Raw genomic sequence first — 230,686 nt, forward strand, 5'->3', positions numbered from 1 at the left:
ACGAACTGGAGGTCGAACTTGGCGGTCGCGATGTCGAGGTCGACGGCCTCGACGGTCAGCCGCGGAAGTTCGAGGGAGCCGGTCTCGAGGTTCTGGAACGACAACATCACCTGGAACAGCGGGTGACGCGCGGTGGAGCGCTCGGGGTCGATGATCTCGACGAGTCGTTCGAACGGCAGGTCGGCGTGGCCGAACGCCTCGAGGTCGGCGCCGCGCACCCGGCCGAGCACCTGCTCGAACGACTCGCCGCCCTCGACCCGGGTGCGCAGCACGAGGGTGTTGACGAACATGCCCACCAGATCGTCGAGCGCCGCGTCGCCACGACCGGCCACCGGAGTACCGATCGCGATGTCGTCGGTGCCCGACAGACGCGCCAGCAGCACCGCCAGCGCGGCGTGCACCACCATGAACGGGGTCGCGTTGCGTTCGCGGGCGAGCGTGACGATGCGGTCGTGCAGCGTCTCGTCGATGGTGAACTCGTGCAGGGCACCACGATTGGTGGCGACGGCGGGGCGCGGGCGGTCGGCCGGCAGGTCGAGCTGCTCGGGCAGACCCTCAAGCGTGTCCCGCCAGAAACCGACCTGCGAGGAGATGACCGACTCCGGATCGTCCTCCGAGCCGAGCACCTCCCGCTGCCAGATCGCGAAGTCGGCGTACTGGACCGGCAGCGGCTCCCATCCCGGCTCGCCGCCGGCGGCGCGGGCCGCGTAGGCCGAGACGATGTCGCGAGTGAGCGGGCCCATCGAGAAACCGTCGGCGGCGATGTGGTGCACGACCAGCACCAGCACGTGCTCGGCCGCGGTCCCGGTCTCGGTGACGGCGAACAGCCGGGTCCGGAAGGGGACCTGCGTCGTCACGTCGAAGCCGGTGCCGACGATCTCGGTGGCCCGGGCGATCAGATCGGACTCGGCCACCGGGACCGGCGTCAGGTCGGGCACCACCTCGTCCACCGGCAGCACCTGCTGGTAGCCCACACCGTCGACGTCCGGGTAGATCGTCCGCAGCGACTCGTGCCGGCCGAGCACGTCGACCACCGCGGAGCGCAGCGCCTCGACGTCCAGGACGCCGGTCAACCGGATCGCCCCGGGGATGTTGTTGACGGCCGATTCCGGTTCGAAGCGGTTGAGGAACCACATCCGCTGCTGCGCGAGCGACAACGGCACCCGCTCGGGACGCTCCTGCGCCACGAGCGGAGCTCGGTCGTCACCGGCAAGAGGTTCGACCATGACAGCGAGGGCGGCGACCGTCGAACCCTCAAACAGCAGGCGGGCAGGCACCCGTACCCCTAGACGCTCACTCAGCCGTGCCGCCACTCGCGTGGCGATCAGCGAGTTACCCCCGAGATCGAAGAAGTCGTCGTCGAGGCCGACCCGCGTGGAGTCGAGTCCCAGCACGTCGGCGAACACCGCGGCGATGTCGATCTCGGTGCCGGTTTCCGGGGCCCGGAACTCGGTGACGATCGGCCCCGGATCGGGCAGTGCGTCGCGGTCGAGCTTGCCGGTGGGCGAGAGCGGGATCTCGTCGATCGGCACGATCGCCGAAGGCACCATGTGGGCAGGGAGCCGCTCGGCGGCCAGGGCCGACAGTTCCTGCAGGTCGACGGTTGCGTCGGGGGCCGCGTGCACGTACGCGACAAGCTGTGCCTGCCCGGACGGGCCCGTCCGCGCGAGCGTCGCCGCGAAGTCCACTGCCGGCGAGGAGGCCAGCACGGCGTCGATCTCGCCGAGTTCGATGCGGAAGCCGCGAACCTTGACCTGGAAGTCGTTCCGACCGATGTAGACGATGGGGGATGCGGCGTCCCGGGGTCCGCGGACGAGGTCGCCGGAACGGTACATGCGCGTGCCGCCGGGGGCCGCGACGAACCGGGCGGCGGTCAGCTCCGGCCGACGGTGGTATCCGCGGGCCACGCCCGGACCCGACAGGTAGAGCTCGCCCGTCACCCCGGCCGGAACGGCGTGCAACCGTGTGTCCAGCACGTGCGCGGTGGTGTTCCGGATGGGCGCACCGATCGTGATCTGCTCACCCGGAGCCAGCGGATCCGAGATGTTGGTCATGATGGTCGTCTCGGTCGGACCGTAGCCGTTGAAGAATCGCCGTCCCGGCGCCCACCGCTCCACCAGGTCCGGAGGGCACGCCTCACCGCCGACGACGATGCAATCGAGCACGCCCAGGCCCGTCGGGTCGACCGAGGCCAGCGCGGCCGGGGTGACGAAGGCGTGCGTGACCTGCTGTTGCACAACGAGTTCGGCGAACTCCTCGCCGCCGTACACGGAGGTCGGGGCGATCACCATCGTCGACGACGCGCCGATCGCCAGCAGCAGTTCGAGGATCGAGGCGTCGAAGCTCGGGGACGCGAAGTGCAGCGTGCGCGAGTCGGAGGTCAGGGCATACCGCTCCACCTGCTCGGTGCAGAAGTTCCCCAGACCCGAATGGGTCACGACGACGCCCTTCGGCCGTCCGGTCGACCCCGAGGTGTAGATGATGTAGGCCGTGTTCTCGACCCGCAGGGTTCGGACCCGTTCGTCGAACGAGACGGGCTCGGACGGAAGAGCCGCGAGCTGCTGCGCGATCGCGGGATCGTCGAGTGCGATCCACCGGGTCGCGGAGGGCAGGGCGGGTTCGTTCTCGGCGAGGGTCAGGCCGAGCGCCGCGCCGGAGTCGACCGTCATGTGCTCGACCCGGTCGGCGGGATAGTTCGGGTCGACGGGCACGAAGGCGGCACCGGTCTTCGCGACCGCCCAGGTGGCGAGCACCGAGTCGATCGACCGGGCGATCGCGAGCGCGACGACGTCCTCGGGACCGACACCGAGGCCGATCAGGTACCGCGCGAGTCGCGAGGACGCCTCGTCGAGCTCGGCGTAGGTGAGCGAACGGTCATCCTCGACCACTGCCGTCGCGGAGGGGTCGCGTTCGACCGCCGCCGCAATCAGCTGGGGAAGCAGCGCGGCCCTGGCTCCGCGACGCTCGGGACGCCTGCGTGGCCGCCGCCGCTCTGCTGCCGCAGGTCGAGCATCGCCAGAGGCTCCACCGTTCCCCTCGGCCCCCTGCTCGCCGACCTTACGCAAGGCTTCACTCACCACTGGTCCCGATCCCTCGTACGTCCCGTTCCGGCCGCGGCCACCCGGTTGTTACCGGGCAGTCATGTGCCCATTAGAGCATCGGTGGCCGAGAAGCCATGTTACGGCCGTGGGCGCGCACGCCACGGTGGGACGACCCGTGCGGGCCGCCCCACCGTGGCGGGATGTCGAGTTGTGGCCGGTCAGCGCCTCTCGTCGAGACGGCGACCGATGGCGGGTCCGATGACCGCCCACGCCTTCCTGGTGGCCATGTCCCAATGCGAGACCGGCACCTCACGCGTGGTCACCAGCCCGTTCACGTAGGGATACCAGGCCTCGGTGGAGGACATCGGACGATCGGTCTCGGCGATGAAGACCGTCAGGTCACCGTCGTAGACCTCGGGACGATGCGTCGCGAGGACCGAGTACGAGTGCCGGACGCCCTCGACGATCCGGGTGATCCGTTCCGGGGACAGGCTGTCGAACGGAGCCGGCAGAGCCTGCACCACCTGCTGCGCGCTCTCGGCGGTGAGCTCGGTGAGGGGGATCTCCGCAGCCGGGCCCTCGGCCGGGATGCCGAGCACGTTCGCGACCGTCGGGGCGGTGGCCGCGGTGGGCTGCGCGTCGGCCCGCGCGGCCCCGGTCTCGGGGTAGGCGTCGAGGATCGCGAGGGTCGGGACCTGCTCCCCCGCCCGTCGCAGCCGGACCGCGACGGCGTGGGCGAGGATGCCGCCCATGGACCATCCGACGAGATGGTAGGGGCCGTGCGGGTGCGCCTGCCGGATGAGCCGGACGTACTCGTCCGCCCAGGCGTCGATGTCGCCGGGCAGGTCGTCCGCCTCGCCGAGCGCGGGCGACTGCAGACCGTAGACGGGACGGTCGCCGAGGTACGGCACGAGGCCGGCGAAGCCCCATGCGAGGCCGGTGACGGGGTGGATGCAGAACACCGGTGCACCGTCCCCACCGGAACGCAGCGGCAGCAGCGGGTCGAGCCCGGCAGTGCCGAGCGTGTCCGTCTCGGACGTGCTGTGCGAGTCGATCCGGGCGGCGAGTTCCTCCACACCCGGGTGCAGGAACAACCACGGCAGCTCGACGTGGGCGTCGAGGCGGTCGCGCAGGCGCGCGGCGACCTTGACCGCGCTGAGCGAGTTGCCGCCGATACCGAAGAAGTCGTCGTCGAGACCGACCGGGTCGTCGCTGCCGAGCACTTCGGCGTAGACCGACGCGACCGTCGCCTCCGTGCCGGTGCGCGGGGCGCGGTAGGGCGCCGTGACGACCTCCGCCTCCGGGAGGGCCTTGCGGTCGACCTTGCCGTTGACGTTAAGCGGGAGGGCGTCGAGGGTGACGAAGCCCTGCGGGACCATGTAGGACGGCAGCGTCCGCGCCAGCGCGCCGCGGATCGCGGTGATGTCGGGGGCTCCGCCGGTGGGGACGACGAACGCGACGATCCGGTCGCCGTGCTGCACCGTCACCACCGCGTCGCGGATCTGCGGCAGCGCCCGCAGCGCGGACTCGATCTCCCCGAGCTCGATGCGGAAACCACGCACCTTCACCTGGAAGTCGGCCCGGTCGAGGTATTCGAGCGTGCCCGACAGCTGATCGTCGTCGAACCGCCAGCGCACGAGGTCGCCGGTGCGGTACAGGCGTGTGCCGGGGTCGCCGAACGGGTTTGCGACGAACCGCTCGGCGGTCAGCTCCGGTCGGCCGGAGTAGCCGCGCGCGAGCTGGGTTCCTGCGAGGTAGAGCTCTCCGGCCACTCCCGGGGGCACCGGGTGCAGCCGCTCGTCGAGGACGAAGACCTGCGTGTTGGGGATCGGGCCGCCGATCGGAATCGAGCTCTCCCCCGTCTCGGTGACGCGGTGCGCGGTCACCGAGACCGCCGCCTCCGTCGGCCCGTACAGGTTGACGAGATCGGTGTGCGACCGCTCGAGGGTGCGTTCGGCCGTGTCGACGGGAAGCACCTCACCGATCGCGAGCACTCGTCGCAGCGAGTCGGGCAGTTCGCCGTCGGCGTCGTCGAGCAGCGCGTCGAGCATCGAGGGCACGACGTGCAGGGTCGTCACGTGCTCGCGGCGGATCAGGTCGTTGAGGTAGGCCGGGTCGCGGTGGCCGTCGGGTGCGGCGACGACGAGTTTCGCGCCGGAGGTCAGCGACGACCAGAACTCCCACACCGACAGGTCGAAGGTCGCTGCAGTCTTGAGCAGGACGGCGTCGCCCACGCCGAGGCGGTATTCCTTCCGCTTCCAGACGAGCTGGTTGACGATCGCCTCGTGCGGCACGACGACGCCCTTCGGCCGTCCCGTCGATCCGGACGTATAGATCACGTAGGCGGCGTTGCTCGCGCGCAGCGGGGCGAGGCGGTCGGCGTTGCGGATCTCCTTGCCGCTGTAGGCAGCGAGGTCGACGGTGTCGACCTCGATGGTCGGCCGGTCGCCGGGCAGGTCGAGGCGGTCGCGGCTCGTGGTGAGAATGCAGGCGGGGTCGGCGGATCCGAGGATGTACTCGACGCGTTCGCGCGGGTGGTCGGGGTCGAGCGGCAGATATGCACCGCCGGCCTCGACGACCGCGTACATCGCGACGACGAGGTCGATCGAACGTCGGATCGGGAGCGCGACGACCGTCTCGGGACCGACGCCGTGTTCGATCAGCATCCGTGCGAGGCGTCGCACCCGGTCGGCGAAGTCCCCGTAGGTGAGTTCGCTGTTCGCGTCGACGAGCGCGCACGCCGTGGGCGTCGTGCGGGCCTGATCGTCGAACAGGTCGGCGAGGGTCCGGCCGGGGCCCACCGCGAGCTGTTCGGCCTCCCAGGCTTCGAGCATCGCGGCGAGCTGGTCGGGCTCGTGCAGGTCGATGTCGCCGACCACGACGTCGGCGTCCTCGGCGACGGAGCGCAGGATGCGCAGGTAGCGGTCGACCATGCGCCGGATCGAGGGTTCCTCGAACAGGTCGGTAGCGTAACCGAATTCGATGTCGAATCCACCCGGTCCGCCGTCGACGCCTTTGTCGACGATCGTCACGTGCAGGTCGAAGCGGACCGACGAGGACGACGCGTCGAGCGCCTCCACTCGCAGGCCCGGCAGCTCGAGCGCGTCGATGGTGAAGTTGTGATACGACAACCCGACCTGGAAGAGGGGGTGCCGGGACGGCGACCGGACGGGGTCGAGCACCTCGACGAGCCGTTCGAACGGGATGTCGGCGTGGTCGAAGGCATCGATGTCGACCGTGCGGGCCTGCTCGAGCAGATCGGCGAAGGTGCCGCCGAGATCGACCTCGGTGCGCAGCGCGAGCATGTTGACGAACATGCCCACGACACCGTCGAGTTCGGGCGCCGAGCGACCGGCGACGGGGGTCCCGATCACGACGTCGTGGGTGTTCGACAGGCGCGCGAGGAGTGCGGCGAGTGCGGCGTGCACGACCATGAACGGGGTGGTTCCCGCCCGGCGGGCGAGGCCGGTGATCGCCTCGTGGACGTCGTCCTCGAGTTCGACGCGCACGGCACCGCCGCCCGCGCCGAGGATCGCAGGTCGCACGTGGTCGGTGGCGAGATCGAGATGCTCGGGGACACCGGCGAGCGCGCCCGTCCAGTACGCGAGCTGACGGCCCGCGATCGATTCGGGGTCGTCGTCGGTGCCGAGGACCTCCCGTTGCCACAGCGTGTAGTCGGCGTACTGCACCGGCAGGGGCACCCAGTCGGGCGCGTGCCCACCGACACGTGCGGTGTACGCGGTGACGAGGTCGCGCACGAGCGGCGCGAGCGAGGTGCCGTCGCCGGCGATGTGGTGCAGGACGAGGACGAGCACGTGCTCGTCGGGTGCGGTCGCGAACAGGTGCGCACGCACCGGAACCTCGGCCGTGACGTCGAATCCGCGGCCCGCGACGCGCGCGAGATGCTCCGGCAACTCGCCGGCGGGCACCTGCTCGACCGGAACGTCGACGACGCGTGCTCCCGGTTCGAGGATGCGCTGCTCACCCACACCGTCGATCTCGGGGTAGACGGTACGGAGGGTCTCGTGACGCTCGACGAGGTCGGCGAACGCCGCGCGCATCGCGTCGACGTCGAGCCCACCGGTCAGACGCACCGCGAGAGGGATGTTGTACAGGGCGGATTCGGGATCGAGGCGGTTGAGGAACCACATGCGCTGCTGCGCGTAGGACAGCGGCAGGTGTGCGGGTCGCGGGCCGGCGACGAGCGGTACCGCGCGATCGGAGCCGGCCGCGTCGAGGTGCCGGGCGAGTGCCGCGACGGTCGGCTCGTCGAACAGCGCGGCCGCGCGGACTGTGACGCCGAGACGCGCGCGGAGGCGGCCGACGACGGACGTCGCGAGGAGCGAGTTGCCGCCGAGATCGAAGAAGTCGTCGTCGAGTCCGACCCGGTCCACACCGAGGACATCGGCGAAGACATCGGCGACGGCCTTCTCGGAAGCGGTGACGGGAGCGCGGAATTCGGCGACGGTCGTTCCCACCTCGGGAAGCGCCGCGCGGTCGACCTTGCCGGAGGGGGTCAGCGGGATGCGGTCGAGGGGCACGACCGCGGCGGGGACCATGTACGTCGGGAGCACGCCGGCGACGTGTTCGACGAGGCTGCCCGGATCGAGCGGGTCGTCGGTGCCGTGCACGTAGGAGACGAGTTGGGTCTCGCCGGCAGGGGTCTCGCGGCCGACGGTGAGGGCGAAGTCGACCCCTGGGTGCGACGCGAGTGCGGCGTCGATCTCCCCGAGTTCGATGCGGAATCCGCGGACCTTGACCTGGAAGTCGTTACGGCCCACGTAGACGATGCCCGACGAGGGCGTCTCGGGTCCGCGCACGACGTCGCCGGTGCGGTACATCCGCGCACCTCCCGGCGCTGCGACGAATCGCGCTGCGGTGAGCCCTGGGCGACCGAGATACCCGCGGGCCACCCCCGGCCCTGCTGTGTAGAGTTCGCCCGCGACACCGACGGGGACGAGGTGGAGTCGCGAATCGAGCACGGTCTCCGTGACATTGCCGATCGGAGGTCCGATCGTCACCCGGTCGCCCGGGGTGAGGGGTTCGGAGATGTTCGAGACGATGGTCGTCTCGGTGGGTCCGTAGACGTTGTGGAAGCGGCGGCCCGGCGCCCATCGCGTCACGAGTTCGGGCGGGCACGCCTCGCCGCCCACCGCGACGGTGCCGAGTACCTCGAGACCGGCCGGGTCCACCGAGGCCAGCGCAGCGGGTGTGACGAATGCGTGTGTGACCCCGTGCTTCCGCACGACATCCGCGAACTCCGACCCGCCGAAGACGGTCAGCGGGGCGACGACCATCGTCGACGACGCACCCACCGCCAGCAGGAGTTCCAGCACGGAGGCGTCGAAACTCGGTGACGCGAAATGCAATGTGCGCGACTGCGACGAGAGTCCGTAGCGCTCCACCTGTTCGGCGCAGAAGTTGGCGAGCCCCGAATGCGTCACCACGACGCCCTTGGGGCGACCGGTGGAGCCGGAGGTGTAGATGACGTACGCCGCGTTCTCCGCACGGACGACACCGCGTCGCTCGTCGAAGAAGACGGGCTCCGAGGACATCCCGGCCGATTCGTCGCGCACCTCGGCCGTGTCGAGCACGAGTGCGGGTACCTCACCGGGCAGCGTGCCGGCGTGTTCCTCGGTGGTCAGGACGAGCCCGGCCCCCGAATCGTCCAGCATGTAGGCGATGCGATCGGCGGGATAGGTGGGGTCGACGGGCACGAACGCCGCGCCGGTCTTCGCCACCGCCCATGTCGCGAGGACGGATTCGAGCGAGCGCGTGAGGAACTGCGCCACGCAGTCCTCGGGACCGATTCCGCGCGAGATCAGAAGACGGGCAAGGCGTGACGATCCCGCGTCGAGTTCGCGGTAGGTGAGAGCGCCGGATTCGGAGACGACGGCGATGCCGTCCGGATTCCGTTCGACGGCGACGGCGAGCAGATGGGGCAACGATGCGGTCGGTGCGCTGCGGCGCAATCTCCGAGGGCTGCCCGACGTACGGATCCCGGAAACGGATCCCTCGTCCGAGTGGGCCGAGTCGAAGTCCATCGCATTCGTCGTCATACCACTCCCCGCTTCGCGCCGGGGGACGGTACGGCTGATGAACGCACGCCGAAACAGGCACGCGCCCTGGCGTATCGACGCGATCAGGCCCCCGACAGCCGGATCACGTACGCCGAACTACACGAGTCTCGCACAGGAGTACGAACGCTGCCACATCAGTGCCCGACACGGAGTGTCGAGTCGCGCTTGCGGACTTCGCAATTCGGACATACACGGCGGTTGCACCAGGCGTCGAGGAGCGGGCCGACGGTGCGACACGCGTGCTCGCCCGTCATCGCCCAGTGGGACACGTCGATGTCGTGGCGGTGCACCCGTCCGGTGACGAACTCGGTCCAGTCCCTCCGGGAATCGTCTTCCGGCGACGCCGAACTCCGCGACCCCACGAAGAGCAGGTCGCCGTCGAAGCGTCCCGGGTAGTGCCGCTCGAGAACGTCGAACGAATGACTGATGCCGCCGAGAAACGACTCCATGGACGGGAAGACGTCGCTGTCGAATTCGCCACGCCCGAGAATCGATGTGATATCCCCGACGTTCGGCGTGGCGCGGTCACCGTTGTCGAGACCGTTCAGGGCCGCGAGGGCCACCGACTGCGGATCGACGGACTCCGGTAGCGGGGCCGGGACGTGCGCATCGAGCAGGACGAGGGAGTCCACGGAGCTCCCGTGTCGTTGCAGTTGCACGGCCATCTCGTGCGCGATCACTCCGCCCATAGACCACCCGACGAGGTGGTAGGGCCCGTCGGGGTGCGCGCGCCGGATCTCGTCCACGTACAGGGCAGCCCATTCCCGGATCGATCCGGGAAGCTCCTCGGTGCCCGACAGCGCGGGCGACTGCAGTCCGTAGACCGGACGACCGGCGTCGATGAACTCCGCGAGCCGCGAGAATCCCCAGGCGAGGCCGACGACGGGGTGGACGAAGAAGACCGGCTCACCGGAGGCGGGTCCCGTGCGCAGGGGGAACACGACGTCGAACGCCGTGGACGCCGACTCCTCACCGTCGCGCTCGCTGCGTTCGATCCGCTCCGCCAGTTCGGCGACGACGGGGTGGGCGAACAGCCACTCGAGGGGCACGGGACGCTCCAGCGCCGCCGCGAGTTCGCTGACCGCCCGGACCGCGACCAGCGAGGTACCGCCCGAGCGGAAGAAGTCGTCGTCACGTCCGACCGACTCGATGCCGAGGACCTTCCCGAACACCTTCGCAACGGCGGATTCGACGGCGGTGGCGGGCGGACGGTGCTCGGCCGGCGCGGCCGGGACGAGTGGGAGGGCGTTCCGATCGAGTTTGCCGGTGCTCCCCTTCGGCAGGCAGTCGATCGCGCGGATGTCGGCCGGGACCATGTAGTTCGGTAACCGTTCGCCGAGCGAGGTCCGCAGGGCGGCGGTGTCCGGTTCGGTGCCGTCCGAGACGACCACGAAGGCCACCACGCGGTCGCCACGATGTGCATCCTGCTGCACCGTTGCCGCCGCGGCAGCGACGCCGGGGCATGCCCGGAGTGCGTCCTCGATCTCACCGAGCTCGATCCGGAACCCGCGGATCTTCACCTGGAGATCCCGGCGACCGATGTAGTCGAGTTCGGGTCCGCGTGCGCTCGTGACCCAGCGCACCAGGTCCCCGGTCCGGTAGAGACGCCCTCCGCTGCCGAAGGGGTCGGCGACGAACCTGCCGGCGGTCTCACCCGCCCGCGCGACGTAACCGCGCGCGAGTTGCTCGCCGGACAGGTACAACTCCCCGACCGCGCCGAGCGGGACCGCACCGAGGCGGTCGTCGAGCACGTGGACGCCCGTGTTCCACACCGGTGTCCCGATCGGCACGCCGTGGACGTCGGCGTCGGTCACCGGGTGATCGGTCACCGAGACGGCCGCTTCCGTCGGCCCGTAGAGATTCACCAGTTCGGCGTCGCTGCGGGCGGCGAACTCCCGCGCGGTCGCGGCGGGCAGGGACTCACCGATGGACAGCACACGCCGCAACGTCGACGGAAGTCGCTTCTCGACCCCCGACAGGAACATGCCGAGCATGGTCGGAACCCCGTGGAAGGTGGTGACCCGTTCACGCTCGAGCAGGGCGATCATGGCGCGGGGGTCGGGGTGGCGTCCCCGGTCGGCGATCACCAGCCGGCCACCGCACGTCGACCAGCCCCAGAACTCCCAGACCGACAGGTCGAAGGTCGCCGGGGTGTGCAGGACCGACACGTCGTCGGGTCCGAGGTCGAATCGCTCTCGCAGCCAACACATCTGATTGGTGACCGCACGATGGGTGACCGCAACACCCTTGGGGACCCCCGTCGAACCGGAGGTGAACAGGACGTACGCGATGTTCTCCGGTCGCAGCCGGGCGAGCCGTTCGGCATCGGTCACCGGCGCTGCGGACAGTCCGGCATGGGCCGGATCGTCGACGTCGATCACCGCGGCACCGCCGAGATCGACGGCTGCGGACGCCCCACCCACACGTACGACGACGGCGGGTTCGGCGGCCGCGACGATCTGCGCGATGCGTCCGGGTGGCAGGGAGGGGTCGAGCGGAACGTAAGCTCCGCCGGCGACGGACACCGCGTACATCGCGACGACCAACTCGACGGATTGTCCGATCATGAGGCCGACCCGGGTCTCGGGGCCGACACCGGCCGCGATCAGCGCACGCGCACACCGGTTCACACGCTCGTCGAATTCCCTGTAGGACACCGACGTTCCCTCGTGAACGAGGGCGATCGCATCGGGGCGACGATCGGCGTGCGCCCGGAACGGATCGGGAAGGACGGATGCGTCCGACCGGCGGTACTTTCCCCTGCCGATGTCGAGCAGCCTGGTCCGCTCGTCCTCTCCGATCATGTCGGCATCGCCGACGGGACGTGACGGGCAGTCCACGAGTGCGGCGAGCACGCGCGTGAACATGGACGAGAACGAGCGGGCGGTCTCCTCGTCGAACAGGTCGGCCGCATACGTGAGCCGACCCGCCAGCCCGCCGCACCGCCCGTCCTGGTCGACGCGTTCGCCGACGAGCAGATGCAGGTCGAACTGCGAGATACGAGTGTCGGGGACCAGACTCTCGACGGACAGACCGGGAAGGTCGAGCCGGGACGGTGCGAGGTTCTGGAACGACAGGCCCACCTGGAAGAGCGGGTGCCGTGCCAGGGATCGGGCCGGATCGAGCGCTTCGACGAGCCGCTCGAACGGCAGGTCGGCGTGGTCGAAGGCCTCCAGCACCGTCGCGCGACTGCGGTCGAGGAGTTCGTCGAAGGATTCGGCGGGGTCCACGACGGTCCGGAAGACGAGGGTGTTGACGAACATGCCGATGAGGTCGTCGAGCAGCGGATCGGTGCGCCCGGCGACGGGGGTGCCGATGGCGATGTCGCGCGTCGCCGACAACCGGGCGAGCATCACCGCGAAGGCGGCCTGGGCGACCATGAACGGGGTCGCACCGTGACGCGCGGCGAGTTCGCGCAACTGCTCGTGGACGTGGGCGTCGACCTCGACGTCGACACTGCCCCCGCGGTGCGACTGCACGGTCGGCCGGGGACGGTCGGTGGGCAGATCGAGCTGGTCGGGCAACCCGTCGAGGGCGCGCCGCCAGTAGTCGAGTTGCCGCGCGGCGACCGATTCCGGGTCGGATGCATCACCGAGCGCATCCCGTTGCCACAGTGCGTAATCCGCGTACTGGACGGCCAGCGGCGGCAACTCGGCCGTGGTCCCGGTCGCGCGGGCGGCGTAGAAGGCGGCGAGGTCGCGGGTCAGCGGCGCGAGCGACGCTCCGTCGGCGGCGATGTGGTGGACGACCACGACGAGCACGTGTTCCGTTGCATCACTGTCGTTTTCGATACTGCTACTGCACCGCAGCAGTCGGGCCAGGACCGGAACCTCACGGGTGACGTCGAATCGGGTCGAAAGGACGGCGTCGACCTCGGACCGCACGGCGTCGGGATCGACTTCGACCGGCAGGAGATCCGGCAGGAACGCCTCGATCGGGAGGACCTCCTGCACCGGGACACCGTCGATCTCGGGGTAGACGGTGCGGAGTGTCTCGTGCCGAGCGACGAGATCGCGGACCGCCGCCTGCATCGCCGCGGCGTCGAGATCTCCGGTCAGCCGGACGACGATCGGAATGTTGTATGCCGCAGAGGAATCGAATCGTCCGAGGAACCACATGCGTTGCTGCGCCAACGACAACGGCACCCGATCCGGACGCTGCCGCGCCGCCAACACCACACTCCCGACCCCGGCACCGGCGGTGTCGGTGTCGAGACGGGCCGCCAACTCCTGCACCGACGACGCCTCGAACACCACCGGCACCGCCACCCGATACCCCAACCGCGCCGACAACCGCGCCACCAACCGCGTCGCCGCCAACGAATTACCACCGAGATCGACGAACGAATCGTCCAACCCGACCCGCTCGACCCCCAGAACCTGCGCGACCTCCTCGGCCACCGCGATCTCCACCGGCGTCCGCGGCGCCCGATACTCGGCCACCTCGAACACCGGCGCCGGCAACGCGGCCCGATCGACCTTCCCCACCGGCGTGAGCGGCACCTCGTCGAGCACCGTCACCGACGACGGCACCATATAACCGGGCAACACCTCCCCCACCGACGCCCGCACCTGCGCCGGATCGAGCACCGCCCCCGCCTCGGGCACCACATACGACACCAACGCCGACTCCCCCGACGCCAACGCCGCCCCCACCGTCACCGCGAAACCGACCCCCGGCACCGACGACAACACCGCATCGATCTCCCCCAGCTCGATCCGGAACCCCCGGATCTTGACCTGGAAATCACTGCGCCCCACATACTCGAACACCCCATCGCCGCCGCGACGCACCAGATCCCCCGTCCGATACATCCGGCCACCCGGGGTGAACGGATCGGCCACGAACCGCGCCGCGGTCAACCCGAACCGACCGTGATAGCCCCGCGCCACCTGCGCCCCGGCCACATACAACTCACCGACCACACCCTCGGGCACCGGACGCAACCGCTCATCGAGCACGAACGCGCCCACCCCCGCGATCGCCGACCCGATCACCACCGGCGCATCGGGCACCAGCTCCGCCGACGAGGTCGCCAGAATCGTCGTCTCCGTCGGACCATAGGCATTGAAGAACCGCCGCCGACCCGGCACCGACCACCGCCGCACCAGATCCGGGGTGAACGACTCACCCGCCACGACCACCACACGCAGATCGTCCAAGCCCGCAGGATCCATCGACCCCAACGCACCCGGCGTCATGAACACATGCGACACCGACTGCGACGCAATCACATCCGCCAGATCCGGACCACCACCGACCCCCGCCGGCGCCACCACCACCGTCGCCCCCGCCGAGAACCCCACCCCCAACTCGAGCAACGACACATCGAAACTCGGCGAACACACATGCAACACCCGCGAGGAGCCATCGACCCCGAAATGCTCACGCTCGGCCGACATCACCCCACCGATACCGGCATGCGAAACCACCACACCCTTCGGCCGCCCCGTCGACCCCGAGGTATAGATCATCCACGCCGCATCCGACAGCTCGAGCGAACGCACCCGATCCGCATACGAAACCGGACGCGACGACAACTGCCCCACCCGCGCAGCCACCGACACCTCGTCGACCGCCACCACCGGCACCGACCCCGCCGCCTCGGCCACCACCTGCGCCACCGACGACACCGTCAACGCCAACACCGCACCCGAATCGGCCACCATGAACTGCACCCGCTCGGCCGGATAACCCGGATCCACCGGCACGAACGTCGCCCCCGACTTCGCCACCGCCCACAACACCACCACCGACTCGAGCGACCGCGGCACCGCCACCACCACCGCATCCCCCGGCCCCACCCCACGACCGATCAACCACCGCGCCCACCGCGACGACACCGCATCGAGCTCCCGATACGACAACGACCGAGAACCCTCCACCACCGCCACCGCATCACCGGCCGACTCCACCGCCGACACCAACAACTGCGGCAACAACACACCCCGACGACCACTACGTCGATTGGAACGGCTCGAAACTGGGGTTCGAACCCTGCCTGAACCGGGCGCTGTCACTCTTCCGAACCGTGGTCCTTCCTGGTCGGATTTCGCGTGCGTCACGTATCAAACTCCTCCCGACCGAGGCACCCCGACGTCCCTGGTCGCAAAGAAAGTTACCGGCCGAGAACAGATCCTGCAGGACCGCAGCGTCAACACGCGAATATGACCCGAAAACAGCGGATTATAGCACGGCGACGGCAGAGCCACCCTAAGGAATTCTAAAGTGACATATCTTACACTCAGCTCCACCTGTCCAGCGTGGACTCCGCTTCATGGGTAGCGTAGATCGCCATGAGCCGAGTAACCCTCTCTGTTGTAGTGCCCGCTTACAACGAGGAACGGTATATCCGGAAATGCCTGTCGACCCTCGCGCACAACCGTGAATGGATTGACGAAGTTGTGGTTGTCGACAACAATTCGACCGATCGCACGCGCGATATTGCAATGCTCTTCCGTGACCGTTTTGAGAAGTTTGCTGTCATCTCGGAACAGACACCGGGAGTGGTGCATGCCCGGAATGCGGGATTCAACGCCACTTCGGGTGACATAATAGCGCGCGTAGACGCCGATACGATCGTGGGCAATTCGTGGGCTAGGGCGATTCACGAATTCTTCCGGGAACAACCAGGGTATGCTGCAGTGACAGGACTATCATATCTATATGAGTCGCCCGTAGCCGGCTTGCAACGCACGATTTTCGATCGTTTCTCAAGGCGCTGGCGCTCAAAAGGATCGCGCCCAGTCGTTGTATTGTCTGGTGCTAATATGGCCATTCGTCGAAGCGCTTGGGAGACCGTGGAGAACAGCACGGCCGTATCTAGGGACGTCCATGAGGACGTCGATCTTTCCCTCTGCCTCTTGAAGCATGGATTTCAGCTCGGTCAAGCAGCGGATATGCTCCTTTCGGTTTCCGGACGTAGAGGAAATAGCAGTTTGAAGGATTACCTCTCATATACGAGAGCGACAAAGAGAACTTTCGTGCGCCACGGACACGACTATCTGGGTTTGCGTCTTCTACTCATCGCGAACATGCTTGTTCACGCAATTTTTCTTCCGCTGTACAAGAGTCATTCGTCAATATCACGCATCCGCGGCCTTGGTGGCGGGGCGAGAGCATTGCCCGTCGGTGATAGAGATTCTACGATGTAACATTACAGGTACGGTATTGCTCGAATCAGCCTGCTCTGAATTTCTTTCAGATTTGGAACAGCACAATATCCCCTTTTCAGGTCCTCCACAGCCTCCGGATCCCAGACGAGATCAGCATCGTACTGTGTTGCGGTCCCACCGAAGGCGGAATAGTAGTCCTCGAACTTGTACCGACCACCACCGATCCGGCCACTCAGCGCGATCCAAGCATTCGGGATGCCGAACGAATCGGCGACAATAAGGCCGTGAAGACTCGTCGAGAAGATGAACTCACATTCAGTAATGTCGGCAATGACATCGCGGGGTTCTCTGGACGGGTCGATAAGTGCGACGCGCCCCTGTTGCGCGAGGGCTCGTACAACCTCGTCTTTCTCATCCACATAATGGTAGACAAGACCAACCTTTCCAGTCACTACCGGTGAGCGGGGGTAGACTCTACTGGCAAGTAGGCCAGGGTCACCGAGGGCTACATCTCGGACCGGACGGATACGTGAGAGAGTGAGTTCTCCCCGAACCGCATAGAAATCGAAATCGGGATGATCCCAATTTCTCCCCCCCGCAGTGCCGCTAGCCATGAATCCCGAACCCCATACCTTCAGCCCACTTGGCGCACCCGCGCCCTGCACCATTTCCAGGATGGACCCGGCACCGATGAATTCACTCCGTTTGGGGTGAGCCCAAGTGCACGTAACTCCGGCGAGTCCATGGACGATTCCGGATGTGAGCTCGTCACCAAAATTCGGCCTGTCGGTAACAAGTCCCATGCGCCGCCACCAAAAAGTCCTGATGCCTTCGCGATGCGGCATAAATCGGTCCGATAACACTCTACGCATGTATGGGATCATGGTTTGCCATCGTAGCGGCAACTTGTCCCGCGGAGAACAGGAAAATACCGGACAAGCCGACGACGCATACTTGCATCACAAATGTTTCGCCATGAAGACCGCTATTCTTTTCGAGAGCGGTTGTCTTCATCACATTCGATCCTCAGCAATGAGACGAACTCAAGATCTTCCCTCCCGCCGGTGTCCCAAGTCCGTAAGCAGGCACAGATCATTCGTCACCTACTTGTCCCGAGCTCCATGGAAGCGGTATTCCGGTCCTTTCGGTTCCGGGACGATCGCGACCACGCCGGCGCGCCGCTGCGGCAACCATCCTACTCACCGGGTGCCCCGTAGGGCGGACACCGTCAACGTTAATTCCGTCGTCATCAGCCGGCCACGGACTCACCCGGGCCCGCATCGAGCTACGCTCACTCGACTTCCCACGGCGAGCACGATCTTGGCTCCGTGCCCTCATTGGGCGGGTTCCCCATCCGTGTGCGCGTCCCCGAGCGTGCTCGGCCCCCGACAAGACCTCTGTGCAACACGGAACAGCTCTCCTTCCGGCCGTGGACGCCCCGAACGAACTCGGCCGGTAAGTAAAGTTACCTTTCCGCAATCATTCCTGCAGGACCCAGGGGGAACGCAGGTCGGAAAGTTTGCCGGCGAGACCGGCGGAGAGCTCCGCACCGTCGTGCGCAGGCCCGTCCGTGACGACGACCGCCACGAGGTCCTCGGTGTCGGGCAGAGCGGCGAGTTCGTCGGCCGGAACGAAGCCGTGGGTCACCCACTCCTCGTCGACGAGGATGCCCGGGTCATGGTCGGGACCGGCGGGAACGACGACGGCACCGGTGATCGCCGCGGCCAGGACGGCGAAGACCGTCCACTGGTCGAGGCGGGAACCGGCGAGAAGGACCCGCGACTCGTAGGTCAGATCGAGGTCCTTCCGGCCGCGCCGCAGCGCCGCGACGACCGCACCGTGGGTGAGATCGAGTTCACTCGTCCGGACGGCCGTGTCGTCGGGGCCGAGGACACCGGAACGGTCGGTGTACGCGATCGAGCGGGTCGGCTGCTCGGCGACGAGGGCGAGCGTCTCCGGATCGTCGACGAACGTCCCCGCGACCGACGACCGCAGATCGTCGCTGCGTGCGAGGGTGGTCAGCACGTGGTCGGCAGTGACCGTGGGGTCGACCGTGACGGCGGCTCCCGTCTTGACGGCGGCCCACACCGCAACGATCAGGTCGGGACCGACCGGAAGGTCGACGGCGACGGTGCGACCCGGACCCGCTCCGCGGGAGATGAGGTACCGGGCCCACTGCGACGACCGGCGCTCGACGTCGACGAAGCCGAGTTCGGTGTCGCCCACCACCACGGCGGGCGCCTCGGGATCGGACTCGACCGCGATCTGCAACTCCTGGACGACGGTCCGGTCGACCGTCTCGAGAGCGGTTTCCCGCACCGGAGCGGCGACCGGGGTGGTTGCCGCCTCGCGCTCGGTCTCGGTCCGGACCTCGATGTCGCCGACCACCGAACCGGGATCCGCGGCAACGGCGTCGAGGACCGTCACGAAGCGTTGCGCGAGTGCCTGCGCCGTCGTCTCGTCGAAGAGATCGACGGCGTAGGTGAGCGCGATCCGCATGCCGTCGTCGTCGGCGAGCGGCTCCACGGTCACCTGCAGGTCGAATTTCGCGGCGAGCACCCCCGAATCGAGTGCTTCCACCGTGAGCTCGGGCAGTTCGAGCCGGGCGGGTTCGAGGTTCTGGAACGAGAGCATCGTCTGAAAGACGGGATGACGTGCCGGCGACCGGGTGGCGACGACCTCGTCGACGATGCGCTCGAACGGGATGTCGGCGTGCGCGAACGCTTCGAGATCGGCGGTGCGTGCCTGTTCGAGAATGTCGGCGAAATGCGCGCCCGGATCGACGTCCGTGCGCAGGGCGAGTGTGTTCACGAACATGCCGACGATGTCGTCGAGCACCCGCGAGCCGCGTCCCGCGACGGCGGTTCCCACGACGACGTCCCGCGAACCGCTCATCCGCGCGAGCAGCACGGCGAGCGCGGCGTGGACGACCATGAACAACGACGCACGGTTCTCGGTCGCCAGCGCCTCGAGCCGCTGCCGGGTCGACGCGTCGACCTCGGTGAAGACCGTGGCCCCGCGCAGGCTCGGTACCGCGGGGCGCGGCCGGTCCGTGGGCAGGTCGAGCAGGTCCGGTACCCCGGCCAGCTGCTGCTTCCAGTAGGCGAGCTGCCTGCCCGCCGGCGAATCGGGGTTCTCGGCGTCGCCGAAGGTCTCCTGCTGCCACGCCGCGAAGTCCGCGTACTGCACCTCGAGCGGCGGGCGGTCGGGTCGCGAACCGGACAGCCGGGCGACGTAGGCCTCCATGAGGTCGCGGGCCAACGGCACGAGCGAGGCGCCGTCGGCCGAGATGTGGTGCACCACGAGCGCGAGGACATGATCGTCGGAGACGACCGAACCTGCACTACCGCCGGCGGAGATCGAGACGAGGCGACCGCGCACGGGTGGCTCGGAGGACACGTCGAATCCCTGCGAGGCGACCTCGACCACGGCCTCGAAAGCCTCCTGCTCGGAGGCCACGCGGACCACCTCGAGCGGCGGCATCGACTCCGCATCCAGGATCTTCTGGAACGGGCCCTGCTCGTCCTGCGTGTAGACGGTGCGCAACGTCTCGTGCCGCTCGACGACGTCGCGCACCGCCGCGGTCAGCGCATCGATGTCGAGTGCGCCCCGCAGCCGGATGGCGAGCGGGATGTTGTAGGTCGCGGAGCCCGGGTCGAGCTGGTTGAGCACCCACATGCGCTGCTGCGCGAGCGAGAGGGGGATGCGATCGGGACGCGGCCGTGCGACGAGCTCCGGCACGGCCCGATCGGACCCGCCGGCGTCGACGCGCGCCGCCAGACCCGCGACGGTGGGATCCTCGAACAGTTCGCGGATGGCCAGGCTCGCTCCGGTCGCCTCGTTGATGCGCGCGACGACCCGCGTCGCGACGAGGGAGTTACCGCCGAGGTCGAAGAACGAGTCGTCGGCGCCGACGCGTTCGATGCCCAGTACCTCGCTCCAGACCTGCGCGACGATCCGTTCGGATTCGGTGGCGGGTTCGCGGAAACGATCGGCGTCGATGTCGATGCGGGGCACGGGGAGAGCGCGACGGTCGAGCTTGCCGTTCACCGTGAGCGGGAGTTCGTCGAGCACGGTCACCACATCGGGAACCATGTACCCCGTGAGGAATTCGGACGCGTGCGCGCGCACCGCGGCCGCGTCGACGGTCTCACCGGTGCGGGCGACGACGTAACCGACGAGACGTTCGCCGAGTCCGTCGTCCCGGACCATGGCGACGGCCTGTGCGACACCCGGAGCCTGCAGCAGCTGCGACTCGATCTCGCCCAGTTCGATGCGGAAGCCGCGGAGCTGGACCTGCGAGTCGCTGCGACCCGCGTATTCGAGGATGCCTTCACCGTTCCACCGCGCGATGTCGCCGGTGCGGTAGAGGCGACCTCGACCGAAGGGGTTCGCGACGAAGCGCGCGACCGTCAGGTCGGGACGTCCGAGATATCCGCGGGATAGCTGGTCGCCGGAGATGTACAGCTCGCCCGGCACGCCGGCGGGCACGGGATGCAGGCGCCGGTCGAGGACGTAGGCGTCCAGTCCGGGAAGCGACCGTCCGATCGCGCTGGCGGCACCGGCCTTCGCGAGGGCGCGGTCGATGGGCTGGTACGACACGTGCACCGTGGTCTCGGTGATGCCGTACATGTTCACCAGTTGTGGGCCGGCGGGGTGACGATCGAACCAGTCCGCGAGCCGGGCGGGGTCGAGTGCCTCACCGCCGAAGACGACGTAGCGCAGCGCGAGCGGTGCTGTGTCGGCCGCGAGAGTGCGATCGGCCTCGTCGAACTGGTAGAACGCCGACGGCGTCTGGTTGAGCACCGTGACGCCCTCGCGGCGCACGAGCTGCGCGAACAGCTCGGGTGACCGGGAGGTGAGGTAGTCGACGACGACGAGCCGGCCCCCGTACAGCAGCGGTCCCCACAGCTCCCACACCGAGAAGTCGAAGGCGTAGGAGTGGAACAGCGTCCACACGTCGTCCGGGCCGAAGCCGAAGCGGGGTTCGGCGTTGGCGAAGAGGGTCAGCACGTTCCGGTGTGTGACGGCGACGCCCTTGGGGCGGCCGGTGGAACCGGAGGTGAAGATGACATACGCGAGATCGTCCGGCTGCGGCGATGCGATCCGGTCGGCGTCGGTGAGCGGATCGGCCGAGACCGAGGCGTCGTCTTGTGCGGCGACGACATCGAGCATCTCGATTCCGCTGCCGCGCAACGCCTCCGCTCCGGGCTCGTCTCCGAGTGCATCCGAGGTGAGGATCACGCGGGGCCGTGCCTGGTCGAGGATGTACCGCACACGGTCCTGCGGGTGAGCGGTGTCGATCGGCAGGTAGGCGCCGCCGGAGAGCACGACCGCGGTGAGAGCGACCACGAGGTTCTCGGTCCGCGGCAGGGCCACCGCGACGAGAGTGCCCGGTCCGACGCCTGCGCCGACGAGCCGGCGTGCGATCCGGTTCGCGCGGGCACCGAGTTCGGCGTACGTGAGGGTCGTCTCCCCGTGAGTCACCGCGGCATTCGCGGTGTGGGTGCGGACGGCCGCGTCGAAACGCGCAGACAGCGTGGCCGGTTCGACGACCGGGACGGATTCGCCGAGCGTGTTCCACTCGGTAAGGATGCGGTCGAGCTCATCGTCGGTGACGAGCGGCACGTCGCCGACCGGGATGCGCGGATCGGTGGTGACCGCCTCGAGGATCCGCGAGAACCGTTCTGCGACAGCGGCGACGGTCTGCGGGTCGAACAGTTCGGTGGCGTAGTTGAATTCCACCACGAGACCGGAGGGATCGCCGGCGGCGTCGACGACATCCGCGACGGTGACCTGCAGGTCGAACTTGGCGACCTGCGCGTCGAAGTCGATACCGGAGACGGTCAGCTCGGGCAGTTCCAGCTGCGAGACCGGCATGTTCTGGAAGGTGAGCATCACCTGGAAGAGTGGGTGGCGCGCCTGCGAACGAGGTGGATCGAGCACCTCGACGAGCCGCTCGAACGGCACGTCGGCGTGGGTGAACGCCTCGAGGTCGGTCGTGCGCACCGAGTCGAGGAAGTCGCCGAAGGACGCTTGGGGTTCGACGGGTGTACGCAGCACCAGGGTGTTGACGAACATGCCCACCAGATCGTCGAGCGCGGCGTCGCCACGGCCGGCGACGGGAGTACCGATGGTGATGTCGTCGTTACCGCCGAGCCGGGCGAGAAGCACGGCGAGCGCGGCGTGGACGACCATGAATTCCGTTGCGCCGCTGCGGCGGGCGAGATCGGCGATCGCTGCGCGGACCCGCTCGTCGAGGGTGAGGCGGTGCGAGGCACCCCGATAGCTCGCGACGGCCGGCCGGGGACGATCGGACGGCAGCGTCGCCTCTTCGGGCAGATCCGCGAGGGTCCGCGTCCAGAGGTCCGTCTCGCGCGCCATGAGCGACTCGGGGTCGGACTCCTCGCCGAGGACCTCGCGCTGCCAGAGTGTGTAGTCCGCGTACTGCACCTCGAGCGGTGCCCATCCGGGTTCCCCGCCCGCGACACGCGCGGCGTAGGCCGTCACCACGTCGCGGGTCAGCGGCCCCATCGAGTAGCCGTCGGCGGAGATGTGGTGCACCACGACGACGAGCACGTGCTCGTCCGGGGCCACGGCGAACAGGCGCACTCGGATCGGAACCTGTTGCGTCACATCGAAGCCGGTAGTGACCGCTTCGGCGACCCGGGCCGGGACCTCGTCGGCCCCGACGGTCTCGGGACGGACCTCGACGACCGCGTCCGCGGCGGGCAGCACCTGCTGGTAGCCGACACCGTCGATCTCGGGGTAGACGGTGCGGAGCGATTCGTGACGTTCCACCACGTCGGAGACTGCTGCCTGCAGCGCATCGACGTCCAGACGTCCCGAAAGACGAATGGCCACAGGGATATTGTTCACGGCGGAATGCGGTTCGAGCCGGTTGAGGAACCACATGCGTTGCTGCGCCAACGACAACGGCACCCGATCCGGACGCTGCCGCGCCGCCAACACCACACTCCCGACCCCGGCACCGGCGGTGTCGGTGTCGAGACGGGCCGCCAACTCCTGCACCGACGACGCCTCGAACACCACCGGCACCGCCACCCGATACCCCAACCGCGCCGACAACCGCGCCACCAACCGCGTCGCCGCCAACGAATTACCACCGAGATCGACGAACGAATCGTCCAACCCGACCCGCTCGACCCCCAGAACCTGCGCGACCTCCTCGGCCACCGCGATCTCCACCGGCGTCCGCGGCGCCCGATACTCGGCCACCTCGAACACCGGCGCCGGCAACGCCGCCCGATCGACCTTCCCCACCGGCGTGAGCGGCACCTCGTCGAGCACCGTCACCGACGACGGCACCATATAACCGGGCAACACCTCCCCCACCGACGCCCGCACCTGCGCCGGATCGAGCACCGCCCCCGCCTCGGGCACCACATACGACACCAACGCCGACTCCCCCGACGCCAACGCCGCCCCCACCGTCACCGCGAAACCGACCCCCGGCACCGACGACAACACCGCATCGATCTCCCCCAGCTCGATCCGGAACCCCCGGATCTTGACCTGGAAATCACTGCGCCCCACATACTCGAACACCCCATCGCCGCCGCGACGCACCAGATCCCCCGTCCGATACATCCGGCCACCCGGGGTGAACGGATCGGCCACGAACCGCGCCGCGGTCAACCCGAACCGACCGTGATAGCCCCGCGCCACCTGCGCCCCGGCCACATACAACTCACCGACCACACCCTCGGGCACCGGACGCAACCGCTCATCGAGCACGAACGCGCCCACCCCCGCGATCGCCGACCCGATCACCACCGGCGCATCGGGCACCAGCTCCGCCGACGAGGTCGCCAGAATCGTCGTCTCCGTCGGACCATAGGCATTGAAGAACCGCCGCCGACCCGGCACCGACCACCGCCGCACCAGATCCGGGGTGAACGACTCACCCGCCACGACCACCACACGCAGATCGTCCAAGCCCGCAGGATCCATCGACCCCAACGCACCCGGCGTCATGAACACATGCGACACCGACTGCGACGCAATCACATCCGCCAGATCCGGACCACCACCGACCCCCGCCGGCGCCACCACCACCGTCGCCCCCGCCGAGAACCCCACCCCCAACTCGAGCAACGACACATCGAAACTCGGCGAACACACATGCAACACCCGCGAGGAGCCATCGACCCCGAAATGCTCACGCTCGGCCGACATCACCCCACCGATACCGGCATGCGAAACCACCACACCCTTCGGCCGCCCCGTCGACCCCGAGGTATAGATCATCCACGCCGCATCCGACAGCTCGAGCGAACGCACCCGATCCGCATACGAAACCGGACGCGACGACAACTGCCCCACCCGCGCAGCCACCGACACCTCGTCGACCGCCACCACCGGCACCGACCCCGCCGCCTCGGCCACCACCTGCGCCACCGACGACACCGTCAACGCCAACACCGCACCCGAATCGGCCACCATGAACTGCACCCGCTCGGCCGGATAACCCGGATCCACCGGCACGAACGTCGCCCCCGACTTCGCCACCGCCCACAACACCACCACCGACTCGAGCGACCGCGGCACCGCCACCACCACCGCATCCCCCGGCCCCACCCCACGACCGATCAACCACCGCGCCCACCGCGACGACACCGCATCGAGCTCCCGATACGACAACGACCGAGAACCCTCCACCACCGCCACCGCATCACCGGCCGACTCCACCGCCGACACCAACAACTGCGGCAACAACACACCCCGACGACCACGGGCGCGCTCGCCGCGCGCCGGGCGCGCAGCGCGCTCGGGGCGTGAGCCACGTTCGGGGCGGGGTGCGCGCTCGGGCCGGGGCGCGCGTTCGGGACGGGGTGCACGTTCGGGGCGCGGTGCCCGGCTGCGGGCACCGTCCTGCGTCTCGCGAGGCTGCGTCTCCGAAGGGAAATCGGACGAAGAGGATGCGTTCACCGGAGAGGCCCCGTTCGAGCTGCCATCGTGTCGTGAACGCATGAAAAAGCCCATACCCTTCGCTTTCGATCCCAACGGCCGCGTCTGCGAACCGAGCAAGCATAGTCACCCGCCGGAGACGGGCGAACTTACTCGGTAGTAACCCCATGGGGTTCATCTCTCCGACCACTCCCGACGTTACCGGCGCATCCCGCGGGGACTCGTCCGCCGAGGTGGTGGGGCCACCCGAAGCGGCCCCACCACGTCGTCAGTCCAGGTCAGCGAGCCGGTACAGGCGGTGTGCCGCGCCCCACTCCTCGAGCAACCCGTCGGGGGCGTCGTCCACCACGACGACGGCCGCGAGGTCCTCGAGCGACCCGGGTTCGAGCGTGCTCAGCGACGCCTCGGGCAGGTGCACGTGGGTGACCCACTCGTTGTAGAGCACGCTGTCCAGTGCCGTACCCGACGACGCGCCCTCGGGCACGACCACCACGACGGCACCGGTCGCCGTGACGACCAGCGGTTCGAGCGCCACCGCCTCGATCTCGACACCGCCCACCGCGAGGCTGCGCGACTCGTAGGTCAGTTCGTACCGATCCCGCAGCGTGCCGATCCTCTCGACCAGTTCGACGTTCGTGAACGTACGCGAGGGCAGCACGAGCGCCGGGTCCGCCGAGCCGACCGGACGCAACCGGTCGGCGTAGGTCACCGGATCCGCCGTCTGCGCAGCCAGCTCGTCCCGCACACCGGGCTCGTCGACGACCAGCCAGCCGTCCGTACCGTTCGCCGCGGTACCGGCGACCGTCAGTCCCAGAGCGGCTCCGGCGGGCAGCTGCCCGTCGACGCGGGTGGGATCGACCGGTGCGATCGCGGCACCGGTCTTGACCACCGCCCACTGGGCGACCACGGACTCCACCGAGCGTGGGATCGCGACCGCGACCACATCGCCGGTGCCGAGGCCGCGGCCGATGAGCAGCCGAGCCAGGCGGGACGACCGTGCGTCGAGTTCCCGGTAGGCGATCTCCGTCCCCTCACCGCCGATCTCCGGATCGGCCGGGAGCGAGAGCGCCGGCGCCGCCGGATCCTCCTCGACCACCTCGGCGAAGACAGTGGCCAGCGTCCGCGCGCCGGTGTCCACCGCCGCGGTGGACGGTCCGGACTCGGCGGCGATACGGGCGAGTTCCTCTGCATCGACGAGGTCGATGTCGCCGACCGCCGACTCCGGATCGGCGGCGAACGCGTCGAGCACGCGCACCAGCCGCTCCGAGATGTTCCTGACCTCCGGCTCGGCGAAGAACCGCTCCAGGTACTTGAAGGTCAGGTCGATCTGCGTGTCGGCGACCGTCATGAGGGTGATCGGGTAGTGAGTGGCGTCCTTCACTGCCACTCCGGTGATCGTCATCCCGTCGATCGATCCGGCCGCCTCGGCCAGGGATTCCCGGTCGACGGGGTACGACTCGAAGACCACCAACGAGTCGAATGCGACCGAGGTCCCGAGCCGCCGTTCGATGTCGGACAGCCCGACGTAGTGGTGATCGAGCAGTTCTGCCTGCTCGCTCTGCAGTCGTCGCAGCAGCGCCGAAACCTGCTCGTCCGGATCGACCTTCACGCGAACGGGCAGCGTGTTGATGAACAGACCGACCATCGACTCGACTTCGGCCAGGTCGGCCGGACGTCCCGACACGGTCGCACCGAACACCACGTCGTCGTTGCCGACGGTCCGCCCGAGGAGAACGCCCCACGCCGCCTGGACGAGGGTGTTCACCGTGATCCCGAGTTGCGCCGCGAGCGCACTCAGGCGAGCGGTGAGATCGGCGTCGACGAGGACCGAGACCTTGGAGATCGTGTCGTTCTCCGGATCCCGGACCGTCGGCGCGACGACGGTCGGATCTCCCACTCCTTCGAGGGCCCCGGCCCAGACGTCGAGCGACCGTTCCTGGTCCTGCTCGGCGAGCCATCCGAGGAAGTCCCGGTAGGAACGCACCGGCGGCAGCGCAGCGAAGTCTCCCCGGAGCACGTACAGGGCCATGAGGTCCTGCATGAGCAGTGGCATCGACCAGCCGTCCAGCAGGATGTGGTGCGCGGTGACCGCGAGGTGGTACCGGCTCGGCGCCGACTTCACCAGCAGGAACCGCATCAACGGTGCCGTGGCCATGTCGAACCGCCGGGACTGCTCGTCGGCGAACGCCGAGGCGAGTTCGCGTTCCCTGCGCTCTTCCGCGACGTCGCTCAGATCCAGCGTCCGCCACGGAAGCTCGATCCGGCCGACGACGAGCTGGAGCGAATCTCCGTCCTCGTCGGTGACGAAGGCGGCGCGCAGGTTCGGATACCGGTCGAGCAGTGCCTGCCCCGCCACCTGCAACCGCTCGGGGTCGACCTCGCCTTTGAGGTCGAGCACGGCCTGCATGGTGTAGACATCCATCCGCTCGTCGATCGTCAGCGACGCGTGGAACAACAGCCCCGACTGCAGCGGCGACAGGGACCACACGTCCGTCAACGACGGATAGCGCTGCTCCCACGACTCGATCTCGTTCTGGGTGAGATCGACGAGCGGCAGATCGGACGGGGTGAGACCCCCGGCATCCGACGACCCCGCATGCTGCGCGAGCGCCTCGAGAGCCTCGGTCCAGTGCCGGCCGAATTCGTCGGCGTCCGCACGCTCGATCAGGTCCGCCGCGAATTCGATGCGCACCTCCAGCCTTGCATCGTCGCCTCCGGACACGGACGCGCGGAGGTCGAGATCGGCCCCGGTGAGCGAGCCCGTTACCGGAAGGAGGTCACCGAGTTCGTCGGTCGGCGTCCAGCCGGTTTCACCTTCGAGAACATCCGACGGCGTCCGGCCCAGGTAGCCGAAGCCGACCTGCGGCGCTCGCCCCGTCGAGCCCAGGCGCACCGACGACTCCGGATCCAGATGACGCAACAGACCGAAGCCCACGCCGCTGTCCGGCAGCGCCAGCAACTGCTCCTTCACGGCCTTGACGGCACGTGCCATCGCAGTACCGCCGGCGAACGCCTCGTCGACGTCGATCCCGGCAAGATCCAGCCGCACCGGATAGGCACTGGTGAAGCAACCGACGGTGCGTGACAGATCCGCGCCCGGGAGCACGGACTCCTCACGACCGTGATCCTCGATCCTCACCAGCGCCGACGACGACTGCACACCGCGGTCCCGCCGCCACCGCACCAGCGCCAGACCGAGGGTGGCGACCAAACCGTCCTCGACCTCACCGCGGAACAGCGCCGGCACCGAATTCAGTACCGCGTCGGTGTGATTCGCGGACAGGGAGATGCGGACGTGGTCACGCGCGCTCGCCGGGCCCACGACGGACTCCGCCGGGAGAACGGCCGGCTCGGCGAGCGCGTCGTCGAGCATCCGCTCCCACATCGGCAGCTCGTCGCGCCGCGCGGAAGCGGCCTCGACGAGTCCGTGCGTCCACCGCCGCAACGACGTGCCGACCGGCTCGAGGCTCGGCGCCTCCCCGGCGGAAATCTGCTTCCAGGCCCGCGCGAGGTCGGTGAGCAGGATGCGCCACGATTCCTCGTCGACCGCGAAACGATGGGCCAGGATCGCGAGCACACCCGGTCGGGCCGTACCGAAGTCGAGCCAGACGAACCGGACCGCGCAGCCCTTCGACACGTCCACCCGGTCGAGGGCGGCATCGACGGCGTCCTTCACGACGCGCGCCTGCTCCGGCTCGGCGAGCTCACCGGCGACCTCCACCCGCTCCAGGATCGCGGCCGGGTCGACGGTGCCCGCTGCCCGGACCCGCAGGACGGGTTCTCCGGCCATACCGAGGTCGAGGACCATGCGTAGCGCGTCGTGATGGTCGATCACAGCACCGACGGCTCGCTCGAGCCCCGCGCGTTCGACGTCGCGCGGCAATGTCACGGCGACGGCCTGCACGAGACGTTCGGCAGGTTCGGACCGCTCGAGAACGTCCCGTACGACCGGTGTCGGCGGGAGTTCGCCGACACCACCGCCCGGAAGTTCGGTAGGCCGCAGCACACCGCTCTCGACCCTCGTCGCCACCTCGGCGAGTCCGGCCACCGTGCGGCGTTCGAACACGTCACGCGGAGTGAACGCGACGCCCCGGGCCTTCGCCCGCGACACCAACTGGATCGAGACGATGCTGTCACCACCGAGCGCGAAGAAGTCGTCGTCGGCACCGATCTTGTCGGCTCCGAGGACATCCGCGAACACGTCGGCGACGATCTGCTCGATCTCACCGGTGGGGGCCCGGAACTCCGTCGCCTCGAAGACCGGTTCGGGCAGAGCCCTGCGATCGAGCTTGCCGTTGGCGTTGAGCGGCAACGCGTCGAGCACCACGAACGCGGACGGCACCATGTACGACGGAAGTGTCCGGCCGAGTTCGACGATCATCGCGTCGGTGTCGACGTCGGCATCCTTGTGCCCGACGACGTACGCGACCACGCGCGGACCGACGAGCGCATCCTCGCGGACGAGGACCGCCGCGTCGCGCACCGCGCTCAGGCGTCGCACGGCCGCTTCGATCTCGCCGAGTTCGATGCGGAACCCGCGCACCTTCACCTGGAAGTCGGTGCGACCCAGGTACTCCAATTCACCGTCCGCCGACCACTTCACGAGGTCACCGGTCCGGTACAGGCGTTCGCCCCGGCCCCACGGGGAGGCGACGAACCGCTCGGCGCTCAGATCGGGACGCTCGTGGTAGCCCCGTGCGAGCTGCTCACCCGCGAGGTACAGCTCACCCGGCACACCGACCGGCACCACACGCAACCGGTCGTCGAGGACGTACACGCGCGTGTTCCATTGCGGGGACCCGATGGGCACGCTCACGACGTCGTCCCCGTCGACGGTGTGGTTGGTCACCGACACCGCCGCCTCGGTCGGGCCGTACAGGTTGTCGAGGCGCGCCGGATTCTCCGTCGCGAACCGCGCGGCGGTCGTGGCCGGCAGCGCTTCACCGATGGCGAGCACCCGGCGCAGCGATCCCGTCAGAGGACCTCCGACCGAGGCCATGAGCGCGTCCAGCATCGACGGCACCACATGCAGTGTGGTGACCGACTCGGACACCATCAGGCGATGCAGGTACTCGGGGTCGCGGTGACCGTCGGCAGACGCGATCACCACGCGGCCGCCGGAGACGAGCGCGGACCAGAATTCCCACACCGACAGGTCGAACGTCGCAGCGGTCTTCAGCAACAGCGCGTCGTCCGGCCCGAGGTCGTATTCCGTCCGCTTCCAGAGCATCTGGTTCACGATCGCCCGGTGCGGGACCGCAACGCCCTTCGGACGGCCCGTCGAGCCGGACGTGAAGATGACGTAGGCGGTGTGCTCCGGACGCAGCGGGGCGAGCCGATCCGCATCCGTGACCGGGGCGTCGGCATGTCCGTCGAGATCGACGGTATCGATCTCGACGATCGTCGAGGACGGGGCGAACGCCGAGCCGACGTCGTCGCGGGAGGTGGCGAGTACCGCGACCGGTTTCGCCACCGACAGGATGTACCCGGTGCGTTCTGCCGGCTGGTCCGGGTCCAGCGGGACGTAGGCACCACCGGCCTTCGCCACCGCGTACATACCGATGAGCAACTCGACCGATCGGCGCATTGCCAGCGCAACCGTGGTCTCGGGGCCGACGCCCAGCGAAACGAGGTGCCGCGCAAGGCGATTGACGCGTCCGTCGAATTCTCCGTAGGACAACGACGAGGATTCGGACACGAGCGCCGGCGCCGCCGGGTCCCGGCGAACCTGTTCGTCGAACAGATCGACGAGGGTGAGTGCCGTATCCGTCGGATGCAGGGTGTCGTTCCACTCCTCGACGATCCGGAGCCGTTCGGCGTCGTCCAGGATCTCGAGATCACCGACCGGCAGTGAAGGCTCGGCGACGATCGCCTCGAGCAGACCGACGAAGCGTCGTGCGATGCCCTGCACGGTGGCCTCGTCGAACAGATCGGTGGCGTAGGTCAGCACGTTGTCGATGCCGGCCGGGGCGCCGCTCTCGTCGTACCGGTCGGTGGCGACGAGATGCAGATCGAACTGCGAGGTCTGCAGGTCTGCATCGACTCCCGCGACGGTCAGACCCGGCAGTTCCAGGCTGGTCGCCGCGAGGTTCTGGAACGACAGGCCGACCTGGAACAGCGGATGCCGCGCCGTGGAGCGCTCGGGTTCGAGAACATCGACGAGCCGTTCGAACGGGACGTCGGCGTTCGCGAACGCCTGCAGGTCGCGCTCCCGCGCCTGATCGACGAGGGCGGTGAAGGGCAGGTCTCCGTCCACGGTCGAGCGGAACACCAGCGTGTTGACGAACATGCCGACGAGGTCGTCGAGTTCGCGACGACCTCGCCCGGCGATCGGCGTGCCGATGGCGATGTCGTCCGTTCCCGACAACCTGGCGAGGAGGACGGCGAACGCTGCGTGCACAGCCATGAACAACGTCGCGCCTCTGCCTCGCGCGAGTGCGACCAGCTCGCGGTGCAGCTCTGCGTCGATCCTGAAGTCGACCTTGCCGCCCGCGTAGGACTGCACGGCCGGCCGCGGCCGGTCGCTCGGCAGGTCGAGCTGGTCCGGCAGGCCGCTGAGGGTGTGCTTCCAGAACTCGATCTGCTTGGCGGCGAGCGATTCCGGGTCGTTCTCGTCGCCGAGGTACCTGCGCTGCCAGATCGCGTAGTCGGCGTACTGCACGGGGAGCGGAGCCCAGTCCGGCGCTCGTCCCGTGGATCGGGCGGCATAGGCGGTGACGAGGTCGCGGGTGAGCGGCCCCATCGACGATCCGTCCGCCGAGATGTGGTGCACCACGAACGCGAGGATCAGTTCGTCGTCTCCCACGCTCAGCAACCTGACGCGGACGGGAGCCTCGGAGGTGACGTCGAACGACGTGTACGCGAGTTCGCGCACGAGGTCCGGGACGCGATCCCAGGTAGTAACGACCGGATCGAGATCGGGCACCACAGTGGCGGTGGGGAGCACGATCTGAACGGCACCGTCCTCCGTCTCCGGGTACGCGGTGCGCAGCACCTCGTGCCGTTCGAGGACGTCGCGAATCGCGGCCTGCAATGCCGGGATGTCGAGGGTGCCCGACAACCGCAGCGCCATCGGCAGGTTGTAGGCGGCCGATTCAGGATCGAAACGGTTCAGGAACCACATGCGCTGCTGCGCCAGCGACAACGGCACCCGGCCGGGACGCTCCACCTTCACCAACGGGACGGCCCCACCGGAACCGGCGTGCTGCTCCACGTGCGCGGCCAGTGCCTCGACACCGGAATCCTCGAAGAGCGCTCGCACCGGAATCTGGGTATCGAGCGCGGAACCCAGCCGCGAGACGAGCTGCGTCGCGATCAGCGAATTGCCGCCGAGTGCGAAGAAGTCGTCGTCGAGACCCACCCGCTCGACGCCGAGGACGTCGGCGAACGTCGACGCCACGATCTCCTCGATCGGAGTTCTCGGCGCCCGGAACTCACGTACCTCGAAGGTGGGAGTGGGCAGTGCCCTGCGGTCGAGCTTGCCCGAGGTGTTGAGAGGGAACTCGTCGAGGACGACCACGGCAGCGGGCACCATGTACGACGGCAGCGCCCCCGAGACGAATTCGACGAGTTCGCCGGTGTCGACATCTCGTCCCGGCACCGGGACCACATACCCGGCGAGCTGATCGCCGGTCGGGGTCTGCGCAACGAGAACGGCGGCCTGGTTCACGGATTCGTGTGCCAGCAGCGCCGTTTCGATCTCACCGAGTTCGATGCGCTGGCCACGGAACTTGACCTGGAAGTCGGTGCGTCCGATGTATTCGAGTTCTCCGGAGGAGTTCCAGGTGACCAGGTCTCCGGTGCGGTACATGCGGTCGCCGGCCTCGCCGAACGGGTTCGCGACGAACCGGTCGGAGGTGAGATCGGGGCGACGGACGTAGCCGCGTGCGAGCTGGACGCCCGCGAGATACAGCTCACCCGGGACACCCACCGGAACCGGCCGCAGACGCCCGTCGAGCACGTAGGCACGCACGTTCCACTCGGGCACACCGATCGGCACCACGTCGACCGCTCCGGTCGCCGGCGCCTGCCAGTAGGTCGCGGAGACCGCGGCCTCGGTCGGCCCGTACAGGTTGTCGATGTCCGCGGAGCTGATCCGGCGCACCCCGTCGATCGTCTCCGGCGGTAGGGCCTCACCGATGACGAAGATGTCGCGCAGTGTGCGGCACTCGTCCGCGTCGGCGTGTGCCGCGAAGACGGTGAGCATCGACGGAACGAAGTCCGTGATGGTGACCTTCTCGCGGGCGATGACCTCCGACAGGTAGGCGGGATCACGGTGCCCGTCGGGGGTGGCGATCACGAGCTTCGCACCGACACTCAGCGGCATGAAGAAGCCCCACAACGACACGTCGAAGGTCGTCGCGGTCTTCTGGAAGTACACGTCCTCCGAGGTCATCTCGAATTCGTGCAGCATCCACTCGGTCTGGTTGACGATCGCCCGATGCGTCACCGCGACGCCCTTCGGCCGGCCGGTGGAGCCGGAGGTGAAGATCGCGTAGGCGGTGTTGTCGGGCCGCAGGATTCCGCGACGCTCGTCGTCGCGGATCGGCGCGGCGGAGACGTCCGCGAGGTCGAGGCGATCGATCTCGATCGCCTGAACGTCGATTCCCGAGGGCACCTCGAACTCGTCGCGAGCGGTGGTCACGATGCACACCGGGTCGGCGGTGTCGAGGATGTGGCGGGTGCGATCGGCCGGATGATCCGGGTCGATCGGAACCCAGGCACCACCCGCGCGCACGATGGCGTACATACCGACGAGCAGTTCGGTCGAGCGCCTGACCGCGAGACCGACCAGCGATTCCGGTCCGACACCCCGGTCGATGAGGTGCCGGGCGAGGCGATTGACCTGGGCGTCGAACTCGGCGTAGGTGAGCTGCTCTCCCTCGTAGACGAGCGCGACCGCGTCCGGTGTGCGTTCGACCTGGCCGTCGAAACGCGAAGTGAGCAGTGCGTTCTCGTCCAACCGGTGATCCGAGTCGTTCCACACGCGCAGGATCCGGTCGAGTTCGTCCTCACCGAGGAGTGCGATCTCACCGACCGGCAGTTCCGGCCGGGCAGCCATCGATTCGAGGGCACGCACGAAACGCTGCACCAGCGTCTCGGCCTGTTCGCGATCGAACAGTGCCCGCTGGTAACGCAGTTCGACGTCGAGACCGGCGCGCAGGTGCACGAACAGGCTCAGCGGGTAGTGCGTCGCATCGTGGGTGCCCACGCCGGTCACGGCCATGCCGTCGATCGACGCCGACTGCTCCGCGAGTGCTGCCTCGTCGAGCGGGTACGACTCGAACACTGTGAGGGTGTCGAAGCCGACGGTCGGACCCGTCGCGGACTGGATCTCGGTGAGTCCGAGATGGTGGTGACCGAGCAGTGCGGCCTGCTCGCCCTGCAGGCGTTCGAGGAACGCCGAGACGGGCTCGTCCGGATCGAAGGCGACCCGCACGGGCAGCGTGTTGATGAACAGGCCGACCATCGACTCCACACCGGGCAGGTCGGCGGGGCGACCCGAGACCGTAGCGCCGAAGACGACGTCCTCGGCACCGGTGAGGCGGCCGAGCAGCACGCCCCAGGCGGCCTGCACGAGCGTGTTCACCGTGACACCGAGGCGCGCGGCGGCGCCGCTGACGGCGGTCAGTCGCTCGGCGTCGAGTTCGACCTTCACCCGGTCGTCGCCCTGCAGTCCGGGATGGCGTGGGGTCTGCGGGGCGAGCAGCGTCGGCTCCTCGAAGCCGGCGAAGGTCTGCGCCCACGCCTCACGCGAGGATTCGCGGTCGCGGGCGGTGACCCATTCGAGGAAGGAGCGGTACGAGCGCACCCGCGGCAGCAGGGACACCTCTCCCCTCGTCGCGTACAGGGCCATGAGGTCCTGCATGAGCAGTGGCATCGACCAGCCGTCGACCAGCACGTGGTGGGTGGTCACGCCGAGCTGGTAGCGGCCGTCGCCGAGGTGCACGAGGACGAACCGCATGAGCGGTCCGGTGTCCATGACGAAGCGGCGTGCCTCCTCGTCCTTCCAGAACGGCACCGTGGCGGTGACGCCGTCCGCGGCGACCTCGGCGGACAGGTCGACGGTGCGCCACGGCACCTGCACGTCGTCGAGGACGAGCTGCACCGAGTCGCCGTCGGCGTCGGTCACGAAGACCGTCCGCAGGTTGGCGTGCCGGTCGAGCAGTGCCTGCGCGGCGCGGTGGAGCCGCTCGGGATCCACCTCTCCCTCGAGATCGAGGACGGCCTGCATCGTGTAGACGTCGACGTCGTCCTCGCCGGTCATCAACGCGTGGAAGAGCAGACCGGACTGCAGCGGCGACAGCGGCCACACGTCCGCCAGCGACGGGTAGCGCACGTGCCAGCGGTCGAGATCGGCCTGCGTGACCGACACGAGCGGCACGTCGGAGGGTGTGAGCCCACCGGCGGCGGGGTCGGCGGCGTGGGTGACGAGCGCCGCGAGGGCGGCCCGCCAATGCTGCACGAACTCGTCGACGTCCTCGCGGTCGAGCAGACCCGCCGGGAAGGCGATGTTCGCGCCGAGCTGCGGGCCGTCCGCGCCGTCGTTGACGATCGCGTTGATGTCGATCGCCGCGCTCGCGGGCATGTCGGCGTCGAGAGCGGCGTCGACGCGTCCCAGCGCGTCGGTCGGGGCCCAGCCGATCTCGGCGAGTTCCTCCGGCACGTCCGCGGAGGACACGCGACCGAGGTAGTTGAAGCTGATCTGCGGTGAGCGTGCGACGGCGGCGAGTCGTGCCGACGATTCCGGATCGAGGTAGCGCAGCAGACCGAAGCCCATGCCCTTGTCCGGAATGGCCAGCAGCTGTTCCTTGACGGCCTTGACCGCCGCACCCATCGCGGCTCCACCGGCGAAGGCGTCGTCGACGTCCACACTGGCGAGGTCGACCCGCACCGGGTAGGCGCTGGTGAACCAGCCGACCGTCCGGGACAGGTCGGCGCCCGGCACCACGGATTCCTCACGGCCGTGACCCTCGAACTTCACGAGGGCGGAGGAGGATTCGATGCCGCGGTCGCGGCGCCAGCTCACGAGTGCCAGTCCGAGCGCGGCCACCAGACCGTCGGCGACACCGCCGCGGAACAGGGCCGGCACCGTGGTGAGCAGTGCATCGGTCTGCGCGGCGTCGAGATTCATCTCGATGCGTTCGACGGTGGAGGTGACGTCGACGGCGGGGTCGAAGGGACGCTCGCCGAGCAGCGGGTCCGGTCCCTCGAGGATCCGTTCCCACAGCGGCAGTTCCGACCGGCGCTGTGCCGCGGCATCCACGAGGCCGTGGGCCCAGCGGCGCAACGACGTCCCGACGGCCTCGAGCCGCGGCTGCTCACCGGAGACGATCTGCCCCCAGGCCAGACCGAGATCCGGCAGCAGGATGCGCCACGACACGCCGTCCATCACCAGGTGGTGGGCGACGACGAGGAGCACGCCGCGACGTTCGGCCGAGCCGAAGTCGAACCACACGAATCGCAGCACCGAACCGGCGAACGGGTCGAGTGCTCCGAGCGCCGAATCGAGTTCGCGGGAGGCGATCTCGGTGAGCTCGGCGTCGTCGACGTCGGCCGCGACCTCGACCCGCGACAGCAGGGCGTCCGGGTCCACGGTGCTCGCGGAGCGGACCCGCAGGGTCACCTCTCCGTCGGCATCGCGTTCGAGGATCGAGCGCAGCGCGTCGTGATGGTCGACGACCGCACCGATGGTGCGGGTCAGCACGTCCCGGTCGATGTCGGCCGGGAGGGTTACGGCGACGGTCTGCGAGAAGCGGTCGAAGCCGCCGGGCCAGCCGAGGACCTCGCGCATGATCGGGGTGAGCGGCACGTCGCCGACACCGCCGCCGGGGAGTTCCTCGAGTCGCTTCGCCTGCGTCTCGTCGGCGCGGGTGGCGACCTCGGCGAGGCCCGCCACCGAACGACGCTCGAAGACGTCGCGCGGCGTGAAGACCACGCCCCGCGCCTTCGCCCGCGACACCAACTGGATCGACACGATGCTGTCGCCACCGAGCGCGAAGAACGACTCGTCGACACTCACCTTGTCCAGATGCAGAACCTCCGCGAACACCTCCGCAATGATCTGCTCGACCTCGCTCTCCGCAGCCCGGTACTCGCGCTCCTCGATCACCGGCTCCGGCAGAGCATCACGATCGAGCTTGCCCACCGGCGTCAGCGGCACCTCGTCGAGCACCACGATCGCCGACGGCACCATGTGCGGCGGCAGCGAGCGCGCCACGAACTCCGTCACCTGTGCGGTGTCGATCGTGCGGCCGCGGACGGGCAGCACGTAGGACACGAGGACGGTCGCGCCGGATGGGGTGGACCGCCCCACCGTCGTCGCCCAGTTCACCGACTCGTGTGCACTGAGGACGGCGTCGATCTCCCCGAGTTCGATGCGGAAACCGCGCACCTTGACCTGGAAGTCGCTGCGGCCGACGAACTCGATCTCGAGCCGGTCCTCGACGGGCCGCCACCGGACGACGTCGCCGGTGCGGTACATGCGGTCGCCGGGTTCGCCGTAGGGGTTGGGGACGAACCGCTCGGCGGTCAGCGCGTTGCGGCGGTGGTATCCGCGGGCGAGTGCCCGGCCGGCCACGTAGAGCTCACCCGCCATACCGGCGGCCACGGGACGCAGACGCGAGTCGAGCACGAGGGCCGTCATGCCCACGATGGGTTCGCCGATGGTGATCGGACGTCCGGGTTCCATCTCGCCGAAGGTCGACACGATGGTCGCCTCGGTCGGGCCGTACGCGTTGACGTAGGTGGTGCGCTGCGACCATTCGGCCAGCAGTTCCGGCGTCGTCACGTCGCCACCGACGGAGAGCACTTCGAAGCTGTCGATGCCCGTGGAGTCCATCGTGCCGAGCACCGCCGGCGTGATGATCGTGTGCGTCACGCGCTCGGTCTTCAGCAGCTCGGCGAGATCCGGACCGCCGATGATCCTGGCGGGCACGATCACGAGCGTCGCGCCGAATGCGAAGGCCGCCATCCACTCGAGCACCGACGGGTCGAAGCTCGGCGAGCAGATCTGCAGGAACCGCGATTCGGAGGTCACCCCGTACAGATCGGTGACCATGTCCTTCAGGCCCGCCAGACCCGTGTGCGTGACGACGACGCCCTTGGGCTTGCCGGTCGACCCCGAGGTGTAGATCAGGTAGGCGGGGTGGTGGACCCGGATCGGGCGTACCCGGTCGGCGTCGGTGATCGGTGCGGCGGAGCGGGATTCGACGTCCGCGGCGAACGCCGGGTCGTCGAGCAGCAGCCATTCCGCGTCGTCGGGCAGTCCGCCGACGAACTCGGACGACGTGATGCCCAGGGTGGCCCCGGAGTCGTCGAGCATGTAGCGCACGCGGTCGGCCGGATAGGTCGGGTCGACGGGGACGTGCGCCGCACCGGACTTGGCCACGGCCATGACGGTGACCGTCATGTCGTACGAGCGCGGGAACGACACGGCCACGAAGTTCTCCGGGCCGATGCCGCGATCGATCAGCACCCGCGCGAGCTTCGACGAGGTCTCGTCGAGTTCGCGGTAGGTGATCGACCGTCCTTCGTACCGCACCGCGACGGCGTCGGGATCCATCGCGACGCCGCGCGTGAGGAACTCGGCGAGGGTGCTCGGTTCGGTGATGACGTCGTGTCCGCGCATCGCCGTGAGCTGCGCGAACTCGTCGTCGGCGAGCAGCGGCAGGTCGCCGACCGGTGCGCGGTCGTCCGTGAGGATGCCGCCGACCAGTCGCGTGAACCGTTCGGCGAAACGCTGGACCGTGCTCTCGTCGAAGAGCGCACTGGCATACGAGAACTCGGCGGACAGGCCGGCGGGCGCGCCGGATCCGTCGATGTGTTCGCGCAGGGTCAGGCCCAGGTCGAACTTCGCGGTGTCGACCTCGAACGGGACGCCGGAGACGGTGAGCTCGGGCAGTTCCAGGGCGGTCTCGGGCAGGTTCTCGAACGACAGGACCACCTGGAACAGCGGGTGGCGTGCCGTCGACCGCTCGGGGTTGAGGATCTCCACGAGCCGCTCGAACGGAATGTCGGCATGGGCGAACGCCTCGAGGTCGGCCTCGCGCACCCGTGCGAGCAGGTCGGAGAAGCCCTCACCCGTGTCCACCCGGCTGCGCAGCACGAGCGTGTTGACGAACATGCCGATCAGGTCGTCGACCTCGGCCTCACCGCGACCCGCGATGGGGGTGCCGATCGCGACGTCGTCGGTGTCGGCCATCCGCGCGAGGAACACCGCGAGCGCGGTGTGCACGACCATGAACATCGTCGTGCCGGTCCGCCGCGCGAGCGCCGCGAGACCGCGGTGCGTGTCGGCGTCGAGGAGGAAGTCGACCTTGCCGCCGGCGAAGGACTGCACCGCGGGACGCGGCCGGTCCATCGGCAGGTTCAGCTCGTCCGGGAGTCCGGCGAGGGTGTGCTTCCAGAAGTCGGCCTGCGCCGCGAGCAGACTCGCGGCATCGTCCTCGTCGCCGAGCACGTCGCGCTGCCAGATCGCGAAGTCGGCGTACTGCACGGGCAGCGGTGCCCAGCCGGGAGCCTCGCCCTCGGCGCGGGACATGTAGGCCGTCATGACGTCGCGGGTCAGCGGCGAGATGGACCAGCCGTCGGCGCTGATGTGGTGGACGACGAAGACGAGCACGTGATCGCGCTCGGAGAGCTCGAACAGTCGTGCGCGCAGCGGGATCTCGGTGGTGACGTCGAACCCGCGGGAGACGACCGCCGTCACCTTCTGCAGCAGGTCGTCCTCGGTGGCCGATTCGACGTCGATGTCGGGTGCGGCCTCCGCGACCGGGAGGATCAGCTGGTAGGGCTGCCCGTCGATCTCGGGATAGATGGTGCGGAGCACCTCGTGCCGGGCGAGCAGATCCTGGACCGCTACCTGCAGCGCACCGAGGTCGAGTGCCCCGGTCAGGCGGACCGCGACCGGGATGTTGTTGACCGACGACTCGGTGTCGAAGCGGTTGAGGAACCACATGCGCTGTTGCGCGAGCGACAGCGGCACACGCTCGGGCCGCGGCTGCGGCACCAGCGGCGGACGTGCCGCCGCACCGGTGTGCTGCTCGGCCGCGACGGCGAGCGCCGCGACACTGGGGGCCTCGAACAGCACGCGCACGGGGACGCGGGTGTCGAGTGCCGCGCCGATCCGCGAGACGACCTGGGTGGCGAGCAGCGAGTTGCCGCCGAGTTCGAAGAAGTCGTCGTCCACACCCACTCGGGTGAGGCCGAGGACGTCGGCGAACACGCCGGCGACGATCTCCTCGACCGGGGTGCTCGGAGCGCGGAATTCGCGGGTCTCGAAGACCGGTTCGGGCAGGGCCCTGCGGTCGAGCTTGCCGTTGACGTTCAGCGGCAGCGCGTCGAGCATCACGAACGCCGAGGGCACCATGTACGACGGCACCCGGGTGCCGAGCGCGGACCTGATCGACTCGATGTCCGCCTGCGCACCGTCCGCGGGCACGACGTAGGCGACCAATTGGGTGCCGACCCGCTCGTCCTCCCGGGCGATGACCGCGACGTCACGCAGCGCATCCATCGCACGCAGGGCAGATTCGATCTCGCCGAGCTCGATGCGGAAACCACGCACCTTCACCTGGAAGTCGGTGCGCGACAGGTAATCCAACTGCCCCTCGCGGGTCCACCGCACCAGGTCACCCGTGCGGTACAAGCGTGCTCCGTCACCGAACGGCGAGGCGACGAACCGCTCCGCGCTCAGATCCGGGCGCCCGAAGTAACCGCGCGCCAACTGTGTGCCCGCGAGGTAGAGCTCACCGGCGACACCGGCCGGCACCGGATGCAAACGCTCGTCGAGCACGTAGACACGGGTGTTCCACTCGGGCACACCGATCGGCACCGACGCCCCCGAGGTATCGGTGACATCACCGGCGGTGACGGACACCGCGGCCTCGGTCGGGCCGTACAGGTTCACGAGCCGCGCCCGGTTGTGGGTCAGGAACCGCTGGGCGGTCGCCGGCGGCAGCGCTTCGCCGATGGCGAGGATGTGGCGCAGCGAGGGGGCCAGCACTCCGTCGGCGTCGACCATCAATGCTTCGAGCATCGACGGCACCACGTGCAGGGTCGTGACCGACTGCTCCGTCAGCAACCGGTTCAGATAGGCCGGATCGCGATGACCGTCGGCCGACGCGATGACCACACGCCCACCGGACACCAGAGCCGACCAGAACTCCCACACCGACAGGTCGAAGGTCGCCACCGTCTTCAACAACACCGCATCATCGGTACCGAGCTCGAAATGCTCACGCTTCCACAGCAACTGGTTGACGATCGCCGCATGCGGCACCGCCACACCCTTCGGCCGGCCCGTCGAACCCGACGTGAAGATCACATACGCCGTGTTCGACGCACGCAACGGCGCAATCCGCTCGGTGTCGGTCACCGGCGCCGCGGACAGCTCGGACAGATCCAGGCTGTCGAGGAACAGGGTGGAGACAGACTTCTCCCCCGGCGCCGTGAATTCGTCGTGTTCGGTCGACAGGATCACCACGGGAGCAGCGGTGTCGAGGATGTAGGCGTTGCGCTCGTCCGGCTGATCCGGATCGACCGGCACGTAGACGCCACCGGCCTTGACGACCGCGTACATGCCGACCAGCAATTCGACCGAGCGGCGCATCGCCAGCGCCACCGTCGACTCCGGACCCACGCCCAACGAGACCAGTTTGCGTGCAAGGCGATTCACCCGAGCATCGAACTCGGCATAGGTCAGCGACTCGCCCTCGAACACCAACGCCGTCGCATCCGGCACCCGCGAGACCTGCTCGTCGAACAGATCCACCAGGGTCGCCGAGGCGGTGGGGTGCACGGTGTCGTTCCATGCCTCGAGCACTCGCGCGGTTTCGACGGTGTCGAGGAGGGGCAGATCGCCGACCGGCAGGGCCGGGTCGTCGACCACGGCGTCGAGCACGCGGATGAACCGGGCGGCGAACTCCGCGACCGTCGATTCGTCGAACAGATCGGTCGCGTAGGTGAAGTAGCCGGTGATGCCCGTGGGCGTGCCGTCCTCGCTGTAGCGATCGGTGACGATCAGGTGCAGGTCGAACTGCGAGATCTCCATGTCGGTGTCGAGACCGGAGATGGTGAGACCGGGGAGTTCGAGTGCGGCCTGCGCGAGGTTCTGGAACGACAGACCCACCTGGAACAGCGGGTGCCGTGCCGTGGACCGCGCGGGGTTGAGCACCTCGACGAGCCGCTCGAACGGCACGTCGGCGTTCGCGAACGCGCCGAGGTCGGCCTCACGGGTACGTCCCAGCAGTTCGGTGAACGACGCGTCCGAATCGACGTGGGTCCGGAACACCAGCGTGTTGACGAACATGCCGATCAGGTCGTCGAGCTCGCGCTCGCCACGACCGGCCATCGGCGTGCCGATCGCGATGTCGTCGCTCGAGGACATGCGTGCGAGGAACACCGCGAGTGCGGTGTGCAGCACCATGAACATCGTGGTGTTCGTGCGCCGGCCGAGGTCGGCGAGGCGCCGGTGGAGTTCGGCCTCGACCGTGAAGTCGACGCGGCCGCCCCGGAACGACTGGACCGCGGGACGCGGCCGGTCGCTCGGGAGATCGAGCTGGTCGGGCAGGCCGGCGAGAGCGTGCTTCCAGTACTCGACCTGCTTGGCGGCGAGCGATTCGGGATCGTCCTCGTCGCCGAGCACCTCGCGCTGCCAGATGGCGAAGTCGGCGTACTGCACCGAGAGCGGCTCCCACGCGGGGGTGTCGCCCTGCGATCGCGCGACGTAGGCCGTCATGAGGTCGCGCGTGAGCGGACCCATCGACGAGCCGTCGGCGGAGATGTGGTGGACCACGAAGGCGAGGACGTAGTCGGATTCGCGGACCCGGAACAGTCGCGCGCTCAGCGGCACAGCCGTGGTGACGTCGAAGATCGTCGCCGCGAGTTCCTGGACGGCGGCGACGATGTCCGCCTCCGGCACGTCCACCGGGGTGAGGTCGGGAACCGCCTGCGCGGCCGGAACGATGACCTGGACGGGACCGTCCCCGGTCTCCGGATAGAAGGTGCGCAGCGATTCGTGACGGGCCACGAGGTCGCCGACGGCGGCCTGCAGCGCGTCGACATCGAGATCGCCGGTGAGCCGGATCGCGATCGGCACGTTGTAGGCCGACGATTCGGTGTCGAAGCGGTTGAGGAACCACATGCGCTGCTGCGCGAGCGACAGAGGCACGCGCTCGGGCCGCTCGACGGCTTCGAGAGGCCGGCGGTCGTCGCCGCGCTGCGACTCGACCGCACCGGCGAGCGATTCGACGGTGGTGTTCTCGAAGAGGGCGCGCACCGGAACCTTCGCACCGAGCGCGGCTCCGAGGCGGGAGGCCACCTGGGTGGCGAGCAGCGAGTTGCCGCCGAGTTCGAAGAAGTCGTCGTCGAGGCCGACCCGTTCGACGCCGAGCACCTCGGCGAAGACCGCGGCGACGGCCTGCTCGGCCGGTGTGACGGGGGTCCGGAACTCGCGGGTCTCGAAGACCGGCTCGGGCAGGGCCCTGCGGTCGAGCTTGCCGTTGACGTTCAGCGGCAGCGCGTCGAGCGTCACGAACGCCGAGGGCACCATGTACGACGGCACCTGCGTCGCCAGGTCGCTCCTGACCGTCGCCGCGTCGAGGGTGTTGTTCTCGGCGGGAACGACGTACGCGACCAGCTGGGTGCCGACCCGCTCGTCCTCCCGGGCGATGACCGCGACGTCACGCAGCGCATCCATCGCACGCAGGGCGGATTCGATCTCGCCGAGCTCGATGCGGAAACCACGCACCTTCACCTGGAAGTCGGTGCGCGACAGGTAGTCCAGCTGCCCATCGCGGGTCCACCGCACCAGATCGCCCGTGCGGTACAAGCGTTCTCCGTCACCGAACGGTGAGGCGACGAACCGCTCCGCGCTCAGATCGGGTCGATCAAAGTAGCCGCGTGCGAGCTGCGCACCGGCGAGGTAGAGCTCACCGGCGACACCGGCCGGCACCGGATGCAGACGCTCGTCGAGCACGTAGACACGGGTGTTCCACTCGGGCACACCGATCGGCACCGACGCCCCCGAGGTATCGGTGACGTCACCGGCGGTGACGGACACCGCGGCCTCGGTCGGGCCGTACAGGTTCACCAACCGGGCGGCGTTGTGCTCGACGAACCGCTTCGCGGTGGCCGGCGGGAGGGCCTCACCGATGGCCAGTACCTGCCGCAGGGACGGCGTGAGGGTGCCGCCCGCGTCGACCATCAGAGCCTCGAGCATCGACGGCACCACGTGCAGGGTCGTGACCGACTGCTCCGTCAGCAACCGGTTCAGATAGGCCGGATCGCGATGACCGTCGGCCGACGCGATGACCACACGGCCACCGGAGACCAGAGCGGACCAGAACTCCCACACCGACAGGTCGAAGGTCGCCACCGTCTTCAACAGCACCGCATCATCGGTACCGAGCTCGAAATGCTCACGCTTCCACAGCAACTGGTTGACGATCGCCGCATGCGGCACCGCCACACCCTTCGGCCGGCCCGTCGAACCCGACGTGAAGATCACATACGCCGTGTTCGTCGCACGCAACGGCGCAATCCGCTCGGTGTCGGTCACCGGCGCCGCGGACAGCTCGGACAGATCCAGGCTGTCGAGCAGCAGGATGGGGACAGACTTCTCCCCCGGTGCCGTGAACTCGTCGCGTTCGGTGGACAGGATCACCACCGGAGCAGCCGTGTCGAGAATGTACGCATTGCGATCGTCCGGCTGATCCGGATCCACCGGCACATACACGCCACCGGCCTTGACCACCGCATACATACCGACCAGCAACTCGACCGAGCGACGCATCGCCAACGCCACCGTCGACTCCGGACCCACACCCAGCGAGACCAGTTTGCGTGCAAGGCGATTCACCCGAGCATCGAACTCGGCATAGGTCAGCGACTCACCCTCGAACACCAATGCCGTTGCATCCGGCACCCGCGAGACCTGCTCGTCGAACAGATCCACCAGGGTCGACGCCTGCTCGACCACGCGGTCGGTGGCGTTCCACGACTCGAGGATCTCGACCCGTTCGGATCCGTCGAGCATGTCGATGTCGCCGACGGCCGTGGTCGGGTCGGCGACGATCGCCTCGACGACCCGCACGAAACGCTGCGCGAAGCCCTCGACCGTCGACTCGTCGAACAGATCGGTCGCGTACGTGAAGGTGGCGTCGATGACGTCAGGTGCACCGTCGTCGTCGTAGTGGTCGAACACCGTGAGCTGCAGGTCGGTCTTCGCAAGCTGCAACTCGAAATCGGTGGAGCTCACCGTCAGACCGGGCAGTTCGAGCTGGGTACGCGCCAGGTTCTGGAACGACAGACCCACCTGGAAGAGCGGGTTGCGGGCGGTCGAGCGCACGGGGTTCAGCACTTCCACCAGGCGTTCGAACGGCACGTCGGCGTTCGCGAAGGCACCGAGGTCGGTCTCGCGGGTGCCTTCGAGGAGTCGTTCGAAGGACTGTGCCGGGTCGACGTCGCTGCGGAAGACCAGCGTGTTGACGAACATGCCGATCAGGTCGTCGAGCTCGCGCTCGCCACGACCGGCGATCGGGGTGCCGATCGCGATGTCGCGGGTGCCCGAGAGCCGTGCCAGCAAGGTCGCGAAGGCCGCGTTGACGACCATGAACAGCGTCGCGTTCTTCGATCGCGCGAGTTCCTGCAGGCCGCGGTGCAGTTCAGGTGAGATCGTGAGCTGCAACGATTCGCCGCGGAAGCTCTGACTCGGCGGACGCGGGCGGTCGGACGGGAGGTCGAGTTGGTCGGGCAGGCCGGCGAGGGCCTGCTTCCAGTACTCGACCTGCTTGGCGGCCAGCGATTCCGGATCGTCCTCGCTGCCGAGCACCTCGCGCTGCCACAGCGCGTAGTCGGCGTACTGCACGGGCAGCGGTTCCCATGCCGGGGCGTCCCCGTGGGAGCGCGCTGCATAGGCCGTCATCAGGTCGCGGGTGAGCGGGCCGACCGACGCACCGTCGGCCGACACATGGTGCACGACCAGCGCGAGGATGTGCTCGTCGTCGCTGACGCGGAAGATGCGCACCGCGACTGGCACCTCGGAGGTCACGTCGAAGGTCGTCGACATGAAGGCGACGATCTCGGGTTCGAGTTCGGCCTCCGCGACCTCGCGCACGACGAGTTCGGGCAGCGCACCGTCGAGCGGGAGCACCACCTGGTGCGGGCCCTCCGGCGAGTCCGGGTAGATGGTGCGGAGCGATTCGTGTCGCGCGATGACGTCGCGTGCTGCCGCGCGGAGCGCCTCGACATCGAGGGTGCCGACGAGCCGCACGGCGATCGGGATGTTGTCGACCGCGGAGGACGCCGTGTCGAACTGGTTGAGGAACCAGTAGCGCTGCTGCGCGAGCGACAACGGCACCCGGTCAGGTCGTTCGGTGGCGACGAGGGGCCGGCGCGGACCGCCGGAGACCCCGCGTTCGAGGCGTGCTGCAAGCTCTTCCACGGTGGAGGCCTCGAACAGCAAGCGCAGCGGAACGGTGGCGTTCAGCGCGGCACCGATGCGGGAGACCACCTGGGTGGCGATGAGCGAGTTGCCGCCCAGCGCGAAGAAGTCGTCGTCGAGGCCGACGCGGTCGACACCGAGGACCTCGGAGTAGATCGACGCCACGACCTGCTCGGTGGAGGTGGTGGGAGCGCGGAACTCCTTGACCTCGAAGACCGGGTCGGGCAGTGCCTTGCGGTCGAGCTTGCCGGACGCACCGAGCGGCATGGCGTCGAGGAGCACGTAGGTGGCGGGCACCATGTAGGCCGGTAACTGCGCGGACAGTGCCGCACCAGCCGCCACCTGATCGAAGGTCGCACCGGCCTGCGGGACGACGTAGGCGACGAGCTGGTCCTGACGGACGAGCACGACGGCCTGGTCGACCTCGTCGAGGACGAGCAGCGCGGTCTCGATCTCGCCGAGTTCGATGCGCAGACCGCGGAGCTTGACCTGGAAGTCGGTGCGGCCGATGTAGTCGAGCTCGCCGGCGCCCTCCGTCCAGCGCACGAGGTCGCCGGTGCGGTACAGCCGCTCACCGTCGCCGAACGGCGAGGCGACGAAGCGTTCGGCCGTGAGGTCGGGGCGCTGCATGTACCCGCGGGCGAGCTGAGCTCCCGCGAGATAGAGCTCTCCCGCGACCCCCACGGGCACGGGCGCGAGACGCTCGTCGAGGACGTAGACGCGGGTGTTCCACACGGGGGCGCCGATCGGCACGGAGACCGTGTCGGCGTCGGTGGCCTCGTGGTAGGTCACGTCCACGGCTGCCTCGGTGGGGCCGTAGAGGTTGTGCAGGCCGGCATCGGACAACAGTGCCCGCGTGCGTGCGGCCAGTGCGGGCGGGAGCGCCTCACCGGAGGCGAAGACGTGACGGAGCGAAGTGAGTTCGTCGGCCGACGCTTCGGCGACGAACACCGCCAGCATCGACGGCACGAAGTGCACGACGGTCACGCCGCGCCGCTCGATCACCGAGGCCAGGTACCGCGGATCGCGGTGACCGTCCGGCACGGCGACCACCAGTCGGGCACCGATCTGCAAGGGCCAGAAGAACTCCCACACCGACACATCGAAGGTGAACGGGGTCTTCTGCAGCACCACGTCGGCGCCGGTGAGCGGGTATTCGTGCTGCATCCAGCGCAGGCGGTTGACGATCGCGCCGTGCGGCACCGCCACACCCTTCGGGCGCCCGGTGGACCCGGACGTGAAGATGACGTAGGCGGTGTTCGACGCCCGCAGCGGAGACGTCCGCTCGGCGTCGGTGACCGGCCCGGACGCCGTCGCGGACAGGTCGAGGGTGTCGACGAGCAGGCTCGGGACGGACCTCTCCCCCGGTACGCGGAATCCGTCGCGTTCGGTGCTCAGCACCACCACGGGCGCGGCGATGTCGAGGATGTACCCGTTGCGATCCTCGGGCTGATCCGGATCGATCGGCACGTAGGCACCACCGGCCGTAACGACCGCGTACATACCGACGAGCAGATCCAGCGAGCGGCGCATCGCCAGACCCACCCGCGCGTCGGGACCGACACCGAGCGAGATCAGATGCCGCGCAAGACGGTTCACGCGCTCCGAGAACTCGCCGTAGGTCAGCGACTCGCCCTCGAACTCCACCGCGACCGCATCCGGCGACCGCCGGACCTGCTCGGCGAACAGATCCACGAGGGTCGAGGTGTCGTCGAGCGCGCGGCCGGTGTCGTTCCACTGCTCGAGGACCTGCACGCGTTCGGCATCGTCGAGCAGGTCGACATCACCGATAGCGACGGAGAGATCACCGGTGACCGCATCGAGGAGACGGACGAAGCGCTCGGCGACGCGCTCGACCGTGCGGGTGTCGAACAGATCGGTGGCGTAGGCCAAGCCCACCGAGTACTCGGCGGCACCGGTCGCGGTCGGCGTCTCGGTGACGACGAACTGGAGGTCGAACTTGGCGGTCGCGATGTCGAGGTCGACGGCCTCGACGGTCAGCCGCGGAAGTTCGAGGGAGCCGGTCTCGAGGTTCTGGAACGACAACATCACCTGGAACAGCGGGTGACGCGCGGTGGAGCGCTCGGGGTCGATGATCTCGACGAGTCGTTCGAACGGCAGGTCGGCGTGGCCGAACGCCTCGAGGTCGGCGCCGCGCACCCGGCCGAGCACCTGCTCGAACGACTCGCCGCCCTCGACCCGGGTGCGCAGCACGAGGGTGTTGACGAACATGCCCACCAGATCGTCGAGCGCCGCGTCGCCACGACCGGCCACCGGAGTACCGATCGCGATGTCGTCGGTGCCCGACAGACGCGCCAGCAGCACCGCCAGCGCGGCGTGCACCACCATGAACGGGGTCGCGTTGCGTTCGCGGGCGAGCGTGACGATGCGGTCGTGCAGCGTCTCGTCGATGGTGAACTCGTGCAGGGCACCACGATTGGTGGCGACGGCGGGGCGCGGGCGGTCGGCCGGCAGGTCGAGCTGCTCGGGCAGACCCTCAAGCGTGTCCCGCCAGAAACCGACCTGCGAGGAGATGACCGACTCCGGATCGTCCTCCGAGCCGAGCACCTCCCGCTGCCAGATCGCGAAGTCGGCGTACTGGACCGGCAGCGGCTCCCATCCCGGCTCGCCGCCGGCGGCGCGGGCCGCGTAGGCCGAGACGATGTCGCGAGTGAGCGGGCCCATCGAGAAACCGTCGGCGGCGATGTGGTGCACGACCAGCACCAGCACGTGCTCGGCCGCGGTCCCGGTCTCGGTGACGGCGAACAGCCGGGTCCGGAAGGGGACCTGCGTCGTCACGTCGAAGCCGGTGCCGACGATCTCGGTGGCCCGGGCGATCAGATCGGACTCGGCCACCGGGACCGGCGTCAGGTCGGGCACCACCTCGTCCACCGGCAGCACCTGCTGGTAGCCCACACCGTCGACGTCCGGGTAGATCGTCCGCAGCGACTCGTGCCGGCCGAGCACGTCGACCACCGCGGAGCGCAGCGCCTCGACGTCCAGGGCGCCGGTCAACCGGATCGCCCCGGGGATGTTGTTGACGGCCGATTCCGGTTCGAAGCGGTTGAGGAACCACATGCGCTGCTGCGCGAGCGACAGTGGGACCCGCTCGGGACGTTCCTGTGCGACGAGCGGCGTGCGGCCCTGGGCCTCGCTCTGCTCGACGCGGGCGGCGAGAGCGGCTACGCCGGGCGCCTCGAACAGGACACGAACGGGCACAACGGTTCCCAGTTCGGAACCGAGGCGCGCGACGACCTGCGTCGCGATGAGCGAGTTGCCGCCGAGGGCGAAGAAGTCGTCGTCGAGCCCGACACGGTCGACACCGAGGACGTCGGCGAACACGCCGGCGACGACCTCCTCGACCGGGGTCGTGGGTGCACGGAAGCCGCGAGCCTCGAAGACCGGGTCGGGCAGCGCCTTCCGGTCGACCTTGCCCGAGCTGCCGAGCGGCATCTCGTCGAGGACCACGAACTGCGACGGCACCATGTAGGCCGGGAGCACCGCGCTCAGCGCGGCCTGCGCGGCGTCGCGGTCGAAGGTCGTGTTCGGGGCCGGGACCACGTAGGCGACGAGCTGATCGCGGCGCACCTGCGCGGCGGCCTGCGACACCCCGGTGTGGTCGAGCAGCGCGGTCTCGATCTCCCCGAGCTCGATACGCAGACCGCGGAGCTTGACCTGGAAGTCGGTGCGGCCGAGGTACTCGAGATCTCCGCTGCGGTCGTTGCTCCAGCGCACGAGGTCGCCCGTGCGGTACAGACGTTCACCCTCGCCGAAGGGCGAGGCGACGAAACGCTCGGCGGTCAGATCGGGGCGGCCGACGTAACCGCGCGCCACCTGCACGCCCGCGAGATACAACTCTCCCACGACACCGGCGGGAACCGGCGACAGTCGCGAGTCGAGCACGTAGGCGCGGGTGTTCCACACCGGAGCGCCCATCGCGACGGAACCACCCGTCGTTCCTGCGACCGGGCGGGCGGTGGCGTGCACCGTGGCCTCGGTGGGGCCGTAGAGGTTGTGGAGCTCGGCGTCGCTGCTCCGGGAGAACTGCTCGGCCACCGACAGCGGGAAGGCTTCACCGGCGACGAGCACGGTGCGCAGCGACGCGCAGTCGTCGGGCGACACCGACGCGGCGAACACCGCGAGCATCGACGGGACGAAGGAGGTCGCCGTCACCGCGCGCTCGCGGATGACGGTGCCGAGATAGGCGGGGTCGCGGTGCCCGTCCGGGACCGCGATCACCATGCGCGCACCGACGGCGAGGGTGCCGAAGAGTTCCCACACCGACACGTCGAAGGTGAACGGGGTCTTCTGCAGCACCACATCGTCGGGGCCGATCCCGTATTCGGTGGTGATCCACCGGATCTGGTTGACGACCGAGGCATGGGCGACCGCCACACCCTTCGGGCGTCCCGTCGAACCGGAGGTGAAGATCGAGTACGCGGTGTTCGACGGCCGCAACGGCGCGACGCGGTCGGCGTCGGTGACCGGCTCGGCCGGTGTCGCGGACAGGTCGAGGGTGTCGATCGCGAGCGACGGCACCGATGCCGTGGCCGGCACGGAGAATCCGTCGCGTTCGGTGGTCAGCACCACCACGGGCGCGGCGATGTCGAGGATGTACCCGTTGCGATCCTCGGGCTGATCCGGATCGATCGGCACGTAGGCACCACCGGCCGTAACGACCGCGTACATACCGACGAGCAGATCCAGCGAGCGGCGCATCGCCAGACCCACCCGCGCGTCGGGACCGACACCGAGCGAGATCAGGTGTCGTGCAAGACGGTTCACACGCTCGGAGAACTCGCCGTAGGTCAGCGTCTCGCCCTCGAACTCCACCGCGACCGCGTCCGGCGACCGCCGGACCTGCTCGGCGAACAGATCGACGAGGGTCCCGGCGTCGCCGAGTGCGTGCTCGGTGGCGTTCCACGTGGCGAGCACATCGGTGCGCTCGGCATCGTCGAGCAGCGCGACATCACCGACCGGGAGTGCGGGTTCGGTCACGACCGCGGTGAGGATCCGGGCCAGGCGCTCGGCGAAGGACTCCATCGTCCGGGCGTCGAACAGATCGGTGGCATAAGTCAATTCGACGAGATAACCCTCGGCGGTGGCGTCGTCCGAGACGGTGACCTGCAGGTCGAACTTCGCCAGTGCCACGTCGACATCGAGCGCCGAGACGGTCAGGCCGGGCAGCTCGAGGGAGCCGGCATCGAGGTTCTGGAACGCGAGGAGCACCTGGAACAGCGGGTGCCGTGCCGTCGACCGTTCGGGGTCGATGATCTCGACGAGCCGCTCGAACGGCAGGTCGGCGTGCCCGAACGCTTCGAGGTCGGCGCCGCGCACCCGGCCGAGCACCTGCTCGAACGACTCGCCGCCCTCCACCCGGGTGCGCAGCACGAGGGTGTTGACGAACATGCCCACCAGATCGTCGAGCGCCGCGTCGCCACGACCGGCCACCGGGGTGCCGATCGCGATGTCGTCGGTGCCCGACAGACGCGCCAGCAGCACCGCCAGTGCCGCGTGCACGACCATGAACTCGGTGGTGGAGGTGCGCCGGGCGAGATCGCGGACGGCGGAACGGAGTTCGGAGTCCAGGACGAACCGGTGCGAGGCACCGCGGTAGCTCGCGACCGCCGGTCGCGGACGGTCCGCCGGCAGGTCGAGCTGCTCGGGCAGACCCGCGAGGGTCTCCCGCCAGAACGCGACCTGCGAGGAGATGATCGACTCCGGATCGTCCTCCGAACCGAGCACCTCCCGCTGCCAGATGGCGAAGTCGGCGTACTGCACCGGCAGCGGCTCCCACTGCGGGGCGTCACCCGAGACGCGGGCCGCGTAGGCCGTCACGACGTCGCGGGTCAGCGGACCCATCGAGAAACCGTCGGACGCGATGTGGTGCACGACCAGCACCAGCACGTGCTCGGCCGCGGTCCCGGTCTCGGTGACGGCGAACAGCCGGGCCCGGAAGGGGACCTGCGTCGTCACGTCGAAGCCGGTGCCGACGATCTCGGTGGCCCGGGCGATCAGATCGGACTCGGCCACCGGGACCGGCGTCAGGTCGGGCACCACCTCGTCCACCGGCAGCACCTGCTGGTAGCCCACACCGTCGACGTCCGGGTAGATCGTCCGCAACGACTCGTGCCGGCCGAGCACGTCGGTGACCGCGGCCTGCAGGGCCGCCGCGTCGAGTGCCCCCGACAGGCCGATCGCCACGGGGATGTTGTTGACCGCCGATTCCGGTTCGAAGCGGTTGAGGAACCACATCCGCTGCTGCGCGAGCGACAACGGCACCAGTTCCGGACGCACCTGCGGGACCAGCGGTGCGCGTCCGTCGCCACCCGAGGCCATGGCGGCGTCGACGAGCGAGGCGAGTTCGGCCGCCGTCGGGGCGTCGAAGAACTCGCGGACGTCGATGCGGACCTTGTGATCGGCGCTGAGCCGCGCGACGACCCGCGTCGCGCTCAGGGAGTTGCCGCCGAGTTCGAAGAAGTCGTCGTCGACACCGAGCTGCTCGATGCCGAGGACCTGCTCGAAAGCGGCGACGACGGCATGCTCGGTAGCAGTCGACGGCGCGCGGTATTCGCGCTGCAGGGAGCTGAAATCCGGTGCGGGCAAGGCCTTCCGGTCGAGCTTGCCGCTGCCGCCGAGCGGGAACTCGTCGAGTTCGACGAACAGCGACGGCACCATGTAGTCGGGCAGGCGCCGGCGCACGGCGTCGGCGAGCTCGGACCGTTCGATGTCGCGGCCGTCGGTGACGAGGTAGGCGACGAGGTGGTCGCCGAGCGCGGGGTCGGAGTGCACGACGACGACCGACTGCCGCACGCCCGGGTGGTCGAGCAACGCCGATTCGATCTCGCCGAGTTCGATGCGCAGACCGCGCAGCTTCACCTGGAAGTCCGTACGGCCGATGTACTCGATCTGCCCGTCCTCGTTCGTCTTCACGAGGTCGCCGGTGCGGTACATGCGGTCGCCGGGCTCGCCGAACGGGTCGGCGACGAAACGATCGGAGGTCAGATCGGGGCGACGGAGATAGCCGCGCGCGAGCTGGACGCCCGCGAGGTAGAGCTCGCCCTCGACACCGTCCGGGACGGGGCGCAGACCCTCGTCGAGGACGTAGAGGCCGGTGTCGGCCACGGCGGCACCGATCGGCACGACGGTGTCGTCGGCGGAGGTCGCGAAGTAGGTGACGTCGACCGCGGCCTCGGTGGGCCCGTAGAGGTTGTGCAGACGCGCCGAGGAGATCTCGTAGAAGCGGGCGACGGTCTGCGGCGGCAGCGCCTCACCGGACGCGAAGACATAGCGGAGGGTGCTCACCGACGCGGCGGTGGACTCGGTGAGGTAGACGGCGAGCATCGACGGCACGAAGTGCGCGATCGTCACGCCGCGTTCGATCATCGTCTGCGCGAGGTAGGCAGGGTCGCGGTGCCCGTCGGGCACGGCGATCGTGAGACGGGCACCCACCTGCAGGGGCCAGAAGAACTCCCAGACCGACACGTCGAAGGTGAACGGCGTCTTCTGCAGCACCACGTCGTCGGCGCGCATCCCGTACTCGGACTGACGCCAGTCGATGTTCGCGACGATCGCCCGGTGCTCGACGGCGACGCCCTTGGGCCGTCCCGTCGAACCCGACGTGAAGATGACGTAGGCGAGGTGATCGGCCGTGAGCGCGCCGCCGCGCTCCTCCGGAGTGATCGGCTCGTCGGATACCTCGGACAGGTCGAGGGTGTCGATCGTCAGCGCCGGGACGGAACCGGGGAGATCGACGGCGTCGCGCTCGGTGGTGACGACGGCGACCGGCTCGGCGATCTCGAGGACGTAGGCGAGGCGGTCGGCCGGGTGGTCGGGATCGAGCGGCACGTAGGCGCCACCGGCCTTGACGATCGCGTACATGCCGACCAGCAGGTCGAACGACCGACGGACGGCGAGACCGACACGTGCGTCGGGGCCCACACCGAGACCGATGAGGTGACGTGCGAGACGGTTGGCGCGGGCGTCGAATTCGCGGTAGGTCAGGGCCTGCCCGTCGAAATCGAGAGCGACCGCATCGGGGGTCCGCGCCACCTGGGCGTCGAAACGCGCCATGAGGGTGTCGGGATCGACCGTGGCCGGTGCTGCCACATCGTCGCCGAGCACCTCGACGGCGTCGGCCAGCAGGGCGTCGACCACCCCCGCGAGACCCGGAGCACCCAGCAGAGCGGGCGCGATGTTCGACAGAACGACCGGGAACAGCGCGTCGAAACCGAGCGCACCGCCCATGGCGGTGTCGAGCGTGGCGATCTCGTCGCGCAGGCGCGCGTAGCCGATACGGGTATCACCGTCGGTGAGGGCGACGCGGTCGGGTTCGATCTCCGCGACGGCGGCGAGCAACCGGGGAAGGTCCTCGATCGCCAGCGCCGGCTTGCCCGCCATGTCACCCGTCATCTACGTCAGCCTCCTGAAATAACCTGCGCTCGGCATCACGCTGTGCACGCGACACCGCCCCCCGCTGCCACCCGGCACCGTACTGGCCGGGCAGTCGAACGACAGCCGATCTTCCATTATCCCGAAGTGACCGACACAGGACTAATCCGCGTCTCCCACCGCATCGGCATCGACGCCTTCCGCGACGGCGATCACATCGCGCACCAACTGTGCGAGACCGTCGGCGCCGAGTTGGGGCAGCATCCCCGGTACGAGGCCGTTCAAAACCACCGAGACGAGCGCTTCCGCGGTGAGCGCACCGCCGGTCGTGGTGGCCATGGTGTCCAGACGCTGGGCGAACTCGCCGAGTGTGACCTCGCGCTCACCGTGCCGGAAGGCGACGGTGTCCGGGGCCACCGCGGCCGCTGCCGCCACGAGTGCCGGAAGATCGGCGACGGTGCGTGCCTTCTTCGGCCGGGCCGCCCGCGCCCGCTCGGCATCCGTGCGGATGTCGATCGAACGGAGGACGACCTGCGGGTCGGCGCTGACGGCCTCGAGGATCCGGACGAAGCGATCGCCGAAGGCCTCGACCGTCGCGGCGTCGAACAGTGCCGTGGCGTAGGTGAAGGTCACATCGAGCGCGGTCAGCGCTCCCGACTCGGAGAACCGTTCGACCACCGTGCACTGCAGGTCGAACTTCGCCTGGTCGGCGCCCGTCTCGAGCGCGGCCACCTCGAGCCCCGGCAGGGCGAAGGTGCCCGTGTCGATGTTCTGGAAGGTGAGCATCGCCTGGAACAGCGGGGTGTACGCGCTGTTGCGTCGCACACCGAGACGTTCGACGACCCGCTCGAACGGCACGTCGGCGTTGCCGAACGCCGCGAGGTCCTTCTCCTTGGCCTGTGCGAGCAGCTCCGCAAAGGTCGCCGAACCGGCCACCCGGGTGCGGAGCACGAGGGTGTTGACGAACATGCCGACGAGGTCGTCGAGCGCTTCCTCACCACGACCGGCGGTCGGGGTCCCCACCGCGATGTCCTCGCTGCCCGACAGGCGGGCGAGCAGCACCGCGAAGGCGGCGTGCATCGTCATGAAGACCGTCGCGTTGTGCTCGCGGGCGGTCTTCTCGATGCGCTGCGCGAGTTCCTCACCGATCGTGAAGGTGAACGACTCACCGACGGTCGACTGGCGGGCGGGGCGCGGACGATCCGTGGGCAGGGCGAGAACCTCCGGGACACCGGAGAGTTCGTCGGCCCAGTAGTCGAGCTGACGCGACAGCTCGCTCTCGGGATCGTCTTCGGAGCCGAGAACTCTCTGCTGCCACAGCGTGTAGTCGGCGTACTGGACCTCGAGCGGTTCCCATCCCGGGGTCTCCCCCGCGGCGTGCGCGAGATAGGCGGTCATCACGTCGCGCACGAGCGGACGCATCGAGTACCCGTCGGCGCTGATGTGGTGCGCCACGACCGCGAGGACATGTTCGTCCGCCGCGAGACGCAGCAGCGCGACCCGCACCGGCGGGACCGATGCCGTCACGTCGAATCCGCTGCCGAGGATCTCGGTGAGGCGGTCGACGAGCTCGTCGGTGGTCACGCTCACCGGGGTGAGCTCGGGCACGGCCTGTGCGACCGGCAGCACGACCTGCACCGGACCTTCACCGCTGTCCGGGTAGACGGTGCGCAGCACCTCGTGCCGGGCGAACAGGTCGGCGATCGCTGCGCGCAGGGCGTCCACGTCGAGCGCACCGGTCAGGCGCACGGCGACGGGGATGTTGTAGACACCCGATTCGGGATCGACCCGGTTCAGGGTCCACATGCGCTGCTGGGCGAGCGACAGCGGCACCTGTTCGGGGCGCGGGACGGTCGTGAGTGCCGGGCGGGCGCCCTCGCCCACCGACGGCCGGATGCGGGCGGCGAGCGCGACTACCGTGGACGACTCGAAGACGGTCCGGACGGGCACGCGGGTGTCGAGTGCGGCACCGAGCCGGGCGGCGAGCTGCGTCGCGAGCAGCGAGTTGCCACCGAGTTCGAAGAAGTCGTCGTCGAGACCGGCCCGCTCGACACCGAGCAGTTCGGCGACGGTCGCGGCCACGATCTCCTCGACGGGATCGGTCGGGGCGCGGAACTGCCCCGCGTCGAGTTCGGGGTCGGGCAGGGCCCGCCGGTCGAGCTTGCCGTTGGTGTTCAGCGGCAGCGCGTCGAGTTCGACGAAGGCCGACGGCACCATGTACGACGGCAGTCGCTCCGCGAGCGCCGCCCGTGTCGCACCGGCGTCGAACGCCCGTGTCGCACCGGCGTCGAACGCCCGTGTCGCACCGGAGTCGAACGCGTCGGTGGCCGGAACGACGTACGCGACGAGACGGTCGCCGAGGTGGGCGGTATTGCGCACCAGGACGGCGACGTCCTTCACGTCCGGCAGCTCCCGCAGGACGGTCTCGACCTCGCCGAGTTCGATGCGGTAACCGCGTACCTTGACCTGGAAGTCGGCCCGGTCGAGGTATTCGAGGCGACCGGCACGGTTCCACCGGACGATGTCCCCCGTGCGGTACATGCGTCCGCGCCCGTACGGGTCGGCGACGAACCGGTCCGCGGTGAGGTCGGGACGGTCGTGGTAGCCCCGCGCGAGCTGGGCACCCGCGAGGTACAGCTCGCCGGCGACGCCCGGCGCCACCGGTCGCAACCGGTCGTCGAGGACGTAGACGGCCGTGTTCCACTCGGGCACACCGATCGGGACGACGGTGCGGTCGGCGTCGTCGACCTCGTGGACGGTCACCGAGACCGCAGCCTCGGTCGGCCCGTAGAGGTTGTACAGCGTCGCAGTGTTGTCCGCGCGGAACTGCTGGGCCACCGCCGCGGGCAGTGCCTCACCGATCGCGAGGATCCGCCGCAGCGACGGCGCCACCGGACCGGCCGCGACCGTCATCAGCATCGACAGCATGGACGGAACGGTGTGCAGCGTGGTCACCTGCTCGTCGCGCAGCAGCGCGAGCAGGTAGTCGGGATCGCGGTGTCCGTCGGCGGTGGCGATCACCAGGCGGGCACCGGAGGTGAGCGCCGACCAGAACTCCCACACCGACAGGTCGAACGTCGCGACGGTCTTGAGCAGCACCGCGTCGTCGGACCCGATGCCGAAATGCTCACGCTTCCACAGCAACTGGTTGACGACCGCGGCGTGGGAGACCGCGACGCCCTTGGGGCGTCCGGTCGAACCCGACGTGAAGATCACATACGCCGTGTTGCCCGGCCGCAGTGGAGCCGACCGGTCGTCGTCGGTGATCGGGCCGTCCGGGAGCCCGGTGAGGTCGAGACGGTCGAGTTCGACGACCGGCGCGGTGCCGTGCTCGACCCGGTCGCCGCTCGTCGTGACGATCGCGACGGGAGCGGCCGTGTCGAGGATGTAGGTGTTGCGCTCGGCGGGTTGCTCCGGGTCGACCGGCACGTAGGCCGCGCCGGTCTTCGCGATCGCGTACATGCCCACGAGCAACTCGGGCGAACGACGGATCGCCAGCGCGACCCGGTGCTCCGGTCCCACACCGAGACCCAGCAGGTGCCGGGCGAGACGGTTGACCGACGAGTCGAACTCGCCGTAGGTCCACTGCCGGCCCTCGTACACGAGCGCGACGTCGTCGCGGTGTGCGGCGACCTGCTCGTCGAACAGACCGACGAGGGTCGCTCCGGTGTCGGTTCCGTGGGCGGTGTCGTTCCACGCGCCGAGCACCGCGTCGCGCTCCTGCGGCAGGAGCAACGCGTGATCGCCGACGGGCAGTGCCGGCGACTCGACGAGCGCTTCGAGCAGCTGCTCGAAACGGGCCGCGACGGCTTCCGCGGTCTCGCGGTCGAACAGATCCGTCGCGTAGGTGAGGATTGCGTCGATGCCCTGCGGCGCGCCATCGTCGCCGTAGCTGTCGGCGACGATCAGGTGCATGTCGAACTGGGCGGTGCCGCCTTCGAGATCGACCGGTTCGATGTCGAGGCCGGGCAGGGCGAGTTCGGAGCGGCTCTGGTTCTGGAACGAGAAGCCGACCTGGAACAGCGGGTGCCGGGCGGTCGAGCGGGCCGGGTTCAGGACCTCGACGAGGCGCTCGAACGGCACGTCCGCGTGGGCGAACGCCTGCAGATCGGTTTCCCGTGCCGCGGAGAGCAGTTCGTCGAAGGACGCACCACCGTCCACCTCCAGCCGGAGCACCAGCGTGTTGACGAACATGCCGATGATGTCCTCGGTGGCCTGCTCGGTGCGACCCGCGATGGGGGTGCCCACCGCGATGTCCGTCGAGCCGGACAGGCGCGCGAGCAGCGCCGCGAAGGCCGCGTGCACGGCCATGAACACGGTCGCGTTCCGGTTGCGTGCCAGGTCGCGCAGCTCGCGGTGCAGATCGGCACCGATGGTGAACTCCACGCGGTCGCCGCGGAAGCTCTGCTGCGCAGGCCGCGGACGGTCGAGCGGCAGGTCGAGCTGGTCGGGCAGGTCGGCGAGCGCGATGCGCCAGTAGCCGAGCTGCTCGGCGGCGGTGGACTCCGGATCGTCCTCGGAGCCGAGGACCTCCCGCTGCCACAACGCGAAGTCGGCGTACTGCACCTCGAGCGGCGCCCACGCCGGATCGCTGTCCGCGGACCGGGCGGCGTAGGCCGTCATGACGTCGCGGACCAGCGGCACCATCGACGAGCCGTCGGCGCTGATGTGGTGGACCACGGTGACGAGGACGTGATCGTCGTCGGCGACGCGGAGCAGATGCATCCGCACCGGCACGTCGACCGTGACGTCGAAGCCGGCCGCGGCGATCTCCCGCATCCGCGGTTCGAGATCGGCGGCGGTGACGTCCACCGGTTCGAGCTCGGGCCGGACCTGCGAGGCGGGCAGGATGCGCTGCACCGGACCGGATTCGGTCTCGGGGTAGACGGTCCGCAGGGACTCGTGCCGTGCGACGAGGTCGGCGACCGCGGCACGCAAGGCGTCGACGTCCAGTGCGCCCGTCATCCGCAACGCGAACGGGATGTTGTAGGCCGTCGAGTCGGGATCGAAGCGGTTGAGGAACCACATCCGCTGCTGCGCCAGCGACAGCGGGATCGACTCCGGCCGGGTCCGGGCCGTGAGCGGCACCCGCGCACCGCGACCGGACTCCTGCTCGACCCGCGTCGCGAGTTCCGCGACGGTGGACGCCTCGAACAACGCCCGCACCGGCACCTGCGCATCGAGCGCGGCACCGAGCCGGGAAACCACCTGCGTCGCGATCAACGAGTTGCCACCGAGCGCGAAGAAATCGTCGTCAGCACCGATGCGGTCGACACCGAGCACATCGGCGAACACACCCGCCACGATCTCCTCGATCGGGGTGCTCGGCGCGCGGAAACCACGCGTCTCGAACACCGGCTCGGGCAACGCCCGCCGGTCGAGCTTGCCGTTGACCGTCAGCGGGATCGCGTCGATCACCACGAACGCCGAGGGCACCATGTACTCCGGAAGAATCACGGCGACACTGCTGCGCAGCGCTTCGGTGTCGATCGACATGCCCTCGTGCGGAACCACATAGGCGACGATCCGGGCCGCTCCCGGGGTGTCCTCGCGCACGATGACCGCCGCGTGGGCGACCTCGTCCTGCGCGAGCACCGCAGCCTCGACCTCACCGAGTTCGATGCGGAAACCGCGGATCTTCACCTGGTCGTCGGCGCGTCCGAGATATTCGAGATCGCCCGAGACGACCCAGCGTGCGACGTCGCCCGTCCGGTACAGCAGCGCACCGTCGGACGAGAACGGATCGGCGACGAAACGTGCCGCCGACAGCTCCGGACGGCGCAGGTATTCACGCGCCAATTGGCCGCCGCCGACGTACATCTCGCCGGCCACACCCACCGGCACCGGCTTGAGCCGCCGGTCGAGCACGTACACCCGCAGACCCGCGATCGGCACACCGACCACGCTCGCGGACGCGCCCTGCGCCAGGTCGGCACCGATCTCCCGGTACGACACGTGCACGGTCGTCTCGGTGATGCCGTACATGTTCACCAACCGCGGTGAGGTGTCGCCGTGACGCTCGAACCACCCGGCCAGACGCCGTGGCTCGAGTGCCTCACCACCGAAGATCACGTACCGCAGCGACAGCTGTGCCTCGTCGGCCGCCACCCGGTCGGCCTCGACAAGCTGGTAGAACGCCGACGGGGTCTGGTTGAGCACGGTGACCCGCTCGCGGATCAGCAACTCGCGGAAGGCTTCCGGTGAACGCGACGTGAAGTAGTCGACGACCACGAGGGTTCCGCCGTAGAGCAGCGGTCCCCACAGCTCCCACACCGAGAAGTCGAAGGCGTAGCTGTGGAACATCGTCCACACGTCCGACGAGTCGAAGCCGTACACCGATTCGGTGTTGACCATCAGCCGCACCACATTGCGGTGCGGGATCAGCACACCCTTCGGGCGTCCCGTCGAGCCCGACGTGTAGATCACGTACGCCAGATTCGTCGACGTCAGCGGGGCACGACGCTCCGCGTCGAGGATCGGTGCGTCGTCGACCTCCGACAGATCGAGACGGTCGATCTCGACGACCGGCACCGAGGCCGGGAACGCGACCTCGACGTCCGAAGTGGTCACCACCGCCACCGGCGTCGCGTCCGAAACCAGGAACTCGATCCGGTCGGTCGGCGAGTTCGGGTCGATCGGCAGGTAACCGGCACCGGCCTCGAGCACCGCGAGCAGCGCCACGATCAGATCGAGCGAGCGCGGCATCGCGACCGCGACCAGATCCTCCGGACCCGCACCGACATCGATGAGATGACGTGCCAGGCGGTGCACCCGCGCACCGAGTTCGCGGTAGGACAACTGCTCGTCGCCGAACCGCACCGCGACCGCGTCGCCGCGTTCGGCGACGCGCGCCTCGAACATGTCGACGAGTGTCGTTCCGGCCGGTGCGACGTCGTCGCCCAGCGAATTCCAGCGCGAGACGACCAGTTCGCGTTCGAAGTCGTCGACGATCTCGATGTCGCCGACCACCGCCGCCGGATCCTCGGCCACCCCGCGCAGGATGCGCAGCAGCTGCTCCGCGAACGCCGCGACCCGCAGGTCGTCGAACAGATCGGTCGCGTAGGTGACGGCGAAGTCCATACCGGCCGCCGAACCGTCCTCGCCGACGCTCTCGGCGAAGGTGAACTGCAGGTCGAACTTGGCGGTGGGCGCCTCGTAGTCGACCGCCGCGGCGGTGACGCTGTCGAGGTCGAACTCGACCCGGCCGGTGTTCTGGAAGGTCAGAGCCACCTGGAACAGCGGGTGACGCGCCTGCGAACGCTGCGGGTCGAGGATCTCCACGAGCCGCTCGAAGGGGACGTCGGCGTTCGCGAAGGCGTCGAGGTCGGTGTCGCGCACCTCGGCGAGGAGATCCTGGAACCGGATGTCGTTGCGCACACCGACACGCAGCACGAGCGTGTTGACGAACATGCCGACGAGGTCGTCGAGGGCGGCCGCGCCGCGACCCGCGATCGGGGTGCCGATCGCGATGTCCTCGCTGTCGGACAGTCGCGCCAGCAGCACCGTCAGGGCCGCGTGCACGACCATGAACAGGGACGTGTTCCGCTCCCGGGCAAGGCTTTCCAGCGCCGAGTGCAGCTCGGGTTCGATACGGAACCGGCTGGTGCGTCCGGTGTTCGACGCGACCTCGGGGCGAGCACGATCCGACGGCAGGTCGAGCTGGTCGGGAAGGTCCGCCAGCTGCGCGGTCCAGTACTCCACCTGGCGGGAGAGCACCGAACGCGGATCGTCCTCGGAGCCGAGCACGTCGCGCTGCCACAACGCGTAGTCGGCGTACTGCACCTCGAGCGGCGCCCAGTTCGGGGTCTCACCGCGCGAACGGCTCGCGTAGGCGACCATGATGTCGCGCGCGAGCGGCCGCAGCGAGAAGCCGTCGGACGCGATGTGGTGGACCACGAGGAACAGCACGTGCTCACGCGCGCCGAGCGAGAACAGCACGACCCGCAGCGGCACTTCGCTCGTGACGTCGAAGCCGGCCGAGGTGAGCTGCTCCGCCCGCTCGAGCAGGCTGCTCTCGGCGACCCGCTCGACGGGCAGTTCCACCTCGTAGGGCGGCTGCACCGACTGGTGGCCGACGCCGTCGATGTCCGGGTAGACCGTCCGCAGGGACTCGTGCCGCTCGATGACGTCGCCGAGCGCGGTGCGCAGCGCGTCGACGTCGAGGTTCCCGGTGAGGCGGACACCGACGGGGATGTTGTTCGCCGCGGAGGCCGGATCGAAGCGGTTGAGGAACCACATGCGCTGCTGCGCGGGCGACAGCGGGATCCGCTCCGGACGCTCGCGCCGTTCGAGGGCGGGCCGCGACCCGGCTCCCCCGAACTGTTCGACGCGGACCGCGAGAGCCTCGACGGTGGGGGCGTCGAACAGGGCACGGACGGGGACGGTCGTGTCGAGGGCGTCGCCGAGACGGGCGACCACCTGCGTCGCCACGAGCGAGTTCCCACCGAGCGCGAAGAAGTCGTCGGTGCGGCCGACGCGCGGGACACCGAGCACCTGCGCGTAGACACCCGCGACGATCTCCTCGACCGGCGTGCGCGGCGGCATGAACTCCTGTAACTCGATAACAGGATCTGGCAACGCCTTGCGGTCGAGTTTGCCGGACGCACCCAATGGCATGGCATCGAGCACGAGATAGGTCGCGGGCACCATGTAGGACGGCAGACGCGTCGACAGATACGTATCGACCACCTCGCGGTCGAGGGTCGCGCCGCTCTGCGGCACGATATATGCGACCAGTTGGTCCTGTCGCACGAGGACTGCGGCTTGGTCGACGTCGTCACATTCGAGAAGTGCGGCTTCGATTTCCCCTAATTCGATCCGCAGACCACGGAGCTTGACCTGGAAATCTGTTCGCCCAATGTAGTCGAGTTCACCCCGCTCACCATCACCAATCCATCGGACGAGATCGCCGGTGCGGTACAGACGCTCACCATCACCGAATGGAGAGGCAACGAAGCGGTCGGCCGTCAGATCCGGCCGATTTACGTAACCTCGGGCAAGCTGAACGCCCGCGAGATAAAGTTCCCCCGGGACACCAACAGGGACCGGAGCCAGGCGGTGATCGAGGACGTAGACCTTCGTGTTCCACACAGGCGCGCCGATCGGCACCGACAGCACGTCAGAATCGACGACCTCGTGGTACGTCACGTCCACCGCAGCCTCCGTCGGTCCGTACAGATTGTGCAGCCCGACACGGGGCAAGACGGCAATGGTGCGGGCCGCCAACGCTGGCGGGAGCGCCTCACCCGACGCGAATAAGTAACGCAGCGACGAGCAATTGGCGACGGAAGACTCTGCAACGAAGACCGCGAGCATCGACGGGACAAAGTGAACGACCGAGACGGAACTGCGCGCTATCACGGAGACCAGGTAGCGCGGATCGCGGTGACCGTCGGGCCGCGCCACCACGAGGCGAGCGCCGACCTGCAATGGCCAGAAGAACTCCCAGACCGAGACGTCGAAGGTGAACGGAGTCTTTTGCAGTACTACATCGGTGGCGTCAAGCGGGTATTCGTGCTGCATCCAGCGCAGACGATTGACTATCGCGCGGTGCGGTACCGCAACACCCTTCGGTCGTCCCGTCGATCCCGACGTGAAGATGACGTAGGCGGTGTTCGTCCGCCGCAACGGCGATACCCGATCTACATCCGACACAGGCGCATCCGAAACATCGCACAGATCCAAGGTGTCGATAGTCAGGTTCGGCACCACTTTTGCTCCGGAGACCGCAAACTTGTCGCTTTCAGTCGTCAACACCACCACGGGAGCCGCCGTGTCGAGGATATATGCGTTGCGCTCGTCCGGTTGATCCGGATCCACCGGGACGTAGGCGCCTCCCGCCACCACAACGGCGTACATACCCACCAACAAGCTTGTCGACCGACGCATAGCCAACGCGACCGTCGAGTCCGGCCCCACTCCCACCGAGACCAGATGCCGTGCAAGACGATTGACACGGGAGGAGAATTCGGAGTAGGTCAGTGCCTCACCCTCGAATTCCACCGCGATCGCATCCGGCGTGCGCTCGACCTGTTCGAAGAACAGATTCACGAGGGTAGACGACTCATCCACCTCATGATGAGTGTCATTCCAATGCTGGAGCAGACGCGACCGCTCGTCGGCATCCAGTAGATCGATATCTCCCACCGTCACGGACCAGTCTGCGGTGACGACATGGAGGAGACGGACAAATCGCTTACTCAATTCGTCGATTGTGGAGGCGTCGAACAAATCAGTCGCATATTGAATTTCAAGTTCATAACCGCGATCGACCTCTTCTTCGCCAACGTCGAGAACGGTAAATGCGAGGTCGAACTTCGACATGCCGTGGTCGAACGGCAGGTTCGAGACCGATAGGTTCGACAACTCAAGAGCGACCTGCCCAAGGTTCTGGAATGCGAGCATCACCTGGAACAACGGATTGTGAGCCTGAGTGCGAACGGGAGCAAGTACGTCGACGAGACGTTCGAACGGAAGCTCTGCGTGCCCGAAGGCCCCGAGGTCCACTTCGCGGACATGGGCAAGCAGATCTTCGAATCCCGCTGAGGGATCCACTCGGGTCCGCAGAACGAGCGTATTGACAAACATACCGATGAGGTCGTCGAGGGAACGTTCACCGCGGCCCGCGACCGGAGTACCGATAGTGATGTCACCGGAGCCGCTCAGCCGCGCAAGCAGTAAGGCCAACACCGCGTGCACCACCATGAACTCGGTGGAGCGGTGTTGCTGGGCGACGCGTTCGATAGCGATACGGAGCTCAGCGTCGATCCGCAATCGGGTGACGGCACCCGCGTAGGACGCCACCGCCGGGCGAGGCCGATCCGCCGGCAGGTCGAGACTGTCAGGTAGACCAGCAAGCACCTTCGTCCAGTAACGAATTTGCTTTGATAACAGCGATTCCGGGTCGTTCTCCGCACCGAGCACCTCGTGTTGCCAGAGAGTAAAGTCGGCATACTGGACTTCGAGCGGAGCCCAGGCCGGATCCCCGCCCTGCGACCGAGCCGCGTACGCGATCATGATGTCGCGGGTCAACGGCACCATCGAGAATCCGTCGGCGGCGATGTGGTGCAGGATCGCGACGAGCACGTGCGAATCAGGGCCGGTTTCGAATAGCCGCACCACCATCGGTACGTCGACAGCGACGTCGAAGGACGTCGCCGCGAGTGCACGCAGTTCGGCGGGCAGACGGTCGGCGTCGATACGGGTGACGGTCAGCTCGACCGGCACCTCCGAGACCGGGAGCACCTTCTGGTAGCCGTAGCCGTCGACGTCGGGGTAGACGGTGCGGAGCGATTCGTGCCGTGCGACGACGTCGCGCAGCGCGGTCCCGAGCGCGGCGACGTCGAGCGCACCGGACAGGTGCACGGCCACCGGGATGTTGTTGACCGCGGACTCCGGGTCGAAGCGGTTGAGGAACCACATGCGTTGCTGCGCGAGCGACAGCGGAACCCGTTCGGGGCGGCGCCCGGCGACGAGCGGTGTGCGGGCCGCACCCGACGAGTCGGCCTCGACGGCGGCGGCGAGGGCCTCGACGGTGGATGCCTCGAAGATCACGCGCAATGCCACTCGGCCACCGAGGGATTCGCCGATGCGGGAGACGGCCTGTGTTGCGATCAGCGAGTTGCCGCCGAGCGCGAAGAAGTCGTCGTCGAGACCGACGCGGTCGAGTCCGAGGACGTCGGCGAAGACCGACGCGACGATCTGTTCGACCGGGGTCGTCGGGGCGCGGAACTCCTTGACCTCGAAGACCGGGGCCGGCAGGGCCTTGCGGTCGAGCTTGCCCGACGATCCGAGCGGGAACTCGTCGAGCACGACGTAGACCGACGGCACCATGTAGGCCGGCAGCGAGCCGGCGAGACGACGCGAGACGGAGGTGGTGTCGAGCGACCGGCCGTCGGCGGCGACGAGATAGGCGACGAGGTGCTCACCGGAGTGGGCGTCCGAGCGCACGAGCACGACGGCCTGGTCGACGTCGTCGAGCGCGAGCAGGGCCGTCTCGATCTCGCCGAGTTCGATGCGCAGACCGCGCAGCTTGACCTGGAAGTCGGTGCGGCCGATGTATTCGAGTTCGGCACGCGCCGTGCGTGCGTCGGAGGTCTCCCGGGCGACCCACCGCACGAGATCGCCCGTGCGGTAGAGCCTCTCCCCCGCCCCGTACGGCGAGGCGACGAAGCGTTCCGCCGTCAGGTCCGGCCGCGCCACGTAACCGCGCGCCAGCTGGACGCCCGACAGGTAGAGCTCACCCGCGACACCGACCGGCACCGGATGCAGTCGGCCGTCGAGGACGTGGACGCCGGTGTTCCAGACCGGGACGCCGATCGGCACCGACACCGCGTCGGCCGCGGTGACCTCGTGGTAGGTCACGTCGACGGCCGCCTCGGTGGGGCCGTACAGATTGTGCAGGCGAGCGCCCGGCAGGATCGACCGCAGGCGTGCAGCGACCGAGGCAGGCAGTGCCTCGCCCGAGGCGAAGACCATCCGCAACGATGAGGCCGAGGCCGCGGCGTTCTCGGCGACGAAGACCGCGAGCATGGACGGCACGAAGTGCGCGACCGTGACGCCGCGGTCGGCCATGACCCGGGCGAGATAGGCCGGGTCCCGATGACCGTCGGGAAGTGCGATCTCGAGTCGCGCACCGATCTGCAGGGGCCAGAAGAACTCCCACACCGACACGTCGAAGGTGAACGGCGTCTTCTGCAGGACCACGTCGTCGCGACCGAGGCCGTACTCGTCCTGCATCCACAGCAGGCGGTTGACGATCGCGCCGTGCGGCACCGCGACACCCTTGGGCCGTCCCGTCGAACCGGACGTGAAGATGACGTAGGCGGTGTTCGCCGGCGTGAGCGTGGCGATGCGATCGGCATCGGTGATCGGGCCGGACGGCAGGTCGGACACATCGAGCGTGTCGATCTCGATCGTGTGCGCGGCCGCGGTCGACCCGAAGGCGTCGCGGGTGGTGGTCAGCACCGCGACCGGCGCCGCCGTGTCGAGGATGTACGCGTTGCGGTCGGCGGGCTGATCGGGGTCGAGCGGAAGGTAGGCGCCGCCGGCCTTGACGATCGCGTACATGCCGACGAGGAGGTCGAGGGATCGCCGCACCGCGAGTCCGACGGTCGACTCCGGTCCGACACCCTGCGAGATCAGATGGCGGGCAAGCCGGTTCACTCGCGCGTCGAATTCCGCGTAGGTCAGCTGCTCGCCCTCGAAGGCCATTGCCGCGGCGTCGGGATCCGTCGCCACCCGGGCGTCGAACAGGTCGACGAGAGTGGCCGGTTCCAGCTCGTGCGCGGTGTCGTTCCACGATTCGAGGACCGCGAGTCGCTCGTCGGCGTCGAGCAGGTCGATGTCGCCGACGACGACCTCGGGTTCGCGCACCACGGCCTCGAGGATGCGGACGAAGCGATCGGCGAATCCGCGCACCGTCGCGTGATCGAACAGGTCGGTCGCATAGGTGAACGCCGCTCCGAGACCGTTCGGCGTGCCGTCCTCCGCGAAGTCCTCGGTGAGGGTGAGCTGCAGGTCGAACCTGGCGACCGCCGTGTCGATGTCGAGCACGTCGAGGGTCAGGCCACGCAGTTCGACGTGCGCGGCGCGCAGGTTCTCGAACGAGAGCATCACCTGGAACAGCGGGTGCCGGGCGGTGGAGCGGGTCGGGTTGAGCACCTCGACGAGCCGCTCGAACGGCACGTCGGCGTGGCCGAAGGCGCCGAGCGCCGCATCGCGTGCCCGTGCGAGATGCGCGGTGAACGGCCTGCCCGAATCGACATCCGTGCGCAGCACGAGGGTGTTGACGAACATGCCGATCAGGTCGTCGAGCGCCTGCTCGCCGCGACCCGCGACCGGGGTGCCGATCGCGATGTCGTCCTGACCGGACATCCGCGCGAGCAGCACGCTCAGGGCCGCGTGCACCACCATGAACAGCGATGCGTTGCGGGTACGTGCCAGCGCCACGAGCTCGCGGTGCAGTTCCGGATCGATCGGGAAGTCCACGGTCGCACCGGAGTACGACTGCACGGCCGGCCGCGGACGGTCGGCGGGCAGATCGAGCTGATCGGGCGCACCGGCAAGGGTGCGACGCCAGTAGTCGAGCTGCCGGGAGATCAGCGACTGCGGATCGTCCTCGGACCCGAGCACCTGCCGCTGCCACAGCGTGTAGTCGGCGTACTGCACCGGCAGGGGTGCCCACGAGGGCTCCTCCCATTCGGTGCGGGCAGTGTAGGCGACCATGATGTCGCGCGCCATCGGACCGGTGGACCAGCCGTCGGCCGAGATGTGGTGAACTACGAGCGCGAGCACGTGTTCCTGGTCGCCGAGTTCGAACAGTTCGGCACGGATCGGCACGTCCGACGTCACGTCCAGTCCGGTGAAGACCAGACGCCGCACGGAGGCCGGCAGCTCGTCGGGGGTGATCCGGGTCGGGGTCAGATCCGGCACGACCTCCGCCGCGGCACGGACGACCTGGTGCGGTCCGTTCGGCGAATCGGGGAAGACGGTGCGCAACGACTCGTGCCGATCGATGACGTCCATGATCGACACCTGCAGTGCGGCGACGTCCAATTCGCCGGTCAGGCGCAGCGCCATCGGGAGGTTGTAGGTGGACGACCGCGGATCGAAACGGTTGAGGAACCACATGCGCTGCTGCGCGAGCGACAGCGGAACACGTTCGGGCCGCGGCATCTTCGTCAGGGCGATGCGCGCTCCGCGACCTGCCTCCTGCTCGACGCGCACCGCCAGGGCCGCCACCGAACTGGATTCGAACAACGCCCGCACCGGCACCTGCGCGTCGAGGGCGACACCGAGCCGGGAGACGACCTGCGTGGCGAGCAGCGAGTTGCCGCCGAGTTCGAAGAAGTCGTCGTCGAGACCCACGCCCTGGACGCCGAGTACCTCGGCGAAGACGTTCGCGACCGTCTCCTCGATGGGAGTGGTCGGGGCACGGAACTCGCGGTAGCTGATGCCGAGATCGGGCTCGGGCAGGGCACGGCGGTCGAGTTTGCCGACCGGGTTGAGCGGCACCTCGTCGAGCACGACGATCTGCGACGGCACCATGTACGACGGCAGCGAGCGGCCGACGTGATCGGCGAGTTCGGCAGGATCGATCTGCTCGTCCCCGTGCACGTACGCGACGAGCGCGGTCTGCCCCGACGGCATCTCGTGTCCGACGGTGGTCGCGAAGGCGACCGAGGGGTGGGTCAGCAGTGCGGCGTCGATCTCCCCGAGTTCGATGCGGTAGCCGCGGACCTTGACCTGGAAGTCGGCGCGTCCGGCGAACTCGATGCGGCCCTGCTCGTCCCAGCGCACGATGTCGCCGGTGCGGTACATCCGGGTTCCGTTCGCGCCGAACGGGTTCGCCACGAACCGGTCGGCGGTGAGCGCCGGACGCCGATGGTAACCGCGGGCGAGCACGTCGCCCGCGAGATAGAGCTCACCCGCGACACCGGCGGGGACCGGGCGGAGCCGGCTGTCGAGGACCAGGGCGTGCACGCCCGCCACGGGCCGTCCGATGGTGATCGGCCCGGACGGTTCGAGCAGAGCGCGCGTCGAGACGATCGTGGTCTCGGTCGGCCCGTAGGCGTTGTAGAAGTTGCGGCCGGGCGCCCAGCGGGAGACGAGGTCGGCCGTGGACACGTCGCCACCGACGTTCACGACGCGCAGGGCGTCGAGTCCGCTCGGGTCGACGGAACCGAGCACCGCCGGGGTGATGACGGTGTGGGTGACGCCGGTGCGTTCGATGAGCGCGCGCAGTTCGGCGCCGCCGTAGACGGACGGCGGTGTCACGACGAGTTCGGCGCCGGTGGACCCGGCCAGCGTCCAGTCGAGGACCGTCGGGTCGAAGCTCGGCGAGCAGATGTGCAGGAGCTTCGATTCCTCTGTCACGCCGTACAGTTCGACGGTCTCGCGGACGAGACCGGCGAGGCCGCGGTGGGTGACGGCGACGCCCTTGGGCTTGCCCGTCGAACCGGAGGTGTAGATGACGTAAGCGGTGTGGTCGAGGCGCAGCGGCGCAGCGCGGTCGGCGTCGGTGAGCGGGCCGTCCGGGTAGGACGCGCACGCGTCGACGAACTCGGGGTCGTCGAGTCGGATCCACTCGGTGGCCGAGGACAGACCGGTGGCGTACTCCCCCGTCGTCAGACCGAAGACGGCCGACGAGTCGTCGAGCATGTGGGTGACGCGTTCGGCCGGGTACTCCGGGTCGACGGGCGTGTAGGCGGCGCCGGTCTTGGCGACCGACCACACGGCGAGCACCATCTCCCACGACCGTGGGAAGGCCAGCGCGACGATGCCGTCGGGCCGGGCACCGCGCTCGACGAGCCGCCGGGCGATGCGGTTCGACCACGTGTCGAGTTCGCGGTAGGTCAGGACGGTGTCGCGGTCGCGGAGGGCGACGCGGTCGGGATGGTCGACGGCGCCGGCGGTCAGCAGTTCCACCAGGGTGCGGGCCTCGGCAGGCTCGGGCCCCGTCGCCGTGAGCAGGCGTTCGGCCTCCCCGGGCGAGAGGATCGCCAGGTCGCCCACGCAGGTCGACGCATCGGCGACGATCCCGGCGAGAATCCGCGCGAAGCGTTCGGCGAAGACGGCGACCGTCGCGGCGTCGAACAGGTCGGTGGCGTACTCGAACAGGGCGTCGAGGCCGGCGGGTTCGCCGTCGTCACCGGTCTTCTCGGTCACCCACAGCTGGATGTCGAACTTCGAGATCGGCACGTCCAGTTCGGCGCCGACGGCGTGGACTCCCGCGAACGAGACGTCGCGCGCGGTGCCCGGTTCGAGGGACAGCGCGGCCTGGAACAGCGGGTGCCGCGCGGTCGAGCGCGGCGGGTTGAGCACCTCGACGAGACGCTCGAAGGGGACGTCTGCGTTCGAGAACGCCGTCAGGTCGGTCTCCCGGACGCCGGCGAGGTAGTCCTCGAACGAAACGCCGGGATCGACCCTGGTGCGCAGGACGAGGGTGTTGACGAACATGCCGATCAGGTCGTCGAGATCCTTCTCCCCACGACCTGCCACGGCGGTACCGATGGCGATGTCGTCGGAACCGCTGAGGCGGGACAGCAGCGCCGCGTAGGCAGCGTGGACGATCATGAACAGCGACGCGTGCTGCCTGCGGGCGAGGTCGACGAGACCGCGGTGGGTCTCGGCGTCGATCGCGAAGCGGTGCTTGTCGCCGTTGTAGGAGGAGACGGCGGGCCGGGTCCGGTCGGTGGGCAGGTCGAGCTGGTCGGGCAGACCGTCGAGCTCGTTCACCCAGTAGTCGAGCTGCTGCGCCGCAACGGAATTCGGGTCGGCCTCGTCGCCGAGGGCCTCTCGCTGCCAAACGGCGTAGTCGGCGTACTGGACGGGAAGCGGCGTCCAGCTCGGCTTGTTCCCCTCGGCGCGGGCGCTGTAGGCCGTGACCACGTCGCGGGCGAAGGGGCCGAACGAGGAGCCGTCGGCGGCGATGTGGTGCAGCACCATGGCCAGGACGTAGTCGTCGGGGGCGAGCCGGTACAGCGCGACCCGGAAGGGGACGTCGCGGACGACGTCGAAACCGCGGCTCGCGAGGTCGACGACGGCCGCGTGCAGGTCCTGCTCGTCGACGTCGATCGGCTCGAGCGGGACGACGACCTGCTCGACCGGAAGGATCGTCTGCTGCGGCTCGCCGTCCACCTCGGGGTAGACGGTCCGCAGGCTCTCGTGCCGCGCCACCACGTCGGCGAAGGCGTCGGACACCGCTGCGGGATCGACGGCGCCGGTGAGCCGCACCGTGAACGGAAGGTTGTAGGCGGCGGTGCTGACGTCGAAGCGGTTGAGGAACCAGATCCGTTGCTGCGCAGTCGACAACGGCAGCATGTCGGGTCGCGGTCGGGCGACGAGCGGGGACCGCGCGCCGGTACCGATCTGCTTGGCGAGCCGGGTCGCGAGACCCACGACCGTGGACGCCTCGAACAGCACACGCACGGGCACCTGGGTGTCGAGCGCGGCTCCGATGCGGGAGACCACCTGGGTGGCGACGAGGGAGTTGCCGCCGAGTTCGAAGAAGTCGTCGTCGAGACCGACACGTTCGACACCGAGGACCTCGCCGAACGCTTCGGCGACGGCACGCTCGGCGGGGGTGCGCGGCTCACGGAAGACGCGGGTGCTGCTGAAGACCGGCTCCGGCAGCGCCTTCCGGTCGAGTTTGCCGCTCGTGTTGAGCGGCAGCGCGTCGAGCACCATGAGCGACGCCGGAACCATGTACGACGGCAGCGACCGGCCGGCATGATCGGCGAGATCGGAAGGGTCGATGGTGCGGCCGGGAGCCGCGACGACGTACCCCACGAGCTGGTCCCCGGTGGGGGTCTCCACCACGAGCACGACGGCCTGCGAGACGGCGGAGTGCGCGAGGAGCACCGCTTCGATCTCGCCGAGTTCGATGCGCTGGCCGCGGAACTTGACCTGGAAGTCGGTGCGGCCGATGTATTCGAGCAGACCCGTGCCGTCGGCGGCGGTCTCCCACCGCACCAGGTCGCCGGTGCGGTACATCCGCTCGCCGGGCGCCCCGAAGGGGTCGGCGAGGAAACGGTCGGAGGTCAGGTCGGGACGGTCGAGATATCCGCGCGCGAGCTGGACGCCGGCGAGGTAGAGCTCGCCGGGTCGGCCCACCGGCACCGGCCGCAGCCGCCGGTCGAGGACGTATGCGCGGCTGTTCCACTGCGGGACGCCGATCGGGACGCTGTGCACGTCGCCGGGAGCGGCCCGGTGGTAGGTGATGGAGACCGCGGCTTCGGTGGGTCCGTACAGGTTGTGGAGCCCGGCCGGGCACATGCGCGCGAAGTCCGCGGCGGTCTCGGACGGCAGGGCCTCACCGATGACGAAGACGTGCCGCAGCGAATCACACGTCCCGGCAGGCGCATTCGCGACGAAGACGGTGAGCATCGACGGCACGAAGTCGGTGATCGTGATGCCGTGCTCGGCGATCTTGTTCGCGACGTAGACCGGGTCGCGGTGCCCGTCGGGCGTCGCGATCACGAGGGTCGCGCCGACGCGCAGGGGCATGAAGAAGCCCCACAGCGACACATCGAAGGTCGTCGCGGTCTTCTGCAGGTACACGTCGGTGGAGGTCAGACCGTACTGGTCGTTCATCCACTGGATCTGGTTGTCGATCGCCACGTGGCTCACGGCCACGCCCTTCGGCCGGCCCGTCGAACCGGAGGTGAAGATGACGTAGGCGGTCGTGTCCGGCAGGATCGGTCCGCGTCGTTCGGCGTCGGTGAGCGGTGTCGTGCCGAACCGCGCGTGGTCGAAGGTGTCGACGTCTATCGTGGGGATGCCCTCGGGCAGCGTCACGTCGTCGCGTGCCGTGGTGAGCACCGCCGCGGGGTGGGCGGTCTCGAGGATGTAGGCGGTGCGATCGGCGGGGTGGTCGGGGTCGATCGGCACCCAGGCACCACCCGCCTCGACGATCGCGTACATGCCGACGACGAGCTCGAGCGAGCGTCGGATGGCCAGTCCGACGAGGGACTCGGGGCCGACACCGAGATCGACCAGTGCCCGGGCAAGGCTGTTCACCCGCGCGGCGAATTCGGCGTAGGTCAGCGATTCGCCTTCGAAGACCAGCGCGGTCGCCTCGGGAGAGGTCGCGACCCGGTCGTGGAACTCCGCGAGCAGGTCGCGGCGCTGCACGGGATGGTCGGTGCGGTTCCAGTCGCGGACGACCCGGTCGAGTTCGGTGCCGCCGGCGAGCGGGATGTCCCAGACGGGCCGGTCGGAGGCCGAACCGACGAAGCGGTCGAAGAACTCGACGAACCGCGCGTGGTCGGAGGCGGCCCGGTCGGGTCCGTAGAGATTCGGGTTCGACTCGAAGTCGATGTGGGTGTTGTCGCCGCTGGTGTAGACGTTGACGCCGAGATCCTCGATCAGACCGGTGGACAGGATGTTGATCCGTCCCACCATGTCGCCGAGTCGGACCTCGTTGTCGAACAGCATGATGTTGACCCACGGTCCGAAGAAGGTGGACTGCGCTCCACCCGCCGAGGTCGCGGCGCGGTCGCGGACGATGTCCTCGTGCCGGTAGCGCTGGTGACGCAGCGCGCCCGAGACAGCAGCACCGGACGCCGCGATCAGGTCGTGCACAGTGGTCTCGTCGGTCACGCTCAGCCGGAGCGGGACGACGTTCGAGACCATGCTGCCGGAGCGGCGCAACAGGGCGGTCGTGCGAGCCGCGACGGGCAGGCTCAGGACGACGTCGGTCTGCCCGGTCATCTGGGCGACGTAGGCCGCGAACGCCGCGATGACGGCGGTCGCCAGACTCGTGTTCTCCCGCTCTGACAGCTGCTCGACGCGACGTTCGGTCTCGTCCGACAACGCCGCGCTGTCGATGCGGCTGACCGGCGCGGGCGCCGCGGTGCGGCCGGCGAGGCTCGTGGGTTCCTCGATGCCCTCGATCTGCTGCGCCCAGTACTCGCGGTCGTCGGCGAACCGCTTCGATCCGCGGTACTCCATCTCGACGTCGTGGACCTTGCGCAGATCGGACGCGAGGCTCGGGGACGGTTCGACGCCGTCGACCGACGCCGTGTAGAGCTCGGCGATGCGGGTCATGAAGGTCGCGGCGGCGAAACCGTCGAGCGCGAGATGGTGGACGCGGTTGTACCAGAAGTAACGACGGTCACCGATGCGCAGGACCGTCGCGGAGATCAGCCGGTCGCGGAGGACGTCGACGGGACGGCTGCGGTCGTCGCGCATCCAATCGAGCGCGGCCTGGCGAGGATCGGGCTCGCCCCGAAGATCCTCGTACCCGACGGACTCTTCGAGAGTGGGGTCGACGAGCTGGTAGGGCTGGGCGTCGACCTCGATGAACCGGAGGAAACCCGATCCCATCTCGTGGGCGGCGCGGACACTCGCGGCACGCAGCAGGTCGCGGTCGAGGTCGCCCTCGAGTTCGACGTACTGAGCGATGTTGGCGGGCACCGTCGGATCGACGTGCTGAGCGAACCACATGCCCAGCTGTGCCGGCGAGAGCGGAAAGGCCCCGGGCGGCACGATGCCCTGCGCGTTCGCCGCTTCCGATCCGCCGCTACCCAGCGAGTCCAATCCCCAACCTCTCTCTCACCGTCGCGCAACCCCCATCGGCGGCAGCTTGCGCAGCGCACAACCTTCTCGGTTTATCTGCTGACCAGGTGGGAATCGTTACGGCGCGGCCGGGCGGTAGGACTCTCCGCAGGACCGGACGCAGCAACGAATCCCCGGCCTTTCGGCCGAGGCGCCCGAAGCAGGTTACCCGCCGGTCATCACCGGAGCCCATGACATACGCATCGGTCCCAATCTACAGGGTGCCCACCCGGCGCCGACCAGCTGTCACCCGAGTGCGGACGATCACGTCCACGCCACGGCGATGATCACGTTGAGAATGCCCAGACCACCGGCGACGTGGGCGAGCGTCGCGGTCGAGCCGGGATTCTGCTTCTCCTTCCTCAGGCCGATGAACGCCACGACGAGCACGGCGAGGGCGACCAGCAGCTTGATGCCGATCTTCATGTGGTTCACCTCGACGACGTCCTGCGCCTCCCGCAGACCGACCAGGGCCAGACCCGTCACGACCTGCAGGATGGCGCCGTGCAGCATGCCGGCGACGACGCGCGGTTCCTTGATGACCGCGAGCCACGAACCGATGATGCCCGCGAGGCCGATGAAGTGCAGGATGAGGAAGATCTTGATGGCGATGTCCATGGGCGCAATCCGACCATTCGGGACGGGGACTGTCCAGTTAGGTGACGCTCATGGTGTGCCCCGGATCACGCCTGGTCGCGGTACCAGTCGAGCAGGTCGGGTTCGTCGATCGCGGTGCGGTCGACGACGCGGCCGGGATCGGCTCCCTGCAGGATCCGTTTGAGGGGAACCTCGAGCTTCTTACCGGTGCGGGTGTGCGGCACCCCGGGCGCGGCGACGACCTCGTCGGGCACGTGCCGGGGCGAGGCGTGCTCGCGCACGGCCGCACGGATCCGTTCCTTCAGGTCGTCGGTGAGCGTGACGCCCTCGGCGAGGACGACGAACAGCGGCATGCGGTACGTGCCGTCGGGTTGTTCGATGCCGAGGACGAGCGACTCGACGACCTCGGGCAGGTTCTCCACGGCCTGGTAGATATCGGCACTGCCCATCCGCACACCGTGGCGGTTGAGGGTGGAGTCGGACCTGCCGTGCATCTCGAAGGTTCCGCGCTCGGTGATCGTGATCCAGTCGCCGTGGCGCCACACACCCGGATAGACGGAGAAGTACGCATCGCGGTAGCGACTGCCGTCCGGGTCGTTCCAGAACCGCACGGGCATGGACGGCATGGGGACGGTCACGACGAGTTCGCCGACCTCTCCGCGCACCGGCCGCCCCGTTTCGTCGAAGGCGTCGACCGCCACGCCGAGGCAGGGCACCGAGATCTCTCCCGGCCACACGGGCACCGTGGGGACGGCGCCGACGAAGGCCGTCACGACGTCGGTCCCGCCGGAGATCGACATCACCTGCACGTGCTCGCCGGCGTTGTCCGACAGCCACGCCGACGACGAGGCGGGCAGCGTCGACCCGGTGACCCCGACGCCGCGGAGGGCCGACAGATCGTGGTCGTCCTGCGGGACGACACCGGCCTTGATGCAGGCCAGCACATAGCCGGGGCTCGTCCCGAGCACCGTGACGTTCTCCTCGGCCGCGATCCGCCACAGGCGATCGACCTCGGGATGGGACGGGGCGCCGTCGTAGGTGACGACGGTGCATCCCACGAGCAGCCCCGAGAGCAGGAAGTTCCACATCATCCAGCTCGGGCTGGTGTACCAGAGGAAGCGGTCGCCGGGACGGAGGTCGAGGTGCAGCGACAACGCTTTGAGGTGTTCGAGCAGCACACCACCGTGGCCGTGCACCAAGCCTTTCGGTGGGCCGGTGGTGCCGGAGGAGAAGACCACCCACAACGGATGGTCGAAGGGAACGGGTAGGGGTTCGAGAGCGGCGTCGCCGGAGACAGCGTCCCGCCAGTCCAGAACGGTCCCGGTCTGCCCGGACATGTCGAACCCGGACGTGTCGAACGATGTCTCCTCCTCCGACACGACGACCGTCAGGGCGAGGCCGGGCATCGCGGCGCGGAGTACGTCCACCTCGTCGACGCGGTCGTGCCGCCGTCCTGCGTAGCGGTATCCGGTTGCCGTGACGAGTGCTCGTGGTTCGAGTCTGCCCAGACGGTCGATCGCCGCAGGTGCGGCGTAGTCCTGTCCACATCCGGCCCAGACGGCCCCGATGCTCGCCGTGGCGAGCAGGGCGACGATCGCTTCGGGGATGTTGGGCAGGTAGCCGACGACACGATCACCCTCCCCCACCCCGTGCGCGCGGAGCGTCGCGGCGAGCGCGGCCGTCCGGCGTTCGAGTTCGGACCAGCAGACCTCGCGCCGGCGTCCCTCCTCGTCGAGGTGGACGATGGCGGCCTCGTCCGGGGGACGCTCCCGGAAGACGTACTCGGCGAAGTTCAGTCGCGCGCCCGGGAACCACACGGCACCGGGCATGGAGGCGTCGGCCAGAGCCGGGCCGGGGTCGGTGTGGGAGACGACGTCGAAGGCGTCCCACACTGCCTGCCAGAATGCGCCGGGCTCGTCGACGGACCACTGCCACAACGCCCGGTAGCCGGGCAGGTCGAGTCCGTGTCTCTCCTCGACGAACCGGGTGAATCCGGTGACGTTCGCCTGCTCGATGTCGACGTCCGTCGGAGTCCATTGCGGTTCCACCACAGTTCACCTCCCGGTCCGGGACCGTACCTGAACACGGACGAAGGCCCGCCCGGACCGGCCGGGAACCGTCGTGCACGGACGGACTGCCCGTGCACGACGTCCGAGACGTCCGAAATCCGAGACGTCCGAAACGGAGCCTCGCGCGAGGACTCTCGGCTACCGCCGCTCGCGCGTCGCAGACGTGTAGATGAGGGTGAGCACCACAGCGACGGCGATGGAGATGATCCAGCGGATCCAGTCGATGCCGGAGGTGTTCTCGTTCCCCTCGGACGAGATCAGACCCCAGATCCAGTAACCGATCAGCGCACCGATGATGCCGATGACGATGGTGATGAGCATCCCCATCGCCTGCTTACCGGGGATCACCAACCTGGCGAGGATACCGATGACTGCGCCGAAGATGATCGTGCCGATGATCTGTCCCATGGTGAGCCTCTCTGTTCGGCGCCGCACCCGGGGCGGCGCAACCTCGACGACCATGTACCCCATCAGTGTCGATCATGAACCCCTCACACGAGGCGGATTCGACGTGCCTGTCGAGTGAACATCCTTCTCCGGCAGGGCCGTGGTCTCACCGGCCCCCGTCCGCTCGTGTCGCCTCGAGCAAGGCGATCGCCTGCTCGCGCATCTCCACCTTGCGGACCTTCCCGGTCACCGTCATCGGGAACTCCTCGACCACGTGCACATAGCGCGGGATCTTGTAGTGGGCGAGCTTGCCGGTGCAGAACGTCCGGAGCGAATCGGCGTCGAGCGGTTCGGCGCCCTCGCGCATCCGGATCCACGCCATGAGTTCCTCGCCGTACTTCGTGTCGGGCACGCCGACGACCTGGGCGTCGAGGATGTCCGGGTGGGTGTAGAGGAATTCCTCGATCTCGCGGGGGTAGATGTTCTCCCCACCCCGGATGACCATGTCCTTGATCCGGCCGGTCACCGAGACGTACCCGTCCTCGTCCATGACGCCGATGTCGCCGGTGTGCATCCATCGGGCCGCGTCGATCGCCTCGGCGGTCTTGTCGGGCTGATCCCAGTAGCCGAGCATCACCGAGTAACCGCGGGTGCATAGTTCGCCGGGTTCGCCGCGCGGCACCGTCAGTCCGGTGACGGGGTCGACGACCTTCACCTCGAGATGCGGGCCGACACGACCGACGGTGCTCACGCGCCGCTCGATGCTGTCGTCGCTGCGGGTCTGCGTCGAGACCGGGGAGGTCTCGGTCATGCCGTAGCAGATGGAGACCTCGCTCATGCCCATCCGGTCGATCACCTGCTTCATCACCTCCACCGGACACGGTGATCCCGCCATGATTCCGGTCCGCAGACTCGACAGGTCGTAGTTGTCGAATCCGGGGTCGGCCAGTTCGGCGATGAACATCGTCGGCACGCCGTACAGCGACGTGCACTTCTCCTCGGCGACCGCACCGAGCGTCGCAGCGGGGTCGAATCCCGGCGCCGGCAACACGATGGTCGCGCCGTGACTCGTGCACGCGAGGTTGCCCATAGTCATCCCGAAGCAGTGGTACAGCGGGACGGGGATGCAGACCCGGTCGCGTTCGGTGTAGTGGCACAGCTCGCCGACGAAGAAACCGTTGTTGAGCACGTTGTGGTGACTGAGGGTGGCGCCCTTGGGGAAACCGGTGGTGCCCGAGGTGTACTGGATGTTGATCGGATCGTCGGGCGACAACGAGGCCTGGGCCGCGTCGAGCGGTGCCCGGTCCTCGGTGAGCGCGGCGCGGCCGGAGTCGACGAGTTCGTCCCACCGCGGCGAGTCGAGCAGGACGACGTCCTCGAGATCGGGGCAGTTGGGCCGGACGGTCTCGATCATCTGCGCGTAGTCGGAGGTCTTGAACGTCGGGGCGGACACCAGCATCCGCACACCGGCCTGCTCGAGGACGTACTGCAGCTCGTGCGAGCGGTAGGCGGGGTTGATGTTGACGAGGATCGCCCCGATCTTCGCGGTCGCGTACTGCACGAGCACCCACTGCCAGCAGTTGGGTGCCCAGATTCCGACGCGGTCACCCTTGGTGATGCCCGCCCGCAGCATACCGAGCGCGAGCACGTCGATGTCCGCGACGAATTCGGTGTAACTCCAGCGCTTTCCGGCGGCAGAATCGACGAGCGCCTCACGGTCGCCGAAGCGGGCGGCGGTGCGGTCGAGGTTGTCGCCGATGGTGTCGCCGAGCAGCGGGACGTCCCAGGCACCCTGGGTGTAGCTGGGCAGACGGTCGACGTCGAGGCCGGACATCGCATTCTCCTTCACGAGGCGGGGAAACGGCTGTGGTGGCGGTCGTCGGGCTGCTGCCGGACGACCGCCACCGGGGGTGGATCGGTGGGGCGGTGGATCAGAGGGCCCGGTCGCGGGTCTCCACGAGCGCCGCGGTGCAGACCAGGCTCACGAGGCCGATTCCGGCCAGCATGATCCCGATCGCGATACCGCCGTAGGAGGCGGCGAGCGGTGCGGCGATCATCGGCGGGATGGCGCCGCCGAGGACACCGGCGAAGTTGTAGCCCAGACCGGCACCGGTGTAGCGGTAGCGGGTCGCGAACATCTCGGGCAGCAGTGCTCCGCACGGCCCGTAGGCGATACCGAAGATCGCGAGGGTGATCATCATTCCGAGCACGAACGCAATCGGTGAGCCGGTGTCGAGGAGCGGGAACAACACCAGTGCCCAGACCACGGAGAAGGCGCACGAGACCATGATGACCTTCTTGCGCCCGAAGCGGTCGGAATACAGCGCGGACAGCACGATCGCGAGACCGAAGACGAGCGACGAGGCGATGCCCACCACCAGGACGAACGGCCGGTCGAATCCCAGCTCGGACGTCGCGTAGCTGGTCAGGTAGGCCGTGCCCATGTAGAAGAAGGCGAACATGATGGCCAGCGCGCCGCCGGCAAGGAAGATCTCCTTGGCCTGGTAGCGCAACGCGTCGAGGAAGGGCAGCCGGCGCGGGGCCTCGATCTCGGCGGCCGGGGCACTACGGCGGGCTTCCTGCTCCGCACGAAAGACAGGAGTCTCTTCGATGGCGAGGCGCATGTAGAGGCCGATGCCGACGAGAACGATGCTGAGCAGGAACGGGATCCGCCAGCCGTAGTTCAGGAAGGCGTCGTTGGTGTCGCCGAGGGCGAGACCGGTGAACAGGAAGGTTCCGCTCGACAGGGCGAATGCGATGGCGGGACCGAGCTGCGGGAACATCGCGTACAGACCGCGTTGGCCTGGCGGCGCGTATTCGGCGGTGAGCAGGGTCGCACCGGCCCACTCACCGCCCACTGCGAAGCCCTGGGCGAATCGCAGCAGCACGAGGATGATCGGGGCGGCGACACCGATGGTCTCGGCGCCGGGCAGAAGGCCGATGAGCAGGGTGGAGATACCCATCAGCAGCAGCGTGGAGATCAGCGTCTTCTTGCGTCCGATGCGATCGCCGAAGTGCCCGAACAGCATTGCGCCCACGGGGCGGGCGATGAAGGCGACGGCGAAGGTCGCGAAGGAGGCGACGGTACCTGCGGTCGATCCGAGCGCGGGGAAGAAGACCGTCGGGAAGACGAGCGCTGCGGCGGTGCCGTAGATGAAGAAGTCGTAGAACTCGATCGTCGTGCCCATGCAGCTGGCGACGGCGACGCGCCGGATACCGGGCCCTTCCTTCGAGGGGCCCGCGTGGCGGGGTGTGGATGGATCGGGACGCGAACGTCCCACCGGTCCGGCGACGGGGGGTTCGGCAGCCCCCGGGGTCGACACACTGGTCACGTGAGTCCTCCGTTGTCCGTTCGAACCGCGGGCGTGATCGCCTCGGCGGATGAACGAAACGTAGTGATGCCGGTCACCCCCACACCACCCCCGAAAGGGGGGTGGAGGTGACCGGCATCACATAGTGCGCCGAACGAACGAAATTGTCAGCGGCCGGCGGCGCCCGCGATCTCCTGGCGCATCTCGCCCCACACGGAGGCGTAGGAGTCGATGTTGGCGGCCGTGGCCCACGCCAGCGAGCCGCCCTTGATCTTCTCCAGGGCCTCGGCGAACAGGTCCTGGTAGCGCGACAGGCGCGGCACGAACGCCGACACGTCGTCGAACAGACTCTGCGCCCGGCGGTCGAGGTCGATGAGGCCGTCGACGAATCCGTCGGCGTCCGCGTTCTCGAGGAGCGTGTTCAGCTCCTCGTCGAGCGGGAGGAACTGGTCGTAGAGCTCCGAGATCGAATCCTCGTCGATGGAGACCCGTTCGGCATCGAGCTGATCGTTCAGCTCGGAGGTGCCCTTGTCGGTGAGGCTGATGCCGCCGCCGTTCTCCGACGCCTTGCCCTGTTCGAGGAGCGCGGCCACCGCAGCCTGGCCGGCCGCCACCGACACACCGAGGTGCGCGGCGATCACCTCGGCAGTGACCTGCTTCTTCAGGCGCACCGTCTGCAGCAGTGCCAGTTCGTCCACGTTGCCTGCGAAGGCCATGCCCACTCCTCGTCGCACCCGCCGGGCGCCCACGTCGTCGTCCGGAATCCGGACGGATTCCGTCCCGATTCTGACGCACACCGGCAACCGGCAGGCGAGTCACCCTCCTCCCGATGGGATCACGCAGATGGGATCACGGGGACAGGCCGGGTACCGGGCACGCGTCGGCGGCCTCGGCGACCACGGTGGGCACATCGGACACGGCGGGCTCCACGCCGGCCTCCCGGTCCCGCCCGGTGAGTGGCCGGTGGGCTTCCAGGAGAGCCATTTCGTCGGAAGTGAACGCGCGCCCCCTACTGAGGAACCGCACCCCTTCCGGACTCTCGAGGCTGAACCCGGAGCCGCGCCCGGGCACCACGTCGAGGACGAGACAGGTGTGCTTCCACGCCTCGAACTGCGAACCGGAGATCCACACCGGCACGGCGTCCGCGCCGACCGGCGGATCGGAGCGGGTCTCCCCTGCCCCGAGGCGCAGGTCGAGGACTCCGAGGAGCACGTCGCAGTCGCCGACGACGAAATCGCCGTCGGGATAACACATCGGCGCGGAGCCGTCGCAGCATCCGCCGGACTGATGCATCATGAGCGGTCCGTTGCGCTGCGCGAGGCGGCGCAGCAGGGCGACGGCATCGACGGTCGCCACGATTCGCGGGACGGTCACAGGCCTGCCTTTCCGTTGGGGTGCACGGTGTTCCGAGCGTATGGCAACGGCGCCTGCCACGCCGTGCGGACGTGACAGGCGCCGAAGTTCGGATCAGAAGAAGCCCTGTGCCTTGGGGGCGTAGGACACCAGGAGGTTCTTCGTCTGCTGGTAGTGGTCGAGCATCATGTGGTGGTTCTCGCGGCCGATGCCGGACTGCTTGTAACCACCGAAGGCCGCGTGCGCGGGGTACTGGTGGTAGGTGTTCGTCCACACCCGGCCGGCCTGGATGGCGCGACCGGCACGGTAGGCGACGCCACCGTCGCGGGACCACACACCGGCACCGAGACCGTAGAGGGTGTCGTTGGCGATCGAGATCGCATCGTCGAAATCGCTGAAGGACGTCACGGACACGACCGGGCCGAAGATCTCCTCCTGGAAGATACGCATCTTGTTGTTGCCCTGGAAGATCGTCGGCTGCACGTAGTAGCCGCCCGAGAGGTCGCCGCCGAGATCGGCGCGCTCACCACCGGTGATGACCTTGGCACCCTCGCTCTTGCCGATCTCGATGTACGACAGGATCTTCTCGAGCTGGTCGTTCGAGGCCTGAGCGCCGATCATCGTGTCGGTGTCGAGCGGATCGCCCTGGCGGACGGCCTTGGTGCGGACCGCGGCGAGCGAGAGGAAGTCGTCGAAGATGTCCTGCTGGATCAGCGCACGCGACGGGCACGTGCACACCTCACCCTGGTTGAGGGCGAACATCGTGAAGCCTTCGAGCGCCTTGTCCTGGTAGTCGTCGTTCGCCGACAGCACGTCGGAGAAGAAGATGTTCGGGCTCTTGCCACCGAGTTCGAGGGTGACCGGGATCAGGTTCTGCGAGGCGTACTGCATGATCAGCCGGCCGGTGGTGGTCTCACCGGTGAACGCGATCTTGCGGATGCGCGGGCTCGACGCGAGCGGCTTGCCCGCCTCCACACCGAAACCGTTGACGATGTTGACCACGCCGGGCGGCAGCAGGTCGCCGATGATCGAGATCAGGTGCAGGATCGACGCCGGTGTCTGCTCGGCGGGCTTGAGGACCACCGCGTTGCCGGCGGCCAGGGCCGGCGCGAGCTTCCACACGGCCATGAGGATCGGGAAGTTCCACGGGATGATCTGGCCGACGACGCCGAGCGGCTCGTGGAAGTGGTAGGCGACCGTCTCGGAGTTGATCTCGGAGATCGAACCCTCCTGCGCGCGGATGGCTCCCGCGAAGTAGCGGAAGTGGTCGATCGCGAGCGGGATGTCGGCGTTGAGGGTCTCGCGGATGGGCTTGCCGTTGTCCCACGACTCGGCGAGGGCGATCGACTCGAGGTTCTCCTCGATGCGGTCGGCGATCTTGTTGAGGATCACCGCGCGTTCGGCGGGCGAGGTCTTCCCCCAGGCCGGCGCGGCGGCGTGGGCTGCGTCGAGCGCGAGTTCGATGTCTTCCTCGGTGCCGCGAGCGACCTCGGTGAACACCTGGCCGGTGACGGGGGTGACGTTCTCGAAGTACTCCCCCTTCACCGGGGGCACCCACTGACCGCCGATCCAGTTGTCGTACCGGGACTGGAAGGACATGTGGGCGTCGGGCGAACCGGGGCGGGCGTACACGGTCATGTGCATCTCCTGCAGCGTCGAGCGGTCGGTATGTGATCCGAAACACTACGAACGCGAGGGTTGCAACTACGTTGCGAGCTGCCTGTCCAATCGGGTCAATGTGGCGTCGACCTGCGCGAAGCGGGGTGACCGGGGATCGATCGATGCCCGGTAGGCCGCCCAGGCGGTGATGTCCTCGCGGCCGTGGACGGACGCGGTCCATTGCGCGAGCAGATGCTCCTCGCCGCAGCGCAACAGCGCCGCCCGCACGCCCGAGCAGAGTTCGTCGCGGATCTCCTCGATGCCCGGCGCCACCGATCCGGGCAGGATCTCCCCGATACAGAGGCGGACCGCCGAGGCCACGTCGCCGCGGTCGAGTGCGCGGCGCACGTCCGCGACATCGGTGTCGAGCGTGGTGAGCAGCCGATAGGGCCGCGATCCGAGGTGTTCGGCCCCGAGCACCTTGCGCAGGCGCGACATCTCGGCGCGGATGGTCACCGAGTCGAGTTCGTTCTCGTCGAGCAGCATCGCGAGCCGGTCGGAGCTCAGGCCCTCGGGGTGATCGGCGAGGATCAGCAGGATCTCGGCGTGCCGGCGGGACAGGCCGACGCGTTCGCCTCCGCGGTGCAGGGCGGGCCGCCCGGCGCCGATCGTCTCGATGCGCGGCGTCGCCGACGGGAACAACGGGCGGCCGCTCAGGGCATGCAACCGCAGTTCGGCCTCCGCCGCCGCGACCGTCGCGCGGACGAGTTGCAGGACCTCGGGCGCGGCGACGCGGTGCCCACCGGTGATGTCGATGGCACCGAGGACCCGGCCGCTGGTGGGGTCGTGCACGGGAGCGGCCGAACAACTCCATTCGTGCACCGTGCGGTTGAAATGCTCGGCGCCGAAGATCTGCACCGAATGATCCACGGCGAGAGCCGTTCCCGGAGCGTTCGTGCCGACGCGGTCCTCACTCCAGTCGGCCCCTTCGACGAAACTCATCGACAGGGCGCGGTCGCGCGCGGCGTGATCGCCCTCGACCCACAGCAGCCGTCCCTGTCCGTCGGTGATGGCGACGAGCAGTCCACTGTCGTCGGCGTCCTCGACGAGGAGCTTGCGCACCACCGGGCGGATCAGCGACATGGGGTGGCCGGCGCGGTACTCCTCGAGGTCGTGCCCGGAGAGCAGTGCGGGTTGTTCGACGACGTCGGGATCGATGCCGCGCTGCAGGCTCCGGCTCCACGAGTCGCGGACCACCGAGCGCACCCCGTCGAGCCGATCCTTGCCGCGGGCGGAGACGAACGTGCCGTGCGCGCGCAGTACCGCACGTGCGTGCGCGGCCACGTCCGCTCCCGGGTCGAGTGCCACCCAGGGGTTGGTCGTCACGATTCCACGATCCGTCATGTACCGGCGCCTCCTCCCCCCACACTGTAGTCGGGATCACACCGTGTGCGGCAGGGCATCCCTCGCGGTCGCGGCGACGCGGTGGGCGAGCATCACCGCGGTGGCGTGCGGCCCACGGCTGGGGACCTGCGGAAACACCGAGGTGTCGACGACGCTCAACCCCTCGATCCCGCGCACGCGGCACCACTCGTCGACCACGGCGTGCTCGTCGTCGCCCATCCGGCACGTGCCGGACAGGTGCAGGGACGTTCCGAGCCTGCCGCCGCGCGCGTCCACGCTGCCGGCCTCGACGACGCCGGTGGTCGCGGCGAGGAGGTCGGCGGCGAGCCGGACACCCTCCTCCAGAGCTTGCCGGTCGGCCGGGTCGGTCAGGTATCGATAGTCGAGCAGAGGTGGACGTCGCGGGTCACGTTCGTCGAGCACGATGCGTCCGCGACTGCGTGGGCGCGTCAGGACGACGCCGAGCACCGGATCGGCGACACCGCTGCCGGGGATCGCCGCACCGAATGCCGCGGTGTACGGGCGCAGTTCGAGGTTCTCGGTGTGCAGGACCGTCTCGAGCAGCAGCGTGTGCGACGGGAGGCCCGGGCGGAATCGGTACGGGACGGCGAACTCCGGATGGTCGGAGAAATCGCGGCCCACCCCGGGAAGGTCGTGCAGCGGATCGACGCCGAGCCGGCGCAGTTCGTCGGCCGGTCCGATCCCGGAGAGCATCAGCAACTGCGGGGACCTCACTGCGCCTGCGGCGACGATCACGTGTCCGGCCGAGATAGTTCGTGGTCCGTCGGGTCCGGCGATCTCGACACCCACCGCGCGACCGCCCGCCATCACGACTCGAGTCGCGCTCACCCCGCCGGCGACCGTCAGATTCGGCCGGTCCAGGACGGGTGCCAGGTACGCGAGGAACGGACCCACTCTCGTGCCGTCGCGCATGTTCGACGGAACCGCACCCACCCCGTCGGGTCCGGGAGCGTTGAGGTCGGCGACCGGTGCGAATCCCGCACTTTCGGAGGCGTCGACGAAGGCACGCGAGAGCGGATGCATCCGTTCGCGCGGCACCCTGGCGACCGGTATCGGGCCGGAACTTCCGTGCAGGTCGCCGGGGACATCCGTGTCGGTCTCGACGGCCCGGAAGGACGGCAGCACCTCCTCGTACGACCACGAGGCGGGCCACGACGCGAAGTCGTCCGGCCGCGCACGCACGAAGTACGCGCCGTTGACCGCGCCGGAGCCCCCGAGCACCCGGCCCCGCGTCACGGTCGCCTGGACGTCCGAGGTCAACCGTCCGGGAAAGTCCGCCGTCCACGGGCTCTCCGGACCAACCGGAAGGACGGCAGCGTCACGGATCTCGCGCGGAACAGCGGACGCCGACCCGAACGCCGTGCCCTCCTCGAGCAGCAGCACGGTGCGGTCCGGATCGTCGCTGAGCCCGGCGGCGAGAACGCAGCCACAACTTCCCCCGCCGACGATCACCACATCGGCGTGCGCCGGGATCATGTCACTTCCGGATGTCGGGTACGAGCGCGGCCGCCGTGCGGGCGTCGAGCGCACCCTTCCACAGCCCCGCGCCGTAGGCGAGGTCGTCGAGGCGCTTGTAGAGCAGGTACCGGACGGGATCGAGGCCGCCGCTCTCGCGGTGCGTCTTCCAGTCCCAGATGCCTTCGGCCACAGCGCAAGCCAGAACCGCCCGCCGAACCTTGCGGGAGAACACCGCTGCGACGACCGTGACCGGCCAGTAGTGCCGGCACACCGCCGACGCCACCTGCCACAGACCACCGGCGAATCCCTGGGCGGTGAGCAGCGCGGCGATGCGGTCGGGCCGGTCGAGTTCGGAGAACATCCGCCGCAACCGCACGAAGGTGACCACCTGGGTCAGCACCGCTGCGATCACCCCGACGCGGGTGAAGGTCGCGATCGCGACGCACGCGAGGAGCGTCCAGATCGACATCACCATCGGTGGGACGGAACCCGGATGCCGCTCGGCGAGCGGAGCCGCACCGGTTCCGTAGAATGCCTTGCGCGTCAACCACGTCCGGAAGCGGGTGCGATGGTCGTGCGCGACCCGCGAGATGGGCTCGTACCGCAACCGCCACCCCGAGGTCTGCAGTCGCCGGCACAGATCGACGTCCTCGGCCACGTGCATCGTCTCGTCGAAACCACCGCAGGCGACGAGCGCGTCGCGACGGACGAGCAGCGCCGCGCTCGGCACGTACGAGACGGGACCACCCGCGACCACAGCGGATTCCCGGCTGCCGAGGTCGAGCGACGAGCGTGCGTGCTCGTACTTCGCGAGCGCGCTGCTGTCGGGTTCGAGGGCCACGACGCGCGGCGCGACGAGTGCGACCGCAGGATCGGTGAAGTGCCCCAGTGATCGTTCGAGCCAGCCCAGCTGCGGCACCACATCGGAATCGAGGAAGGCGACGAATTCCGTTGCCACCTGCTGCAATCCGGTGTTGCGGGCCGCCGCCGGCCCGCGTGCGGTCTCGTGCCGGATCACCCGGACGCGACCACGTTCCGGCGCCTCGACCGGTTTCTCGGAACCGTCGTCGACGACCACGACCTCGTGCCCTTCGACAGCGGCGAGGAGACGGGCGAGGCCGGACGGATTGTCCTTGACCGGGACGACGACGGTGACGGCGGAACTCGGCGGCAGCTTCGTCGGCCGGGGGTTTCCGATGCCCGAGTCGAGCAGGCGTCGCGCGACCGCGGCGCTCTGCGCGTCCACCACCTCGACGAAGTCCTCGTCGATCATCGCTACGGCGGCGGGGGCAAGTGTGAGCATGCGCGTGGGCGATCCTCCGACGAGGACGCGTCCTCCGGCGAAGCTGCGCACCCGCGCGTCGATGCGCACACCGAAACCGTCGGGGAGCCGGGTCGCCGAGGGCTGCGCCGCCTCCGGGGACGTCGCCTGTGGAGTGATCGCCCGACTCACCGAAGCCTTCCTTCCGTTCCCGGCTGCCACCGGGCGACCTGTGCACTCGCCCGCTCGACCAGACTCGCGAACAGGCGCGCGCCGAGTTCTGCGGTGGCCTCCGTGGGGTCTCCCAGCACTCCGTTCGCGGACACCGAGACGATACCGGCTTCGCGCAGTCGTGGCATCAGTGCTCCGATCGGTTCCGTTGCGCCGACCGCGGCCCGCGTCATGTCGACCGCCCCGGGCGCCAGGTGCAGCAGCAGACTCGTCTCGGTGACACCGGCGTGGGCATCGGATCCGGGCACCGCGCACGGAAGCCAGGCAGCGTCGCGGCCTTCGTATCGCAGGAGGCTCACCGCCTCGATCAGCGGATAGGCGTTGCCGCCGTGCCCGTTGACGAAGACGACCCGCTTCGCCCATCGGCACACCGACCTGCCGTATTCGACGATCAGCGCCTTCGTCACCTCGGCTCCGATCGAGACGGTGCCGGCGAAACCTTCGTGTTCCCCGCTGGCTCCGTAGGGCAGGGGTGGCGCGAGGACCACCTCGGGCAGCTCGGCGGCGACAGCAGTCGCGATCCGGGTGTCGGTGTCGAGGGGAAGGTGTGGGCCGTGTTGTTCGAACGCACCGATCGGGACGGCCACCGTCACCCGGTCGGGTTCGATGTCCGTCCAACAGGCGTCGGCGAGCTCCCGCATCACCGCTCCGATGCTAAGGGTTTCGCGGGCGTGCACGAAACCCGGAGGTCTCGGTGGGTCCGCCCGGACGCCGAGATCCGGTCGGTACGCTTTCCCGGTGCTGATCGAACCTCGTCCGCTGGACGATCCGGACGTGCAGGACCTCATCGGCGAGGTCCAACTCGAATACGTGCGGAGGTACGGCGGACCCGACGACACCGAACTGGCGCCGCACGAATTCGACCCTCCGCGCGGGGTGTTCCTCCTGGCGGTGGCCGACGGGGTTCCGGCCGGGATCGGCGGCTGGCGTGCACCGGAGCATGCTCATCGAGGGGTGCGCGACGATGATGCCGAGATCAAGCGGATGTACGTGCGGGCGAGCATGCGGCGACGTGGTGTGGCAGCACGGGTGCTGGGTGCGCTGGAGCGCACGGCGACCGATGCCGGTCGCCGTCGCATGATCCTCGAGACGGGCAGCGAGCAACCCGAGGCGATCGCGCTGTACGCGAAGGCCGGGTACGTGCCGATGACCGAGCGCTTCGGGCTCTACGCAGAATCACCGACGGCGATGTACTACTGCAAGGAACTGCCCCCGATCCGTCCGGCGACCGACGACGACCTGCCGGTGCTGCAGGAGATCGAACGCGCGGCGGGCAAGCCCTTCGCCGAGATCGGGATGGCGTTCGTCGCCGACGACGATCCTCCGTCCGTCGAGGAGTTGCGCGCTCACCGGGACGCGGGCCGCTGCTGGGCGTGGTTCGACGAGCAGGGACGAGCGGTCGCGTATCTCGTGGCCGACCTCGTCGACAACGGTGTCCACATCGAGCAGGTGTCGGTGCATCCCGATCACGCGCGTCGCGGGATCGGCCGCAAGCTGATCGACCATGTCGCGGGGTGGGCTCGGGACGCCGGGTTCGGATCGCTGACGCTGACCACCTACCGCGACGTGCCGTGGAACGGCCCGTACTACGCCCGTCTCGGCTTTCACACGGTCGCGGACGATGCCCTCTCCCCAGTTCTCACCCGGATCCGCGCGGAGGAACGGAAGCACGGCCTCGACCGTTGGCCGCGCATCGTCATGCGCCGCGGGCTGGAGGCGTAGGAGCCAGGTCCCTGGCGGCCCGCTCCCCCTCGACGATCGCGGCGTGCAGGCGGCGTGGCGTCACCGCGTCGCCCACACGGATCACTCTCGTGCCGGATGCCGAAAGCTCCTGCCACAGCTCGTCGACGGGATCCTGATGGGTGGCGACGACGACCGCGTCCACCGCGAGCGTCGCCGGTTCGCCGGTCGCGTGGTGGATCAGGGTGACCTCGGCGCCGTCCGGCAGGTCCACGACACCGCCGACGGCGACGCCGGTGAGTCGCTCGATCCGCTTGTCGTGGGCGCGGCGCAACCAGCCGTCGAGCTCGAGCGTCAGGCCGAGGTCCTGGCCCACGCGCATTCCCGGCGTGCACACTGTCACCGCACTCCCCCGGTCGGCCAGTAGTTCGGCGACCGAGGTCGCCTGGTGGAAACCGAGATCGTCGACGACGAGGACGCGGCCGGAGGGTGCGGTGCGACCGGTGAGCACGTCGCGCACGTCGCTCACCCGCGCCGACGAACCCGCCCAGGCGGGCCGGTGTGGGCGCGCGCCCGTCGCGACGACCACGACGTCGGGCGCGAGCGCGTGCAGCGTCGCGGCATCGGCGGTCACACCGGTACGCACCTCCACTCCCCTGCGGCGGCACTCGGCGTCGAGGTGGGTCACCGCACCGAGCAGTTCGGCACGGTGCGGGGCTGCAGCCGCCTCACGGATCTGGCCGCCGGTGCACCGGTTCCGTTCGAGCAAGGTGACCGAATGTCCTTCTCCGGCAGCCGTTACCGCCGCCTGCAGGCCCGCGGGTCCGCCGCCGACGATGACGACCCGGTGCGGTACGGCGGGCGCGGCAGGAGCGTCGGATTCGTACCCGGCCTGGGGATTGACCGCGCACGCGATGGGACGGTTGAGCCCGACCCGTCCGATGCATTCCTGGTTGCAGCCGGTGCACGGCCGTATCTCGTCGTCGCGGCCGGAGAGAGTCTTGTTCGTGAAGTCCGGGTCGGCGATCTGAGCACGCACGGCACCGACCAGATCGCACACTCCGTCGGCGAGCGCGGCACCGACCTGTTCGGGTCGGGTGAAGCGCCCGACCCCGACGACCGGCAGCGACACCGCTGCCCGGATCGCGTCGGGGACGAACAGGGAATAACCGTGCGGGGTGGACATCGGCGCTTCGACCAGATGCAGCGTCTCGGTCGCGACGCCCACGGACGTGTTGAGGTAGTCGACGTCGCCGCTCGCCTCGAGCATCCGCGCGACCTGCACGGCGTCGTCGATACCGACACCGCCGTCGGTGCCGTCGTGACCCGTCAGTCGCACGCCCACGACACGGTCGCGCCCGACGGCCGCCCGTACCGCGGACACGACCTCGAGCAGCAGACGGGCCCGCCCGGCGAGATCCCCGCCGTAGCGGTCCGTGCGACGGTTCGTCGCGGATGCGAGAAAAGCGCGCAGGACGGATGCCTGGGAGCACTGGATCTCGACACCGTCGAAGCCGCCCTCGGCACAGCGGCGGGCGACGTCGGCGTAGCCCGCGACGAGTTCGGCGATGTCGGATTCCGTCATCACGCGTGGGACCTCGCGGAAGAGCGGGTCGGGTTCGGGGCTCGGCGCCCACAGCGGTTGCCCCGTGTACATCGAGGTGCCCTGCGCGCCGTTGTGGTTGAGCTGCGCGAGGATCCGCGTGCCGTGTCGGTGGACGGCGTCGGTGAGGCGGCGGTAACCGGTGACGATGTCCGGGTCCCAGCCCCGGATCAGTTTCTCGTAGGGCCGGTCCGAGGGGTGCACGGTGTGCTCCTCGGTGACGATCATGGACGCGCCGCCTCGTGCTCTGGCTTCGTAGTACGCGATGTGGCGGTCGGTGACGGTGCCGTCGACCGAGAAGTTGGTCAGGTGCGCCGGGAAGACGATGCGGTTGCGCAGGGTGACCGGACCGATCCGCAACGACGCGTGCGGAACGGTGCCGGTCGCCGTGCGCGTCACCGTCAGACCTTCGAGTTGCCCTGGTCGATGGCCATCTGGCTGCCGGTGATCGTGGAGGCCCGATCGCTCGCGAGGAACAACACGGTCTCCGAGATGTCGTCGGGGTCGGCCGCAGGCTTCTCGGTGAGGATGGGGACGAAGTTCGGTCCCCACGACGGGTTCTTCTCGAACAGCTTCAGGACGCTGACGTCGGTGCCCATCGGGGTGTTCACGCCGTAGGGGTGGATGGAGTTGACCCGGATACGGTACGGGCCGAGTTCCTTCGCCGCTGCCTGCGTGATACCGACGAGGCCGAATTTCGCTGCCGCGTAGTTGATCTGGCCTGGCATCGCCTTGAGGCCCGCCACCGAGCTGACGACGATGATCGATCCGCCGTTCCCGGCCTCGATCATCGCGGGGGCAGCGGCCTTGAGGGTCTTGAAGACACCGGTGAGGTTGATGTCGATCAGCTCTTCGAACTGGTCGTCGGGCATTTCCCAGAAGCGGTTCCAGCTGCAGATGCCGGCATTGGCGACCACCACGTCGAGTCGCCCGAACTGGGCGACGCCCTCGTCGACGACGGCCTTCAGTGCGGCGCTGTCGCGCACGTCCGCGACACGGGCGAGGATCTTCCCGCCGGCCTGCTCCACGAGGCGGACCGTCTCGTGGAAGTCGTCCTCGGTGGCCTGCTCGTAGGTCACGTACTCCGATACCGGGGCCGCGATGTCGACGCCGATGACGGACGCGCCCTCACGCGCGAACCGGATGGCGTGGTTGCGGCCCTGCCCGCGCGCGATCCCGGTGATGAAGACGACCTTGCCGTCGAAATCTCCCATGTCGGCCCTTCCGTAGACCCAAATTAGAACGCGTTTCAGTGTGCCCCACGTTACAGCGTCGTGGCCACCCGGTATCCCTCTCGGACGGCCTCGCGCACGGTCCTCGGGACCGCCCGGTCGCCGATCGACCACGATCCCGGCCGCTCGGACACTTCTGCCGGTAACGGGGGTGCGCAGTCGACCAGGACAGCGTCCGCCACCGGCCTGGATTCCCCGGACACCCTGTCGACGAGCACGACGCCGTCGGCATCGACCGAACCGACCCGGCACCCGAGATGTCTCGCCACGCCCGCTCGCTGCATGCGGACGTCGAAGGCGACGAGGTCCCCCGTCGGCGCAAGTCGTGATCCGGCGACCGGGTCACCCGTCGCATAGTGGACCTCCGCGCCGCGCTCCACGAGACGGTCGACGACGGCACTCGCCACCGGACCACCCGTCGGATCCCACACGACCATCCGGGACGCAGGCGGCCGAATCCCCGACAGCACCTCCGCGGCGGTCGCGTACCGCTCGGGCTCGGTCACCGGAAAGGAGGGTGGACGTGGAAGCCCGCCGGTGGCCTGCACGACCTCCGCACCCGCGGCGAGCGCACTCTCGATGTCGGCAGCGCTCACTTCCGTGCCGGTACGGATGTCGACGCCGGACTCCAGGCACTGCTGTTCGAGCCAGTCGACGAGCGCAGCGAAGTCGGGCCGGCCACCGCGCGAGACGGCGGCGATCGTCCCACCGACCCGTTCGTCCGCCTCGACCAGGACGACACGGTGACCGCGCGTCGCTGCCACGCGCGCTGTTTCCAGGCCGGCGGGTCCGGCACCCACCACGAGTACGTCGCGTGCGGAGTTCACCGGTCCGGGAGAGTTCCGTGTCTCGTCGCCGGCCTCCGGGTTCGCGATGCACCCCACGATCGGGTTGTGGAAGTCGTCGACGAGGCACGCCTGGTTGCAGCGCACACAGGGACGCGGCCGACGACCGCGACGGACGGCGACGACGAGGTCGGGGTCGGCGATCTGCGCGCGGGTCATCTCGACCAGGTCACACGCACCGTCGGAGAGGGCCCGCTGCGCGTGGCCGGCGTCGACGATGCTGCCCTGCAGAGCGATCGGGACCGATCCGGAGATCTCGTCCCGGATGCGGCGGCACAGGCCGTCGTTGAATCCGGCGGGGACATGCGCGTCGGGCCGATACGACTCGGGTGAGAACAATCCACCGCGCACCACGGTGAGCAGGTCGACCGATGATGCGATCGCGCGGACGTATCCGGCGGCGATGTCGGGTGTGATGCCCGCCCACGGCGCGTTCTCGTCGCACGAGAGTCTCAGTGCAACAATGGGATCCGAGCCGATTCGCGCGCGAACGGCGGCGATCGCCTCACGCAGCAGCCGCAGGCGTTCGGTGCCGTATGCGTCGTCGCGACGGTTGGTCAGCCCGGAGAGGAACTGCCTCAGCAGCGAGGTCGGTCCGGCGTCGAGTTCCACTCCGTCGAGACCCGCTTCCGCGGCGACGACGGCAGCACGGGCGAAGGACTCGACGAGCTCGGCGATTTCACGCTCGGTCGCCTCGGCAGGCAGTTCGCGTGTCACCGGATCCGGCACGCGCGAGGGTGCCCACAGCGGTGCCCGGGTCCACGCGCTCGAACCCTGCAGGCCGCGATGACCGAGGCCGGCGAGCACGAGTGTGCCATGCGGACGGCAGGCCTCGACGATCCGCCGGTAGCCGTCCCCGCAGTACTCGGCCAGCGGCGCGCGTTCGTAAGGGTGGTCGGACGGGTGCACCGACGCCGTCTCCGTGACGACGATCCCGCACCCACCCTGCGCACGTCGCGCGTAGTACGCGACGTGACGGTCCGAGAACGACCGGCCGTCACCGAGATTGGTGACGTGCGGACCGAAGATCACCCTCGATGGAGCGGTGCGTCCGGCGAGGGTGATCGGTTCGGTGAGCGCGGGGCTCATGTCGTCGGTTCGGTCAGATGCCGAGGTCGCGGCGGAAGCCGTCCGGCACGAAGACGTCGTCGGGGGTGAGCTCGTGGATCGAGTTCTTGCCCAGACCCATGAGGGCGGAACCGATTCCGCCGGAAAGGATGTCGAGGACGTTCTCCACGCCTGCCTGACCGTTCGCGGCCAGACCCCACAGGTACGCGCGGCCGATGAGCACGGCCCTGGCGCCGAGCGCGATCGCCTTGACGACGTCGCTGCCGCGGCGAATACCGCCGTCGAGCAGCACCTCGACGTCCTTGCCCACCGCTTCGGCGATCGCCGGCAGGGCCCGGATCGGCGCCGGGGTGCCGTCGAGGTTGTTGCCACCGTGGTTGGACACCGAGATGGCGGTGACCCCGGCATCGACGGCGCGCTTGGCGTCGTCGACGCGCATGACGCCCTTGAGCATGAACGGTGCATCGCCCCACTGCTCACGCAGCCACGCGACGTCCTCCCAGGTGGGCAGGGGCGTGGTCATCCACTCGCCGTAGGCGCCGAAGAAGGTCGGGGCCTGGCCGTCCGGCGGTGTGAGGTTGGGGGTGGTCAGATCCGGCACGGCACCGGTCTTCGCCCATTCGAGGAGCCACTTGGGCCGGGTGATGCCCTCGGGGGCGAACTTGACCATCGCCTCGAGGTTCATCCGCTCCGGGATGGCGGGGCTGCCCCAGTCTCGACCGTTGGAGAACGACCAGTCCAGGGTCATGATCAGACCCTTCGCGCCCGCAGCGCGGGCACGTTCCATGCGTTGGATCAGCGTGTCGCGGCTGCCGACCCAGTACATCTGGAAGAAGGTCTTGTCGTTGACCGCCGCGACTTCCTCGATGGACTTGCTCGCGAACGACGACAGACCCATCGCGGTGCCGCGGGCGGCGGCCGCGCGGGCCACGGCGACCTCACCGTCCGGGTGCACGGCCTGCACACCGGTCGGCGAGATCATCACGGGCAGGGACACATCCTGTCCCATGATGGTCGTAGACATCTCCCGCTTGTCCGACAGTCCCGCGACGTGCGGGGCGAACCCGAGTTCGCGGAAGGCGGTGGTGTTGTCGTCGGCCGTGATGCCGGCCTCGGATCCGGCGACGAGTGCGCCGTAGACGGACTTGGGCAGGCGTTTACGGGCGCGCTGCTGTGCGATTGCGACGGTCTCGAACCATGGGTCCTGGGCCCACGGATTCTTCAACCAGGAAGGCTTGGCCATCGTCGGTCGTCTCCTCGGAAGGTCTAGAGCCCTGCGAGCGGATTCTCGTCGCAGAACTTGGCGGGGGGCTTGGTGAGCAGGGTCAGCGGTACCGGTGCGGCCGGGGTGCGCCGTTCGGCGCGCTTGCCGGTGCGCGAGTGGTCGACGCTCGACTGCGGCACGGTGCGCTCGGCTTCGAGCGCGGACTGCCCGTAGCCCTGCACGCACTCGGGATCGGGTCCGTCCATCGGCAGGCCGGTGAAGAACTTCGCGGCCATACAGCCGCCGCGGCACGCGTCGAAGAAGTTGCACGAGCCGCACGCACCGGCGGACTGCGGTTCGCGCAGTTCGCGGAACAGCTCGGAGTTCTTCCACACCGACGCGAAACCACCGTCGGTGAGGATGTTTCCGGCGTGGAAGTTCTCGTGGATCGCGAACGGGCACGCGTAGACGTCGCCGACCGGGTCGATCAGGCACACCACGCGTCCCGCACCGCACAGGTTCAGTCCGGGCAGCGAGCCGCCGCCCTCGCCGCCGAAGGCGGACAGGTGGAAGAACGAGTCGCCGGTGAGCACGCCCTCGCCGTGGGCGACGAGCCAGTCGTAGAGCTGCCGCTGCTGCTCATGGGTGGGATGCAGGTCGTCCCACACGTCCACGGCGCGGCCGGACGGGCGCAGTCGCGTGATGCGCAGGGTCGCGCCGTAACGGTCGGCGAGAGCCTTGAATTCGTCGAGCTGGTCGACATTCTGGCGGGTGACGACGACGGAGATCTTCGCGTCGCGGAAGCCCGCCTCGGACAGGTTCTCCAGGGCACGCACGGCCATCGCGAACGAACCCGGCCCGCGCACGGCGTCGTTGACCTCGGCGGTGGCGCCGTCGAGGGAGATCTGCACGTCGACATAGTCGGAGGCGGCCAGCCGGGCGGCGACCTTCTTGTCGATGCGCACACCGTTGGTCGAGAACTTCACGCCCACCTGGTGTTCGGTGGCGTAGTCGACGAGTTCCCAGAAATCGGATCGCACGGTGGGTTCGCCGCCGCCGATGTTGACGTAGAAGACCTGCATGCGCTGCAGCTCGTCGATGATCGCCTTGCACTGTTCGGTCGACAGTTCACGCGGGTCGCGCTTGCCCGACGAGGACAGGCAGTGCACACATGAAAGGTTGCAGGCGTAGGTGAGCTCCCAGGTCAGGCAGATCGGGGCGTCGAGGCCCTTCTCGAACTGGTCGACGAGGCGACCGACCTTCGGTGGGGCGGAGGTTGTGGGCGGTTCGAGCAGCGAGGTCATGGGCTGGTCCTTACAGACGTCAGACAGGAACGATCATGTGCGAATCGGCCAGGGTGCCCAGGGCACGCACGTAGGGCCGCTCGGCGTTCTCGTCGATCCCGTGCGCTCGCAACGCGTCTCGCACCGACCCGTGGTCGCCGAGGGATCGGACGACGTCGACGATGACGGTGTTCTTCAGGAACGACAACTTGCGGGTGCCGAAGTGGTAGAGCAACGCCCCGAACGGCTCGGGGCGAAGCGCTACCTGCGGGTGGAGCCGCCAGCCGGCACCCGGATCGAACATCTCGGTGTCCGTTGCTGTCTCGGTGTCCATTGCCAGGGGGGACACGTCGGTGGCTCCGGGCGCGGTCATGTCAGTACACGCCGCACATGCCGTCGATGGAGACCTCTTCGACGAGGGACTCCTCGATCAGATCGGATTCGATCACGGCGTTGTCACGATCGGACATGTTTCCTCCTCGGTTTCTTCTCCTGGATCGGAGCCGGTCGTCACAGTGGGACTTGCGCTGTGACGACAGTTCACCACTGTAATGGCATCAAGTGCAGAATGTCACGCCTTCGGGAGGAAGAATGACGCGTAGTCGCGGGAAACCGTCCGCTCGGATAGGTCGCCGCCCGTCCACCACGAAGGAGGAACTCGCCGCAATCGGCATCGAGCTGTTCATGGAGGCGGGCTTCGACGAGACGAGCATCGACGACATCGCCGAGGCGGCCGACATCGCGCGACGCACCTTCTTCCGCTACTTCCCGTCGAAGAACGAGGTGGCCTGGGGAAACTTCGACGAACACCTCGCCGGCATGCGCGCGAGCCTCGAAACGATCCCCGAGGACGTTCCGCTCTCGGAAGCGCTGACCACCGCCCTGCACGACTTCAACACCTTCCCCGACAGTGAGGCCGAACGACACCGCGCGCGGATGGGTCTCATCCTGCACACGCCCGCGCTGCAGGGCTATTCGTCGGTGATGTACCAGGGCTGGAGACGTGTCGTCGCCGAGTTCGTCGCCCGTCGCATCGGGGCCGATCCCGACGACCACATCCCCCGCACCGTCGGCTATCTGCTGCTCGGTGTCGCGATCTCCGCCTACGAGGCGTGGCTCGACGAACCCGGATCGGATCTGCACGACTTACTGGCCACCGGGATGGGGACACTGACGGCCGGTCTCGACTACAGTGACCCGCACTCCCCTTCCACACCGCCCCCTTCCACACCTCCGAAAAAGGTTGCGAAACAATGACCCTGCTCGATTCGCTCGCTCCCTGCAGCCCGGGCCGGTGGACACACGATCACGTGACGGTCGAACGCGTACCCGCCGGGCCGCTGAACGTCCGGCGCGAGGACGACCGACTCCACGTCACGCCTTCCCTCACGGCCGAGCAGATCAGCGAGCGACTCGTCGCCGAGGTCACCGCCTCGATCCAGGACATCGAGTTCGGTCAGGACGAGTTCGAGCTGACGATGGTGGGACTCGTCCGCTCCACGGTGCCCGGCGCCCTCGACTCGTGGGTCACCTACTACCGCAACTCGCTCGGCGAACTGCTCGACGGTACAGCCGATTTCGCGCCCATCCATAATCGGGCCGCCGAACTCGTGCGTGGGAGCGTGCTCGACCTGGGGTCGTGTTTCGGCTTCCTGCCGCTGCGGCTCGCCGCCGCCGGCACCACCGTCACCGCCACCGACATCCTGCCCGGCACGATGCGCCTGCTCGATGCGGTCGCACCGCGGCTCGGGCTGCACGTCGACACGCTCGTGTGCGACGCGGCGAACGTCCCGGTGCCCGACGGCAGCGCCGACACAGTCACCGCGATCCACCTGCTCGAGCACGTCGACGACGCCCTCGGTGCCACGATCCTCGCCGAGGCGCTGCGGATCGCCCGGCAGCGGGTGGTGGTCGCGGTGCCGTTCGAGGACGAGGCGACGGTCTGCCACGGACACGTGCGCACCTTCGACCTGCCCGCACTCGAGGAACTGGGCCGCAGTACGGGGCGTCCCTTCGAGGTGTTCGAACACCACGGTGGGTGGCTCGTCATCGGGTGATCCACCCGGGCCATCCGCCTGCCCGCCCATCCGTTTCCCGTCCGGCGACGAATACCCGGTATGTACGGAAGGAGGTGGCGTGATGGACCACATCGTCGAGAGCCACTTCGGCTGGACGACTCGTCGCGTCGTCCTTCCCCACCCCGGCGCATCGCGGGACATGTCGTGCGGAGTGGTGACGGACTGTCGGCCGCTCCCCGAGCGACCGGACGTGCGGCTGCTCGTCTTCCACGACGATGCGGACGACTCCGACTACGACGCCGTGGCGATTGGAAAGACCGAGGGCGCGAACGACATTCCGGTACTGACCACCGTCGAGGAGTGTCTGCTCGTCACCGCGACCCGGCCCGGTTCCGGTCCCGCGATCGTGCTCGCCGCGCCGCCGGGTGAGGACGAGGGCCGACGGGTCCGGGAGATCACCCGGCAGCTTCTCCGAGGCGGACCGCTACTGCGCCTGATCCTGTATACCGGCGCACTGTCGGTACTCGTGCCATTGCACTCGCCTGCCCCGACCGGACGCTGACGCGGTGTGGACGTCGGGTCCGTACCCGCCAGTCCCCCGTCGCCGTATTTGCGGACGCGGCCACACTCGTCGCGGACACCGAACGCGAAACCGTTGGCCGTCGCCGCGTGGCTCGACGACTGGGGTGCGGCCTACAGCAGCAAGCTCACCGCGCAGAGCTGAGCCGCGGAAGGGGCCAGGCGGTCAGATCAGCCCCTGCTTGCTGGCGGCGTAGACCGCCTCGGCCCGGCGGCTCACCCCGAGCTTGCGCATGATGTTGCTGACGTGAAACTTCACGGTGGTGGCCGAGATGAAAAGCTGCTCACCGATCTTCACGTTCGACATGCCGGCGGCGAGAAGCTTCAGCACCTCGAGTTCCCGGCCGGTCAACTGTTCGGCGGATGTGCCCTGCCCGTTGAGCGAACGCACGACCGCCGCCGCGCTGCGCGAGTCGAAGGCGCTCTCACCGCGAGAGACCGCCCGGATGGCGCGCACCAGTTCGGTGGTGTCGACGTCCTTGACGACGTAACCACGCGCGCCCGCGTGCACCGCCCGCACGACGAGTTGTTCGTCGAGGAAGGTGGTGAGCACGAGCAGACCGATGCCCGGGTGCGCCGAGGACAGCCGCCCGCACAATCCCAGTCCCTCGAAGTCCGACCCGGCCGAGAGCTTGAGATCGAGCAGCACGATGTCGGGGCGCATGCGGTCGACGAGCGCGAGCGCCTCCACGTCCGTCGAGGCCTCCCCCACCACTTCGAGATCCGGTTCGCGATCGAGGATCGAGCGGAGTCCCTGGCGGAGGATCGCGTGGTCGTCGACGAGTGCGATGCGCACCGTGCCGGGCCGCGCCCGCGGGGTCATCCGAGGCGGCGTGACGGTCATGACGGTTCTCCCACCTGTTGAGCTACAGCATTGTCCTGCAACGGGATACGGGCCGCGATTCGCACTCCACCGAACCGGGAACGACGCACCTCGAGGGTGCCACCGAGTTCGCGGGCGCGGGCCTGCATGTTCGCGAGACCGCGATGGCTCCCGTCGAGGTCGTTGGCGGCGAGTCGCAGCATCACCCGCAGACGTGCCGGGTCGCCGTCGCCGTCGTCAGCGACCGACAGCAGGACCGCATCGCGTCCATAACTGAGCCGCAGCACCACGCGACTCGCGTTGGCGTGCACCGCCGCGTTGAACAACGCTTCGCCGGCGATCCGGAGCAGGGCGTGCTCGGCCTCGCCGCTCAACTCGACCGGTGTGCCACCCATTCTCGTCTTGACCTCGAGTTCGCCCGGCATGTGGGCCACGCTGAGCTGTTCGAGCATCTCCGGCAACGACATCCGTTCGGAATCGGACGGTCGGTTCAGCGCGTAGATCGCGGATCGCAACTGCTCGACGGCACCGCGGGTGAGTTCCTTGGCGAGGTCGAGTCGTTCGCTGCGTTCGGCGTCGGGAATGTCGCTGCGGCACACCTCGATCTGCATGCCCGCCGAGAGCACGGCCTGCGTGACGCTGTCGTGGAGCTCGCGCGCGATGCGGTGGCGTTCCTCGTCGAGCGCCTGGTTCCGGTGGGCGACGCCCAGCTGCCGCTGCGTGAGAGCGAGTTTCTTCAGGGTCGCTTCGAGTTCCTCGTTGCGTGCCTGCAGATCGGCGGCGGAGCGGTTCGCTTCGCGGTAGGCCTGCTCGGCGCGTTCGAGCAGGAGTTGTCCGCGTTGGTAGAGCGCGGAGTTCTGCAGCGCGACCGCGGTCTGGCTGGCGAGGATCGACAGAACGGCGCGGTCGGTGGTGTCGAGGACGCGGCGGTCCGGCGTCCATGCGGCGATGGCACCGGCGACTCCCCCGTCCAGGACGATGGGCACGAACGCGTGGTGGTTCTCGACCAGCTCGCGACGTTCGACGGCACCGGTACGCACGGCGTCGAGCAGGGCCACGACCTCGTCGGGCAGGGGCGGTCCCTCGACGTTGTCGACGAGGAAGGGAGTGGCGTCGGGGCCGAGCACGAGCCTGCGCGGCCCGGCATCGGGAAGGACACCGTCGGCGAGGGCGAAGGCAACCCACGTCGCGCTCAGGTGCGCGCGAGCGGCTTCGGCGACGGCGCAGATAAGCGTCTCGGGCCCCTCGACCGTGCGCACCAATGCCCGGGAGATCAGTTCGAGTGCGTGGACGACGCGTTCGAGCCGTTCGGCGGCGCCGCGGTACTGCGGATAGAAGGTCGACTTCCCGGAGCGGAGTCCGGTCAGTGCCGACAGGTCGGGAGCACTCACAGCGCCGTCCGGAACAACTCGATCATCTGGTCGCGGGTCGCGGTGCGCGGATTCGTCGACATGCACGCGTCGCGCAGTGCTCCCTCGGCGAGTCGCGGCAGGTCTTCCTCCCGCACGCCGAGTTGGCGCAGTCCGCGCGGCACACCCACCTGACGGGCGAGGGCGTCGATGCGCGACGCGACGGCATCGACGGCCTCGGGCGCGGCACCGCGCGCCTCCTCCAGACCGAGGGTCGCGGCGACCTGGACGAACGGCTCGGGATCGTCGGCACCGTTGAACCGGATGACGTGCGGCAGCAGCACGCCGTTGATGACCCCGTGCGGCAGGTCGAGCAGACCGCCGACCTGATGGCTCATCGCGTGGGCTGCACCGAGGATCGCGTTGGTGAACGCGAGTCCGGCCTCGAGACTGGCCTGGGCCATGGTGGCGCGAGCGGGCATGTAGGTCGGGTCGTCGATCGTGCGCACGAGCGTGCCGGTGACCATGCCGACCGCCCGCAGTGCGTGATGGTCGGTGAGGGGGTTGTGGGCGCGGGAGACGAACGCCTCGATGCCGTGGGTGAGGGCGTCGAGTCCGGTGGCGGCGTTGAGGTCGTCGGGCATGGTGGTGAGCAGTCGCGGATCGATCACCGTGAGGTCGGGGACGAGCGACCGGCCGATGATGGTGATCTTGCTGCCGCGCGCGGTGTCGGTGACCACGCAGAACTGGGAGACGTCGGCTCCCGTCCCGGACGTCGACGGCACCATGACCATCGGCGGGATGGGCAACCGCGCTCGGTCGACGCCCTCGTAGTCGAGGATGTTGCCGCCGTTGGCGGCGAGGATCGCGACGCCCTTCGCGGCGTCGATCACCGAGCCACCGCCCAGCGCGACGAGGACGTCGCAGCCCCGCGACCGGTACACCTCGTGGCCGGTCGCGACCTCGTGGTCCTTCGGATTGGGGGTGAGACCGGCCCACACGGTGGCGTCGACCCCCTGATCACGCAGGTGCTGCAGGAGTTCGTCGACCCAGCCGGCTTCGATCAGTCCCGGGTCGGTGATGAGCATGGGGCGGACACCGCCGAGCCGGACGGCGGCGTGGGCCGCTTCGACGAGCGAGCCCTCCCCGAAGACGATCTCGGGGGCGTGGAACTTGACCAGGGCCGGCCCCGAAGCGGGGTGGCCGTCCCGAGGGGGCGCGGAAGCACGGGGATGGGTCGTGTTCTGGTGTCCCGGCATGACGACGGCCACTGTTCACTCCTGACGATCCGCACGATCCGCGCACCTGTGTGATCCAGCTTACGGTGCGCGGGTTGTCGGGCGCAGCGGGCACGGGACGCACCGGACCGATGGTGAGGTCGGCACCTATTCGACAGGGTAGGTCACGGGCGTCGATCCGCGCTCGACGGATATAGGGCGCCGATCGTCACTGCCCGCCGGTATCACCCATCACGGCGCCCTCGCGTCGGGGGTCGGCGCCACCGATCCATCCCTCCCCCTGACGCAGCAGCGCGCTCAGTCCACTGGACTGCGGGGCGACGGACACCTCGTGGCCCCTGTCGCGGAGCTGCTGCACGAGTGGATCGGTCGCTCCGTCGTCGGCACCGTCGATCGCCGGATGCTCGCCGCCGACCCCTGTGACGGGGGTGTTCGCAGCGCCGAACGACACGGCCGAGACGGCCTGCTGCGGGTCGAGTCCCCAGTCGAGAGTGTTCACGAGTGTCTTGACGACGAACTGGATGATCACCGAGCCGCCCGGCGACCCGACCACCATCCGGATGTCGCCGCGACCGCCGTCGGAGGTGCGATCGAAGACGAGCGTCGGGGCCATCGAGCTGCGCGGCCGCTTGCCGGGTTCGACGCGGTTGGCGACGGGCAGCCCCTCCTCGTCGACCGGTTCGGCCGAGAAGTCCGTGAGCTGATTGTTGAGGAGGACGCCGTCGGTCATGTGGAACGAGCCGAAGGCCGACTCGATGGTGGTCGTCATGGATGCGACGTTGCCGTAGCTGTCCGCGACCGAGATGTGGCTGGTGCCGTGTTCGGGGCTCTGCGGCGGCATGCCGAGCGGGACCGGACCGAAGTCGCCGGGCTGCGCCTCGCCCATGCTCTTGCCGGGGTCGATCAGCCCTGCGCGTTCGGACAGGTAGTCCGGGTTCACCAGGGTCTCGAGCGAGCCACCCGGCAGGGGCACGAAATCGGCGTCGGCGACGTACTTGTCGCGATCGGCGTAGGCGAGTCGTTCGGCTTCGGAGATCAGGTGCACCGCATCCGCGTCGGGGACGCCACCGTCGGCATCGACATCACCCGGCGGCAGCGACGCGAGGTCGAAGTTCTCGAGGATGCCGAGCGTCGCCGCGACCGCCATGCCACCCGAGGACGGGTTGGGCATCCCGCAGATCTCGTACTCGCGGTAGGGGGTGCACAGCGGTTGCCGTTCCTTCGCCTCGTAGACGGCGAGATCGTCGAGGGTCATCGTTCCGGGTGTACGCCCGCCCGAATCGGTGCCGGTGGACTCGACGATGCCGGCCGCGATGTCACCGGTGTAGAAGGCGTCGGCGCCGTCGGTGGCGATCGCCGAGAGCGTCTTGGACATCGCCGGATTCGTGAGGATCTCACCTTCGGGCTTGGGCGAGCCGTCGGCCTGCAGGAAGTAGGCGCGGGCCTCGTCGTCGACGGCGAGCTGTTCGGCGGAATCGGCGATCGACTGCGCCAGACGGTCGCTGATCACGATGCCCTGATCGGCGAGATCGATCGCGGGGCGGAACAATTCGCCCCAGGCGGCACTCCCGTGCTTCGCGTGGACGGTTTCGAGCATCCGCACGACGCCGGGCACGCCGATCGAGCGGCCGCTCGCACGCGCGTCGGGGCGGGGTTCGGTGCGATCGGTGTCGCTGATCCAGCGCAGATAGTTCTCGGTCGCGGACATCGGTGCCGTCTCGCGGCCGTCGTATGCCTCCACCTCACCGGACTCGGCGTCGTAGTACACCAGGAACGCTCCGCCGCCGATACCCGACGACTGGGGTTCGACCAGACCGAGGACCATCTGGGCGGCGACGAGTGCGTCGGCCGCGGTCCCGCCGTCGCGCAGGACCTCGCATGCCGCTTCGGTGGATGCGGGATTGGCCGTCGACACGGCGAAGGAGGAGGTGGTCACCGCGGTCATGCCGGCGCGGTAACCGGTCGCGATCTCGGGGTTCGTGGAGATGTCGCGATCCCCGGTCTCCGTCGCCGGCTGCGTCTCGGCGATCGGGGTGCCGTTGGGTTCGGCGGTGCAGGTCGCGGCTGCCGCGGTCTCCTGCACGTCAGCCGTACCGCCCGACTCCATATCGTCCGACGCGGACGTACACGCGCCGAGGAGGGTGATCGAGACGGCCGCGGCGAAGGCCGCGCGGACACCGGACCGGGCTCTCGAGGGCAGGACCATTCACTGACCGTAGCCGGGCGCGTGAGTGCCCGTAGGGAATTCGACCGCGATCCGTTTGCGCACGCGCGACGCCCCGCGCCGGCCCGTCCACCTGAAGCCCGCACGGCTGGAGATGCTGACCTCCTGGATCGACCGCTACCGGTTGGTGAAGGAACAGCAGTTCCGCGGTCTCGACGCCGTCGCGCAGTGGCTCGGCCCGCGCGGCCTGGAGATGAAGATCGAGGAGTACGACCTCCGCACCGGCGGTTCGTACCGCTACGAACACTCCGACGACGGCGGCAGCTACCGCTTCGCGGGTGTCTTCCACACCGTGCGCGAGAACGAGCTCATCGTCCAGACCTTCGAATATCTCGGATTCCCGGATGTGGTGAGCCTCGAGACGCTCACCTTCGTCGACCTCGGGAACGGCCGCTGCAAGCTGGTCGGCCATTCCGTGTACCCGAGCCAGGAGGCCCGCGACGGCATGGCGGAATCGGGTATGGAGACCGGCCTGACCGAGGGCTTCGAACGACTCGAGGAGCTGCTGGCCGGGTCCGCGACACGGTGAGCGCCGCTCACCGCAGGGCGTGGCCGAGTTCGGCGGCGCGCGCGAGCAGTTGCGCGCCGTCGCGGGCGACGACCACCTCGTCGCACACCTCGGCGTAGTCGGGCATCGCGCAGGTTGCCTGCGTCCAGTACCGCTCGGGCTCGGGCGTGATCCACGCGAGGCGGTGCACGCGGCGACGGAGTTCCTCGAGCCGATCGGTGCGCGGGGGAAGACCGTTGCAGCGCCCGTCCCCCACCACCAGCACCGACGTCCGGCCGTCGATCGATCCGGAGTGCTCGGTGAGCAGTTCGTCGAACATCCGGCCGTAGTCGCTGCTCGCTTCGAGATCGACTGCGGGATGGGCGAGTACGGCGGCCAGAGCACCGTCACCGCCGGCAGCGAGCAACTGCGTCGTCACGTCCACCGGACGATCGACGAAGGCGACCACCCGGCATCGGTGCGCCCGCCCGTGCATCGCCTGGGCGAGCCGGAGCGTGAACGCGGTGATCGGACGGACCGACAACGAGACGTCGGCGAGGACGAGCAGCCGCACCCGGTCGGGGCGGGGCGCGCGGACGACGAGCCGGAAGGGCACGCCGTCGGTCCGCATCCCCGCTCGGGCGGTCCTGCGCATGTCGAGCCGTCCGCGGGTCCGCTCACGCGGATGGGGCCGGACCGGTCCGCGCATGCGGCGCAGCACCTCGTGGCATGCGAGCTCGATCTCGGCACGGTCGATACCGGCGGTGTCGTGCGATTCGGGTGCCTCGACGCCTTCGGTCCCCGGCACCGCGGCGGCGAGCGATGCCACGAATGCCTCGACCGCGTCCACGAGTCGCGCGAGTTGCGAGGCGGAGAGAGGTTCGTCGAGGACCTCTTCCCCGTACGTGCGGTGCGGGTCGTAGGCGTCGAGCCACGCGAGGATCGACGCCGGGTCGTCCCACGACAACGATCCGACGACCGCGGCCCCGGGTTCACCGGACAGATCACCCACCGTCGTGGTCGCGGCATTCTCGACGTCGACGGTGTAGGTGACGCCGCGACGGCCCGAGTCCGCACCCGTGTCCACCGACAGATCGGCGTCGGACGATGTCATCGACACATCGTCGTCGTCCTTGTGCGGGTTGAATCCCTTGCGGGCCTCCGGGGTGTCGAAGTGGTCGCCGACCTCGGCTGCGCGTTCGTTGTACTCGGCGTAGCGCGCGACACTCGGGTCGTCGCCGATCTCGAGCGCTGCCGGCAGTGACTCCGCGAACTGCGCGCGGGCGGGACCGCCGCCGCTCGCGGCGACGGCGGCGTCGACCGCACCGAACAACTCGTCGAAGGCGCGCTCGAAGCCGGCCCTCTCGTGCGGGTACTTGGCGCACACCGCCCGCAAGCACGAGCGCAGTGAATCCCGCTCGCGGACGGGGACCCGGTCGAGCACCCGGCGCACCTCGATGCTCTCGGCCGGTGACGCCGCGACACCGTGGCGTCGCAGGAGCATGCCGAACACCGCCGCCACCACGTCGAGCACGTAGCGGGGGCGACGCTCGTCGAGCGCGGTCACCCGTGTCGCCCGGGGTGTGGACACCCGCCCCACTCGGGATGCGTACATCGCGGGGTCACCCCCGCAGTCCGCTGCCCGCGGCATCGCGACCGCCACCACCGCGTCCCCGGAAGACGGAGGTCGTGGTGTTCGCCGGGCGTGATGCGACCGTCACACGTTCGTGCGACGGAACAGGTTCGGCCGCAATCGCTTCGGACATATCCGGTTCGGACGTCGCGGTTGCCGGTGCCGCACCGCCGAGCCGCGTCTTCGCGAGGTCGACGTCGCCGGTGTACTTGAGCAGGGTCGCCAACAGCACGTCGCGCATGCCGCCCAGCGAATCCGGGTCGTCGGCGTCGTGTCCCATCACCGTCGCTGCGCGCGCGGCGTCGATGACCTCCGAGATCGAGGGGCTCTTGCGCAGCGGCAGATCGCGCAGGGTCCGGGACAGATCGACGATCTGGTGGGCCGTTCCCGGGCGCACATCCGGCACCCGGGCGGTGACGATCTCGCGTTCACGTTCGGGTGTCGGGTATCCGACGTGGTAGTGCAGGCAGCGACGCTTGAGGGCGGGCGACAACTCGCGAGTGTCGTTGGAGGTCAGGATCACCCACGGTGTGGACCGTGCCGTGAACGTGCCGACCTCGGGGATCGTCACCTGCCGTTCGGCGAGCACCTCGAGCAACAGTGCCTCCATGGACTCCTCGGTGCGATCCACCTCGTCGACGAGCAGGACCACCGGCTCCTCCGAGAGCACGGCCTCGAGCAGCGGACGGACCGACAGGAAGGTCTCCGAGTACAGGCCGAAGTCCTGCTGCGCGAGGAACTTCGACGCGTCCGCGAGGTCGGCGTGACCGGCGAGCAGTTCGCCGATGCGGTCGCGCAGCATCTGCACGTGCAGCAACTGTTTGGCGTAGTCCCACTCGTACAGGGCGCGGCTGTCGTCGAGCCCTTCATAACACTGCAGCCGCACCAGTTTCCGGCCGCCGACCGCGGCGAGCGCCTTGGCCAGTTCGGTCTTGCCGACCCCGGCGGGGCCTTCGAGCAGCAGGGGCCGCTCGAGTGCGGTGGCGAGGTGCACGACGGTCGCGAACTCGTCGTCGGCGATGTAGTCGTGCCGGCGCAGCGCATCCTTCAACTCGGCGCCCGAGGCGAACGGGGTCATCCGGGGTCTCCTTGTCTGGCGTGGTCGCAGCGGAGCAGGGCGCTCCCGGGGCGCAGGGGACGCCCCGGGAGCGCGGGTTCTCAGTAGGACCGGTTGATGCAGTGGTCGACGACCGGGATCATCGAGTCGACCGTGACCTCGCGGGGATTGCCCGGGGTGCACCAGTCGTCCTGGATGTGCTCGGAGATCGCCCGGACGGTCTTCTCGTCGCCGCGGATCGTGTCTCCGCGACCCGCGTACTTCTTGGTGTTCATCTGGTTCTTCTCGTACGAGTCGGTGCGCACCTGACCGAAGTTGTCGGGGATGCCGACGTCCTTCGCGAGACGGATCGCCGCTTCGACCGCCGCGTCGGCGGCCTGGACGGTGGTCATGTTGCGGGTGTCCACGCCCATCGCGGTGGCGATGCGGGCGTACTGCTCGTAACGGGAGGGCAGGTTGTACTCCCACACGCGGGGCAGCGCGATCGCGTTGTTGAGGCCGTGGTGGCTGTCGAAGAAGGCGGAGACTGCGTGCGAGATGGAGTGCACGATGCCCAGGCCGCCGGAGTTGAAGGCCTGCGCGGCGATGTACTGGGCGTTCATCATGCCTTCGCGGGCCTTGAGGTTGCGCGGCTCGAAGACGGCCTCGCGCAGGTTCTTCGCGACCAGCTCGATCGAGTAGAGCGCGTTGCCCAGCGACGGCGCGAAGTCCAGCCGGGAGACGTACGGCTCGGAGCCGTGGGCGAGGACGTCGAAGCCGCAGTAGGCGGTGAAGTGCTGGGGGCAGCTGTAGTAGAGCAGCGGGTCGTCGATCGCGAGGGTGACGATCGTGGCCTCGTCGAAGCCGACCCACTTGTGCGGGTGGTCCATGTCGGAGGTGTCGGTGATGACGTACGCCCAGGACGTCTCGGAGCCGGTGCCGGCGGTCGTGGAGACGGCGATGTGCGGCGGGTTCTCCTTGTTGGTGGACTTCGCGAAGCCTTCGAACTCGTTGATGTTGCGGCCGTCGTGGGCGATCACGACGCGCGCGCCCTTGGCGGCGTCGTGGCTCGATCCGCCGCCGACGGAGATGATCGAGTCGCACTTCTCCTTCTGGTAGAGCGCCGCGGCCTCCATGACGTTGTAGTCCTTGGGGTTGGACTCGACCTTGTCGTAGAGGACGACCTCGACGCCCTGGTACTCGATCTTGCCGATGAGCTCCTCGATGATCCCCGATCCGCGCAGGCCGGTGGTCATCAGCAGGGCGCGCTTGAAACCGAGGTTCTTCGCCTCGACGCCGAGGATGTCGTGGGCACCGACGCCCATCAGCGCGCGGGGGAAGGGATGGAATTCCTTGATCGGGAAGTCCCAGATCTGATTGAGCTCGATTGCCATGGTGTATCTCCTCGCAGAGGGGGTGTACCGGATCGGGAGTGTGATGTGGACCTCATCCGCGATTCACCATCGACCAGAGTCGCGAGGCGTGAAAGACACAGCGGCCGAAACCGTCCGGTCGCTGCGGGGGCACCGCCCGTTCGGGTAGGGGACCTCCCGCTGACCGGGTGGGCTCCGCACCCGCCCGAGCAGTGCCGGTACCGTTTTCCTCATCCCATGCGCGCTGGTAACCTGAATTAGAACACGTTCTAGATTCGGTCGTGCGCGGCCATCTTTGCAGGAGAGGACGAGACCCACCCATGACGACTGTCGAGGTGCCCCACGGCTCACGCTCGGTGATCCTCACCGTGTCCGCCGTCGTCGAGGAGACCGCCGACACGCGGTCGATCGTGTTCGCCGTCCCGGACGAGCTGCGCGACAAATTCGCCTACCGGCCCGGCCAGTTCCTCACCCTGCGCATCCCGAGCGACCGGACGGGCTCGGTGGCCCGCTGCTACTCGCTCGCGAGCTCGCCGTTCACCGACGACGCCCCCAAGGTCACCGTCAAGCGCACCTCCGACGGCTACGGATCCAACTGGCTGTGCGACAACATCGCGACCGGACAGACCCTCGAGGTGCTGCCTCCCGCGGGCGTCTTCACCCCGAAGTCGCTCGACCACGACTTCCTGCTGTTCGGCGCCGGCAGCGGCATCACCCCGGTGATCTCGATCCTCAAGTCCGCGCTCACCCAGGGCGGCGGCAAGGTGGTGCTGGTCTACGCCAACCGCGACGAGAAGTCCGTCATCTTCGCCGAGGAGCTGCGGGCGCTCGCGGAGAAGTACCCGACGCGCCTGACCGTCGTGCACTGGCTCGAGTCCGTGCAGGGTCTGCCCACGGCCGACCAGCTCGCGGCGATCGCAGCGCCCTACGAGTCGTACGAGGCGTTCATGTGCGGCCCCGGACCGTTCATGGACACGGTCCACCAGGCCCTGAACACCGTGGGCATGCCCCGCGCCCGCGTGCACGCCGAGGTCTTCAACTCACTGTCGGGCGACCCGTTCGCCGACCAGGCGCCGGTCGAGGTCAGCGACGAGGACGCCGCCGACGCCGCGACCGTCGAGGTCGAGCTCGACGGCGAGGTCCACAAGCTGTCGTGGCCGCGCAAGCAGACCCTCGTCGACATCATGCTCGCGAAGGGCATCGACGTGCCGTATTCGTGCCAGGAGGGCGAATGCGGGTCGTGCGCGTGCACCGTGCTCGAGGGCAAGGTCGAGATGGAGAACTGCGACGTGCTCGACCCCGAGGACATCGAGGCTGGCTACATCCTCGGTTGCCAGGCCCGGCCGGTGACCGACCACCTCAAGATCGAGTTCTGAACCGGCGGGGTCACGCCCCGCTGCCCGCTCCCTCTGCGGAAGTGCCCGGCCCCTACGAACGTGCGGGGACGGGCACTTCCCGCATCCCGGCGGAGTCGGGCTTCGGCTTGCGCACGAGCACGCCGACCCCGGCCACGAGCGCCAGCACGGCCACGACCACGCCGTAGCCGACGGCGGTGGACATCAGGCCGAACGATCCGGCCGCCACCCCGGCGGCCATCGCGGGCACCGAGAACGCGAAGTAGCAGACGACGAAGGTCGTCGCGAAGATCCGGCCGCGCTCATGGGGTCGGCCGAGCGAGCCGACGACGCCCATGGCCGCGACGAAGGTCGAGCCCCAGCCGAAACCGGCGACGGCGGTACCCGCGTAGTACACCGCGACCCATCCCGTGAGGAGCGCGGTGATCACCGCGGCCAGTCCCGTCGCGAGCAGCACGGCCCCGAGGACCACGATGCGATGCGGGTCGCGGCGGGCCGTGGTGGTCGCCGCGACGGTGCCCGCCGTGAAGAGGGTGCCGATCGCCAGGCCCGCAGCGAGACGGTTGTCGATACCGAACACCGAGTCGACGATCGACGGTCCCAGCGACATGTACAGCCCGCCGAGCGCCCACGCCGACATCAGGCTGGGCAGGATGAGCAGATAGCGGCCCCGGACCTCACGGGGCACCGACGCGCTCGGCACCAGGCTCCGCAGGGCGTCGCGTCGCGACGGGAAACCCACCGACGGCGACGTCTCGGGCACGAAGATCAGCGCAATCGCCAGCACGACGGCGAGAACGCCGACGACCGCATAGCTCAGGACCGTCGGGAACGGCGCGAACTGCACGAGCACGCCCGCTCCCGCCGCGCCGAGCGCGAGGCCGAGCGACGGCGCCGCGGTGTTGATCAGCGGGCCGATGTGTCTGTTCGGCTGCATCTCGATCACGGCGGCGGCCAGCGCGCTCGTCGCCGCGCCCACCGCGAGACCCTGCAGGATCCGCGCGAGAATCAGCCACCCCACGCCCGGGGAGGCGATGAACACCACCATGCTCGCCGCGAGCAGCAGCAGGGCCGTCACGATCACGGGTCTGCGCCCGACGTGGTCGGACAGCGACCCCACCGTCACGAGCGCCGCGAGCAGTGCGAGCACGTAGACCGCGAACACCACCGTGAGCATCGCCGCGGAGAATCCCCACATCTGCTGGTAGACGGGATACAGCGGTGACGGTGCCGACGACGACGCGGTGAGGGTGAACGCTCCCAGGCCGACCACGGCGAAACCGAACGAGCGGATGCGGCCGCGGGGCTGTACGGGAGCAGTCATCGAACCTCCATAAGGTGATCGGCGCGTTCCACGCGGGAAACGAACGGCGTGTTCCACGCGGACACGAACGGCGTGTTCCGCGCGGAGACGAACGATGCGCCCCCGCGCGGATCGGTGAACACCCCTTCACCAACATACTTCGCTCAGCGAAGTATTCCTCCGGCCGCCCACCGGGGCGGCTCGGACACTCAGAGGGAGGTGGCGTCCTCGACGTCCTCGTCCCGCATGTCGCCGGGCGCCGCGAGCAGGGCGCGACCGGCGGCGAAGACCGTCGCTGCCGGCGGCAACTCTCCGGGCACACCGCTGCGGAAGACCTCGACACGGCCCGAACCCGAGGCGGGTCGCCCGAGCGCATCGATCCGGCGCAGCGTCTGCCGTGCGACGGCCTCCGCGCTGTCGAACAGGCGCACCCCGGCCGGCAGGTGTTCGGTGATGGTGTCGGCGACCAGCGGGTAGTGGGTGCAGCCGAGAACCACACCCTGGACGTCCCGAGGGGTGCGCTCGGCCGCGGAGGCGACCGCTGCGGCGACGGCCACCCGATCACCCGCATCGATGGCGTCGGCAAGTCCGTGACACGCCACGCCGACGACCTCGGACCCGTTCGCGAACTGTTCGATCAGATTCGCCTGGTACCTGCTCGCGGTGGTCGCCGCGGTGGCCCAGATCGCCACCGAATCGCACGCGGCGGCCGCGGGCTTGACCGCGGGGACCGTGCCCACCACGGGCACCGACGGACCGAGATCGGCCCGGACGTGTTCGAGGGCGGTCACCGATGCGGTGTTGCACGGGAGCACGACCACCTCGGCGCCGCGATCGACGGCGCGACGGGCGGTGGTGACGACCCGGTCGATCACCCAGTCCGGAGACTTCGGGCCCCACGGGGCGCCGTCGGGATCCGTCGACAACATGAGGTCGAGATCGGGACGCAACCGTCGCAGCCACGCGGACGTCGGCAACAGCCCGAGACCCGAGTCGATGAGCGCAACGATCACCCTACGAATCTAGCGGGTCGCGCGCGGCCGGCCCGATTGCGGTCGTTCCGGCGCGCAGCCCACTCCCCTAGACCGCCGCTGCGAGCAGCTCGTCGATCGGGGCGCCCGCGGCGATCTTCGCGCGCGACTTCATGACCAGCGCGGGCAGGCCGCCGCCCACAGCGCCGACGAGCCTGCCGTCGCGCTCGTAGTACGCGAGGAACTTGCGGCCGTCGTCGCGCACGACGTGCACCGTGTCGTCGGCGGTGACCGCACCGAGGCCCTGGATCTTGATGTCGTACTGGTCGCTCCAGAAGTAGGGCACCTGCGCGGCGGCCCCGGCCTCGACGCCCATGATGGTCTTCGCCAGGACGGATGCCTGCTCGCCGGCGTTCGTCCAGTGCTCGATGCGCCTGCGCCCACCGGCCGGTACCTGCCAGGACGCGACGTCGCCGACCGCCCACACGTGCGGGGTGGAGGTGCGGCCCGTGCCGTCGCACACGACACCGTTCTCGACCTCGACACCCGATCCCTCGAGCCACTCGGTGGCCGGGATCGAACCGATGCCCAGCACCACGAGGTCGACGTCGATCTCGCTGCCGTCGCCGAGGACGGCGGAGGTGACACGCCCGTCGCCGCGGATCTCCGACAGACCGACTCCGGCACGCACGTCGACGCCCTCGGCGGTGTGCAGCCGCGTGACGAGAGCACCGACCTCGGCACCGAGCACCGACGCGAGCGGGGTGGGCTGCGGTTCGACCAGCACGACCTCCACCTCACGCGCCCGCAGGCTCGCCGCGACCTCGCACCCGATGAACCCGGCACCGACGACCAGCGCGCGGGCACCCGGAACGATCGCCTCGCGCAGGGCGCGGCTGTCCTCGAGCGACCGCAGGACGTGGACCCCCGCCAGATCGGGCAGACCGGGGATGCGGCGGGGCCGCAGCCCTGTGGCGACCACGAGTTCGTCGTAGCCGAGTTCGGTGCCGTCGGTGAGGGTGAGGGTGCGTGACGCGGTGTCGACCGAGCGAGCCGCGGCACCGAGCATCAGCTCGATGCGGTTCTCGCCGAAGAACTCGCTGGGACGGAGGGTCGTGTCGTCGCGGTCGCCGCGCAGGACCTCCTTCGACAGCGGCGGGCGGTCGTAGGGCAGGTGCGTCTCGTCGCCGACGAGCACGAGTTCGCCCTCGTATCCGGCCCGGCGCAGCTCTTCGGCGGTACGCACCGCCGCCAGGCCGGCGCCCACGACGACGACGCGCTCCGGCGTACTCTCGGTCTCCCGCTCGTTCGACACCCTCGGCCCATCCTTCGCTTCGTCTGTGACACGCATGCGCGTGCCGCGCGGTAGTGATGCATCCCACCCTGCGTCCCACGTTCTTACCAAACGGCGACGACGGGCGACAGACCTACGTCGGCCGTTAGAGTTCGAGGCACCGTGAGGACAATGGGATCCAGCACAGGATCGAGCACGGAACACGACCGGTACACCTACCTGGGAGCCCCTCATGACCAGCGACAGCGGCGCAGGTATCAGCCGCATACAGTTCGGCGCCGGAACCTCCTCCGGACCCGCCGATCCGCAGGGCCGCACGATCATCGCGGACGCGGTGGTGGCCAAGATCGCGGGGCTCGCGACCCGCGAGATCAGCGGCGTCATCGAGGTGGGCGCCGGCACCGCCCGCGTCGTGGGCGCACTGCGCGACCGCATCCCCGGTGCGCGCATCAACCACGGACAGGGTGTCGCCGTCGAGGTCGGTGAACGTCAGGCCGCGATCGACATCGGCATCGTCGCCGAATACGGCGTCGCGCTGCACGAACTCGCCGTCGCCATCCGGCACAACGTCATCGCTGCGGTCGAGCGCATGACGGGACTCGAGGTCACCGAGGTCAACATCACGGTCTTCGACGTCATGCTCCACGAAGAGGCCGCGGCCCTCACCGACGACGCCAAACCCCGCGTGCAGTGAACCCCGGATCCGCAGCGCAGGCGAACGCGGCCGACCTGGTCGCGGACGCCGCGCTGTCCGTTCCCGGCGTCGTGGGTCTGCACCGCGGCGCATTCGGGGAGGTCGCCACCTATCTGCCCGGCCGACGGGTCGAAGGTGTGCGGCTGACCGATCAGCTGTGCGCGGTGCACATCGTCGTGCGGATCCCCGCCGATCTCCCGGCCGTCGCCGACGCCGTCCGCGTCCGGGTGTCCCCGCTGGTGGACGTGCCCGTCCAGGTGACCATCGAAGACGTCCACGCCGGTGAACGAGAAGGAGCCCCATCGTGAACCACACACCCGTCAGCAACACCGTCGTCGGACTCCTCGCGGGGCTGCTCCTGGCCCTCGCCGGCATCATCGGCGGGTTCAGCGGTCTGCTGTTCGCCGTGCTGCTCGGCGCGCTCGGTGCCGCGATCGGCGCCCACCGCGACGGCCACCTCGACCTCGGCGCCCTGCTGAGGAGTCGGGGCCGTGGCTGATCCCACCGCGTCCGACGTCGGGACATCCGACGACACCGGGACCGGGGTCGTTCCCCCGGGCGAACGCGGCAACCTCGTCGTCAAGGACCGTGCGATCGAACGCATCGCCGCGGCCGCCGCGCTCGGCGTTCCCGGTGTGGTGCGGCACAGCGGAGGTGGCATCCTGCGTCTCACCGGCCGCGACCTGCCCCGGGCCGACGTCACCACCGGCGCGAAGGCCGTCGCGGTGAATCTCTACATCGCCGCCGAATGGCCGTACGACGCGGCGATGCTCACCCGCCGGGTCCACGACGCGGTCGAACGCCAGCTGCACGACCTGACGGGCATGCGCATCAGCGAACTCAACGTGCTCATCGTCGCGACCGCGCTCGTCGAGGACGGCGAGACCGACGAGGCGCAGCCACCCGTCGAGTACCTGGAATCCGACATCGTCGCGGCGCGGACCACTCCGCATCCCGACATCCCCACCGTCGCTCCCCTGCCGCCGCTGGCGCCGCCCGCGGCCGCACCCGCCGCCGCGATCGTGGCGATCGCGGCGCTCGCCCTGTCGTTCGTCGCCGCGCGGGAACTGCTCATCGTCAACGGGACGTACGGCGGTGCCCCGTGGCTGCGCAACTCCTTCGAGTGGTTCGGCCGCCTGCACTGGCACACCTGGCTCGCCCCCGTCGCGGGCGTCTGTCTCGTCCTCGGGATCGTCCTGATCGTCGTCGCCCTCAAACCCCGCCGCCGGACGCATGTGCCGCTGCAGGTCGCGGGGCCGGTGCCCACGGTGTGGATGCGGCGCACGGACGTCGCACGCATGTGCAGCGCCCACGCGTCCGCGCTCACCGGCGTGCGCACGGCCCGCACGGTCGTCGACCGTCGCCGTGCCGTGGTGCGCATCTCGATCGAGGACGAGACACCGGTCGACGAGATCACCGCGTCCGTGCGCGGCGCGGTCGCCCCGAACCTCGCGGCGCTCGCCGACCCCGTCGAACTCGTGGTGGAGGTGGCGCGGTGAAACTCCGTACCGTGCTGGCGAATCGGCTCGTCACCTTCCTGGCGGGCCTCGCCCTCGCCGGTGCCGGCGCATTCGCCCTGGCGTGGGTGTGGCAGGTTCCCCTAGCCCGAGAGCAACTCTCGCGTCTCGACCGTCCCCGCGTGACCGACGTCCCGGACCAGTCGTGGTGGACACCGGCCCTGTGGTCGGTCTTCGCGGGCGGACTCGTGCTCGGCATCGCGTTGCTCGCCGTCAACCTGTCGCGCCGGCGCACGTCGACCGTGCAGCTCTACGACCAGGTCACCGACGCCACCCTCGGTGTCGAACTCGGTCCCGTCGCCGACGGTGTGGCAGCCGAACTCGCCGCCCTGCCGGGCGTGCGGGTCGTGCGCGGACGCGCGGTCGTCGAACGCCACCTGCCGACGCTCTCGGTGGTGGTGCACGCCGACCCGACCATCGACGTCACCGAGCTGACGGAAGCCGCGGAGGATGCCGCCCAGCGGGTCGCGCGGGCGCTCGGTGGGGCGCACGTGGCGACGCAGGTCCTGGTACATCTCGACCCGGCTGTGGATGTCCACTGAGCCCATCCACCGCGGGCCGGAACCCATCCGGCCCGGGGTGGCTCAGCTTCGGGCCGCGTCCACGAGGTCGTGCTCGACGCTGTAGTCCACGCGCATCCGGTCCATCGCCACGTCGCGCACCTTGTACGCCCGCTGCGTGGTGCGTTCGAGGTCCGGATAGCGGAATTCCTGGACGCGGTCGACGAGCGCGAGCAGCGGCCCGACGCGTCCGAGGACGTGCTTGAGCGGGCTGTCGGGGATGTGCAGGGCGTCGGCGTCGGCGTCGCCGATGAACACCCGCTGCAGCGAGTGCATCACCGTGCGGGCGACCGTCGTCCGGATCGGTGCGGTGCCCGGCAGCAGGTTGGCCAGCTCCGGGACGAGATACTGCTCGGTCAGCGCGGTGACGAAATCCCGGTCCTCGTCGCTGGGGCCGGGCGAGGTGAGCCGGTACAGGTCCTCGACCGCGATGTGATCGCGTTCGGTGCGCAGGCCCAGTTCCTCGCCCATCCCGATCACGTGCCCGACGTAGCGCCACAGGTGGTAGATGTCGTCGAGTTCGCGATCGGTGAAGCGCACCCCGAGGATCTGCATCGCCTCGACCGCGATGTGCCCGAACTCGGCCATCGTCAGCGCCATGTACGACTGCGGGATCGGCACTCCCCAGGCGTCCTCGTCCCACACCCCGCTCGCGAGGATGCCCTTGCGCACGTGGGCGTGGATCAGGCGCACCCGCACCGTGAACGCGAATCCGCCTCCGTCGCGGCGCATTCCGCCGCGCGTGAGGACGTGCCGTAACCACTCCCCGACCTCGACCGACCGCACGGCCGGCTGACTCACATAGCGGCCCGTCAGCGCGAGAGGCTTTCCGGCGATGAAGTTTCCGGCACCGCGCAGCAGCGAGGCAGCACCGAGCACCATGCCGAGGATCGGCGTGTGCCGCACGAGCGCGTCGGCGGCGTTGTCGATGCGGTCGTGGTCGACCCAGGCGGGTTCGTCGTCGAGGAAGGCGAACAGCTCTCGCAGGGAGTCGGGTGCCCCGGGGACCGCGTCGACACCGTCGGCGAGTGCGACGCGCACGGCGTCGGTCGCGGAGTTCGGACCGAAGTCGTCGTTCACCACGGCGTCGGCCGGCGGGTCGGCCTGCCACATGCCGTCGAGCCAGCGCTCGCCGAGATCTGCGTATCGGCGCACCACAAGGTCGGCGTTGACGAGATCACGTGGGATACGTCGCTCCATACATCCATGGAAACACGAGGAATCCTCACTTACTATTCACTTTTCATGAGCTCCCCGCGCGGCAACAGAACCGCAGGCAGAACCCCTCGGAAACGTCCTGTGCAGCAGCGGAGTCACGACACTCGCAAGTTGCTTCTCACCTCTGCGTACGAGTTGCTCGAGCGTAGCCCCACCGCGCGGATCAGCACCACGGTACTCGCCGAGCACGCCCACGTGAGCATCGGGACGGTCTACCGGTACTTCCCCGACGTCGACGCCGTGCTCGACGAACTCCGCATGACCGCCGTCCACGCGATCACCACCTCGCTGTCCACCGCCATCGGGCGGGCGATGGACCAGGAGCCGGAGGAGGCCATGGTGACGGTGGTGGAGAGCCTCACCGCCGCCTTCGAGAAACACGCCGCGGTGCTCCGGGTGTCGTACACCTCCGAGGAGATCGAGTTCGGGCTCGCGTGGGCCGAGGTCGAAGGTCCGCTGCGGCCGCTCGGACGCATCATCCCGGCGCGGCTGCGACCCGATCTCGACGACGCAGCGCTCGACGATCTCGTGTTCATCGTGATGGGAGCGACGGCGAGCCTGTGCTCGCGGATCGCCCTCCTGCGGCCCCGGAGATCCGATCGGACCCGGATGATCGCGGTGACGGCGCGGATGCTCCTCGCCGCGATCGAGAGCGCCTGATACACGACGCTGGATTCGCTTCGGGCCGAAAACAGACCCGACGTCCTGCCGAACGGCACATACTGATCACTGTCGTTCTCACACCGTCGTCTCGACCGGGGAGAGTGCCGTGCGTCGACTACCGATCGTGTTGTCCGCCGTGATCCTCACCGTCGTGGCCGCCTGCGGCAACGACACCTCGGGCGAATCACCGCCCGCCGCAACGTCCGAAGCAACAGCGACCGATGCGACCGCTACCGGCGCGGCGCCCGCCGACGAATTCCAGGACGTGCTCGACCGCGTCCGCGAGGACGTCGGATTCCCGGGAGTCGTTGCGCGCGTGGTCACCCCGGAATACGAGTGGACCGGTTCGTCCGGAACGATCGGTGCGGATCGATCGGAGGAACCCGGCCCGGACGACCACACCCGCATCGGCAGCATCACGAAGACGATGACGATCACCGCTCTACTGCAACTGGCGGAGGACGACCGCCTGTCGCTGGAGGATCCGATCGGCCGCTATGTGCCGGGCCTGCCGAACGGCGACGTCGCCACCCTGGGTCAGCTGGCCTCGATGGTGAGCGGTATCTCCAGCTACACCTTCGACGAGGAATTCCAGCAGCAACTCTTCGACGATCCGGAGGCACCGTGGACCCCGGACGAACTCCTCGACTACGTGCGCGGTGACGCACCGAACTTCGCTCCCGGGGAGCGGTTCGAGTACTCCAACACCAACACGATCGCGCTCGGGCTGGTCGTCGAGCAGGTCTCCGGGCAGAGCCTGCACGAGTACTTCCGGGCGAACGTCTTCGAACCCCTGGGCATGGCCGACACCGTCATGCCCACCGACGCGGCCATCGCGTCACCGCACCTGTACGGGATCACCGAACAGGGACAGCCGGACGGGCAGACGGCCGATGCGACCGGATGGAACCCGTCGTGGGGATGGTCGGCCGGCGCGGTGATCTCCACCGTCGACGATCTCGAGCTGTGGGGCACGGCCCTCGGGACGGGCAAGGGCATCCTCTCCCCCGAGATGCAGCAGCTCCGTCTCGATTCGTTCCTGTTCGACGTCCCCGGTGCGACCGACACCCGCGCCTACGGCCTCGGGCTCGGCATCGAGAACGGCTGGCTCGGCCACACGGGCGAGCTCCCCGGTTTCAACACCTACGTGGGATATCTGCCCGAACGCCGGGCCGTGGTCGTCGCCGCCGTGAACAGCGACATCCCGACGGCCGACGGGGAGGAACCGGTGACCCCCGTGGCGAACCAGCTGAAGGAGATCGTCGGCTGATCGCCGGTGATCCCGAAACGCCGAACGGCGCCCACCCCGGAGGGTGGACGCCGTTCGAGCGTCAGTGAGGACTAGCTCACTTGATGATCCCGTAGGCGGTGCCTACTTGATGATCTTCGTGACGCGACCGGCGCCGACGGTGCGGCCACCCTCGCGGATCGCGAAGCGGAGGCCCTCGTCCATGGCGACCGGCTGGATCAGCTTGACGGACATCTCGGTGTTGTCACCGGGCATGACCATCTCGGTGCCCTCGGGGAGGGTCACAACGCCCGTCACGTCCGTGGTACGGAAGTAGAACTGCGGGCGGTAGTTGTTGAAGAACGGCGTGTGGCGGCCGCCCTCCTCCTTGTTGAGGATGTAGGCCTGGCCCTCGAACTCCGTGTGGGGAGTCGTGGTGCCCGGCTTGACGACGACCTGGCCACGCTCGACGTCCTCGCGCTTGATGCCGCGGACGAGGAGACCGACGTTGTCGCCGGCCTGGCCCTGGTCGAGCAGCTTGCGGAACATCTCGATGCCGGTGACCGTGGTCTTGGTCGACTCGGGGCGGATGCCGACGATCTCGACCTCTTCGTTGACGTTGATCACGCCACGCTCGATACGGCCGGTGACGACGGTGCCACGACCCGTGATGGTGAAGACGTCCTCGACGGGCATGAGGAACGGCTTGTCGGTCTCACGGACCGGGTCCGGGATGGAGTCGTCGACGGCCTGCATGAGGTCGACGATCGACTGGACCCACTTCTCGTCACCCTCGAGAGCCTTGAGAGCGGAGATCGGGACGACCGGAGCGTTCTCGTCGAACTCCTGCGAAGCGAGGAGCTCGCGCACCTCCATCTCGACGAGCTCGAGGATTTCCTCGTCGTCGACCATGTCGGCCTTGTTCAGGGCGACGAGGATGTAGGGAACGCCGACCTGGCGGGCGAGCAGCACGTGCTCACGCGTCTGGGGCATCGGGCCGTCGGTGGCGGCCACGACCAGGATCGCGCCGTCCATCTGGGCGGCACCGGTGATCATGTTCTTGATGTAGTCCGCGTGACCCGGGGCGTCGACGTGCGCGTAGTGGCGCTTGTCGGTCTGGTACTCGACGTGGGAGATGTTGATCGTGATACCACGAGCCTTCTCCTCAGGTGCCTTGTCGATCTGATCGAAAGCGAAGCTCTCGTTCAGGTCGGGGAACTTGTCGGCAAGCACCTTGGTGATCGCAGCCGTGGTGGTGGTCTTGCCGTGGTCGACGTGACCGATGGTGCCGATGTTCACGTGCGGCTTGGTCCGCTCGAACTTCGCCTTCGCCACTGGATGTCCTCCTGGACTGTTGTTGCTTGCTGTATGCAGCAGTGCGGTTTGTATTACTTGGTCGTGCAGGTGACCGAGGGATAACCCGGAGGCTACTCGCCGGTCGCCTTGGCGATGATTTCCTTCGCGACGTTCGAGGGAACCTCTGCGTAGGAATCGAACACCATGGAGAAGTTCGCACGACCCTGGGTCTTCGACCGCAGATCGCCGATGTAACCGAACATCTCCGAGAGCGGAACCAGCGCCTTCACGACACGGGCACCACTGCGTTCCTCCATGGCCTGGATCTGGCCACGGCGGGAGTTCAGGTCGCCGATCACTTCACCCATGTAGTCCTCGGGCGTGGTGACCTCGACCGCCATGAGGGGCTCGAGGATCACCGGGGCGGCCTTGCGGGCCGCTTCCTTCAGTGCCTGCGAGCCGGCGATCTTGAACGCCATTTCGGACGAGTCGACGTCGTGGTACGCACCGTCGATGAGGGTGACCTTCAGGTTCACCAGCGGGTAGCCGGCGAGCACGCCGTACTGCATGGCGTCCTGAGCACCCGCGTCGACCGACGGGATGTACTCGCGCGGGATGCGACCGCCGGTGACCTTGTTCTCGAACTCGTAGGTCGCGCCGTCCTCGCCGACGAACGGCGAGAGGCCGATGATGACCTTTGCGAACTGGCCCGAGCCACCGGTCTGCTTCTTGTGCGTGAACTCGAGCTTCTCGACCGGCTTGGTGATCGTCTCGCGGTACGCGACCTGCGGCTTGCCGACGTTGGCCTCGACCTTGAACTCGCGCTTCATGCGGTCGACGAGGATGTCGAGGTGGAGCTCGCCCATACCGCCGATGACGGTCTGGCCGGTCTCGTCGTCGAGCTCGACCGAGAAGGTCGGGTCCTCTTCGGCGAGCTTCTGGATGGCCGTCGACAGCTTCTCCTGGTCGGCCTTCGACTTCGGCTCGATGGAAACCTGGATGACCGGGTCCGGGAAGGTCATCGACTCGAGGACGATCGGGGCGTCCTGCGCGCACAGGGTGTCGCCGGTCGTGGTGTCCTTCAGGCCGATCATCGCGTAGATGTGGCCCGCGACTGCCTCGTCGACCGGGTTCTCCTTGTTGGCGTGCATCTGGAACAGCTTGCCGACGCGCTCCTTCTTGCCCTTGGTCGAGTTGAGCACCTGGGTGCCCGAGTCGATCCGGCCGGAGTACACGCGGACGAAGGTCAGCTTGCCGAAGAAGGGGTGCGCAGCGATCTTGAAGGCGAGAGCCGAGAAGGGCTCCTCCTTCGAAGGCTTACGACGCAGTTCCTCTTCTTCGTTACCGACCTGGTGGCCGATGACGTCGCCGATGTCGAGCGGGTTCGGCAGGTAGTCGATGACCGCGTCGAGCATGGGCTGGATGCCCTTGTTCTTGAAGGCGGAGCCGCACAGCACCGGGTAGAGCTCGGAGTTGACGGTCATCTTGCGGATGGCCGCCTTGATCTCGGCGACGGTGAGTTCCTCGCCGCCGAAGTACTTCTCCATGAGCTCTTCGTCGGACTCGGCGACCGTCTCGAGCAGCTTCTCGCGGTACTCGGCAGCCTTGTCGGCGAGGTCGGCCGGGATCTCCTCGACCGTGGCCTCGGTGCCGATGTCGGTGGTGCCACGCCAGGTGAGCGCCTTCATCTCGACGAGGTCGACGACGCCGTCGAAGGCATCCTCGGCACCGATGGGGAGCTGGAGGACCAGCGGCTTCGCGCCCAGGCGATCGATGATCGTCTGCACGGTGAAGTAGAAGTCCGCGCCCATCTTGTCCATCTTGTTGACGAAGCAGATGCGCGGAACGTCGTACTTGGCAGCCTGGCGCCAGACCTGCTCGGACTGGGGCTCGACGCCCTCCTTGCCGTCGAACACGGCGACTGCGCCGTCGAGGACGCGCAGCGACCGCTCGACCTCGACCGTGAAGTCGACGTGGCCGGGGGTGTCGATGATGTTGATCTGGTTCTTGTTCCAGAAACAGGTCACAGCAGCGGAGGTGATGGTGATACCACGCTCCTTCTCCTGCTCCATCCAGTCGGTGGTCGAGGCACCGTCGTGCGTCTCACCGATCTTGTAGTTGACACCGGTGTAGAAGAGGATGCGCTCGGTGGTGGTGGTCTTGCCGGCATCGATGTGCGCCATGATGCCGATGTTGCGGACCTTGTTCAGGTCGGTCAGCACTTCCTGTGCCACAGGTAACCCCGCTCGTAGCTCGTGTCGGTCCTTGGGTGCGGACCACATGTTCTTGTGTTGTCAGCCGGCCTTTACGGGACCGACACAGTTGTGCGAGCAGCCGACCGGGAGGTCCGTGATGACGGCATCTCCCGGTCGGCGACGACTCACCAGCGGTAGTGCGCGAACGCCTTGTTGGCTTCAGCCATCTTGTGCGTGTCCTCGCGGCGCTTCACGGAGGCGCCGAGGCCGTTGCTCGCGTCGAGGAGCTCGTTGGCGAGCCGCTCGACCATGGTCTTCTCGCGACGCTGACGCGAGAACGTCACCAGCCAGCGCAGCGCGAGCGTGGTGGAACGACCGGGGCGAACCTCGACCGGCACCTGGTAGGTGGCACCACCGACGCGACGGCTGCGGACCTCGAGGGCGGGCTTGACGTTGTCGAGCGCGCGCTTGAGGGTGACGACCGGATCGGTACCGGTCTTCTCGCGAGCCTGCTCGAGCGCCTGGTAGACGATGCGCTCGGCGGTGGACTTCTTGCCGTCCAGCAGGATCTTGTTGACCAGCTGGGTGACCAGCGGCGAACCGTAGACCGGATCGGCGATCAGCGGGCGCTTGGGAGCGGGACCCTTACGTGGCATCAGCCCTTCTCCTTCTTCGCTCCGTAGCGGCTGCGGGCCTGCTTGCGGTTCTTGACACCCTGGGTGTCGAGCGAGCCGCGGATGATCTTGTAGCGCACACCCGGGAGGTCCTTCACACGACCGCCACGCACGAGCACCATCGAGTGCTCCTGGAGGTTGTGGCCCTCACCGGGGATGTAGGCGGTGACCTCGACCTGGGAGGTCAGGCGCACACGGGCGACCTTACGGAGAGCCGAGTTCGGCTTCTTCGGGGTGGTGGTGTACACGCGAGTGCACACACCGCGACGCTGGGGGCTGCCCTTGAGCGCCGCGCTCTTGACCTTGGCGGCCTTGTCGCGGCGGCCCTTGCGGACCAGCTGATTGATGGTTGGCATTAACCGGCTTTCTTCGTTGTCTGAAGCTGCTCACTTCGAGCAACCTCGGCTGTTCTGAAATTAGGGATCCATCGGTTGGGGCAAGAAAGCTGCTGCCCCGCACTCGCCCCTCGTGTGCACACGAGGTCGGGTGTGTCGCGTACCCCCACACAGGCAGCCGGGGGCTCGCTCCTGCAGATATCCACAGACCGCGCGCACGGCACTACCTCGCATAGGCACACAGACCGGCCCGGGCATGCCGGACACGACCCACAACGATACCCGGCGTGCGCGCATGAGGTCAAAGTGAGGAGCGCGCACCCTCCCGAGGATCCGCACACACCGTCAACTGCTGAGGTTCAGTGTGAGCCGGGCCAACGTAGCAGCAGCTTCACACGGGTCCGCTCCCCCGGAGGTGTACTGCACCCACCAGCCGAAGATGCCGGTCGTCGACGCCCCGGAACTGACCCCGCACGACAGCAGATCGCCGGGTCGGCGCATCTGCAGTGCCCGCCGGCCCTCGATGGTCGTGTTCTCGATCTCGTAACCGAGTCCCTCGGCGGCGGCGCGTTCGTGGTCGAGGGAACCGGTCTCGAACCAGTTGAAGGTGACCTTCACTACTCCCGTGGGTCCCTCACCGTCCCAGCGGCAGATCGCACCGAAGAACCCGCGGTAGACGTAGTCCGCGCCCACGGCCTCGGCGATCTTCTCGTCGGCGACCGCATCGCACTCGGTGAGCAGCCGGGTGAACTCGGCGCCCGTGCCGCCGCCGATCCCCTCCGGGACGGCCCGCCCCTCGATGGTGCGGGTACATCCGGTGAGCAGAGCACCCGTCGTGAGGACGGTCGCGAGTGCGGCGCCCCAGCGGCGGGCGTTCACTTCTGCACTCTTTCCACACTCGTGGTGGCCAGGCCGCGAGCGACGACGCAGGCGTCGGCGACGGGCGTGAGGTTCGAGTACGAGACCGACCAGTGGACGAAGTCGCCGCCGAACTCCACGCCGATCTCGCACAGCGTCGTCTGCCCCAGCTCGTTCTGGTAGGACCCCATGAAGCCGGACCGTCCCCCGATCTCGACGTCGGCGGCGGGCCGGCCGATGAGATCGGAGCCGGCGCGTTCGCGGCCGATGGGACTTCCCCGGTACCAGGAGAAGCTCACGCTGGGGCCGCCGACGTAGATCTCCCACTCGCAGCCCACCGAGTTGCGCGTCACCGTCGTGAAACTTCCGAGACCGAAGGCCGCCGCCACCTCGTCGTCGGACATCGCGCCGCACTCGTCGAACAACGGGCCGGGGTCGGTGACGGACGCGGTGGGCGAGGTCTCTGCCTGTCCGGCGTCGTCGGAGTTCCCGCACGCCGCCGCACCGAGACCCATGAGGCCGACCGTGGCCACGGCAGCCGCCGTCCTTCCGATGCGCGGGAGAGGCATGGCGGGAAGACTACCGAGCCGGGCCCGCCTGTGTGCGACGACTCGAGGACTCCCGGAGCACCTCGTCGAGCTGCGCGGCCCAGTGGCGGACGATCTCCCGCCGGCGGGCCGAGTCGTCGGTCAGCACGTCGGCCAGGCCGAGGCCGCGCGCGAGATCCAGAGTCGCCTGCACCGTCCGGTGCACGACCGGATCGGTGTCGTCGGCGCCGAGCTGCTCGACGGCGACCGCGTGCGAGACACGCCCGAACTTCTCCTCGAGCGGCAGGAGCATCTCGCGCAGGGCCGGATCGGCCGCCGCGGCCGTCCACACCTGCAGGGCGGCCTTGAACATGTTGCCGGTGCACTGGTCGACGATCCGCTCGACCACCGCCTCCGTGCGGCCGACGCCCTCGGGCACGTCGAACGGCTCGGTGCGGACCCGTTCGATGCGACTGTCGAACATGAACTCGAGCGATGCGGTGATGAGATCCTCCCGGGTCGGGAAGTGATGCTGGGTGGCCCCGCGCGACACTCCTGCCCGCTCGGCGACCACGCTCACCGTGGTTGCGGCCCAACCGGATTCGGCGAGGCAGTCGATCGTCGCCTCGAGCAGTCGCCGCCGCGTGGCGCGGCTGCGGTCCTGCTTCGGTTCTCGCGCCATCGGGCCTCCTGCTCCTGCTGTTTCGTCACGACCACCCGGTCACGACCGTTCCGTCACGACTGATCTTCCGCCGAACGGGTATTCGTGCGACCCCGAGACCGTACGCAAAGCTCATCATCCGTACACTCGTATAACAGGTCGGGGCGAAAGGGGAGCACCACGTGGCGACCATCGTCAGGCGCGAGGACTACTTCGACGCCGCGCTGGCCATCCTGGCCACCAACGACCATGCCGGGCTCAAGCAGGCACGGTTGTGCAGTCACCTCGAGGTGACGACCGGCTCGTTCTACAACTATTTCGAGAGCTGGGCGCAGTTCAAGACCGAATTCCTCCAGCACTGGCTCGAGAGCCAGACGCTGCAGCTCGCCGCCGCGGCGCGCCTCGAGGGTTCGATGACCCGACGGCTCCGGTTGCTCGTCGAATTCGCGTGCAGTCTCCCCCACTCCGCCGAATCCGCCATCCGTGGTTGGTCGCACAGCGACTCCGGGGTCCACGAGGTGCAGAGCAAGGTCGACGACCTGCGTTACGCGGTGGTGGCCGAAGCGGTGGCCCAGTATCTCGGTTCGAGGGAACAGGCCGAGCGGTTCGCAAGGCTGGCCCTGTACACGCTCGTGGGCTACCAGCAGACCGTGCCGCTGCAGGACGTGAACTCGTTGCGGTGGTCCCTCGCCTATCTGCTGGGGACGCTGCTCCCGGCGGAGGAGGCGGCCAGTATCTTCCCGCCGGATTCCTTCCCGCCGAACCTCGGTACCTCCGGGTCCGAGGTGTCGAATCCCGACACCTCGAACCCGGAAGCATCGAACACCGAAGCGTCGAACACCGAAGCGTCGGCCTAGTACGACTTCGGCAGGCCCAGCGAGTGCTGGGCCACGAAGTTGAGGATCATCTCCCGGCTGACCGGCGCCACGCGTGCGATGCGCGCGGCGCCGAGCATCGCCGCGAGGCCGTACTCCCGGGTGAGGCCGGCCCCGCCGTGGGTCTGGATCGCCTGGTCCAGCGAGGCGATCGCGGCCTCACCCGCGGCGTACTTGGCCATGTTCGCGGCCTCGGCGGCCCCGAAGTCGTCGCCGCTGTCGTAGAGGACGGCGGCCTTCTGCATCATGAGCTTGGCGAGTTCGAGCTCGATCTTGCGCTGCGCCAGCGGGTGCGCAATGCCCTGATGCGCGCCGATGGGCTGCTTCCAGACGGTGCGCTCGTTGGCGTAGCGCACCGCGGCGTCGAGGGCGTACCGGCCCATCCCCACTGCCATCGCCGCGCCCATGATCCGTTCGGGGTTCAGTCCGGCGAACAGCTGCATCAGCGCGGCCTCCGGTTCACCGACCAGTGCGTCGGCGGGAAGCCGGACGTCGTCGAAGAACAGGGAGAACTGGTAGTCCGGCTCGAGGATGTCCATCTCCATGGGCGTCTTCGTAAAGCCCGGAGCGTCGGTCGGCACGATGAACAGGGCCGGACGGAGCTTGCCGGTCTTCGCGTCCTCGGTGCGGGAGACGACGAGCACGGCGTCGGCCTGGTCGACACCGGAGATGTACACCTTGCTGCCGGAGAGGATCCAGTCGTCACCGTCGCGGCGGGCGATGGTGGTGATGTTGTGCGAGTTGGATCCGGCGTCGGCCTCGGTGATGCCGAAGGCCATGATGCGGGAGCCGTCGGCGAGCCCGGGCAGCCATTCCTGCTTCTGCGCGTCGGTGCCGTACTTGGAGATGATCGTGCCGCAGATGGCCGGCGAGACCACGACGAGCAGCAACCCTGCGCCCTTGGCGGAGAGCTCCTCCTGCACCAGCGCGAGTTCGTAGATGCCGGCGCCGCCGCCGCCGTATTGCTCCGGGAGGTTCACGCCGAGGAAGCCGAGCTTGGCCGCCTCCGCCCACAATTCGGTGAGCGGCTCGTGCGCGCGTGACTTGGGAAGCACGTAGTCGACGTAGTTGTAGCGCTCGGCCAGAGCCGCGACCGCAGCGCGCAGTTCCTTCTGTTCTTCGGTCTCGATGATGCTCACGGGGATGCCTTCCGGGTTCGGGTGAGAGGACGCGCGGCCGTGGACGGTCGCGTGAAGGATCAGGTGTGTCAGGCGCCGTAACCCAGCCGCTTGGCGGCGAGTTCGGTGAGGATCTCGGTGGTGCCACCGCCGATACCGAGGATGCGCATGTCGCGGTACTGCCGTTCGACCTCGGATTCGGCCATGTACCCGAGTCCGCCGAACAATTGGACCGCCTGGTTGGCGACCCACTCGCCGGCCTCGACCGCGGTGTTCTTCGCGAAACACACCTCGGCGATCAGGTCGGTCTCCCCCGCCACGGCGCGTTCGGTGACGTGCCGGGTGTAGACGCGCGCGACGTCGATGCGACGCGCCATCTCGGACAGCGTGCGCTGCACGGCCTGGCGGGTGATCAGTGGCCGGCCGAAGGTCTCGCGATCGCGGCACCACGCGACGGTCAGGTCCAGGCACCGCTGCGCACCCGAATAGGCCTGGGCGGCGAGGGCGATCCGCTCGGAGACGAAACCCTGTGCGATCTGCCAGAATCCGGTGTTCTCCGCGCCGACGAGGTTGGTGACCGGCACGCGGACGTCGGCGAAGGACAACTCGGCGGTGTCCGACGCGCGCCAGCCCATCTTGTCGAGTTTGCGGGAGACGGTGAAACCCGGTGTGCCCTTCTCGATCACGAGCAGCGAGACTCCTCCGGCGCCGGGACCTCCGGTGCGGACGGCGGTGACCACGAAGTCGGCGCGGCATCCCGAGGTGATGTAGGTCTTCGCGCCGTTGACGACGTAGTGGTCGCCGTCGCGCACCGCGGTGGTGGTCAGATGGCCGACGTCCGATCCGCCGCCCGGTTCGGTGATCGCGAGGGATCCGACGAGTTCGCCTGCGAGAGTGGGCCGTACCCACTTGTCGATCTGATCGGGATCGCCGGCCGCGATGAGGTGCGGCAGTGCGATGCCGCACGTGAACAGTGATGCGAACGCGCCGCCCGAGGCACCTGCCTCATGGAACGCTTCGCACACGGTGAGCGTGTCGGCACCGTCGCCACCGGAACCGCCGACCTCCTCGGGGAATCCCGCGCCGAGCAGGCCGACCTTCGCGGCCTCGACGTGCAGTTCGCGGGGCAGTTCGCCGGCGCGCTCCCAGTCGTCGAGGTGGGGCAGGATCTCGCGCTTCACGAAACCGGTGACGGTCTCGCGGAGGGCGAGACGCTCGGGGGTGGTCCACATGCTCACGATGTCTCCGATGGTGTTTCGGCCGAGGATGTTCCGGTCGAAGCTGTCGACCGGGGGTGTCTCGACTGGGGTGCGGGTGTCTTCAGGAGGCGGACGAGCCGGCTTCACGTCCGGCGCCGGGGGCACCGGCGAAAGCCTGGGCGAGGCCGAGCCATTCCTCCACGTCCGGGCCGTCGGTGACGAGGGCGGTGTCGTCGCGGTGGATGCGCTGGGTGACGAGCAGGCAGAAGTCGAGAGCCGGGCCGGTGACCGACTGCGCCGCGTCCTCCGGACCCCATTCCCAGCTGTCACCGTCGGGGGCGGTGAGCACCACGCGGAACGGTTCGGCCGGTGGCTTCCGGTCGCGGATGACGTACGCGAAGTCGCGCGTCCGCACCCCCAGGTGCGCGATGTTCTTCAGGCGCGCGGTGGGTGTGCGGGTGACGCCGAGGGCGTCGGCGACGTCTCCCCGGTGCGCCCAGGTCTCCATCAGCCGCGCGGTCGCCATCGAGGCCGGCGACATCGGCGGTCCGAACCACAGGATCTTCGTACCGCGCGGGACCTCGGCGAGCGCGTCGGCGAGTTCGCGGCGGGTGTCGCGCCAGTCGGCGAGCAACTCCGCGGGCGGCCGGCCCGCCTGTTCCGCGGCACCGACGTCGACGAATCCCAGCGGGTCGCCGAACGCCGCTTCGACCATCTTCACGAAGGCGTCCGGGTCGCGGACGGCGGTGAGCGCCGCCCGGTCGGTCCACAACAGGTGGCCGATCTGGTGGGCGATGGTCCAACCCTCCGCCGGAGTGGGCAGCGCCCAGCTCTCGTCGGGCAGGTTCGCGACGAGAGCGTCGAGATCGTCGCCCTCCGCGCGGAGATCGTCGAGCACGGTGTGCAGATCGGACATGCGGCAAGCGTCACACGTCACAGCTCTAAAATCAAGCACGCGTGATTGTTTTTTGCGGCAGACGTCGTCCGGGCCTGTCGGACAGACTGACGGGATGGCCGACGACTCCCGCACGCACACCGTCGGGCCTGTCGTCGCGGTCCTCACCGCGGTGTTGTCGATGCAGTTCGGGGCGGCCTTCGCCGCGACCCTGTTCGACCGGGCGGGCGCCCTCGGCACGGTGACCCTGCGCCTGCTGTTCGCGGCCGTGATCCTCTGCGCGTTCACCCGGCCCCGGCCGCGGACGTGGACACCGGAACAGTGGCGGGCGGTGGTGACACTGGGCGCAAGTCTCGCGCTGATGAACACGGCCTTCTACGGGGCGCTGACGCGGCTGCCCCTCGCCGCAACCGTCACCATCGAGTTCCTCGGCCCACTCGGACTGGCCGCGATCCTGTCCCGACGCCTCCGCGACGCCCTGTGGGTGGTGCTCGCGTTGGCCGGAGTGGTCCTGCTCGGCGTGGGTGACGGTGCCGGGCTGTCCACCGGTCTCGATCCGCTCGGGGTCGCCTTCGCGCTGGTCGCCGCATCGGGATGGGCCTGGTACATCATCGCCGGCTCACGTGTGGCGACGACCCTGCCCGGATCGGCCGGACTGGCGGGAGCGACGACGATCGCGGCCGTCGTCGTCCTGCCGTTCGGCGCGGCGACGGCCGGCACCGAGCTCCTCCGGCCCGACCTCGCGCTCGCAGGACTCGCCGTGGCGCTGCTGTCGTCGGCGATCCCGTACACCCTCGAGATCCGTGCCCTGCGCGACCTGCCGAAGAGGGTGTTCGCGATCCTCATCGCGCTCGAGCCCGCCGCCGCAGCGCTCGCCGGCGCTCTGGTGCTGGGGCAGGTCGTCGAACCTCTCGCTCTCGTAGGCATCGCACTCGTCGTGATCGCGGGGGCCGGCGCGTTGCAGCACTCGCGCGCGTGACCCGGTACCGGGTGCAGGCCCGGTCAGCGGGTACGGGTGATCAGTCGGACCAACTCCCCCGCCGGGCCGGACAACACCCGCGGCGGCCTCCAGACCGCACGGAGCACGCGCTGCAGGTCGAGTCCGTCGACCGCGACCGCGACCAGGCGACCGGAGTCCAGATACTCCTCCACCGCGAGGGTGCTCAGCACCGCCGGGCCCGTACCCCCGAGCACGCTCGTGCGGACCGCTGCTCCGCTCCCGAGTTCGAGCAGCGGTGCGGCCCGGTCGTACTCCTGCAACGCGAGGTCGAGGGTGCGGCGGGTGCCGGAGCCCTCCTCGCGGACGACCAGTGGTGTCGCCGCGAGTTCGGCCACGGTGAGCGGCCGACGCCGCCGCGCCCAGGGATGCTGCGGCGGGACGACCACGACGAGGCGATCGCGTGCCACCGCGACACTGTGCAGTCCCTCCGGCACCGTCGGTCCTTCGACGAACCCGACGTCGCATCCGCCCTCGGCGACGACGTCGCACACCCGCATCGAGTTGTGGACCTGCAACTGGATCTGGACGTCGTCGCGGAGGGTGCGGAAGGCGCCGAGCCACCGCGGGATGAGGTGTTCGGCGACCGTCATCGACGCCGCGACCACCAGTTCGGGTTGCTGCTCGACGCGCAGTGCGGCGGCGGCGTCGAGGAGGCGTTCCGCGTCGGCCAGGACCTCCCGAGCCCAGTGCGCGACCACTGTGCCCTCCGGGGTGAGCACCGAACCCGTCCGGCCCCGCCGCACGAGGACCGCGCCGAGTTGCCGTTCGAGCCGGCGCAGCATGCGGGTCGCGTTGGGCTGGGCGAGACCGGCCGCGCGGGCCGCGGCGCCGAGCCCGCCCCGGTCGTCGACCCCGACGAGCAGTTCCAGAGCAACGAGATCCGGCCAGCTGGTCATGCACGAACGATATGCCGGACCCTCTGCTCATATCCATTCGATATGAGCTCATGTCCGATCGACGGCTGGTGCGGACACCGCTGCAACGGAAGAGTCGAGGCATGCTCACCGTCCACGCGCCCGTGTCCCGGCCCACCGTCGTCCCGGGTCTCCTGGTGGCCGCGGCGGGCGCGGTCGTCGCACTGGGAGCCGCGCACCTGATCCCCGGGGCGAGCCCGTTGCTCGTCGCGATCGTCCTGGGTGTGGTCGTGGCGAACGTCGGTCTGCCCGCACCGGTGGTCGAGGTTCTGGAGCCGGGTCTGGGTACGGCATCGAAGCGGTTGCTCCGAGTGGGCGTCGCGCTGCTCGGCGTGCAGCTCGCGGTCTCCGATCTCGTCGACCTCGGGTGGGGCACAGCGCTCGTCGCGGCGACCGTCGTCGTCGCGGGCATCGGCGGCTCACTCGCCTTCGGCCGGTGGCTCGGGGTGGGCTGGACCCAGCGCCTGCTCATCGCGTGCGGCTTCTCGATCTGTGGAGCCGCGGCCGCGGCGGCGGTCGACGGTGTGATCGATTCGCGCAAACGCGAACTCGTCACCACCGTCGCATTGGTGGTCGTCTTCGGCACCGCGATGATCCCGCTCGTTCCGCTCGCCGCCGGGATGCTCGGGCTGACCCCCGGGACCGCCGGTCTGTGGGCGGGTGCGGCGATCCACGAGGTCGCCCAGGTCGTCGCGACCGGCACCGCTCTCGAGGCCACCGCCGGTGGGGTGCTCGCCGCGGCCGTGACGGTCAAGCTCGCGCGGGTGGCACTGCTGGCTCCGGTCGTGGCGATCGTCGGGGTCGTCGCCCGGCGGCGCGGTGAGGGCCGCCGCGACGAGCGCACTCCCCCGATCGTGCCGGTCTTCCTGCTGGGCTTCCTCGCGTGTGTCGCGCTGCGCTCGACCGGACTGCTCGATCCGATCGTGGTGGAGGCTGCGGGCACGGTGCAGAGGGCACTGCTGACGGTCGCGATGTTCGCCCTGGGCGCGGGGGTGCGCCGGGAGGTGCTTCGCGGGGTCGGATGGCGCCCGATCGCACTCGCGGCAGCGGCGACTGTTTGGGTCGCCGCGATAGCGCTGATCGGTGTGTCGTCGATCAGCGGGCAGTGAGGATCAGCGAGCGGTGACGATCAGTGGTCCGTGACAATCAGTGGGCCGTGACGATCAGTACGGCCGACGAGATCGCGAGCACCACGACCGTGGCGGTGACCGCGACGTTCCGCCACCAGAAATAGGGCGCGCGCCCCGCCACCAATCCGCGCACACGCGCGCGGTGACCGATCCGGGAGGCGAGCAGCACCGCGAGCACGGGCACGAGGCAGACCAGGCCGATCGTCGCGACCACCGCACCCGGGCCGGGCACGAACCGCATGAATCCGAGCACCACCGCCCCGAGCACCGACGCGGTGCGCAGCCACGCCAGACTGGTCCGTTCGGGCTGCAGACCGGCGTCGCCGTGCCGCAGATCGTCCGGGCTCACGATGCCGCTCGTCTCACCAGGCGATCGCGACGGCGAGCACGACCCCGGAGACCCCGAGGGCGACGGCGAGCAGGTAGGCCACCCACGGCACCGGGAGTGCACGTCCGGTGCGCATCGCGTGCTCGACGCGGTGCCAGCGGATCAGCGCGAACACGGTGAGCACGGCGGCGAATCCGAGCAGCGCACACGCCAGCACCGTGCGGAGCCCCTCCGACACGATGCCGCCCGCGAAGGTCTCCAGCGCGACCGCCGCGGCGATGACGCCGAGCGCGGTCCGCACCCAGGCGAGGAAGGTGCGCTCGTTGGCCAGCGTGAAACGAGGGTCCGGGTCCGTACCGTCACGCAGCGCCTTCGGGCGCCAGCCTCCGCTGGTCTCCACGGAGCGGACTCTATCCCCGGACCGATCAGCCCACGACGAGATCGGACCCGCGCGCCGCCACCGGACGGGTCTTCAGCGGCCGCTTCGCCGGTCCTTCGACCGGGGCGCCGTCGAGGTCGTACCGGCTGCCGTGGCACGGGCAGATGATGCGGTCGCCCTCGACCCCGCTGAGATTGCAGCCCTGATGGGTACAGATCGCGATGAACGCGCGGAAGTCGCCCTCCGCGGGCTGGGTGACGACGAGCCTCTTCGATTCGAGCATGACGCCCCCGCCGACCGGCACGTCCGCGACGGTGGCTACGACCTCCGCGTCGGGTCCGGGAGGCGCGGTCGTGGTCGGTGCGGGCACCGCCGATCGTGCCTCGCCGGTGTCGCCGGACGATCCGCAGGCCGTGAGGGCCGCGCCGGCCGCCACCACACCGGCGCCGCCGATGAGGGTGCGGCGCGTGAGCGCCGTGCGGTCGAGGTTGTCGCTGCTCATGCACATGTCCGTTCGGGTAGGGATTCGGTTCTCCCGAGCCTATCGACGAACGCCCGGGTGGGCCGCGACCTGCGTCACCCGCGACTGCGTCAGCGACGCAGCGAAGCGAGCAGCGGAAGACGGCGTCGGCGACGACCGAGTTCGACGAGGGTCCCGCGATCGGTGATCTTGACGCGGGGCCGGCCCTGGGCCCGTCCGGCCTGCCGCTCGGCGGCGTCGATGGTCTTCCAGCCGTCCAGGTCCACCCGATCGGGCCTGCGCTGTCCGAGCAACCGGTTCAGCGCGCGACGGTCGCCGCGGGGATCGGCGAGCGCACCGGAGTCGAAATCGGCCAGCAGCGCCGCGACGGTCTCCTTCGCGCACCCCTTGTTGGTGCCGATGACACCGCTCGGCCCGCGCTTGGCCCAGCCGGTCACGTAGACGCCGGTGTCGACGCGACCGCCGGTGTTGGGAACGACGCCACGGACGTCGTCGAAGGGCACACCCGGCACGGGAACGCCGCGATAACCGATCGACCGGAGCACGAGCGTGGCGGGCAGGTCCTCGAACCGGCCGGTGGGTCGGGCGGTGAGGCGGCCACCGTCGTCGACGAGTTCGGTGCGTTCGACCCGCACGCCGGTCACGTGGTCGTCGCCGAGCAGTTCGCTCGGGGCAGCGAGATACCGGAAGACGATGCGACGGTGACCGGGACGGACGGGCCGTCCGGCGTACTCACGGGCGAGACGGACCCGCAGCGCGGTCGCCGCGTCGTCCTCCACGGCCCGAGAGCTCACCGGATCGAGTTCGAGGTCGGCGTCGTCGACGACGACGTCCACCCCGGTGAGGTCGCCGAGGGCGAGGAACTCCGGATTGCTGTAGGCGGCCTGGGCGGGGCCGCGCCGGCCGAGCAGGACGACCTCGCGGATGTTGCTCTCCCGCAGCGCCTTCAGGGCGTGGTCGGCGATGTCGGTGCGCGCCAGTTCGTCGACGTCCATGGTGAGGATCCGCGCGACGTCGAGGGCGACGTTGCCGTTGCCGACGATGACGGCGCGTTCGCCGGACAGGTCGAAGGTGCGGTCGGCGTAGTCGGGGTGGCCGTTGTACCAGGCGACGAACTCGGTGGCGGCGTGGCTGCCGGGCAGGTCCTCGCCCGTGATCCCGAGTCGGCGGTCGGACGACGCACCGGTCGCGTAGATCACGGCGTGGTGATGCTCGAGCAGTTCGGCGTGACTGATGTCGCGACCGATCTCGGTGGCGAGGTGCAGGGCGAACTCCTCGCGTCGGAACGACCATTCGAACGATTCGGTGACCGCCTTGGTCCCCGGATGATCGGGGGCGACACCGGCGCGCACGAGACCGAAGGGAGTCGGGAGCCGGTCGAACATCTCGACCTCGACGTCGGACCGTTCGAGCAGTTCCTGGGCGGCGTAGCAGGCCGCGGGGCCGGCGCCGACGATCGCGACCCGCAGCGTTCCGCGATCGCGCGGAGGCGCCGGGGCGGGCACGAGGGGTTGCCACCCCTCCGGCGCCGGGTGGTCCTCGTACCAGGCCGCGTTGATCTCGGCGAACCGCTTCTGGGAGGGATCGAGCTTGTCGTCGGGCAGGATCGCCTCGACCGGGCACGCGTCGGCGCAGGCGCCGCAGTCGATGCAGGTCTTCGGATCGATGTGCAGCATCTCGGCGGTGGCGAACTCGGGCTCGTCCGGCGAGGGGTGGATGCAGTTCACGGGGCAGACCGCGACGCAGCTCGCGTCGTTGCAGCAGGTCTGGGTGATCACATAGGCCATGGGAAGGGTCCTCGGCAGCCGGGCGGAGCGTCCGCGATTTTCATGTAACGATCCGTAACAGTTAATTCGACTGTAGCGGCTGTCACCGCGGGTTCGCAAGAGAACCTGCGACCACCCCCCGAAGCTGCGAGAATCGCACGATCGGACATCCGACCCGGGGGGACACATGGCCACGTCGACGCCGAGCACCGACCTGCCTCGGACGCGACCGCTGACGGAACTGCCCGAGGAGGCGGATCCCTTCTCCACCGAGCGCACCGTCCGTACCGGCGACGTCGACACCGGTAAGCGACTGCGACTCGACGGCATCGCCCGCTATCTCCAGGACATCGGCACCGACAACCTCGCCGCCGTCGGCGCGTCCGAGACCGACCCGCTCTGGATCGTCCGGCGCACGATCGTCGACGTGCACCGCCCCGCCGAGTACGGCCGCACGCTCCGGTTGCGGCGCTGGTGCGACGCCCTGTCGACACGGTGGGCGAACGTGCGGGTCCGCCTCGACGACCCCGACGACGCCCCGGACGGTCCGCTGATCGAGACCGCGGCGTTCTGGATCGACATCGGCCCCACCACCGGCGCTCCCACCCGCATCAGCGACGGCCTGTTCGAGCACATGGCCCGCTACGCGCACGACACACGCCTGAAGTGGACGGCGTGGCTGCCCGGTCGCGCACCCGACGGGGTCGACGACGAACGCGTCTTCCCCCTGCGCGCCACCGACCTCGACCCCTTCGGGCACGTCAACAACGCCGTCTACTGGCACGGTGTCGAAGAGCTTCTGTCCCTCCGGCCGGACGTCCCGGACGCGCCGTACCGAGCGGTGATCGAGCACCTGCGCCCCGTCGCCGCCGGCGAGACCCTCACGTTGCGGACGACCCTGCGGGAGGACGGACTGACGGTCTGGTTCACGGTCGAGGATCACACTCGCGCGGTCGCGTGGATCGGCCGGAATCCGGACGCTCTACGGTGGACCCCATGACCCGTACCCTGATCTTGCTGCGCCACGGCAAGTCCGCGTACCCGGACGACGTGGACGATCACGAGCGTCCCCTCTCCCCCCGCGGACGCCGCGAGGCCGGTCTCGCCGGTCGCTGGATCCGGGCGAACCTGCCCGAGGTGGACGCCGTTCTGTGCTCCACCGCGACCCGGACACGCAAGACACTCGCCGAAGCGGCCGTGGAGGCTCCCGTCGAGTACCGCGACAGCCTGTACCACGCCGATCCGGAATCCCTGGTCGCCGAGATCCGGGGAACCGCCGACGACGTGCAGACCTTGCTGGTCATCGGGCACGAGCCCACCCTCTCCGCGACCGTCCTCGGACTCATCACGGACCACAGCACCGACGCTGCCCATCAGGTGGCCGAGAAGTTCCCCACCTCCGCGATCGCAGTCCTCACGGTGAGCGGATCGTGGTCCGAGCTGTCGCGGGGCACGGCCGAACTCGTGGACTTCCACATCCCGCGCTGACCCACACCCCGCGCTGACCTACCCCGCGCGGAACCGCTGCGAGATGCTCGCGGCGAAGCAACGACGACGATCACCGTCGAGAACACATGACGAAGGCCCCGCCCCCGAAGAGAAGAGGGCGGGACCTTCGTCGTCTACTACGGCAGCGAACTACCGGTAGTCGTTGGAGTAACCGTAGTCGTCCAGCGGCACTGCAGCGCCGGTGTTCTGGCCGAAGCCGTCCGGCGAGTAGTACTGGTCGTCGTACGCCGGGATGGCGTACGCGGCCGCGCGGGCCTCCTCGGTCGGCTGGACCTCGATGTTCCGGTACTTGTTGATACCGGTACCGGCGGGGATCAGCTTGCCGATGATCACGTTCTCCTTGAGACCGATCAGCTTGTCCGAGCGGCAGTTGATCGCCGCGTCGGTGAGCACGCGAGTGGTCTCCTGGAAGGACGCCGCCGACAGCCACGAATCGGTGGCCAGCGACGCCTTCGTGATGCCCATGAGGACCGGACGGCCGGCAGCCGGCTCGCCACCCTCCTGGACCACACGACGGTTCGCAGCCTCGAACTCGCTGCGCTCGACGAGCGAACCGGGCAGGAACTCCGTCGAGCCCGAGTCGATGATCGTCACGCGACGCAGCATCTGGCGCACGATGACCTCGATGTGCTTGTCGTGGATCGACACGCCCTGGCTCCGGTAGACCTCCTGGACCTCGTGGACCAGGTGGACCTGAACCTGACGCGGGCCCATCACGCGCAGCACCTCGTGCGGATCGGCAGAGCCCTCGAGGAGCTGCTGACCGACCTCCACGTGGTCGCCGTCCGCGAGCACGCCCTCGGTGCCGTCGGCCTTGCGGATGACGTGCAGACGCTGACGCTTGGACAGCTTGTCGTACACGACCTCCTCGCCACCGTCGTCGGGGATGATCGTGATCTTGTAGAAACGATCGTCGTCCTCGAGGCGGATGCGGCCGGAGACATCGGCGATCGGGGCCTTGCCCTTGGGGACGCGGGCCTCGAACAGCTCCTGGACGCGGGGCAGACCACCGGTGATGTCCTCACCGACGCCACCCTGGTGGAAGGTACGCATCGTCAGCTGCGTACCGGGCTCACCGATCGACTGGGCGGCGACGATACCGACGGCCTCGCCGATGTCGACGAGCTTGCCCGTCGCCATCGAACGGCCGTAGCAGGTCGCGCAGACGCCGGTGCCGGTGTCGCAGGTCAGGACCGAGCGGACCTTGACCTTCTGGATGCCGGCCTCGAGCAGCGCCTCGATCGCCGGGTCGCCGAGGTCGGAACCACGCTCGACGACGACGTTGCCGTTCGCGTCGACCGCGTCCGTCGCCAGCGTACGGGCGTAGGTGCTGGTCTCGATGTGAGCGTCGCGCACGAGCTCACCGGTCGGCTGACCGGTCGCGTCGCGTGCGAGCTCGGCGATGGTCATCTCGATGCCGCGCGGCGTGCCGCAGTCGACCTCGCGGACGATGACGTCCTGCGAGACGTCGACCAGACGACGGGTCAGGTAACCCGAGTCGGCGGTACGGAGAGCGGTGTCGGCCAGACCCTTACGCGCGCCGTGCGTGTTGATGAAGTACTCGGCGACGGTCAGGCCCTCACGGAAGGAGGACTTGATCGGGCGCGGGATGAACTCGCCCTTCGGGTTCGTCACCAGACCCTTCATGCCCGCCAGCGAGCGGATCTGGGTCATGTTGCCCGCAGCACCGGACTTGACGATCGTGGGGATCGGGTTGTCGTCCGGGTAGTGCGCCTCCATGACCTGACCGACCTCTTCGGTCGCTTCCTGCCACAGCTTGACGAGCGAATCGCGACGCTCGTCCTCCGAGAGCTTGCCTCGGTCGTACTGCCGCTGGATGGCGTCGGCCTGCGTCTCGTACCGCTCGAGGATGTCCTTCTTCTCCGGCGGAACGAGCACGTCCGCCATCGAGATGGTGACACCCGAACGCGTGGCCCAGTAGAAGCCGGCGTCCTTGAGCTTGTCGACGGTCTGCGCGACGACGATCATCGGGTACCGCTCGGCCAGATCGTTGATGATCGCGGCCTGGCGCTTCTTCGGCATGATGTCGTTGACGAACGCGTAGTTCGTCGGCAGCAGCTCGTTGAACAGCACGCGACCGAGGGTCGTGTGCGTGGTCCACGCCTGACCGTACTTCCAGCCCTCCGGGAACAGCTCGTTCTCGACGTCGCGCGGCGGACGCAGCTGGGTCAGGCGCACCTTGATCGGAGCCTGGACCGACAGCACGCCGCGGTCGACGGCCATCTGGGCCTCGGCCGGCGACGAGTAGACGCCCTGCTCGGGCTCGTCGGCGGTCGCGGCCTTGTAGGCGCCGGGGGCGTCCTCGACCAGACGGGTCAGGTGGAACAGACCCGTGACCATGTCCAGACGCGGCATGGCGAGCGGGCGGCCCGATGCCGGCGACAGGATGTTGTTCGACGACAGCATCAGGATGCGGGCCTCGGCCTGCGCCTCCGCGGACAGCGGGAGGTGCACGGCCATCTGGTCGCCGTCGAAGTCGGCGTTGAAGGCCTCACACACGAGGGGGTGCAGCTGGATGGCCTTGCCCTCGACGAGCTGCGGCTCGAACGCCTGGATACCGAGGCGGTGCAGCGTGGGAGCACGGTTCAGCAGAACCGGGTGCTCGTTGATGACCTCTTCGAGGACGTCCCACACCTGCGGGCGCTGACGCTCGACCATGCGCTTGGCGGACTTGATGTTCTGCGCGTGGTTGAGGTCGACGAGACGCTTCATGACGAACGGCTTGAACAGCTCGAGCGCCATGAGCTTCGGCAGACCGCACTGGTGCAGCTTGAGCTGCGGACCGACGACGATGACCGAACGGCCCGAGTAGTCGACGCGCTTACCGAGCAGGTTCTGACGGAAGCGGCCCTGCTTGCCCTTGAGCAGATCGGACAGCGACTTGAGCGGACGGTTACCGGGACCGGTGACCGGCCGGCCACGACGGCCGTTGTCGAACAGGGCGTCGACCGACTCCTGCAGCATCCGCTTCTCGTTGTTGACGATGATCTCGGGGGCACCGAGGTCGATCAGTCGCTTGAGGCGGTTGTTGCGGTTGATGACGCGGCGGTACAGGTCGTTGAGGTCGGAGGTCGCGAAGCGGCCACCGTCGAGCTGCACCATCGGACGCAGTTCCGGCGGGATCACCGGCACGGCGTCGAGCACCATGCCCATGGGCGAGTTGCCGGACTGCTGGAACGCCGCGACGACCTTCAGGCGCTTGAGAGCACGGAGCTTCTTCTGTCCCTTGCCGCTGCGGATGGTCTCGCGCAGCGACTCGGCCTCGGCGTCGATGTCGAAGTTCTCGATGAGCTTCTGGATCGCCTCGGCACCCATGGCACCGGTGAAGTACTCGCCGTAGCGGTCCTGGAGCTCGCGGTAGATCATCTCGTCGACGATCAGATCCTTCGGCTTCAGCTTCGTGAAGGTCGTCCAGATCTCGTCGAGGCGGTCGAGCTCGCGCTGCGCACGGTCGCGGAGCTGACGCATCTCGCGCTCGCCGCCGTCCTTGACCTTGCGGCGGACGTCGGACTTGGCGCCCTCGGCCTCGAGTTCGGCGAGGTCGGCTTCGAGCTTCTGCGCGCGGGCCTCGAGGTCGGCGTCGCGCTGGTCGGCGACCGACTTCTTCTCGACCTCCATCTCGGCTTCGAGAGTGGAGAGCTCGTTGTGGCGCAGCTCGTCGTCGACCGACGTGATGACGTACGCGGCGAAGTAGATGATCTTCTCGAGATCCTTCGGCGCGAGGTCGAGCAGGTAGCCGAGGCGGCTCGGCACACCCTTGAAGTACCAGATGTGCGTCACCGGAGCGGCGAGCTCGATGTGGCCCATGCGCTCACGGCGGACCTTGGCGCGGGTCACCTCGACGCCGCAGCGCTCGCAGATGATGCCCTTGAAGCGGACACGCTTGTACTTGCCGCAGTAGCACTCCCAGTCCCGGGTGGGACCGAAGATCTTCTCGCAGAACAAGCCGTCCTTCTCGGGCTTGAGCGTGCGGTAGTTGATGGTCTCGGGCTTCTTGACCTCGCCGTACGACCAGTTACGGATGTCCTCGGCGGTGGCCAGGCCGATCCGGAGTTCATCGAAGAAGTTGACGTCGAGCACGTAACTTCCTTTCCCCTGTGCGGGTTGTATTGCTGCTAGTTGTCGCTATCGCTGCCGGGGCCCGATGCGGTACGCGCCCGGTGGTGTCGGGGTGCGTACCGCATCGGCTCGGCTCCTAGTTCGCGAGGTCGTCGACCGTGGCCGACTCGTTGCGGGAAAGGTTGATGCCCAGGTTGGCGGCCGCCCGCTCGAGGTCCTCGTCGTCGCCGTCGGCCATCGCGATGGCCGCGCCGTCGCTGGAGAGGACCTCCACGTTCAGGCACAGCGACTGGAGTTCCTTGAGGAGCACCTTGAACGACTCGGGGATACCCGGCTCGGGGATGTTCTCGCCCTTGACGATCGCCTCGTAGACCTTGACGCGACCGACGACGTCGTCGGACTTGATCGTGAGCAGCTCCTGGAGGGTGTAGGCGGCGCCGTAGGCCTGCATCGCCCAGCACTCCATCTCACCGAAGCGCTGACCACCGAACTGCGCCTTACCACCGAGCGGCTGCTGCGTGATCATCGAGTACGGACCGGTCGAACGCGCGTGGATCTTGTCGTCGACCAGGTGGTGCAGCTTGATGATGTACATGTAGCCGACCGACACCGGGTACGGGAACGGCTCGCCGGAGCGACCGTCGAACAGCGTCGCCTTGCCGTCGGGGCCGACCATGACCTCGCCGTCGCGGTTCGGCAGCGTCGAGGACAGCAGACCCGTCAGCTCCTCCTCGCGGGCACCGTCGAACACCGGCGTGGCGATGTTGGTGTCGGGCTCGGCGGCGAGCATCTCCTCGGAGAGGTTCTGTGCCCACTCGGGACGGCTGCCGTCGTCGGCCACCTGGATCTGCCAGCCGGCCTTGCCGATCCAGCCCAGGTGCGTCTCGAGGACCTGGCCGATGTTCATACGACGCGGAACACCGTGGGTGTTCAGGATGATGTCGACCGGGGTGCCGTCGGGCAGGAACGGCATGTCCTCCTGCGGGAGGATCTTGCCGATGACGCCCTTGTTGCCGTGGCGGCCGGCGAGCTTGTCGCCGTCCTGGATCTTGCGCTTCTGCGCCACGTATACGCGGACGAGCTCGTTGACACCCGGAGGCAGATCGTCGTCGTCCTCGCGCGAGAACACGCGAACACCGATGACCTTGCCGTTCTCACCGTGGGGCACCTTCAGCGAGGTGTCGCGGACCTCGCGCGCCTTCTCACCGAAGATCGCGCGGAGCAGGCGCTCCTCGGGGGTCAGCTCGGTCTCGCCCTTCGGCGTGACCTTGCCGACGAGGATGTCGCCGTCGCGGACCTCGGCACCGATGCGGACGATGCCACGCTCGTCGAGGTCGGCAAGGACCTCGTCGGAGACGTTCGGGATGTCGCGGGTGATCTCCTCGGCACCGAGCTTGGTGTCGCGGGCGTCGATCTCGTGCTCCTCGATGTGGATCGAGGTGAGCACGTCCTCCTCCACGAGGCGCTGCGACAGGATGATCGCGTCCTCGTAGTTGTGGCCCTCCCACGGCATGATCGCCACGAGCAGGTTCTTGCCGAGCGCCATCTCACCGTTCTCGGTGCAGGGGCCGTCGGCGAGGACCTGGCCGGACTCGACGCGCTGTCCCTCGTCCACGATCGGACGCTGGTTCGAGCAGGTGCCCTGGTTCGAACGGTCGAACTTGCGCAGACGGTAGGTCTTGCGGGTTCCGTCGTCGGCCATGACGGTGATGAAGTCGGCGGAGACCTCTTCGATCACGCCGCTCTTCTCGGTGACGATGACGTCGCCGGCGTCGACGGCGGCACGCAGCTCCATGCCGGTACCGACGATCGGCGACTCGCTGCGCACCAGCGGCACGGCCTGACGCTGCATGTTCGCGCCCATGAGGGCACGGTTGGCGTCGTCGTGCTCGAGGAACGGGATCATCGCGGTCGCGACCGACACCATCTGGCGCGGCGAGACGTCCATGTACTCGACCTGGTCGGCGGCGACGTACTCGATCTCCGCGCCCTTCTTACGGACGAGGACACGCTCGTCCGAGAAGCGGTTGTCGGAGCCGATCGGCGAGTTGGCCTGCGCGATGAGGTAGCGGTCCTCCTCGTCGGCCGTGAGGTACTCGACCTCGTCGGTGACGACACCGTCGACGACCTTGCGGTAGGGCGTCTCGATGAAGCCGAACGGGTTGACCCGCGCGTACACCGACAGCGAGCCGATCAGGCCGATGTTCGGGCCTTCCGGGGTCTCGATCGGGCACATGCGGCCGTAGTGCGACGGGTGGACGTCGCGGACCTCGAGGCCGGCGCGCTCACGCGACAGACCGCCGGGGCCCAGCGCCGACAGACGACGCTTGTGCGTCAGGCCCGACAGCGGGTTGTTCTGGTCCATGAACTGCGACAGCTGGGAGGTTCCGAAGAACTCCTTGATCGCAGCCACGACCGGACGGATGTTGATCAGGGTCTGCGGCGTGATCGCCTCGACGTCCTGGGTGGTCATGCGCTCACGGACCACGCGCTCCATGCGGGACAGGCCCACGCGGATCTGGTTCTGGATGAGCTCACCGACCGTGCGCAGACGACGGTTGCCGAAGTGGTCGATGTCGTCGACCTCGACGGGAACCTCGACGCCGCCGGGGACGGTCATCTTGTTCTCGCCCGCGTGCAGACGCACGAGGTACTCGATCGTGGCGACGATGTCTTCCTCGGTGAGGGTGGACGCCTCGATCGGCTGGCCCGTGTTCAGGCCGAGCTTCTTGTTGATCTTGTAACGGCCCACGCGCGCCAGGTCGTAGCGCTTGTCCTTGAAGAAGAGGTTCTCCAGCAGGGTCTGCGCGCTCTCCTTGGTCGGCGGCTCGCCCGGACGGAGCTTGCGGTAGATGTCGAGGAGCGCCTCGTCGGTGCCCGCCGTGTTGTCCTTCTCGAGCGTCGACATCATGATCTCGGAGAATCCGAAACGCTCGACGATCTGCTCGGTGGACCAGCCCAGCGCCTTGAGCAGCACGGTGACCGGCTGACGGCGCTTGCGGTCGATACGCACACCGACGGTGTCGCGCTTGTCGACGTCGAACTCGAGCCAGGCACCGCGGCCCGGGATGACCTTGACGCTGTGCAGGTCCTTCTCGGTGCTCTTGTCGACGGTCTTGTCGAAGTACACGCCCGGCGAACGGACGAGCTGGGACACCACGACACGCTCGGTGCCGTTGATGATGAAGGTGCCCTTGTCGGTCATCATCGGGAAGTCACCCATGAAGACCGTCTGGCTCTTGATCTCGCCGGTGTTGTTGTTGATGAACTCGGCAGTGACGAACAGCGGAGCCGCGTACGTCATGTCCTTGTCCTTGCACTCCTCGACGGAGGCCTTGACCTCGTCGAAACGAGGATCGGAGAAGGACAGGGACATCGAACCCGAGAAGTCCTCGATCGGCGAGAGCTCGTCGAGGATCTCCTCCAGGCCACCGACGACGTGACCGTCGCCGCGCTCGGCAGCCTTCGCGCGCCAGCGCTCCGAGCCGATCAACCATTCGAAGGAATCGGTCTGTAGATCGAGGAGCCCGGGAACTTCGAGGGGTTCGCGAATCTTCGCGAACGACACCCTCGTCGGGGCTCCGGGGATTCCGGCTACTGCCTTGGTCTGGCTAGAGACTGCCAAGATGCGTCCTTCCAGCACCTCACGCGGGCCGCTCCAACCGGTGCGACCGCCGCTGTACCTGCTTCTTCATGTGGGGCGTTTTCGCTGGTCGCAACCCGAACGAGAACCCCACCGACACACCGAAACGGTCTCGCCCGAAAGGGCGGATTCCGACTCGACGATCAGAAGGTGAACAGGAGGCAGCCAGCGCAAAGAACTAACCTACACCTAAGTAGGCGAAATGTCCACAGGGGTGCCTCAAAGAAACCTGGCAAACGACCTCGAGCGGCTCACGAGGAAGCCTTCAGTCGAACAGGCGTACCGATAGAGTGACCGCTCGCGTCGCCTGCGTCAAGACTGCGCGTCCGGAACGATCCGCGCGTCGCGGCCGCGGACACCCCCGGTGAGGGGGCGATCCGCAGCCGTCGTCACCGGTCGCGGATCTCCGAGACCAGCCATCGTCCGTCCGACTTCTCCATCCTCACCAGCAGCGGTGCGGCCGCGCTGCCCTGGGCGATCCCGTCGCCGGTGGCGCTGACGTTGATGTAGGCGGCGACCTCGGCGCGGGTGTCGTCGAGCATCGTCGCGCCGATGTGCTCGACCATCACCTCGGTGACCGTGCGGGTGTCGATCGCGGCCTTCTTGGTGACGTCCGCGGTCGAGTCGAACTCCTCGAGCCGCTCCGGGGTCAGCAACTCCCGGATCCGCCCGAAGTCCTCGTCGATGGTGCGGTAGTCGTAGCCGTGCATGGTCTCGATCGCGACCTTCGCGGCCTCGGTGACCTCCCGGGTCTCCGCGGTGTCGACCCACGCGACGTTCGAGACGTCGGCACCGGGACGGAAGGCCGCGACCGCGGCGATCACCGCGAGCACCACCGCCACCGCACCGACGAGAATCACCGGGCGCCACCCACCGGAGGCACGCGACCCGCCGGCCTCACCGGCGGGAGGCTCCGGTGGATCCCCGGGCTCGGTCGCAGTCTCCGCCGGGCTCGCTGCCGGGGACCCGGCCGTGTCGGCGGCCGTCGGCGCGGGCTTCTCATGCTCGTTCTCCTGCTTGTCGAGCGTCACCTCGGAAGGTCGCGACTGCTCGGCAGGGTTTTCCCCTGTACGGGTCTCCGCCGGTCCGGTACTCCCCTGTTCGGGCGGCGTGATCGTCCGCTCCGTCCGGGACGGGCGTTCGTCCTCTGCCGGGGTCGGGCGTTCGTCCTCTGCAGGGGTCATCCGGGGCGGTCGGGACGTGCCGGCGACCTTCGGCCGACGGCGCGGGGGCCCGCTGGGGCCGGTCTTCCGTCGCTGCGGGGGCACTACACGTTCTCCTTCGTCGACTTGCCGAACATCACGGGCCCGCCTCGCCCTCGGGCGCGGGCGGCCCGGTATCTCCCGGCGCGGGCGCCCCGGTATCTCCCGGCGCGGGCGCCCCGGAATCGTCGGGCGCGGGCTGCGCGCCGGGATCGGGAGCCGGAGCACCGGAGACCGGGCCCGACTCCATCTCGACGGAGGCGAGCGGCTCGATGGTCTCGGCCTTCCACACGTCGCCGTCCTTGCGCAGCGACACGAGCACCGGGACCTTGTTGGTCACGAAGTACTCGGGGGTCTGGGTGCGCACGGCGAGCACGACGAGCGCCTTACCCAGATCGTCGTCGGTGTTGAGTTCGGTGAGCGTTCCGAACAGCACTTCGGCCGACATGCTGGTGCCGGTCTCCGCGACCCGAGCCCGGATGTCCTCCTCGGTCGCCGCGAGATCGTTGCGCAGGGCGTCGCCGGTGATCGACGACCGCATGTTCTCGATCGACAGGTCGACGTCGTTCGCGTCGACACTGTTCAGGTTGACGGCCGCCTGCATGGCTCCCGAGAGTGCGGCGTCGCGCGCCTCGGCGGCCGAACGGTCCACCAGGAGCGCACGCCCCCAGCCGTAGCCGAACCACACCGCCGCCGCGAGGGCGACGACGGCGAGCACCGAGACGACGGCGAGGGCCGCCCTGCGTGCCCCGCCCGGTCCCCGGCCGTCCGCGGGCGAGTTGCCGTCGGCGGATGGGGGCGGGGTGGGCGGAGCGTCGGAGGAAATTGATGCACTCACTCCACAAACCTACTAACTGCTCACTTCGGGGTGACTCCGAGCAACGGCGCGAGCTGCGTCGCGATCGGATTCAGGTTGAGCTTGTCGGGGTCCTTCTTCGGCTTGAAATCCCAGGGCTGGATCGTGTTCGGATCGGCGAAGACGATGCGGTTCGCGCTGCGCACGCCGGTGACACTGCCCTGCGGCACCTCGCACGAGGCGTTCGTGTTGAAGGGGAAGTCCTGCTGGGTCTCGTCGAAGTTCGGATCCTGCGCGCGCATCTGCGCGAGGATCTCCTGCGTCCCCTCGTACCCGATGGTGCACGAAGGCGGATTGTTGGTCTCGAGCACGATGCCCAGACGCACCGCACCGTCGCCCGGAGCGACCGTACTCGCACTGCCCGCGACGGCGGGAAGGAAGGCCAGCAGCGGCTGCAGGGCGATCGACTGCGGCGCGGCCACTTCCGCCACCGCCGCGAGGTTCGCGAGGTCGGTGGTCAGGCCCGGGCCGGAGCCCTCGATCAGCTGCGAGAGCTGGTCGCTCGCGTCGGTGCCGGTGTCGATCAGGCGCCGCAGATCGGGATCGCTGTCGCGGAGCTGTGCGGTCACCAGGTCCAGATCCGAGCTGAACTGCTGGATCGCCGACGACTGGTCGGACTGCGTGTCGAGCACCGTAAGGCTGTCGCGGATCAGCGTGACGGTCTGCGGCAGGTACTCGGCGCCCTTCTCGCTGAGACCGGCGAGCGCGTCGACGAGCACCTGCAGGTCGTCGCCGCGGCCGTCGAAGGCCGCGCCGAGCTCGGTGACGACGGTGCGCAGCGGCTCGAGCGGAACCGAGTACACGAGGTCGTTCGTGCTCAGCAGCAGGTCCTCGACCGGCGTGGGCAGATCCTCCTCGGTGCCCTCGATGACGGAGCCCTGTTCGAGATAGGGGCCCTCGTCGTTCGGCGGCTGCAGATCGACGTACTGCTCACCGATCGCCGACCGGTTCGCCACGACCGGTCGCGCCGACGCCGGGATCTGCGGTCCGCCGTTGTCGAGACGCAGCTCGACGTTGATGCCGTCGTCCGTGAGGCTGAGCGCCCCGACACGGCCCACGGGCACCCCGCGGTAGGTGACCTCGGCGTTCGGGAAGATGCCGCCGCCGGTCGGGAACCGCGCGTCGACGGTGTACTGGCCGAAGCCCATGAGGTTGTCGAGCCGCACGTACCGGGCACCGACGAACACGATGCCGAGCAGCGCGATGACCACGAACAGCGCGAGCTGCACTTTCACCAGGCGCGATCTCACTGCCCACCCCCGAGTCCGAGCTGATTCAGCAAACCTTGCAGCGGCCCCGGCTGTGGGGCCTCGTCACCGTCGGCACCGGTGTCGGTGTCCGCGCCGGCCTCGGTGACCCCCGGGATCTCGATGCCGTCGGGCAGCGACACCCCTTCGGGCAGCGTCACACCGGGCAGACGCGGAGTGGGAAGCACCGGCAGCAGCGACACGGTGGGCCAGCCCGGGGCGGGCCCGTTCCCGTCGTAGTACGGGTTGGACGGGTCGACGAGCGGCTTCGGATTGCCGAACTTCGGCTCGCGGTAGACCGGGTCGCCCTGGCCCACACCGAGCGCGGCCAGCGCGTTGCCGATCTGCAGGTCGACGACGAGGAAGAGGTTCACCGAGTTGCCCAGCGCGACCTTCTCGACACCGTCCGGGAACGGCACCGTGGGCACGAAGGCGAGCGCCTCGACGAGGTCGTCGCCCGATGCCGCGAGTGCCTGGAGGGTAGGGCGCAGCGCCAAAAGGTCGGCGATCAGATCCTCCTTGGACTGATCGAGGACGTCGACACCTGCGGTGCCGAGCCGGTCGAGCTGGCCGAGCAGCTGGGTCAGCTGCGGCCGCTGCTGTTCGAGCACCTCGGTCGCGACCGGCAGTTCGTCGAGCACGGCGGCGATCTTGTCGTTCTGCTCCGCGACCCGCACCGTGAGCTCGTCGAGTCCGTCGAGCGCCCGGGTGATGTCGTCGCGTTGCTGTTCGAGACCGGTGATCAGGGTCTCGGCCTGCTCGATCAGGCTGCGCGTGGTTCCCTCGCGGCCGTTGAAGGCCGTCGACAATTCGTTGACGATCGGCGCGAGCTGACCGACACCGCCACCGTTGAGCAGCAGCGACAGCGCGCCGAGCACCGGTTCGAGTTCGGTGGCGTGCCGGGTGCGGTCGAGCGGGATCACGTCGCCGTCCGCGAGCCGGCCCGTCGGGGGCTCGTCCTCCGGAGGCGTGAGTTGCACGAACTTCTCACCGAGCAGACTCGACTGTTCGACGCTCGCGAGCGCGTTCGCCGGCAGGTCGACACTCGAGTCGAGCACGATGCCGACGTCGGCGGTCCACCCGAAATCGGATGCGACCGAGATCGATTCGACGCGCCCGACCGGTACACCGTCGACCTTCACGCTCGACTGCGGAACCAGGTCGAGCACGTCGTCGAACTGGACGGACAGACGGATCGGATCGCTCCCCACGTCGGCGCCGCCGGGCAACGGGACGTCGGACAGACCGCCGCACCCCGTGACCGTCACCGCGACCACGCACGCGGCCGCTCCGAAGACACCTGTGCGGCCCATCCTCTTCGCGCCGCTCACCGATCTCCTCCCCGGAGGTCGAGCCGAGGCGAGACCACGCCGGGCACCGTGCCCGGGGTGACCTGCCGCTGGATGTTCTCACCGCTCAGGACACCGAACGGCAGGATCAGATCCGGGGACCGCTGGTCCTCGGTGATCTGCGTGGCGACGTCGCGGCACCGGTCGATCAGCGGCTGCATCTGCCGGCCGAGCTGCTCGAAACGCTCGTCGCCGGGCACGAGATTGCCGAGATCGATGAGCTTGCACACCGCTCCCGCAGGGTCCTGCAGGTCGGGCAGCACGAGCCGCGATGCGAGCACACCTGCTTCGGCGTCGTACGAGTTGACGAGGTTGCTCACCGCGAGCGGGAGCAGCGTCAGCGAATTCACGAGTTCCTGCCGGCGGTTAGCCAGGGTCTCCGTGATCGGCACGAGTGCGTCGACGTTGTCCTTCACGGCTGCCTGGTTGTCGCGCACGAACGTCGCGACGTCGCCGAGCGTGACCGACAGCGTGTTCAGCGCCTCACCGAGGTTCTGCCGCTCCCCCGCCAGGAATCCCGACAGGTCCGAGAGCTGCGCATTGAACTGGCGCACCTGCTCGTCGTTGGCCGCGAGAGCACTGACGAACACCTGCAGGTTCTCGATCGTGCCGTAGAGGTCGTCGCGCGACTGGTCGAGCGTGCGCGCGGCGGCCGACAGGTTCTCGATGCTCTGCCCGAGGGCCTCACCGTTGCCGGCGAGGTTCTCCGCACCGACTTCGACGAAGTCGGTCAGCGCGCCCTCGCGGTTCGCGCCGTCGGGACCGAGCGCGCGGGAGAGCTCGTCGATGCTCGCGTAGAGCTCGTCGACCTCCACAGGGGTGGCGGTGCGCTCGCGGTCGATCACCGCACCGCTGCTCATCGTGTCGCCACCGGTGTAGGCAGGGGTGAGCTGCACGTAACGGTCGGCGACGACCGACGGGGTGATCTGCACGGCGCGGGCGTCGGCCGGGATGTCGACGCCGCGGTTCACCCGCAGCCCGACCTTCACGAGGTCGCCCTGCGGTTCGACGGACGTCACCTTCCCCACCTCGACGCCCAGCACCCGGACGTCGGAGCCCTCGTAGATGCCCACGGCCTTGTCGAAATAGGCAGTGATCTCGGTGGTGCCCAGCCGGGTGAACATCCACCACCCCGCTCCGGCCAGGGCCACCACGCCCGCGACGACGGCTGCGAGCAGCGCGATGCGCCCGCGATTGCTGCGGGACTCGCCGTTCTCGGCGTGTGCCATCAGTTGCCCCCTTCCAGGCGGCGACCGGGCTCGCGGTAACCGGGGATCTCCGGTAGGCCCGGCGGGGTCAGGTTCACGACGACCTGGTCGAACCACCGGCCGTTGCCGACGACGTTGGTGTAGACACGCACGAACGGCTCGTACAGCTCCATGGCCCGATCGAGGTTGTCGTTGTTTTCCTGGAGGACGTCGACGACGCCGCGCAACTGTTGCAGGGCGGGACCGATGGTCTCGCGGTTCTCCTCGACGAGCCCGGAGAGCTCGGCCGACAACCGCTTGGTGCCATCGAGCAACTGGGAGATCGCCTCCCGCCGATTGTTCAGTTCCGCGACGAGCAGCGCACCGTCGGAGAGCAACCGGTTGAACTCGGCGTTGCGGTCGGCGAGCACCTTCGAGACATTGCCGGTCGCGTCGAGGAGCTTCTTCAGCTCCTGGTCACGACTCGCGACGGTCTCGGACAGGCGGCTGATGCCGTCGAGCGAGGCCCGGATGTCGTCGGGTGTCTCCGAGAACGCCTCCGACAGGGTCTGGAAGCCGGTCGCGAGCTGCTCGGAATCGATCTCGCCGAGGGTCGTGGCCGCCGACGAGAACGCTTCGATCACGTCGTACGGCGCGACCGTCCGGTCGAGCGGGATCCGGTCGTCCGGGTCGAGCACCTCCGTACCCCGCGGCTCGAGTGCCAGATACTTCTGTCCGAGGATCGTCTTGATCTGGATGGAGGCCGCCGTGTCGTTCCCGACCCATGCGTCCTGGACCTTGAACGAGACGATCACGCGGTCGCCCTCGAGGTCGACTCCGGTGACCTTGCCGACCTTCACGCCGGCGATACGCACCTCGTTGGTGGGTTTGAGACCCGCGGCCTCGCTGAATTCGGCCTCGTAGGTCGCGCCCGCCCCGATAATGGGCAGTTCGTCGAGGAAAAAGGCGGACAGTGTCCCCAGCAGCACCACGACGATGCCCAGGGCACCGGCGGCGGCCGGACTGCGACGTTTGCTCATCGTCCCTGCAACTCCTGCATCCCCTCTTGCGAGCAACGCTTCGCCGCATTCGTGTAGATGGGTTGGTTCACGGTGGGCAGCCCCGTCGGCAGATTCAGATACGGGACCGAACCGGGACCTGCGATGATGTCGATACCGCACAGGTAGTACTGGAACCACGAACCGGAGCTGGCCACGCGCCCGAGCTTGTCGAGCTTGACCGGCAACGTCTCGAGGACGCGGTCGACCTCGTCGCGGTTCGCGTTGAGATTCGAAGTGACCTGTTCGAGCGCCGTGATCGACTGTGCGATCGACGGGCGGGTGGGCTCGAGGACGTCGGAGACCGCGTCGGTCAGCCCCGCCATCGACGCCACGGCCGAACCGACGGTCGCCCGGTCGGCCGACAACCCGCTGACGAGTGCCTGCGTGTTGACCAGCAGCGAATCGAGCTGCTCGTCGCGCTGGTCGATCGTGGCCAGGACGGTGTTGAGGTTGTCGATCACCGCACCGATCACGCGGTCCTTGTCGGCGATGGTGTTGGTCAGCGACGCGGTGCTGCGCACCAGATCGTCGATCGTTCCGGCCTCACCCTGGAAGACCTGGATGATCTGGAACGAGAGCTTGTTGACGTCGTCGGCGCTCAGCGTCTGGAACAACGGCCGGAAGCCGTCGAAGAGCGTCGTGAGGTTCACCGCCGGCTTCGTACGCTCGATCGGGATCGTATCGCCGCCCGTGATCTTCTCGCCCTGCGCGCCCTCACCCTGACCGAGCGCGATGTAACGCTGGCCGACGAGATTGCGGAACCGGATGGTCGCGGTGGCACCGGCCGGGAGCCAGTCGCGCTCCTCGAGCGAGAAGGTGACCCGCGCCTGCCGTTCGTCGAAGACCGAGATCTCCTCGACCTGCCCCACGCGGACACCCGCGATGCGGATGTCGTCGCCCTTGTTGAGTGAGGTGACGTCGGAAAAGATCGCGTGGAACTTCGTTCCTCCCCCACCGCCGACATTGGCGATGGTCGCGGCGAGGACACCGGTCGCGAGGACGGTGACCACGGCGAACACGATGAGTTTGATCAGGGGTGCTGCGAGACCTCTCACTGGAAGCTCACCTCCGTACCGCGGATCGCCGGAGCGCCGAGCCGGGTGGTCCAGGACGGGACCTCCTCGGGGTCGACACCGGTGGCCTGTCCGTAGATGACGTCGAGCGTGTCCTGTTCCAGACGCGAGCCGGCGTACGAGACGGGAGTCGCGCCGCCGTCCGAGGTGCCGATGATCTCACCGACGTCGTCGGGGACGCCGGATCCTGCCGGGGCAGGGAAGAAATCGATGGTCTCGGGGCCGGGATTACGCGACGGCACCTGGTACGAACCGTCGTTGATCGAACCGCCCGGATACTGCGGGAAGTTGCGGCCGGGCGCGGTCACGTCGTCGTAGCAGGCCGGTCCGCGATCGTCGAGCAGACGCGGTTCGTCCTGGTTCGGCAGGTAGCGGCCCTTCGGGTTCGTGAACTGGATGTTCGCGCGCACACCCGGGAACGGATCGTCGGCCGCGAGCAGATCGACGGCGGCCGGCTTCGCGTCGGCGAATCCCTCGAAGGTGCACGGGAAGGACGGCGAGTAACGGGCGAGCAGCTGCAGCGCCTCCTTCGAATCGGCGGACAGCGTGATGATCGAGTTCGAGTTCTGCTCGATGAAATCGGCCGTCTGCGACGACGCTCCCGTCGCGCTCGCAAGCAGCGTGCGGATCTGGTTCTGCTGTTCGACGACCGTGCCACCCGTCGTGCGCAGGTTGTTCAGCGCCTCGACGAGATCCGGTGCGGCCTCGGAGTAGGTCTGCGAGAAATCGGCGAGTCCGCGCAGATCCTCCTGCAGTGTGGGCAGTTCGCCGTTCACCTCGCGGAAGATCTGTTCGAGGTCGTCGACCGTCTGTCCCAGCTTCTCGCCGCGTCCGCTCAGTCCCTGGGCCAGGGCGCCGAGCGTGTTGGCGAGGTCCTGCGGCGGGACGGCCTCGAGGAGCGGGAGCAGCCCGTCGAGCACGTCGCCGAGTTCGACTGTGCGCTCGCTCGTGTCCTGCACCAGCACATCGCCGTTCGTGACGGGACGCCCCGGATCGTCGGGGATGATCAGCGAGACGTAGCGCTCACCGAAGAGGGTCTTCGGCAGCAGCTGTGCGGTGGCGTTGACCGGGATCAGTTCGGCCTTGTCGGGGTCGAGCGCAAGATGCGCGGTGACGTCGCCGCCTTCCGCGCTCGTTCCGCGGACCTCGCCGACGAGCACACCGCGTGCCTTGACGTCGGCGTTGAGCGGCAGGGCGTTGCCGATGCTGTCGGTGCGGAGGTCGACCTTCACGACCTTCGTGAACGTCTTGTTGTACATCGCGATCGTGACGTACAGGAACAGCGCCAGCACCACGAAGAAGATCAATCCCAGGGTGCGGCGACGCAAGGGCGAAGTGGTCGTGTCGCTCATCCGGCCACCCTCACCGTGGTCGTCGTGCCCCAGATCGCGAGGCTGAGGAAGAAGTCGAGGATCGCGATCGTCACGATCGCGGTACGCACCGCGCGGCCCACGGCCACCCCGACGCCGGCGGGACCGCCGCTGGCGTGGAAACCGTAGTAGCAGTGGATGAGGATGACCACGAACGCGAAGACCAGCACTTTCGCGAACGAATACAACACATCCTCCGGTGGGAGGAACAGATAGAAGTAGTGGTCGTACGAGCCGCTCGACTGGCCGTTGAACAGCGTGCTGATCGTGCGGGTCGCGAGATAGGCCGCGAGGAGACCGATGATGTACAGCGGGATCACGGCGACGAAGCCGGCGATCATCCGGGAGGTCACCAGGAACGGCAGCGACGGCACGGCCATCACCTCGAGGGCGTCGATCTCCTCGCTGATCCTCATGGCACCGAGCTGTGCCGTGAAGCCGCAGCCCACGGTCGCCGACAACGCGAGCGCCGCGACGATCGGGGCCAGTTCACGGGTGTTGACGTAGGCCGAGAGGAAGCCGGTGAGCACCGACGAGCCGAGCTGCTCGAGCGCGGCGTAACCCTGCAGACCCACGACGACGCCGGTGAAGCCGGACATCATCGCGATGACGCCGATGGTGCCACCGATCACGGCGAGTGCACCGCTGCCGAAGGTGACCTCGGCGAGCAACCGCAGGACTTCCTTGCGGTAGTGGGTGAGGGTTCGCGGGGTCCACGCGACGGCGCGCGCGTAGAAGGACATCTGGTCCCCCGCGCGGTCGAGCACGTTCAGCGGTGCGCGCACCGCTCGGCGACCCCGGAGAAGAACGAGATCTCCGCGGCCTCTGGAGACTGTCATCTGGTCAGGATCCCTTCGCAGGAACGATCTGCAGGTACACCATCGTCAGGATCAGGTTCGCGAAGAAGAGCAGCAGGAACGTGATGACGACAGTCTGGTTCACGGCCTCCCCCACGCCCTTCGGGCCTGCACCGGGGTGCAGCCCCTTGTAGGACGCGACGACGCCGGCGATCAACCCGAAGATCGCAGCCTTGAGTTCGGCGACGTAGAGGTCGGGTAGCTGCGCCAGGGCGGAGAAGGAGGCGAGGTAGGCGCCGGGGGTACCGCCCTGCAGCACCACGTTGAAGAAGTAGCCGCCGGCGATGCCGATCACGGAGACGAGACCGTTGAGCAGGAGCGCGACGAGCACCATCGCCAGTACTCGCGGGACGACGAGGCGCTGGATGGGATTGATGCCCAGCACCTCCATCGCGTCGATCTCCTCGCGGATCGTCCGCGATCCGAGGTCGGCGGTGACCGCGGAGCCGGCGGCACCGGCGATCAGCAGAGCCGTCACGATCGGACTGCCCTGCTGGATGACCGCCAGGACGCTCGCGGCACCGGTGAACGATTCGGCGCCGAGCTGCTTGATCAGCGAGCCGGTCTGCAGCGACACGACGGCGCCGAACGGGATCGCGACGAGCGCCGTCGGAAGAATCGTGACACTGGCGATGAACCACGCCTGTTCGATGAATTCCCGGAACTGGAACGGTCGGCGGAAGGTGTTCCGCACGACGTCGACGAACAGTTCGACGATGTTGCCGGCCTGGGTGAGTGCGCCGTGAACCGGCCGCACGAGCGAGCTGCCCGCCCCCATCTACTCTCCTACTTCTCCAGCCTGCGGCTGTACCACTGCTGACGCTGTACCACTGCTGCGGCTGGTGCTACTGCTGGGCCTGCTGCTCGTATCTCTCTCCGGTATAGGCGGGAATGATCTGGGTGTCGTCGTCGGCATAGCCCCGGGCTGTGTGGGGCGCGCCGTTGTGATCGAGCGACTCGAGGATGGCGCTCTGGGCGGCCGGGGGCAGGTTGTGCAGGATCGACCGCACCCGCTCCTGCCGACGCGCCACCGCCTGCCGCTCCGGCATCCCCGGAGTCGCCTGCATCTGCGGCACGATCCCCTCGACGTCGTCCACACCACCGGCATGATGACCCGCCTCGACGAGCGCCTGCTCGTGCGCCATCGTCGCCTCGTCCTTCTCCTCCGACATCCCGATCGGACCGATCATCGTGCCGTTGAGGAACTGCTTGACCACCGGCTCATCCGAAGTCAGCAACACCTCACGCGGACCGAACATCACCAACTGCCGGCGGAACAACATCCCGATGTTGTCCGGCACCGTGCGCGCCAGATTGATGTTGTGCGACACGATCAGGATCGTCGCATCGATCTCCGCATTGATATCGATCAACGTCTGCGAAATATAGGTCGTGCGCACCGGATCGAGACCCGAATCCGGCTCGTCCACCAGAATGATCTCCGGATCCAACACCAACGCCCGCGCCAGACCGGCGCGCTTCCGCATCCCTCCGGAGATCTCCCCGGGCAACTTGTCCTCGGCGCCGAGCAGACCGACGAGCTCGAGCTTGCTCATCACGATCCGCCGGATCTCCGACTCGGACTTGCGGGTGTGCTCACGCAACGGGAAGGCGACATTGTCGTAGAGGTTCATCGACCCGAACAACGCACCGTCCTGGAACAGCACCCCGAACAACTTGCGGATCTCGTAGAGCTCCTTCGAGGAGCACTGCAGGATGTCGGTGCCGTCGATGACGATCGAGCCCTCCTCCGGGCGCAGCAGACCGATCAACGACTTGAGGAACACCGACTTACCGGTACCCGACGGCCCGAGCAACGCGGACACCTCACCGGCCGGCAACGTCAACGTCACGTCCTGCCAGATACGTTGCGAGCCGAAGGACTTGGTCAGTCCCTCGACGGAAACCTCGACTCCCACGATCACCTCCGCTGTCCGATACCGTCGCCCCCGTGTGGGTTGGGCCACTCTATCGCATGGATAGTGGTACCTGTGACACGCGATCCTACTCATGAGTAAGGACGTTGCACAAGGGGGTACGCGTGTCTCGACTTACGCCGTGACCTGCATGAACACGGCGTAGATGTCGATTTCTGCCGATAACGGACATATCACTCGGCATTCATGCCCGAAATGCAGAAGGGCCGTTTCCGCGAAATGAATTCGCGGAAACGGCCCTGTGCGGAACCGTTCCGGAGAGCGTCGGAACGCTCGACGGAAAGTTCGGAAACCGTCTTACTTGACGGTGACCTTGGCGCCGGCCTCTTCGAGCTTGGCCTTGGCAGCGTCGGCAGCATCCTTGGCGACCTTCTCGAGGATCGGCTTCGGAGCACCCTCGACGAGGTCCTTGGCTTCCTTCAGGCCCAGGCCGGAGACGATCTCGCGAACGACCTTGATGACCTGGATCTTCTTGTCGCCGGCACCCTCGAGGATGACGTCGAACTCGTCCTGCTCGGACTCGGCCTCGGCAGCAGCGGCCGGAGCACCGGCGGCAGCGACGGCAACCGGAGCAGCAGCGGTGACCTCGAAGGTCTCCTCGAATGCCTTGACGAACTCCGAGAGCTCGAGCAGGGTCAGTTCCTTGAACGCGTCGAGCAGCTCTTCGGTGGTGAGCTTCGCCATGGTGGCGGTCCTTCCTGATAAGTCCCATGTCGCTGATCCGCGACCGGATGGGATGGTGCGTGCCGGAGCACGCGTGGATGTATCTTTCGCGGTGATGCAGATTCGCAGTGATGCGGATCAGCGTCAGGCGGCTTCTTCGCCCGCCTTCTTCTCCTGCAGAGCGGCCGCGAGGCGGGCCACCTGCGAAGCGGGGGCGTTGAACAGGCCTGCGGCCTTTGCCAAGTTGCCCTTCATCGCGCCGGCGAGCTTGGCCAACAGCACCTCGCGGGACTCGAGGTCCGCGATCTGGTTGACCTGCTCCACGGACAGCGCAGCGCCGTCCATGTAGCCGCCCTTGATGACGAGAGCCTTGTTGTCCTTCGCGAAGTTCTTCAGAGCCTTCGCAGCATCCACCGCTTCGCCCTTGACGAACGCGATGGCGGTCGGACCGACGAACAGATCGTCGAGACCCTCGACGCCCGCCTCAGCGGCGGCACGCTTGACCAGGGTGTTCTTGGCGACGGAGTAGGTGGCACCCTCTCCGAGAGCGCGACGCAGCTCGGTCAGACTTCCCACCGACAGACCACGATATTCCGTGATCACGGCAGCGGTGGAGGTCTTGAACTGCTCGGTGATCTCCGCAACTGCGGAAACCTTCTCGGGCTTTGCCATACTTCGCCTCCTCTCAGTAACAGTCGTTTTCCCGGTGTCCCGAGTGGGACGCCCCACCGGACGACCGCCGGGACCGGAAAACGACGAACGCCCCGGCGCAGGGCACACGGGGCATACAAGGAGGAGGAACTCGAATGCACCCGGAAGGCACATCGCGGTTCGTATCTCCCCTAACCTCGTCCTCCTGCGTGGGCCGCCGGACAACTCCGGACCTTCAACCGATCCGCACGCGGATTCGGTGACCAACGGTCTTGGGTAGAACATGATCGGGGTGAAGATCGGCGCACGCCGAACTACCCCACCACTGTAGCGGACGATGTGCACGAGATGCAAAACGGCCGGCACAGCGATGCTGTACCGGCCGCTTCAGGACGCACATCCACTGCGTGCAGTGCGAATTACTCCGCGGTCTCGAGGAGGTTGCGGGTGCGCTGCGGATCCACCGGGATGCCCGGGCCGGTGGTCGTAGCAATCGTGACCTTCTTGATGTAGCGGCCCTTCGCGCTGGACGGCTTGGCGCGGAGCACCTCGTCCAGAGCAGCAGCGTAGTTCTCGACCAGCTTGGTCTCGTCGAACGAGGCCTTGCCGATCACGAAGTGCAGGTTGGCGTTCTTGTCGACGCGGAAGCTGATCTTGCCACCCTTGATGTCGGTGACGGCCTTCGCGACGTCCGGGGTGACCGTGCCCGTCTTCGGGTTCGGCATCAGACCACGGGGACCGAGGACGCGGGCGATACGACCGACCTTCGCCATCTGGTCGGGGGTCGCGATCGCGGCGTCGAAGTCCAGCCAGCCGCCCTGGATGCGCTCGATCAGATCCTCGGCGCCCACGACGTCGGCACCTGCGGCCTCGGCCTCGGCAGCCTTCTCGCCCACCGCGAAGACGATGACGCGAGCGGTCTTACCCGTGCCGTGCGGCAGGTTGACCGTGCCGCGCACCATCTGGTCCGCCTTGCGGGGATCCACACCGAGTCGCATGGCGACCTCGACGGTGGCGTCGTAGTTCTTCGAGCTGGTCTCCTTCGCGAGCTTCGCAGCTGCGAGGGGGCTGTACAGGTTGTCCGAGTCGATCTTCTCGGCCGCGGCGAGGTATGCCTTGCTGCGCTTTGCCATGTTCTTTCCTAACTTCTCACCGGCAGGTGAATGGTTCGGGCGTGGTAGCGGGCCTGGCCGGCCCTCCCACGAGTGCTATGCAAGCCCGGGGACGGAGCCCCGGAACAGCGAGGGGCTCAGCCCTCGACCGTGATGCCCATCGACCGAGCGGTGCCGGCGATGATCTTCGCGGCAGCCTCGATGTCGTTGGCGTTCAGGTCTTCCTGCTTGGTCTTGGCGATCTCGCGCACCTGATCCATGGTCACCTTGGCGACCTTGGTCTTGTGCGGCTCGCCGGAGCCCTTCTGCACGCCTGCGGCCTTGAGCAGGAGCTTCGCGGCCGGCGGAGTCTTCAGCTTGAAGTCGAACGAACGGTCCTCGTAGACCGTGATCTCGACCGGCACGACGTTGCCACGCTGCGACTCGGTCGCCGCGTTGTACGCCTTGCAGAACTCCATGATATTGACGCCGTGCTGACCCAGCGCGGGGCCGACCGGCGGAGCCGGGTTGGCCTGGCCGGCCTGGATCTGGAGCTTGATGAGCCCGGCGATCTTCTTCTTCTTGGGGGGCATCTCTATTCCTAGTTTCGTGCTCGGTGTGGTTCTTGCGTACTGCTACTGCAAGCTTGTGCGCGCCGGATGCCGGCGCCGTCGGATCCTGGGGATCGTCAGATCTTCGACACCTGGTTGAACGACAACTCCACGGGAGTCTCACGGCCGAAGATCGACACCAGGACCTTGAGCTTCTGCTGCTCGGCGTTGACCTCACTGATGGAGGCGGGCAGCGTCGCGAACGGGCCGTCCATCACGGTGACCGACTCGCCGACCTCGAAGTCCACCTCGATGGCGGGCTTCGCAGCGGCGGCGGGAGCCTGCTCGCCTGCGGTCGAAGCACCGGCCGCCGGCTTCTTCTTCGCCTGCTGCGGGAGGAGGAACTTCACGACCTCCTTGATCGTCAGCGGCGACGGACGCGACGTGGCTCCGACGAAGCCGGTCACGCCGGGGGTGTTCCGGACGGCGCCCCACGACTCGTCGTTGAGTTCCATCCGGACGAGGATGTAGCCGGGCAGGACCTTGCGGTTGACCTGCTTGCGCTGACCGTTCTTGATCTCGGTGACCTCTTCGGTCGGCACCTCGACCTGGAAGATGTACTCGGTGAGGTCGAGGTTCTGGACGCGGGTTTCGAGGTTGGTCTTGACCTTGTTCTCGTAGCCGGCGTAGGAGTGCACGACGTACCAGTCGCCGGGCTCGCGCCGCAGTTGCTTCTCGAGGGCCTCGGCCGGGTCGACCTCGTCCTCTTCGGCGGCGGCGTCGTCGGTGCCCTCCGCTGCGTCGGAGACCTCGACATCGGTCTCGGCATCGGTGCCGGACTCGACAGCAGCGTCGGACTCGGAGACCTCGGTGTCCGCATCCGCCGACTCGGCCGTCACGTCGTCAACCAAGGCCTCGTCCGAAACGTGCTCCTCGGCCGAAGCCTCGTACGAGTCGTTCTCGGGGGTGCTCACCGGGCACTTTCCTCTCGTCGATCACATTTTTCGTCTCGCGCGGACAGGCGCTAACCGAACAACCAGCTGACGCCCTGTACGAACGCCAGATCCAATCCGAAGATGAACGCCGTCATAACGGTCACGAACGCAAGGACCACGAGCGTGTAGGTGGTCAACTGCTTGCGGTTGGGCCAGATCACCTTGCGGAGCTCGGCGATGACCTCACGGAAGAAGCGCACGAGTCGCTTGAAGATGTTCTCGGACTTCGCGGCGGGACGATCGCTCACGGCCGTGGCCGAACGCGACGTCTTCTTCATGGACACCGCACTCGTCGTGGATGCCGAGGGATCGGCTGCACCACGACGGGTGGCCCGCTTGCCGGTCGGCCGAGCAGCCGCGGAAGAACCGTCGGGGGTCGCGCCGGTAGCCGTTCCAGCGTCGCCGGGAATGTTCCCTGCGGTGCCGCTGTGGCGCTGACCGCGCTCCTCGCTCACATCGTTCCTCTCGGTCGCTGGCAGTCCGGGGGCAGGGGCGACAGGACTTGAACCTGCAACCTGCGGTTTTGGAGACCGCTGCTCTGCCAATTGAGCTACGCCCCTCTGGTCGGACATCCACACTCGTACGAAGCGAGTGTCCGGAACCGCCCCATCTGCGACCACATGACACGCGCGCTACCCCGTCGGGCCGTTACGGCCTTCGTAGAGCAGCGCGCTGCTATGCGATCCCAGAAGCCTAAGTGTACTGCATTGCCCCGGGACAAACCCAATCCGCTCGGCCGTCAGGCCAAACGGACCGTTGCCGTGGCGCGACCGAAGATCTTACGACCGTCGGACTTCGCCACGATAGCGACCACTGCTGTCTTGCTCTCCGCGTCCACCGACTTGATCTTGCCGGTGAACTCGATCTCGGCGGCCTTGACGGCCTCCACATATACCGGACTGGTGAACCGAACATTGTATTCGGTCACCGCGCCGGGGTCTCCCAGCCACTCCGTGACGAAGCCGGCCGCGATGCCCATCGAGAGCATGCCGTGCCCGACGACGTCGCGCAAGCCGGCCAGTTCGGCCACCTTGTCGCTCCAGTGGATCGGGTTGGGATCACCCGACACACCTGCATAGTTGACCAGATTTCCGCGCGTGAGCGTGACGACCTTCGACGGAAGCTCGTCCCCTACCGCGACATCCGCGAAGCTACGGAGTGTCACTGTGCATCACCACATCCTTGACCGCGTGCGCGATGTTGTCGTCGACCTCGCCACCGGAACGGGCGACGAGCGTCGTCCAGGAGGTGAGCACGAGATTGTCGTACTGATCCGTGATCACGTTCTTGGTGGTGATGATGTCGCTGCCGGCAACTTGCCGGAAATCGTCGAGGTAGACGTCGCAGAACAGCCTGTCGCCGGCCTGGATCGGGCGGTGGTAGACCATCCGCTGGTCGGTCTGCATGATCTGGCTCAGGTCGTAGCCGGTGACGACCTCTTCGAACAGCTTGCGCTGCGCGATCATGCCGACGATCGAGACGAAGGTCAGCGGCGCGATCACTCCGTCATATCCCAGCCCCCGGGCTGCGTCGTCGTCGTGATGGGCCGGATGCGAATCGCGCACGGCACGGGCGTACTCGCGGATCTTCTCGCGACCGACCTCGTAGTAGTCGCCCACCCGGTAGTGGTGACCGACCATGGACTTGGCGTGCGCGGCGGCATCGAACGGGATCCCGGCCTGTTCGGTCGCGTCCACCGATTCCTGGTTCTCGAGTATGTTCGTCATACGCAAAACCTCCGCAATTCCGACGACGCCAACTGGCACGGTCGGTATTGCGGAGACCTTATGCGTCGACGTCGTTGCGACCGGCTACTTGGACTCGCGGTGCGACTGGTGCGTACCGCAGTTCGGGCAGAACTTCTTCAGCTCGAGCCGGTCGGGGTCGTTGCGACGGTTCTTCTTCGTGATGTAGTTGCGGTGCTTGCACACCTCGCAGGCCAAGGTGATCTTCGGCCGAACGTCAGTAGAGGAGGCCACGGGATGCCTTCTTTCGCGTCAATCCGATCAGTATCGATCAGGGTGGATCAATGAACTTTTGGTAGCGGTGACCGGACTTGAACCGGCGACGCAACGATTATGAGTCGTTTGCTCTACCAACTGAGCTACACCGCCTCGGTGCCGAGTGTCGCTACGAAGGCGGCACCTCAATCCAGCGAGCCCCCTGACGGAATCGAACCGTCGACCTTTTCCTTACCATGGAAACGCTCTGCCGACTGAGCTAAGGGGGCGTGGCCTCCGGAGCATCTCTGCTCGCTGCGGCCTCCAAAAGATTACACACACTCGGTCCTGGTGCAAAATCCGCTGGTAGAGGCGCATAAACGCCGCTCCTCTCCGAGCTCTGCCCACCCGCACCCACCCGTGCCCACACATACGCGCGCGGCGGGCCGGCGGGAGGCATCGGGCGCGAGGCGGAACGGCACCGCGTGCCGAGCCGCCCGGAACCTCGGGGAGAGCAGGACCCACACTCCGGAGCCCGCACCGAAGGGCCCGGGAATGCAGAACAGCCCCGGTTCCGAAGAACCGGGGCCGTTCCGGTGGCAGGTGTAGGATTCGAACCTACGTAGGCGTAAGCCGACGGATTTACAGTCCGCTCCCATTGGCCGCTCGGGCAACCTGCCGGGGTGCGATCGGGACCGCGTCCTCGATGCGTTTGGAAGAATACAACGCATACCCCCCCGAAACGCAAACCGAGTGGTCACAGCTCCGCGCGACCCGATAGCGTCGGGTGGACAGAACCCTTACAGACCGACCCCGAAGTGGAGTGAGACGTGGCTGATTCGTCGTTCGATGTGGTGAGCAAGGTCGACCGCCAGGAAGTGGACAACGCGCTGAACCAGGCGGCGAAGGAGATCGCCAACCGCTTCGATTTCCGGAACACCGGGGCGCACATCGAGTGGTCGGGCGACGAGGCCATCACGATCTCGGCCGAGACCGAGGACCGCGCGCTCGCCGCGCTCGAGGTCTTCAAGGAGAAGCTGATCCGCCGCGACCTGTCCCTCAAGTCCTTCGACGCCGGCGAGCCGACGCAGTCCGGCAAGGTCTACAAGATCACCGGCACGCTGGTGCAGGGCATCAGCCAGGAGAATGCCAAGAAGATCTCCAAGCTCATCCGTGACGAGGGCCCGAAGGGCGTCAAGGCGCAGATCCAGGGCGAAGAGCTGCGCGTGAGCAGCAAGAAGCGCGACGACCTGCAGGCCGTCATCTCGCTGCTCAAGAACGCCGACCTCGACATCGCCCTGCAGTTCGTCAACTACCGCTAGTACGTCGACCACTGCCGACGACGCCCTCTCCTACGACTCCGCCCGCGACCGTCGTCGCGGGCGGAGTCGTCTGGGATTTCGTCTGTGGGGTGCCGTCCGGTCAGCGGATCCCGGCCATGCGCTCGAGCCGTTCGATGCGGTCGGCCATCGGCGGGTGCGTCGAGAACAGCCGGCTCATCTTGTCGCCCGCCCGGAACGGGTTGGCGATCATCAGGTGCGACTGGGCCGCGAGTTTCGGTTCGGGTGGCAGCGGCGCGGCCTGCGTGCCGAGAGCGAGCTTGCGCAGCGCCGACGCGAGGGCCAGCGGGTCGCCGGTGAGCTCGGCACCGGACTGGTCGGCCTGGTACTCGCGCGACCTCGACACAGCGAGTTTGACGACCGACGCCGCGATGGGGCCGAGCAGGGAAACCAGCAGCAGCGCCAGTGGGTTCGCGCCACCCTCCCGGTTGCCGAAGGCCGAGGCGAAGAACGCGAAGTTCGCCAGGCCCGAGATGACGGCAGCCATCGCACCGGCGACCGACGAGATGAGGATGTCGCGGTTGTAGACGTGGGCGAGTTCGTGGCCGAGCACCGCGCGCAGTTCCCGTTCGTTCAGGATCTCCAGGATGCCCGTCGTGCAGCACACGGCGGCGTTTCGCGGGTTACGACCCGTGGCGAACGCGTTGGGGGCGTTGGTGGGGCTGATGTAGAGCCGCGGCATGGGCTGGTGCGCCGCGGTCGCGAGTTCACGCACGATCCGGTACATCGCCGGTGCCTGCACCTCGGTGACCGGCTGGGCGTGCATCGCCCGCAGGGCGAGCTTGTCGCTGTTGAAGTACGCGTAGCCGTTCATGCCGACGGCGAGCACGATCGATATCAGCAGGATCGTCGAATTGCCGAACAACGCTCCGACGAACACGATCAGCGCGGACATTCCGATCAACAGACCGGCCGTCTTGAGACGGTTCGAGTATCCGTGCACGTCGCACCCCTTCCGCACCACGATTTCCCACTCATTCGTCCAACGAACGAGCGAACGGCGCGGTTCCCGCCCCGACCGGGGCGGGACGACACGACGGTCCGTCAGCCGACGCGGGCGACGGTGAAGTCCACGAGGCGACGCAACGCCTCGTTCGCCGACCCCTGCGGCAGGGCATCGAGTTCGGCGTGAGCGCGGGCGGCGTAGGTCGCGAGAGTCGCCTTCGCCGCATCCATCCCCGGCGAGCGGACGAGCAGTTCGAGCGCCTCCGCGACGTGTGCTTCGTCCTCGATGGGACCGACGAGCAGTTCACGCAGACGATCCGCCTCCGGTCCGGTCTCCCGCAGCGCGTAGAGCACCGGCAGGGTGTACACACCCTCGCGGAGATCGGTTCCGGGGGTCTTGCCCGACTCCGTGGTGTCGGACGCGATGTCGATGATGTCGTCGACGATCTGGAAAGCGGTGCCGACGGCGTCGCCGAGCCGTTCGAGACGCTCTACATGTTCCGGATCAGCGCCCGAGAACGTACCGCCGAAGCGACCGCTGGCGGCGATCAGCGAACCGGTCTTCTCCCAGATCACCCGCAGGTAGTGCTCGACCGGGTCGTCGTTGGTACGCACACCGATGGTTTCGCGCATCTGACCGGTGACCAGCTCGGCGAACGTCTCCGCGATGATCTGCACGGCCGACGGACCCAGCGTCGACACCAACCGCGAGGCGTGCGCGAACAGATAGTCGCCGGCGAGGATCGCGACGCTGTTGCCCCAGCGCACGTTGGCGCTCGGGGCGCCGCGACGCATCGTCGCCTCGTCCATCACGTCGTCGTGATAGAGCGTCGCGAGGTGCACGAGCTCGACGACGGTCGCCGCCGTCACCACGGCGGGATCGGTGGGCTTCGGCCCGAGCTGCGCGGTGAGGATAGTGAACAGCGGCCGGAACCGCTTGCCACCCGCCTTCGCAAGGTGCAGTGCGGCCTCCGTCAGGAAGTCCTCACCGTCGGACAGTTCCTCGACCAGGAGTTTCTCGACGCTCGCGAGGCCGTCCCCGACTGTCGCGGCGAGGACCGGATCGCCGAGTTCCACACCGGCCACGACGGTGCTCGGCGCCGCATCGGCCGAACCAGCGGTCCGAGCCGCCCCCTCAGTGCTCACGATGACGTACCCATCCTGTTCTGTCGCCTCGACTTCACCGTAGTGAACCTAGCCGTTCGTTCCCCGATCCACCTCGTCGAGGCGGCCGATCGCGGCCTGAGAAGATGGAGCGGTGGTGGCCGAACACTCCGCGCGAGATCCGCGGCAATCCCAGTCCTGCGTTCCCGACAGTACCGATGTTCTCGTCGTCGGTGCCGGTCCAGCCGGTTCCGCCGCCGCCGCGTGGGCTGCCCGCGCCGGTCGCGAGGTGTTGCTCGTCGATGCCGCGACCTTCCCTCGCGACAAGACCTGCGGTGACGGATTGACCCCGCGTGCCGTCGCCGAACTCGACGAACTCGGCCTCGGCGACTGGCTGCGCACCCGCACCGTCAACCGCGGTCTGCGTCTCGAGGGCTTCGGTGGCCGCTTCGAACTCCCCTGGCCCGACTCGTCGTTCCCGGTCGTGGGCAGCGCCGTGCCGCGCACCGAACTCGACGCCCGGATCCGGCAGGCCGCGCTCGACTCGGGTGCCCGCGCCGTGGACGGAACGAAGGCCGTCGACGTCGAACGCGACGGCGACCGGGTCTCGGCCGTGATCTTCCGCACCGCCGACGGACCGCGGACCGTCCGCTGCCGCACGGTGATCGTCGCCGACGGGGTGCGTTCTCCCCTCGGCAAGGTGCTCGGTCGTCGCTGGCACCGCGACACCACCTACGGCGTGGCCGCGCGGGCCTACGCCACCTCCCCGCGCAGCGACGATCCGTGGATCACCTCGCACCTCGAACTGCGCGACGACGCGGGGGCCGTCCAGCCGGGCTACGGCTGGGTGTTCCCGCTCGGCACCGGCGAGGTGAACCTGGGAGTGGGGACCCTCGCGACCGCCTCGCGACCGGCGAGTGGATCGCTGCGGCATCTCATCGACCTCTACGCGCGGCAGCGCCGCACGGAATGGGAACTCGGCGAGGTGACGCGTGTGGCGTCGGCGCTGCTGCCCATGGGCGGAGCCGTGTCGGGGGTCGCGGGCAGGAACTGGGCGCTGATCGGCGACGCCGCGGCGTGCGTCAATCCGCTCAACGGCGAGGGCATCGACTACGGACTCGAAGGCGGTCGGTTGCTCGCCGGGCTGCTCGACTCCGACGACCTCACCGACCTGTGGCCGGCGACGCTGCGCTCCCACTACGGCCGGGCGTTCTCCACCGCGCGTCGCCTCGCGAGCCTGCTCACGATCCCGAAGTTCCTGCCGGCGACCGGCCCGATCGCGATGCGGTCGCGGACGATGATGTCGGTCGCGGTGCGGGTGATGGGCAATCTCGTCACCGACGAGGACGCCGACTTCGTGGCCCGGGTGTGGCGGACGAGCGGTCATCTCTCGATGCGCTGGGACCGTCAGCCCCTCTTCGCCTGAGCGCCGATACAGCGCCGCGCGGTTACTTGCGTACCGCGCGGTGCCGATGCGCCCGGCTACTTGCGTACCGCGCGGTGCAGGGCGGTGACGCCCCCCGTGAGATTGCGCCACTTCACGTCGCTCCAGCCCGCGGCCTCGATGCGCCGGGCGAGCTGCTCTTGATCGGGCCAGGCCCGGATCGATTCGGCGAGGTAGACGTAGGCGTCGGGATTGCTGCTGACCGCCCGCGCGACCCGCGGCAGCGTCCGCATCAGGTACTCCATGTAGACGGTGCGTAGCGGTTCCCGCACGGGTGTGGAGAACTCGCACACCACGAGGCGTCCACCCGGCTTGACCACCCGGGCGATCTCGCGCAGTCCCTCGTCCGGGTCGGCGACGTTGCGCAGGCCGAAGGAGATGGTCGCGGCGTCGAAGACCGCGTCGGCGAACGGCAGTTTCATCGCGTCGCCTGCGACCATCGGGACGTTGCGGAACTCACCGGCGTGCAGCATGCCCTTGGAGAAGTCGGTGGCGACGACCCACGCGCCGGACCGTCCGAGTTCGACGGTGGAGACCCCGGTGCCGGCGGCCAGGTCGAGCACCCGCTCGCCGGGCTTCAGGTCGAGAGCCGCACGGGTCGCGCGACGCCACCCGCGGTCCTGCCCGAACGACAGGACGGTGTTGGTCAGGTCGTAGCGTGCAGCGACCCCGTCGAACATGGACGCGACCTCACGCGGGTCCTTGTCGAGCGACGCGCGTGATCCGTGAGTTGTTGCCACGGCCGAAACGTTACCCGCTCCCCTAGTGGACGCCGGCGCTCATGCGGCGCGGCGGAGCGCGTGCGCGGGAAGGCCCTGCACCCGCCGGTAATGGGCGAACAACTCGTCGCACAGCACGGGCCAGGTGCGGCCGAGCACTCCACTGCGTGCCGCACCACCGAACTCGTCCCGGACCCCAGGAGCGAGCAGCGCATCGACGGCTCGGGGCAGCAATTCGACGAAGCGGTCCACCGGCAAGCGGTAACCGTTGCGGCAGTGGGCGACGAGGTCGCGTGGTCCGCCCGCGTCCGGCACGATCGCCGGGACCCCGCTCGCCAGGGCTTCCTGCACGGCCTGGCAGAAGGTCTCGTGTTCGCCGGGATGGACGAAGACGTCGAGGCTCGCGTGGGCGCGGGCCAGTTCCTCGCCCCCCAGCTGCCCGGTGAACACGGCCGACGGCAGCTGACGTTCGAGCCGCGACCGTTCGGGACCGTCGCCGACGACGACGAGCTGCAGCCGCGGGTCGTGGGCGAGGATCGCGAGCCGCTCGACGTGCTTCTCGGGCGCGAGGCGTCCCACGAAACCGACGATCGGACGGCCGTCCGGCGACCAGCAGGAGCGCAGGTCCTCGTCCCGCCGGGACGGCGCGAAGCGGTCGGTGTCGACGCCCCGCGACCAGCGCCGCACGCGCGGGATGCCGTGGGCCACGAGGTCGTCCACGGCGGAGGTCGAGGGAGCGAGGGTGAGATCGCAGCCGCGGTGCAGGCGCCGAGTCCACCGCCAGGACGCACGCGCGGCGAGGCCGAGCCCGTAGCTGGAGGCGAATCCGGCCACGTCCGTCTGATAGATCGCGACCGTCGGAATGTCGAGACGTCCCGCGGCGGCGAGACCGCCGGCACCGAGCACGAACGGGGACGCGAGGTGCACCACATCCGGCGCGAAAGTGCGCAGCACCGGAAGGAGTTCCGGGCCGGGCACGCCCACCGGGAGGGAGCTGATCCTCGGTACGCGCACCGCCGGTACGCGGTGGACGGGTGTCCCGTGATGGTCGGACGGAGCAGGTGGCCTGCCTGCGACCGTGTCGGGTGCAACGACCAACGCGTCGTGTCCGGTGCGGTCGAGGTGCTCGAGGACGCGGAGCACCGAGTTGGTGACGCCGTTGACGTTCGGGAGGAAGGATTCCGCGACGATGGCTACTCGCACGCCGACAGCGTGGCGAGCCTGCGAGTCGAGCAGGTGCGAGCTCGGTGACCGATGGACGAAGTCGCGACGAACGTTTCGTTCGTCACACCTGCAGCTGTCGATCCTTCACGTCGGGAGCGACAGCGGGTGCGGCAGTCGCCCTCCGCCGCAGCCAGATCAGCACCGGCGTGGCGATCAACCATGTGACGACGATCACCGATCCGGTCGGGATCAGGGCGACGCGGGCGTCGCGACCGGTCACACGAACGAGATCGGGATCACTCCGGGCGTACTCGACGGCGATCCGCTGCCCGGTGGTCAGCCCCGTCGGGTACAGAACGCCGAGCTCCGGATTGTGCGTCACACCGTCAGGAGTGACGAAACTCACGGCGGACCGCACGGAGCCGGCCGAGAGCACCTCCGCGACGGCCGTGCCCGTGTCGGAGCGGATGGTGAGGTCGTTGCGGAGGGCGCCGAGGAACAGAATCACCGCGAGGGCGGAAATCGCCGCCGCGACCATGAGAACCGCGCGCCGCGCGCGCTCGGGTCCGCTCACAGCTGCGCCCGCACCGCCGCGTGCAATTCGCGCAGCCCGGCCCGATCGGTGGTGACCTCGACCACACGGATGCCCGCGGGCGGCGCCGTGTCGTTCGAGAGGGCGAGCGCGAGTCCCTGCAGATCCACCAGCTCGTGCGGGACGCGGTAGGCCGCACACAGTGCCGCGAGGTCCATACCGTGCGGAGTGCCGAAGACACGCTCGAAAACACCCGCGTACTGCGGGTCGCCCTGTTCGAGCAGTTCGAAGATTCCGCCGCCGTCGTCGTTCGCGACGACGATGGTGAGGTTCTGCGGCCGCGGCTCCGACGGCCCGATGAGCAGGCCCGACGCGTCGTGCAGGAAGGTCAGGTCGCCGAGCAGCGCGACGGTCCGTCCCTGCTCGTAGGCGAGTGCGGCACCGACGGCGGTGGAGACCGTACCGTCGATCCCGGCGACACCCCGGTTGGACAGCACCTTCACGTCGGGTTTCGGGTAGCTCACGAGCGCCGCGTCGCGCACCGGGTTCGATGCCCCGAGCAGCAGCTGGTCGCAGGGCTTCAGCGAGTCCGTCACGACCGCCGCGACGTGCAGTCCGGTGGCCTTCGGATGCCCGTCGAGCTGGGCGCGCACGGCCTTGTCGGTGTGCGCCGACAGCTGGCGGCATCGTTCGAGCCACGCCTCGTCGGGTGTTCCCGACACCACGGCGCGGGTGCCTGTCGCGATGACGTTGCCCGACACGTCGGGCCAGCGCGGGCCGGTGGTCAGCGCGTACACGGTGACGGCGGGGTCGGCGAGCAGGTTCGACACCGGCCGGTGCAGCGTGGGCCGTCCGGTGATGATCGCCTGGCGCGGCTTCAGGTGCGGCAGCGCCATCGGATGCACCGGGATGCCGTGCAACGGTGCGGTGGGTTCGGCGACGGTCGGCAGCCCGGACAATTCGGGGCGGTGGGCGGAACCGTGACCGGAGACGACGATCGTGTCGGGGGTCAGGTCGATCTCGAGCGGGACGTCGAGGGTGGCGTTCACCGTGGTGGTCCAGGCATCGCCGTCGGGGCGGCCCTCGGGCACCGGGCCCTTCGCGTCGAGCTCGGGCACGAGCGGTTCGCGCAGCGGGATGTCGAAGTGGACCGGGCCGGCGTTGCCCGATCGGGTTCCGCGGGCGGCAGCGAGAACGCGGGAGACAGCCGAACGCCACTGGCTGTTCTGCTCGATGCCTTCGGCGAGGCCGAGACTGATGGTGGCGCGCACCTGGCTGCCGAACAACCCGAGCTGTTCGACGGTCTGGTTCGCACCGGATCCGAGCAGTTCGTAGGGGCGATTGGCGCTGAGCACGACCAGCGGGACGCGGGCGTAGTTCGCCTCGAGCACGGCGGGCGCGAGGTTGGCCACGGCGGTACCGGAGGTCATGACGACCGGGACGGGACGCCCCGATGCGAGGGCCAGGCCGATCGCGAGGAATCCGGCGGTGCGCTCGTCGATACGCATGTGCAGGCGCAGACGTCCTGCGCTGTCGGCGGCCTGGAGCGCGAAGGCGAGCGGCGCGTTGCGCGAGCCCGGGCACAGCACGACGTCCCGAACACCGCCCCGGGCGAGTTCGTCGACGACAGCAGTGGCCTGGGCAGTGGACGGATTCACGGAGTCCAGGGTAATTGCGCCGGAAGTGTGGCCGGGTACAGGTGCGGTCAGAATGGAGGCCGTGCGCACAGTCTTCGATCCCGCCGAGTCGAGTCCCGGCCGCTTCTACCGCCTTCTCACCGCGACAATCGTGCCGAGACCGATCGCGTGGGTGTCCACCGAGGCCGAGGACGGTGTGTTCAATCTCGCTCCCTACAGCTTCTTCACGGTGGCGAGTACGGACCCGCCGGTCGTGCAGTTCACCTCCGTGGGACGGAAGGACAGTCTGCGGAACATCGAGCAGACGGGCGAGTTCGTGATCAACATCGCGACCGTGCCGTTGATGGAGAAGGTCAACGCCTCGTCGGCGGCGTTCCCGCACCACATCGACGAGTTCACCGAGGTGGGATTGCACGCCGAGCCGAGCGAGCGGGTGCGGCCCCCGCGGGTCGCGGAGGCACCCGCCTCGATCGAGTGCCGGTTGCACCGTGTGATCGAGATCGGCGACTCGTTCGTCGTGATGGGCGACGTCCTCGCCGTGACGGTCGATCCGGAGGTGCTGGCGGAGGACGGTGCCCCCGACTTCGCCGCGCTCGGCGCGGTGAGCCGGTTGGGGCGGACCGAATGGGGACTGACGCCCGCGGTGCGGAGACTGCAGCGGCCCGGCACTCCCGGGTGACGGCACAGGTTAGGCTCCGCTGAACGATCGTCGGGATGCTGCACGTCGTCAGTGGTGGCATCCGAGCAACCTCGGAGGGCCGTATGGCGAAGAGCACCGGAACCGCACGGCGCAATCCCTATCTCAAGCCCGAGTCGCGGCGGATGGTGCGCGCGCAGGTACTCGCCGCCCAACGCATCAGCCCGACCTTCGTGCGCATCACCGTGGGCGGCGACGACGTCGACTCGATCGCACCGATGGGCTTCGACCACTGGTTCCGCATGTTCTTTCCCACCCCGGATCAGCAGGAACTGACCCTTCCCGGCGCGACCGACGACCGTTGGTGGCCCGAATACCAGGAACTGCCCGAGGAGCGGCGTCCGGTGTTGCGGAACTACACGTTCCGCCGTGTGCGACCTGCGGGCACCGGGCTGTTCGGTCCGACCTCAGAGATCGAGATCGATTTCGCGTCGCACGGCGATCTGGGTCCGGCTTCGGCGTGGGCGGAGCGGGCACAGCCCGGCGACGAGATCGGCATCCTCGACGAGGGCATCAGCAACCTGCCCCTCGACGAAGCACGGTCGTGGCTGCTCGTCGGCGACGAGAGCGCGGTGCCCGCCGTGGTCGGCATCCTCGACTCGATTCTTGCCCTCGACCCGTTCGCGGCCGTGGAGGTCTTCGTCGAGGTTCCGCACCCGGACGATCTCAGCGCCCAGAATCTGCCGACGGGCGAGAACGTGCGGGTGCATCCGGTGATCAGGACGGATGGCGAGGCGGTTCCGGGCAGTCTCGTCGTCGACGCGGTGCGGGAGTCGACGCCCTCGTCGGATTCGGCCCACGCGTTCGTCGCGGGCGAGTCGTCGCTCGCGACCGGCGTGCGCCGCCATCTCGTGCGCGAGTGCGGCTGGGACCGTGCGGCGGTGACCTTCATCGGCTACTGGAAGTACGGGGAGCCCGTCTACTGACGGACCCCTCGAACGACCCCCTCGAACGACGAACGTCGCGGTACCGACCGGCGAACCGGTTCGGGACCGCGACGTCCGGATGTCGCTGGTGTCGGCTCAGCCGGCGTGCTTCTGGATGAGATCACCCAGGCGCGGCAGGGCCTCGACGACGTGCTTCTTGGCCGAGGGGCGCAGCGAGTCGTAGACCTTCTTGACGCCGGACTTCGACGTGCCGGCGATGCGCTCGTCGGTCACGCCGAGGAGAGCGTCGGCGACGACCTCGCCGCGGGCGACCAGGAAGTCCGCGAACGAACCGTTGCCTGCGTACTCCACCCAGAACGGCTGGAGCTTCTCGACGAATTCGGGCAGCAGACCTTCGACGGCACCCGGCACGATGCCCGGGCCGACCTTCTTCACTGCTGCGTAGCCACCCTTGAGGGCGAGACCGGACGCACCCTTCTTGTCCGACACCTCAGCATCGATCAGGGCTTCGACGTCTGCCTTGACCGCCGGGAACTTGTCGGCGCCGAGGAGGGCATCGCCCAGAGCTGCAACCACTTTCACTGCCTCCGTAGATGTGACACTTGTGACCGTTGGGACGCGGGGAACGATATACGACGATTCCGTGCCGTCACAGTCCGCGTCCGGCGAGGTCGTCACAGTCCGCGTCCGGCGAGCACCGTACGGCACCGACGCACCCGCTCGCACCACCACTCGACTCGATCGGGATCGGCCCGCAGCGCGTCGAGCCGCGCGGGTTCGGGCTCGACCGCGACGACATCGAGCGCTCCGTCGGACATGTGCAGAGCCGGCGCGACGTCGGCTTCGAAGAAGCCACCCGTGCCCAGCCCACAGGCGTACGGGAGGTCGGGCAGGGCGGCTGCCGCCGCGAGACCGGTGGCGATCCCCACCGCGGAGTCGAGGGCGCTCGAGACGACCACCTCGACGCCGTGCCCGGCGAGTTCGTCGGCGAGCGCGACGAGGCGTCGGACCCCACCGAGCGGCGAGACCTTCACGACGGCGACGTCCGCTCCCCCGGCCCGCACGACCCGCAGGGGATCCTCGGCGCGGCGGATGCTCTCGTCCGCCGCGATGCGCACCCCGGGCAGTCGCCGGCGCACCTCGACGAGTTCGGGGACGGTCGCGCACGGCTGCTCGGCGTATTCGAGCGGACCGTCGGCGGTGAACGCCGTGAGGGCGCGGACGGCCTCGTCCACGCTCCAGCCGCCGTTCGCGTCGATCCGGACGTGGGGCACGTGTTCGCGCACGGCCCGGACGCGAGCGACATCCTGCGCGAGATCCTGGCCCGTTTCGGCGACCTTCACCTTCGCGGTGCGCGCGCCGGGGAACCGGGTGAGCACCTCGGGGACGCGCTCCGGGCCGATGGCGGGCACGGTCGCGTTGACCGCGATCCGGGAGCGGCGCGGAGCCGGATGGCCATGCCAGGCGGCTTCGATCGCCGACTGCAACCAGTGCGCCGCCTCGTCGTCGCCGTATTCGGGGAACGGTCCGAACTCGCCCCACCCGGCGGGTCCGCGCAGCAGCAGCACCTCGCGTTCGGTGATGCCGCGGAACCGGACGCGCATGGGCAGCGAGACGACGACTGCCCCGTCGAGCAACTCGTCCGCGGACGGGAGGGGCAGCGCGGACGGGAGGGGCAGGGAGGTCACGGCTGGCCCGGCAGCAACTGGACCATCAGCGCCTCGCAGTCGGCGAGGAGGTTGCCGTCGACATCGCGCAGTTCGGCCTTGCAGAAGGCCTTGCGACCGTCCACGCGGTCCACCCAGCCGTCGACGACGAGTTCGGTCTCGATCGGAGTGATCCTGCGGTAGTCGACGTGGAGATAGGCGGTGCGGGCGATCGGGCGGCCGTTGGCGTGGATGACCATGCCGAACAGGTCGTCGAACAGCAGTGGCAGCGTGCCGCCGTGCGCGGCCCCGTTGCCTCCGAGGTGGTAGCGGCGGAAGACGCCGCGCTCACGGACACCGTCCGGTCCGTACTTCTCGATCGTCCACGGCAGCAGCAGCGCGCTGCCGCGTCCGGGCAGGTCGACGTTGAATCCGGCGGGCGAGCGGCCCTCGGGCACGGCGTGCTCGGCGAGCAGGCCGACGAGTGCCTCGGTCTGCTCGATCGCGCGGTCGACGACCTCGTCCGGCGGGTTCGTGGAGACCATCAGATCCTGCAGACGCCGGAAGGTCTCGACGAGGCGACCGTAGTTCGGCCCCGCCTTCACCGGTTCGTAGACCGGGAATCCGCCGTGGTGTTCGTAGTCGTCGCGGGGATCGGTCTGCTCGGTCATGGTTGTGCACGTTATCGGGCGGCAGCGCACGTCGCCGAGATGTCCGGCCCTTTATGGTGACGAGGTGACCTTCGATCCAGAATTGTGGCGCCCGGTACCCGGGTTCGAGAACCTCACCGACATCACCTATCACCGACACGTCACGCAGGGCACGGTCCGCGTCGCGTTCGATCGCCCCGAGGTGCGCAACGCCTTCCGTCCGCACACCGTCGACGAGCTCTACCGCGTGCTCGATCATGCGCGGACCACCTCCGACGTGGGCGTCGTGCTGCTCACGGGCAACGGCCCGAGCCCGAAGGACGGCGGGTGGGCGTTCTGCTCCGGCGGCGACCAGCGGATCCGTGGCCGTAGCGGCTACCAGTACGCGAGCGGCGAGACCGCCGACACCGTCGACAAGGCCCGCGCGGGCCGGTTGCACATCCTCGAGGTCCAGCGGCTGATCCGGTTCATGCCGAAGGTCGTCATCGCTGTGGTCAACGGCTGGGCCGCCGGTGGCGGTCACAGCCTGCACGTCACGTGCGACCTGACGCTCGCCTCCCGTGAGCACGCCCGCTTCAAGCAGACCGATGCCGACGTGGGCAGCTTCGACGGGGGCTACGGCAGCGCCTACCTCGCCAAGATGGTCGGCCAGAAGTTCGCGCGGGAGATCTTCTTCCTCGGCGACACCTATACGGCCGAGGAGATGCACCACATGGGTGCGGTGAACAAGGTCGTCGACCACGACGAGCTCGAGAACGTCGCGCTGGAGTGGGCGCAGAAGATCAACGGCAAGTCGCCGCAGGCGCAGCGCATGCTCAAGTACGCCTTCAACCTGCAGGACGACGGCCTCGTCGGTCAGCAGTTGTTCGCGGGCGAGGCCACGCGTCTGGCCTACATGACCGACGAAGCGATCGAGGGTCGCGACGCTTTTCTCGAGAAGCGCGAGCCCGACTGGTCGCCCTACCCGCACTACTACTGATCCTGACGCGACGAACCGGACTTCGCCCCTGCTACAGCAGGTGCAAAGCCCGGTTCGCCGCGCAGGGAGGGGTCGTCCGACGGAAGGTCAGACGCAGTCGCGGCAGTAGGCCTGCTCGCCGGCGCTCGTCGCGCGACGGCTGTGGTGCTGGACGAGGAAGCAGCCCATGCAGGTGAACTCGTCCGACTGCTTCGGCAGGACCTGCACCGAGAGCTCCTCCGCCGACAGTGCCGAGAGGTCGGCGCCGGGCAGGTCGAGGGACTCGAGGATCTCGCCCTCGTCGGTGTCGGCGGCCGCGGTGGGCTTGATGTCCAGCTCGTCCAGGGCAGTGCCACCGCCGCCCAGGATGTCGGTGGTGCGGGGAGCGTCGTAGTCGGTCGCCATGGCAGTTCTCCTCACTCGTTGTCGGCGGTGCCGCGCAGCCGCGGTAACGGCTGTGTCGGATCCGCTGTGGCAGGCCGGCGCTGTCATGGGCACCGTTGCCGTCAGTAATGTCCCATCGAAAGCTTCGTCAAACACATATGTTCAGTTACGTTCGAACCGTGTGCTCTCGGGCACACTGTGGGACATGACCGATCGCCAGAGTCCGCGAACCGCCCACACCCGCCCGGAAAGCGTCTCCGACGCCACTGTGAAAGCGACCGGCAAACTGTCCGAGGCCCTCGAGACCGTCGAGCAGGCGCGAGGCCATCTCTATGCCTTCCACCAGCTGATGGGCCGCGCCGATCTGCTCACCGGCGACGCCGAGGAGTTGTTCCGCGAGGCCGGGCACGACGAGATCGCCGAGCGACTCGGCACCGAGATCATCGGACGCAACATCGCCGAGGGTCGCTGGACCTTCCAGCTCGTCGAGGAGTTCGACGACGGCTACTGGTCGGACTTCCGCACGTTCGAGAAGCAGGTGCGCGACGAACTCGTGGAGGGCCGGCGCCATCTGTTCGAGGCCGAGATGAAGGAATCGCGGCGCACGCACGGCCGCCGCCATCACGAGGCCTGCCCGGCCGAGGAGCAGTGACCGTGGAGATCCTCAGCAGCCGCACCATCCTCCGTCCGCGCGACCCCGAGGCCGCCCTCGAGTTCTACGGTTCGACGCTGGGACTGGCGATCGCCCGCGAGTATCCCGGCGGAACCGTCTTCTTCGCGGGGCAGTCGCTCATCGAGATCGCCGCGCACGGCCGATCCGACGACAGCGACGAAATGTTCCACGGCGCCCTGTGGCTCCAGGTGCGCGACGTCTACGACGCCGAGGCCGAACTGGCGTTGAAGGGCGTGCGCATCGTCCGGGGTGCGAAGCAGGAGCCGTGGGGACTGCGCGAGCTGTGGATCGCGGATCCCGAGGGGATCCCGATCGTCCTGGTGCAGATCCCCGAGGACCATCCCTTGCGGCGCGACCTCCGTTGACGAACGGAGGTACCCGGGCACGGCCGGAGGCAGTCGCGCGACGCCGGTGATCTTGCACACAAGCCGTGCGGTCTGCTCTGCACTCCGCTCATGGTCGGAGTCCGAAAGAACCGGTCGGGTGTGACGGCGAGACGCAGAATTCACATCCCCGTCGCTGTACATTCACCTGCCCGCTACCCCACAATCGACAGACGTGACCGCAGAGTTCGTCGTGCTCCTGGTGGTGGTCGTCACTGCCCTCGCTTTCGATTTCACCAACGGCTTCCACGACACCGGCAATGCCATGGCGACATCCATCGCCACCGGCGCCCTCAAACCCAAGACCGCGGTCACTTTGTCCGCGACTCTCAACCTCGTCGGCGCCTTCCTGTCCGTGGAAGTCGCCGCGACCGTCGCGAAGGGTGTCGTCGACCTCGACACCGTCGGCGGTACCGATCTGTTGCTCATCGTCTTCGCCGGTCTGGTCGGAGCGATCCTCTGGAACATCTCGACCTGGCTGTTCGGTCTGCCGTCCAGTTCGTCGCACGCCCTGTTCGGCGGTCTCGTCGGCGCTGCACTGGCGTCGATCGGTGTCCAGGGCGTCGTGTGGGACGGAGTCCTGGGCAAGGTCCTGCTTCCCGCCGTGCTCGCGCCCGTCATCGCGGCGCTGGTGTCCACGGTGGGCATCTGGTCGATGCACCGCCTGACCCGACCGGTCGCCACCGAGCACCGCGACCGCGGCTTCCGGCTGGGACAGATCGGCACGGCGTCCCTGATGTCCCTCGCGCACGGCACCAACGACGCGCAGAAGACGATGGGCGTGATCTTCCTGGCCCTCGTCGCCCACGGCACCATCACCGCCGACACCGAGATGCCGTTCTGGGTGAAGGTCGCCTGTGCCGTCGCGATCGCACTCGGCACCTATCTCGGTGGCTGGCGCATCATCCGCACGCTGGGCAAGGGCCTCGTCGAGATCGCCCCGCCGCAGGGCCTGGCCGCCGAGTCGTCGTCGGCCGCCATCATCCTCACCTCGAGCCATTTCGGTCTGCCGCTGTCGACCACGCACGTCGCCACGGGGTCGATCCTCGGAACGGGTCTGGGCACCAAGGGCGCCGAGGTGCGCTGGTCGGTGGCGCGACGGATGGTCGTCGCGTGGGTCATCACCCTGCCGTGCGCCGCGGTCGTCGGAGCGATCTGCTGGGCGCTCGCCCACCTCATCGGCGGCATGTCCGGCGTGCTCGTCGTGTTCGCAATCCTGTGCGCCCTGGCCCTGTTCATGTGGGTGCGCTCGCGCCGGCAGCCCGTCGACGCCTCCAATGTCACCGCCGACTGGGACGACAAGCTCGCCTCGGCGCCGGGTGCCTCCGAAACGGTCAGCAGGGAAGGACGCTTGTGAACCTGTTGACGCACACCCTCGATTCCCTCTGGCAGGTCGTTCTCGTGGGCCTGCTGCTCGGCGCCGGCCTGCCCTCCTTGTTCGCCCTGGGGGTCCGCGCGCTCGACACCGGTCGGGGCAGCGACGGCATACCGACTCCCGTGGCGCGGGCCGCTGCGGTGTTGTGCTTCGCCGTGGTCGCCTGCGCGATCCTGGCGGGAATCCTCCTGCTGGCGTCCGATTTCCTCGCCGGAACGTTCGGCATCGACATCTTCTGATCGGAGTGACGGGTGGCTCTCCCGCCGTTTCTCGCTTCCATCGTCGAGTGGCTCCGCGCCGGTTACCCCGAAGGGGTACCGGAACAGGACTACGTACCCCTGTTCGCACTGCTCGCGCGGCGCCTGTCCGACGAGGAGGTCGCCCAGGTCGCCGACACCTTGGTCGAGGACGGTGACCTCTCGATCAACCGCATCGACATCGCGGTCCTGATCAGCAAGATCACCAACAACATGCCGTCGCCCGACGATGTGGACCGGGTCCGCCGCCAGCTCGAGGCAGGCGGATGGGACACGACACAATACGATCTGTGACCACACTCGAGCTCCTGCCCGTCCCTGCCGGGTCCGCCGTCCGCTCCGTGCTGCCCACCCTGCAGCGCATGCTCGACGGTGACGGACCGGCTCTGCTCCCCGTCCCCGCCGGGGACGAGCGGGAGACGCTCCGACTCACCGCCGCACTGAGCCCCGGTGAACCCGTCGCGGACGGCGTGGGACTGGTGGTCGCGACCTCCGGCACGACCGGGACCCCGAAGGGTGCCATGTTGTCCGCGCAGGCGCTGCGCGCGAGCGGCGACGCCACCCACGCCCGACTGGGCGGGACGGGCTCGTGGCTCCTGGCCCTGCCCGCCCATCACATCGCGGGCATGCAGGTGCTGCTGCGCAGCCTGCTCTCCGGAACCGAACCCGTCGTCGTCGACGTGTCCGCCGGTTTCGATCCTGCGGATCTGCCGGCGGCGGTGGACGCCGTGCCGGGCCCCCGCCGGTACAGCTCGATGGTTCCCACGCAGCTGGTCAAGGCCCTCGACCATCCCGACGCCACCGCGGCGCTTGCCCGCCTCGACGCGATCCTGCTCGGTGGGGCCGCGACTCCCGTGCCAATCCTCGACCGCGCCCGCGCGGCCGGCATCACCGTCGTGCGCACTTACGGCATGAGCGAGACCTGCGGCGGCTGCGTCTACGACGGCGTGCCGCTCGACGGCGTGTACGTGCGCGTCGACGGGGACTCGCGGGTGTGGCTCGGCGGCGCCACGCTCGCCTCGGGCTACCGGAACCTGCCCGACCATCCTGCCTTCGCCGAACCCGGCTGGTTCCGCACCGACGACGCGGGCATGCTCGACGACGGGGTCCTGCGCATCCTGGGACGGCTCGACGAGGCCATCTCGACCGGTGGGCTCACCGTGGTCCCCCAGGTGGTCGAAGCCGTGCTCGTCGAGCACCCGGCCGTCCGGGAGGTCGCGGTGGTGGGTCTGCCCGACGCCCGGCTCGGTCAGCGCGTCGCGGCGGTCGTCGTGCCCGTCCCCGGCGCGACGCCGACGCTCGCCGAACTCCGCGACCACGTCGAGGCCACGCTCGATCCCACTGCTGCGCCGCGTGAGCTGCAGGTCGTCGACACGCTGCCGCTGCGTGGACCGGGCAAGGTCGATCGCCGCGCCCTCGTCTCGCGCTTCTCCTGACGGGGTGCGCACGACGCGGCAGGCAGGCCCGGGTGCGAAGATCGATCCATGGCAACGGCTGGTCAATGGCTCGAAGGCGCTCGTCCGCGCACCCTCCCCAACGCGATCGCACCCGTCCTGGCGGGCACGGGCGCTGCGGCGTGGCTCGGTGAGGCCGTGTGGTGGAAGGCGCTGCTGGCACTGGTCGTCGCGCTCGGACTGATCATCGGCGTGAACTTCGCCAACGACTACTCCGACGGCATCCGCGGCACCGACGACGAGCGGGTCGGCCCGATGCGGCTCGTGGGTTCGGGGGCGGCGAGCCCCGGCGCTGTCAAGCGCGCGGCGTTCGTGTGCTTCGGCATCGCGGCCGTCGCGGGACTCGCTCTCGCCGTCACGACCGCCTGGTGGCTCGTGCTCGTCGGCGCGGTCTGCATCGCCGGGGCCTGGTACTACACCGGCGGAAAGAACCCGTACGGCTACAGCGGCTTCGGTGAGATCGGCGTCTTCGTGTTCTTCGGGCTGGTCGCGGTGCTCGGCACCCAGTTCGTTCAGGCCGGTCGCGTCGACTGGGTGGGTCTGGCCTGCGCGGTCGCCGTCGGCTCGATCTCGACGGCCGTCCTGGTGACGAACAATCTCCGCGACATCGCCACCGACGCGGAGACCGGCAAGCGGACCCTGGCGGTCAAGCTGGGCGACCCGAGGACCCGCACGCTCCACCTGGTGCTGGTCGTCGTGCCGTTCGTGATGTCGCTCGTGCTGGTCGCGGCGACGCCGTGGGCGCTCGCCGGCTTCCTCGCCGCACCGTTCGCGGTCCGCGCGCACAAACCGGTGCGGGCCGGTGCCCTCGGTCTCGCGCTGATCCCGGCGCTCAGCGATTCGGGTGTCGCGATGCTCGTGTGGGCGGTAGCCACCGCGCCCGCGCTGGCCTTCGGCTGACCATGACGCGGGCGCGGCGGACCGGGTCGCGGGCGGACGGGATCAGTCGCGGTCCGGGACGACCAGGCCGAGGACGAAGTTGACGATCGCGATGATCACGCCGCCCCACAGCGCCGCCCAGAAACCGTCGATCGTGAGGCCGTACTCGGTGAATCCGCTCAGCCACGCGGTGAGCATGAGCATCAGCGCGTTGACGACGAGCAGGAAGAGCCCGAGGGTGAGGATCACCAGCGGCAGCGACAGCAGCTTCACCAGCGGCTTCACGAGTGCGTTGACGACGGTGAAAATGGCGGCCAGCACGACGAGCGAGATGACCTTGCGGGTCGTGTCGGAGGTGCCTGCGGGATCGGTGAAGTCGATCCCGTCGACCAGCTCGACCGCGAGCCACAGACCGACCGCGTTGATGATCAACCGCAGTATCAGAGAAATCATGGTGCCACTGTGGCACACCGAACTCGGTCTCGTAACGGGCAAATCGGGCCCATCCGGGATCGCCCCTCCCCCTCAGGGGCCTCTCAGCGACGGACGGTAGCGTCGGCCGGCGTGCGTTCACGTCTTCTCCCCCTGCTTCTCGCTGTAGCCGGTCTGCTCCTCGTGGGCACGGGTTCGGTCTTCGCCTGGCTCGACCGCCCCCAGACGACGGTCGCGACCGTCTCGGAAGAGCCGAGTCCCTCTGCGGACGGCGTCGACGAGGCGCGGAGCAATCTGCAGCGGGCCGGACTTCCGCTGTCGGTGCTCGACGGCGGGGTCGGTCAGCTGACGGAGGGCAGCACCCAGCTCGACGACGGTGCCCACCAGCTCTCCGACGGTCTCCGGCAGGCCCGTGACGGCGGGGAGCAGCTCGCCGACGGTCTCGGACAACTCGACGGCGGTGTCGACATGCTCGGCGACGGTGCCCGCCAGGTGAGCGGTGGCGTCGACGAGGTGGTCGACCGGCTCTCCGGTTTCGGGGAGATGCAGGGCGACGTCACCGCGCAACTCGCAGCTGTCGCCGACACGCTCGGTGCGTCTGCAGATCCGGTCTCGCAGGGCGCGGCCGGCCGACTGCGCGGGCTCGTCGAGACCCTCGACACGCAGGGCCTCGGACCGGACACCCTCGCCCAGCTCGGGCAGTTGCGCGACGGCGCACGGCAGCTCGCCTACGAACTCACCGATCCGAACGCGCAGTTCGTTGCGGGCATGGCGCAGGCCGCCGACGGCTCGCGACAGCTCCGCGATGGCCTCGTTCTCCTCGACGACGGTGGCCGAGCCCTGACGGACGGCACCGGACAGCTGGTCGACGGTGTGGGGCCGGTGGCCGACGTCGTCGGTGGCATCGCCGACAACGTCCGGTCGGCCACCGAAGCGCTGCCGCGCACCGCGCCGGCCGCTACGGACACGCAGGCTGCGGAGGTCACGGCGACATCGGATCGTCAGTGGTGGCCGTTCGCGACGATCGCGGTCGGCACGCTGCTGCTCGTCGCGGCGACGGTCGTCCCGCTCGTCGCCGGGCGTCCGCTCGCCGTCGCCCCCGCGCAGCCGACCCGGTAACCACCCGAAGGCTCGACGACCTCAGGCAGCGGCGTCGAGGTGGCCGCTCAGACGCTGACGGAGCTGCGCGCGCGGCACGTGCGCTTCCACGAGGGCGCCGGTCGCCGGATCGTCGCTGCGCAGCAGTCCGAGCAGGATGTGTTCGGGACGGATGACCCGTTCGCGGCGTGCGATGGCCTCCCGCAGCGCGAGTTCGAGCGACTTCTTCGCCGCCCGGTCGAACGGGATGTGACCGAGCCGGTTCGCGACGCCCCGCCGATCGGCGCTCTTCCCGTCGAGCACCCCCTTGCCGAAGGCCGCTTCGAGACGGCTCCGGACCTCATCGAGATCGATCCCGATCGCTTCGAGCGCCGCGGCGTCCTCGTCACCGAGCGGGGCGTCGGCGGTGCGGGCGGCCCGGTCGGAGCGGAGCCCGTCGACCGTGAGACCTTCCTCTGCGAGCAGGACCCGCAGCGGTTCGTCCGCAGCGACAGCGGCCCCGATGAGCAGGTGCGACGCCTCGATCCGGGGATCGCACACCCGGATCGCCTCCTGTTGCGCTGCGACAACGGCGGACCTGGCACCGTCGGCGAATCGTTCGAACATGTCGATCACCTGCGCTTCCGATTGTGCTTCTGATGGACCGCCTGGCGGCTGACACCGAGCTCGTCGGCGATGGCCTGCCAGGACCAACCTCGCTCACGGGCATTCGTGACCTGGACCTCCTCGAGCCGTTCCAGCAGCCGGCGCAGGGCACGCACGGCGCGCAGGCCCACTGCGGGATCGGAGCTCGCGGCGGCAGCGGCGAGGGTGGTGGCTTCACTCATGTTGTCAATATAGGTTGACACCGAGGGCACGTCAACGACGATTGACAGAAACGGAATCTGCGCAGGTGGTGAAGGCTCTACCGGCACCAGCCGCCGGTGGTCGCGAACTTCTCCAGCACCGCGAGCGGCCCTGCGAGGTCCATCCCCTCGGCAGCGACCCACTCGTCGGAGAAATAAGTGTCGGCGTAGCGCTCGCCGCCATCGCACAGCAACGTCACGACGCTGCCCTCACGGCCCTCCGCGAGCATCTCGGCGATCAGGCCGAAGGCTCCCCAGAGGTTCGTGCCGGTCGAGCCGCCCACCCGACGTCCGAGCACGGTGCTCGCGTGCCGCATGGCGGCGATGGACGCCGCGTCGGGCACCCGCACCATCCGGTCGACGACCTCGGGCACGAAGGACGGCTCGACGCGCGGACGTCCGATCCCCTCGATACGCGAGGGCATGCCGGTCGTGTAGTCGGCCGATCCCGTCTCGAACCCGCCGAAGAACGCCGAGTTCTCCGGGTCGACGACCGCCAGCCGTGTCCGGTGACGGCGATAGCGGATGTAGCGGCCGAGGGTCGCGCTCGTGCCGCCGGTTCCGGCGCCGACGACGATCCACTCCGGCACGGGATGACGCTCGAGACGCATCTGCGAGTAGATACTCTCGGCGATGTTGTTGTTGCCCCGCCAGTCGGTGACCCGCTCGGCGTTCGTGAACTGGTCCATGAAGCAGCCCCCGAGCTCGTCGGCGAGCCGCTGAGCCTCGGTGTAGATCTCGGGCGGGCGGTCGATGTAGTGGCACCGGCCGCCCTGCGCCTCGATGAGCGCGACCTTCGCCGGTGAGGTGCGGCGCGGTACGACGGCGACGAAGTCGAGGCCGAGGAGTCGCGCGAAGTACGCCTCACTGACCGCGGTGGACCCGGACGACGCCTCGATGATCGGGGTCCCTTCACGGATCCAGCCGTTGCACAGGGCGTAGAGGAACAACGAGCGCGCGAGACGGTGCTTGAGGCTGCCCGTGATGTGCGTCGACTCGTCCTTCAAGTACAGGTCGATGCCCCAGTCCGCGGGGAGGGGGTAGCGGAGCAGGTGGGTGTCGGCGCTGCGCTGGGCGTCGGCCTCGATGAGCCGGACCGCGTTGTCGACCCAGTCCCGGGGTGCGCTGCGGTCGACGACCGCACCGGTCGCCGTCACCGCCCGTTCTCGCCGCGCATGCGCTTCTCGAGGTCCGCGCGTTCGGTGCGCCGACGCTCATCGACCGCGGCGATGCCCACGTTGACGCGACGCCGAAGCGACGCGAAGAGCACGAGCGAGACGGGCAGGGCGATGAGCACGGCGAACAGGGCCGCGACGAGGAGGGGGATTTCCACCCCGAATGCCCGAGGAACGTAGAGAATGAGCAGAGTGAGCACGACCACGAGGGCGAGTCGGGCCACCGAGTACAACGCGACGTCCCGGATCAGAGACCCGGCCCCCGCCTGACCGTCGGCGGCCGTGGCGCCCTCACCGTGAGGGTGTGGAGTGCGCTGGGAGGGGGTATCCGAGGGTTCGTTCCGGCGTTCGTCGTTCACCACTCCAGGTTAACCGGCCGCCCGGACGACGAGCTCCGCGTCGATTTCCGTAAGTCGGACATCCGTCCGTTTTGTCTATTACTTCCGCTTTACCAACCGTAGACCGTTCGAGCAACCAGGGGTATCGGTGCCACCATGGGCTTGGACATCCCGATCGAACAACTCGATCGCGTCGAACAACACGATCACGACAACCGGGAGGACATTCGCAATGAGCGCACCCACTTTCAACGGCGCGAAGGAATCCCTGCTGACCCCGGGCCAGGTGGCGGCACTGTTCCATGTGGATCCCAAGACCGTCACCCGGTGGGCCCACGCCGGCCGATTGGGCTCGCTGCGGACCCCCGGTGGCCATCGCCGCTTCCGTGAGTCCGAGGTCCTGGCGCTTCTCCGCTCCCTCACGACCGAAGCGACACGCTGATCCGAGACAGCAGAATCCGCACCTCCGGCGTACACCTGCCGGATCCCGGCCGACCACCCGCGGAACCCACGTGCCGGACCGGGTTCCTCCCACCTAGAATGTGGACGAACCGGTCTGCGGTCGCCGCGGCCCGGAGGTGCACGGCGAGGGCACGTCCTCGTCCGGCACCACCACGGTCAGGAGGTGCAACGTGCTCTATCTGTTGGCACTCATCGGTGCGGTGACACTCGCCGTCCTGCTGTGGAAGGCGTACGGTCCCACATCTCGTCCGCCGTCCCGCGTGATGGGGCCTGACGACGATCCCGACTTCCTGTGGAAGGTCGATCGCGAGGTGCACCGCCGCCGGAGTGGCGACGGCACCGGCGAGTCCGATCAGGAGCGGGGCGACTGACCGTTCGCGTTACGCCGAGCGGTCTGTCACCGCGCGGCGAAACCGTCGGTGATATCCGCGGCGAGTCCGAGCAGGGCGCGCCGCGTACCCGACTGCAACCGGTCCAGGTCGATCTCCGCCCCTTCTTCGAGGTGGGGATCGAAAGGCAGGACGTGGACCGCGCGGCACCGCTGTTCGAAGTGTCGCACCACGAGGTCGAGGTCGACCTTGCCCGACCTCGGCCGCACCGCGTTGACGACGGCCACCGACCGCTCGACGAGTTCGCGATAGCCGTGCGCGTCGAGCCAGTCGAGCGTGGCCGACGCGCTGCGGGCGCCGTCCACCGAACCGGAACTGATGACGACCAGCGTGTCGGCGTTCTCGAGGATCGCGGTCATAGCGGAGTGCATGAGCCCGGTCCCGCAATCCGTGAGCACGATGCTGTAGAACCGCTCGAGAAGACCCCACGTCCGTTCGTAGTCGTCGGCGCTGAAGGCCTCCGAGACCGCCGGATCGGTGTCCGAGGCGAGCACCTCGAGACGATGCGTGTTCTGCGAGGTGTAGGCGCGCACGTCCGCATATGTCTCGAGCAGCGACTGATCGCGCAGCAGCGTGCGCACCGTGGCCGGCGTCTGTTCGGCCACCTTCTGACTCAACGTCCCGCGGTCCGGATTCGCATCGACCGCGACGATCCGATCGCCACGCAGCTCCGCGAAGGTCGAGCCGAGCGTGACCGTGGTGGTCGTCTTGCCCACCCCGCCCTTGAGACTCAGCAGGGCGATCCGATGGCAGCCGTGCAGCGGTGCACGCACCCGCTCGGCCGATTCCTCCTTGCGTTGCTGCCGGGAACTCTCCCCCACGTGCACGCGACCACCGGTCGCCCGGTAGACGACCCGCCGCCAGCCCTTCCGCGGCGGCGCGGCGACCGGACGTACAAGTAGCGACGAGTCCAGCGCCGTCGCGTCCAATGCGTGTCCGTCGAGCCCCGACGACCCGTTACCGGCCCCATTCACCGCGTTCTCCCCCCGTCGACTGTCACGGACGACGGCGCGACGATAGCAGCCTCAGTTGAGCCCGGCGTACGAGTGCAGGCCCGACACGACCATGTTGATGATGAACAGGTTGAACAGCACCGTGACGAAGCCGACGATGTTGATCCACGCTGCGCGGGTGTTCCGCCAGCCGGAGGTCGCACGCGCGTGCAGATAGGCGGCGTAGATGACCCACGAGATGAACGAGACCGTCTCCTTCGGGTCCCAGCCCCAGAAGCGTCCCCACGCCGCCTCGGCCCAGATTGCCCCGAGGATGATGCCGGCGCCGAACAGCGGGAAGCCGATGATCGTGGTGCGGTAGGCGAGCCGGTCGAGGGTCTGCGCGTCGGGCAGCCGCTCGGCGATCGCCGCGAACACACCGCTGCGCTCCTCGCCCTTCGGGAAGCGGATGCGCAGCAGGAACAGCACGCTCGCGACACCCGAGACGAGGAAGATGCCGCTGCCGACGCTGATGATCGTCACGTGGATCGGCAGCCAGAACGATCGGAGGGCCGGCACCACGGGAGCGGCGTCGGCATACAACACCGTCGCCGCGAGGAACATGAGGATCAATACGGGGACCACCAGGTACACCCACATGATCCGGTAGGCCGGCTTGCGGAGGACGATCAGCCCGAAGATCACCGCGGCGGTGCACGCCATCGAGACGAACTCGTACATGTTGCCGAGCGGGAACCGCTCGGTGGCCAGCCCACGCAGGACGATCGAGGCGAGCTGCAGGCCCGCGACCACGACGACGAGCGCGCGTCCCATGTTGCCGAGACGCTGCGACACGGTGCGCTTCGGCGTCTGGTTGATCCGTCCCGGCCCGGTCGCGCGCTCGGCGGGGGCCTGCTGCCTTCCGGCGGCCACGAGTTCGCGTTCCCGCTCCGCCACGACGTCGGCCCGGTGGGTCGCGTACTCGGCGATGAGCAGCAGCAGAGCCAGCACGAGCACCGCGAACGCCGATTCGAAGGCCCAGTCGCTGTACTGCGCGAGGGTGTCGTTCTCTGTCATCAGTTCTTCTTCTCCTGTGCCGCCGGGGCGGAGGGTGCATCGTCGCCGAGAAGGCGCTCGACCAGTCGGTCGAACTCGTCTCCCCATCCGGCCTGATCGGTTCGTGCGAGACCGCCGAGCTCTACTACGGTCCGTCGTTCGCCGTCGCTCACTGTACCGTCCGGGTACGCGCGTGCCCACACTCTGCGTCGTTTGACCAGCAGCGACACGAGCAGTCCGCCCATCATGAAGATCGCCGCGACCAGCACCCACTGCTGAGCCGGGTCGTGGGAGACCTGCAGGTTGACGAAGTCGGTGGCCTTGTCGAATCGCACCTCGGTGCCGTCGGCGAGCGTCACGCTCTCCCCCGGACGCAGGTTGACACGATCCTGCTTCACGAGGCGTCCCTGATTGATCAGTTCCTTGTTGAGCGAGAACAGCGACTGCGGGTTGCCGGTGTCGAGACCGGAGTCGCCCTTGTAGATGTCGATGGCGACAGCCGGGTCCGTCAGGGCGGGGAAGATCGATGTGAGCAGCGTGCCGTGGAAGGACGCCGTCGGCGCGAACAGTCCCTCGATCGCGATCTGGTTCTTCCGGCGCTCGTCGGCGTCGGGGTACATGCCACCGGGCGGGTCGAAGCGCATGGCGCCGCTGCTGAGGAAGGTCGTCGCGTCGTCGGGCGCCCACTGCATCGTTTCGGTGCGGGTCTCGCCGTTCGGCCAGGTGACCGTGAAGGTCGGGGCGTAACCGTGACCCTGTAGGTACACGCGGTCGCTGCCGACCCGCAGCGGATGGTTGACCTTCAATTGCGCGTCGCGCCAGGTGTTCGTGACGAGGTCGTCGCCGTACTGGTACTCGATGTCGGAGGTGAACATCTCGGCCTGGCCGTTGTCGAGATAGTCGGCGACGAAGGTGTTCACCCGCACGCACATGGGGTTCAGACCGGTGCCGTCGAGCGTGCTGCCGGCGCGGAACGAGTCGAAGGAGGCGGGCGAGGTGGTGCAGAACTCCTCACCGTTCGCGACGAGGATGCGCTGCCCCTCGTAACCGAAGAGCTTGCCGGCGGCGACGGCGACGAGCAGCCCGACGAGGGAGATGTGGAAGACCAGGTTGCCGGCCTCGCGCAGATAACCCTTCTCGGCGGAGAGGGTCACCTCGCCGTCACGCCCGCGGGCACCGCCCTCGCGGCGCACGACCTTCCAACCGCGCAGCTCTTTCTGGATCCGGTCGAGGGCGTCGGCGGGGGCCTCGGCCACCATCGTCTGTGTGTGGTGCGGCAGGCGCTGCAGGTTGCGCGGCGCGGCGACCGGCGGGGTGCGCAGGGCGTGGAAGTGCTCGACGCAGCGCGGCAGGATGCAGCCGACCAGCGAGACGAACAGCAGCACGTAGACGGCGGTGAACCAGAAGCTTCCGAAGACGTCGAACAGCTCGAAGCGGTCCATGATCGGTCCGAGCGTCGGCCGGGCCGCGATGTACTCGTCGACCTTCTGGGTGTTGAGGCTGCGCTGCGGCAGGAGTGCGCCCGGGATCGCGGCGAGCGCGAGCAGGAACAGCAGGACCAGCGCGGTCCGCATCGACGTCAGGCCGCGCCAGGTGTTCCGCACGAAGGCCGTGGCACGTCCGAACGCGGCCTGTCGCGGCGGAGGCGACGGCTGCGGTGCGGGGGTCGGGGTGTGTGTCGCGGTCATACGGGCAGAGTCACTTCCGAGATGAACGAGTCACGGACCCAGGACACGAACAGGTCCCACGCACCGGTGACGAGAGCGATGCCGACGGCCATGAGCATCAGGCCACCGACGATTTGCACGGTCCGCGCGTGGGTGCGCAGCCAGCCCACCCCGCGCAGCGCCCGCGCCGAACCGAGCGCGAGCACGACGAACGGCAACCCGAGGCCGAGGCAGTAGGCGACGATCAGCGTCACCCCGCGTGCCGCGGTGGTGCCCTCGGTGCCCGCCGCGAGCGAGATGACGCCGGCGAGGGTGGGACCGAGGCACGGGGTCCACCCGAGCGCGAACACCGCGCCGAGCAGCGGGGCTCCCGCAAGGTTCGAGATGCGCCGGGGCGCCGGACGCGTGTCGCGCTGCAAGACTGGGATGAGACCGATGAAGACCAGACCCATCACGATGGTGACGACACCACCGATCCGCATGAGCAGTTCGCGGTTGACGGCGAGCGCGGAGATCGCCCCGAACACCGAGGCCGTCGCGAGGACGAACACCACGGTGAATCCGAGGACGAACAGCCCGGCGGCACCGGCCACCCGGAGGCGGCCGTCGCTGCGGACGGTCGTGGTGCGGGCACCGGCCTGCTCGGCGGTGACGGCGGGGGCCTCGGCTCCCACCACTCCGGCGAGGTAGGACAGATAGCCGGGAACGAGCGGCACGACGCACGGCGATGCGAAGGAGACGAGACCGGCGAGCAGGCACGCGCCCATCGCCAGCAGCAGCGGACCCGACAGGGCCGCGTTCTGGAAGGTCTCCCCGACACCCGACGCAAGGATCACTGTTACTGCTCCGAATCCGGTTCCGCCGCGACCCGTTCGACGACCGGTTGCAGGTCCTCGGCGAGCAGTTCGGTCAGGTAGACCGCAGCCACGCGGTGCTCACGGTCGAGGACGACCGTCGTCGGCACGACCGAGGTCGGGTAGTTGCGGCCGAGGGCGAGCAGCGACCGCATCGGCGGGTCGTAGATCGACGGGTAGCCGATCCGCTGGTCGGTGACGAAGTCCTGGGCCTTGTCGCGCTGATTGTCGCGGACGTTGATGCCGAGGAACTGCACCCCGAGATCTTTGGTGGCCTCGTAGACCTCCTCGAGATCGTCGGCTTCGCTGCGGCACGGCGCGCACCACTGGCCCCACACGTTGAGCACGACGACCTGGCCCTCGTAGTCGTCGAGGGAGATGGTCTCGCCCTCGTTCATGAGGTCCTCGCCGGTGAGCTCACCGAGGGTGCCCCGGTCGGCCGGGGGGTCGTAGAAGATGCGGGTCTGCCCGCCGGGCGAGACGAAGTCGAACGTTCCCCCGGTGGCGACGGCGTCGTCCCCGGTGGCGCAGGAGGTGAGAAGGACGGCACCGCAGATCGCGGCGACCGTCGCCCGGAACACCTTTCTCATGCGCCGTGGACGTTCGGGTCGGAGGCGCCGGCCGGCTCGGAGTAGACCAGGTCGACGAGGGTGTCACCCTCGTAGACCAGGGAGGTCAGCGAGGCGAGGCTGCACTGGCGGCGACGCGGGTCGTGCCACAGTCGCTCGCCCTCGAGGAAGCGGCGCAGCGTCCACACCGGGAGTTGGTGGCTCACGCACACCGCTTCCCGCCCCACCGCGGCCACGCGGGCCGCGTGAACGGCGGCGAGCATGCGGTGGGCGATCTGCAGGTAGGGCTCGCCCCAGGAAGGGGTGAACGGATCGCGCAGCTTCCACCAGTGGCGCGGGCGGCTGAGCGCACCGTCGCCGACCGAGACCTTCAAGCCCTCGAAGTCGTTGGCCGCCTCGATGAGGTTCTCGTCGGTGCGGATCTGCAGTCCGTGCTTCTCCGCGATCGGGGCGGCGGTCTGCTGGGCCCGTTCGAGCGGGGACGCGACCACGTGTGCGATGTCGTGGTCGGCGAGCGACGCCGCGACCGCACGTGCCTGGGCCTCACCGGTCACCGACAGCTTGAAGCCGGACAGGCGGCCGTAGAGGATTCCGGAGGGGTTGTGGACCTCTCCGTGGCGGAGCACGTGCACGATCGTGCGGGTCTCGGACGGGGCGGCGTCGGTCACGTCGATGTTCCTCGAGGGGTGTGGGAGGGGCGGATCGGGCTGGGCAGGCAGGAGAGCGGTGCTACGGCGCGGTCGCCGCGGCGGCCGCGCGCGCGGCGTGCGGCAGCGCGTCGGCGACCCGCGAGAACGCGTCGTCGTCGAGCGCGGACGAGACGAACCACGTCTCGAAGGCACTCGGGGGTGCGTAGACGCCGCGCTCGAGCAGCGCGTGGAAGAAGGCCGAGAAGCGCCAGGTCTGCGCGGCCTTGGCCTGCTCGTAGTTCGTCACCGGCTCATCGGTGAAGAAGACGCTCAGCAGCGTGCCGGCATTCTGGACGCGGTGCGGCACCCCTTCGGCGGCGAGTGCCTCCCCCAGCAGACGCCCGAGGGTCTCGGAGTTGCGGTCCAGGGTGGCGTAGACCTCGGCGTCGGCGGCACGCAGGCTCGCGAGGCCGGCGGCCACGGCGACGGGATTACCGGACAGGGTGCCGGCCTGGTAGACCGGTCCGCTCGGGGCGAGATGGGCCATGACGTCGGCGCGGCCACCGAAGGCCGCGGCGGGCAGACCTCCGCTCATGACCTTGCCGAAGGTCATCAGGTCGCCGGAGACACCGTCGATGCCGTGCCAGCCGGTCGGGCTCGCGCGGAAGCCGGTCATCACCTCGTCCATGATCAGCAGCGCGCCGTGCTCACGGGTGAGCTCGCGCAGGCCCTCGTTGAAGCCGGACACCGGCGGGACGGTGCCCATGTTGCCGGCGGCGGCCTCGGTGATGACCGCGGCGATCTCACCGGGGTTCGCCTCGAAGGCGGCGCGCACGGCGGCGAGGTCGTTGTAGGGGACGACGATGGTGTCGCCCGCCTGGGCGCCCGTGACGCCGGGCGAGGTGGGCAGACCGAAGGTGGCGAGGCCGGAACCGGCGTCGGCGAGCAGCGCGTCGACGTGACCGTGATAACAACCCGCGAACTTCACGATCTTCGACCGTCCGGTGAATCCGCGCGCGAGACGGACGGCGCTCATCGTCGCCTCGGTGCCGGAGTTGACGAGCCGGACCTGCTCGACGGGCGCGATGCGGGCAACGATCTCCTCGGCGAGTTCGACCTCACCCTCGGTGGGGGCACCGAACGACAGACCCGCCGACGCGGTGGATCGGACGGCCTCGACGACCGCCGGATGCGCGTGCCCGAGAATCATCGGGCCCCAAGAACACACCAGGTCGACGTAGGTTTTTCCGTCGACGTCGGTGAGCAGCGGACCCGATCCCGATGCGAAGAAAGGAGGATTGCCGCCGACCGATCCGAACGCGCGGACCGGAGAGTTGACGCCCCCCGGTGTCACCTTCGATGCCCGGTGGAAGAGTGCGGCGGATCGAGTGTCGTGGGTGGACGAAGCATCGGGGGTCGCAGTCACGACTTCCAGTGTCCGTAGTTTCGCGGGATTTGCCAAAAACAGTGGTCCTCAAACCTCATGTGTTTTTTCTCCCTTACCAGGAAAAAGGGACACCGTGAGTGACTTGTCGCACCTATCGTCTGAGGCATGCCGACGACAGCCGAACACCTGCGCATCGCACTCGACGGTGCGTGGCACGAAGCACGCGAACGCGCACGCAAGGATCTCGCGCACGAGAAGTTCGCACCGCACTACACCCCCGAGACCGACAAGGCGCGCGCCATCACGCTCGAGCAGATGCGCATCCTCGCCGAACACGGCTATGCCGCGGCGGGCTTCTCCGTCGAGTCCGGCGGCACGGGCGACGCGGGCGGCGCGGTCGCATCCATCGAGATGCTCGCGATGTCCGACCTGTCGCTGATGGTCAAGGCGGGCGTGCAGTGGGGCCTGTTCGGCGGTGCCATCGAGAACCTCGGCACCGAGCGGCACCACGAGAAGTACGTCAAGCAGCTCATCGACCTCGACGTGCTCGGCTGCTTCGCGATGACCGAGACGGGCCACGGCAGCGACGTGCAGTCGCTCGAGACCACGGCGACCTATGATCCGGACACCCAGGAGTTCGTGATCCACTCCCCCACCCCGTCGTCCCGCAAGGACTACATCGGTGGCGCGGCGCAACACGCCCGGTTCGCGGCCGTCTTCGCGCAGCTCGTCACGCAGGGTGAGACGCACGGTGTGCACTGTTTCGTCGTCCCGATCCGCGACGAGGACGGCAACGACCTGCCGGGTGTGACGACCTCCGACTGCGGTTACAAGGGCGGCCTGCCGGGTGTCGACAACGGCCGCATCGTCTTCGACCAGGTGCGCATCCCCCGGGAGAACCTGCTCGACAAGTACGCGGACGTCGAACCGGACGGCACCTACGCCTCGGACATCGACAACCCGAGCCGACGGTTCTTCACGATGCTCGGCACGCTGGTCCGCGGGCGCATCACCGTCGGCGGCTCGGCGGGTGCGGCGGCGCGGGTCGCGCTGAGCATCGCCACCCGCTACGCCGAGAAGCGTCGCCAGTTCGACGCCCCCGGGCGCGACGGCGAGGTGCCGATCATGGACTATCTCGTCCACCAGCGGCGCCTGCTCCCGCTGATCGCCCGCTCGTACGCGCTCGGCTTCGCCCAGAACGAGCTGCTCACGACGATGCACCGGCTGCAGTCGACGTCGTTGCAGGAACTCGACGCGCAGGAACAGCGCGAACTCGAGGGTCGCGCGGCCGGCCTCAAGGCCGCCAACACCTGGCACGCGTCGCGGGCGATACAGGAGTGCCGCGAGGCGTGCGGTGGTGCCGGCTACATGGCCGAGAACCGGCTGACGGCGCTGCGCGCGGACGTGGACGTGTTCACGACCTTCGAGGGCGACAACCACGTCCTGACCCAGCTGGTCGCGAAGGAACTGCTCACGGCCTACGCCGACGAGGTGCAGGGCATGAGCCCGGTGGAGTGGATGCGCTTCGCCGCGACCACCATCTCCGACATCGTCAAGAAGCGCACCGCGGCGCAGCAGATCATCCAGACGATCGTCGACACCCGCCAGGACAACGAGGAGGACGGCAGCCTCTTCGACCGCGGCACCCAGGTGACGATGTTCGAGGACCGTGAGCAGTACCTGCTGTCCACTGCGGCCCGGCGCCTGCAGGCCGCGATGAAGCGTGAGGACAACCCGTTCGACGCCTTCAACTTCGTGCAGGACCACGTTCTGCACGCCGCCCGCGCGCACATCGACCGAGTCGTGCTCGAGGCGTTCGTCGCCGCGATCGAGGACTGCAAGGACGAGACCGCCCGCGACCTGCTGTCGGAGCTGTGCGATCTCTACGCGCTGACGATCATCGACGAGGACAAGGCGTGGTTCATGGAGCACCGCCTGCTGTCGGTCGAACGCGCCAAGGCCGTCACACGCGGGATCAACGAGCGGTGCCGCAGCCTGCGTCCGCACGCGTTGACGCTCGTGGACGGGCTGGGTGTGCCCGACTACCTGCTCGGCTCGGCCATGCTCGACCGTGAGGGAGCGGTCGTCCCACCTCAGGACGTCGCAGTCTGACCGGGTTCGCCGACGAGCTCGTCGAGCCGTGCTCGCAGCTCGTCGGCGTCCTTCGCCCACGCCCGCACGAACGTTCCTCCGATGAGCCGCAGTCCGACAGGCTTGCGGCCGCGCGGCACATCCGCCAGTTCGCCGAGGCTCCGGGCGGTCTCCCAGCGTTCCGGATCGCGCCGGTCGTCCGGTGGCGGCGGCAGCACCGCCTCGATCTCGGCGACCGGCAGTTCCTCGGTGCCCTGCCGCAGGACCGTGGAGGTGAGCTCGACGCTGACGTGCCGACGAGCAGCCACGACCATCACGTAGGAAAAGCCGGCGAGCACGATCGCGATGATCGGCAGCGCGACCCAGTGCACGACGGGGCCGGTGAACAGTTCGACGACGAGGGCCACGACGCAGACCAGCGGGCCGATGGCGACCGTGCGCCAGCGCGCTCCGGGTTCGTGGAACAGCGGCCCGGCCGGGTCGGTGCCCATCGGATCAGGGGTTGCCGGATCAGGGGTTGCCGGATCTGGGGCCGTCGGGTCGGTCAAGCGGCGAACGCGCCGGGGATCACCAGCAGCACGGTGGTCACCAGTCCGAGGAGGGCGATGAGAGCGATCAACACCAATTCGCGACGGCGCCCATAGGGCCGCGGTTCCACCTGCATGACGTCCTTTTCGCTCGACGGAAAGGGCCGTGCGGCCCACATGGTGAGCCCACCGTACTCTTCGGTCGCGCCGGACGAAACCGAGTGGTACCTCTATTCTTCCGGCAGTCGCAGGAAGAAGCGGTTGGCATCCCGCCGGTGCATCAGCACGATCGCTCCGACGGTCGCGACGGCTTGCAGAATGCCCACCACACCGAGTATCCAGCCCGCGCCGCCCTCCCCGACGCCCACACCGAAGACGGTGGGCAGGGTCGACAGCGACATGAACACCCCGAGCAGGGTCAGCAGCATCCGGGCCCAGTTCTTGGCCTTCAACAGCTGCCTGACTACCAGATAGAGCAGTCCGACGATCACCAGGCCGATGCCGGCGGTCAGCGCGACCAGCAGCGGGACCGCCGACTCGAGCTGCTCCGTGGTGACGCCCTCGATGGCCTGCTCGGCGGCCATCGTGGTCATGAGGTCGAGCAGTTCCTCGCGTCGACTCAGCAGATCGGCGAGACTTGCCGCCAAACTCACGACGGCGAGAGCGAGTACCCCGCACCACAATTGGTGGGCCGTCGTGACGTCTCCGGGAACGGGACGATTCGCCGCGGGGCCGGGCCCGACAGGAGGTGCGGGGAAGCTCATGACAGGCGACCCGCGACCTCGGCGGCCCAGTAGGTGAGGACGACGTCCGCACCGGCCCGCCGGATGCCGACCAGCGATTCGAGGATCGCCGCATCGCGATCGATCCAGCCCTTCTGCGCGGCCGCGGTGATCATCGAGTACTCCCCCGAGATCTGGTAGGCGGCCACCGGGACGGGCGAGCGGTCGGCGACCTCGCGCAGCACGTCGAGATACGACATCGCCGGCTTGACCATCACCATGTCGGCGCCCTCGGCGAGGTCGAGGTCCACCTCGTGCAGCGACTCGCGACGGTTCGCCGGATCCTGCTGGTAGGTGCGGCGATCTCCCTCGAGGGACGAGCCGACGGCGTCGCGGAAGGGACCGTAGAACGCCGAGGCGTATTTCGCGGAGTAGGCGAGCTGACCGACCTCGGTGTGCCCGGCCTCGTCCAACGCGGACCGGATGAAACCGATCTGGCCGTCCATCATGCCGCTCGGGCCGAGCAGGTGCGCCCCGGCCTCGGCCTGCGCGACGGCCATCTCGGCGTAACGCTCGAGGGTCGCGTCGTTGTCGACGACGCCGGTCTCGGTGAGCACACCGCAGTGGCCGTGATCGGTGAACTCGTCGAGGCAGGTGTCGGCCATGATCACCGTGGAGTCGCCGAGTTCGCTGCGCAGCGACCGCAGCGCGCGGTTGAGCACACCGCCGGGATCGCTCGCCGCGGAACCACGGGCGTCCTTGTCCTCGGGGCTGGGCACACCGAAGAGCATCAGGCCGCCGACACCGGCGGACACGGCCGCGGCCGCGGCCTTGCGCAGCGAATCGGCGGTGTGCTGGTACACCCCGGGCATCGACGCGATCTCGCGCGGCTCGTCGAGGCCGTCGGCCACGAACATCGGGAGCACGAGGTGGCGGGGTTCGAGGGAGGTTTCTGCCACGAGCCGTCGGATGGCGGGTGTGCTGCGCAGCCGGCGGGGACGGATGTCGGGAAACATGGGGAGAACACCTTCCATACGGGTCGTGCGCGGCCCCGGTAGTGGCGACTACCGGGACCGCGCACGGATCATCGGATCACCAGAGATCAGCGGCGGGCGCGGGACTTCTTCCGCGGCGGAGGCAGTGCGCCTTCCGCGCGGAGCCGGGCCGCGTGCTCGGCGAGCGCGTCGACCAGGGGCCCGATCTGCGCGGTCTCGGGCTGCACGTCCACCCGCAGGCCGAACTCGATCGCCGTCTCGGCCGTCTTCGGGCCGATACACGCGACGATCGTGCGGGCGTGCGGCTTGCCGGCGATACCCACGAGATTGCGGACCGTCGACGACGAGGTGAAGCACACCGCGTCGAAACCACCGGTCTTGATCATCTCGCGGGTAGCGGCCGGCGGCGGAGCGGCACGCACGGTGCGGTAGGCGGTGACGTCGTCGATCTCCCAGCCGCGCTCGCGCAGACCCTCGGCGAGGGTCTCGGTGGCGATGTCGGCGCGCGGCAGCAGCACCCGGTTGACCGGATCGAAGACGTCGTCGTACGGGGCGAACTCGGCGAGCAGGCCGAGGCTGGACTGTTCGCCGCTGGGCACGAGCTCGGGGATGATGCCGACCGAGCGCACCTTCGCAGCGGTGGCCTCACCGACGCACGCGATCTTGACGCCGGAGAACGCGCGCGCGTCGAGACCGAACGCCTCGAACTTCTCCCACACCGCACGCACCGCGTTGGTGGAAGTGAACACCACCCACTGGTAGCGACCGTCGACCAGGCCCTTGACCGCACGTTCCATCTGCGCGGGACTGCGCGGCGGCTCGACCGCGATGGTCGGCACCTCCATCGGGATCGCGCCGTGCGTGACGAGCCGCTCGCTCATCTCGCCGGCCTGATCCTTGGTGCGGGGCACGAGCACGGTCCAGCCGTACAGGGCGCGCGACTCCCACCACGACATCTTGTTGCGGTGCGAGACGACCTTGCCGACGGTGACGACGAGCGGTCCGACGAGCTCGGAACCCGCGTCGTTCAGGGTCGCGAGGGTGGCCTCGACGGTGCGCTGCTGACGGGTGGTGCCGCGCACGGTGATCGCGGCGGGGGTCTGCGGCGCCAGGCCGTGTTCGACCAGCGCGCTGGCGGTCTCGGCGAGGTGGCCGGAGGTCGCATGGAGGACGAGGGGGCCGGGGGCGGCGGCGAGCGCGGCCCAGTCGACCTCTCCGCGCACGTCGACCTCGGTGTGGCACGAGCCGAGCGCCATACCGGCGTAGCTCGGCACGGACGATCCGGCGGGCAGGCCCGGCAGGACCTCGAAGACCACCTGGGTGCGGGCGACGGCGTTGACCTCGGCGATCACCGAGTCGGTGGTGAGCGGGTCGCCCGCGACGAGGCGCACCACGTCGCGACCGGCCTTCGCCTCGGCGACGAGCGTCTTGGCGACCTCGGCGGGCTCGCCGAGCGCGGGACGGACCTCGGCGACGGGCTCACCGGTCTCCGGGTCGGTGCCGTGGTCGACACCGACGAGGGCCACGACACCCTTGTCGACATCGGGGTCGGTGAAGGCGATCGTGGCGCCCGCCAGCACGTCACGCGCGCGCACGGTGAGCAGCGCAGGATCGCCCGGGCCCGATCCCACGAACAGGATGCGCCCGGGGTTGTGCTTACGGACTCGGCTCATCGGTCATTCTCCAGTGCGGTCAAATCAGCGGTAAGGGCAAATCGGGTGACGGTGACGGCTGTGTCAATCATCGGCAGGTCTCGTCTCGGGGAGGACCCCGTGCTCGACCATGAGCTCGCGCGCACCGAGGTCGAGCAGTTCGCGGGCGACACGGCGACCGAGTTCCTCGGCCTTCTCCGGCCCCCCCACCGCGCTCGCTCGCAGCACATCCGATCCGTCCATGGCGGCGGCGCATCCGCGCACCGACAGTTCCTCGATCACCCGGCCGTCGTCGTCGAGCGATTCGACGACCTCGGCGATCGCCCCCACCGGTGCGGTGCATCCGGCTTCGAGTTCGGCGAGCAGCGAGCGCTCCGCAACGACTGCGGCGCGGCTCGGCGCATGGTCGAGTCCGGCGAGCAGCTCGATCATCTCGGGATCGTCCGACCGGCACTCCACGGCGAGCGCACCCTGCGACGGCGCGGGCAGCATCTGTACCGGTTCGAGGGACTCGGTGACCCGGTCCAGGCGTCCGATCCGCGACAGTCCGGCACGCGCGATGACGATCGCGTCGAGTTCGCCGGAGTCGACCTTGCCGATGCGGGTGTCGATGTTGCCGCGCAGCGGTTCGATCTGCAGTCCCAGGCCGAGCGCAGCGAGTTGTGCCCGCCGGCGCGGCGCCGAGGTACCGACCTTGGAGCCGGGCGGCAGCTCGCCGAGGACGAGTCCGTCGCGGGCGACGAGCGCGTCGCGCGGGTCCTCCCGCTCGGGGACGGCCGCGACGACGAGGCGCGGATCCTGGAAGGTCGGCAGGTCCTTGTAGGAGTGCACGGCGACGTCGACCTCACCTGCGAGCAGCGCCTCGCGCAGCTCGGCGGTGAACACGCCGACGCCGATGCGCTGCACCGGGCCGGGCGTCACATCGCCCTTGGTGGTGATGATGACGAGCTCTGCCGGGCGACCGGCGGCAATCAGTGCGTCGCGCACGGTACCGGCCTGGGTCGTGGCGAGCACGCTGCCGCGGGTACCGATCCGCAGGGGACGATCCTGCCGAGCAACATCGTCGCGGGAAACCGATGCGGCTTCGGTGCTCATGCGGTGCCGTCCTTTCGTGAGGCCTGGAGTTCGGTGGTGACAGCGGGGTCGAGTGCGGCGGACAGATCCCCCGAGAGGGTGGGATCGGTCAGCGAGTTCAGATCCTTGGTGGGTGTCGCGACCGCCTCGACCGAGCCCGGGCGCAGCTCGAACAGCTCGCGCAGGGCCTCGGCGTACTGGTCGCCTCCCGGCGTCGACGCGAGCTGCTTGACGCGCACCGTCGGTGCGTGGAGGAGCTTGTCGACGACCCGGCGCACGGTGCGGGCGACCTCGCCGCGCTGGCCGTCGTCGAGATCGGGCAGTCGCGATTCGAGGCGCATCAGTTCGCCCTCGACCACTTCGGCGGCGCGCTGACGCAGTGCCGTCACGGTGGGGGTGACCTCGGCGAGTCGCTGCGCGGTGAGGTACTGCGACAGCTCGGCGGCGACGATCGTGCGGGCGGCCTCCGCGTCGGTCGCGGCGGCGCCGGCCGACGGGTCGCGCTGCAGCGACTCCATGTCGAAGACCTGCACACCGGGAAGACCGGCCACGGCGGTGTCGACGTCGCGCGGCAGACCGAGATCGCAGATCGCGAGGGGGCGTTCGCCGCGGCCGGGCTGCGCGAGTGCGCGGTGCGCGTCGGCGAGCGTGACGACGGCGCCCACGGCTCCGGTGCAGGTGACGGCGACGTCGGCGCGGCTCAGTGCGGTCGCGAGATCGTCGAATCCGACGACCTCGGCGTCGACACCGGCGGCCTGTGCGGTCTCGGCGAGTCGCTCGGCACGGTCGCGGGTGCGGTTGGCGACGACGATCGAGCCGACCTCGGCCCGGACGAGATGCGCGACGGCGAGACCACCCATGGCGCCGGCACCGATCACCGCGGCGGTGCGGCCCTTCAGGGCGCCTCCGAGGAAGTTCGAGGCCTTGTCGAGCGCGACCGACACGACGGATGCACCGGCGGCGTCGATGCCGGTCTCCGAGTGCACCCGCTTGCCGACGCGCAGCGCCTGCTGGGCGAGTTCGTGCAGGGTGCGGCCGGCGGCCTGCTGAGCGTCGGCGGCGGCGTAGGCGGTGCGGATCTGGCCGAGGATCTGCTGCTCCCCCACGACCATCGAGTCGAGCCCGCTGGCGACGGAGAACAGGTGTTCGGCAGCGGCCTCGCTGTAGCGGACGTAGGCGTGCTTGTGCAGTTCGGTGACGGGCAGACCCGAGTGCTCGGCGAGCAGTTCGCTGACCGCGGCGAGCGCGCCGTGGAAGGCGTCGACCACCGCGTAGATCTCCACCCGGTTGCAGGTGGAGACGATCATCGCTTCGGAGATCTTGTCCGACGCCAGCATCTTGTCGGTGAGCTTGGGGCGGTCGGTGTCCGTGACCGCCACCTTCTCGAGCACCGGGACCGGTGCGCTCCTATGCGATATCCCGACGAGGAGAACACTCACGGTGCGATCACCGATCCGTTTCTGGTCGCGGCCGAGCCCATCGGACCCGCCTTTCCTGTTGTGGTACGCCGAGCAGAGCTTCGGGTGGACACCCGCGGTATGCCGGCGGGGCGTACGTCGCCGGCAGCAGGACGAACGTCAGCGGTCGCGGCCCGGGGGGTCTCCCCGTTGCGGGTGCTGTTGAAGGACAGGACCTGCATCTCGACGGACAGATCGACGCGTCGGATCTCGACGTGGTCGGGGACATCGAGTTCGACGGGAGCGAAGCTCAGGATGCTGCGCACTCCTGCGAGCACGAGCCGATCGCACACCTGCTGTGCTGCCTCGTCGGGGGTGGCGACGACACCGATGGTCGCGCCGAGTTCATGGGCTCCGTTCTCGAGATCGTCGACGTGACGCACGACGAGATCGCCCACACGTGTGCCCACCACGTCGGGATCGGAATCGAAGAGTCCGGCCATCGTGAAACCGCGGCGGTCGAAGCCCGGATACCGGGCGAGGGCGCGGCCGAGGCTGCCAACTCCGACGAGCACGACGCGATGGCCCCGGTCGAGTCCGAGAGCTGCTTCGATGCGGGACTGGAGGCGCAGGACGTCGTAGCCGACGCCGCGCACTCCGTTGGGTCCGAGGAAGGACAGATCCTTGCGCAGTTTGGCCGAACCGACCCCGGCGGCGGCCGCGAGTTCCTCACTGGAGACGATGAGAGTGCCCGCTTCGGCGAACGCACCGAGGACCCGGAGGTAGGTCGCGAGACGCGTCACAGTAGCCTGTGGGATATCGCGGACCGGAGGAGTGGGAGTGGCACCCTCGCCGGACTCGGCGGTGCCGCGAGCGTCCTCGCCCTGCGGTGGGTGCAACTGCGTCACGGTACGTGGCTCCTCGTCCGGCCGGTGGATAGACGCCTGGCCTCACGGTGATCCGGGAATTCGTTCACACCACGGTAACCGCTTGTGAAGCCATGCACAAAGTTGCTCGAAGCACCCCGAATGTGCTTCCCACCTGCTGTACGACGAGGACCTGCCGACTCACCGAGCGAGATCTGCGCGCAGTCGCGGCTCGTCGACCTCCCAGTAGCTGTGCTCGCGTCCGTCGAGCAGAACGACGGGCAGACGGTCCCCGAATTCGGCCCTCAGATCGGGATCGGTTGCGGCAGCGACATCCACGTCGATGCAGGTGACCTCGACGCCGAGCTCCTCCGCGAGCGCCTCGAGCTGCTCGCGCGCAGGACCGCACGCACCGCACCCGGCGCGCACGAGAAGGGTCAGGTGATGACGGCTCGCGGAGCCGCTCGTTGCCGATGACGATTGCTCACTCATGCCTCCACTGTGCGGCACGACCTGTCGAGATGAACGTCACACCCCGTCACGGGGGCGACGGCCTCCCGGTGAGGGGCGGTGTCGCGGGCTAGGCTTGGCGCGGGTCGCCCGTGCATGCGGTCGCCATATGTGCGGCGCCCGGAAGTGCAGGGGTCACACGGGGCCCGCCCGTTTCGACAGCCCCGCCCGTTACGACACCGGAGGTGCGAGTGCCAGGACGTTCGTTTCCCTACGGATGGGGCATGGGTGAGACGTGGGCGAGCATCATCCGTCCCGGACGTCGGCTCTTCTCTCGCAAATTCGGACCCAGCGAGGAAGAGGTCCGCGCCAATCTCGCAGGTGAGGCGAGCGCCGATGCCGCCCTCGCGTTGCAGGAATCCCGCGTCGAACCCGAGCCCTCCCCCGATACCGCTCCCGTCCCGCGCGATCTGACCGCGGCGGCGTTCTTCGACGTCGACAACACGATGGTGCAGGGCGCGTCGATCATCCACTTCGCCCGCGGCCTCGTCGCCCGGAACTACTTCGACAAGTCCGACCTGTTCGAGTTCGCCTGGCAGCAGGTCAAGTTCCGCCTGACGGGCAAGGAGAACATGAACGACGTCGCGTCCGGTCGCGACAAGGCGCTGTCGTTCGTGCAGGGCCGCTCCACGGAGGAACTGCGCCGGCTCGGCGAGGAGATCTACGACGACATCATCGCCGACAAGATCTGGCCGGGCACCCGCGCGCTCGCGCAGATGCACCTGGACGCGGGCCAGCAGGTGTGGCTCGTGACCGCGACGCCGGTCGAACTGGCCGACGTCATCGCCGAACGCCTCGGCCTGACCGGTGCGCTCGGCACCGTCGCCGAGTCGAAGGACGGCGTCTTCACGGGCCGTCTCGTCGGCGACATCCTGCACGGTCTCGGCAAGGCGCACGCGGTGCGGGCCCTCGCGATCCGTGAGGGTCTGAATCTCAAGCGCTGCACGGCTTATTCGGACAGCCACAACGACGTGCCGATGCTCTCGGTGGTCGGCACGGCCGTCGCGATCAATCCCGATCCGGATCTACGGCAGGTCGCTCGCACACGCGGGTGGGAGATCCGCGACTTCCGGACGGCGCGCAAGGCCGCGAAGGTCGGGGTGCCGACGGCGCTCGGTCTCGGTGCCGCGGGTGGTGCTGTCGCGGTCCTCGTGGGTCGCCGCCGCGACCGAGCGGCTTGATTTTCGAGGTGCTCAGCCGAGGAAGACGTTCCGCCGGCGCGTGAGCAGTTTGTAGAGGGTCTGCTGGATCGTCTCGCGCACGTGGTCGGTGACCTCGAACAACACCATCGGATCCTCCGCCGAGGCCTCGTCGTACACGTCGGTGACGATGGGTGTGCCGAACTCGATGTACCACTTCGACGGCAGCGGCACGATCCCGAGCGGGCCGAGCGCCGGGAACAGCGGGGTGATCGGGAAGTAGGGCAGGCCGAGCAGGCGCGCGAGCGAGGTGAGGTCGGCGATGTTCGGGTAGATCTCCTCGGAGCCGACGATCGAGCACGGCACGATGGGCGCCTGGGTGCGCAGGGCCGCCGACACGAAACCGCCGCGGCCGAACCGCTGCAGTTTGTAACGCTCCTTGAACGGCTTGCCGAGTCCCTTGTACCCCTCGGGGAAGACCGCGACCACCTGGTCCTGCCGGAGGAGTCGTTCGGCGTCGGGATGGCACGCGAGGGTGTGGCCGGCCTTGCGCGTCACCGTCCCCACCACGGGCATACCGAAGGCGAGATCGGCGGCGAGCATCCGCAGGTGACGATCCGCGTGGTCGTGCACGGCGACGGAGGTCATCAGTGCGTCGACGGGGAGCGTGCCGGCGTGGTTGGCGACGACGAGTGCGCTGCCGTCGGCGGGGATGTTCTCGACGCCGCGGACCTCGACGCGGAACCACTTGTCGAACAGGGGTCGCAGCACCGGCAGGACGACGTTCTCGGTGAAGTGCGGGTCGAAGCCGAAGTCGTCGACTTCGTAGTCGCCGGTCATCCGGCGGCGCACGAACTCGGCGGTGGCGGTGACCTGTTGTGCGAGCGTGCCGCGCAGGTCGTCGAGGAATCGATCGGTGCGGTTCACCTGCTCGGGGGTGGGCGGTGGCCCCATCGACGGATGGGGTGTGCGTGTGACCCGTTCGCCGGGACGGCGGTTGCCGGCGTGCAACGGGATGACCTTCGCGACCTCCGTCATCGCGTCTCCCTCGTCTCTCCGAGCACGGAGAGCGCCATCGACTCGGCCTTGTCCACCCATTCGGTCTTCACGATGCGGGTGAGGGCGAGGCCCCGGGCGAAATCGTCGAGCGCTTCTCTCGTGGTCCAGCGTGGTTCGAATCCGAACTCGTTGCGCATGCGCGTGGTGTCGAGTCCGCATCCGAAATGGAAATAGTCGAGTTCTTCTTTGGTGAAGGAGTTCATCACGGAACCCATGAGTGCGTGCCCGACCGTGCGGAACAGCGCGTAGGGCATCGGCACGGTGACGCCACCGGCCCGGCGCACGGCCTGGGTCATCGTGACGATCCCCTCACCGGCGATGTTGTACGTCCCTGACGGTCCGGCGACGACCGCGTGTTCGAGCGCACCGAGCGCGTCCTCCTCGTGCAGCAACTGTAGTCGCGCGTCGCGGCCGAGCACGTTGGGGACGAGCGGGGAGGTGAGATAGCTCGACACCGAGCCGGGCAGCCGGTTCCCGACGGTGGGTGCGAACCGGAGGATGGTGGTCGCGATGTCGCTGCGCCGCCGGGCGACGCCGCGCAGATATCCCTCGACCTCTATCATGTCGCGGGCGAAGGCGCCCGTGGGCCGGCGGCGGGCGCTCATCTCCTCGGTGAACTTCGCGGGGTCCTTGGCACTCGATCCGTAGAGGACGGACGACGAGCGCAGCACGATCCTGCGCACCGAGGGTGCCTTCTGGCACACCGCGAACAGCTGCATCGCGCCGAGGACGTTCATGTCCTTCATCGCCGTGCGGCTCCCGGACTTCGGGGCCTTCGTGACGGCGGACGCGTGGACGACAGTGTCGACGTCCATGTTGCGGATGATCTTGCCGATGAGTGGGTTGCGGATGTCGGCGAGCACGAACTCGGCCCGCCCCATGCGCCGGAGCATGTCCTTCGACGGCGACTGGGTGTCGACGCCGATCACCCGCTCGATGTCGGGATTCTGGGCGAGCCTGGTGACGAGGAAACCACCCAGGAACCGACTTGCTCCGGTGACCAGCACGACTCGTGGACGTGCCACTTCGTGCCCCTGCGAAACCACTCGTGAAACCCCCTGCTGCCCCACACGCGTCATCGGTCACATTCGCCCCGACGCGGTATGCCGTCCCACAATACGGCCACTTCGCCGCCATCGCACGACTCGTGGGTGAACTTTCGTGTACCGGGATCCACAGACGAACGATGCCCGCCACCATGGAAGGTGACGGGCATCGGATAGGCGCAGGGCTTACTTGCCGAGTTTACGACGCTGCACTCGGGTGCGGCGGAGCAGCTTGCGGTGCTTCTTCTTCGACATGCGCTTACGGCGCTTCTTGATCACAGATCCCATGTGGGCATCCCTCACGTTCCTTGTAGCGTTCCTGCGCACGCCGGTGACGTACGCCTGATGTATGTCGACGCTGGGCCTCGTGGCGACGAGTAACAGCGCCTCACGACACCGGCTGGCCGGTACGACGACAAGCAATCCTACCGGGGCGGCCCACCCGGCGTGAAACCGAGGTCCGTCCCGGAACGCGACTTCCCTCGCGCACCGGATCCGTTCGTCGTACCGTCGTCCCCGACGATGCGCCGATCGTCCCTGTCCGACCTCTATCCGACGTCGAAGTACGACGTCTCGAGGTAGTCGTGGACGGCCTTCGCATGCACGCGGAACGAGCGTCCCACACGCACTGCGGGTAGTTCGCCACTGTGCACCAGCCTGTACACGGTCATCTTCGACACCCGCATGAGAGCTGCCACTTCGGCAACCGTCAGGAACTGGGTACCGGCGAGAACCGACTGTCCGTCTTGAGGTTGACCCTTCGACGGCGTGTTTCCTGAAACCATTACACACCTCCGGCACGCCCGCGCCGCCGGCTTCCCCTCCGGCGGAACAGACACGCACGTGCTGATTCGAGCTTAGCGTGACGAATGGTTCCTGTGCGACGATGCAGCTGGGGAATTTCCGGCGGGCGGCTGTTCGTCGCCACGCTACGCCCTACGGTGACGTCTGTCAGCGTTCCGCAGTGACACCTGTCAGTGCCTCGGGTGGATGCCCTGTCAGGCCGTCCCGGAGAGCCCCTCGCGGGCCGCAGGCGACGGCTGATCCGATGCCGCCCCGAGTTGCGCGGAACGGCGCTTCGCAGCGTCGAGCGCCTCGTAGAAGGCCGTACGCAGGCCTCCACGCTCGAGTTCGCGGATCGCGGCCGCCGTGGTGCCACCCGGCGAGGTGACCGCGGCGCGCAGGTCGGCAGCGTTGTCCCCCGAGCGCGTGAGCATCGCGGCCGAGCCGGTCATCGTCTGCACCACCAGATCGGTGGCCACCGCCCGCGTCAGGCCGAGCGAGACACCGGCGTCGATCATCGCCTCCGCGACGAGAAAGAAATATGCGGGCCCGGATCCGGAAACCGCGGTGACCGCGTCGATCTGCGCCTCCGGGACCACCGAGACCGTTCCCACGCTCGCGAGGATCTCGCGGACCGTGTCGAGATGCTGCTGCTTGACGTACCGACCGGCGGACAGCACGCTCGCGCCCTCCCCGACGAGAATCGGGGTGTTCGGCATCACGCGCACGACGGGGAAGCCGGCCGGGAGCTTGGTCTCGTAGCGGACCGTCGGGATGCCCGCGGCAAGCGACACCAGGATCTGCTCGTCGTCGTTCCCGGCGTCGACCGCCGCGAGGGCGGTGACGACGACGTCCACGTCGTTGGGCTTGACGGCCACGACCACCACGTCGGCGCCTTCCGCGGCGTCGGAGGTGCTGTCGGTGACCCGGATCGAGTAGGCCCGGGACAATTCCTCACGCCGTTCCTCGAACTTCTCGGCGACCACGAGATCCTTGGTCGCGAAGCCGTTCTTCAGCAGACCCGAGATCAGCGCCTCGCCGATCCTGCCGCCACCGATCACTGCGATTCTCGTCATGGGGACAGCCTGCCACGACCGTCCGTGCGGCCTACACCACGGTCACCGCCTGTCGGGACCTACCGCGTTCGGGCCTATCAGCGCGGCATCATGGCCAGCTGACGCGATTGCACGACCACCTGGCCGGTCGAGTCGACGACGGTGTGGTCCTCCTCGAACCAGGTGCTGCCGAGCACGCTGCTCTCGGCGATGACCCGCAGCCATCCCGGAGCCGGAACCCGCCGCAGATAGGCGGTGAGTTGCACCGTCGGCGCCCAGCCGAAACGGCCGAGGTTCATCGCGACGGGAGCCGACACGTCGCCGCACATGAGCGCGAACAGCACCGAGGTGTCGACGTCGGCCTCGTCGCCCGGCGACGGCCGCGTCCACATCGACACGAGCGGTTCGCCCTGCTGCCCGTCGAGGAAACGCGCGGTGGCGGAGTCGATCCGGAGGTGGGAGGTGGCGGCGAACTTCACGATCTGCCCCATGGGGTGCTCGGGGGTGACGAGCACCGACTCGGCCGGCGGGTCGGCGGGCATGGTGGTCGCGCGGTGCGGCACCGTGTGGAAGGGCTCCTCGGTATCCGGCGTGCCGAGGGTGACACTCGCCCGCACCGCCACACGCCCGGCCTGGGACAGTTCGACGTCCACAAGGGCGATCTGCTTGCCCTGCTTGCGTAGGACGGTGGTGAGTTCGACGTCGCCGGGGTCGGGCGCGGCGACGAACGAGGCACTCACGGCGAGGGGCTGGGTGAGCGGGTCGACGCCGGCGTCGAGCACCGACCTGCGCGCCGCGGACGCGCAGACCGCGAGCATGCATCCGCCGTGCACCTTGGGCCCGATGGTCCACACCGGATCGATGTGCGCCTGCCAGGCCGCCGTGCCATCCGGGTGCTCTCCCGGCACCCGGGTGACCGAGGTCAGGTCGAGGAAAGGCTGGTCGGTGAGGGTCACTGCTGCTCCTGGTCGTCGTTCGGGGCCGGATCGGCGCCGGTCGTGGGGGGTCCACCGGACCCGAACATGCGGGCGGCGAGATGCTGGTGGGCCAACCGGCGCATGGCCGTGAGGACCGGTTCGTACAGGGCGGTCCCGAGCACGGCCGCTTCCACGGTGGCTTCCCGGGAGTGCGTCGGCAGCAGTTCGAGGTCGAGTTCGGCGATGGCGCGGACGTGACGGCCGTAGGCGTCGATCCGGCGGTCGTCCATCCGCAGGCCGGCGGCTTCGAGTGCCGCGAGCGCGTGTTCGAGTTGCGCCACGGCCGCGAACCGTGGGTCGTAGACCTGGCCGAGGCGTTCGAGCAGGTGGCGGGCGCGGGGATAGCCGGGACCGGCCGAGTCCTCGACGTAGGGTGGCAGCGCGGCGATGGCGTGGCCGAGTTCGACGAAGAGGTCGTCGCGGGGATTGTCGACGAGATCCACGACGGTCTTGATCTTCTCGAGGGGCAGACCCTGCGCGGCGAGTGACCGGACCAGACCCAGGCGCCGCACGTGCCGGTCGTCGTAGGTCGCCGAGGTGACGCTCGTCGCCACGCCCGGCATGAGCAGCCCCTCGCGCAGGTAGTACTTCACCGTCGGCAGCGGTATGCCGCAACGCTCGGCGAGTTCCGAGATACGCACCGATCACCTCCGCTCCTCGACACCGGATACTACAACTATCCAGTATTGGATAGTTGTAGTATCCAGTCACGGAGTACCGGCCGAGGAGGCCCTCACGCGTCCGCTCGTGACCATCGTTCTCGGGAGCACCGTGCTCACCGTCGCAGGCATCGCCTTCGGAGGCACCTTCCTGCTACGCGTCGCCGCGGGCGGCGTACCCACCAACGACCTGCAGAAGACGTTCTTCCGTGCCGGTCACGCCCACGCTGGAGTACTCGTCACCCTCGGGTTGCTCATCGCCGTTCTCACGCACGTCGTGGGCGCATCACCCGGTTGGTCGGCGGCCGGCGCCATCCCCGTGCTCGTCGCCGCGATCCTGATCCCGGCAGGCTTCTTCCTGTCGGTGCTCGGGCCCGATCCGACGCGGCCCGGCCGGATGTTCGCGGCGGTCCGGCTCGGCGCCGTCTCCCTCACCGCGGGCGTGCTGATCTCAGGCGTCGCCGTGCTCGCCGCCGGAATCGCTGCCCTCTGAGGCGGGGACGCGCGCGATGTCCGTGTGCCGGGGACTCTCGGGGCCGGCGGTGATCGCGCGCGTCGCCGAGCGATCCAGGTGCGTGCGCGCGAAGGCCAGCGAACGCGCCAGCATCCCGGCGCGCTCCGCGCGCGTCCGTGCGCTCTGGGTGCTGATCTCGAGCACCACGTGCCCGCCGAAGTCGCTCGCGGCGAGCCGGCGGCACACGTCCGCACACGGCTGCGTGCCCGTTCCCGGGACGAGGTGTTCGTCGAGCGAGGAGCCCCGGCCGTCGGCGAGATGGAGGTGGGCGAGCCCCTCCCCCATCCGATCCGCGAGCGCGAGGGCGTCGGCCCCCGCGGTCGCGGTGTGCGACAGGTCGAGCGTGTAGTGCGCGAAACCGGTGTCGGTGGGGTCGAGCGACGGGCTGTAGGCCGAGACCGCGCGGCCGGGACCGCGCCGGCGCAGACGTTCGGCGCCGCGATCACGACCGCCGAAGACGACGTCGGCCCTCATCGGGTACATGTTCTCGACCGCGAGCACCACGTGGCTGTCGGCCTCGAGCGCCGCGACCTGGTCGGAGAATCCCTCCGCATAGCGACGCTGCCACCGGAAGGGCGGATGGACCACGACGGTCTCCGCACCGAGGATCTCGGCGACACGCACCGAACGGTCGAGCTTGGCGGCGGGATCGGATCCCCACACGCGCTGCGAGATCAGCAGACACGGCACGTGCACGGCGAGCACCGGCACGCCGTACTCGCGGACCAGACGCTCCACCGAGGTGGGGTCCTGGCTCACCGGTTCGGCCCACACCATCAGCTCGACCCCGTCGAAACCGAGATCGGCCGCGAAGCGGAACGCCGCTTCGGTGTTCTCCGGATAGACCGAAGCGGTGGACAGCCCTACCCGGATTCCCTGCGCGGTCGGCATCGGCTCACCCGGGCAGCAGGAACAACAGCGGCCCGAAGGCCACGAATGCTCCCACCGCGAGCGCGATGAGCTGACTCGTGATGTCGTCGGTGCGCCGCAGGACACGCACCAGCGCGACCAGGCCCACGATCACCAGCAGCGCGAGCGCGAAGGCGACCCACGGCATGAGGTCCCACAACCGCTCGAAGCCCTTGAAGAGCAATCCGCCCGCGACGATCGCGGCGACGCTCTCGCCGATCAGTAACGCCCATTGCTTGAGGCCACTGCCCTGCTCCGCGTCGGCGGACTCGTCGTCCGCACTCTTCCGTGCCGAGTCGTCGGCGGCGTCGGACGTCGCCTTCCCACCCTTGCCGCGGGACTTCCGCGACCGCGACGATGCCACTCCCTCCGAAGCGTCGGGCGCGGCACCCGCAGCACCGATGGTGTCGGTCGAGTCGTCGGCGTCGGAACCGGTGCCCTGCAGGTCGCTGGCGGGGCCGGACAGTAGTCGCGGTTCGGCGACGTCGGCCTTGCGCACCGACACCGCCGGGACGCTCGCCTTCTCGGACTTCTTGTCCGCCTTCTTGTCGGCGACCGCTGCTCCTTCACCGGACTGCGAGCCGGGCGCTGCCGCTCCGAGATGCGCCCGCGCGCGCCGGGGAAGCGCCTCGGGACGGATGACCTCGGTCGGCGACTCGATCTTGGGCGGCGCCGCCTTGGACGCTGCCTTCGTCGATGCGGCCGTCTTCGACACCGTGTCCGTCTTCGGCACTTCATCCGCGGCTGCAGGCACCTTCGCCGCCGGGCCGGACGGCGCCTTCGCAGTGGGTGGTGTTTTCGCGGCAGGCGGCGTCTTCGTGACGGCAGGCGTGCTCGTTCCGGTCTTCACCGGCGGCGTCTTCGTCTCGACGGCAACCCGCGGGGTCACGGTGGTCTTCTCGATGTCGGACAGCGCGAAGGTCGCCGCCTTCGGCGTCTCTAGCTTCGGGGTCTCGACCTTGCGTGGCGCCGGGACGGCCTTCGGCGGGGTCTCCGCCTCGACAGCAGCCGTCGAGGACGACGAATCCGCCTGCCCGGCAGCGCTTTCCGCATCGGTCGGGGTATTCCGCTCGACCTTGCTGTCTGCGCGGGTGATCGGGATCTCGCCCGTCAGTTCGGCGACGGAGATGCCGCCGCTCGCACCTCGTCGGCGTCGTCCCCCGGCCCGTGTTCCCACCTTCTGGCCGTTACGCGCCAACAGCTCGGCCACGGAGATCTGCCCCGTGTCGTTGCTGCGATTCTCGCTCATCCGGTTGCCACCACCAGTTCGCCACCCATATCCGTATCGAGCTTCCGAAGAATCAGGCCTTCGCGCAACGCCCACGGGCAGATCTGCAGCGTCTCCACTCCGAGGGCACGCATGCTCGCCTCCGCGACGAGGGCGCCGGCGACGAGTTGCTCGGACCGGTCCGAGCTGACGCCTTCGAGTTCTGCGCGGTCGGCCGTGGTCATCCGGGAGATGAATGCGATGAGCTGGCGCAGTCCGCTGGCCGTCAGGGTCCGTTGTACCCGCAGGCCGGCGGACGAGGGGGCCGCGCCGGTCAGGCGGGCGAGGGTCCGGAAGGTCTTGGAGGTGCCCACACACAGGTCGGGGTCGCCCGCGTTGCGGATGGCCTTCGCCGGCTCGGCGAGTTCGGCGTCGAGCCAGTCGCGCAGCGCCGAGATCCGGCGCTTGCCGGGCGGGTCCTCACGGAACCAGTCGCGGGTGAGCCGTCCCGCACCGAGCTGGAGCGAGTAGGCGATCTCGGGGTCCTCGTCGCCACCGAAGGTGAGCTCGAGCGAACCACCGCCGATGTCGAGGTCGAGGATGTTTCCGGCGCTCCAGCCGTACCAGCGGCGCACCGCGAGGAAGGTCAGCCGCGCCTCGTCCTCGCCGGAGAGCACGTCCAGCGACACCCCGGCCTCCCGGCGCACCCGCTCGAGGACGGCCTCGGAGTTGCCGGCGTCGCGCACCGCGGACGTCGCGAACGCCATGAGCTCGCCGCATCCCGAGGTGCGGGCGATGCTGGCGAATTCGGCGGCGGTCTCGACGAGCTGATCGGCGCCGTTGGAGGTGATGTCGCCGTTGTCGTCCATGTTCTCGGACAGCCGCAGCGTGGCCTTCGTCGAACTCATCGGCGTGGGGTGCCCACCACGATGGGCGTCCACCACCAACAGGTGAACGGTGTTGCTTCCGACGTCGAGTACCCCTAAGCGCACATCAATACGGTACTGGGTCTACCGTCGGGACCTGTGACAGCAGGTATGTCCCATGCCCCACACAAACTCGACCCGGCCCCGGAAGTCCCTCTCGACTTTCCTCGGGAATGGGTGGAGTTCACCGACCCCGACAACGACGAACACGTCATCGCCGCAGACATGACATGGCTGCTCTCGCGGTGGACCTGCGTGTTCGGCACTCCGGCGTGCCAGGGCATCATCGCCGAGCGACCCGACGACGGGTGCTGCTCGCACGGTGCGTTCCTGTCCGACGACGACGATCGCCAGAAGCTGGCGAAGGCAGTGAAACACCTCACGCCGGCCGATTGGCAGTTCATGGACAAGGGCCTGGGCAAGAAGGGCTACCTCGAAGAGGACGAGATCGACGACGAGCCCGCCCTGCGCACCCGCCGCTACAAGGGTGCGTGCATCTTCCTGAACCGTCCCGGATTCGAGGGCGGCCAGGGCTGTGCCCTCCACACCATGGCGTTGCGACGCGGCATCGAACCGCTCGAGATGAAGCCGGACGTGTGCTGGCAGCTCCCGATCCGCCGCACCCAGGACTGGGTCGAGCGTCCCGACGGCACCGAGATCCTGCGCACGGTCATCACCGAGTACGACCGACGCGGCTGGGGTGAGGGTGGGCACGACCTCGACTGGTACTGCTCGGGCTCTCCCGACGCGCACGTCGGCGAGCGTCCGGTCTGGCAGTCGTACGCCCCCGAGCTCACCGAACTCCTCGGTGCGGCGGCCTACGACGAGCTCGCGCGCCTGTGCCGGCGACGCCAGGGACTGGGTCTGATCGCGATCCATCCCGCGACGTCGGCAGCACAGGCGGGCTCCGATGCCGGCTCCGATCAGGCCTCGAGCTTGTAACCCAGACCGCGCACCGTCACGAGGTGACGCGGCTTGGCCGGATCCTCCTCGATCTTCGAGCGCAGACGCTTGACGTGGACGTCGAGGGTCTTGGTGTCGCCGACGTAGTCGGCGCCCCACACCCGGTCGATGAGCTGTCCGCGGGTGAGCACCCGCCCGGAGTTCCGCAGGAGATATTCGAGCAGGTCGAATTCCTTGAGCGGCATGGCAACCGGCTCACCGTTGACGTGTACGACGTGACGGTCGACGTCCATCCGCACGGGTCCGGCCTCGAGCAGTCCGTCGTCCGCCGCTACCTCGCTCTCGGTGTCGGCCCCGCGCCGCAGGACCGCACGGATCCGGGCGATGAGTTCACGCGCCGAGTACGGTTTGGTGACGTAGTCGTCGGCGCCGAGTTCGAGCCCGACGACCTTGTCGATCTCGCTGTCGCGAGCGGTGACCATGATGACCGGCACACCCGAGCGGGTCCGCAACTGCTTGCACACGTCGGTGCCGCTCATCCCGGGGAGCATCAGGTCGAGCAGGACGATGTCGGCGCCCTCCCGGTCGAACTCGGCGAGGGCCGAGGGGCCGTCGCCGGCGATGGTCGTCTCGAACCCCTCCTTCCGCAGCAGGAAGGCGAGCGGATCCGCCAACGATTCCTCGTCCTCGACGATCAGCACACGCGTCACGAGCTGGTCCTCCGTCTGTTTCTCGATATCCGTCCGCCCGGGAACCCGGGTGGGGTCTGCGTCACGATCCGACCACCTTCTCGGTGCGGTCGGCGGTGTGGTTCTCGTCGTCCTCGGCGTCCTCGACGTGGGCCGGGACGAGGAGGGTGAAGGTGGAGCCGGTACCGGGCTTGCTCCACAGGGTGATTTCGCCGTGATGGTTCGCAGCGACGTGCTTGACGATGGCCAGCCCGAGGCCGGTGCCTCCGGTGGCCCGCGACCGGGCCTTGTCGACGCGGAAGAAGCGCTCGAAGACCCGCTCCTGGTCCTCCTTGGCGATACCGATCCCCCGGTCGGTGACGGCCATAGCGACCTTGCCGTCGCGCAGCGACCTGCTGATGGTCACCGGTGAGCCGGCCGGGGAGTAGGCGATCGCGTTCTCGATGAGGTTGGTGAGGGCGCTGACGAGCAGCGTTCGGTCGCCAAGGATCTCGAGACCGCTCGGCCGGTCGGTGCTGATGGTGATCGAGGCGTTCTCGGCGGTCAGGCGCGTGCGGTCGAGAGCCTCGTCGACGACGTCGTCGACGTCCACGACCTCGAGATCGGGCAGTTTCTCGGCACCCTGGAGCTTCGAGAGGGCGATCAGTTCGGTCACCATGTTGCCGAGGCGCGTCGCCTCGCGTTGGACCCGTTCGCCGAAGTGGCGGACGGTCTCGGGATCGTCGACGGATTCGAGCAGCGCCTCCGCGAGCAACGCCATCGCGCCGACGGGGGTCTTCAGTTCGTGGCTGATGTTGGCCACGAAATCGCGCCGGGTGGCCTCCATGCGGACGTGCTCGGAGTCGTCGAAGGCGTAGAGCACGACGAAGCGCGGATCCTGGTCGAGCAGCAGCCGGACTGTGCAGCGCACCGCGACGGGCTCGCGGCCGAGCAATGCCTTCGCGCCCAGGTCGAGTTCGATCGGCTTCCTCTTCTCGAGCACCTGGCAGGCGGCCGCCCAGGCCCGGTCGTCGATCTGCCGGTTGCGGACGAGGCCGAGTTCCTCGGCGCGCGGGTTCGACAGGACGACGTCGTGGAACTTGTCGACCACCGCGATACCGGTCGACGCCCCGTGCACGACCCGGTCGAGCACGTCGAACATCGTGAGGTCGGCTTGGTCGCTACCGTGGGCCCGGCGCTGCACCAGCCTCCCGGCGGCGACGGTGACGATCCCGCCGAGGACCGCTGCGACCACGGCCAGCAACACGGCCTGCGTAACACTCACACTTCGAATCGTAATGACACCGGTACCCCACCGGACAGCGGGTCGACGGCATTTCCCGCACGTCACACCCCATTTTTCGGATGTTGGAGTGTTGTTCACCCTTTGTTCGCCCAGAACGGACCACTCTGCGACGGACCTGCACGAACGAACCGACCCCGTCACCGAACGGCAACGGGGTCGGATCTCGCTTCCGTGAGGCTGCTACTTGGCGCCCTGGTTCGCGACCGCCGCCGCACCGGCAGCTGCGGCCTCGGGGTCGAGATAGGTGCCACCCGGGTTCAGCGGGCGCAGGTTCTCGTCGAGGTCGTAGCGCAGCGGGATGCCCGTCGGAATGTTCAGGCCCGCGATGTCGTCGTCGGAGATCCCGTCGAGGTGCTTGACGAGCGCGCGCAACGAGTTGCCGTGCGCGGTGACGAGCACGGTCTTGCCCGCGAGCAGGTCCTGGGAGATCGTCGACTCCCAGTACGGGATCAAACGGGCGACGACGTCCTTCAGGCACTCCGTGAGGGGAACCTCGTCGACGTCGGCGTAGCGCGGGTCGGCGTCCTGGCTGTACTTCGAACCCGGCTCGATCGGCGGCGGCGGGGTGTCGTAGCTGCGACGCCACAGCATGAACTGCTCCTCGCCGAACTCGTCCTTGATCTCGGACTTGTTCTTGCCCTGGAGCGCGCCGTAGTGGCGTTCGTTGAGACGCCAGTCGCGGATGACGGGGATCCAGTGCCGGTCGGCGGCGTCGAGCGCGAAGTTGGCGGTGCTGATCGCGCGGCGCAGCAGGGAGGTGTAGGAGACGTCGGGAAGCACATTGTGCTCGGCGAGGAGGGCACCGGCCCGCTTGCCCTCGGCGATCCCCTTGTCGGTCAGATGCACGTCCACCCAGCCGGTGAACAGGTTCATCGCATTCCATTCGCTCTCGCCGTGGCGGAGCAGAACAAGTGTTCCGATAGTCATGACCCAATCCTGACATGCACGGATGGGGATTTCGCCACGGGCGCCCCCGATCGTGGGCCATATCTGACAATGTACGTTGCCAGGAACGCGGGAGTCGGCGCCGCGCACCACAGTTCGTCGTCACCGACACACACGGGATTCGATGTCACACCGGGGTCCGCAGCCACACCGGGGTCCGCAGCCCGACGGACGCATGTCCCGCCGCACCGTCCTCACCGCCCTCGGCGCGCTCGGGGCCGCAGCCCTGCCGGTCACGGCGGGCGCACAGCCGAGCCGCCGCGCACCGGCGGTGCACTCCGGCGGACGCCGGTTCGCGATCCTCGGCGGCGGGATGGCCGGACCGGCCGCCGCGCACGAGTTGATCGAACGCGGCTTCGAGGTCACCGTCTTCGAGCCGACCGCGCTCGGCGGCAAGGCGCGCAGCACCCCCTCCCCCGGCACCGCGGCAGGCGGCCGCCTCGATCTGCCCGGTGAACACGGCTTCCGCTTCTTCCCCGGCTTCTACCAGCACATCCCCGACACGATGCGACGGATCCCGTTCCCCGGAAACCCGAACGGCGTGTTCGACAAACTCGTTGCGGGACACGGCTTCCGGATGGCGATCCCCGGCGCGCCCGACCTCACCGCCCCGGCCTCCATCGCACCGTTGCGCTTCGATATCTACGACCCGCTGAGTCTGCAGGAGAGCCTGACGGCGGCCTTCTCCCTCGGCGGCTCGATCCCACCGCACGAGCTCGCGGTCTTCATGCGCAAACTCGTCATGTTCCTCACCAGCAGCCTCGAACGTCGCGACGGCCAGTGGGAACACGAGACGTGGGCGCAGACCCTCGAGGCCGACGGCAAGTCGAAGGGATACCGCGAGATCCTCGTCTCCGCACTGACGCGACAGCTCGTCTCCGCACTGACGCGACAGCTCGTCGCGGCGATGCCGGCCGAACGCGCCGTCTCGCTGTGGCGCGGCGACTTCCCTCAACGGTACGGCGACGGTTCGGCGCACGACTGCCTGTCGGTGGACATCTCCGACTGGGACACCCCCGGCATCCTCTACGGCAGAACCGCCAGGCAGTGCACGCCGGAGGAGATCGCCCGCGAGGTGTGGGCGCAGATGTCGGCCTGCCTCGAGGACGGGACGGGCGCGATCGACGAGAACGACATCGCCTCGTGGTTCCTCGATCCCGGCGTGACGTGGGGAGCCGGTGGCGCCACCAACGACACCCGCTGCTCATCAACACCGCGGGGTCGCTCGCGAACCGGCCCGAGGCACACACCGCGATCCCGAACCTGTTCCTCGCGGGCGACTACGTCCGCAACGACATCGACCTCGCGACGATGGAGAGCGCGAACGAATCGGCGCGGGCGGCGGTGGGTGCGTTGCTCCAGACTGCGGGCTCCCCCGCCGCACCGCCGGCACTGTACAAGTTGCACGAACCGCCCGAACTGGAACCCTTGCGGCGCATCAACGCCGACCGGTACCGAGCGGGACAACCACACATGCTCGCCTGATCGGGCAGGGTCCTCCACGGCCCGAGAGGTCGAGGCCCGGCGGTTCCGTAGCAGGGGCCGGACAGCGGCATCCCCGGGAGACACACGATCTCCCGGGGATCCACACGTCGCCGGTGCGCCCGTCAGGCGTTCAGGGCGCGCAGATCCTTCCGAAGAATCTTGCCCGCAGAGGATTTCGGCACCGTGTCGATGAACTCGACCTGGCGGACCTTCTTGTGCGGCGCGACCCGCGCGGCCACGAAGTCGATGACCTCGTCCTCGTCGATCGTCGAATCCGGCTGCCGGACGACGAAGGCCTTCGGAACCTCCTCGCCCTCGGCGTCACGGACGCCGATCACCGCGGCGTCGGCGATCTGCGGGTGCGTGAGCAGCAGAGCCTCGAGCTCGGCCGGCGGCACCTGGTAGCCCTTGTACTTGATGAGTTCCTTGAGCCTGTCGACGATCCGGACGGCACCCTTCCCGTCGACCGTGGCGATGTCGCCGGTGTGGAGGAAGCCGTCCTCGTCGAGGGTGTCGGCCGTGGCCTCGGGATTGCCGAGATAACCGACCATGACGTTCGGTCCCTTGCACCACAGTTCGCCGGGCGCCGAAACGCCGTCGCCGGTGGGATATTCGACTTCCTCGCCGGTGGCGGGATCGACGATCTTGCATTCCATGTTCGCGATCGTCGGTCCCACCGAATCGAGTTCGGTCTCGTTGTCCTCGAAGGGAATTGCGTGCGACACGGGAGACATCTCCGACATGCCGTATCCCTGCCGGACGTTGCAGCCCAAGCGCTTCGCGACCGATCCGGCGAGTTCCTTGTCGAGCGGTGCAGCACCGGAGAAGACCGTGTGCACGCTCGACAGATCGTACTGGTCGACGAGGGGGTGCTTGGCGAGCGCGACAGCGACCGGCGGCGCGATGAACACGTACGTGCACTTGTGTTCCGAGATGTAGGTGAGGAAGTCGACGAGGTCGAACTTCGGCATCGTCACCAGCGACGCGCGGTTGTACAGCGCGGCGTTCAGCAGCACCGTCATGCCGTAGATGTGGAAGAACGGCAGCAGTGCGAGCACGCGGTCGTCGGCGGCGATACCCATCCGCGGGGTGATCTGGCAGACGTTCGCGACGAGATTGCGGTGCGTGAGCATCACGCCCTTGGGCCGGCCGGTCGTGCCCGAGGAGTACGGCAGTACCGCGAGGTGGGTGGCCGGATCGAACTCGACGGCGGGAGCCGGTGAACCCTCGGTGAGCACGTCGCGCAGGGACGGATGGCCCTCGGCGCCGTCGAGCACGAAGAGCAACTCGTCGGGGATCCCGGCGGCCGCGGCGGCCTCCTTCGCCTGCGGCAGGAACGGGGACACCGTGAACAGTGCCACGGCCCCCGAGTCGTCGAGTTGCTTCGAAATCTCCCCGGCTGTGTAGAGGGCGTTGATCGTGGTCGCGGTGGCGCCGGACCTCAGGATGCCGTGGAAGACCGAGGCGAAGGCCGGCACGTTGGGTGCGAGCAGCCCGACGACCTTCCCCACACCGATGCCCCGGGCGGCCAGCGCTCCGGCGACGGCGTCGATGTGGGCCACGAGCGTGCGGTAGTCCGTCACGGTGCCGGACGCGCCGTCGATGAGCGCGGGTCGATCGAGCTCGGACTCGTCGAGCGAACCGAACAGGAAGTCGTAGACACTCGATGCCGGGATGTCGACGTCGGGAAAGGGACTGCGGAAACTCATTACTCATCCTCCGAGCATTCTGCTGGCACGCCGTGCCGACTTTCGGTCGAGTCCACACTACCGCAGCGGTTGTGAAGCCCGTCACACGCGCTGTGTGAGGATTGCGAGGATACCGTTCCCGGCGCGGTTCGCCTGCCGGAGAGCACGAACCCCGCGTGCGACGGATCGCACGCGAGGTTCGGAAGCTGCTGGAGCTGCGCTCACGATGTCGTGTGAGCTGCGCTCCCTACGCCCGAGGGCGCTGCGGTCAGAGGTACTGACCGCAGACCGGCCATGCACCGACGCCCTGTCCGGCGAGGACGTTCTCGGCGACGCGGATCTGCTCCTCGCGCGAGGCGTTGTTCGCGGTTCCCGAGCCACCGTAGGCCTCCCAGGTGCTCTGCGAGAACTGCAGACCGCCGTAGTAGCCGTTACCGGTGTTGATCGCCCAGTTTCCACCGCTCTCGCACTGTGCGACGGCATCCCAGTTGCCGGATGCGGCGTTGGCGGTACCGGCACCCAGAGCGAACGGGGTCGCAACGAGTGCAGTGGAGGCAGCGAGGGTGCCCAGGGCGCGCTTGATCGTGAACTTTGCCATGTGGATGAATCCTTTCCGGCTGCTTGCGAGGCCCCCGACGCAATGGGTCCGCCACATGTGGGCTGGACGGTCGGTGCCGGCGACACGGTGCGGTGCTCGCGCACGCCCGGTCGCTCTCTCGCTCCACCCCTCGGCAGGTTGTGGATCCGACAATCCCGCGGGGGTGGAACGAGCGGCTGCGGGGCCGGTGTGTAACGCCCGTCGGTATCGGGCCTACATCGACGGTAAGGGTTCATCACGGCGAGGTCACGGGTCGATTTTCCGGTACGGCTGTGCGAGAAACCGGACCGGCGATCGACAAAACCCCAGGTCGCTTCGCGGGAACGCACCGTTTCCCGGACGTTTCCAGCGGATTTCGATTGTGGTGATGGTCACACCATACGGCCGTGCAGACCTCTCCAACCGGACATGTTCACGGCGAGATAACGGTGTCCGGCAACGCCGTCACCCGTTCGCTTCGCGCCGATCCTCGGGTTCGTCGTCGTCCACATCGGGCTCGAACGGCGTGCCGGTCTCCTCCTCGATGAGGTGACGGAACGGCTCGAGATTGCGCAACGGTTCGCCGCGCGAGACCCGCCACTCCCATTCGCGCTTGATGGACGTGATGAACCCGATACCGAGGATGATGTTGAAGTCGTGGTCCGCCGCCTCGAGGACCTGCCCGAGGACCGCGTCGATCTCCTCGGGGGTCACCGCGTGCGCGGCGATGCGTCCCACCAGATAGATGTCGCCGACCTTGTCGAGCGTGTACGCCACGCCGTAGAGGCGACGGTTGCGGCGCAACAGGTAGCGGTACACCGATTCGAAGTTCTCGTCCGGCTTGCGGCACACGAACGCCTCGACCCGCACACCGTGCTGTCCGACGCTGAGCAGCGTGGTCGTCTTGAGCTTCTTCTCGCCCGGGAGCTCGACGACGAAGTGCCCGCCCTCCTTGACGGAGAACTCGAGCTCGCGATCGCGCAGCGTCGATTCGATCAGTTCGATGAGCCGGTCGCTCATGCCGTGACTCCCCTCGTCCGTCGCAACTTCCACACTCCACGCTGCCGTCGCAGCGAGTGCTCGCCGGTACCGAAGGCGCGGTTGCGGCGCATCCCGGCCCGTCGGTAACTGTCGAGCAGTCCTTCCGCGGTGTGTTCCCACGAGAAGGACTCCGCATGCACGGGCGCGGTCGCCGCGAATCGGGCGAGACGATCCGGATCGCCGACGAGCGACCGCAACGCCGTCGCCCAGTCGTCGATGCGGTGCCCGTCGACGAGCACGCCGGTCTCCCCGTCGCGCACGGCGACGCCGAGACCACCGACGTTCGCGGCCAGCACGGGCGTGCCGCAGGCCTGCGCCTCGATCGCGACGAGACCGAAGGACTCCGAATAACTCGGCACCGCAACGAGATCCGCAGCCCGGTAGACCTGGACGAGACGGTCCGGCGGCTGCGGCGGGAGGAAGGTGACCCGCGACGCGATACCCAGTGCGGACGCGAGTTCGATGAGCGCGTCGGGGCGCTCGAGACCCGTTCCCGACGGGCCTCCCACGACGAGGACCCGCAGCGGCATGCCGGGGTCGTCGGCGAGGGCCCGCGCCGCGGCCTCGAGCAGCACGTCGGGAGCCTTGAGCGGCTGGATGCGGCCTACGAACGCCACGACGGTCTCGCGCGGATCGAGTCCGAGCTCGGCGCGGGCGGCCGCGCGGTCGCCGGGCCGGTAGCGGTTCAGGTCGGCGCCCGGTGCGACGACGTCGATCTTCGCGGGATCGGCCCCGTAGATGCGTTCGAGCTGCCCCGCTTCGTCGGCGGTGTTGGCCACCAGGCGGTCGGACTCCGCGACGACCTGCTGTTCCCCGATCTGCCGGGCTGCGGGTTCGGGGGTGTCGCCCTCGGCGAGCGAGGCGTTCTTCACCGCGGCGAGCGTGTGGGCGGTGTGCACGAGCGGCACACCCCAGCGGTCGCGGGCGAGCCAACCGACCTGCCCCGACAACCAGTAGTGCGAGTGCACCAGGTCGTAGTAGCCCTGCGGGTGCCGTGCCTCCTCGCGCAGCACGCCGGCAGCGAAAGCGCACAGCTGCGTCGGCAGGTCGTGTTTGTCGAGGCCTTCGAAGGGGCCGGCCTCGATGTTGCGGACGAGCACCCCGGGCGCGGCCTGCTGGACGGCCGGATCGGCCGACGAGGTCGCGCGGGTGAAGATCTCGACTTCGACGCCGCGACGCGCGAGCTCGACGGCGGTCTGCAGGACGTACACGTTCATACCGCCTGCGTCCCCGGTTCCGGGCTGCGCCAGCGGCGAGGTGTGGACCGAGATCACGGCCACGCGGTGCGGGCGGCTGGGCTGGGACGTCACCCCTCCATACTGCCCTGCTGCCGATCTTCGCGTGTCGCCGCCTCCGCCGTCGCGGTGCGAGCGAACTCTCCGACCTCCGACACGAATCGGTGGGGATCTTCGACGAACGGACCGTGGTCGACGCCCTCCCAGATCGAGGTCGTGGCGCGTCGCAGCAGCGACGCCGCGTGGTGCGCCGCGGAGACGTCGACGACCGAGTCGGCGTCGCCGTGCAGGAGGAGAACCGGCACGTCCAGGCCGGCGAGCAGGTCGTCGTTGCCCACCGCCCGGTCGAACAGCGCCGCACGGACGCGCGGCGGGGTGGACAGGCTCGCGCCGAACAAGGCCTGCGACACCTCACCCTTGCCTTCGAGGAGAGCGCTGCCCTCGACGACGGGACCGGTGAGGGCGTTGCCGAAGGAGCCGAGCGCGCGCACCGCTTCCTTCGGGTCCTCCGACATCGCGGCGGGAATCGCGGCACGCATCGAGGCACCGACGCGTCCGCCCTTCTCGCCACGGCCGATGCTCGTGATGGCACCCACGAGAACCAGGCCGGCGACGGCTCCCGCGCCGTGCTCGGCGAGATAATCGCAGATCACCAGGCCGCCGTACGACCAGCCGAGCAGCACCGCCGGGTTCGTCTCGGAGACGTTCTCGGCGGCGAGCACCGCGGCGAGGTCGCCGGCCCACAGGCTGCGATCGGCGTATCCGGTCTCGGGGGCCTGCGAATAACCGTGTCCGCGCAGGTCGACGGCGACCACCCGGAAGTCGCGGGCGAGTGCGTCGAGAACCCCGTCGCCCCAGCACTGTGACGACTGCGCCCACCCGTGGAGCAACACCAGAACCGGTGCCGTCTCGGAGCCGAATGCGCGATAGACGAGGGAGGTGCCGTCGATACCGGCCACTTCACGAACTGCCATGCGCGTCACTCTAACCGTGCTCGCACATGGATCCCGCCGGCACAGGTGACCGCGAGGATGCCCGCGGCAACCGCCACGAGATATCCGGTGCCGGCGTCGGTCCGGTCGATGACCTGTCCCACCAGCGCCGAACCCGCGGCGACGCCGACGCCGAGACCCGCGACCGTCCAGGTGATGCTCTCGGTGAGCCGGTCGGGCGGCACGATCTGCTGCGTCAGCGATGTCGCCACGATCATGATGGGTGAGATCGCGCATCCGGCAACGAAGTACAGCACCGTGAGCATCGGCACCGAACCGGCGAGCAGCAACGGGCACAGCAGGACGGCGAGAGTGCCGGTGGCGGCGAACAACTGGCGGGTCGGAGCACTCGATCCCACCCGGCTACCGAAGATCAGGCCGCTCGTCGCCGAACCCGTCGCGAACAGCGCGAGCGCGAAGGTGGCCGATCCCGGAGAGTTCTGTTCGGCCGTGAACGCGACGGCCGCGACATCGATCACCCCGAAGACCACACCCATCGCGACCATCACCACGACGATCGACAGGAGGACGGGCATGCGCAGGATGTTCGTCCGCGCACGGTCGTCGGTGTGCGGTTGCACGGGAGGCTCCGTGCTGCGCAGCGCCGCGAGGGCGAGGGTGCCGACGAGCAGCAGGACGGCGCCGAGCAGCGGGCCGGCCTCGGGGAAGACTGCCACGCTCAGGCCCACCGACAGGACGGGGCCGACGATGAAGCACACCTCGTCGACCACCGCTTCGAGCGCGAAGGCGGTGCGCAGTCGCGGGGTGCCGCCGTAGAGCTGTGTCCACCGCGCCCGCACCATCGCGCCGATCGTGGGCATGAGTCCGGCCGGGATCCCGCAGACGAACAGCCACACCGTGGGCACCTCGAACCGGACGCCGGCGAGCATCGCGAGGGTGGCGACCGCACTGACGGCCGCGGCCGTGGGCAGGACCCGTCGCTGGCCGTACCGGTCGACCGCGCGGGAGACGAGCGGGGTGAGCACGGCGTACGACAGCGCGAACACCGCGGACAGTGCGCCGCCGACCGCGTAGTTCCCCTCGAGCTGGGAGAACATCGTGACGATGCCGATCCCGACCATCGCGATCGGCAGGCGCGCCACGAATCCCGCCAGGCAGAACGCGGCTGCCCCCGACGCTGCGAACAACTCGCGGTACGAGCCGCCCTTCTCTCCTGTCACGTACTTCTCGCGTTCTCTTCGGTCCGATCCGGTCCGGTCAACGTTATGGCCGACCGACCACGCGAGGTGCAGGTACCTCCCGACCTCCGGACGTCGCCGCCCCATTCCGCACGTTCCGTGACGGGAACGGCCATGCTTGGTACATCCGGGGAACGGACAGGACGGATCTACGGAACGGAGCGGGCATGGCGGTGCACGAACGACACGGGCGGCTCTCACCGAAGGAACTCTCACCGAGGAATCTGTGGACCCGCTACCGCGCGTCGGGAGCGGATCTGCCCTTCGGGAATCCTCTCGCCGCGCACGGCGTCGCGATGGAGGGTTACTTCTGGCGCTTCACCCAGCCCGGAACCGGCCGCGTCGTCATCGCTCTGTGCGGCGTAAACCGTGCGGACGACTCGGGAGGGCCCGGCTCGCACTGGGCGACGCTCGGTCTGGCCGCCCATCCCGGGGGTTTCCTGCGCACCGCCGCGCATCCGGTGGCCGCTTCCGATCCCGATCGGCTCGGCGCATCGGCCGGCGACGTCTTCTGCGGCGACAGCGAACGCGTGTGGATGGATCTCGGCGACGACGCCCGTCTCGACATCCGGTTGTCGGATCTGTGGCTCTGGCCGCGACGCCGCTTCGGCGCGTCGAGCGTGTTCCATTCCGTCCCCGGTCTCAACCAGTACTGGCATTCCTGGCTGCTCGGCGGCCGGGTGGAAGGGCACGCGATCCTCGGCGACGAGAAGTGGGATCTGACCGGCGCCCAGGTCTACGGCGAGAAGAACTGGGGCAAGGGTGGTTTCCCCGAGTCGTGGTGGTGGGGTCAGGCGCAGGGATTCGCCGACCCGCAGGCGTGTGTGGCGTTCGCAGGCGGGCAGGTGCATTCGGGTCCGCTGCACACGGAGGTCACGGCGGTCGTCGTCGCACTACCCGACGGGCGCATCGTGCGGCTGGGCAATCCCGTCACATCCCCGGTCCGGGCGACGGTCACCGACGAGAGCTGGCACCTGCGCGGCCGCAATGCCCGCTGGAGCGTGGAGATCTCGGGAAGTTCACCCCTCGGAGCGGCACACGTCCTGCCGGTCCCCGTGCCCGCGGAACGACGGAACGTCGCCGGTTCGATCGAACATCTCGGCGGTCGCATGACCGTGACGGTCCACGAACGCGGGAAACTGGTGTGGGCCGACGAATCGCACTCGGCCGCACTCGAACACGGCGGGCTGGACCGGGCCCGGGCGGAACTCGACCGGCGGGGCGCCGCTGCGGACGCGACGGACGCCCCGCCGAGCGTGTGAATCCGACGGGATCACTCAGAGTTCGGTGCGCTTCATCGCCGCGATCGGATCCGAGAACAACGAGCTGAGCGAGACGACACCCGCGGCGTGGGCCTGCACCCGGTTGCCGAAGCCGGTGATGCGGATGTCCTTGCGCGGCAGGGTGGTCGACGCGGCGAACGCGCGGGCGACGTGCGGAACCGCGGCCGGGT

The 230,686-nt window shown here is 68.7% G+C and carries 163 protein-coding genes, 4 tRNA genes and 1 pseudogene (2 of these 168 only partly in view); 40 read left to right on the top strand and 128 right to left on the bottom strand.

Features of this window, described 5'->3' with window-relative positions; translation table 11 throughout:
- The 3 genes from KXC42_RS17480 to KXC42_RS17490 form a co-directional block, all read right to left on the bottom strand.
- A protein-coding gene (locus KXC42_RS17480) for a non-ribosomal peptide synthetase (RefSeq protein WP_219129322.1) crosses the window boundary here: on the bottom strand, positions 1 to 3,077 show its 5' portion. It extends 12,319 nt beyond the left edge of the window; the window shows 3,077 of its 15,396 coding nt (coding positions 1–3,077); its start codon is at positions 3,075 to 3,077; its stop codon lies off the left edge, out of view.
- Between the two features lie 182 nt (positions 3,078 to 3,259).
- The gene (locus tag KXC42_RS17485; RefSeq protein ID WP_033098812.1) at positions 3,260 to 9,100 is read right to left on the bottom strand and encodes a non-ribosomal peptide synthetase; all 5,841 of its coding nucleotides are present in this window, start codon (positions 9,098 to 9,100) and stop codon (positions 3,260 to 3,262) included.
- A 155-nt stretch (positions 9,101 to 9,255) separates the two neighbouring features.
- Complete coding sequence (locus tag KXC42_RS17490) at positions 9,256 to 15,066, bottom strand: non-ribosomal peptide synthetase (protein WP_219129323.1); 5,811 nt, start codon at positions 15,064 to 15,066, stop codon at positions 9,256 to 9,258.
- A 351-nt stretch (positions 15,067 to 15,417) separates the two neighbouring features.
- On the opposite strand from KXC42_RS17490, the gene KXC42_RS17495 reads away from it, so the two are divergent.
- Positions 15,418 to 16,275, top strand: coding sequence for a glycosyltransferase family 2 protein (locus KXC42_RS17495; protein ID WP_080678480.1), 858 nt, complete (start codon positions 15,418 to 15,420; stop codon positions 16,273 to 16,275).
- 2 nt (positions 16,276 to 16,277) lie between these two features.
- Here the strand turns inward: KXC42_RS17495 and KXC42_RS17500 are convergent, their stop codons facing one another.
- The 16 genes from KXC42_RS17500 to mftE all read right to left on the bottom strand — a co-directional run bounded on the left by KXC42_RS17500 (position 16,278) and on the right by mftE (position 90,395).
- Positions 16,278 to 16,850 (bottom strand): polysaccharide pyruvyl transferase family protein, encoded by a 573-nt coding sequence (locus KXC42_RS17500; RefSeq protein ID WP_158455910.1) that lies wholly within the window; start codon positions 16,848 to 16,850, stop codon positions 16,278 to 16,280.
- An 865-nt stretch (positions 16,851 to 17,715) separates the two neighbouring features.
- The gene (locus KXC42_RS17505; RefSeq protein ID WP_373922159.1) at positions 17,716 to 25,242 is read right to left on the bottom strand and encodes an amino acid adenylation domain-containing protein; all 7,527 of its coding nucleotides are present in this window, start codon (positions 25,240 to 25,242) and stop codon (positions 17,716 to 17,718) included.
- A 193-nt stretch (positions 25,243 to 25,435) separates the two neighbouring features.
- Positions 25,436 to 55,024, bottom strand: a complete 29,589-nt coding sequence (locus KXC42_RS17510) for a non-ribosomal peptide synthase/polyketide synthase (RefSeq protein ID WP_219129325.1) — start codon at positions 55,022 to 55,024, stop codon at positions 25,436 to 25,438.
- Positions 55,025 to 55,165: 141 nt separating this feature from the next.
- Positions 55,166 to 76,045, bottom strand: a complete 20,880-nt coding sequence (locus tag KXC42_RS17515; protein WP_219129326.1) for a non-ribosomal peptide synthase/polyketide synthase — start codon at positions 76,043 to 76,045, stop codon at positions 55,166 to 55,168.
- 282 nt (positions 76,046 to 76,327) lie between these two features.
- Positions 76,328 to 76,681 carry a hypothetical protein gene (locus tag KXC42_RS17520; RefSeq protein ID WP_006553525.1) on the bottom strand — a complete coding sequence of 118 codons (354 nt, stop codon included), beginning with the start codon at positions 76,679 to 76,681 and terminating at the stop codon, positions 76,328 to 76,330.
- A 65-nt stretch (positions 76,682 to 76,746) separates the two neighbouring features.
- Complete coding sequence (locus KXC42_RS17525) at positions 76,747 to 78,708, bottom strand: acetoacetate--CoA ligase (protein WP_219129327.1); 1,962 nt, start codon at positions 78,706 to 78,708, stop codon at positions 76,747 to 76,749.
- Between the two features lie 159 nt (positions 78,709 to 78,867).
- Positions 78,868 to 79,137, bottom strand: coding sequence for a GlsB/YeaQ/YmgE family stress response membrane protein (locus tag KXC42_RS17530; protein ID WP_016932945.1), 270 nt, complete (start codon positions 79,135 to 79,137; stop codon positions 78,868 to 78,870).
- 145 nt (positions 79,138 to 79,282) lie between these two features.
- Positions 79,283 to 80,950 carry an AMP-binding protein gene (locus tag KXC42_RS17535; RefSeq protein ID WP_006553528.1) on the bottom strand — a complete coding sequence of 556 codons (1,668 nt, stop codon included), beginning with the start codon at positions 80,948 to 80,950 and terminating at the stop codon, positions 79,283 to 79,285.
- Between the two features lie 97 nt (positions 80,951 to 81,047).
- The gene (locus tag KXC42_RS17540; RefSeq protein ID WP_006553529.1) at positions 81,048 to 82,448 is read right to left on the bottom strand and encodes an MFS transporter; all 1,401 of its coding nucleotides are present in this window, start codon (positions 82,446 to 82,448) and stop codon (positions 81,048 to 81,050) included.
- A 146-nt stretch (positions 82,449 to 82,594) separates the two neighbouring features.
- On the bottom strand, positions 82,595 to 83,143 hold the full coding sequence (locus KXC42_RS17545) for a hypothetical protein (protein ID WP_006553530.1): 549 nt from the start codon (positions 83,141 to 83,143) through the stop codon (positions 82,595 to 82,597).
- Positions 83,144 to 83,276: 133 nt separating this feature from the next.
- Positions 83,277 to 83,801: a DUF779 domain-containing protein gene (locus tag KXC42_RS17550; RefSeq protein ID WP_006553531.1), complete on the bottom strand. Its 525-nt coding sequence runs from the start codon at positions 83,799 to 83,801 to the stop codon at positions 83,277 to 83,279.
- A 93-nt stretch (positions 83,802 to 83,894) separates the two neighbouring features.
- Positions 83,895 to 85,418, bottom strand: coding sequence for an aldehyde dehydrogenase (gene adh / locus KXC42_RS17555; RefSeq protein WP_006553532.1), 1,524 nt, complete (start codon positions 85,416 to 85,418; stop codon positions 83,895 to 83,897).
- 66 nt (positions 85,419 to 85,484) lie between these two features.
- Complete coding sequence (locus tag KXC42_RS17560) at positions 85,485 to 86,783, bottom strand: GAF domain-containing protein (protein ID WP_219129328.1); 1,299 nt, start codon at positions 86,781 to 86,783, stop codon at positions 85,485 to 85,487.
- 36 nt (positions 86,784 to 86,819) lie between these two features.
- Positions 86,820 to 88,280 (bottom strand): mycofactocin system GMC family oxidoreductase MftG, encoded by a 1,461-nt coding sequence (mftG, locus tag KXC42_RS17565; RefSeq protein WP_219129329.1) that lies wholly within the window; start codon positions 88,278 to 88,280, stop codon positions 86,820 to 86,822.
- Between the two features lies 1 nt (position 88,281).
- Positions 88,282 to 89,715: a mycofactocin biosynthesis glycosyltransferase MftF gene (gene mftF, locus KXC42_RS17570; RefSeq protein WP_064060471.1), complete on the bottom strand. Its 1,434-nt coding sequence runs from the start codon at positions 89,713 to 89,715 to the stop codon at positions 88,282 to 88,284.
- Positions 89,712 to 90,395: a mycofactocin biosynthesis peptidyl-dipeptidase MftE gene (gene mftE, locus KXC42_RS17575; protein WP_019291273.1), complete on the bottom strand. Its 684-nt coding sequence runs from the start codon at positions 90,393 to 90,395 to the stop codon at positions 89,712 to 89,714. The genes mftF and mftE overlap by 4 nt, the downstream gene beginning before the upstream one ends.
- A gap of 97 nt (positions 90,396 to 90,492) precedes the next feature.
- On the opposite strand from mftE, the gene KXC42_RS17580 reads away from it, so the two are divergent.
- Positions 90,493 to 91,476: a GNAT family N-acetyltransferase gene (locus tag KXC42_RS17580; protein WP_064060470.1), complete on the top strand. Its 984-nt coding sequence runs from the start codon at positions 90,493 to 90,495 to the stop codon at positions 91,474 to 91,476.
- On the opposite strand, the gene KXC42_RS17585 is transcribed toward KXC42_RS17580, so the two are convergent.
- The 7 genes from KXC42_RS17585 to mftA are packed head-to-tail and all read right to left on the bottom strand — an operon-like array spanning position 91,451 to position 99,139.
- Positions 91,451 to 93,436: a mycofactocin system FadH/OYE family oxidoreductase 2 gene (locus tag KXC42_RS17585; protein ID WP_139192945.1), complete on the bottom strand. Its 1,986-nt coding sequence runs from the start codon at positions 93,434 to 93,436 to the stop codon at positions 91,451 to 91,453. The genes KXC42_RS17580 and KXC42_RS17585 overlap by 26 nt on opposite strands.
- Positions 93,437 to 93,438: 2 nt before the next feature.
- A complete protein-coding gene (locus tag KXC42_RS17590; RefSeq protein ID WP_039585332.1) occupies positions 93,439 to 94,251 on the bottom strand; it encodes a mycofactocin-coupled SDR family oxidoreductase in 813 nt (270 codons plus the stop codon).
- A 50-nt stretch (positions 94,252 to 94,301) separates the two neighbouring features.
- Positions 94,302 to 96,203 carry a mycofactocin system FadH/OYE family oxidoreductase 1 gene (locus tag KXC42_RS17595; RefSeq protein WP_219129330.1) on the bottom strand — a complete coding sequence of 634 codons (1,902 nt, stop codon included), beginning with the start codon at positions 96,201 to 96,203 and terminating at the stop codon, positions 94,302 to 94,304.
- Between the two features lie 13 nt (positions 96,204 to 96,216).
- A complete protein-coding gene (gene mftD, locus KXC42_RS17600) occupies positions 96,217 to 97,425 on the bottom strand; it encodes a pre-mycofactocin synthase MftD (RefSeq protein ID WP_006553543.1) in 1,209 nt (402 codons plus the stop codon).
- 23 nt (positions 97,426 to 97,448) lie between these two features.
- Positions 97,449 to 98,690 carry a mycofactocin radical SAM maturase gene (gene mftC / locus KXC42_RS17605; RefSeq protein WP_019291268.1) on the bottom strand — a complete coding sequence of 414 codons (1,242 nt, stop codon included), beginning with the start codon at positions 98,688 to 98,690 and terminating at the stop codon, positions 97,449 to 97,451.
- Positions 98,691 to 98,709: 19 nt separating this feature from the next.
- Positions 98,710 to 99,003, bottom strand: a complete 294-nt coding sequence (gene mftB, locus KXC42_RS17610) for a mycofactocin biosynthesis chaperone MftB (protein ID WP_006553545.1) — start codon at positions 99,001 to 99,003, stop codon at positions 98,710 to 98,712.
- Between the two features lie 40 nt (positions 99,004 to 99,043).
- On the bottom strand, positions 99,044 to 99,139 hold the full coding sequence (gene mftA, locus KXC42_RS17615; protein WP_006553546.1) for a mycofactocin precursor MftA: 96 nt from the start codon (positions 99,137 to 99,139) through the stop codon (positions 99,044 to 99,046).
- 121 nt (positions 99,140 to 99,260) lie between these two features.
- On the opposite strand from mftA, the gene mftR reads away from it, so the two are divergent.
- From mftR to KXC42_RS17630, 3 genes are all read left to right on the top strand, one after another.
- On the top strand, positions 99,261 to 99,926 hold the full coding sequence (gene mftR / locus KXC42_RS17620) for a mycofactocin system transcriptional regulator (RefSeq protein WP_019291266.1): 666 nt from the start codon (positions 99,261 to 99,263) through the stop codon (positions 99,924 to 99,926).
- On the top strand, positions 99,923 to 100,726 hold the full coding sequence (mftM, locus tag KXC42_RS17625) for a mycofactocin oligosaccharide methyltransferase MftM (protein WP_219129331.1): 804 nt from the start codon (positions 99,923 to 99,925) through the stop codon (positions 100,724 to 100,726). The genes mftR and mftM overlap by 4 nt, the downstream gene beginning before the upstream one ends.
- A gap of 82 nt (positions 100,727 to 100,808) precedes the next feature.
- A complete protein-coding gene (locus KXC42_RS17630; protein ID WP_064060468.1) occupies positions 100,809 to 101,249 on the top strand; it encodes a hypothetical protein in 441 nt (146 codons plus the stop codon).
- A gap of 183 nt (positions 101,250 to 101,432) precedes the next feature.
- On the opposite strand, the gene KXC42_RS17635 is transcribed toward KXC42_RS17630, so the two are convergent.
- The 4 genes from KXC42_RS17635 to ggt all read right to left on the bottom strand — a co-directional run bounded on the left by KXC42_RS17635 (position 101,433) and on the right by ggt (position 106,882).
- Positions 101,433 to 102,110, bottom strand: coding sequence for a response regulator transcription factor (locus KXC42_RS17635; protein WP_006553550.1), 678 nt, complete (start codon positions 102,108 to 102,110; stop codon positions 101,433 to 101,435).
- The gene (locus KXC42_RS17640; protein ID WP_024101651.1) at positions 102,107 to 103,480 is read right to left on the bottom strand and encodes a GAF domain-containing sensor histidine kinase; all 1,374 of its coding nucleotides are present in this window, start codon (positions 103,478 to 103,480) and stop codon (positions 102,107 to 102,109) included. Before KXC42_RS17640 ends, KXC42_RS17635 begins: the two co-directional genes overlap by 4 nt.
- Positions 103,477 to 104,709, bottom strand: coding sequence for an iron-containing alcohol dehydrogenase (locus tag KXC42_RS17645; protein WP_039585339.1), 1,233 nt, complete (start codon positions 104,707 to 104,709; stop codon positions 103,477 to 103,479). Before KXC42_RS17645 ends, KXC42_RS17640 begins: the two co-directional genes overlap by 4 nt.
- 175 nt (positions 104,710 to 104,884) lie before the next feature.
- A complete protein-coding gene (gene ggt / locus KXC42_RS17650; RefSeq protein ID WP_039585342.1) occupies positions 104,885 to 106,882 on the bottom strand; it encodes a gamma-glutamyltransferase in 1,998 nt (665 codons plus the stop codon).
- A gap of 58 nt (positions 106,883 to 106,940) precedes the next feature.
- On the opposite strand from ggt, the pseudogene KXC42_RS17660 reads away from it, so the two are divergent.
- Positions 106,941 to 107,429: pseudogene (locus KXC42_RS17660) on the top strand (SRPBCC family protein); the annotation flags it as partial.
- Between the two features lie 7 nt (positions 107,430 to 107,436).
- Here the strand turns inward: KXC42_RS17660 and KXC42_RS17665 are convergent.
- The 3 genes from KXC42_RS17665 to mdo form a co-directional block, all read right to left on the bottom strand.
- Positions 107,437 to 108,891, bottom strand: coding sequence for a VWA domain-containing protein (locus KXC42_RS17665; RefSeq protein ID WP_231911933.1), 1,455 nt, complete (start codon positions 108,889 to 108,891; stop codon positions 107,437 to 107,439).
- 118 nt (positions 108,892 to 109,009) lie between these two features.
- Positions 109,010 to 110,098, bottom strand: coding sequence for a MoxR family ATPase (locus KXC42_RS17670; RefSeq protein WP_016690906.1), 1,089 nt, complete (start codon positions 110,096 to 110,098; stop codon positions 109,010 to 109,012).
- An 80-nt stretch (positions 110,099 to 110,178) separates the two neighbouring features.
- Positions 110,179 to 111,450, bottom strand: a complete 1,272-nt coding sequence (mdo, locus tag KXC42_RS17675) for an NDMA-dependent methanol dehydrogenase (protein WP_016690905.1) — start codon at positions 111,448 to 111,450, stop codon at positions 110,179 to 110,181.
- A gap of 299 nt (positions 111,451 to 111,749) precedes the next feature.
- On the opposite strand from mdo, the gene KXC42_RS17680 reads away from it, so the two are divergent.
- Complete coding sequence (locus KXC42_RS17680; protein ID WP_016690904.1) at positions 111,750 to 112,805, top strand: ferredoxin--NADP reductase; 1,056 nt, start codon at positions 111,750 to 111,752, stop codon at positions 112,803 to 112,805.
- Positions 112,806 to 112,857: 52 nt separating this feature from the next.
- On the opposite strand, the gene KXC42_RS17685 is transcribed toward KXC42_RS17680, so the two are convergent.
- The 3 genes from KXC42_RS17685 to KXC42_RS17695 all read right to left on the bottom strand — a co-directional run bounded on the left by KXC42_RS17685 (position 112,858) and on the right by KXC42_RS17695 (position 116,373).
- Positions 112,858 to 114,108, bottom strand: coding sequence for an MFS transporter (locus KXC42_RS17685; protein WP_016690903.1), 1,251 nt, complete (start codon positions 114,106 to 114,108; stop codon positions 112,858 to 112,860).
- A gap of 188 nt (positions 114,109 to 114,296) precedes the next feature.
- A complete protein-coding gene (locus KXC42_RS17690; RefSeq protein WP_033096093.1) occupies positions 114,297 to 115,100 on the bottom strand; it encodes a glutamate racemase in 804 nt (267 codons plus the stop codon).
- A 67-nt stretch (positions 115,101 to 115,167) separates the two neighbouring features.
- Entirely contained in the window at positions 115,168 to 116,373 is a 1,206-nt protein-coding gene (locus KXC42_RS17695; protein WP_033096094.1) for an NAD(P)/FAD-dependent oxidoreductase, read from the bottom strand.
- Positions 116,374 to 116,584: 211 nt separating this feature from the next.
- On the opposite strand from KXC42_RS17695, the gene KXC42_RS17700 reads away from it, so the two are divergent.
- Genes KXC42_RS17700 through KXC42_RS17720 form a run of 5 tightly spaced genes read left to right on the top strand, consistent with a single transcriptional unit; the run spans position 116,585 to position 119,105 of the window.
- Complete coding sequence (locus KXC42_RS17700) at positions 116,585 to 117,046, top strand: Asp23/Gls24 family envelope stress response protein (protein WP_026060889.1); 462 nt, start codon at positions 116,585 to 116,587, stop codon at positions 117,044 to 117,046.
- On the top strand, positions 117,043 to 117,354 hold the full coding sequence (locus KXC42_RS17705) for a hypothetical protein (protein WP_006552247.1): 312 nt from the start codon (positions 117,043 to 117,045) through the stop codon (positions 117,352 to 117,354). The genes KXC42_RS17700 and KXC42_RS17705 overlap by 4 nt, the downstream gene beginning before the upstream one ends.
- A complete protein-coding gene (locus KXC42_RS17710) occupies positions 117,351 to 117,545 on the top strand; it encodes a hypothetical protein (protein WP_006552248.1) in 195 nt (64 codons plus the stop codon). Before KXC42_RS17705 ends, KXC42_RS17710 begins: the two co-directional genes overlap by 4 nt.
- On the top strand, positions 117,538 to 118,545 hold the full coding sequence (locus KXC42_RS17715; protein ID WP_033096095.1) for a DUF6286 domain-containing Asp23/Gls24 family envelope stress response protein: 1,008 nt from the start codon (positions 117,538 to 117,540) through the stop codon (positions 118,543 to 118,545). The genes KXC42_RS17710 and KXC42_RS17715 overlap by 8 nt, the downstream gene beginning before the upstream one ends.
- Positions 118,542 to 119,105: a hypothetical protein gene (locus KXC42_RS17720; RefSeq protein WP_033096096.1), complete on the top strand. Its 564-nt coding sequence runs from the start codon at positions 118,542 to 118,544 to the stop codon at positions 119,103 to 119,105. The genes KXC42_RS17715 and KXC42_RS17720 overlap by 4 nt, the downstream gene beginning before the upstream one ends.
- A 42-nt stretch (positions 119,106 to 119,147) precedes the next feature.
- Here KXC42_RS17720 and KXC42_RS17725 read toward each other — a convergent pair whose 3' ends face one another.
- Entirely contained in the window at positions 119,148 to 120,323 is a 1,176-nt protein-coding gene (locus KXC42_RS17725) for an oxygenase MpaB family protein (protein WP_219129332.1), read from the bottom strand.
- 99 nt (positions 120,324 to 120,422) lie between these two features.
- Here KXC42_RS17725 and KXC42_RS17730 point away from each other — a divergent pair, with 99 nt between their 5' ends.
- Together KXC42_RS17730 and KXC42_RS17735 are read left to right on the top strand one after the other, a co-directional pair.
- Positions 120,423 to 121,001, top strand: coding sequence for a TetR/AcrR family transcriptional regulator (locus KXC42_RS17730; protein ID WP_219129333.1), 579 nt, complete (start codon positions 120,423 to 120,425; stop codon positions 120,999 to 121,001).
- Between the two features lie 127 nt (positions 121,002 to 121,128).
- Positions 121,129 to 122,274: a serine hydrolase gene (locus KXC42_RS17735; RefSeq protein ID WP_231911930.1), complete on the top strand. Its 1,146-nt coding sequence runs from the start codon at positions 121,129 to 121,131 to the stop codon at positions 122,272 to 122,274.
- Positions 122,275 to 122,376: 102 nt separating this feature from the next.
- Here KXC42_RS17735 and tuf read toward each other — a convergent pair whose 3' ends face one another.
- The 7 genes from tuf to KXC42_RS17770 form a co-directional block, all read right to left on the bottom strand.
- Positions 122,377 to 123,567, bottom strand: coding sequence for an elongation factor Tu (gene tuf, locus KXC42_RS17740; RefSeq protein ID WP_016690893.1), 1,191 nt, complete (start codon positions 123,565 to 123,567; stop codon positions 122,377 to 122,379).
- A gap of 92 nt (positions 123,568 to 123,659) precedes the next feature.
- Entirely contained in the window at positions 123,660 to 125,762 is a 2,103-nt protein-coding gene (fusA, locus tag KXC42_RS17745; protein WP_024101663.1) for an elongation factor G, read from the bottom strand.
- Positions 125,763 to 125,908: 146 nt separating this feature from the next.
- Positions 125,909 to 126,379, bottom strand: coding sequence for a 30S ribosomal protein S7 (rpsG, locus tag KXC42_RS17750; RefSeq protein WP_006552257.1), 471 nt, complete (start codon positions 126,377 to 126,379; stop codon positions 125,909 to 125,911).
- Positions 126,379 to 126,753 carry a 30S ribosomal protein S12 gene (rpsL, locus tag KXC42_RS17755; protein WP_006552258.1) on the bottom strand — a complete coding sequence of 125 codons (375 nt, stop codon included), beginning with the start codon at positions 126,751 to 126,753 and terminating at the stop codon, positions 126,379 to 126,381. The genes rpsG and rpsL overlap by 1 nt, the downstream gene beginning before the upstream one ends.
- 324 nt (positions 126,754 to 127,077) lie before the next feature.
- On the bottom strand, positions 127,078 to 127,611 hold the full coding sequence (locus tag KXC42_RS17760) for a DUF3558 domain-containing protein (RefSeq protein ID WP_033096100.1): 534 nt from the start codon (positions 127,609 to 127,611) through the stop codon (positions 127,078 to 127,080).
- Entirely contained in the window at positions 127,608 to 128,159 is a 552-nt protein-coding gene (locus KXC42_RS17765; RefSeq protein WP_052039926.1) for a DUF3558 domain-containing protein, read from the bottom strand. The genes KXC42_RS17760 and KXC42_RS17765 overlap by 4 nt, the downstream gene beginning before the upstream one ends.
- Positions 128,160 to 128,169: 10 nt before the next feature.
- Positions 128,170 to 128,799, bottom strand: coding sequence for a TetR/AcrR family transcriptional regulator (locus KXC42_RS17770; RefSeq protein ID WP_016690888.1), 630 nt, complete (start codon positions 128,797 to 128,799; stop codon positions 128,170 to 128,172).
- 161 nt (positions 128,800 to 128,960) lie between these two features.
- On the opposite strand from KXC42_RS17770, the gene KXC42_RS17775 reads away from it, so the two are divergent.
- On the top strand, positions 128,961 to 129,635 hold the full coding sequence (locus KXC42_RS17775; protein WP_016690887.1) for a TetR/AcrR family transcriptional regulator: 675 nt from the start codon (positions 128,961 to 128,963) through the stop codon (positions 129,633 to 129,635).
- On the opposite strand, the gene KXC42_RS17780 is transcribed toward KXC42_RS17775, so the two are convergent.
- The 3 genes from KXC42_RS17780 to KXC42_RS17790 all read right to left on the bottom strand — a co-directional run bounded on the left by KXC42_RS17780 (position 129,632) and on the right by KXC42_RS17790 (position 132,886).
- Positions 129,632 to 130,792 (bottom strand): acyl-CoA dehydrogenase family protein, encoded by a 1,161-nt coding sequence (locus KXC42_RS17780; RefSeq protein ID WP_016690886.1) that lies wholly within the window; start codon positions 130,790 to 130,792, stop codon positions 129,632 to 129,634. The two genes, KXC42_RS17775 and KXC42_RS17780, sit on opposite strands and share 4 nt — an antisense overlap.
- A 68-nt stretch (positions 130,793 to 130,860) precedes the next feature.
- Positions 130,861 to 132,009: an acyl-CoA dehydrogenase family protein gene (locus KXC42_RS17785; protein ID WP_026060885.1), complete on the bottom strand. Its 1,149-nt coding sequence runs from the start codon at positions 132,007 to 132,009 to the stop codon at positions 130,861 to 130,863.
- 82 nt (positions 132,010 to 132,091) lie between these two features.
- Positions 132,092 to 132,886 carry a TIGR03084 family metal-binding protein gene (locus KXC42_RS17790; protein WP_033096102.1) on the bottom strand — a complete coding sequence of 265 codons (795 nt, stop codon included), beginning with the start codon at positions 132,884 to 132,886 and terminating at the stop codon, positions 132,092 to 132,094.
- Between the two features lie 94 nt (positions 132,887 to 132,980).
- Here KXC42_RS17790 and KXC42_RS17795 point away from each other — a divergent pair, with 94 nt between their 5' ends.
- Positions 132,981 to 133,844 carry a DMT family transporter gene (locus KXC42_RS17795; RefSeq protein ID WP_016690883.1) on the top strand — a complete coding sequence of 288 codons (864 nt, stop codon included), beginning with the start codon at positions 132,981 to 132,983 and terminating at the stop codon, positions 133,842 to 133,844.
- 23 nt (positions 133,845 to 133,867) lie between these two features.
- On the opposite strand, the gene KXC42_RS17800 is transcribed toward KXC42_RS17795, so the two are convergent.
- Positions 133,868 to 134,761: a LysR family transcriptional regulator gene (locus KXC42_RS17800; RefSeq protein ID WP_016690882.1), complete on the bottom strand. Its 894-nt coding sequence runs from the start codon at positions 134,759 to 134,761 to the stop codon at positions 133,868 to 133,870.
- 101 nt (positions 134,762 to 134,862) lie between these two features.
- Between KXC42_RS17800 and KXC42_RS17805 the strand changes: the two genes are divergently transcribed.
- Entirely contained in the window at positions 134,863 to 135,888 is a 1,026-nt protein-coding gene (locus KXC42_RS17805; RefSeq protein WP_052039947.1) for a YeiH family protein, read from the top strand.
- Between the two features lie 37 nt (positions 135,889 to 135,925).
- Here the strand turns inward: KXC42_RS17805 and KXC42_RS17810 are convergent, their stop codons facing one another.
- The 4 genes from KXC42_RS17810 to KXC42_RS17825 all read right to left on the bottom strand — a co-directional run bounded on the left by KXC42_RS17810 (position 135,926) and on the right by KXC42_RS17825 (position 138,884).
- Complete coding sequence (locus tag KXC42_RS17810; protein WP_016690880.1) at positions 135,926 to 136,258, bottom strand: DUF202 domain-containing protein; 333 nt, start codon at positions 136,256 to 136,258, stop codon at positions 135,926 to 135,928.
- Positions 136,259 to 136,271: 13 nt separating this feature from the next.
- A complete protein-coding gene (locus tag KXC42_RS17815) occupies positions 136,272 to 136,637 on the bottom strand; it encodes a YidH family protein (protein ID WP_016690879.1) in 366 nt (121 codons plus the stop codon).
- 25 nt (positions 136,638 to 136,662) lie between these two features.
- Positions 136,663 to 137,118: a Rieske (2Fe-2S) protein gene (locus KXC42_RS17820; RefSeq protein ID WP_019291242.1), complete on the bottom strand. Its 456-nt coding sequence runs from the start codon at positions 137,116 to 137,118 to the stop codon at positions 136,663 to 136,665.
- Positions 137,119 to 137,207: 89 nt separating this feature from the next.
- Positions 137,208 to 138,884, bottom strand: coding sequence for an FAD-dependent oxidoreductase (locus KXC42_RS17825; RefSeq protein ID WP_019291241.1), 1,677 nt, complete (start codon positions 138,882 to 138,884; stop codon positions 137,208 to 137,210).
- Positions 138,885 to 139,050: 166 nt separating this feature from the next.
- Here KXC42_RS17825 and KXC42_RS17830 point away from each other — a divergent pair, with 166 nt between their 5' ends.
- Both KXC42_RS17830 and KXC42_RS17835 read left to right on the top strand, forming a co-directional pair.
- On the top strand, positions 139,051 to 139,863 hold the full coding sequence (locus tag KXC42_RS17830; protein ID WP_019291240.1) for an acyl-[acyl-carrier-protein] thioesterase: 813 nt from the start codon (positions 139,051 to 139,053) through the stop codon (positions 139,861 to 139,863).
- On the top strand, positions 139,860 to 140,351 hold the full coding sequence (locus KXC42_RS17835; protein WP_016694772.1) for a histidine phosphatase family protein: 492 nt from the start codon (positions 139,860 to 139,862) through the stop codon (positions 140,349 to 140,351). Before KXC42_RS17830 ends, KXC42_RS17835 begins: the two co-directional genes overlap by 4 nt.
- A 150-nt stretch (positions 140,352 to 140,501) precedes the next feature.
- Here the strand turns inward: KXC42_RS17835 and KXC42_RS17840 are convergent, their stop codons facing one another.
- The 26 genes from KXC42_RS17840 to KXC42_RS17965 form a co-directional block, all read right to left on the bottom strand.
- A complete protein-coding gene (locus KXC42_RS17840; protein WP_016694773.1) occupies positions 140,502 to 144,473 on the bottom strand; it encodes a DNA-directed RNA polymerase subunit beta' in 3,972 nt (1,323 codons plus the stop codon).
- Between the two features lie 115 nt (positions 144,474 to 144,588).
- Entirely contained in the window at positions 144,589 to 148,095 is a 3,507-nt protein-coding gene (locus KXC42_RS17845; RefSeq protein ID WP_026061693.1) for a DNA-directed RNA polymerase subunit beta, read from the bottom strand.
- Between the two features lie 389 nt (positions 148,096 to 148,484).
- The gene (locus KXC42_RS17850) at positions 148,485 to 149,126 is read right to left on the bottom strand and encodes a hypothetical protein (RefSeq protein ID WP_016694775.1); all 642 of its coding nucleotides are present in this window, start codon (positions 149,124 to 149,126) and stop codon (positions 148,485 to 148,487) included.
- Positions 149,127 to 149,394: 268 nt separating this feature from the next.
- Positions 149,395 to 150,015: a hypothetical protein gene (locus KXC42_RS17855; protein ID WP_019291237.1), complete on the bottom strand. Its 621-nt coding sequence runs from the start codon at positions 150,013 to 150,015 to the stop codon at positions 149,395 to 149,397.
- A 140-nt stretch (positions 150,016 to 150,155) separates the two neighbouring features.
- Positions 150,156 to 151,403 carry an MCE family protein gene (locus KXC42_RS17860; protein WP_019291236.1) on the bottom strand — a complete coding sequence of 416 codons (1,248 nt, stop codon included), beginning with the start codon at positions 151,401 to 151,403 and terminating at the stop codon, positions 150,156 to 150,158.
- Positions 151,400 to 152,713 (bottom strand): MCE family protein, encoded by a 1,314-nt coding sequence (locus tag KXC42_RS17865; RefSeq protein WP_219130503.1) that lies wholly within the window; start codon positions 152,711 to 152,713, stop codon positions 151,400 to 151,402. The genes KXC42_RS17860 and KXC42_RS17865 overlap by 4 nt, the downstream gene beginning before the upstream one ends.
- Positions 152,714 to 152,727: 14 nt before the next feature.
- Entirely contained in the window at positions 152,728 to 153,978 is a 1,251-nt protein-coding gene (locus tag KXC42_RS17870) for an MCE family protein (protein ID WP_019291234.1), read from the bottom strand.
- Positions 153,978 to 154,976, bottom strand: coding sequence for an MCE family protein (locus KXC42_RS17875; protein ID WP_219129334.1), 999 nt, complete (start codon positions 154,974 to 154,976; stop codon positions 153,978 to 153,980). Before KXC42_RS17875 ends, KXC42_RS17870 begins: the two co-directional genes overlap by 1 nt.
- Entirely contained in the window at positions 154,973 to 156,052 is a 1,080-nt protein-coding gene (locus KXC42_RS17880) for an MCE family protein (protein WP_033096104.1), read from the bottom strand. The genes KXC42_RS17875 and KXC42_RS17880 overlap by 4 nt, the downstream gene beginning before the upstream one ends.
- Positions 156,049 to 157,422 (bottom strand): MCE family protein, encoded by a 1,374-nt coding sequence (locus KXC42_RS17885; RefSeq protein ID WP_006552284.1) that lies wholly within the window; start codon positions 157,420 to 157,422, stop codon positions 156,049 to 156,051. Before KXC42_RS17885 ends, KXC42_RS17880 begins: the two co-directional genes overlap by 4 nt.
- Positions 157,419 to 158,279: an ABC transporter permease gene (locus KXC42_RS17890; RefSeq protein ID WP_024101684.1), complete on the bottom strand. Its 861-nt coding sequence runs from the start codon at positions 158,277 to 158,279 to the stop codon at positions 157,419 to 157,421. The genes KXC42_RS17885 and KXC42_RS17890 overlap by 4 nt, the downstream gene beginning before the upstream one ends.
- A 4-nt stretch (positions 158,280 to 158,283) precedes the next feature.
- A complete protein-coding gene (locus KXC42_RS17895) occupies positions 158,284 to 159,075 on the bottom strand; it encodes an ABC transporter permease (RefSeq protein ID WP_006552286.1) in 792 nt (263 codons plus the stop codon).
- A 67-nt stretch (positions 159,076 to 159,142) separates the two neighbouring features.
- Positions 159,143 to 160,219, bottom strand: coding sequence for an ABC transporter ATP-binding protein (locus KXC42_RS17900; RefSeq protein ID WP_033096350.1), 1,077 nt, complete (start codon positions 160,217 to 160,219; stop codon positions 159,143 to 159,145).
- Between the two features lie 312 nt (positions 160,220 to 160,531).
- Positions 160,532 to 160,918: a 50S ribosomal protein L7/L12 gene (gene rplL / locus KXC42_RS17905; protein ID WP_003937621.1), complete on the bottom strand. Its 387-nt coding sequence runs from the start codon at positions 160,916 to 160,918 to the stop codon at positions 160,532 to 160,534.
- 123 nt (positions 160,919 to 161,041) lie between these two features.
- Positions 161,042 to 161,569: a 50S ribosomal protein L10 gene (gene rplJ, locus KXC42_RS17910; protein WP_006552288.1), complete on the bottom strand. Its 528-nt coding sequence runs from the start codon at positions 161,567 to 161,569 to the stop codon at positions 161,042 to 161,044.
- A gap of 398 nt (positions 161,570 to 161,967) precedes the next feature.
- The gene (gene rplA / locus KXC42_RS17915) at positions 161,968 to 162,681 is read right to left on the bottom strand and encodes a 50S ribosomal protein L1 (RefSeq protein WP_006552289.1); all 714 of its coding nucleotides are present in this window, start codon (positions 162,679 to 162,681) and stop codon (positions 161,968 to 161,970) included.
- 116 nt (positions 162,682 to 162,797) lie between these two features.
- On the bottom strand, positions 162,798 to 163,232 hold the full coding sequence (rplK, locus tag KXC42_RS17920) for a 50S ribosomal protein L11 (protein ID WP_006552290.1): 435 nt from the start codon (positions 163,230 to 163,232) through the stop codon (positions 162,798 to 162,800).
- A 95-nt stretch (positions 163,233 to 163,327) separates the two neighbouring features.
- Positions 163,328 to 164,164 (bottom strand): transcription termination/antitermination protein NusG, encoded by an 837-nt coding sequence (gene nusG / locus KXC42_RS17925; protein WP_006552291.1) that lies wholly within the window; start codon positions 164,162 to 164,164, stop codon positions 163,328 to 163,330.
- Between the two features lie 50 nt (positions 164,165 to 164,214).
- On the bottom strand, positions 164,215 to 164,640 hold the full coding sequence (secE, locus tag KXC42_RS17930) for a preprotein translocase subunit SecE (protein WP_024101687.1): 426 nt from the start codon (positions 164,638 to 164,640) through the stop codon (positions 164,215 to 164,217).
- 32 nt (positions 164,641 to 164,672) lie between these two features.
- A tRNA-Trp gene (locus KXC42_RS17935) sits at positions 164,673 to 164,745 on the bottom strand.
- A 179-nt stretch (positions 164,746 to 164,924) separates the two neighbouring features.
- Positions 164,925 to 165,350: a (3R)-hydroxyacyl-ACP dehydratase subunit HadB gene (gene hadB, locus KXC42_RS17940; protein WP_064062019.1), complete on the bottom strand. Its 426-nt coding sequence runs from the start codon at positions 165,348 to 165,350 to the stop codon at positions 164,925 to 164,927.
- Positions 165,337 to 165,912 (bottom strand): (3R)-hydroxyacyl-ACP dehydratase subunit HadA, encoded by a 576-nt coding sequence (hadA, locus tag KXC42_RS17945; RefSeq protein WP_033096105.1) that lies wholly within the window; start codon positions 165,910 to 165,912, stop codon positions 165,337 to 165,339. The genes hadB and hadA overlap by 14 nt, the downstream gene beginning before the upstream one ends.
- A gap of 84 nt (positions 165,913 to 165,996) precedes the next feature.
- Positions 165,997 to 166,164, bottom strand: coding sequence for a 50S ribosomal protein L33 (gene rpmG / locus KXC42_RS17950; protein ID WP_003941903.1), 168 nt, complete (start codon positions 166,162 to 166,164; stop codon positions 165,997 to 165,999).
- A gap of 59 nt (positions 166,165 to 166,223) precedes the next feature.
- Positions 166,224 to 166,299: transfer RNA gene (locus tag KXC42_RS17955), tRNA-Met, on the bottom strand.
- A 43-nt stretch (positions 166,300 to 166,342) separates the two neighbouring features.
- Positions 166,343 to 166,415, bottom strand: a tRNA-Thr gene (locus tag KXC42_RS17960).
- A 307-nt stretch (positions 166,416 to 166,722) separates the two neighbouring features.
- Positions 166,723 to 166,805, bottom strand: a tRNA-Tyr gene (locus KXC42_RS17965).
- A 150-nt stretch (positions 166,806 to 166,955) separates the two neighbouring features.
- Between KXC42_RS17965 and KXC42_RS17970 the strand changes: the two genes are divergently transcribed.
- A complete protein-coding gene (locus KXC42_RS17970; protein WP_006552295.1) occupies positions 166,956 to 167,447 on the top strand; it encodes a YajQ family cyclic di-GMP-binding protein in 492 nt (163 codons plus the stop codon).
- A gap of 100 nt (positions 167,448 to 167,547) precedes the next feature.
- Here KXC42_RS17970 and htpX read toward each other — a convergent pair whose 3' ends face one another.
- Complete coding sequence (gene htpX, locus KXC42_RS17975; protein ID WP_024101689.1) at positions 167,548 to 168,408, bottom strand: zinc metalloprotease HtpX; 861 nt, start codon at positions 168,406 to 168,408, stop codon at positions 167,548 to 167,550.
- Between the two features lie 101 nt (positions 168,409 to 168,509).
- Positions 168,510 to 169,556, bottom strand: a complete 1,047-nt coding sequence (locus KXC42_RS17980; RefSeq protein ID WP_006552298.1) for a polyprenyl synthetase family protein — start codon at positions 169,554 to 169,556, stop codon at positions 168,510 to 168,512.
- Positions 169,557 to 169,668: 112 nt separating this feature from the next.
- On the opposite strand from KXC42_RS17980, the gene KXC42_RS17985 reads away from it, so the two are divergent.
- On the top strand, positions 169,669 to 170,940 hold the full coding sequence (locus tag KXC42_RS17985) for a geranylgeranyl reductase family protein (protein ID WP_050993579.1): 1,272 nt from the start codon (positions 169,669 to 169,671) through the stop codon (positions 170,938 to 170,940).
- A gap of 56 nt (positions 170,941 to 170,996) precedes the next feature.
- Here KXC42_RS17985 and KXC42_RS17990 read toward each other — a convergent pair whose 3' ends face one another.
- The 4 genes from KXC42_RS17990 to menD form a co-directional block, all read right to left on the bottom strand.
- A complete protein-coding gene (locus KXC42_RS17990; protein WP_200358459.1) occupies positions 170,997 to 171,698 on the bottom strand; it encodes a demethylmenaquinone methyltransferase in 702 nt (233 codons plus the stop codon).
- A gap of 39 nt (positions 171,699 to 171,737) precedes the next feature.
- Complete coding sequence (locus KXC42_RS17995) at positions 171,738 to 172,880, bottom strand: glycosyltransferase family 1 protein (protein WP_006552301.1); 1,143 nt, start codon at positions 172,878 to 172,880, stop codon at positions 171,738 to 171,740.
- An 82-nt stretch (positions 172,881 to 172,962) separates the two neighbouring features.
- A complete protein-coding gene (locus KXC42_RS18000) occupies positions 172,963 to 173,415 on the bottom strand; it encodes a DUF3592 domain-containing protein (RefSeq protein WP_024101693.1) in 453 nt (150 codons plus the stop codon).
- Positions 173,412 to 175,031: a 2-succinyl-5-enolpyruvyl-6-hydroxy-3-cyclohexene-1-carboxylic-acid synthase gene (gene menD, locus KXC42_RS18005; protein WP_006552303.1), complete on the bottom strand. Its 1,620-nt coding sequence runs from the start codon at positions 175,029 to 175,031 to the stop codon at positions 173,412 to 173,414. Before menD ends, KXC42_RS18000 begins: the two co-directional genes overlap by 4 nt.
- Before the next feature lie 52 nt (positions 175,032 to 175,083).
- On the opposite strand from menD, the gene KXC42_RS18010 reads away from it, so the two are divergent.
- Positions 175,084 to 175,689 carry a flavin reductase family protein gene (locus tag KXC42_RS18010; RefSeq protein WP_006552304.1) on the top strand — a complete coding sequence of 202 codons (606 nt, stop codon included), beginning with the start codon at positions 175,084 to 175,086 and terminating at the stop codon, positions 175,687 to 175,689.
- 83 nt (positions 175,690 to 175,772) lie between these two features.
- Complete coding sequence (locus KXC42_RS18015; protein WP_219129335.1) at positions 175,773 to 176,633, top strand: siderophore-interacting protein; 861 nt, start codon at positions 175,773 to 175,775, stop codon at positions 176,631 to 176,633.
- 96 nt (positions 176,634 to 176,729) lie between these two features.
- Here the strand turns inward: KXC42_RS18015 and KXC42_RS18020 are convergent, their stop codons facing one another.
- The 3 genes from KXC42_RS18020 to KXC42_RS18030 form a co-directional block, all read right to left on the bottom strand.
- Positions 176,730 to 177,170: a hypothetical protein gene (locus KXC42_RS18020; RefSeq protein WP_006552306.1), complete on the bottom strand. Its 441-nt coding sequence runs from the start codon at positions 177,168 to 177,170 to the stop codon at positions 176,730 to 176,732.
- Positions 177,171 to 177,268: 98 nt separating this feature from the next.
- On the bottom strand, positions 177,269 to 178,273 hold the full coding sequence (locus tag KXC42_RS18025) for an o-succinylbenzoate synthase (RefSeq protein ID WP_257606186.1): 1,005 nt from the start codon (positions 178,271 to 178,273) through the stop codon (positions 177,269 to 177,271).
- Positions 178,274 to 178,278: 5 nt separating this feature from the next.
- On the bottom strand, positions 178,279 to 178,911 hold the full coding sequence (locus KXC42_RS18030) for a PaaI family thioesterase (protein ID WP_006552307.1): 633 nt from the start codon (positions 178,909 to 178,911) through the stop codon (positions 178,279 to 178,281).
- 64 nt (positions 178,912 to 178,975) lie between these two features.
- Here KXC42_RS18030 and KXC42_RS18035 point away from each other — a divergent pair, with 64 nt between their 5' ends.
- Positions 178,976 to 179,869, top strand: coding sequence for a 1,4-dihydroxy-2-naphthoyl-CoA synthase (locus KXC42_RS18035; RefSeq protein ID WP_006552308.1), 894 nt, complete (start codon positions 178,976 to 178,978; stop codon positions 179,867 to 179,869).
- A gap of 87 nt (positions 179,870 to 179,956) precedes the next feature.
- Here the strand turns inward: KXC42_RS18035 and KXC42_RS18040 are convergent, their stop codons facing one another.
- Positions 179,957 to 180,253: a DUF4193 domain-containing protein gene (locus KXC42_RS18040; protein WP_219129336.1), complete on the bottom strand. Its 297-nt coding sequence runs from the start codon at positions 180,251 to 180,253 to the stop codon at positions 179,957 to 179,959.
- Between the two features lie 184 nt (positions 180,254 to 180,437).
- Here KXC42_RS18040 and KXC42_RS18045 point away from each other — a divergent pair, with 184 nt between their 5' ends.
- From KXC42_RS18045 to KXC42_RS18075, 7 genes are all read left to right on the top strand, one after another.
- Positions 180,438 to 180,884, top strand: coding sequence for a hypothetical protein (locus KXC42_RS18045; RefSeq protein ID WP_024101700.1), 447 nt, complete (start codon positions 180,438 to 180,440; stop codon positions 180,882 to 180,884).
- 2 nt (positions 180,885 to 180,886) lie between these two features.
- The gene (locus KXC42_RS18050) at positions 180,887 to 181,270 is read left to right on the top strand and encodes a VOC family protein (RefSeq protein ID WP_024101701.1); all 384 of its coding nucleotides are present in this window, start codon (positions 180,887 to 180,889) and stop codon (positions 181,268 to 181,270) included.
- A gap of 193 nt (positions 181,271 to 181,463) precedes the next feature.
- A complete protein-coding gene (locus KXC42_RS18055; RefSeq protein ID WP_064851981.1) occupies positions 181,464 to 182,645 on the top strand; it encodes an inorganic phosphate transporter in 1,182 nt (393 codons plus the stop codon).
- The gene (locus tag KXC42_RS18060) at positions 182,642 to 182,902 is read left to right on the top strand and encodes a hypothetical protein (RefSeq protein WP_064851982.1); all 261 of its coding nucleotides are present in this window, start codon (positions 182,642 to 182,644) and stop codon (positions 182,900 to 182,902) included. The genes KXC42_RS18055 and KXC42_RS18060 overlap by 4 nt, the downstream gene beginning before the upstream one ends.
- 12 nt (positions 182,903 to 182,914) lie before the next feature.
- A complete protein-coding gene (locus tag KXC42_RS18065; RefSeq protein WP_006552314.1) occupies positions 182,915 to 183,214 on the top strand; it encodes a DUF3349 domain-containing protein in 300 nt (99 codons plus the stop codon).
- Positions 183,187 to 184,356 carry an o-succinylbenzoate--CoA ligase gene (gene menE, locus KXC42_RS18070; protein ID WP_373922160.1) on the top strand — a complete coding sequence of 390 codons (1,170 nt, stop codon included), beginning with the start codon at positions 183,187 to 183,189 and terminating at the stop codon, positions 184,354 to 184,356. Before KXC42_RS18065 ends, menE begins: the two co-directional genes overlap by 28 nt.
- A gap of 48 nt (positions 184,357 to 184,404) precedes the next feature.
- Positions 184,405 to 185,274 carry a 1,4-dihydroxy-2-naphthoate polyprenyltransferase gene (locus KXC42_RS18075; protein WP_006552316.1) on the top strand — a complete coding sequence of 290 codons (870 nt, stop codon included), beginning with the start codon at positions 184,405 to 184,407 and terminating at the stop codon, positions 185,272 to 185,274.
- A 42-nt stretch (positions 185,275 to 185,316) separates the two neighbouring features.
- Here KXC42_RS18075 and KXC42_RS18080 read toward each other — a convergent pair whose 3' ends face one another.
- On the bottom strand, positions 185,317 to 185,706 hold the full coding sequence (locus KXC42_RS18080) for a phage holin family protein (RefSeq protein ID WP_033096110.1): 390 nt from the start codon (positions 185,704 to 185,706) through the stop codon (positions 185,317 to 185,319).
- A 111-nt stretch (positions 185,707 to 185,817) separates the two neighbouring features.
- On the opposite strand from KXC42_RS18080, the gene KXC42_RS18085 reads away from it, so the two are divergent.
- Positions 185,818 to 186,804, top strand: coding sequence for a membrane protein (locus KXC42_RS18085; protein WP_033096111.1), 987 nt, complete (start codon positions 185,818 to 185,820; stop codon positions 186,802 to 186,804).
- A gap of 21 nt (positions 186,805 to 186,825) precedes the next feature.
- On the opposite strand, the gene KXC42_RS18090 is transcribed toward KXC42_RS18085, so the two are convergent.
- From KXC42_RS18090 to KXC42_RS18105, 4 genes are all read right to left on the bottom strand, one after another.
- Entirely contained in the window at positions 186,826 to 187,389 is a 564-nt protein-coding gene (locus KXC42_RS18090) for a Clp protease N-terminal domain-containing protein (protein WP_024101708.1), read from the bottom strand.
- A gap of 5 nt (positions 187,390 to 187,394) precedes the next feature.
- Entirely contained in the window at positions 187,395 to 187,610 is a 216-nt protein-coding gene (locus KXC42_RS18095; RefSeq protein WP_006552320.1) for an HTH domain-containing protein, read from the bottom strand.
- 77 nt (positions 187,611 to 187,687) lie between these two features.
- Positions 187,688 to 188,785, bottom strand: coding sequence for a PLP-dependent cysteine synthase family protein (locus KXC42_RS18100; RefSeq protein WP_006552321.1), 1,098 nt, complete (start codon positions 188,783 to 188,785; stop codon positions 187,688 to 187,690).
- Positions 188,782 to 189,165, bottom strand: coding sequence for a DUF4229 domain-containing protein (locus KXC42_RS18105; RefSeq protein WP_006552322.1), 384 nt, complete (start codon positions 189,163 to 189,165; stop codon positions 188,782 to 188,784). The genes KXC42_RS18100 and KXC42_RS18105 overlap by 4 nt, the downstream gene beginning before the upstream one ends.
- 208 nt (positions 189,166 to 189,373) lie before the next feature.
- Between KXC42_RS18105 and KXC42_RS18110 the strand changes: the two genes are divergently transcribed.
- Both KXC42_RS18110 and KXC42_RS18115 read left to right on the top strand, forming a co-directional pair.
- Positions 189,374 to 189,583: a BldC family transcriptional regulator gene (locus tag KXC42_RS18110; protein WP_006552323.1), complete on the top strand. Its 210-nt coding sequence runs from the start codon at positions 189,374 to 189,376 to the stop codon at positions 189,581 to 189,583.
- 190 nt (positions 189,584 to 189,773) lie between these two features.
- Positions 189,774 to 189,974, top strand: a complete 201-nt coding sequence (locus KXC42_RS18115) for a hypothetical protein (protein ID WP_024101710.1) — start codon at positions 189,774 to 189,776, stop codon at positions 189,972 to 189,974.
- 26 nt (positions 189,975 to 190,000) lie between these two features.
- Here KXC42_RS18115 and KXC42_RS18120 read toward each other — a convergent pair whose 3' ends face one another.
- From KXC42_RS18120 to hemL, 7 genes are all read right to left on the bottom strand, one after another.
- Positions 190,001 to 190,966, bottom strand: a complete 966-nt coding sequence (locus KXC42_RS18120; protein WP_219129338.1) for a MinD/ParA family protein — start codon at positions 190,964 to 190,966, stop codon at positions 190,001 to 190,003.
- Positions 190,967 to 191,017: 51 nt separating this feature from the next.
- Positions 191,018 to 192,001 carry a c-type cytochrome biogenesis protein CcsB gene (gene ccsB / locus KXC42_RS18125; protein WP_219129339.1) on the bottom strand — a complete coding sequence of 328 codons (984 nt, stop codon included), beginning with the start codon at positions 191,999 to 192,001 and terminating at the stop codon, positions 191,018 to 191,020.
- Entirely contained in the window at positions 192,001 to 193,668 is a 1,668-nt protein-coding gene (locus tag KXC42_RS18130; RefSeq protein ID WP_019291208.1) for a cytochrome c biogenesis protein ResB, read from the bottom strand. The genes ccsB and KXC42_RS18130 overlap by 1 nt, the downstream gene beginning before the upstream one ends.
- The gene (locus tag KXC42_RS18135; RefSeq protein ID WP_006552329.1) at positions 193,665 to 194,483 is read right to left on the bottom strand and encodes a cytochrome c biogenesis CcdA family protein; all 819 of its coding nucleotides are present in this window, start codon (positions 194,481 to 194,483) and stop codon (positions 193,665 to 193,667) included. Before KXC42_RS18135 ends, KXC42_RS18130 begins: the two co-directional genes overlap by 4 nt.
- A 2-nt stretch (positions 194,484 to 194,485) precedes the next feature.
- On the bottom strand, positions 194,486 to 195,091 hold the full coding sequence (locus KXC42_RS18140; protein ID WP_006552330.1) for a TlpA disulfide reductase family protein: 606 nt from the start codon (positions 195,089 to 195,091) through the stop codon (positions 194,486 to 194,488).
- The gene (locus KXC42_RS18145; RefSeq protein WP_006552331.1) at positions 195,088 to 195,738 is read right to left on the bottom strand and encodes a histidine phosphatase family protein; all 651 of its coding nucleotides are present in this window, start codon (positions 195,736 to 195,738) and stop codon (positions 195,088 to 195,090) included. Before KXC42_RS18145 ends, KXC42_RS18140 begins: the two co-directional genes overlap by 4 nt.
- 61 nt (positions 195,739 to 195,799) lie before the next feature.
- Positions 195,800 to 197,125, bottom strand: coding sequence for a glutamate-1-semialdehyde 2,1-aminomutase (gene hemL / locus KXC42_RS18150; RefSeq protein WP_219129340.1), 1,326 nt, complete (start codon positions 197,123 to 197,125; stop codon positions 195,800 to 195,802).
- A gap of 126 nt (positions 197,126 to 197,251) precedes the next feature.
- Between hemL and KXC42_RS18155 the strand changes: the two genes are divergently transcribed.
- A complete protein-coding gene (locus KXC42_RS18155; protein ID WP_024101715.1) occupies positions 197,252 to 199,198 on the top strand; it encodes an acyl-CoA dehydrogenase in 1,947 nt (648 codons plus the stop codon).
- Here the strand turns inward: KXC42_RS18155 and KXC42_RS18160 are convergent.
- The 8 genes from KXC42_RS18160 to KXC42_RS18195 all read right to left on the bottom strand — a co-directional run bounded on the left by KXC42_RS18160 (position 199,180) and on the right by KXC42_RS18195 (position 206,902).
- Positions 199,180 to 199,668, bottom strand: coding sequence for a hypothetical protein (locus KXC42_RS18160; protein WP_219129341.1), 489 nt, complete (start codon positions 199,666 to 199,668; stop codon positions 199,180 to 199,182). The two genes, KXC42_RS18155 and KXC42_RS18160, sit on opposite strands and share 19 nt — an antisense overlap.
- 266 nt (positions 199,669 to 199,934) lie before the next feature.
- Positions 199,935 to 200,468 carry a hypothetical protein gene (locus KXC42_RS18165; protein WP_024101717.1) on the bottom strand — a complete coding sequence of 178 codons (534 nt, stop codon included), beginning with the start codon at positions 200,466 to 200,468 and terminating at the stop codon, positions 199,935 to 199,937.
- Entirely contained in the window at positions 200,465 to 201,442 is a 978-nt protein-coding gene (gene hemB / locus KXC42_RS18170; protein ID WP_219129342.1) for a porphobilinogen synthase, read from the bottom strand. The genes KXC42_RS18165 and hemB overlap by 4 nt, the downstream gene beginning before the upstream one ends.
- A gap of 86 nt (positions 201,443 to 201,528) precedes the next feature.
- Entirely contained in the window at positions 201,529 to 203,094 is a 1,566-nt protein-coding gene (locus KXC42_RS18175) for a bifunctional uroporphyrinogen-III C-methyltransferase/uroporphyrinogen-III synthase (protein WP_033096113.1), read from the bottom strand.
- A gap of 63 nt (positions 203,095 to 203,157) precedes the next feature.
- Positions 203,158 to 204,168 carry a hydroxymethylbilane synthase gene (gene hemC, locus KXC42_RS18180; RefSeq protein WP_219129343.1) on the bottom strand — a complete coding sequence of 337 codons (1,011 nt, stop codon included), beginning with the start codon at positions 204,166 to 204,168 and terminating at the stop codon, positions 203,158 to 203,160.
- Positions 204,165 to 205,586, bottom strand: coding sequence for a glutamyl-tRNA reductase (locus KXC42_RS18185; RefSeq protein WP_024101721.1), 1,422 nt, complete (start codon positions 205,584 to 205,586; stop codon positions 204,165 to 204,167). The genes hemC and KXC42_RS18185 overlap by 4 nt, the downstream gene beginning before the upstream one ends.
- The gene (locus tag KXC42_RS18190) at positions 205,583 to 206,452 is read right to left on the bottom strand and encodes a redox-sensing transcriptional repressor Rex (RefSeq protein ID WP_019291201.1); all 870 of its coding nucleotides are present in this window, start codon (positions 206,450 to 206,452) and stop codon (positions 205,583 to 205,585) included. The genes KXC42_RS18185 and KXC42_RS18190 overlap by 4 nt, the downstream gene beginning before the upstream one ends.
- A gap of 159 nt (positions 206,453 to 206,611) precedes the next feature.
- On the bottom strand, positions 206,612 to 206,902 hold the full coding sequence (locus KXC42_RS18195; protein ID WP_006552340.1) for a glutaredoxin family protein: 291 nt from the start codon (positions 206,900 to 206,902) through the stop codon (positions 206,612 to 206,614).
- A 242-nt stretch (positions 206,903 to 207,144) separates the two neighbouring features.
- On the opposite strand from KXC42_RS18195, the gene KXC42_RS18200 reads away from it, so the two are divergent.
- Positions 207,145 to 208,101, top strand: a complete 957-nt coding sequence (locus KXC42_RS18200; RefSeq protein ID WP_006552341.1) for an HAD family phosphatase — start codon at positions 207,145 to 207,147, stop codon at positions 208,099 to 208,101.
- A gap of 12 nt (positions 208,102 to 208,113) precedes the next feature.
- Here the strand turns inward: KXC42_RS18200 and KXC42_RS18205 are convergent, their stop codons facing one another.
- The 7 genes from KXC42_RS18205 to KXC42_RS18235 form a co-directional block, all read right to left on the bottom strand.
- On the bottom strand, positions 208,114 to 209,097 hold the full coding sequence (locus tag KXC42_RS18205) for a lysophospholipid acyltransferase family protein (RefSeq protein WP_064061978.1): 984 nt from the start codon (positions 209,095 to 209,097) through the stop codon (positions 208,114 to 208,116).
- Entirely contained in the window at positions 209,094 to 210,125 is a 1,032-nt protein-coding gene (locus tag KXC42_RS18210) for an NAD-dependent epimerase/dehydratase family protein (protein WP_121208889.1), read from the bottom strand. The genes KXC42_RS18205 and KXC42_RS18210 overlap by 4 nt, the downstream gene beginning before the upstream one ends.
- A gap of 225 nt (positions 210,126 to 210,350) precedes the next feature.
- Positions 210,351 to 210,452: a 30S ribosomal protein bS22 gene (locus KXC42_RS18215; protein ID WP_003402602.1), complete on the bottom strand. Its 102-nt coding sequence runs from the start codon at positions 210,450 to 210,452 to the stop codon at positions 210,351 to 210,353.
- Positions 210,453 to 210,712: 260 nt separating this feature from the next.
- Positions 210,713 to 210,949 (bottom strand): helix-turn-helix domain-containing protein, encoded by a 237-nt coding sequence (locus KXC42_RS18220; RefSeq protein WP_006552345.1) that lies wholly within the window; start codon positions 210,947 to 210,949, stop codon positions 210,713 to 210,715.
- 213 nt (positions 210,950 to 211,162) lie between these two features.
- Complete coding sequence (gene proC, locus KXC42_RS18225) at positions 211,163 to 212,023, bottom strand: pyrroline-5-carboxylate reductase (RefSeq protein WP_039958125.1); 861 nt, start codon at positions 212,021 to 212,023, stop codon at positions 211,163 to 211,165.
- 77 nt (positions 212,024 to 212,100) lie between these two features.
- Positions 212,101 to 212,958: a thioesterase family protein gene (locus KXC42_RS18230; protein WP_071935532.1), complete on the bottom strand. Its 858-nt coding sequence runs from the start codon at positions 212,956 to 212,958 to the stop codon at positions 212,101 to 212,103.
- Complete coding sequence (locus KXC42_RS18235; protein ID WP_006552348.1) at positions 212,955 to 213,620, bottom strand: MerR family transcriptional regulator; 666 nt, start codon at positions 213,618 to 213,620, stop codon at positions 212,955 to 212,957. The genes KXC42_RS18230 and KXC42_RS18235 overlap by 4 nt, the downstream gene beginning before the upstream one ends.
- A 106-nt stretch (positions 213,621 to 213,726) precedes the next feature.
- Between KXC42_RS18235 and KXC42_RS18240 the strand changes: the two genes are divergently transcribed.
- Entirely contained in the window at positions 213,727 to 214,131 is a 405-nt protein-coding gene (locus KXC42_RS18240) for a hypothetical protein (RefSeq protein WP_257605848.1), read from the top strand.
- On the opposite strand, the gene KXC42_RS18245 is transcribed toward KXC42_RS18240, so the two are convergent.
- From KXC42_RS18245 to KXC42_RS18255, 3 genes are read right to left on the bottom strand one after another with little or no spacing between them, the layout of a single operon-like run.
- Positions 214,090 to 215,043, bottom strand: coding sequence for a sugar phosphate isomerase/epimerase (locus tag KXC42_RS18245; protein WP_019291195.1), 954 nt, complete (start codon positions 215,041 to 215,043; stop codon positions 214,090 to 214,092). The genes KXC42_RS18240 and KXC42_RS18245 overlap by 42 nt on opposite strands.
- 4 nt (positions 215,044 to 215,047) lie before the next feature.
- Positions 215,048 to 216,310 (bottom strand): hypothetical protein, encoded by a 1,263-nt coding sequence (locus KXC42_RS18250; protein ID WP_219129344.1) that lies wholly within the window; start codon positions 216,308 to 216,310, stop codon positions 215,048 to 215,050.
- Complete coding sequence (locus tag KXC42_RS18255; RefSeq protein WP_082920950.1) at positions 216,307 to 217,260, bottom strand: Ppx/GppA phosphatase family protein; 954 nt, start codon at positions 217,258 to 217,260, stop codon at positions 216,307 to 216,309. The genes KXC42_RS18250 and KXC42_RS18255 overlap by 4 nt, the downstream gene beginning before the upstream one ends.
- Before the next feature lie 45 nt (positions 217,261 to 217,305).
- Between KXC42_RS18255 and KXC42_RS18260 the strand changes: the two genes are divergently transcribed.
- Positions 217,306 to 218,136, top strand: coding sequence for a hypothetical protein (locus KXC42_RS18260; RefSeq protein WP_024101732.1), 831 nt, complete (start codon positions 217,306 to 217,308; stop codon positions 218,134 to 218,136).
- Here the strand turns inward: KXC42_RS18260 and KXC42_RS18265 are convergent.
- From KXC42_RS18265 to KXC42_RS18275, 3 genes are all read right to left on the bottom strand, one after another.
- Positions 218,118 to 218,807, bottom strand: coding sequence for a response regulator transcription factor (locus tag KXC42_RS18265; protein ID WP_006552355.1), 690 nt, complete (start codon positions 218,805 to 218,807; stop codon positions 218,118 to 218,120). The two genes, KXC42_RS18260 and KXC42_RS18265, sit on opposite strands and share 19 nt — an antisense overlap.
- Before the next feature lie 61 nt (positions 218,808 to 218,868).
- Complete coding sequence (locus KXC42_RS18270) at positions 218,869 to 220,050, bottom strand: cell wall metabolism sensor histidine kinase WalK (protein WP_024101733.1); 1,182 nt, start codon at positions 220,048 to 220,050, stop codon at positions 218,869 to 218,871.
- 201 nt (positions 220,051 to 220,251) lie between these two features.
- Positions 220,252 to 220,998 carry a phosphoglyceromutase gene (locus KXC42_RS18275; RefSeq protein ID WP_019291191.1) on the bottom strand — a complete coding sequence of 249 codons (747 nt, stop codon included), beginning with the start codon at positions 220,996 to 220,998 and terminating at the stop codon, positions 220,252 to 220,254.
- 193 nt (positions 220,999 to 221,191) lie between these two features.
- Between KXC42_RS18275 and KXC42_RS18280 the strand changes: the two genes are divergently transcribed.
- Positions 221,192 to 222,694: an NAD(P)-binding protein gene (locus KXC42_RS18280; protein ID WP_373922161.1), complete on the top strand. Its 1,503-nt coding sequence runs from the start codon at positions 221,192 to 221,194 to the stop codon at positions 222,692 to 222,694.
- Here KXC42_RS18280 and KXC42_RS18285 read toward each other — a convergent pair.
- From KXC42_RS18285 to KXC42_RS18310, 6 genes are all read right to left on the bottom strand, one after another.
- Complete coding sequence (locus KXC42_RS18285; RefSeq protein ID WP_006552359.1) at positions 222,624 to 224,210, bottom strand: AMP-binding protein; 1,587 nt, start codon at positions 224,208 to 224,210, stop codon at positions 222,624 to 222,626. The genes KXC42_RS18280 and KXC42_RS18285 overlap by 71 nt on opposite strands.
- A 247-nt stretch (positions 224,211 to 224,457) precedes the next feature.
- Positions 224,458 to 224,787 (bottom strand): transglycosylase family protein, encoded by a 330-nt coding sequence (locus KXC42_RS18290; RefSeq protein ID WP_006552360.1) that lies wholly within the window; start codon positions 224,785 to 224,787, stop codon positions 224,458 to 224,460.
- A 444-nt stretch (positions 224,788 to 225,231) separates the two neighbouring features.
- Positions 225,232 to 225,786, bottom strand: a complete 555-nt coding sequence (locus KXC42_RS18295; protein WP_006552361.1) for a YbjN domain-containing protein — start codon at positions 225,784 to 225,786, stop codon at positions 225,232 to 225,234.
- Positions 225,783 to 227,117 (bottom strand): D-inositol-3-phosphate glycosyltransferase, encoded by a 1,335-nt coding sequence (mshA, locus tag KXC42_RS18300; RefSeq protein WP_006552362.1) that lies wholly within the window; start codon positions 227,115 to 227,117, stop codon positions 225,783 to 225,785. The genes KXC42_RS18295 and mshA overlap by 4 nt, the downstream gene beginning before the upstream one ends.
- Positions 227,114 to 228,016, bottom strand: a complete 903-nt coding sequence (locus KXC42_RS18305) for an alpha/beta fold hydrolase (RefSeq protein WP_257605850.1) — start codon at positions 228,014 to 228,016, stop codon at positions 227,114 to 227,116. The genes mshA and KXC42_RS18305 overlap by 4 nt, the downstream gene beginning before the upstream one ends.
- A 5-nt stretch (positions 228,017 to 228,021) precedes the next feature.
- Positions 228,022 to 229,320 (bottom strand): MFS transporter, encoded by a 1,299-nt coding sequence (locus KXC42_RS18310; RefSeq protein ID WP_006552364.1) that lies wholly within the window; start codon positions 229,318 to 229,320, stop codon positions 228,022 to 228,024.
- 80 nt (positions 229,321 to 229,400) lie between these two features.
- Here KXC42_RS18310 and KXC42_RS18315 point away from each other — a divergent pair, with 80 nt between their 5' ends.
- Complete coding sequence (locus KXC42_RS18315; RefSeq protein ID WP_200358486.1) at positions 229,401 to 230,495, top strand: tocopherol cyclase family protein; 1,095 nt, start codon at positions 229,401 to 229,403, stop codon at positions 230,493 to 230,495.
- A gap of 15 nt (positions 230,496 to 230,510) precedes the next feature.
- Here the strand turns inward: KXC42_RS18315 and KXC42_RS18320 are convergent, their stop codons facing one another.
- Positions 230,511 to 230,686, bottom strand: partial view of an ROK family protein gene (locus KXC42_RS18320; protein ID WP_219129346.1) — the end only. It continues 1,150 nt past the right edge of the window; 176 of the gene's 1,326 nt are visible here — the last part of the coding sequence; its start codon lies off the right edge, out of view; it ends in the stop codon at positions 230,511 to 230,513.

The organism is Rhodococcus sp. LW-XY12, assembly GCF_019317345.1.
GTDB lineage: Bacteria > Actinomycetota > Actinomycetes > Mycobacteriales > Mycobacteriaceae > Rhodococcus > Rhodococcus pyridinivorans.

What these genes read in the sequence shown, in the direction of transcription:
- mftM (WP_219129331.1), top strand. Translation starts at nt 99,923, where the DNA reads ATGACCCTGCTCGATTCGCTCGCTCCCTGCAGCCCGGGCCGGTGGACA.
- mftD (WP_006553543.1), bottom strand. Translation starts at nt 97,425, where the DNA reads ATGGCCAAGCCTTCCTGGTTGAAGAATCCGTGGGCCCAGGACCCATGG.
- ccsB (WP_219129339.1), bottom strand. Translation starts at nt 192,001, where the DNA reads ATGACAGAGAACGACACCCTCGCGCAGTACAGCGACTGGGCCTTCGAA.
- KXC42_RS18305 (WP_257605850.1), bottom strand. Translation starts at nt 228,016, where the DNA reads ATGGCAGTTCGTGAAGTGGCCGGTATCGACGGCACCTCCCTCGTCTAT.
- KXC42_RS17870 (WP_019291234.1), bottom strand. Translation starts at nt 153,978, where the DNA reads ATGGCACACGCCGAGAACGGCGAGTCCCGCAGCAATCGCGGGCGCATC.
- KXC42_RS17560 (WP_219129328.1), bottom strand. Translation starts at nt 86,783, where the DNA reads ATGACGGATCGTGGAATCGTGACGACCAACCCCTGGGTGGCACTCGAC.
- rplA (WP_006552289.1), bottom strand. Translation starts at nt 162,681, where the DNA reads ATGGCAAAGCGCAGCAAGGCATACCTCGCCGCGGCCGAGAAGATCGAC.
- KXC42_RS18175 (WP_033096113.1), bottom strand. Translation starts at nt 203,094, where the DNA reads ATGAGCCGAGTCCGTAAGCACAACCCCGGGCGCATCCTGTTCGTGGGA.
- KXC42_RS18280 (WP_373922161.1), top strand. Translation starts at nt 221,192, where the DNA reads ATGTCCCGCCGCACCGTCCTCACCGCCCTCGGCGCGCTCGGGGCCGCA.
- KXC42_RS18130 (WP_019291208.1), bottom strand. Translation starts at nt 193,668, where the DNA reads ATGACCGCGACACACACCCCGACCCCCGCACCGCAGCCGTCGCCTCCG.
- KXC42_RS17830 (WP_019291240.1), top strand. Translation starts at nt 139,051, where the DNA reads ATGGCCACGTCGACGCCGAGCACCGACCTGCCTCGGACGCGACCGCTG.
- KXC42_RS18260 (WP_024101732.1), top strand. Translation starts at nt 217,306, where the DNA reads ATGTCCCATGCCCCACACAAACTCGACCCGGCCCCGGAAGTCCCTCTC.
- KXC42_RS18275 (WP_019291191.1), bottom strand. Translation starts at nt 220,998, where the DNA reads ATGACTATCGGAACACTTGTTCTGCTCCGCCACGGCGAGAGCGAATGG.
- KXC42_RS18040 (WP_219129336.1), bottom strand. Translation starts at nt 180,253, where the DNA reads ATGGCGACCGACTACGACGCTCCCCGCACCACCGACATCCTGGGCGGC.
- KXC42_RS17795 (WP_016690883.1), top strand. Translation starts at nt 132,981, where the DNA reads ATGGCCGACGACTCCCGCACGCACACCGTCGGGCCTGTCGTCGCGGTC.
- KXC42_RS17530 (WP_016932945.1), bottom strand. Translation starts at nt 79,137, where the DNA reads ATGGGACAGATCATCGGCACGATCATCTTCGGCGCAGTCATCGGTATC.
- rpsL (WP_006552258.1), bottom strand. Translation starts at nt 126,753, where the DNA reads ATGCCAACCATCAATCAGCTGGTCCGCAAGGGCCGCCGCGACAAGGCC.
- KXC42_RS17595 (WP_219129330.1), bottom strand. Translation starts at nt 96,203, where the DNA reads ATGAGCCCCGCGCTCACCGAACCGATCACCCTCGCCGGACGCACCGCT.
- hemB (WP_219129342.1), bottom strand. Translation starts at nt 201,442, where the DNA reads ATGTTTCCCGACATCCGTCCCCGCCGGCTGCGCAGCACACCCGCCATC.
- KXC42_RS18315 (WP_200358486.1), top strand. Translation starts at nt 229,401, where the DNA reads ATGGCGGTGCACGAACGACACGGGCGGCTCTCACCGAAGGAACTCTCA.
- proC (WP_039958125.1), bottom strand. Translation starts at nt 212,023, where the DNA reads ATGACGAGAATCGCAGTGATCGGTGGCGGCAGGATCGGCGAGGCGCTG.
- KXC42_RS17800 (WP_016690882.1), bottom strand. Translation starts at nt 134,761, where the DNA reads ATGACCAGCTGGCCGGATCTCGTTGCTCTGGAACTGCTCGTCGGGGTC.
- KXC42_RS17895 (WP_006552286.1), bottom strand. Translation starts at nt 159,075, where the DNA reads ATGGGGGCGGGCAGCTCGCTCGTGCGGCCGGTTCACGGCGCACTCACC.
- KXC42_RS17820 (WP_019291242.1), bottom strand. Translation starts at nt 137,118, where the DNA reads ATGAGCAGCGACAACCTCGACCGCACGGCGCTCACGCGCCGCACCCTC.
- KXC42_RS17770 (WP_016690888.1), bottom strand. Translation starts at nt 128,799, where the DNA reads ATGGCGCGAGAACCGAAGCAGGACCGCAGCCGCGCCACGCGGCGGCGA.
- mftG (WP_219129329.1), bottom strand. Translation starts at nt 88,280, where the DNA reads ATGATCCCGGCGCACGCCGATGTGGTGATCGTCGGCGGGGGAAGTTGT.
- KXC42_RS17545 (WP_006553530.1), bottom strand. Translation starts at nt 83,143, where the DNA reads ATGGCCTTCGCAGGCAACGTGGACGAACTGGCACTGCTGCAGACGGTG.
- KXC42_RS18095 (WP_006552320.1), bottom strand. Translation starts at nt 187,610, where the DNA reads ATGAGTGAAGCCACCACCCTCGCCGCTGCCGCCGCGAGCTCCGATCCC.
- KXC42_RS17765 (WP_052039926.1), bottom strand. Translation starts at nt 128,159, where the DNA reads ATGCCTCTCCCGCGCATCGGAAGGACGGCGGCTGCCGTGGCCACGGTC.
- KXC42_RS18295 (WP_006552361.1), bottom strand. Translation starts at nt 225,786, where the DNA reads ATGAGCGACCGGCTCATCGAACTGATCGAATCGACGCTGCGCGATCGC.
- KXC42_RS17505 (WP_373922159.1), bottom strand. Translation starts at nt 25,242, where the DNA reads ATGGGCTTTTTCATGCGTTCACGACACGATGGCAGCTCGAACGGGGCC.
- KXC42_RS17590 (WP_039585332.1), bottom strand. Translation starts at nt 94,251, where the DNA reads ATGGGAGATTTCGACGGCAAGGTCGTCTTCATCACCGGGATCGCGCGC.
- KXC42_RS17510 (WP_219129325.1), bottom strand. Translation starts at nt 55,024, where the DNA reads ATGACGGGTGACATGGCGGGCAAGCCGGCGCTGGCGATCGAGGACCTT.
- KXC42_RS18200 (WP_006552341.1), top strand. Translation starts at nt 207,145, where the DNA reads ATGGGTGAGACGTGGGCGAGCATCATCCGTCCCGGACGTCGGCTCTTC.
- KXC42_RS17630 (WP_064060468.1), top strand. Translation starts at nt 100,809, where the DNA reads ATGGACCACATCGTCGAGAGCCACTTCGGCTGGACGACTCGTCGCGTC.
- KXC42_RS18290 (WP_006552360.1), bottom strand. Translation starts at nt 224,787, where the DNA reads ATGGCAAAGTTCACGATCAAGCGCGCCCTGGGCACCCTCGCTGCCTCC.
- rplL (WP_003937621.1), bottom strand. Translation starts at nt 160,918, where the DNA reads ATGGCGAAGCTCACCACCGAAGAGCTGCTCGACGCGTTCAAGGAACTG.
- KXC42_RS17875 (WP_219129334.1), bottom strand. Translation starts at nt 154,976, where the DNA reads ATGAGCAAACGTCGCAGTCCGGCCGCCGCCGGTGCCCTGGGCATCGTC.
- rplK (WP_006552290.1), bottom strand. Translation starts at nt 163,232, where the DNA reads ATGCCCCCCAAGAAGAAGAAGATCGCCGGGCTCATCAAGCTCCAGATC.
- KXC42_RS17635 (WP_006553550.1), bottom strand. Translation starts at nt 102,110, where the DNA reads ATGACCGTCACGCCGCCTCGGATGACCCCGCGGGCGCGGCCCGGCACG.
- KXC42_RS17495 (WP_080678480.1), top strand. Translation starts at nt 15,418, where the DNA reads ATGAGCCGAGTAACCCTCTCTGTTGTAGTGCCCGCTTACAACGAGGAA.
- mftE (WP_019291273.1), bottom strand. Translation starts at nt 90,395, where the DNA reads ATGCGGGAGCTCGCCGACGCCTGTTGGACGGACATCGAACCCGACCGG.
- KXC42_RS17790 (WP_033096102.1), bottom strand. Translation starts at nt 132,886, where the DNA reads ATGTCCGATCTGCACACCGTGCTCGACGATCTCCGCGCGGAGGGCGAC.
- KXC42_RS17685 (WP_016690903.1), bottom strand. Translation starts at nt 114,108, where the DNA reads ATGACTGCTCCCGTACAGCCCCGCGGCCGCATCCGCTCGTTCGGTTTC.
- hemC (WP_219129343.1), bottom strand. Translation starts at nt 204,168, where the DNA reads ATGAGCACCGAAGCCGCATCGGTTTCCCGCGACGATGTTGCTCGGCAG.
- KXC42_RS18195 (WP_006552340.1), bottom strand. Translation starts at nt 206,902, where the DNA reads ATGAGTGAGCAATCGTCATCGGCAACGAGCGGCTCCGCGAGCCGTCAT.
- KXC42_RS17500 (WP_158455910.1), bottom strand. Translation starts at nt 16,850, where the DNA reads ATGGCTAGCGGCACTGCGGGGGGGAGAAATTGGGATCATCCCGATTTC.
- KXC42_RS18220 (WP_006552345.1), bottom strand. Translation starts at nt 210,949, where the DNA reads ATGGTTTCAGGAAACACGCCGTCGAAGGGTCAACCTCAAGACGGACAG.
- KXC42_RS18215 (WP_003402602.1), bottom strand. Translation starts at nt 210,452, where the DNA reads ATGGGATCTGTGATCAAGAAGCGCCGTAAGCGCATGTCGAAGAAGAAG.
- KXC42_RS17835 (WP_016694772.1), top strand. Translation starts at nt 139,860, where the DNA reads ATGACCCGTACCCTGATCTTGCTGCGCCACGGCAAGTCCGCGTACCCG.
- KXC42_RS17825 (WP_019291241.1), bottom strand. Translation starts at nt 138,884, where the DNA reads ATGGCCTATGTGATCACCCAGACCTGCTGCAACGACGCGAGCTGCGTC.
- KXC42_RS17520 (WP_006553525.1), bottom strand. Translation starts at nt 76,681, where the DNA reads ATGGACATCGCCATCAAGATCTTCCTCATCCTGCACTTCATCGGCCTC.
- KXC42_RS17700 (WP_026060889.1), top strand. Translation starts at nt 116,585, where the DNA reads ATGACCAGCGACAGCGGCGCAGGTATCAGCCGCATACAGTTCGGCGCC.
- menE (WP_373922160.1), top strand. Translation starts at nt 183,187, where the DNA reads ATGGGACACGACACAATACGATCTGTGACCACACTCGAGCTCCTGCCC.
- KXC42_RS17535 (WP_006553528.1), bottom strand. Translation starts at nt 80,950, where the DNA reads ATGTCCGGCCTCGACGTCGACCGTCTGCCCAGCTACACCCAGGGTGCC.
- KXC42_RS18140 (WP_006552330.1), bottom strand. Translation starts at nt 195,091, where the DNA reads ATGAGAAAGGTGTTCCGGGCGACGGTCGCCGCGATCTGCGGTGCCGTC.
- KXC42_RS18090 (WP_024101708.1), bottom strand. Translation starts at nt 187,389, where the DNA reads ATGTTCGAACGATTCGCCGACGGTGCCAGGTCCGCCGTTGTCGCAGCG.
- KXC42_RS18075 (WP_006552316.1), top strand. Translation starts at nt 184,405, where the DNA reads ATGGCAACGGCTGGTCAATGGCTCGAAGGCGCTCGTCCGCGCACCCTC.
- KXC42_RS18045 (WP_024101700.1), top strand. Translation starts at nt 180,438, where the DNA reads ATGACCGATCGCCAGAGTCCGCGAACCGCCCACACCCGCCCGGAAAGC.
- KXC42_RS18030 (WP_006552307.1), bottom strand. Translation starts at nt 178,911, where the DNA reads ATGACCGAGCAGACCGATCCCCGCGACGACTACGAACACCACGGCGGA.
- KXC42_RS18110 (WP_006552323.1), top strand. Translation starts at nt 189,374, where the DNA reads ATGAGCGCACCCACTTTCAACGGCGCGAAGGAATCCCTGCTGACCCCG.
- KXC42_RS17485 (WP_033098812.1), bottom strand. Translation starts at nt 9,100, where the DNA reads ATGACGACGAATGCGATGGACTTCGACTCGGCCCACTCGGACGAGGGA.
- KXC42_RS17805 (WP_052039947.1), top strand. Translation starts at nt 134,863, where the DNA reads ATGCTCACCGTCCACGCGCCCGTGTCCCGGCCCACCGTCGTCCCGGGT.
- KXC42_RS18010 (WP_006552304.1), top strand. Translation starts at nt 175,084, where the DNA reads ATGGAGGCCGTGCGCACAGTCTTCGATCCCGCCGAGTCGAGTCCCGGC.
- KXC42_RS18250 (WP_219129344.1), bottom strand. Translation starts at nt 216,310, where the DNA reads ATGAGCGAGAATCGCAGCAACGACACGGGGCAGATCTCCGTGGCCGAG.
- KXC42_RS18165 (WP_024101717.1), bottom strand. Translation starts at nt 200,468, where the DNA reads ATGAGCTTCCCCGCACCTCCTGTCGGGCCCGGCCCCGCGGCGAATCGT.
- KXC42_RS17665 (WP_231911933.1), bottom strand. Translation starts at nt 108,891, where the DNA reads ATGCTCCTGCGACGCCACGGTGTCGCGGCGTCACCGGCCGAGAGCATC.
- KXC42_RS18245 (WP_019291195.1), bottom strand. Translation starts at nt 215,043, where the DNA reads ATGCCGACCGCGCAGGGAATCCGGGTAGGGCTGTCCACCGCTTCGGTC.
- KXC42_RS18160 (WP_219129341.1), bottom strand. Translation starts at nt 199,668, where the DNA reads ATGGGCACCGACCCGGCCGGGCCGCTGTTCCACGAACCCGGAGCGCGC.
- KXC42_RS17865 (WP_219130503.1), bottom strand. Translation starts at nt 152,713, where the DNA reads ATGGGCCGCACAGGTGTCTTCGGAGCGGCCGCGTGCGTGGTCGCGGTG.
- adh (WP_006553532.1), bottom strand. Translation starts at nt 85,418, where the DNA reads ATGACCGTGTACGCCCGCCCCGGTTCGCCCGACGCCCACATGTCCTTC.
- KXC42_RS17890 (WP_024101684.1), bottom strand. Translation starts at nt 158,279, where the DNA reads ATGACAGTCTCCAGAGGCCGCGGAGATCTCGTTCTTCTCCGGGGTCGC.
- KXC42_RS17725 (WP_219129332.1), bottom strand. Translation starts at nt 120,323, where the DNA reads ATGGAGCGACGTATCCCACGTGATCTCGTCAACGCCGACCTTGTGGTG.
- KXC42_RS18205 (WP_064061978.1), bottom strand. Translation starts at nt 209,097, where the DNA reads ATGACGGAGGTCGCGAAGGTCATCCCGTTGCACGCCGGCAACCGCCGT.
- KXC42_RS18080 (WP_033096110.1), bottom strand. Translation starts at nt 185,706, where the DNA reads ATGATTTCTCTGATACTGCGGTTGATCATCAACGCGGTCGGTCTGTGG.
- mftB (WP_006553545.1), bottom strand. Translation starts at nt 99,003, where the DNA reads ATGGACACCGAGACAGCAACGGACACCGAGATGTTCGATCCGGGTGCC.
- KXC42_RS18310 (WP_006552364.1), bottom strand. Translation starts at nt 229,320, where the DNA reads ATGGGGCGGCGACGTCCGGAGGTCGGGAGGTACCTGCACCTCGCGTGG.
- mftC (WP_019291268.1), bottom strand. Translation starts at nt 98,690, where the DNA reads ATGACCTCGCTGCTCGAACCGCCCACAACCTCCGCCCCACCGAAGGTC.
- KXC42_RS18015 (WP_219129335.1), top strand. Translation starts at nt 175,773, where the DNA reads ATGGCGAAGAGCACCGGAACCGCACGGCGCAATCCCTATCTCAAGCCC.
- KXC42_RS18285 (WP_006552359.1), bottom strand. Translation starts at nt 224,210, where the DNA reads ATGAGTTTCCGCAGTCCCTTTCCCGACGTCGACATCCCGGCATCGAGT.
- KXC42_RS17680 (WP_016690904.1), top strand. Translation starts at nt 111,750, where the DNA reads ATGACGACTGTCGAGGTGCCCCACGGCTCACGCTCGGTGATCCTCACC.
- ggt (WP_039585342.1), bottom strand. Translation starts at nt 106,882, where the DNA reads ATGGTCCTGCCCTCGAGAGCCCGGTCCGGTGTCCGCGCGGCCTTCGCC.
- mftA (WP_006553546.1), bottom strand. Translation starts at nt 99,139, where the DNA reads ATGTCCGATCGTGACAACGCCGTGATCGAATCCGATCTGATCGAGGAG.
- rpsG (WP_006552257.1), bottom strand. Translation starts at nt 126,379, where the DNA reads ATGCCACGTAAGGGTCCCGCTCCCAAGCGCCCGCTGATCGCCGATCCG.
- rplJ (WP_006552288.1), bottom strand. Translation starts at nt 161,569, where the DNA reads ATGGCAAAGCCCGAGAAGGTTTCCGCAGTTGCGGAGATCACCGAGCAG.
- KXC42_RS17670 (WP_016690906.1), bottom strand. Translation starts at nt 110,098, where the DNA reads ATGACCCCGTTCGCCTCGGGCGCCGAGTTGAAGGATGCGCTGCGCCGG.
- KXC42_RS17885 (WP_006552284.1), bottom strand. Translation starts at nt 157,422, where the DNA reads ATGAGCGACACGACCACTTCGCCCTTGCGTCGCCGCACCCTGGGATTG.
- mftR (WP_019291266.1), top strand. Translation starts at nt 99,261, where the DNA reads ATGACGCGTAGTCGCGGGAAACCGTCCGCTCGGATAGGTCGCCGCCCG.
- mdo (WP_016690905.1), bottom strand. Translation starts at nt 111,450, where the DNA reads ATGGCAATCGAGCTCAATCAGATCTGGGACTTCCCGATCAAGGAATTC.
- hadA (WP_033096105.1), bottom strand. Translation starts at nt 165,912, where the DNA reads ATGACGAACATACTCGAGAACCAGGAATCGGTGGACGCGACCGAACAG.
- KXC42_RS18155 (WP_024101715.1), top strand. Translation starts at nt 197,252, where the DNA reads ATGCCGACGACAGCCGAACACCTGCGCATCGCACTCGACGGTGCGTGG.